Source organism: Shewanella sp. SG41-3 (assembly GCF_014164545.1).
Classification (GTDB): Bacteria; Pseudomonadota; Gammaproteobacteria; order Enterobacterales; family Shewanellaceae; genus Shewanella; species Shewanella vesiculosa.
This window is the reverse complement of record NZ_JACJFJ010000001.1, coordinates 346,028-522,141: the sequence shown is the minus strand read 5'-3', so window position 1 is coordinate 522,141 and position 176,114 is coordinate 346,028. Positions and strand designations below refer to the sequence as shown.

General features: G+C 40.4%; 140 protein-coding genes, 2 tRNA genes and 1 riboswitch (1 of these 143 cut by a window edge). Of the genes, 50 read left to right on the top strand and 92 right to left on the bottom strand.

Annotation, left to right across the window (positions count from 1 at the left end):
• The first annotated feature begins 44 nt into the window (after positions 1-44).
• The 7 genes from H5164_RS02265 (at position 45) to H5164_RS02235 (ending at position 7,092) form a co-directional block, all read left to right on the top strand.
• Positions 45-120 (top strand) — tRNA-Glu (locus H5164_RS02265).
• A 36-nt stretch (positions 121-156) separates the two neighbouring features.
• Positions 157-232: transfer RNA gene (locus H5164_RS02260), tRNA-Ala, on the top strand.
• 455 nt (positions 233-687) lie between these two features.
• Complete coding sequence (locus H5164_RS02255) at positions 688-1,707, top strand: TRAP transporter substrate-binding protein (RefSeq protein ID WP_124018011.1); 1,020 nt, start codon at positions 688-690, stop codon at positions 1,705-1,707.
• Positions 1,708-1,772: 65 nt separating this feature from the next.
• Complete coding sequence (locus H5164_RS02250; RefSeq protein ID WP_165870169.1) at positions 1,773-2,432, top strand: TRAP transporter small permease; 660 nt, start codon at positions 1,773-1,775, stop codon at positions 2,430-2,432.
• Entirely contained in the window at positions 2,432-3,829 is a 1,398-nt protein-coding gene (locus H5164_RS02245) for a TRAP transporter large permease (RefSeq protein ID WP_124018009.1), read from the top strand. The genes H5164_RS02250 and H5164_RS02245 overlap by 1 nt, the downstream gene beginning before the upstream one ends.
• Before the next feature lie 90 nt (positions 3,830-3,919).
• The gene (locus H5164_RS02240; protein ID WP_182723278.1) at positions 3,920-5,716 is read left to right on the top strand and encodes an ATP-binding protein; all 1,797 of its coding nucleotides are present in this window, start codon (positions 3,920-3,922) and stop codon (positions 5,714-5,716) included.
• 2 nt (positions 5,717-5,718) lie between these two features.
• Positions 5,719-7,092 (top strand): sigma-54 dependent transcriptional regulator, encoded by a 1,374-nt coding sequence (locus H5164_RS02235; RefSeq protein ID WP_182754584.1) that lies wholly within the window; start codon positions 5,719-5,721, stop codon positions 7,090-7,092.
• A gap of 4 nt (positions 7,093-7,096) precedes the next feature.
• Here H5164_RS02235 and H5164_RS02230 read toward each other — a convergent pair whose 3' ends face one another.
• The 3 genes from H5164_RS02230 to tesB all read right to left on the bottom strand — a co-directional run bounded on the left by H5164_RS02230 (position 7,097) and on the right by tesB (position 9,706).
• Positions 7,097-8,332 carry an MFS transporter gene (locus tag H5164_RS02230; RefSeq protein WP_124018006.1) on the bottom strand — a complete coding sequence of 412 codons (1,236 nt, stop codon included), beginning with the start codon at positions 8,330-8,332 and terminating at the stop codon, positions 7,097-7,099.
• Positions 8,333-8,433: 101 nt separating this feature from the next.
• Positions 8,434-8,835: a YbaY family lipoprotein gene (locus H5164_RS02225; protein ID WP_124018005.1), complete on the bottom strand. Its 402-nt coding sequence runs from the start codon at positions 8,833-8,835 to the stop codon at positions 8,434-8,436.
• Positions 8,836-8,845: 10 nt separating this feature from the next.
• A complete protein-coding gene (gene tesB, locus H5164_RS02220) occupies positions 8,846-9,706 on the bottom strand; it encodes an acyl-CoA thioesterase II (RefSeq protein ID WP_124018004.1) in 861 nt (286 codons plus the stop codon).
• A gap of 206 nt (positions 9,707-9,912) precedes the next feature.
• Here tesB and H5164_RS02215 point away from each other — a divergent pair, with 206 nt between their 5' ends.
• A complete protein-coding gene (locus H5164_RS02215) occupies positions 9,913-10,806 on the top strand; it encodes a 1,4-dihydroxy-2-naphthoate polyprenyltransferase (protein WP_124018003.1) in 894 nt (297 codons plus the stop codon).
• 93 nt (positions 10,807-10,899) lie between these two features.
• Here H5164_RS02215 and gndA read toward each other — a convergent pair whose 3' ends face one another.
• Together gndA and H5164_RS02205 are read right to left on the bottom strand one after the other, a co-directional pair.
• On the bottom strand, positions 10,900-12,429 hold the full coding sequence (gene gndA / locus H5164_RS02210) for an NADP-dependent phosphogluconate dehydrogenase (RefSeq protein ID WP_182754583.1): 1,530 nt from the start codon (positions 12,427-12,429) through the stop codon (positions 10,900-10,902).
• 698 nt (positions 12,430-13,127) lie between these two features.
• Positions 13,128-15,047 (bottom strand): propionyl-CoA synthetase, encoded by a 1,920-nt coding sequence (locus H5164_RS02205; protein WP_182754582.1) that lies wholly within the window; start codon positions 15,045-15,047, stop codon positions 13,128-13,130.
• A gap of 306 nt (positions 15,048-15,353) precedes the next feature.
• Between H5164_RS02205 and H5164_RS02200 the strand changes: the two genes are divergently transcribed.
• The 8 genes from H5164_RS02200 to H5164_RS02165 all read left to right on the top strand — a co-directional run bounded on the left by H5164_RS02200 (position 15,354) and on the right by H5164_RS02165 (position 23,989).
• Entirely contained in the window at positions 15,354-15,764 is a 411-nt protein-coding gene (locus H5164_RS02200) for a MerR family DNA-binding transcriptional regulator (RefSeq protein ID WP_124018000.1), read from the top strand.
• A gap of 125 nt (positions 15,765-15,889) precedes the next feature.
• A complete protein-coding gene (locus H5164_RS02195) occupies positions 15,890-17,059 on the top strand; it encodes an isovaleryl-CoA dehydrogenase (protein ID WP_182754581.1) in 1,170 nt (389 codons plus the stop codon).
• Between the two features lie 87 nt (positions 17,060-17,146).
• Positions 17,147-18,754: a carboxyl transferase domain-containing protein gene (locus H5164_RS02190; RefSeq protein ID WP_182742367.1), complete on the top strand. Its 1,608-nt coding sequence runs from the start codon at positions 17,147-17,149 to the stop codon at positions 18,752-18,754.
• Between the two features lie 38 nt (positions 18,755-18,792).
• Complete coding sequence (locus tag H5164_RS02185; RefSeq protein WP_182754580.1) at positions 18,793-19,608, top strand: enoyl-CoA hydratase-related protein; 816 nt, start codon at positions 18,793-18,795, stop codon at positions 19,606-19,608.
• Positions 19,608-21,638 carry an acetyl/propionyl/methylcrotonyl-CoA carboxylase subunit alpha gene (locus H5164_RS02180; protein WP_182754579.1) on the top strand — a complete coding sequence of 677 codons (2,031 nt, stop codon included), beginning with the start codon at positions 19,608-19,610 and terminating at the stop codon, positions 21,636-21,638. The genes H5164_RS02185 and H5164_RS02180 overlap by 1 nt, the downstream gene beginning before the upstream one ends.
• Positions 21,639-22,541, top strand: a complete 903-nt coding sequence (locus H5164_RS02175) for a hydroxymethylglutaryl-CoA lyase (protein ID WP_182698098.1) — start codon at positions 21,639-21,641, stop codon at positions 22,539-22,541. It abuts the gene before it with no gap.
• A 73-nt stretch (positions 22,542-22,614) separates the two neighbouring features.
• On the top strand, positions 22,615-23,319 hold the full coding sequence (locus H5164_RS02170; RefSeq protein WP_124017994.1) for a CoA transferase subunit A: 705 nt from the start codon (positions 22,615-22,617) through the stop codon (positions 23,317-23,319).
• A 13-nt stretch (positions 23,320-23,332) separates the two neighbouring features.
• Positions 23,333-23,989, top strand: coding sequence for a 3-oxoacid CoA-transferase subunit B (locus H5164_RS02165; protein WP_124017993.1), 657 nt, complete (start codon positions 23,333-23,335; stop codon positions 23,987-23,989).
• Positions 23,990-24,252: 263 nt separating this feature from the next.
• Here H5164_RS02165 and H5164_RS02160 read toward each other — a convergent pair whose 3' ends face one another.
• Complete coding sequence (locus H5164_RS02160; protein WP_182754578.1) at positions 24,253-25,110, bottom strand: universal stress protein; 858 nt, start codon at positions 25,108-25,110, stop codon at positions 24,253-24,255.
• Between the two features lie 250 nt (positions 25,111-25,360).
• On the opposite strand from H5164_RS02160, the gene H5164_RS02155 reads away from it, so the two are divergent.
• A complete protein-coding gene (locus H5164_RS02155) occupies positions 25,361-26,554 on the top strand; it encodes a cation:proton antiporter (protein ID WP_182754575.1) in 1,194 nt (397 codons plus the stop codon).
• A 60-nt stretch (positions 26,555-26,614) separates the two neighbouring features.
• Here the strand turns inward: H5164_RS02155 and H5164_RS02150 are convergent, their stop codons facing one another.
• Positions 26,615-27,121, bottom strand: coding sequence for a TlpA family protein disulfide reductase (locus H5164_RS02150; protein WP_182754573.1), 507 nt, complete (start codon positions 27,119-27,121; stop codon positions 26,615-26,617).
• Positions 27,122-27,465: 344 nt separating this feature from the next.
• On the opposite strand from H5164_RS02150, the gene H5164_RS02145 reads away from it, so the two are divergent.
• On the top strand, positions 27,466-29,256 hold the full coding sequence (locus H5164_RS02145) for an acyl-CoA dehydrogenase C-terminal domain-containing protein (protein WP_182698102.1): 1,791 nt from the start codon (positions 27,466-27,468) through the stop codon (positions 29,254-29,256).
• 130 nt (positions 29,257-29,386) lie between these two features.
• Here the strand turns inward: H5164_RS02145 and H5164_RS02140 are convergent, their stop codons facing one another.
• From H5164_RS02140 to H5164_RS02125, 4 genes are all read right to left on the bottom strand, one after another.
• Positions 29,387-29,965, bottom strand: coding sequence for a thymidine kinase (locus H5164_RS02140; protein WP_124017988.1), 579 nt, complete (start codon positions 29,963-29,965; stop codon positions 29,387-29,389).
• 154 nt (positions 29,966-30,119) lie between these two features.
• The gene (locus H5164_RS02135) at positions 30,120-31,676 is read right to left on the bottom strand and encodes a Na+/H+ antiporter NhaC family protein (protein ID WP_220492629.1); all 1,557 of its coding nucleotides are present in this window, start codon (positions 31,674-31,676) and stop codon (positions 30,120-30,122) included.
• A gap of 82 nt (positions 31,677-31,758) precedes the next feature.
• Positions 31,759-31,975: riboswitch (Lysine riboswitch) on the bottom strand.
• A 357-nt stretch (positions 31,976-32,332) separates the two neighbouring features.
• A complete protein-coding gene (locus H5164_RS02130; RefSeq protein WP_182754571.1) occupies positions 32,333-33,256 on the bottom strand; it encodes an electron transfer flavoprotein subunit alpha/FixB family protein in 924 nt (307 codons plus the stop codon).
• Between the two features lies 1 nt (position 33,257).
• The gene (locus H5164_RS02125) at positions 33,258-34,007 is read right to left on the bottom strand and encodes an electron transfer flavoprotein subunit beta/FixA family protein (RefSeq protein WP_182742700.1); all 750 of its coding nucleotides are present in this window, start codon (positions 34,005-34,007) and stop codon (positions 33,258-33,260) included.
• A gap of 432 nt (positions 34,008-34,439) precedes the next feature.
• Between H5164_RS02125 and H5164_RS02120 the strand changes: the two genes are divergently transcribed.
• From H5164_RS02120 to H5164_RS02100, 5 genes are all read left to right on the top strand, one after another.
• On the top strand, positions 34,440-34,850 hold the full coding sequence (locus H5164_RS02120) for an H-NS family nucleoid-associated regulatory protein (RefSeq protein WP_124017984.1): 411 nt from the start codon (positions 34,440-34,442) through the stop codon (positions 34,848-34,850).
• A gap of 163 nt (positions 34,851-35,013) precedes the next feature.
• A complete protein-coding gene (gene rcsF / locus H5164_RS02115) occupies positions 35,014-35,409 on the top strand; it encodes an Rcs stress response system protein RcsF (protein ID WP_124017983.1) in 396 nt (131 codons plus the stop codon).
• A gap of 115 nt (positions 35,410-35,524) precedes the next feature.
• On the top strand, positions 35,525-36,313 hold the full coding sequence (gene tsaA, locus H5164_RS02110; RefSeq protein ID WP_220487626.1) for a tRNA (N6-threonylcarbamoyladenosine(37)-N6)-methyltransferase TrmO: 789 nt from the start codon (positions 35,525-35,527) through the stop codon (positions 36,311-36,313).
• 4 nt (positions 36,314-36,317) lie between these two features.
• The gene (locus H5164_RS02105) at positions 36,318-36,929 is read left to right on the top strand and encodes a DapH/DapD/GlmU-related protein (protein WP_124017982.1); all 612 of its coding nucleotides are present in this window, start codon (positions 36,318-36,320) and stop codon (positions 36,927-36,929) included.
• A gap of 178 nt (positions 36,930-37,107) precedes the next feature.
• Positions 37,108-38,823, top strand: coding sequence for a proline--tRNA ligase (locus H5164_RS02100; RefSeq protein ID WP_124017981.1), 1,716 nt, complete (start codon positions 37,108-37,110; stop codon positions 38,821-38,823).
• Positions 38,824-38,884: 61 nt separating this feature from the next.
• On the opposite strand, the gene H5164_RS02095 is transcribed toward H5164_RS02100, so the two are convergent.
• Complete coding sequence (locus H5164_RS02095; RefSeq protein ID WP_182723266.1) at positions 38,885-40,249, bottom strand: sensor histidine kinase; 1,365 nt, start codon at positions 40,247-40,249, stop codon at positions 38,885-38,887.
• A gap of 31 nt (positions 40,250-40,280) precedes the next feature.
• Positions 40,281-41,822, bottom strand: a complete 1,542-nt coding sequence (locus H5164_RS02090; protein ID WP_124017979.1) for a DUF3369 domain-containing protein — start codon at positions 41,820-41,822, stop codon at positions 40,281-40,283.
• A gap of 342 nt (positions 41,823-42,164) precedes the next feature.
• On the opposite strand from H5164_RS02090, the gene H5164_RS02085 reads away from it, so the two are divergent.
• Positions 42,165-43,292 (top strand): patatin-like phospholipase family protein, encoded by a 1,128-nt coding sequence (locus H5164_RS02085; protein ID WP_124017978.1) that lies wholly within the window; start codon positions 42,165-42,167, stop codon positions 43,290-43,292.
• A gap of 265 nt (positions 43,293-43,557) precedes the next feature.
• Entirely contained in the window at positions 43,558-43,983 is a 426-nt protein-coding gene (locus tag H5164_RS02080; protein WP_182754569.1) for a copper resistance protein NlpE, read from the top strand.
• 102 nt (positions 43,984-44,085) lie between these two features.
• On the opposite strand, the gene H5164_RS19980 is transcribed toward H5164_RS02080, so the two are convergent.
• Positions 44,086-44,220, bottom strand: coding sequence for a hypothetical protein (locus H5164_RS19980; RefSeq protein WP_259396712.1), 135 nt, complete (start codon positions 44,218-44,220; stop codon positions 44,086-44,088).
• 267 nt (positions 44,221-44,487) lie between these two features.
• Between H5164_RS19980 and H5164_RS02075 the strand changes: the two genes are divergently transcribed.
• Positions 44,488-44,649, top strand: coding sequence for a small highly charged protein (locus H5164_RS02075; RefSeq protein WP_124017976.1), 162 nt, complete (start codon positions 44,488-44,490; stop codon positions 44,647-44,649).
• Between the two features lie 166 nt (positions 44,650-44,815).
• Here the strand turns inward: H5164_RS02075 and H5164_RS02070 are convergent, their stop codons facing one another.
• Positions 44,816-46,213: a magnesium transporter gene (locus tag H5164_RS02070; protein WP_182742747.1), complete on the bottom strand. Its 1,398-nt coding sequence runs from the start codon at positions 46,211-46,213 to the stop codon at positions 44,816-44,818.
• Positions 46,214-46,364: 151 nt separating this feature from the next.
• On the opposite strand from H5164_RS02070, the gene H5164_RS02065 reads away from it, so the two are divergent.
• The gene (locus tag H5164_RS02065; protein WP_182754568.1) at positions 46,365-46,850 is read left to right on the top strand and encodes a glutathione peroxidase; all 486 of its coding nucleotides are present in this window, start codon (positions 46,365-46,367) and stop codon (positions 46,848-46,850) included.
• Positions 46,851-48,730: 1,880 nt separating this feature from the next.
• Here the strand turns inward: H5164_RS02065 and H5164_RS02060 are convergent.
• The 5 genes from H5164_RS02060 to H5164_RS02040 all read right to left on the bottom strand — a co-directional run bounded on the left by H5164_RS02060 (position 48,731) and on the right by H5164_RS02040 (position 56,157).
• A complete protein-coding gene (locus H5164_RS02060; RefSeq protein ID WP_182754566.1) occupies positions 48,731-50,512 on the bottom strand; it encodes a M1 family metallopeptidase in 1,782 nt (593 codons plus the stop codon).
• 615 nt (positions 50,513-51,127) lie between these two features.
• Entirely contained in the window at positions 51,128-52,099 is a 972-nt protein-coding gene (locus H5164_RS02055; protein ID WP_124017972.1) for a PstS family phosphate ABC transporter substrate-binding protein, read from the bottom strand.
• A 757-nt stretch (positions 52,100-52,856) separates the two neighbouring features.
• On the bottom strand, positions 52,857-54,152 hold the full coding sequence (gene phoR / locus H5164_RS02050; protein ID WP_124017971.1) for a phosphate regulon sensor histidine kinase PhoR: 1,296 nt from the start codon (positions 54,150-54,152) through the stop codon (positions 52,857-52,859).
• A gap of 174 nt (positions 54,153-54,326) precedes the next feature.
• Positions 54,327-55,016, bottom strand: coding sequence for a phosphate regulon transcriptional regulator PhoB (phoB, locus tag H5164_RS02045; RefSeq protein WP_011638217.1), 690 nt, complete (start codon positions 55,014-55,016; stop codon positions 54,327-54,329).
• 196 nt (positions 55,017-55,212) lie between these two features.
• Positions 55,213-56,157, bottom strand: a complete 945-nt coding sequence (locus H5164_RS02040) for a porin (RefSeq protein ID WP_124017970.1) — start codon at positions 56,155-56,157, stop codon at positions 55,213-55,215.
• A 325-nt stretch (positions 56,158-56,482) separates the two neighbouring features.
• Here H5164_RS02040 and rdgC point away from each other — a divergent pair, with 325 nt between their 5' ends.
• On the top strand, positions 56,483-57,394 hold the full coding sequence (rdgC, locus tag H5164_RS02035; protein WP_182754564.1) for a recombination-associated protein RdgC: 912 nt from the start codon (positions 56,483-56,485) through the stop codon (positions 57,392-57,394).
• Between the two features lie 18 nt (positions 57,395-57,412).
• Positions 57,413-57,970 (top strand): glutathione S-transferase family protein, encoded by a 558-nt coding sequence (locus tag H5164_RS02030; RefSeq protein WP_182754562.1) that lies wholly within the window; start codon positions 57,413-57,415, stop codon positions 57,968-57,970.
• A gap of 78 nt (positions 57,971-58,048) precedes the next feature.
• Here H5164_RS02030 and H5164_RS02025 read toward each other — a convergent pair whose 3' ends face one another.
• Positions 58,049-59,878, bottom strand: coding sequence for a M61 family metallopeptidase (locus H5164_RS02025; protein WP_182754560.1), 1,830 nt, complete (start codon positions 59,876-59,878; stop codon positions 58,049-58,051).
• Positions 59,879-60,132: 254 nt separating this feature from the next.
• Between H5164_RS02025 and H5164_RS02020 the strand changes: the two genes are divergently transcribed.
• The 5 genes from H5164_RS02020 to H5164_RS02000 all read left to right on the top strand — a co-directional run bounded on the left by H5164_RS02020 (position 60,133) and on the right by H5164_RS02000 (position 66,640).
• Positions 60,133-62,235 (top strand): lipopolysaccharide assembly protein LapB, encoded by a 2,103-nt coding sequence (locus H5164_RS02020; protein WP_165870168.1) that lies wholly within the window; start codon positions 60,133-60,135, stop codon positions 62,233-62,235.
• Between the two features lie 201 nt (positions 62,236-62,436).
• On the top strand, positions 62,437-63,993 hold the full coding sequence (locus tag H5164_RS02015; protein ID WP_182698116.1) for a GGDEF domain-containing protein: 1,557 nt from the start codon (positions 62,437-62,439) through the stop codon (positions 63,991-63,993).
• A gap of 62 nt (positions 63,994-64,055) precedes the next feature.
• Positions 64,056-65,420: a nucleotide 5'-monophosphate nucleosidase PpnN gene (gene ppnN, locus H5164_RS02010; RefSeq protein ID WP_124017965.1), complete on the top strand. Its 1,365-nt coding sequence runs from the start codon at positions 64,056-64,058 to the stop codon at positions 65,418-65,420.
• Entirely contained in the window at positions 65,413-66,180 is a 768-nt protein-coding gene (xni, locus tag H5164_RS02005; protein WP_182754558.1) for a flap endonuclease Xni, read from the top strand. Before ppnN ends, xni begins: the two co-directional genes overlap by 8 nt.
• 61 nt (positions 66,181-66,241) lie before the next feature.
• Positions 66,242-66,640, top strand: a complete 399-nt coding sequence (locus H5164_RS02000; RefSeq protein ID WP_182741954.1) for a DUF3192 domain-containing protein — start codon at positions 66,242-66,244, stop codon at positions 66,638-66,640.
• A 124-nt stretch (positions 66,641-66,764) separates the two neighbouring features.
• Here H5164_RS02000 and H5164_RS01995 read toward each other — a convergent pair whose 3' ends face one another.
• Positions 66,765-69,608 (bottom strand): prolyl oligopeptidase family serine peptidase, encoded by a 2,844-nt coding sequence (locus H5164_RS01995; RefSeq protein ID WP_182754556.1) that lies wholly within the window; start codon positions 69,606-69,608, stop codon positions 66,765-66,767.
• A gap of 451 nt (positions 69,609-70,059) precedes the next feature.
• Between H5164_RS01995 and H5164_RS01990 the strand changes: the two genes are divergently transcribed.
• Complete coding sequence (locus H5164_RS01990) at positions 70,060-71,070, top strand: isocitrate dehydrogenase (RefSeq protein ID WP_124017961.1); 1,011 nt, start codon at positions 70,060-70,062, stop codon at positions 71,068-71,070.
• A 122-nt stretch (positions 71,071-71,192) separates the two neighbouring features.
• Here H5164_RS01990 and rlmM read toward each other — a convergent pair whose 3' ends face one another.
• The 4 genes from rlmM to H5164_RS01970 all read right to left on the bottom strand — a co-directional run bounded on the left by rlmM (position 71,193) and on the right by H5164_RS01970 (position 74,525).
• The gene (gene rlmM, locus H5164_RS01985; protein WP_124017960.1) at positions 71,193-72,281 is read right to left on the bottom strand and encodes a 23S rRNA (cytidine(2498)-2'-O)-methyltransferase RlmM; all 1,089 of its coding nucleotides are present in this window, start codon (positions 72,279-72,281) and stop codon (positions 71,193-71,195) included.
• A gap of 96 nt (positions 72,282-72,377) precedes the next feature.
• Complete coding sequence (locus H5164_RS01980) at positions 72,378-72,758, bottom strand: DUF423 domain-containing protein (RefSeq protein WP_124017959.1); 381 nt, start codon at positions 72,756-72,758, stop codon at positions 72,378-72,380.
• 164 nt (positions 72,759-72,922) lie between these two features.
• Positions 72,923-73,633, bottom strand: coding sequence for an alpha/beta fold hydrolase (locus tag H5164_RS01975; protein ID WP_310736164.1), 711 nt, complete (start codon positions 73,631-73,633; stop codon positions 72,923-72,925).
• Complete coding sequence (locus H5164_RS01970) at positions 73,614-74,525, bottom strand: transcriptional regulator GcvA (protein ID WP_124017957.1); 912 nt, start codon at positions 74,523-74,525, stop codon at positions 73,614-73,616. The genes H5164_RS01975 and H5164_RS01970 overlap by 20 nt, the downstream gene beginning before the upstream one ends.
• A gap of 178 nt (positions 74,526-74,703) precedes the next feature.
• Here H5164_RS01970 and H5164_RS01965 point away from each other — a divergent pair, with 178 nt between their 5' ends.
• Positions 74,704-74,928, top strand: a complete 225-nt coding sequence (locus tag H5164_RS01965) for a hypothetical protein (RefSeq protein WP_124017956.1) — start codon at positions 74,704-74,706, stop codon at positions 74,926-74,928.
• A gap of 167 nt (positions 74,929-75,095) precedes the next feature.
• On the opposite strand, the gene thiI is transcribed toward H5164_RS01965, so the two are convergent.
• The 3 genes from thiI to pomA form a co-directional block, all read right to left on the bottom strand.
• Entirely contained in the window at positions 75,096-76,550 is a 1,455-nt protein-coding gene (gene thiI / locus H5164_RS01960; RefSeq protein WP_182754554.1) for a tRNA uracil 4-sulfurtransferase ThiI, read from the bottom strand.
• A 316-nt stretch (positions 76,551-76,866) separates the two neighbouring features.
• Positions 76,867-77,793 (bottom strand): flagellar motor protein MotB, encoded by a 927-nt coding sequence (locus H5164_RS01955; RefSeq protein WP_182754552.1) that lies wholly within the window; start codon positions 77,791-77,793, stop codon positions 76,867-76,869.
• Between the two features lie 3 nt (positions 77,794-77,796).
• On the bottom strand, positions 77,797-78,564 hold the full coding sequence (pomA, locus tag H5164_RS01950) for a flagellar motor protein PomA (RefSeq protein ID WP_124017953.1): 768 nt from the start codon (positions 78,562-78,564) through the stop codon (positions 77,797-77,799).
• 337 nt (positions 78,565-78,901) lie between these two features.
• Between pomA and xseB the strand changes: the two genes are divergently transcribed.
• The 3 genes from xseB to dxs are packed head-to-tail and all read left to right on the top strand — an operon-like array spanning position 78,902 to position 81,946.
• Positions 78,902-79,138, top strand: a complete 237-nt coding sequence (gene xseB, locus H5164_RS01945) for an exodeoxyribonuclease VII small subunit (protein WP_124017952.1) — start codon at positions 78,902-78,904, stop codon at positions 79,136-79,138.
• 38 nt (positions 79,139-79,176) lie between these two features.
• Positions 79,177-80,058, top strand: a complete 882-nt coding sequence (gene ispA / locus H5164_RS01940) for a (2E,6E)-farnesyl diphosphate synthase (RefSeq protein WP_182698119.1) — start codon at positions 79,177-79,179, stop codon at positions 80,056-80,058.
• Positions 80,059-80,080: 22 nt separating this feature from the next.
• Complete coding sequence (gene dxs, locus H5164_RS01935) at positions 80,081-81,946, top strand: 1-deoxy-D-xylulose-5-phosphate synthase (protein WP_182754784.1); 1,866 nt, start codon at positions 80,081-80,083, stop codon at positions 81,944-81,946.
• Positions 81,947-82,071: 125 nt separating this feature from the next.
• On the opposite strand, the gene grpE is transcribed toward dxs, so the two are convergent.
• On the bottom strand, positions 82,072-82,677 hold the full coding sequence (gene grpE / locus H5164_RS01930) for a nucleotide exchange factor GrpE (RefSeq protein ID WP_124017950.1): 606 nt from the start codon (positions 82,675-82,677) through the stop codon (positions 82,072-82,074).
• Positions 82,678-82,839: 162 nt separating this feature from the next.
• On the opposite strand from grpE, the gene nadK reads away from it, so the two are divergent.
• The 3 genes from nadK to H5164_RS01915 all read left to right on the top strand — a co-directional run bounded on the left by nadK (position 82,840) and on the right by H5164_RS01915 (position 88,594).
• Complete coding sequence (nadK, locus tag H5164_RS01925; protein WP_124017949.1) at positions 82,840-83,718, top strand: NAD(+) kinase; 879 nt, start codon at positions 82,840-82,842, stop codon at positions 83,716-83,718.
• Between the two features lie 330 nt (positions 83,719-84,048).
• The gene (locus tag H5164_RS01920) at positions 84,049-85,701 is read left to right on the top strand and encodes an L-lactate permease (RefSeq protein WP_182754550.1); all 1,653 of its coding nucleotides are present in this window, start codon (positions 84,049-84,051) and stop codon (positions 85,699-85,701) included.
• An 88-nt stretch (positions 85,702-85,789) separates the two neighbouring features.
• Positions 85,790-88,594: an FAD-binding and (Fe-S)-binding domain-containing protein gene (locus H5164_RS01915; protein WP_182754548.1), complete on the top strand. Its 2,805-nt coding sequence runs from the start codon at positions 85,790-85,792 to the stop codon at positions 88,592-88,594.
• A 160-nt stretch (positions 88,595-88,754) separates the two neighbouring features.
• Here the strand turns inward: H5164_RS01915 and H5164_RS01910 are convergent, their stop codons facing one another.
• The 3 genes from H5164_RS01910 to H5164_RS01900 form a co-directional block, all read right to left on the bottom strand.
• The gene (locus H5164_RS01910) at positions 88,755-89,840 is read right to left on the bottom strand and encodes a GTP-binding protein (RefSeq protein WP_182754546.1); all 1,086 of its coding nucleotides are present in this window, start codon (positions 89,838-89,840) and stop codon (positions 88,755-88,757) included.
• The gene (locus H5164_RS01905) at positions 89,837-91,108 is read right to left on the bottom strand and encodes a DEAD/DEAH box helicase (RefSeq protein ID WP_124017945.1); all 1,272 of its coding nucleotides are present in this window, start codon (positions 91,106-91,108) and stop codon (positions 89,837-89,839) included. The genes H5164_RS01910 and H5164_RS01905 overlap by 4 nt, the downstream gene beginning before the upstream one ends.
• A 135-nt stretch (positions 91,109-91,243) precedes the next feature.
• On the bottom strand, positions 91,244-94,309 hold the full coding sequence (locus H5164_RS01900) for an EAL domain-containing protein (RefSeq protein ID WP_182754781.1): 3,066 nt from the start codon (positions 94,307-94,309) through the stop codon (positions 91,244-91,246).
• A gap of 301 nt (positions 94,310-94,610) precedes the next feature.
• Here H5164_RS01900 and yiaY point away from each other — a divergent pair, with 301 nt between their 5' ends.
• Together yiaY and H5164_RS01890 are read left to right on the top strand one after the other, a co-directional pair.
• Entirely contained in the window at positions 94,611-95,759 is a 1,149-nt protein-coding gene (yiaY, locus tag H5164_RS01895) for an L-threonine dehydrogenase (protein WP_124017943.1), read from the top strand.
• Between the two features lie 291 nt (positions 95,760-96,050).
• Positions 96,051-96,416 carry a cytoplasmic protein gene (locus tag H5164_RS01890; protein WP_124017942.1) on the top strand — a complete coding sequence of 122 codons (366 nt, stop codon included), beginning with the start codon at positions 96,051-96,053 and terminating at the stop codon, positions 96,414-96,416.
• 114 nt (positions 96,417-96,530) lie between these two features.
• Here H5164_RS01890 and H5164_RS01885 read toward each other — a convergent pair whose 3' ends face one another.
• The 5 genes from H5164_RS01885 to H5164_RS01865 form a co-directional block, all read right to left on the bottom strand.
• The gene (locus H5164_RS01885) at positions 96,531-96,899 is read right to left on the bottom strand and encodes an acyl-CoA thioesterase (RefSeq protein WP_124017941.1); all 369 of its coding nucleotides are present in this window, start codon (positions 96,897-96,899) and stop codon (positions 96,531-96,533) included.
• A gap of 236 nt (positions 96,900-97,135) precedes the next feature.
• Complete coding sequence (ltaE, locus tag H5164_RS01880; RefSeq protein ID WP_182754544.1) at positions 97,136-98,146, bottom strand: low-specificity L-threonine aldolase; 1,011 nt, start codon at positions 98,144-98,146, stop codon at positions 97,136-97,138.
• A gap of 30 nt (positions 98,147-98,176) precedes the next feature.
• A complete protein-coding gene (tpx, locus tag H5164_RS01875; RefSeq protein ID WP_124017939.1) occupies positions 98,177-98,770 on the bottom strand; it encodes a thiol peroxidase in 594 nt (197 codons plus the stop codon).
• Between the two features lie 65 nt (positions 98,771-98,835).
• Entirely contained in the window at positions 98,836-99,669 is an 834-nt protein-coding gene (locus H5164_RS01870) for a mechanosensitive ion channel family protein (protein ID WP_124017938.1), read from the bottom strand.
• A gap of 25 nt (positions 99,670-99,694) precedes the next feature.
• Positions 99,695-100,339, bottom strand: coding sequence for an OmpA family protein (locus H5164_RS01865; RefSeq protein WP_182754542.1), 645 nt, complete (start codon positions 100,337-100,339; stop codon positions 99,695-99,697).
• A 534-nt stretch (positions 100,340-100,873) separates the two neighbouring features.
• On the opposite strand from H5164_RS01865, the gene H5164_RS01860 reads away from it, so the two are divergent.
• Positions 100,874-102,382 carry a peptide MFS transporter gene (locus H5164_RS01860; protein WP_124017936.1) on the top strand — a complete coding sequence of 503 codons (1,509 nt, stop codon included), beginning with the start codon at positions 100,874-100,876 and terminating at the stop codon, positions 102,380-102,382.
• Between the two features lie 204 nt (positions 102,383-102,586).
• Here H5164_RS01860 and H5164_RS01855 read toward each other — a convergent pair whose 3' ends face one another.
• Both H5164_RS01855 and H5164_RS01850 read right to left on the bottom strand, forming a co-directional pair.
• Positions 102,587-103,708 carry a response regulator gene (locus H5164_RS01855; RefSeq protein ID WP_124017935.1) on the bottom strand — a complete coding sequence of 374 codons (1,122 nt, stop codon included), beginning with the start codon at positions 103,706-103,708 and terminating at the stop codon, positions 102,587-102,589.
• A 47-nt stretch (positions 103,709-103,755) separates the two neighbouring features.
• Positions 103,756-104,484, bottom strand: a complete 729-nt coding sequence (locus H5164_RS01850; protein ID WP_371697570.1) for a VacJ family lipoprotein — start codon at positions 104,482-104,484, stop codon at positions 103,756-103,758.
• A gap of 390 nt (positions 104,485-104,874) precedes the next feature.
• On the opposite strand from H5164_RS01850, the gene H5164_RS01845 reads away from it, so the two are divergent.
• Together H5164_RS01845 and H5164_RS01840 are read left to right on the top strand one after the other, a co-directional pair.
• Complete coding sequence (locus H5164_RS01845) at positions 104,875-107,001, top strand: flagellar hook-length control protein FliK (RefSeq protein WP_182754538.1); 2,127 nt, start codon at positions 104,875-104,877, stop codon at positions 106,999-107,001.
• 11 nt (positions 107,002-107,012) lie between these two features.
• The gene (locus H5164_RS01840; protein WP_182698129.1) at positions 107,013-107,324 is read left to right on the top strand and encodes an EscU/YscU/HrcU family type III secretion system export apparatus switch protein; all 312 of its coding nucleotides are present in this window, start codon (positions 107,013-107,015) and stop codon (positions 107,322-107,324) included.
• 98 nt (positions 107,325-107,422) lie between these two features.
• Here H5164_RS01840 and H5164_RS01835 read toward each other — a convergent pair whose 3' ends face one another.
• The 3 genes from H5164_RS01835 to H5164_RS01825 form a co-directional block, all read right to left on the bottom strand.
• A complete protein-coding gene (locus H5164_RS01835) occupies positions 107,423-108,376 on the bottom strand; it encodes a diguanylate cyclase (protein ID WP_182698130.1) in 954 nt (317 codons plus the stop codon).
• Between the two features lie 3 nt (positions 108,377-108,379).
• Positions 108,380-113,302, bottom strand: a complete 4,923-nt coding sequence (locus H5164_RS01830; protein WP_182754535.1) for a PAS domain S-box protein — start codon at positions 113,300-113,302, stop codon at positions 108,380-108,382.
• A 286-nt stretch (positions 113,303-113,588) separates the two neighbouring features.
• Entirely contained in the window at positions 113,589-114,656 is a 1,068-nt protein-coding gene (locus H5164_RS01825) for an L-dopachrome tautomerase-related protein (RefSeq protein WP_182754533.1), read from the bottom strand.
• A 192-nt stretch (positions 114,657-114,848) separates the two neighbouring features.
• On the opposite strand from H5164_RS01825, the gene H5164_RS01820 reads away from it, so the two are divergent.
• Positions 114,849-115,430, top strand: coding sequence for a TetR/AcrR family transcriptional regulator (locus H5164_RS01820; RefSeq protein ID WP_182754531.1), 582 nt, complete (start codon positions 114,849-114,851; stop codon positions 115,428-115,430).
• A gap of 120 nt (positions 115,431-115,550) precedes the next feature.
• On the opposite strand, the gene H5164_RS01815 is transcribed toward H5164_RS01820, so the two are convergent.
• Complete coding sequence (locus tag H5164_RS01815) at positions 115,551-117,449, bottom strand: bifunctional diguanylate cyclase/phosphodiesterase (RefSeq protein WP_182754529.1); 1,899 nt, start codon at positions 117,447-117,449, stop codon at positions 115,551-115,553.
• Between the two features lie 11 nt (positions 117,450-117,460).
• On the bottom strand, positions 117,461-118,591 hold the full coding sequence (locus tag H5164_RS01810; protein ID WP_182754527.1) for an FIST signal transduction protein: 1,131 nt from the start codon (positions 118,589-118,591) through the stop codon (positions 117,461-117,463).
• Between the two features lie 331 nt (positions 118,592-118,922).
• Between H5164_RS01810 and H5164_RS01805 the strand changes: the two genes are divergently transcribed.
• Positions 118,923-119,969: a diguanylate cyclase gene (locus H5164_RS01805; RefSeq protein ID WP_182698136.1), complete on the top strand. Its 1,047-nt coding sequence runs from the start codon at positions 118,923-118,925 to the stop codon at positions 119,967-119,969.
• 160 nt (positions 119,970-120,129) lie between these two features.
• Here the strand turns inward: H5164_RS01805 and H5164_RS01800 are convergent, their stop codons facing one another.
• The gene (locus tag H5164_RS01800) at positions 120,130-122,607 is read right to left on the bottom strand and encodes a S9 family peptidase (RefSeq protein WP_182754525.1); all 2,478 of its coding nucleotides are present in this window, start codon (positions 122,605-122,607) and stop codon (positions 120,130-120,132) included.
• A 300-nt stretch (positions 122,608-122,907) separates the two neighbouring features.
• On the opposite strand from H5164_RS01800, the gene H5164_RS01795 reads away from it, so the two are divergent.
• The gene (locus H5164_RS01795) at positions 122,908-124,407 is read left to right on the top strand and encodes an MBL fold metallo-hydrolase RNA specificity domain-containing protein (protein WP_182754523.1); all 1,500 of its coding nucleotides are present in this window, start codon (positions 122,908-122,910) and stop codon (positions 124,405-124,407) included.
• A gap of 519 nt (positions 124,408-124,926) precedes the next feature.
• Here H5164_RS01795 and rfbC (H5164_RS01790) read toward each other — a convergent pair.
• From rfbC (H5164_RS01790) to H5164_RS01565, 46 genes are all read right to left on the bottom strand, one after another.
• On the bottom strand, positions 124,927-125,475 hold the full coding sequence (gene rfbC, locus H5164_RS01790) for a dTDP-4-dehydrorhamnose 3,5-epimerase (protein ID WP_182754521.1): 549 nt from the start codon (positions 125,473-125,475) through the stop codon (positions 124,927-124,929).
• Positions 125,472-126,350, bottom strand: coding sequence for a dTDP-4-dehydrorhamnose reductase (gene rfbD, locus H5164_RS01785; protein ID WP_182754519.1), 879 nt, complete (start codon positions 126,348-126,350; stop codon positions 125,472-125,474). The genes rfbC (H5164_RS01790) and rfbD (H5164_RS01785) overlap by 4 nt, the downstream gene beginning before the upstream one ends.
• Before the next feature lie 2 nt (positions 126,351-126,352).
• Positions 126,353-127,222: a glucose-1-phosphate thymidylyltransferase RfbA gene (rfbA, locus tag H5164_RS01780; RefSeq protein WP_182754517.1), complete on the bottom strand. Its 870-nt coding sequence runs from the start codon at positions 127,220-127,222 to the stop codon at positions 126,353-126,355.
• Positions 127,223-127,286: 64 nt separating this feature from the next.
• Positions 127,287-128,372, bottom strand: a complete 1,086-nt coding sequence (gene rfbB, locus H5164_RS01775) for a dTDP-glucose 4,6-dehydratase (RefSeq protein WP_182754515.1) — start codon at positions 128,370-128,372, stop codon at positions 127,287-127,289.
• Between the two features lie 267 nt (positions 128,373-128,639).
• A complete protein-coding gene (glmM, locus tag H5164_RS01770; RefSeq protein WP_182754513.1) occupies positions 128,640-129,989 on the bottom strand; it encodes a phosphoglucosamine mutase in 1,350 nt (449 codons plus the stop codon).
• Between the two features lie 302 nt (positions 129,990-130,291).
• Positions 130,292-131,179 (bottom strand): UTP--glucose-1-phosphate uridylyltransferase GalU, encoded by an 888-nt coding sequence (galU, locus tag H5164_RS01765; RefSeq protein ID WP_182754511.1) that lies wholly within the window; start codon positions 131,177-131,179, stop codon positions 130,292-130,294.
• Positions 131,180-131,285: 106 nt separating this feature from the next.
• Positions 131,286-133,220: a nucleoside-diphosphate sugar epimerase/dehydratase gene (locus tag H5164_RS01760; RefSeq protein WP_182754509.1), complete on the bottom strand. Its 1,935-nt coding sequence runs from the start codon at positions 133,218-133,220 to the stop codon at positions 131,286-131,288.
• A 296-nt stretch (positions 133,221-133,516) separates the two neighbouring features.
• Positions 133,517-134,065: a sugar transferase gene (locus H5164_RS01755; RefSeq protein WP_182754507.1), complete on the bottom strand. Its 549-nt coding sequence runs from the start codon at positions 134,063-134,065 to the stop codon at positions 133,517-133,519.
• A 9-nt stretch (positions 134,066-134,074) separates the two neighbouring features.
• On the bottom strand, positions 134,075-135,028 hold the full coding sequence (locus H5164_RS01750) for an SDR family oxidoreductase (RefSeq protein WP_182754504.1): 954 nt from the start codon (positions 135,026-135,028) through the stop codon (positions 134,075-134,077).
• A gap of 5 nt (positions 135,029-135,033) precedes the next feature.
• The gene (locus tag H5164_RS01745; protein WP_182754502.1) at positions 135,034-136,173 is read right to left on the bottom strand and encodes a glycosyltransferase family 4 protein; all 1,140 of its coding nucleotides are present in this window, start codon (positions 136,171-136,173) and stop codon (positions 135,034-135,036) included.
• Entirely contained in the window at positions 136,163-137,167 is a 1,005-nt protein-coding gene (locus H5164_RS01740) for an NAD-dependent epimerase (RefSeq protein ID WP_182754500.1), read from the bottom strand. The genes H5164_RS01745 and H5164_RS01740 overlap by 11 nt, the downstream gene beginning before the upstream one ends.
• Positions 137,168-137,228: 61 nt before the next feature.
• A complete protein-coding gene (locus H5164_RS01735; protein WP_182754498.1) occupies positions 137,229-138,395 on the bottom strand; it encodes a nucleotide sugar dehydrogenase in 1,167 nt (388 codons plus the stop codon).
• Positions 138,396-138,584: 189 nt separating this feature from the next.
• The gene (locus H5164_RS01730; RefSeq protein WP_182754496.1) at positions 138,585-139,718 is read right to left on the bottom strand and encodes a glycosyltransferase; all 1,134 of its coding nucleotides are present in this window, start codon (positions 139,716-139,718) and stop codon (positions 138,585-138,587) included.
• A complete protein-coding gene (gene wecB / locus H5164_RS01725) occupies positions 139,711-140,844 on the bottom strand; it encodes a non-hydrolyzing UDP-N-acetylglucosamine 2-epimerase (protein WP_182754779.1) in 1,134 nt (377 codons plus the stop codon). Before wecB ends, H5164_RS01730 begins: the two co-directional genes overlap by 8 nt.
• A gap of 11 nt (positions 140,845-140,855) precedes the next feature.
• Positions 140,856-141,974, bottom strand: coding sequence for a UDP-2-acetamido-2,6-beta-L-arabino-hexul-4-ose reductase (locus H5164_RS01720; protein ID WP_182754494.1), 1,119 nt, complete (start codon positions 141,972-141,974; stop codon positions 140,856-140,858).
• Complete coding sequence (locus H5164_RS01715; RefSeq protein WP_182754492.1) at positions 141,975-143,021, bottom strand: polysaccharide biosynthesis protein; 1,047 nt, start codon at positions 143,019-143,021, stop codon at positions 141,975-141,977.
• Between the two features lies 1 nt (position 143,022).
• Positions 143,023-143,775 carry a glycosyltransferase family 2 protein gene (locus H5164_RS01710; protein ID WP_182754490.1) on the bottom strand — a complete coding sequence of 251 codons (753 nt, stop codon included), beginning with the start codon at positions 143,773-143,775 and terminating at the stop codon, positions 143,023-143,025.
• Between the two features lie 107 nt (positions 143,776-143,882).
• A complete protein-coding gene (locus H5164_RS01705) occupies positions 143,883-145,010 on the bottom strand; it encodes a hypothetical protein (RefSeq protein ID WP_182754488.1) in 1,128 nt (375 codons plus the stop codon).
• Between the two features lie 105 nt (positions 145,011-145,115).
• Positions 145,116-146,555 carry a hypothetical protein gene (locus H5164_RS01700; RefSeq protein ID WP_182754487.1) on the bottom strand — a complete coding sequence of 480 codons (1,440 nt, stop codon included), beginning with the start codon at positions 146,553-146,555 and terminating at the stop codon, positions 145,116-145,118.
• Between the two features lie 130 nt (positions 146,556-146,685).
• Positions 146,686-148,620, bottom strand: a complete 1,935-nt coding sequence (locus H5164_RS01695; protein WP_182754485.1) for an acyltransferase family protein — start codon at positions 148,618-148,620, stop codon at positions 146,686-146,688.
• 136 nt (positions 148,621-148,756) lie between these two features.
• Positions 148,757-149,857, bottom strand: a complete 1,101-nt coding sequence (locus H5164_RS01690; RefSeq protein WP_182754483.1) for a DegT/DnrJ/EryC1/StrS aminotransferase family protein — start codon at positions 149,855-149,857, stop codon at positions 148,757-148,759.
• A 23-nt stretch (positions 149,858-149,880) separates the two neighbouring features.
• Positions 149,881-150,804 (bottom strand): 3-oxoacyl-ACP synthase III family protein, encoded by a 924-nt coding sequence (locus H5164_RS01685; RefSeq protein WP_182754480.1) that lies wholly within the window; start codon positions 150,802-150,804, stop codon positions 149,881-149,883.
• A gap of 79 nt (positions 150,805-150,883) precedes the next feature.
• Positions 150,884-151,297, bottom strand: coding sequence for a MaoC family dehydratase (locus H5164_RS01680; protein WP_182754478.1), 414 nt, complete (start codon positions 151,295-151,297; stop codon positions 150,884-150,886).
• Positions 151,290-152,042 (bottom strand): acyltransferase, encoded by a 753-nt coding sequence (locus H5164_RS01675; protein ID WP_182754476.1) that lies wholly within the window; start codon positions 152,040-152,042, stop codon positions 151,290-151,292. The genes H5164_RS01680 and H5164_RS01675 overlap by 8 nt, the downstream gene beginning before the upstream one ends.
• Entirely contained in the window at positions 152,039-152,434 is a 396-nt protein-coding gene (locus tag H5164_RS01670; protein WP_182754474.1) for an FdtA/QdtA family cupin domain-containing protein, read from the bottom strand. Before H5164_RS01670 ends, H5164_RS01675 begins: the two co-directional genes overlap by 4 nt.
• Positions 152,434-152,979, bottom strand: coding sequence for a dTDP-4-dehydrorhamnose 3,5-epimerase (rfbC, locus tag H5164_RS01665; protein ID WP_182754472.1), 546 nt, complete (start codon positions 152,977-152,979; stop codon positions 152,434-152,436). Before rfbC (H5164_RS01665) ends, H5164_RS01670 begins: the two co-directional genes overlap by 1 nt.
• On the bottom strand, positions 152,980-153,855 hold the full coding sequence (gene rfbD / locus H5164_RS01660; RefSeq protein ID WP_182754470.1) for a dTDP-4-dehydrorhamnose reductase: 876 nt from the start codon (positions 153,853-153,855) through the stop codon (positions 152,980-152,982).
• Entirely contained in the window at positions 153,852-154,727 is an 876-nt protein-coding gene (rfbA, locus tag H5164_RS01655) for a glucose-1-phosphate thymidylyltransferase RfbA (protein WP_182754468.1), read from the bottom strand. The genes rfbD (H5164_RS01660) and rfbA (H5164_RS01655) overlap by 4 nt, the downstream gene beginning before the upstream one ends.
• Positions 154,728-154,776: 49 nt before the next feature.
• On the bottom strand, positions 154,777-155,862 hold the full coding sequence (gene rfbB, locus H5164_RS01650; RefSeq protein WP_182754466.1) for a dTDP-glucose 4,6-dehydratase: 1,086 nt from the start codon (positions 155,860-155,862) through the stop codon (positions 154,777-154,779).
• Positions 155,863-155,874: 12 nt separating this feature from the next.
• A complete protein-coding gene (locus H5164_RS01645) occupies positions 155,875-157,119 on the bottom strand; it encodes an O-antigen translocase (protein WP_182754464.1) in 1,245 nt (414 codons plus the stop codon).
• A 170-nt stretch (positions 157,120-157,289) separates the two neighbouring features.
• Positions 157,290-158,270, bottom strand: a complete 981-nt coding sequence (locus tag H5164_RS01640; protein WP_182754462.1) for a Wzz/FepE/Etk N-terminal domain-containing protein — start codon at positions 158,268-158,270, stop codon at positions 157,290-157,292.
• A gap of 180 nt (positions 158,271-158,450) precedes the next feature.
• The gene (locus tag H5164_RS01635) at positions 158,451-158,828 is read right to left on the bottom strand and encodes a four helix bundle protein (protein WP_124017224.1); all 378 of its coding nucleotides are present in this window, start codon (positions 158,826-158,828) and stop codon (positions 158,451-158,453) included.
• Between the two features lie 159 nt (positions 158,829-158,987).
• Complete coding sequence (locus H5164_RS01630; protein WP_182754460.1) at positions 158,988-161,720, bottom strand: SLBB domain-containing protein; 2,733 nt, start codon at positions 161,718-161,720, stop codon at positions 158,988-158,990.
• A gap of 438 nt (positions 161,721-162,158) precedes the next feature.
• Positions 162,159-162,671: a transcription/translation regulatory transformer protein RfaH gene (gene rfaH / locus H5164_RS01625; RefSeq protein WP_182754458.1), complete on the bottom strand. Its 513-nt coding sequence runs from the start codon at positions 162,669-162,671 to the stop codon at positions 162,159-162,161.
• Positions 162,672-163,587: 916 nt separating this feature from the next.
• Complete coding sequence (locus H5164_RS01620) at positions 163,588-164,145, bottom strand: DUF4136 domain-containing protein (RefSeq protein ID WP_124017194.1); 558 nt, start codon at positions 164,143-164,145, stop codon at positions 163,588-163,590.
• A 225-nt stretch (positions 164,146-164,370) separates the two neighbouring features.
• Positions 164,371-166,107, bottom strand: a complete 1,737-nt coding sequence (locus tag H5164_RS01615) for a sugar phosphorylase (RefSeq protein ID WP_182754456.1) — start codon at positions 166,105-166,107, stop codon at positions 164,371-164,373.
• Between the two features lie 25 nt (positions 166,108-166,132).
• A complete protein-coding gene (locus H5164_RS01610) occupies positions 166,133-167,353 on the bottom strand; it encodes a glycosyl transferase (RefSeq protein ID WP_182754454.1) in 1,221 nt (406 codons plus the stop codon).
• Position 167,354: 1 nt separating this feature from the next.
• Complete coding sequence (locus tag H5164_RS01605) at positions 167,355-168,215, bottom strand: mannosyl-3-phosphoglycerate phosphatase (protein ID WP_182754452.1); 861 nt, start codon at positions 168,213-168,215, stop codon at positions 167,355-167,357.
• A 638-nt stretch (positions 168,216-168,853) separates the two neighbouring features.
• The gene (ruvX, locus tag H5164_RS01600) at positions 168,854-169,273 is read right to left on the bottom strand and encodes a Holliday junction resolvase RuvX (protein ID WP_011638297.1); all 420 of its coding nucleotides are present in this window, start codon (positions 169,271-169,273) and stop codon (positions 168,854-168,856) included.
• A gap of 157 nt (positions 169,274-169,430) precedes the next feature.
• Positions 169,431-169,991 carry a YqgE/AlgH family protein gene (locus H5164_RS01595; protein ID WP_182754450.1) on the bottom strand — a complete coding sequence of 187 codons (561 nt, stop codon included), beginning with the start codon at positions 169,989-169,991 and terminating at the stop codon, positions 169,431-169,433.
• 206 nt (positions 169,992-170,197) lie between these two features.
• Positions 170,198-170,527: a stress response translation initiation inhibitor YciH gene (yciH, locus tag H5164_RS01590; RefSeq protein ID WP_182754448.1), complete on the bottom strand. Its 330-nt coding sequence runs from the start codon at positions 170,525-170,527 to the stop codon at positions 170,198-170,200.
• A gap of 254 nt (positions 170,528-170,781) precedes the next feature.
• The gene (hemH, locus tag H5164_RS01585) at positions 170,782-171,795 is read right to left on the bottom strand and encodes a ferrochelatase (protein WP_182754446.1); all 1,014 of its coding nucleotides are present in this window, start codon (positions 171,793-171,795) and stop codon (positions 170,782-170,784) included.
• A gap of 252 nt (positions 171,796-172,047) precedes the next feature.
• Complete coding sequence (locus H5164_RS01580; protein ID WP_182698372.1) at positions 172,048-172,581, bottom strand: glutathione peroxidase; 534 nt, start codon at positions 172,579-172,581, stop codon at positions 172,048-172,050.
• A 110-nt stretch (positions 172,582-172,691) separates the two neighbouring features.
• Entirely contained in the window at positions 172,692-173,795 is a 1,104-nt protein-coding gene (locus tag H5164_RS01575) for a hypothetical protein (RefSeq protein ID WP_182754444.1), read from the bottom strand.
• Between the two features lie 260 nt (positions 173,796-174,055).
• Positions 174,056-175,168, bottom strand: coding sequence for a PilT/PilU family type 4a pilus ATPase (locus tag H5164_RS01570; RefSeq protein WP_124017185.1), 1,113 nt, complete (start codon positions 175,166-175,168; stop codon positions 174,056-174,058).
• Between the two features lie 12 nt (positions 175,169-175,180).
• Positions 175,181-176,114: the 3' portion of a type IV pilus twitching motility protein PilT gene (locus H5164_RS01565; RefSeq protein ID WP_011638307.1), read on the bottom strand. 104 nt of this gene lie beyond the right edge of the window; 934 of the gene's 1,038 nt are visible here — the last part of the coding sequence; its start codon lies beyond the right edge, outside the window; it ends in the stop codon at positions 175,181-175,183.

Below are 176,114 nucleotides of genomic sequence, written 5' to 3'. Positions count from 1 at the left end.
ACCAATGAGTATTCACTCGATACAGAGTATAACGTATCAACTGTGTCCCATTCGTCTAGAGGCCTAGGACACCGCCCTTTCACGGCGGTAACAGGGGTTCGAATCCCCTATGGGATACCATATTTTTCAAATTTTGGTGTCTATTAACTAAAATTTGGGGCTATAGCTCAGCTGGGAGAGCGCTTCGCTGGCAGTGAAGAGGTCCACGGTTCGATCCCGTGTAGCTCCACCAATTAATATTGGTACTAATGCTTAATATCATTTTTGCATTAAAAACAAAAAACCACCTCATGGTGGTTTTTTTGTATTTGCGATTTCTTGTCTATTCTATCGAGATATGGATATCATTGATTATCTGGTTTGCCAAGACTACATAATCAACCTTCTTCAGTAATTTATTCTTTAGCTACTCCCCCACTTATTAGATCTCGATAACATCATAAGAAAATGTGTGACATTCCACCCATTGCTTTATTGAATGTGTGTGACTATCCACACACAAAATGATTTCTATTTTTCCTATGTAAATTTAAATTAATAAATATCATGAAGTTACAAATAATTAACATTCTGGCCCAATGCTTGCTATGTTTTAACTATCCTCATAAGCGTTTATGGCGTACTTGTTCTGGAGCAAGTCACTAGCTGAGGAAAAATAAAACACTAAAAAAAAAGGAAGTTAATTATATGAAAAAATCAACAAGTGCCTTTACTCGACCTCTAAAATCAATGGCTAAGCTAGCAACGATTGCCTCAATCCTTGCTGCGAGTTTTAATGTCTTTGCTGAACCGATAGAAATTAAATTTTCGCATGTGGTTGCAGAGAACACGCCAAAAGGACAGATGGCGCTGAAATTTAAAGAGTTAGTTGAACAGCGCCTACCAGGTGAATACATTGTTAACGTATTCCCAAACTCACAGTTATTTGGGGATAACAATGAGCTGGCGGCATTACTGTTAAACGATGTGCAATTTGTTGCACCATCATTGTCTAAATTTGAGCGTTTTACCAAAAAACTACAGATTTTCGATTTACCTTTCTTATTTGAAGATATGGCAGCGGTTGATCGTTTTCAGCAATCAGAATCAGGCCAGAAATTACTCAACTCAATGAACCGTAAAGGCGTTGTTGGTCTGGGATATCTTCACAACGGTATGAAGCAGTTTTCAGCAAACGATCCATTAGCATTACCAGAAGATGCTAAAGGCAAAAAGTTTCGTATCATGGCCTCTGACGTGATTGCAGCTCAGTTTGATGCTGTTGGTGCCATTCCAGTAAAAAAACCATTCTCTGAAGTGTTTACTTTATTACAAACCCGCGCAATTGATGGTCAAGAAAATACTTGGTCAAATACCTACTCAATGAAATTCTATGAAGTGCAAAGTCAAATCACTGAGAGTAATCACGGTGTTTTAGATTATATGGTGGTGACATCAAATACCTTCTGGAAAGGCTTACCAGCAGAAAAACGTGCCATCTTTAAGTCATCTTTGGATGAAGCGATTGCCCTTGGCAACAAAATTGCCTCAGAAAAAGATAATGAAGATAGACAAGCGATTATTGACTCTAAGCGTTCTGAACTCGTCACGTTAACCCCTGCTGCACGCCAACAGTGGATTAATGTTATGAAACCAGTTTGGGCTAAGTTTGAAGATCAAATTGGCAAAGATATGATTGATGCTGCTGTCGCGGCTAACACTAAATAGTCTAAATACTTGATGTGGTACTGAATGCATTCAGCGTTAGTACCACCCTTTTTTATTTAAGGAGTATGACCGTGATTTCAAGACTATTTGGTTATTTTGAAGAAGGCTTTCTTAATCTTTTGATTACATTAATGACATTGCTCGTTTTTGGCGAAGTTATTGCTCGTTTCTTTTTCGATACCGGTTTCTTATGGATCCAAGAACTCACCCTAACCTTATGTGGCTGGTTTGTACTATTTGGCATGTCTTATGGTGTCAAAGTGGGTGCACATATTGGCGTTGATGCCTTTGTGTCTAAATTATCAGGCAAACCTCAGAAAGCGGTAGCGATCTTTGCATGTCTATGTTGCATTATTTACTGTGCGATGTTTTTAAAGGGGGCTTGGGACTACCTTAGTCAAATGTACCAAATTGGTATCCCGATGGAAGATATCGACTTTCCAGTATGGTTAATTCAACAGCTAGATCCCGATTTTGCTTGGGAAACATTGCGCATCGATGTAGACGATGGTGCCGTGCCGATTTGGTTATCTCAAAGTATTCTCATTATCGGATTTTCAATGCTCACCTGGCGCTTTATAGAATTGTTTATCGCTATTCTAAAAAACCAAGCAGTCGGCTTTCAATTGGCCGATGAAGCTAAAGACAGTATGCATTTAATTGATGAAGCAGCGCTATCCACATCATCCGAACAACAACGAGAAAATGATAAGGACGCGAAATAATGACTATAGCCACACTCTTTATCGCTTTGTTTATATGTATGATGATTGGTATGCCGATTGCTATTGCTTTAGGCTTTTCAAGCATGTTGACGATTTTGTTGTTTTCAAATGACTCACTCGCCTCAATTGTGCTTAAACTATATGAATCAACATCAGAACATTACACTTTATTAGCTATTCCATTCTTTATTTTATCGTCAGCATTTTTGTCTACTGGTGGCGTCGCTAGGCGTATTATCGACTTCGCTATGGACAGTGTCGGTCATATCCGCGGTGGTCTTGCTATGGCCTCCGTTATGGCTTGTATGTTGTTCGCCGCCGTATCAGGATCGTCACCTGCTACTGTTGCTGCAATTGGTTCAATTGTAATTGTTGGCATGGTACGGGCTGGATATCCTGAAAAATTTGCTGCTGGAGTGATTACCACCTCAGGAACTTTAGGTATTTTAATCCCACCTTCAATTGTGATGCTGGTTTATGCCGCTGCAACTGAAGTATCTGCTGCTAGAATGTTTATGGCAGGTCTGATACCAGGATTAATGATGGGCTGTATTTTAATGCTGGCCATCTACATTGTGGCAAGAATAAAAAAGCTACCTTCACGCCCTTTTCCTGGCGTAAAAGCGCTAACGATATCAAGTGCTAAAGCTCTTGGCGGTTTAGCACTTATTATTATTGTACTCGGATCAATTTATGGTGGTATCGCCAGCCCTACAGAAGCTGCAGCAGTAGCCTGTGTATACGCTTACTTTATTGCGGTATTTGGATATCGAGATATTGGACCACTTAAAAATGTGGCTTGGCGTAATCAACAAGAGTCTTTAATCGGAGCCTCATTTCGCAATATCGGCTACATGTTACTTGCTGTGATAAAAACACCTACCGACAAAGAAATTCGTCATGTGGTTCGTGACGGCGCAAAAGTCAGTATTATGCTGCTATTTATTATTGCTAATGCCATGCTATTTGCGCACGTGTTAACCACCGAACGCATTCCGCACATTATTGCAGAAGCTATTGTCGGATTAGGTTTGCCTGCCTGGGGATTTTTGATCATTGTTAACTTACTGTTGTTAGCCGCAGGTAACTTTATGGAGCCCTCTGCCATTTTGCTCATTATGGCGCCCATTCTGTTCCCTATCGCAACGCAACTGGGTATTGACCCTATCCACTTAGGGATCATTATGGTGGTTAACATGGAGATAGGAATGCTCACCCCCCCCGTCGGACTCAATCTCTTTGTCACCGCGGGAATAACGGGTAAAAGTATGGGATGGGTCATTCAGTCATGCTTACCTTGGTTGGTATTATTACTCGGTTTCTTGATGTTAATTACCTATATTCCACAAATTTCACTATTTTTACCGGAATATATAGACAAATTAAACGGCTACTAGCTTGATAATTCGCGTATTATAAACGAGCCTTGATTAAGGCTCGTTTTTTTATTCATGACTCAAAATAACCACAACTAATTGGTAATATTCATGCTTTCATTTTTTACCATCAAGAAACGTAATATTTTAGTAAGCATCATGCTCATCATAGGATTATTACTCACTCTTAAAATGACTTATTGGTATGTACTTGAACAAGGCACGAAAAATATTGCAGAGCAATCTGAGAAGCAAATCAATGAACTGGTTATTTTTATCGATAACGCACTGTCACACTACGAGAATATTCCAGCCGTACTTGCACAAAACCCTATATTAGAACAGGGGTTACTCGATCAACAAAACTCTCAAACTATTGAAAAGCTGAACGCTTATTTATCTGAATTACAGCAAGTCACCGAATCATCTGATATTTACCTGACCGATGCGCTCGGAGTCGCTATTGCCGCCAGCAATTGGGATCAGCCGAATTCTTTTATTAATCATGACTATTCATTTAGACCCTACTTTATCGAAGCGATATCAGGTAAATCAGGACGATATTATGCCGTCGGAACTTCATCAAATAAGCGCGGCTTCTATTTTGCTAACCCGGTTTATCACAATGGTCTAGTCTTGGGTGTAGTCGTTGTTAAAGTTGATATTGGCTTAATTGAACAACAAAGTAGTGGCATTGCCATCGCAAGCCAATATGAATTTATGATCAGCGATCCAGACAATATCGTGTTTCTATCAAGTATCAATAGCTGGCGATTTAATTCATTATCACCGCTGACACAGGCCAAACGTTTTGCACTCAACTCTTCAAAACGTTACGCCAATAGACCCATTGGTGAGCTTAGTGTCAATCCTAGCTTTAAGATTGGTAACTCCCATGCTGCTCAGGTTTACCAAATATCATCCTTTGAAGGGCAAAAAAAATACCTTGAACGTCATCAATTTATGCCTAATGCTAATTGGAACGTTCATGTACTTGCACCAATGAAGCCCTTATATGAGTCTTTGCCACAGATATTGCTATTGGCTGCCACGCTATATTTATTACTGGCATTATTTATTCTTTATAACATTGAACGTCGTAAAAATTTACGCCGAATGCGTCAAGCACAAAATCAACTTGAACAAAGGGTAAAAGAGCGCACCTTAGAGCTTGAGCAAGCCAACACCCAATTAAAAGACACTCAAGACGAACTGATTCAAGCTGCAAAGCTGACCGTCATAGGCAGCCTGTCAGCCAGTATTAATCACGAACTAAATCAACCTCTGGCGGCACTAAGAAGTTACGCACAAAATACCCAAACTTTCATCGGGCGAAATATGCTTGACGATGCCGGTAATAATATCAAAATCATGATCGAACTAACCGATAGATTGGCAGATATTATTGGCCAATTTAAGAGCTTTACCCGTAAGTCTCAGGGTAAAGACAACGCCACTGATATAACAAAATCGATAGAACAGGCGTTAACAATTGTTCAACCTGAAATAGACAAGCAAGGTATAAAACTGTCGCTGCAACTCCTACAGGGTAAGTGTCAAATCTGGGGTGACAGCGTGCGATTACAGCAAGTATTGGTTAATCTTATCAGTAATGCCATTGTTGCAATGCAACAATCTACCGAACGAAAATTACGTATCGAAGTCTATTGCGATAACAAGGTAAACATCAGTATCCAAGACAGTGGTCCGGGTGTGAGAGAAAGCCAAATGAGCAAAATTTTTGAACCTTACTATACCACCAGCGAACGTCAGGGATTAGGATTAGGCTTGTCCATCTCGCAACGGATTATCGAATCCATGCAAGGTTCTATTACAGTCGAAAACGCCCTTCAAGGTGGCGCTATTTTCCATATTATTTTGCCTCTTTATTTACGTGAGGAAGTCTAAACGTGACTCAAATACAAGACATCAACGATTATCAAGTCATTATTGTTGATGATGAACCTCATATTGGTATCGTGTTGCAACAATTATTCAAACTCGAAAATATTCGTGCCTTAGCCACCACAGACCCACAGTCTATTTCCAGTCACATTACCGCTAACTGGCCAGGTATTGTGATCTCTGATGTCAATATGCCATTACTTGATGGATTGAGTTTATTACAACAACTGAAACAACAAGACAGTGATCTTCCTGTTGTACTGTTAACTGGCTTTGGTGACATAGCAATGGCTGTCGACGCACTGAAAAAAGGGGCCTACGACTTTATCGAAAAACCTTTTAATAACGAACACATACTCGATGTCACCAAACGTGCTCTAGATAAGCGATCGTTAACGTTAGAAAACCGCAAGCTTAAACGCGAACTTGAATCTCACATTGCTCCTGGCCCGCGTATTTTAGGAAACAGTCCTAGCGTAATGAAAATGCGCCACCTTATAGACCAAGTATTAGATACACCCGCCGATATTATGATTGAAGGTGAAACCGGTGCGGGTAAAGAGTTAGTCGCCCGATATTTACATGACCATAGCTACCGTAACAAAGCCAATTTTGTCGCAATTAATTGTGGTGCTATTCCGGAAAATCTCATAGAAAGCGAACTCTTTGGTGCTGAATCAGGCGCTTTTACCGGCATAGACAAACGCCGTATCGGCAAATTCGAATATGCCAATGGCGGTACACTACTTTTAGATGAAATAGAAAGTACTCCAATGGCGTTGCAGGTGAAATTATTACGCGTGTTGGAAGACCGCAAAGTTGAAAGGCTGGGCTCAAACACACCAATAGACTTAGATATCAGAGTCATTGCTGCAACAAAATTAAACTTGCAGCAGCTGTGTGAAGAAGGCAAATTCAGACAAGATTTATTGTATCGTCTTAACTTGGTCACTATTGTTATTCCGCCGCTAAGAGATAGAAGAGAAGATATTCCACTGCTGTTTTTACACTTTGCTAGAATTGCATCGGCTCGATACCATAAAGCACTTATTGCCTTAAATACGTCACAAACCGTGGTGCTTACCGCACATGATTGGCCGGGTAATGTGCGTGAATTACGTAACTTAGCTGAACGCTATGTTCTACTGGGCGCTGAGGCCGCTTTTGCTGGTAATCTAGAAAGCAATACAACCATACATACCAGTATGTCATTGCAGCAGCGAGTAGAGTTTTTTGAGCGTATGTTGATTGAAGAAGCCTTAAGTCATAATAAAGGCAGCATAAAATTAACCATGGAACAGCTCGAGCTCCCCCGTAAAACCTTGTACGACAAAATGCGCAAATTTGACTTAGACCGTAAACAGTTTATCGAGAATTAACCTGTTAATCGGCGATAGATACATCAGCAGCATGCTGTTGATGTATTCCTAAACGCCAAATTGCGACTAGTAGCAATGCCAAAAGCGTCATAGAACCCACTACCACCCCATTCCATTCTGCTTTATGCCAAAACAACATTAAATAAGGTCCGCCTAATGAGGCCCCAAGGTAATAACAGCATAAATAAAGTGACGTAGCCTTAGCTCGATGGCTGGTTGCACGAATGGCAACAAACGAATTGCAGCAGCTATGAGTTAGAAAAAATCCACAAGCACTGATCAAAAAGCCAATCACAATGGCAGCCAGTGTATCGACTAAGGTCAATGAAGTACCGGCAACCATTAAGCATAATGCCACTCTAAATAATGGCATAGAACCGTATCGCATAATCCACTTAGCTGACAAATAAGACGCAAAAGTGCCGCTTGAGTAACATAAAAATATCAAGGTTGCATTAAAACGACTTAACCCATAAGGCTCAGCCATTATATGTAACTGAATAAAGCTAAACTGATTGACCATCATCATAAAGGCTAAGCCACCAACCATATAGGCCAAACGCATTTGCGGATCAGATAAGTGAAACATAAAACCATCAATGTCTTGTTTTACCTTACGCAGTAAAGACACTTTCTGCTTAATCACTGTAGGTTTTATCTCTTTGCGTGGTAATAAGTATGTCACCAAAGCAACCCCTATTAGCGTTACCACAAAAACCAACCCCATAGACGATTGCCATGACAAGTTTTGTGCCATTAAACCGCCAAAAATTCGCCCTGCAATGCCGCCCATACTGTTAGCCATTATGTATACTGCTGCGGCTTTAAGCATAAAAGAAGGCGCCAATTGCTCTTTAAAATATGCCATCGAAATTGCGGGCACCGCCGCTAACAAAATCCCCTGTAGCAAGCGCACCATAAGTAAATCATCAAACGTTTGGGCAAAAACCAACAAAATATTCGATGCTGCTAATAGCCATAAACTGAGCACTATCGGGGCTAATCGCCCTATTCTGTCAGACAACACGGCATAAAAAAGCAATGAAAATGCTAGGGTAAAGCTGGTAACAGAAAGCACCAAAGTCGCTTGTGCACCCGACACGCCAAAATTCTCAGCAATTGACGGCAGCATGCCTTGCACTGTGTACAAATTAATATAAACCACAATAGAAGCGATACACAAAGCCCAAATTAAGCGCGTTTGCGCATCCGAACGATGATTCAAGATCAGCTCTGGCATAAACAACCTAAACAACACATTAAAGTAGCAAAAGATTACTACCCGCCACGTTAATCAATCAATGGCGGGGATAACAGTTTGTGAGCGAGATTACGAAGTGGCTATTTAACGCGTTTCATTAACACTTGAGTGGTAAATTGACCGTTATTGATCACACGAAACTTATCATAAGTTTGAAAAATTGCATTGCCTTGATAGGTGATCATTGCCACCACACCATAATCGACTCCACTGTTAATGAGGTTGGCAGGCAAAGTAAATTTAAATGGAACAGGCGCTCTGGCAATATCAAAGTTTTTTTGAGAAATAATCGCGCCTGGAGTATTAAAATCAATCAAGGCAATGTTGATCTTACACCCCTGTGGCAAAGCAATCTTTTCGGCATATCCGGCATAACCGTTTACGATTACCGGTTTTTCAGGCTCTACTGTCACACAACCATTGAGCATCATGGCAATCAAAACCACTAGCGCGAATTGAATCCCTTTGTTAAATAAAATCATCTTTAGCATCCTACTTGGTCATTCTGAGTAAACCTTCTTGTGTGGCAGAAGCCACAAGACGTCCTTGCTGATCGAAAAACTGTCCTTTAACAAACCCACGTCCACCGCCAGCATTAGGACTATCAATACAATAAAGTAGCCATTCGCTCATATTAAATGGACGATGAAACCACATAGCATGATCAATAGTGGCCATGCGCATACCTGGCGTTAAAAAAGACACCCCGTGTGGCTGAGTAGCTGTGGCTAGAAAGTTGAAATCCGATGCGTAAGCCAGTAAATATTCTTGAATACTATGATCCGAAGGTATTTGTCCATTGGCACGTAACCATACATAGCGTTTAGGCTCTGTCGCATTTGGTGTAATGGGATGTAGAGGATTAACTAAGCGCATTTCAATCGGAGAATCAGCCATAAACTTTTCGAGCATTTGCGCAGGTACTTTATCACGCATTGTCATTGCAAGTTCTTGCTGATTTAATAAACCTTCAGGTCCAGGGACATCCGGCATCACATCTTGATGCTCAAAGCCTTGTTCAACACTTTGGAATGAACAGGTCATGTAAAAAATCGGTCGCCCTTTCTGAATAGCCTTTACTCTGCGCGCACTAAAACTTCCACCATCACGCATATTTTCAACATCATAAATTATCGGTAACTTTTCATCACCGGCACGTAAGAAATATGAATGTAATGAATGTACATGACGGTCTTCGCTCACCGTTTGTTTTGCAGCACTTAACGCTTGTCCCATCACTTGGCCACCAAACACATGCCCAAAGCCTAAATCTTGGCTCTGACCACGAAACAAACCTAGCTCAATCTTCTCAAGTGACAATAATGACAGTAAATCGTTTAATACCTGACTCATAACACCTTCTCTATAACATGGATTAACGTTAAGGTTACCTCAGTTAAGCTGATGTTTTCTAGCTTATTCGATGATAATAGTGAATTTCAGTTATCTAATGACAAATCGTAAAATAGTGATACAACGCAAATATTCATATCTGCAGTCTAAATGAATATTTGATATGCTATTAGACATGACTAATCAACACTGCGTCTCACAATATTATGCAACCTAGCTCAATGCAATCATGGTTTATGGCTATCCGACCTCGTACGCTACCAGCGGCAATTGGTCCATTATTAATTGGCAACATGCTGGCCATTGGGCTCGAACAATTTAGCTTACTTATTGCCTTCACATCAATGTTATGTGCGGTATTATTACAAATTTCAGTTAATCTCGCGAACGACTACTTTGACTTTAAAAATGGTATAGACACAGAAGAACGTATCGGTCCTATTAGAGTCACCCAAAGTGGTATCCTAGCCCCCTCATCAGTACGAAATGCCATGATTAGCTGCCTGATCACATCATTATTAGTCGGTTCGTTATTGATAGTGCACGGTGGCTGGCCTATTGCGATTCTCGCAGTAGCCTCTATTTTAGGCGCGTTATGTTATAGCGGAGGCCCCTACCCACTGGCATCACATGGATTAGGTGAAATAGCTGCATTTGTATTTTTCGGTTTGGTAGCCGTTGTTGGCAGTTACTATTTACAAGCAGGAACCACCACCATGACCGCGTGGTTACTCGGTTGCGCCATTGGCTTTTTTAATGCGGCTATCATGCTGGTTAATAATACTAGAGATATTTCAACTGATACTAAAGCCGGTAAAAACACGCTTGCAGTGAGGATTGGTGAAGCACAAGCTAAAGTGCTATATCAAAGCTTTGTCTACTTACCCTTTGGTATCATTATTGCCGGATTTTTACTCGGAGCCCTCGAAGGTTTACCCGTATTATTATCGGGAGCCTCGTTAATTATTGCGCGTAATCTCAGCCGCGAATTTCACAACAACAGCGGTGAAGCATTAAACCCAATACTTGGGCAAACAGCAAAATTAACGATGATTTTCAGTGTTTTGTTCAGTGTTGGCCTGTATTTTTCGCTTAGTTAACTCTGTTCTTTCACTCACTGCGATAAATCTATTTATTAAAAAATAAAAAGGCGCCTCATTGTAAATGAGGCGCCTTTTTAAGCTTAAGAGCCATTATACTTTTGATAAAGTACGCTCTTTAGCGCTCCAATCTAAATGATATTTCTCACCTGCTGGCTTATCCGTACGCTCGAAAGTATGCGAACCAAAAAAGTCACGCTGACCTTGTAACAAGTTAGCGGGTAGCATTTCACAGCGATAACTGTCGTAATAGGCAATAGCCGAACTAATACAGGGAGCAGGAATACCTTGCATAACTGATGCAGCAACTGTTTTACGCCAGTTAAGGTGTTTTTGCGACAATGTTTGGCTAAAGATATCAGCCATCAATAAGTTTGCAAGATTTGCATCTTCTTGATAAGCCTGAGTAATTGATTGCAAGAAAGTCGCACGAATAATGCAACCTGCACGCCAAATTTTTGCGATTTCAGCAAAATCTAAACTCCAGCTTTGCTCTTTTGCTGCCATCGCCATCAGTTGAAAGCCTTGAGCATAACAGCACACTTTAGCGCAATATAAAGCATCTTCAAGATTAGCAATAAATTCAGCTTTGTCAGCTTCACTAAAGCTGATTGGTGTTGGGCCAGCAAGCTTAGAGCTTAACTGCATGCGCAAGTTTTTCTGGGTGCTCACAGCACGCGCATAAACGGCTTCAGCAATTGTTGGCGCCGGGCAACCAATTTGTAAGCTGCTCACTGCCGTCCATAAACCAGTGCCTTTTTGGCCCGCTTTATCCAAAATCATTTCAACTAAAGGTTTGCCCGTTAACGGATCGGCTTGTTGCAAGACTTCAGCACTAATGCCCATAAGGTAGCTGTTAAGAATACCTTTATTCCAACCATTGAATATGGTGCTGATTTCATTGGCAGATAGGCCTAAACCGTCACTGAGTAATTGATATGCTTCGCAAATAAGCTGCATATCTGCATATTCAATACCGTTATGAACCATTTTAACGTAATGACCAGAACCCGCAGGACCAATATAGGTCGTACACGGCTCACCTTCAGTGACCGGATTACCAGGCTCAAAACGCTCAATCGGTAAACCTGTTGCTGGATCAACTTTAGCCGCAATAGCTTTCCAAATAGGCTCAACATAATGCCAAGCCTTTTCGTCACCACTTGGCATTAACGATGGTCCAAAACGTGCACCCACTTCACCACCAGAAACCGCCGAGCTAAAGAAAATAAACTGGCCTTTATAGTGAGCTTCACGATCAACGGTATCGGTCCACAAGCTATTGCCTGTATCAATAACAATGTCGTTAGCTTCAATACCTGCTTCAATTAACGATTTACACACACCATCAACTGGTGCGCCAGCAGGCACAGATAACACGATCACTCGAGGTTCAACTAATTTGGCCAGCATTTCTGTAAGATTGTTACATGGGGACATGCGGGGGGCGGTATTTGCTTTGCGCTCACTTTGTTCTTGAGCCACAGCAGCATTGACTTTTGGAGTATCTAAATCGAAAACAGCGACATGGTAGCCATTGTCAGCAATGTTTAATGCGAGATTCTTGCCCATCACACCGAGGCCGATAACGCCGACGTGAGATTGTTGGGTGTGGTTATTCATAGTGTATGTTTCCACAGGTCACAGAGATTAATCGCGTAGTGCGAATCCATTTGGGTGGCAATTATAACGATTCTTGTAACTAAATTACAGTCACAAAATGGCTATCGTCTGTACTAATAAAGCAGGATACTACATATTAATAAAATTTAAAGTAGCTATTCATTATTAAAGACAATAACTTAATAAAAAACATGCCTCTCAATCTAGTGCTAACCCATCAACAAAAATTTATTAAATATCAACATTTTTAAGCTTATAAAGATGGCAATCGACCTATTCTGTCTCACCTTAAAAGTATAAACCTGTTTCAAGACAGGATATTGACAAAATAACAGGTTGAAACTTCGCAGTTTCAACCTGTTAAACCTTATGTTATGTCATACATAAAGCGATAATTTAGTGACCCATTATCTCTTATTTTTATTGATACATAACGTCTACACTTTGCGTTTGCCCCTCTGCATGACACATAGTCCAGCTTTCACCACCTAATCGATAAATCGCCCCAAAGCTGGCGTGAGCTTAATATTAAATTGGCGTTTACTGTAATAGCAGATAATAATCGCAATATTGGATTTCAAAACTATCACGAGTATTTATCTGCAAATAAAAAAGCGAGCTAATTATGCTCGCTTTTTTAGGTTACCTTTCATCAACACAATGTCATTGGTTAACTTTAATTGGCATGGGATTACACACTAAACAGTTAATTCTTTAGCCAGTGCATCCGCGTAACCCATCTTAGTTAATGCTGTGCGAATAATATCTAGCGTCATCGGGTCTTCAATGGTTGCTGGAACAGTATATTCATTGTTATCAGCAATTTTACGCATGGTGGCTCGTAATATTTTCCCAGAACGGGTTTTTGGCAGTTTTTGTACTGCACTCACAAGCCTAAAGGAAGCTACGGGGCCAATTTCATGACGTACTAGTGCCAGTAACTCTTTATAAAGAGCCTCATCAGACATAGTAACGCCATTTTTAAGTACAACTAATCCAAGCGGCACTTGGCCTTTTAGTTTATCTTGCACACCAATTACCGCGGCCTCAGCAACTGCATCGTGCTGGCATAAGACTTCTTCAAATCGGCCTGTGGATAAACGATGTCCGGCGACATTAATAATGTCGTCAATGCGACTCATAATATATAAGTAGCCATCTTCATCGATATATCCTGCATCACCAGTCAAGTAATACCCTGGATACATAGACAAGTAACTGTCGATATAGCGTTTATCGTTTTGCCACAAAGTCGTTAGTGTGCCAGGAGGTAACGGCTGCTTTATCACCACGTTACCGCTTTCATTGGGCGCCACTTGTTGTCCCATCGCATCAAGGATTTCCACTTGATACCCAGGTACCGCGCGCGCAGGAGAACCAGCTTTAATTCCAATTGGATCTGTGCCCATCAAATTAGCTGCAACAGGCCAACCGGTTTCTGTTTGCCACCAATGATCAACTACTGGCTTACCTAAATGCTGCTGACTCCAATTTAGGGTATCTGGATCACAGCGCTCACCGGCCAAGTACATTTGCTTAAGGCAGCTTAAATCAAATTGCTTGATGAAGTCGCCTTGAGGATCTTCCCGTTTAATAGCACGAATGGCGGTTGGCGCAGTAAAAAAGCTGCGAACTTGCTTCTGTTCAATTATCCGCCAAAAAGCGCCAGCATCAGGGGTGCCTATCGGTTTCCCTTCGTACATTATGGTTGTCGCACCTACTAATAATGGCCCGTAAACGATGTACGAGTGCCCTACTACCCAGCCAACATCTGATGCCGCCCAAAACACATCGCCAATACCAATGTCATAAATATGTTTCATCGACCATGCTAAAGCAACTGCATGACCGCCGTTATCACGTACCACACCTTTAGGCTGACCTGTAGTACCTGATGTATAAAGCACATATAAAGGGTCGGTTGCATCTAACGATACACATTCAGCATCAGGCGCATCGACTAGGGCATTGTACCAATCAAGGTCTCGAGGTGAAGTTAGTTCAGCTTGGTATTCGGTGCGATTGAGAATAATACAATGATCGACTTGATGAGTCGCTTGGGACAATGCGTCGTCTAGCAGAGGTTTATATGGCACTACACCAGAAGGTTCAATACCACATGAAGCTGAGAGAATTAATTTCGGTTTAGCATCATTGATTCGAGTAGAAAGCTCATTGGCCGCAAAACCACCAAACACCACTGAGTGAATTGCGCCAATCCTTGCACACGCCAACATGGCGTAAGCAGTTTCGGGTACCATCGGCATATAAATAACGACTCTATCGCCCTTGGTAACTCCTAACGATATCATCAATCCAGCGAGCCGTTTCACCTGCGCCAACACTGATTGATAACTCACTGAATATTCGTGATGCGTTACAGGGCTAATATAATGAATAGCCGTTTGATCACCTCTGCCAGCAATGACATGACGGTCTAATGCATTAAAACAGGTATTCATTTTGCCATCGGCAAACCATCGATAAAAAGGCTTGTTACTGTCATCTAAGACGGTTTTTGGCACTTGGTCCCAACTAATGGCCTGTGCAGCTTGTTGCCAAAACACTTCGGGCTCGGCTATCGATTGTGCATGCATTGATAGTCCTAAATCAGCCATATTGCTCTCCGTTAATCAGCTTGTATTGCAGTGATTATGAACAGAATTCATCAAATACCCCTATTAGACAAAGGGATAAGAAGCTCTAAAACCAACAAAAAAACCTTAGCATTCAACTAAGTATTTAATCGATAACAGTAAAAAAAACATGGTAATAAATTGCAAAATATAACAAACAGTTAAGGTATAATAACATTCTAGTGGCAAGCAAAATTAACATGCACGCAGCCAATAACCACCTCCCAAACTTTACCTTTACGTAAACTTCATATATCTTGCATCAAAAGAAACACTTTTGGTGACATGATGAGCACAACCACTAGCACTCAATCAACATATTCAATCAGTGACTTATCAAAAGAATTTGATATCACCACCCGCAGTATTCGTTTTTACGAAGACCAAGGATTGATCAAACCTAAGCGTCGCGGACAAACTCGCATATACAGCCTCAAAGATCGCGTGCGTTTAAAACTCATTTTACGCGGCAAGCGCCTTGGCTTTTCATTAGCAGAAACACGCCGTCTGTTTGAACTTTATGATGCCGATAAAAGCAGCTCAACCCAACTCAACACCATGCTTGACTTAGTCAATGAGAAAAAATCGGCTCTGCAACAGCAAATGGATGACATTAAAGTGGTGCTAATGGAGCTCAATTCTGCCGAGCAACAATGTAAAGCGGCACTGACTGACAATGCGACCAGAAAAATAAAGTAATCAATTTATAACAGCTAATAATTGTAAAAGGCTTACTCAATTAAGCCAAAACTGAAACAAAACTGCCAAAAACGCCCATAAAAAGCGTTGGCAGCACATAATAAAATTCAACAGGACACAAACAAATGAGCGACTTATATACCAGCTTAAACTTCGGTTTAGGTGAAGATGTAGACATGTTACGTGACGCTGTTCGTGGTTTTGCCGCTAACGAGATTGCCCCAATGGCCGCCCAAGTCGATATCGACAACGCCTTTCCTAACCAATTATGGCCAGTATTAGGTGATATGGGCTTACTTGGCGTCACCGTTGATGAGCAATATGGCGGCGCCAACATGGGTTATCTTGCCCATGTGGTGGCAATGGAAGAAATTTCCCGAGCATCTGCCTCTATTGGTCTCAGTTATGGTGCCCATTCAAACTTGTGTGTTAACCAAATCAACCGTAATGGTAATGGGGCTCAAAAAGCCAAATATTTACCAAAACTGGTCAGTGGCGAACACATTGGTGCTTTAGCCATGAGTGAACCCAATGCCGGTTCCGATGTAGTATCAATGAAACTGCATGCTCGTAAAGAAGGCGATCGTTACATCTTGAACGGCAACAAAATGTGGATCACTAATGGTCCAGATGCTCACACCTATGTGATTTATGCTAAAACTGATTTAAATAAAGGCGCACATGGCATTACCGCGTTTATCGTTGAACGTGGATCGAAAGGGTTTAGCCAAGCCCAAAAACTCGACAAGTTAGGTATGCGCGGGTCAAACACCTGTGAATTGGTGTTTGAAGACTGTGAAGTGCCCGAAGAAAACATCTTAGGCGGCCTCAATAATGGCGTAAAAGTGCTTATGAGCGGCCTAGACTATGAGCGCGTTGTATTAGCTGGCGGTCCACTAGGCATTATGTCGGCTTGTATGGACATAGTGGTGCCATACATTCATGAACGTGAACAATTTGGCAAATCGATCGGTGAATTCCAACTAGTGCAAGGCAAGTTAGCCGACATGTACACGGGTATGAATGCCGCCCGCGCTTATGTTTACAGCGTTGCCAAGTCATGTGACCGCGGTGAAACCACGCGTAAAGATGCCGCTGGCGCTATTTTATACAGTGCAGAACTTGCCACTAAAATGGCCCTAGACGCAATACAACTTCTCGGCGGCAATGGTTATGTCAACGAGTATGCCACTGGCCGTTTATTGCGTGATGCCAAACTTTACGAAATTGGTGCAGGTACCTCAGAAATTCGCCGCATGTTAATTGGCCGCGAATTATTTAACGAGTCAAAGTAAGCAACACTTGCCCCAGTAGGGCGACATATCAAGCGTATCTTGTCGCCCTTATCAAGCCCCTATTTTTGCTTCATTAAGGACATAGAAATGACGCAACTGAGCAGCCGCATCAATCCTCGCAGTGACGAATTTAAAGCCAAGTCAGACAGCATGGCGTTATTAGTCAATGATCTTCAACAAAAACTAGCAAAAATCGCACAAGGTGGTGGCCCGGTCGCCCTTGAACGTCATTTGTCGCGCGGTAAATTATTGCCTCGCCAGCGTGTCGAAAAGCTGCTTGACCCAGGTTCTCCCTTCTTAGAGTTATCGCAATTTGCCGCTTATGAAGTGTATGACGAAGAAGTGCCTGCTGCAGGTGTGATTGCTGGTATTGGTCGCGTGAGTGGGGTTGAATGCATGATCATCGCCAACGATGCCACCGTAAAAGGCGGCACCTACTATCCGATCACAGTGAAGAAACACTTACGTGCTCAAGATATCGCTAGCCGTTGCCATTTACCGTGTATCTACCTAGTCGATTCTGGCGGCGCGAATTTACCCCGCCAAGATGAAGTCTTTCCAGACCGCGATCATTTCGGCCGAATTTTCTATAACCAAGCACAAATGTCGGCCAAGGGCATCCCTCAAATTGCTGTGGTAATGGGCTTATGTACCGCGGGCGGCGCGTATGTGCCTGCGATGGCTGATGAATCTATTATTGTTAAAGATCAAGGCACCATCTTTTTAGCGGGTCCGCCACTGGTGAAAGCGGCAACAGGTGAAGAAGTCAGTGCAGAAGAGCTCGGCGGCGCAGAAGTGCACACAAAAATATCCGGTGTAGCCGATCATCTGGCGCAAAATGATGACCACGCACTTGAACTTGCTCGCCGTGCTGTATTGCGCTTGAATCATCAAAAAGAAATCAAAAGCCTATTAAGTCCAGTTAAACCACCACAATTTGATATCCACGAATTGTACGGCATTGTCGGCACTGACCTTAAAAAGCCGTTCGACGTTAAAGAAGTGATTGCCCGTATCGTTGATGATTCTGACTTTGACGAATTTAAAGCCAATTACGGTGCAACCTTAGTGTGTGGTTTTGCACGCATTCATGGTTATCCGGTCGGGATTGTAGCCAATAACGGTATTTTATTTTCTGAGTCGGCGCAAAAAGGCGCTCACTTTATCGAACTGTGTTGCCAACGCAAAATCCCATTATTATTCTTACAAAATATTACCGGCTTTATGGTCGGTAAAAAGTACGAACACGAAGGCATTGCCAAACACGGCGCCAAAATGGTCACCGCAGTATCTTGTGCCAATGTACCTAAATTTACTGTGATTATCGGTGGCAGTTATGGCGCAGGTAATTACGGCATGTGTGGTCGCGCATTTGAACCAACCATGATGTGGATGTGGCCTAACGCGCGGATTTCAGTGATGGGCGGCGAACAAGCTGCTGGCGTGTTAGCAACAGTGCGCCGCGATGGTTTAGCCCGAAAAGGGATTGAATGGTCTACTGAAGATGAACAAGCATTTCGTAAACCGATAGTTGAACAATACGAAAAAGAAGGCCACCCGTATCATGCCAGCGCCCGTCTTTGGGATGATGGCATTATTGATCCGGCGCAAACCCGTGACGTAGTCGGCTTAGCCTTATCGGCGGCGTTAAATGCTCCTATTGAAGATACCCGTTTTGGGGTGTTCCGCATGTAATTGATGCGGCTAATTCAACTGACTAGGAGTAAGTAACAATGTTAACGAGCCAATATAAACACATTGAATGTGAGATATCACAAGGTGTTGCCCAACTGATCTTAAACCGGGCTGAAGTGCATAATGCCTTTGATGAGGTGATGATCAGCGAAATGATCAACGCCATCAAAAACTTTGCTAATGACAGCCAATGCAACATGCTGATCTTACGTGCCAATGGCAAAAACTTCAGTGCCGGCGCCGACCTTAATTGGATGCGTAAACAAGCAAAAATGGACGTTGGCCAGAACCTTGCTGACGCTCACGAGCTTGCCAAATTAATGCATGTACTCGACAAATTCCCAAAGCCCACTATCGCTCTGGTTCAAGGTGCTGCCTTTGGCGGTGCATTAGGATTAATTTGTTGCTGCGACATTGCCATTGCGACAACGGGTGCCAGCTTCTGTTTAAGCGAAGTTAAGCTCGGTCTTATCCCCGCAGTGATCAGTCCTTATGTGGTGCGCGCCATGGGTAATCGTCAATCGCGTCGCTTTATGCTAACGGCAGAGCGCTTTAGAGCCGATGTAGCCTTAAGCCATCAAGTTATCCACCAGATTAACGATGACCTAGATGCTGCCGCAGCGCCCTTTATCACGGCATTTAATGCCAATAGCCCTCAGGGCATGGCTTGGGTAAAAACCTTAGTATCGCGTTTAGAAGATGGCGTTATTGATGACGCCACGCTCAATTATACCAGCGAGCAAATTGCTCGAATTCGTGTATCAGATGAAGGACAAGAAGGCCTTAATGCCTTTTTTGAAAAAAGAGCCCCCGCATGGCAAACCGTCAAATCTGATCCACAAGGAGCCCAATAATGTTTACCAAATTACTGATAGCAAACCGTGGTGAAATTGCATGTCGTATTATTAAAACGGCACAAACCATGGGCGTACGCACCATTGCTTTGTATTCTGATGCTGACAAAGACGCCCGTCATGTTGCCATGGCAGACGAGTCGTTTTATTTGGGCGGCAGTGCTCCTGCTGACTCGTATTTAAAAGCCGATTTAATTATTGAGATAGCCAAAAAGTCAGGTGCACAAGCCATACATCCTGGATATGGTTTTCTGTCTGAAAATGCTGAGTTTGCACGTAAATGTGAACAAAATGGCATCGCTTTTGTTGGCCCAGGTAGCGACGCTATTGATGCCATGGGCAGTAAAAGTGCTGCCAAAAACATCATGTCTAAAGCCAATGTGCCGCTCGTACCGGGTTATCACGGCGACGATCAAACTGATGCCACATTAATTGCTCAGGCCAAAGCTATCGGCTTCCCGTTACTGATTAAAGCGGCTTATGGCGGCGGCGGTAAAGGGATGCGTATCGTAGAAAACGACGGTGAAATCCTAGAAGCCGTTAAATCAGCGCGCCGTGAAGCCATCTCGTCTTTTGGCAATGACAAACTCTTGATGGAACGCTACTTACGTCAGCCGCGCCATGTTGAAGTGCAAGTGTTTGCTGACAGCCACGGCCATGCCATTTATTTGTCAGATCGTGATTGCTCTATTCAGCGTCGCCATCAAAAAGTGGTTGAAGAAGCGCCTGCTCCAGGTTTATCTGATGAGTTACGTGCGCAGATGGGTAACGCTGCCGTTGCAGCCGCCAAAGCCATTGATTATGTCGGCGCTGGTACCGTTGAGTTTTTACTGGATACCGACAACAGCTTTTATTTCATGGAAATGAATACTCGCCTCCAAGTTGAACACCCAGTAACTGAAATGGTCACCGGCCAAGATTTGGTTAAATGGCAGCTTTTGGTCGCCAGTGGTGGTGAATTGCCACTGAGCCAAGATGAAGTGCGCATTCATGGTCATTCATTTGAAGTGCGGATATACGCTGAAGATCCGCAAAACGAATTTTTACCGGCCAGTGGCAAGCTCAACTTTTTACGTGAACCAGAGCAAAATCGTCACGTGCGTATTGATTCTGGCATTCGTGAAAACGATATTATCAGTAACTTTTATGACCCAATGATTGCTAAATTGATTGTGTGGGATGAGTCGCGCCCTCGTGCATTACAACGCTTAATGCATGCGCTAGAGTCATACCAAATTAGTGGCCTTAAACATAATATCGAATTTTTAGCTAACATTGCCGAACACCCAGCGTTTGCTGCTGCAGATTTCTGTACTGACTTTATTGAACGCTATGGCGACACCTTAATTGGTGATGCGGCCGTTGAAGCCGATACAGCTTTAGCGCTAGCAGGGCTTTTTCAAGTACTGTCACGTAAGCAAGCGGCTAAAGCATTAGCAATCAACAGTGCCGATCCTTATTCTCCATGGGGCTTGGTCAGCGGCTTTAGATTAAACAGCTCTAGCGTGCATCACGTATCGCTATTAACTGATACCGCAGCCGATGTTCAGCAACATGATTTATTACTCACCGCCATTGGCGAACAGTATCAACTGTGTTTACACGACCAAGTACTAACGTTAGCCGGTGAACTCAAAGCCGATTTACTATTAGCCGAAATTAACGGTCATAAAAGTAAAATCCCAGTCAGCCATCAAGGCGATGATTTCACTTTATTCTTGCCGTCTGGCAGTTACCATTTTAAGGCGATATTGGCTCAAGTCGCCGGCGAAGTGGTTAACCATGCCGATAAGCTCAAAGCCCCCATGAATGGCACCGTAGTGACGCATTTAGTGGCAGTAGGTGATGAAGTTAAAGCGGGTCAAGGTTTACTGGTGATGGAAGCGATGAAAATGGAATACACCATTGAAGCACCATTTGATGGTGTAGTCAGTGAATTTTATTTCCAAAGCGGTGAACTTGTCAGCGATGGCGCTCAACTATTAAATGTTGAGCCATTAGTGACTGAAACCAGCGTCGAGGAAGCGTAAATGTTGCCCACTAAAGTCAGTATTTTTGAAGTCGGTGCCCGTGACGGTTTGCAAAATGAAGTGCCGGTAACAACGGCAGACAAACTGACTCTGATTGAACAACTGGCCGATGCAGGTGTTAAGCGAATTGAAGCAGGCAGCTTTGTGTCACCTAAGTGGGTGCCACAAATGGCCGATTCCGATGCCGTGTTTCATCAACTTAGAGGTCAAATTAATCGTCACCCTGGCGTGGTTTACAGTGCCTTGACGCCCAATTTAAAAGGCTTTGAACTGGCTCTGGCTGCTGGCGCAGATGAAGTGGCTATTTTTGGTGCAGCGTCTGAAAGCTTTAGTCAAAAAAATATTAACTGCTCAATTGATGAGTCAATTGCTCGCTTTATGCCGTTAATCGAGGAAGCAAAAAAACATAATATCGCCGTACGTGGTTATGTATCTTGTGTACTCGGTTGCCCGTACGAAGGCAATATTAACGTCAGCGAAGTCGCTAGAGTATCTGAAATCCTTTACCAGATGGGTTGCTACGAAATATCCCTTGGCGACACCATAGGTGTTGGCACACCAAATGATGCTCGAAAAATGGTTGAAGCCGTTGCGAATGTCGTGCCAGTGGATAAATTAGCTCTGCACTTTCATGACACTTATGGCCAAGCTCTGGCCAACATTCTTGCCTGCCTTGAAACCGGTGTTAGCGTATTTGACGCATCAGTTGCGGGTCTTGGTGGCTGCCCTTACGCAAAGGGCGCATCGGGTAACTTAGCGACAGAAGATCTGGTCTACATGCTCCATGGCATGGGCATAGATACCGGCATAGATCTGAACAAGCTTGCACTCGCAGGCGATACCATTAGCCGCGCATTGGGGCGCAGCAATGGGTCCAAAGTAGCAAATGCAATCAGAACATAATCACATATACTCAACATGGTTAGCACTGTATAGCGCTAACCATTGATATAAATATAACGATAAGGACAACAAGATGGCAGGTTTCAATAAAGTCGTCCACAGCTATGAAGAAGCGCTAGCAGGACTGAAAGATGATATGACCATTATGGTCGGCGGCTTTGGATTGTGTGGCATTCCTGAAGGCTTAATTAATCATATGGTGACAATGGATGTTAAAGGCTTAACCGCCATTTCAAATAATGCTGGGGTTGATAACTTTGGCTTAGGACTGTTACTGAAACAGCACCAAATTTCAACCATGATTGCCTCTTACGTAGGAGAAAACGCCACCTTTGAACAGCAAATGTTATCCGGCGAGCTCAACGTTATCTTAACCCCGCAAGGCACACTGGCTGAAAAAATCCGTGCCGGCGGCGCCGGTATTCCGGCATTCTTTACCGCCACAGGTTACGGCACGCCGATTGCCGACGGTAAAGAAACCCGTGAAATCAAAGGGCGTCACTACGTATTAGAAGAATCATTGACCGCTGACTTTGCTTTAATTCGCGCGTGGAAAGCGGACACTATGGGTAACTTAGTGTTTCGCAAAACCGCAGCAAACTTTAATCCGATGATGGCCACCGCAGGTAAAATTACCGTAGTTGAAGCCGAAGAAATTGTTGCACCTGGTGAACTCGATCCAGACCATATTCATACACCGGGTATTTATGTCGATCGCGTGATCAAAGCTAGCTTTGAAAAACGTATCGAGCAACGTACCGTCAAAGCTGCGAAATAAGGGAGACAACACCATGGCACTGACCAGAGAACAACTCGCCCAGCGCGTAGCAAAAGAATTACAAGATGGCTTTTATGTTAACCTAGGTATCGGTATCCCTACCCTAGTCGCTAACTATATTCCACACGGCATACAAGTAATGTTGCAATCTGAAAATGGTTTACTGGGTATGGGCGAATTTCCTACCGAAGACAACATCGATGCCGATCTTATCAACGCTGGCAAGCAAACGGTAACCGCGGTTGCAGGCGCGTCATTCTTTTCATCAGCAGAAAGCTTTGCCATGATCCGTGGCGGCCATGTCGACCTCACGGTACTGGGCGCATTTGAAGTGGATGTTAACGGCTCTATCGCCTCATGGATGATCCCAGGCAAACTGATTAAAGGTATGGGCGGCGCCATGGATTTAGTCGCGGGCGCCGACAATATTATTGTCACCATGATGCATGCGGACAAATACGGCAACTCGAAACTATTATCAACCTGCGAGTTACCATTAACGGGTTATGGCTGTATTAAACGGGTGATGACAGATTTAGCCTTTATCGAAATTAAAGATGGTGCGTTTCATTTACTTGAACGCGCGCCCGGTGTGACGGTTGATGAAATTGTTGCTAAAACAGCAGGTAAGTTAGTGGTACCAGACCACGTACCGGAAATGACCTTTTAATTTCTATTAAACAGTTAAGATCAACCAAGCCCGCCAATTTAACTTAATGATGCGGGCTTTTTTATACCTTTATTTTAATATGACTACTGTAGCGACTCAGCCCCTTTTCTACTTTGAGATGTGAATATCAAAATGTAAATGCACAGGCTAAGCCATTTATGCTGAGTTCAAGGAAAAAATGCGCAGTTTTATAGTTTAAATGAGCATTTTTCAACGATGAAATAGGCTTAAATGGCGACGCTATGAGTGGTGATATTGTCGATTTAATCTTCTGCTGGGATCACCAACACATTACTGCGCATCCGGCTCAAAATAGATTCCGCTGTATTACCAATAATGCGCCCTAGTAATCCTTGCCGTTGCCGCGCACCAATCACAAAATATTGGCTTTTTAACCGACATGCCAGTTCAAACAAACACAGTTCAGGCTCACCCGAGATAATATGCATACAATCAGCGTCAACTCCTATGTCAGCAATTTTTTGCTGATGTTCTGCATACGCTTTTTTAACTAAAGCATTAATGTCGAGCAAATCCATGTCGCGAACAATTTGCGGAATTCGTAACACATAAGCCACATGCAACTGTGTTCCAGTCGCTTTAGCAAGCTGCAGGCCATTAGTAATAACGGCGTCATTAAGCCGTTGCTTAGTCGGATTTTTAGTACCTAAATCGATTGAAATTAGCGTGGTGTTACCGGTATTAAGTGGGTTGTTTGTAAGGAGTAATAGTGGGATTTTGGTATGGCGAATTAACTGCCAATCAGTAGGCAGATAATGATCAGAATGATGGACAGCTTTAACCATAAGATCAAAGCTATGGCGAGCAGAGTGATGACAAGCATGTTCAAAAAGATACTTACTCCATATCACATGTAACGGCACATCTTCGGCATCAAGCGAATCTAAGTGCTGCTGAAGTTGCGCTTCTTGTTGTTGCATTAACTGCTTTTGCACCACTCCAGCAAGTCGTGGTTGATCACTGTCTGTGGCACTTAAATAGGCGTAAGTATAAGCAAAAACTTCAGCCTGCTTGTTCATCTGCTTGGCTAATGATAATCCAATCGCGACGGCATCAATATGCGCTTGTTCCATTTGTGCGATAACAAACATTTTGTTCATATAAACCTCCTTATTTCAGATCTTTTCTATATTCTTACCGTGACAAGCATATGTAAATATTAAGATTATACTTATCAAACATTGCCTTATATTCTGCGATTAGAAACTCAGTAAACGTGAGCTAGTAACTATCTTTAGCTTAGCTAATAGCGTAAGTTTGTGCTTAAGTATCGCAACTAAAATTGATCAACATCAACTTTATTGGGTTCACACAAATCAATAACATATTGCCTAACCTGAAGGAGGATAAATGGCAATAAACAGCTTTGTAATGTCACTTTTTCTCATTCTTGTTGTGGGCAGATTGCTAGGTGAGCTTAGTGACCGATTAGGATTTCCCAGCGTAGTGGGTGAAGTCACTGCGGGGATATTAATTGGCCCGTCACTACTCAATTGGGTTGTACCTCATAGCACATTAGCCATCATCGCAGAACTGGGGGTGATTTTTTTATTATTTGATATTGGCTGTGAAACCTCTATCAAAAAGCTTGCCCATTCTGGTACTAAAGCCGTAAGTGTTGCATTGTTAGGCATTGTAATACCCTTAATCGTCACAGGATTGGCCAGCCTGTATTGGCTTTCTCTACCTCCTTTTACTGCATTATTTTTTGGTTGCGCATTAACGGCCACCAGCATTGGTATTTCAATGCGAGTTTTAGCACTCAATAATCAAACTCAAAGTGCGGCTGGGCAAATTATTCTAGGGGCTGCGGTTATCGATGATATCGTTGGCGTGATACTACTGAGCGTGTTGTTTAATTTCGCCTCATCTGGAGAATTAGCCGTAAGCTCAACCTTAGTATTATTTATCATGATAGCCAGCTTTATCATTTTCAGCCCGCCACTGGTCAGAGTGATAATTTATTTAACCCGCTGGCTTCACCTTAAAACACGCATTCCCGGTTATGAAGTGTTTGTTGTCACGGCAATGATTTGCTTATTTGCCTGGTTAGCTCATTGGTTTGGTACCCCGGCTATTTTAGGTGGCTTTGCCGTCGGAATGGGCTTGTCACGACAATTTACCTCGCCATTTAATCAATACCTTAAAAACCCCTTTAGCTATACCCACAAACTGGAACAATCAGCAAAGCCGCTAGTACAGCTCTTTAGCCCAATTTTTTTCGTTTATGTCGGCATCAGCCTGGATCTAAGTCAACTTGATATGAGCTTCATGGGCTTACTATTACTCGCTTGGTTAACTTTTATCGCCGTAGCAAGTAAATTCATGGCCGGATTGTTGGCCAGCTCAAACTGGCACGAAAAAATGATTGTGGGTTCAGCAATGGTACCTAGAGGTGAAGTAGGATTAGTATTTGCAGAGATGGGACGCCAACTTGATGTCATTCAAGCCAAAGAGTTTGCCATATTAGTCATGGTTATCGCCCTAACGACCCTGATAGGGCCGCTTCTTTTAAAATATACCTCAAGTAAACAAGCCGAATAAATATAATCAGCTCAATGACCTATCATAAATGAGCAAACAATAATCGGCTTTTCATCATGGCTATTTTAATAAAAACTGTATCGCTTTATCCAAATTAGGGTCGTCAGGATCAGACGTATTGCTCATCCATGCAATGTGGCCACTTCGGTCAATAAACACTGTTGTTGGGGTACCTGTTATGCCATACAACTTAGCAACCTCATCACCTAAAACCAGCGTGGTCATTTTTATACCTCGATCGAGCAAACTCTGCCCTGGATTGGCGCCAGCATCTTCGCTAAAACTAATACCAATCATTTGCAAGTCAGTGTGTTGGTAGTTAAGTCGTAGTTTTTCTAAACCGGGTTGCAGCTTTTTACAATATGGACACCAGGTGGCCCAAAAATGCAAAATAACCGGTTTACCGGCGTAATCATGTAGAGTAAATGATTGGCCATCAGAGGTCATTAATTCAAAGTTAGTAGCAACAGAGTCATCCACTTTCGCAGCAGCATCGGCTGTGCTTTGGGATATAAAAGACAATAATAGCAATGCAGATATACTGACTACTGACCAAACAAATTTCATAACGCGCCTATTTATGGATTATTTTTATGTATTAACCTTTATAGACCGGAGTGTTGCCATTATGTATTCATGTGCATTTCAGATAATCGTTTCGCGAACACTTGTTGATCTTTCCAAGCCTGAAGAAGGTATTACAACAAATAAGTCACTCGGATATTGAAGAGTAAATAAATCGGTACATTTCACGCACCAAAATAAGTTTACGCTTACGTAAAAATAATACTGAGTTTTTACTCGAAATTGGTTATGTTAGCTGAACTAACATAATCTGATTGGACCAGTAACAAGACGATACCTTGTTGCCGCGACCAAACTTAACGACCCCATAACCAAGGAATGACCTTATGCCAATTTACCAAGCTCCCCTGCGTGATTATCAATTCATTCTGTCTGAACTGCTTAATGTCTATCAACAAACTGACTTACGTGGTTTTGATGAATTAGATGCAGATTTAACTGATGCGATTTTACAAGGTGTCGCCGACTTTACTACCGACATCATGTTGCCACTCAATGCAAGCGGTGACTTGGAAGGTTGTAAATTGGTTGACGGTAAAGTCATCACCCCTTCTGGGTTTAAGCAAGCTTACAAGCAGTATGTCGAAGATGGCTGGGCCACACTAACCTGCGATCCTGAATTTGGCGGCCAAGGCCTGCCAGAAGTGATTGGTACCTTTGCCACCGAAATGAAAACCGCGACCAACATGGCTTTTGCTATGTATCCTGGGTTAACTCATGGCGCTTATTCTGCTATTCATGTCCATGGCAGCGATGCACTAAAACAAAAGTATTTAGCTAAACTGGTCAGTGGTGAATGGACTGGAACCATGAACTTAACTGAATCGCATGCTGGTACCGATTTAGCGTTATTGCGCACTAAAGCTATTCCTGCCGGAGATGAGCTGTTTGCCATTAGCGGCGAGAAAATCTTTATTTCATCTGGTGATCACGATCTTGCTGATAATATTATTCACTTAGTATTAGCGCGCCTACCCGATGCACCAGAAGGTGTTAAAGGCATTTCATTATTTGCGGTACCGAAATTTTTAGTCAATGCCGACGGCAGTTTAGGTGACGCCAATACGCTGAGTGCGACGGGTCTGGAACACAAAATGGGCATTCACGGTAACTCAACTTGTGTCATGCATTTTGATGGCGCAATTGGCGAATTAGTTGGTGCACCACATCAGGGCTTAAAAGCCATGTTCACCATGATGAACCAAGCACGTCTGGGTGTCGGTATTCAGGGTTTAGGCGTATCTGATATTGCTTACCAAAATGCACTTGTTTATGCCAAAGAGCGCATTCAAGGTCGTGCATTAAGTGGTGTTAAACAGCCTGAACAAGCCGCAGACTCATTATTAGTCCATGGTGACATAAGACGTATGCTGTTATCGCAAAAGTCTTTCAATGAAGGAACACGTGCGTTAATGGGCCAACAGGCATTATGGCTTGACCAAGTAGAACGTCATACTGACCCGGAAAAAGCCAAACAAGCAAATGCCCTGGCGGCTTTATTTACACCGATTGTTAAAGGTTTCGTTACCGACCAAGGCTTTAAAGCATGCGTAGATGCGCAGCAGGTTTATGGCGGTCATGGCTATATTAATGAATGGGGTATGGAGCAGTATGTGCGTGATATTCGTATCGCAATGATTTATGAAGGCACAAATGGCGTTCAGGCTTTGGATTTAGTAGGCCGTAAATTACTGAGCGACAAAGGTGCAGCATTGACGTTATGGTCAGGCATGGTAAAACAGTTAATTCAAGATAATTCCGGCAACGAAGCCATGAAGCCCTATCTTGCAGGATTAATGGACGCTGCGGGCGATCTTGAAAAAGCCACTGGTTTTATTGTTCAATCGGCCAGTAAAAACCCAGACCTTATTGGCGCAGCATCAATGCCATATATGCAACTCTTTGGCATTACCGCTCTGGCTTGGATGTGGACCCGTGTGGCGGCAACATCATTGGCAGCATTAGAAGCTGGTACTGAAGAAAGTGAGTTTTATCAAGCTAAACTTAATACGGCAAAATTCTTCATGAGCTATTGGGGCAGCCAAACTCGCAGCTTACGCAAACAAATTGAAGCTAGCAGTGCTGATATTGTCAATTTCGCAGCAGCTGACTTTTAATCTCAACATAAGCAACTAAAACATAAGCACCTAAAACACAAATAACAAAGCCGCTTCAATGTTAATTTAAGCGGCTTTGTTTATTCTGTAGCGGTCGCGAACGTAATTCTAATACGTCATTAATGGCCAACTAATCCCACAAAAACTCGCGAAAATGCTTACGACAAACCGACTCGTAACTCTCGTTACCGCCAATCTCCACTTGTTCACCTTCGCGCATAGGATTACCTTCATGATCAAGGCGAACCACCATATTGGCTTTACGGCCACAATGACAAATGGTTTTTAATTCAACGAGCTTATCTGCCCAAGCGAGCAAGTAATGGCTGCCTGAAAACAACTCACCCTGAAAATCATTACGTAATCCATAACATAATACGGGGATATCGAGATTATCGACAACATAGGTTATCTGCCTAACCTGCTCTTTACTTAAAAACTGACACTCATCAATCAGTACGCAGTGAATTTTTTGCTCGTCATTGGATGTCGAAATCAGCTCAATTAAATTGTCAGTACTACCAAACACCTGGGCATCGGTTTCAATCCCAATACGCGAAGACACTTTGCCAATACCATATCGATTATCTATTGATGCTGTCATCACTAAGGTATGCATACCGCGCTCACGATAATTATAAGAAGACTGCAGTAACGAAGTTGATTTACCGGCATTCATCGCCGAATAATAAAAGTACAGTTGCGCCAAAATATAGCGTCCTAATGGTTAGACAGTCAGTACCGTCCATATTACCTTTTTTAACTTAGCAACAACAAACAAAAATGCCGTATTCGTTATGTATACGGCATTTTTTCAAAGCTTAATCGATCGGCTTATTACTCATAAGTATCAGGATGTAGCATTACTTTTTTGCCCAAAAGTACAATACTAGGATACTGATAAGAAACAACGCACTACAACAAATCAATCCAGCCATTAACGAGCCCGTAAACCCAAGCACAATATAACCGACGAAACTAATCAATGCAGCGATAAGTGCATAAGGAAGCTGGGTCACCACATGATCGATATGATGGCAGCTCGCCCCCGTTGATGACAAAATAGTGGTATCGGAAATAGGTGAGCAATGGTCACCAAATACGGCACCAGAAAGCACAGCTGCTAGCATAGGTAGCATCATGGAGCTATCACTTCCCATCGCCATATCGGCCGCTATAGGCAACATAATACCGAAGGTTCCCCAACTCGTTCCCGTTGAAAATGCGGTGATCCCAGCCAATAGAAATAACATGGCAGGCAATAGCGCAAACGGAATATTATCAGTTGCTAAACTGGCCATGAACTTACCGGTTTCAAGCTGACCAATGACACTTGATATCGTCCAAGCGAACAATAAAATATAAATAGCGGGTAACATTGAACGAGCACCAACAGACATGCCTTTGAGCAACATAGACAGCTCTACTTTCTGTTGAAATGCCAACAACACTGTCGCAATCAAACCGACGATAGAACCAAAAAACAATGATGAACTCACATCAGTATTTTCAAATGCACCTAGTACACTAAACATCTGCTCTTTAGCCGCTAATGCTTCTGCCCCACTAGAGACCATAAAATAAAGGGTCGCAAATACTAATATCGCAATCGGTAAAAATAAACCAATCACTTTACCGGTATCAGCTTCAGGTAAATCAGTAACCGCTCCCGGTGGTTGGCCTTTTGATTCATCATACAACTCACCACGAAGTGCATTTAATTCATGCTGACGCATCGGTCCTATGTTTAAACTGAACGTCGCCACACACACTAGTAATAATAATGAGAACACGGCATAAAAGTTCATCGGGATCATCTGTATAAAGACACTTAAATGACCTGAGTCAGCAAAACCATGTGCAGTTAGAATGCCGCCAATAAGCGCAATAATATAGGCTCCCCAGCTCGATACCGGAGAAATAACGCAAATCGGTGCCGCGGTAGAATCTAAAATATAGGCAAGTTTTGCGCGTGAAATATGGTATCTGTCCGTGATAGGCCTTGAAATAGAACCTACGACTAAACTATTGAAGTAGTCATCAATAAAGACTACACAGCCTAAAAAAATGGTCATTAACTTAGCATCGCGCTTATTACGAATGCGCAGTTTGGCCCAATCAGCAAAAGCACGAGCAGAACCACTAACGGTGATCAATGCGGTTATCATGCCCAGCACAACCAAAAAACCTAAGATATATACGTTCCAACTATTCAGTGCAGCATCTTTCCAAACGAGCTGACTCGCTGTACTTAAAATATATTCGCTGCTGCCAACCAATGAAAAATCGGTCAGCAATAAGGCACCAAAAATAATACCTAACCCCAAAGACAGCAATACCTTACGGGTTAAAATAGCCAGTGTAATTGCCAAAAGTGGTGGCAAAACAGAAAGTGCCGAATCGGCATAACTTATTATCATAATTTAATTATTTCTTCGTTGGATACGAATAGAGAAAAACTAGAAATAAGACTCGCCATACACAGAAAGTATATGGGTTAACTTATCTAGTAGCACTCCACAGAAATATCCATTTAATATGAATATCATTATTTTTATCACGTAGATAAAAACACTATGACAGTACAGCCCCTTTCGAGAACTGGCCCAACAAATGAGGGCGATCACCTCACTTATTTCGGCATTGCATCCTTTTAGGTTGAATTATTGGCATCACCCAATTCAACCTGACTATTATGCAATGCACCTCTACTTTTGTATTTGTAATCATAAATAGCCCATTACAAACAGCGCGCACATACAATCATAAACCACACGCTCTATACCAGCAAAAAAGTCCTAAACTACAGCACAAATAACAATATTATTAACTACAGCCACAATTTAATAGCATTAGTTTAACGTTTCTAATGCAAATGCACACTATCGCACTGAATACAAAAACGGCAACTGGATAACCCGACTGACACCTTTGCTCATAAAAACATCCATATTATAAAAATATCAATAAAAAAGGTTCCTACTTTACCAAGTAGAAACCTTTTAATCTGAACGATTGACTAGTATAACGACACGTTAAACAAGCTAATGACTCAATTGGGGTCAATAATATACCATTAAAGCAGATTATTTAATGCAGGAACGGCTTCAAATAAGTCCGCGACTAAACCGTAATCAGCCACCTGGAAAATAGGCGCTTCAGGATCTTTGTTAATTGCCACAATCACCTTAGAGTCTTTCATTCCGGCAAGATGTTGAATCGCACCCGAAATGCCCACAGCAATATACAGATCAGGGGCAACAATCTTACCTGTTTGTCCCACTTGTAAATCGTTAGGCACAAAGCCAGCATCCACAGCGGCACGAGATGCACCTACTGCTGCGCCAAGCTTATCGGCTAGCTGCTCTAAAATAGCAAAGTTTTCACCACTCCCCATGCCGCGGCCACCAGAGACAATAATGCCTGCATTACCTAGCTCTGGACGGGCTGATTCAGTTAACGACTGAGACACGAACTCAGTGCGAGCATCAATAGCTTGACTTAGGTTAACCACTTCAGCATTGCCCGTTGACGCGACAGCATCAAATGCACTAGAACGCACAGTCATGACTTTCTTCGCATCTAAACTCTGCACTGTCGACAGCGCATTACCGGCATAAATAGGACGCACAAAAGTGTCACTACTGACCACTTCAATGACTTCTGAAATTTGAGAAACATCTAACAATGCTGCGACACGAGGTAATGTATCTTTACCAATACTGGTTGCTGCAGCCAAGATATGTTCGTAATCAGCCGCAATCTCAACGACCAACTTAGAAACGTTTTCCGCTAATTGAGCACCATATTGAGTTGCATCAGCAACTAATACTTTACTCACACCGGCTAAGTGTTGTGCTGCCGTTACCGCAGCAGAACAATCAACACCCGCGACCAGTATATGAATATCACCGCCAATGGCGGCAGCTGCGCTAACGACTTTGGCCGTGTCAGTTTTCAAACTCACATTATCGTGTTCTGCTAATACTAAAATGGTCATGTTAGATCACCTTCGCTTCATTTTTTAACTTATCGACTAACGCCTCAACAGAAGACACCATAATGCCAGCTTTACGCTCAACCGGAGGTGTTACGCTGATCACTGTTTGATGTGTTTTCAAGCTCACACCTAAATCAGCCACAGTCATAATGTCTAATGGCTTGCGTTTAGCTTTCATAATATTGGGTAATGAAGCATAGCGAGGTTCGTTCAAACGTAAATCAACCGTGACAATGGCAGGTAAAGGCATTTTCAGGGTTTGCAGTCCGCCATCAATTTCACGAGTAACGGTGATCATATCACCATCAACTTTTACTTCTGATGCAAATGTCGCTTGTGGCATATCAGTTAGTGCCGCTAACATTTGTCCAGTTTGGTTGTTATCGCCGTCAATAGACTGCTTACCAAAAATAATTAATTGCGCTTGTTCTTTTTCTTGCACAGCTTTTAACAGTTTCGCAATTGATAGTGGCACCAATTCTTCATCAGTTTCAATATGAATGGCTCTATCAGCACCTAATGCCATTGCAGTTCTTAATTGCTCCTGCACTGCTTTTGCGCCAACACTCACCACGATAACTTCAGTGGCTACGCCAGATTCTTTCAAGCGAACCGCTTCTTCAACTGCTATTTCGCAAAATGGGTTTAACGCCATTTTAAGGTTCGTCGTATCAACACTTGTGTTGTCAGCTTTTACCCTGACCTTTACATTGGCATCAACTACGCGTTTAACAGGCACCAATATTTTCATAGGTTTTCCTTCTACACCTTCAATGTATGTGGACAACACACTGGCGTTTGCCAATGCAAGATAGGCTAACTTTACGTCCTGTTAACGTTAACGTCAATCAAAGTCAAACGACTGTTTATATTTTTTTTATGATTGTGGTGGCAATCAAACAAAACAAACTGTGGAACATTAATTATTTGATACAAGTGATTAATTAAAATTTATTCAATATTTAGATGATTTAATTTGATTCAATGACAAATAGTTTCTATTATTACAGTTATATTCAGTATTAATTAAGCTGTCTTGGTAATAATCAGTGAGTTAATGTTATTTATATTAATAATAAAGACCACAACAAACCAAATGATGCACTGAAATTTACCTGAAACATTAAAAAACATCTTTGATAACTTTTTATTTTATAAATAAATCATTAGGAAACTACACAAAATGAGTGATTTTTTAGACATACTAACCCACGGCCGTCGTTTTAAAGCTGCAGTAAAAGAATTGTCTCTTGATGATTTACGCGAAACCGCGGCAAAATTAGAAAAGATCATTACTGAACGTGAAGAAGAAGAAAAATTAGAACTTGAAGCCAATGCAGAGCGTAATGCTCGTATTGCTGAAATTCTTGCTCAAATTGAAAACAGTGGTTTATCAATCGAAGATTTAGGTGAAGTCACAGCCTCTGCTAAAACATCAACTAAAAAGCGTGCACCACGTCCACCAAAATATCAAATCACCATTGACGGTGAATTAATTCAATGGACAGGTCAAGGTCGTATGCCAACCGTATTCAAACAACAAGTTGATAGCGGCAAAAGCATGAGCGAATTTTTAATTCCAGGCATGGAATAAATATTTTAACTAAAGAATAATCTCACGGTTAATTCTTTAAAATAAAAAAGAGCTTACTTAGGTAAGCTCTTTTTTTGTGGCATTTGATTGCTTTATCATCGCCATAAGACAGGGTAAACTAACTGTTGCAGATCTATTACCCATTAATAATAAGGTTACGGCCATGACGTTTTCTCTTAAATATGCATTTATAATCTCAGGCATAGCACTATTATTGAGTGCTTGTGCCAGTGATTACACGTTCAAAAGTAATTTAGACAGTAAAGCCATCAATGATTATTTTAAAGTCGGTGATGTGCAGTTATACGAAGGTAATGAGCAACCCAAAGGGACATTTGAAATATTAGGTTTAATTGAAGGTGAAGCCTGCCAAGAAACCAAACAGGATGCACCACCACAAATGTCAGTGGCTCGCACTAATGCCAGAAGAGCTGCAGCGGACATAGGCGCAAATGGTTTTGTCGTTAAAAGCTGCTTTATGATTACTGAAGCTGACAATAGTTGTTTTAGTCGAGCGCTTTGCGTTGGCCAAGCGATTAAAACAGCTGCAAAAAAATAATAACTCAATAGAGTATATTCGCAGCCTATAGATGATGAGTGCTCATATCACACTCATCAATATTTTTTATATTTGATTTTTTCATTTCCTATTTTCTGTTTAATTCAGGTACCGCATGACACAAGGCAACGATCAACACAGCCAAACAGCTCCTATTAATAACCAATCTAGCGTGCCGTTTAGTAGCCAATTAAATGCAGTTGCAATATGCAGAACCCCCTATAAACAAAAGTTTGGTATTCCGCGTCAACCGGGACTAGTCAATGCTGTCGGTTATATTGAGTTTGAACCTGATTTTAATCATCTTGATGCAGTCAGAGGCATAGAGCAATATTCACACTTATGGTTACTATTCAGTTTTCATGAGAATTTAGCCCAAGGTTGGAAAACCACAGTGCGCCCTCCTCGACTAGGGGGTAATGAAAAACTAGGCGTGTTTGCCACACGATCTACATTTCGCCCCAATGGTATTGGCCAATCAGTGGTAAAGCTACACGGGGTGGTTCAACGTAAAGGTAAAGTGTGTTTGGTGATATCGGGTATGGATTTATTAGACGGTACGCCAATTGTTGATATTAAGCCCTATGTTCCGTTTTCCGATGCAATTACTGATGCAAAAGGTGGTATTGCGCAAGATGCACCTATCTTGGTTCCACTGACTTATACAGCCCTAGCCAGTCAACAAATTAATCTTTATAGCCAACAACAACAATATCAAGATCTTGCCGCGCTTATTGAAGGTGTATTGTCCCAAGACCCTAGGCCCGCGTATAAAAAAGCCAAAGACGATCCCAAACTATATCAAGTTGCATTGTACGATTTAGATATTTTTTGGTGTGTTACAGCACAAGGTATCGAAGTACTAGAGCTTAAACCGACCAAAGTGACATTGTTAAAGGATTAACCCTATGGCAGAAATTGATTACCAAGCTCAACACAAACGACGCTTATCATGGATGCCATGGCTGTATTTTTCACTCAAGCCTAAGCATTTAGCCTGGGCAAAACCATGGCAAGATGAGATTCAACAGCAGTTGAGTCAGCTGGAAACCATTCATATTGGCGAGCACAGTTTTATTGCCCCACAAGCACAACTGTTTGCCGAACCCGGGCGAGATATCAGCATCGGTAATCAATGCATGATTGCAGCAGAGGTATTTCTGCATGGCCCTATCACCTTAGGTAATGAAGTGGCCATCAATCATGGCTGCAGCTTAGATGGTGGTCGTCATGGCATAACAATAGGCAACCAAACACGGATAGCCAATAACGTCACTATTTATGCTTTTAATCATGGCATGTCACCTACTACACCCATTTATAAACAACCCGCGACATCAAAAGGTATCGTAATAGGCCAGGATGTGTGGATTGGCGCTCAGGCAGGTATTGTCGATGGCGTGACGATTGGAGATTACGCCGTTATTGGTATGGGCTGTATTGTGACCAAAGATGTAGCAGACTACGCCATCGTTGCAGGTAATCCGGCTCGAGTCATTGGTGATAGACGCGACAAATAGCCTCAAGCAGAGATAACGCAAGGATAAATCGATAAAAATGACGTTATTTCAACTTAGCTATCTCAAACTTGGCATTTAAGCATCACAAAGCCTGCTTTTGAGTCGAATTAGCAGGTGACATCATTAATGCAGGTGCTAAAATGACGCTAATTCATAGCAACTATTTTGGACATTGGTAATGCGAGTTAGTAAGTACCTGCTTTCAACACAAAAAGAAACTCCTGCAAATGCAGAGGTGATTAGTCATCAGTTAATGTTACGTGCCGGTATGATCCGTCGCAATGCTTCAGGTCTCTACAGCTGGTTACCGTCAGGTTTACGTGTATTACGTAAAGTTGAAGCCATTGTTCGTGAAGAAATGAACAAAACAGGCGCTATCGAAATATTAATGCCATTAGTACAACCAGCTGATCTATGGGTTGAAACAGGCCGTTGGGACAAGTTTGGTCCTGAATTATTGCGTTTTCAAGACCGCAACAATCGTGATTTTGTATTGGGACCTACCCATGAAGAAGTGATCACCGATTTAGTCCGTAAAGAATTAAGTTCTTACAAGCAATTGCCGCTAACACTTTACCAAGTACAAACCAAATTCCGTGACGAAGTACGTCCACGTTTTGGTGTCATGCGCGCACGTGAATTCTTGATGAAAGATGCCTATTCTTTCCATTTAGATCAACAAACCATGGACAGCACTTACCATGCAATGCACACCGCATACAGCAATATTCTGACTCGTATGGGCTTATCATTCCGCCCAGTACTTGCAGACACTGGCTCTATTGGCGGTAGCATGTCGCATGAATTCCATGTACTGGCTAACAGCGGTGAAGATTTAATCGCTTATTCAACAGGTAGCGACTATGCCGCTAACATTGAAAAAGCTGAGGCAGCAATGCCAGCCGGCACACGTGCAGAGCCAACTCAAACAATGACGTTAGTGGATACACCTAACGCCAAAACAATTGCAGAATTAGTTGAACAATTTGATGTCGTTATCACTCAAACGGTTAAAACCTTAATCGTTAAAGGTGCAACGGAAGAAGCACCATTGGTAGCATTAGTTATTCGTGGCGATCATGAGCTTAACGAAATCAAAGCCGACAAGCTTGAATTAGTCGCTTCACCCTTTGAATTTGCTTCAGAAGCGGAAATCCGCGCAGCCGTTGGCGCAGGGCCAGGCTCTATCGGGCCTGTAGGCTTAACGATGCCAATTATTATTGATCATAGTGTCACTGTAATGAGCGATTTTGCGGCCGGTGCTAACGTTGAAGATAAGCATTATTTTGGCATTAACTGGGAACGTGATTTACCTTTAATCACTTCAGCGGACATTCGTAATGTTGTAGAAGGTGAGTCAACGCCGGATGGCCTAGGCACCTATGCCATGGCTCGTGGTATTGAAGTGGGACATATCTTCCAACTTGGTACTAGCTATTCTAAAGCCATGAATGCCACTGTGTTAGATGAAAATGGTAAAGCACAAGTTCTGTTGATGGGTTGTTATGGTGTCGGTGTAAGCCGTATTGTGGCGGCTGCCATTGAGCAAAATAACGATGACCGCGGCATTATTTGGCCAGAAGCTATCGCACCGTTTACGGTAGGTATTTTGCCAATGAACATGCATAAGTCACATCGTGTGGCCGACATTGCCGAAAAACTTTACCAAGACTTAGCTGATGCGGGTGTTGAAGTATTGATGGATGATCGTAAAGAGCGTCCAGGTGTTATGTTTGCCGACATGGAACTGATTGGCCTACCGCATGTTGTGGTGATTGGCGATCGCAATATCGATGCTGGGGTGTTTGAGTATAAAAACCGTCGCACAGGTGAGAAACAAGACATTCCATTTGATGAGATTGTGGCTTTCTTGACAAACGCAGCAAAAGGCTAGTTATTGATATAGCATGGAAAAAACGCACTTTCGAGTGCGTTTTTTTATTCTTAAATTCTCTTTAATCGAGATCTTTAATATAAATATCGACTTCAAAACCTTGATTAAGTTCTGAAACAATCTCAATCCTACCGGCCAATTTTTGTGTTACTAGGTTATGCACAATAGACATGCCTAAACCAGTACCGCCGACATTTCGTGCCGTGGTAAAGAATGGCTCAAAAATTTTACTTTTAACGTCTTTACTCAACCCTTTACCATTATCTTTATAGAACATTTTTATTTCATCGCCACACATCTCTGCGCCTAAGAGAATGCGTTTCTTGCCTGGAAATCCCTCAGGAAAAGCATGTCTAAAACAATTGGAGACTAAATTAGTAAAAATCTGCGCGATGGCACCAGGGTAAGAATTAACAAACAGCTGTTGTTCTAATTGAATATTCAGCTCAATGCCTTGCTTACGAGTGAGTGGTCGTAATGGCGATGAAATCTGTTCTAAATACTCGGTTAAGTTAATATTTTCTTTCTCTATAACAAGTTGATCTGCCGCCGTGCGCTTAAAGTTATGGACCAGTTCAGCGGCTCGCGACAAATTGCGTTCGACGAGATTAAGGCCGTCGGTCAGTGTGTCCATGAAATCAACAAACTTTTGTTCATCAAGATCTCCTGCCCCATAATACTTTTTGAGTTTATTGAGCTCATCAATACAATGACTGGTGGAGGTGACCGAAATACCTAGTGGAGTATTCACTTCATGCGCAACACCCGCAACAAGATTCCCCAATGCGGCTAATTTCTCATTTTCTATCAAGCTCGCTTGAGTTATCTGCAAGTTTTTGATGGCTCTTTTGAGTTCTGCTGTTCTTTTCTCAACTTGTGTTTCTAAAGCACTATTAATCGATTCAAGCTCAATTTGATAAGCTTTGACTTTTTTAGCATTGACTGCACGGCCATACAAATCGGCTAACGAACTCACGAATGCTTGTTCATCATAGGTCCAGTGCCTAATCTCACCTTTATGCTCACAACAAATAATCCCGATCATCTTACCCGCATGCCTAATAGGGCTGTCCAACATTGCGGTAATTGCGTTAGGGCGCAAATAGATATCAGCGAATTCGTATGTGGCTGGATCGGTCAAAGCATCACTGGCAGCAATAATTCTCTCTGTATCAAGAGCCTTAAAGTAACTGGGAAACTGGGATCGGGTTAAGGTAATATTATGTTGTTTGGTGTCATTATCTATTAATAAAAAACAATCAATTGACTGATTATCGTCAGTTAATAACCAAATACCGGCTCGACCTATATTCAGCCCACGACATACTGATTTAATAATCAAGGTTGACGCAAAATCTAAATCGCCCAAATCAATCAATTCAGACTGGCTGACTTCTAGCAATACCCGCTCACATATTGGATTCATATTAAATAGCTTAATCTGTTGGTATCAGTTATTAATCCGGCATTTCCTGTTGAATCTTCACAAACTGATTCAGTAATGCCAAACTTGCAGTGCACATAAGTGGATCAAATTGATTACCAGACTGCTCAATTAAATAATCTCTTACCTTTTCAGCGGGCCACGCCTCTTTATAACTACGTTTAGAAAGTAAGGCATCAATGACATCAACGATAGCCATGATTCGACCTTCAATAGGTATCTCATTACCCACTAAGCCACGAGGGTAGCCCTTACCATCCCAGCGTTCATGGTGGGTGTAGGCTATTCTCGCACCCATTTTGGCAATAATACGGTTTGATGCAGCAAGCAAGGCATAACCCTTTTCTGCATGAGTTTTCATTATTTCCCATTCATCAGGAGTCAATTTAGCGGGTTTATGGAGAATGCTCTCAGGAATACCGATTTTACCCACATCATGTAACGGAGCTGCATAACGAATTGTTTCAACAAAATCATCACTCATGCCAACATATTGAGCTAACATTTCGCTCATCACAGCAACACGCCTTACATGGGCACCGGTTTCTTTACTGCGCTGCTCAATGGCATCACCAATAATAAGGATTAGCTCACGTTGGGTTTGTTGGACATTTTCTTTGCTAGAAAGGTTTTCAAAAGTCAGGCTGACATTGGCGGCAAATAATTCTAGTATTCTGACTTGCAAAGGGGTTAATTCGGTATCATGTTGCAGATATAAGATACTCGTGACATCTAGGCCAAATTTATAAAATCCCACATAAATATTGTCATGAATAACAGACTTGCCTAAGGTGATGGCTTCAATAATATACTCTTTAACTTCACCGGGCAGTGATTCGACATTATCTATCTCACGATAACTGACCAGACTGCCTGTTGCCGCAAGTAAATTCATCTGAGTATCTTGATACAAGTCTTCGCGAAAACTGGTCAAATATAGCGCTGAATTACTTAAATTAAGCAATTGCAATGTCTGCTCGAGAACTGCGCTACCGAAATTATGCAGGGTATGACTTAACAAGACAGATGAAGAAGCTTGAATAACTTTCTCCATCCCTCGCTGACTTTGTTCAATCGTTTTAATATCTCGATATGAGCGTAACGATGTATAAACACATGATTTAAGCTTAGTCGAAGTTAGCTCAGTTTTAGCCTTGTAGTCATTGATATCAAACTCTCTAATGACCCTTTCTTCTGGTGCACAACCTGGCTGCCCTGTTCGGAGAATAATCCGCGTGCTGTGGTTGTTTAACTCATTACGGATGCGCTCAACTAAATCAAGCCCCGCATGGTCATTTTCCATCACCACATCGATAAATGCGAGTGCGATATCAGGCTCATCACGTAGTAAAGCAAAGCCCTCTTTAGCAGTAAAGCTGGAGTAGAAAGCGAGCTTTTTACCGTCAAATTCGAAATGACCCAAGGCAAACTTAGTCACATCATGGATGCCAATTTCATCATCGATAATAGCAATTTTCCAAGGCGAAAGTCTGATAGCCTTATTGATTGAATCGTTATCAACCGATACTTCTGATTTTGTCTTAAACAGTGCCACATGCCATCCTTAAAATTGAATTACCAATTGAATACTAGCTAAAAATCAACGAGTGGCCATTTTCAAAATCAACATCTTAGACCATAAAAACATCATTAATCATGACGTGTAGTTAACATTAATAATACATATACGAGCAAAAAAACACCTTAGATCTTATCTAGTATTAATCTGGATATTTTTTTATGCAATAAATACTCATCGTTATGTCTTATGGCGAATGTTTTAAGCAGATTAAAGTATAGACAATAAATAGCATAGTCGACTTATTGACAACTGGTATATAACATTAAAACCACTCATACTAGAAATTCGTCCATCAAAAAGATTAAGGGATAAAGCTTGTCAATATCAACAGCATTGGTATTAGGTGGTGGTGGTGCTAGAGCGGCATATCAAATAGGGGTATTAAAAGCCCTAGTACAGTTTTATCCCCGCAACCATAATGTTCCATTTGATATAATTTGCGGTACATCCGCTGGAGCCATTAATGCAACGTCCCTGGCCACCCACGCATCTTGCTTCCATTTAGGCATAAAAAAACTGGATTGGGTGTGGCGCCATTTTGAAACCCATCAGGTTTATCGGGCATCTATTGCGCAAGTGTTGAGGCATTTGGGGAAAATGGCAATTAAAGGCCTCCAAGACGATAAAGTAAACCCGGATGCTGGCAGCCTACTCGATAATCAGCCATTACGACATTTGTTGAATAAACTGATTGATTTTAAAAGAATTGATCGCAATATCGGTAATAAAGCACTCAAAGCTGTCAGTATCGATTGCTCGTGCTACAACAATTCACGCTCATATAGCTTCTATCAAGGTAATGATCACATTGACGATTGGCAACGTGCTAGACGCGTTGGTATCCGAAGTTTATTGCACACTGAACACCTACTAGCAAGCTCAGCAATCCCAATGGTATTTCCATCAATTAAACTTAATCAGGCCTATTATGGTGATGGTTCTGTCCATCAATTATCGCCATTATCAAGTCCGATCCACCTTGGTGCGAGTAAAATATTTGTGATTAATTTAGACAGTCCTCACAAACACTTCCCCATCGAATTTGAATATCATCCAAAAACGGCAACCATTGCTGGTCATTTGTTAGATACGATTTTCTCGGACACCTTAAACAGTGACTTAGAACGTTTACAGCGGGTCAATAACACCTTATCAATGATATCCGCCACAGATCGTGAGACATTAAACTTACGCCATATTGATACCTTAGTAATTAAACCAAGCCAAGATTTAAGTCGCATTGCAGAGCGATTTTATGATGACATGCCGTTTGCCATCAAAACGTTATTAAAATTTTTCGGCATTAATCGACAATCAGATTCAAGTATTGTGTCATACCTGTTATTCGAAAAAACCTATACTAGTACCTTGATAGACTTAGGCTATCAAGATGCAATGGACAGAATTGACGAGATAAAACAATTTTTTGACATCAAAACATAAATTTAACGTTAGGGCTCAAAATTTATGATATATCTATAGATAAGCTCACCATATCGGTTGATGGTAAAACGAGAACTATACTCTGTGCACCACTGCTAAAATGGGTCTTGAGATACCGATTGAACATAAATTAAATCGTGAATATTGCAATATTCATGATGGTAAATAGTACTCTTGTAGATGGCTTATTTTTAACTTAACAAGAATCACCCCAGAACTGCCGAGCGTCATATGCACGACAATTTTGTATCTAAAAGGATTTTAGATGAAAAATGTATGGTTGATATTCATACTAATAATACTTGGCTGCGGCCAACAAGACACTTCTAATATTGATACCACAACAAGCAGTAAAACAGACTTGCAATGGCAAGGTGTATACCATGGAATATTTCCATGCCCAAGCTGTGATGGTATGGACACCACACTAGAACTTATCAAACCAAACAAATACACCATCTATACCGTCCGTTTAGGCACTGATAACATTCCCTTTCAAGGAAGCGGTACCTTTAAATGGGATAAAACCGGTAATATTATTATCTTAGATCGTGGTCATATTTACCATATTTATTCAGATCACTTATACCTATTAGATGTTAAATCCCGGCGGATTAAAGGAGCTGATGCACAGCGATATAGAGTTAATAAAATTCAAGCATTAGATCTGCAAACAACAACCACAGAATAATTTCATAACGCTTGTGATACTCAGCGTGATTAGGCTTAATTTGGCATTCAATAATGATTGACGCTGTTGCGCACAATCTATGAAAACAGTGTTCACAAAATGCTATTTACTATTGGCGTAATGCACTTGATAAGCGTTTACCCAAGCAATAACAACAGCAGCATCAGTAATAAGCTTTTTTGCATCGGCTGATTGACTCTCGCCTATAACATCAAAACAATGTGTATTAATCATCACAAGACCTCCATTTAGCGCGCTAGACAGCCATGTATCACTGATCATTGCTATAGCAAAACTTAGTAACTGTAATTAACACTATGTCAGCATGAACTCGTACAAAGAAAGATGATTTATTTTTAGCAAAGATTCAATTGTCATCTCAATGTCATTTTCACGTGCAATAATTTTTACCATCAAGGATGAAATATTTCGCTTTAGCTTATTATTAACTTTAGGTAAAAAGAGGCTGTACCAACAGAGGTACAGTTATCTGGAATGTTGAAAATGTCACACTCATTTGAATTTGATGAAGATGATGCGCCATGGGGCGATAACATCAAGGGAAAACCGAAGTCGAAAAAAGTAAAACAGCGCCGCCGAGATACTAAACGACGTTACTTTGACGATAATGCTGAAACGGAGTTTGCACCTGCTAAGTGGAAGTAATTTATCAGGATTTTCTCATCAAGTTTAAAAAGCAAGTTGCCTGAAACTTGCTTTTTTATTGGCTAAAAAAATGGCCTTGAGCAATTCAAGACCATTTAGACAAACTAATTTATTGTGGATGTTCATGCTGTAAAACGTGAGCAATCAGTGATTAGAGTCTTTCTGTTTACAGATACAGTATGGTCGCTAATCCCAAGAAGGTAAAAAAACCTACCACGTCGGTCACTGTGGTAAGAATAACCGATCCCGATAAAGCCGCATCTTGATTAAAACGCTGTAAAATCATCGGTACCATCACCCCGGCAATAGCAGCAACCGCCATATTGATTAAAATTGCACAAGCAATAACAATACCCATGATCGTATCGTCAAACCACCACCCTGCAATAATACCAATGACAATTGACCATAGCATGCCATTAAGCGCACCGATCCCTAGCTCATTTTTCATCAACGACATGACGTTACCAGCTGAAATTTGACCCATTGCCATACCACGGATCATCAGCGTTAATGATTGGCTCCCCGCAATCCCCCCCATTGATGCAACAATAGGCATTAATACCGCTAATGCAACAACCTGCGACAATACATTCTCAAATAAACCAATGGTAGCAGAAGCTAAAAATGCGGTAAGTAAGTTAATCCCTAGCCACACGGCACGACGTTTGGCACCAATGATAATTGGAGCAAATAAATCGTCGTGTTCATCCATACCTGCGGTTGCCATTAGTTGTGCTTCATAATGTTCACGCACTAAGGCTGTCGCTGTTCGCAATGTCATGCGGCCAATCAGTATACCGTCTTCATCAACAACCGGTAATTCAAGCTCACGACTATGCTCAATCGCTTCGGCGGCTTCAATTAAAGATGAATCAGCGGAGATAACTCGGCTGTCATCCCATTTTAAGACGTGCAGTTGAGTGTCAAGATCTGCCGTTCTGAATACGTCATAACGCCGCACGGTTCCTAAATATTTATCGTTACTATCGACCAAAAATAGGTGGTCATTACAATCTAAATCGATTCGACGAAAAAAACGTTGTCCTTGTGCGACGGTAGAATTAAGACTTAATGCCAGCATCTGGTGATCGGCATAACGACCGATTTCATTTTCAGAATATTGATCATACAGTTCGAAGTGCTTACGCTGACGCTCGCCCATCTGAGCCAATGCACGATCAGTAATATTGTCAGGTAACGAATCACTCCACTCAATAAGATCTTCAGGACTTAATTGAGAAAAGAGTAAGTCTAATTCCTCGTCGGGCATTTTCTTTACAATGCCTAAACGAGGATCGGCGCGCATTAAGTTTAAAACGTCGACACGTTCTTCAACATCAACTTGCTGCCAGCGTTCATAACGCTCATCAAGTGGTAACGATTCGAGTAATAGAGCAATGGTGCCCGGCTCGGCTTCAGTTAAGATCTCACTGAACATTTCAGCCTGCTCATCACCTTCTGCTTCAGTTAACAAATGTACCACTTGGCTGACATCTGCTTGTGGTTGCGAACTGGTGTCGATTTCATCTTCAGAGTTAAGTTCGTTCTTTACATCATTCATAAGCCCGTCCTTAATTCTTAGTAGTAAAATATGCGCAAACTATATTGAAATTAGTATTGATAAGCAAACAGATAAATTAAATTGCCCACAACTTAATTGCCAACTAATCATGTTTATAATATAGTCTATCTTTCATATAAAGGAGCATCAGATGACTGCAGCAATTTATTCTATTAGCGTAAAAGATATTCAAGGCAAAGACCTTGTCATGGAGCAGTTTAAAGATAAGGTCTTGCTTATTGTTAACACGGCAAGTAAATGTGGATTTACTCCGCAATACAAAGCACTTGAGGATTTATATCAGCAATATAAAGATAAAGGTTTAGTTATCTTAGGCTTTCCTTGTAATCAATTTGGTAAACAAGAGCAAGGTAACGAAGATGAAATCAGCCAATTTTGCCAACTAAATTTTGGCGTAACATTTCCACTGTTTAGCAAAATTGAAGTTAATGGTAATAACAGTCATCCTTTGTACCAACATCTTAAAAAGTCTGCCAAAGGTCTTTTAGGGAGTGAATCTATTAAATGGAACTTCACTAAGTTTTTAGTTGATAAACAAGGAAATATCCTTGAGCGCTATGCGCCAACCACAAAGCCAGAAGAGCTTAATACTATTATTGAAAAGCTACTCAGTTAATCAGCACCACAGATGCTCGAATATTATCATTGCGTGTGCAATAGGTGTTTACGCTAGGCGATTAATATCATATTAATCGCCTTACTGTTACCAAGAAGACAGAGATAAATTGACGCGTTAGATCACTTTGCAATGTTTAAATTTAACCATCAAATTTAAATCTCAAAAACAGCAAAATAATACAAACCTAAGCTACTGATAGTTATCAAATATAAAATTTATATCTTTATTTCGATAAAAATTTGTATCTAGATTGAACTTTTTAACCATCAGGTACTCAAACTTAGTAACAGTGATATTCACTTTTGTTCATCATCTCCCTGGGACTTCTAGCGCGGTCCCCTTGATCGCTAAGTCGATCGATAGGCAATCATTTGATTGCCTTTTTTTATGGTTGTTAAACACTTCATTCACTCTGGATTACATGACCTCATTATCCTGATATAAGCTTATTTGCCGCTGAATCTTAGTTACCGGCTTTGCGCGGTAAACGTTAACGAAATCTTACTCAGCAATTATTTTTAAATTTTTTCATTACTGAGTGAACTTTTACAAATCCCCCTAGTCAGAATATATGTAACCAGTAAGGAGACAAACTCGTTAAACCGTTCTCCAATGTTTAGTTTGTATTTACTTGTTACAACAGCTTTATGTGTATTGTTCATCATCATCCCTATTTGGCGAGTATTAACACGCTAGCGCACCGTTAATCACAACCCACAAAGAACGACTTAGGCAACCATATTGGTTGCCATTTTTTTAGCTTATATTTGCCAATAATCTTTATCTGTTGGCATCACATCGACACCTTCCTGAGCATACACAATAGTTTAAAAGTAGCTTATGAGACCAGACCCAGCTAAAGCGCTAAAAACCAACCTATTGATAAACTAAATAAAAAAATCACTCATTGCATAATATAAACCCTATATACTCATGATCTTTGGCTATTATCCCCAAAGATATACGCTGAAGAGACCGAAAATATGACTCTGATGAATTAAATTCAAAAAAATCGGTTTTTCAGTGAACTTTCCTGATGACAGCCAGTCTTATTAATTGTACGGAGTAAGATATAGTTTAAGTAAGTGCAGCATAATGAGTTAGCTTCTTCATCAGCGTTAATTGATTATTGCTAAATTATTGACATCACTTATCACAAGTTTTTAGTTAGGATTATTACTGCTATACCGTTTTATGTTCATCATCATCCCTATTTAGGCAGTATTAACACGCTAGCGCACCGTTAATTACGACCTACAAAGAACGACTTAGGCAACCACATTGGTTGCCATTTTTTTGCCATTAGTGTGTGAAATCCTTTTACACATGGTATTGATCATCCGCCCAAAGAATTGAGCAGCATCAATAATGCTAATAGCTCAATAATCCCAAACGAGTTAGGTTAAATTTTGATCTCTAATGGCGCAGTTATTATCAAAATACTGGCTTCACTCCGATAAAGGCTCACTCAAAAGAGATCAGCATCTGTGCAAAAGTCCATCGATAACTGAAGCGATTTATCACACGCAAAATAAATTCAAAAAAATCATTTTTTCAGTGAACTTTCCTGATTATGCCCAGTCTTATTAATTGTACGGATAAAATGTAGTTTCAAATGATTGCCATATAATGAGTTAATCTTCATCCCCCGAGTTAATTGATTATACGGCTAAATGATTCACGCGGCTTATGCCATACGCCAGTTTAGATTAAGTTATTGCAACACAGTTTATTGTTCATCATCATCCCTATTGGGAAGTATTAACACGCTAGCGCACCGTTAATAACAACCCGCAAAACATTATTTTGGCAGCCAATATGGCTGCCATTTTTTTTATCATTTTTTGACAAAAACAACGCAATAAAAAGGTTAATACTTAAATTATCAGTAGTTTGTCTAGCTGTACTTGAAGAGAAGGATGATAGCCAGGGCGCGCTTTTGCATAAATATCGAGTAATTCTTGTTGGTAACCGGCTATTTGTAACTCAACAAACAAGGGTCTAACAAATTTGCCTCGACCTATACGGCATAGGTAGCCACTTAATGCAGGTAACACAGGATCAAAATGATTACGGATGGCAACTCGATACCAATCACAGGCTATTTCTGCATTCAGGCTATTTGTTAACGTAAATGTAGCGTCTAAATCTAATAATACCGCTTGGCTTACAACTAAAGGTAATTGGGTGAGGAAATACTGCCAGTGGTGAACTCGCCACCCATCGACCTGTAACTCAATTGCTGGAGTACCTTTAATAACAGCCTCTACTGCTAACTCAACTTTATCTAAACTGCTTGAGGTTGGACCGATAAACCATTGAGGTAATCCTTGTCCATACACCCACTCGTTAAGCTCTGATAACGTTAACTTATCATGATGTTCCACCAACAGCGTTTGCTTGGCATAATCAATAAATGTTTCAGTGGTAATGGCGCTAAACGAAAAATAATCGACATATTGAAATAGGAACTTATCAAATCCCGCTCGGCCTAATCGACTTTCAAGCTCATGCACAAACATCGATGCTTTATCGTAGGTAAAGCGATTAAATGCCAGATTAGGATCGCGATCTTGCACATTGGCTGGTAAGGTTTGACTGACTAAGGGAGTAGATCCCATTTCCTCTTGCAAACGTCCGTACTCGATAACCCATTCGAGTTCTGCCTGCTCTTCGCCATAAACCGCTTCTACAATACGATTAGTAAAATAAGTGGTAAATCCCTCATTGAGCCATAAATCTCGCCAAGTTGCATTACTGACTAAATTACCCGTCCAAGAATGAGCTAATTCGTGAGCAACAGTTGAAACAAGACTTTTATCACCAGCAATTAATGTCGGGGTCATAAACGCTAACATGGGATTTTCCATGCCACCAAATGGAAAGCTTGGTGGCAAAATAATCATGTCAAAGCGGCCCCAAGCATAAGGTCCTAATATGGACTCAGCGATTTGGATCATGGACTCGGTATCTTCAAATTCTTTGACAGCCGCAGCAAGCATGCCGGGTTCAGTATAAATACCACTTCTGGGACCTGTTGCTTGAAAGCTTAGCTCTCCAACCGCTATCGCGAGTAAATGTGTCGGGATCGGTTTATTCATACAAAATGTAAATACACCATCATCTGGCATGTCAGGGATATTTTCGGCACTCATTACCGCACGTAAACCCTGGGGCACATTGATGGTTGCATTAAAGGTTATTCGTGCTTTTGGGGTATCTTGCAAAGGTATCCAGCTACGCGCGTTGATGGGCTGTGATTGGCTAAATAGGTAAGGTAATTTTTTACCTAATGTTTGTTGCGGTGTAAGCCATTGAAGCCCTTGAGCGTTTGTGGATGTACGATAATCAATCACCACCTCATCGACTTGCTCCCCAACATCTATCACCAGCTTTTGACCGAGTATGTCACTCACATCACTCATAGTATACGACAACGGATTAGCCTGACTGTCGGTGATACCATGTATGAGTAAATCTCGGCAATCTAACACTAATGAGACTGCCGATATGGTGCGCGTAAATTGCAATCGGGCAACGCCGATAAGTTGCTGTAAGTCAAAATCAACCACGAGATTAAGATCAAGATGATGCACACATAAAGCATCCGTATTGGCGCTTGAATGGTAATCGTGTTGTACGTTCCATTTTGCAGTCACAAAAAACCCTCACTTGGCAGAGAAACATCAAATCCAGTAACGATAATAGCATTAGCATCATCAAAATGTGCCGTATTGGGTCAGAGAGGAATATCGATCACAGGAAAAGCAAAATAATAAGCCATCAATTTAGACTTGATGTTTGCCATGCGACTAATGGCATAAACCTAAAACATAACGCGAAGTAGAACACATTCACAATGTATGCCTTAATGTATTTCGGGTAAAAGACGAATAAAGCGCCAGAAACCAGAAAAATCTATCTAGATTATAATGAATGCAAATCATTAAAAAATAAAACGTTTTAATCTCACATCTTATTTTGCCAATCTTATTTTTATATAAAAATGCATTTTTTTAGTATCATCGGGAACTAACTCAGAAATGATGAGTCATATTATATGAACCGAATTTGAATTACTTTTTATGTACCAAGTAGCTTCTTATTGTTCATCATCATTCTCCTATTCGATAGTTGTAAAAATCTATCAACAGCATTGCCCTTAGCAATAGCAGCAACCTCTTAGTTAGGTTGCTTTTTTTTATATTTTTTTAACGTTAAAAAACAAAAAAGGCCTCAAAGAGGCCTTTTTTAGTTTACTGAAAGTGAGTTAACTAAAGCGTAATACCGACTTTCTCTAAATCTTTTGAAATCACAGATGTTGGTAATGGAACATAACCATCTTTCTCAACAATTTGCTGACCTTGCTTAGACAATACGAAGCGTAAGAATTCACGATCCATTGGCGATAGGTCTTTATTAGGATGCTTGTTCACGTAAACATATAAGTAACGTGATAGTGGGTAAGTACCATCTGCTGCATTTGCTGCTGATGCTTCGATAAACTTATCACCTTTCTTAGAGATAGCTACCGCTTTTACGCCCGCTGTTTTATAACCAATACCAGAGTAACCAATGGCATTAAGTGACTGAGAAACAGACTGAACTACAGAAGCAGAACCTGGTTGCTCGTTCACGTTTGCACGGAAGTCACCTTTACATAATGCTTTTTCTTTAAAGTAACCGTAAGTACCAGATACTGAGTTACGACCGTAAAGCTGAACGTCTTTAGCTGCCCAGTTGCCGTCTAAACCAGCATCGCCCCAACGGTTGATTTCTTTACCGCCACACTTGTGTGTAGAAGAGAAGATTGCATCAATTTGTTCAATGCTTAAACCTGTAATTGGGTTATCTTTGTGTACGAATACAGCTAAAGCATCGATAGCAACACGAACCGCTGTTGGCTTATAACCGAAATGCTTTTCAAATGCTTCAACTTCGTTAGGCTTCATTTTGCGGCTCATAGGACCGAATTGAGAAGTACCTTCAGTTAATGCTGGTGGCGCAGTTGAAGAACCCGCTGCTTGGATTTGGATATTAACGTTTGGATAGATGTGTTTAAACTCTTCAGCCCATAACGTCATCATGTTTGCTAATGTATCAGAGCCAACAGAAGACAAGTTACCAGAAACACCACTTGTTTTTTCATATGATGGTAAAGTTGGATCTATAGCAGCCATAGATGCTGCTGAGAATACGCCAGCGGCTGTAAGAGTAATTGCGCCGACAAGTTTTTTCAGTTTCATTGTAATGCTCCAGAATTAAGCGTACTAAGTTTTTAAAACGTAGTCAGTATCGACCTCATTGATGACAAGTCTATGACGTTGATGTGACAGTTAGATGACACAAGGTTCAAAAGTATTACATGAACAAATACAAAAAATAACACAATTAATATCAAACACTTAAAATCAATGCGAATATAAATTTGCCTGTAAAATAATAAACAATAGCCAATTCCAGCTTAACTAAATTAACTACTTGTCACAATAATGCTGACAAGACAAGCTTATGACACAAAATTACCCCGTATAAGTTTATCGCACTTAAGATGTGTATAACGGCCTAAGCTCACCGAGGAAGGCAAACGCTGAGTCGATTGATACACTTTAGCGAGCTTAAAATAATAAATTAAACCTTAATCACTTACTGGCAAGGTTTATAACCTATATGTCACAGCATTATGACGGGTATTCTTGTTGTCGGTTGTTAGCGATTGTTATCCCTTGTTGTTAGCGCTTAGTGATAGCTAATGCCACACAGAAAGCTAACATGTTTGATAATGCAAAGTTTAGCCTAACGAAAACCAACAGCTTAAGCCTATGCATAATGCAAAGATAAACGAGATAGATATATGTGTTCAGCTTAGCTCAAGCCTACTTGGTAAGCGGTCTTTCGCAACACAAGTGTGCCTGAGTCATATCAGTCAATCTCAACTAAGATTAGCCAAAATTAAGTCATAAAAAAACAGCATAAATGCTGTTTTTTTATTAATAACTGCAACTATTGTCGCACTAACAAATGAGATGGAATGATAAAACTGAAGATACTGCCTTTGCCATACTCGCTGGTAACGTTAAGCTCGGTGTGATGATGGTTTAAAGCGTGCTTAGCAATAGCTAACCCCAAGCCTGTGCCACCGGTTTTACTCGAGCGAGCATTATCGACTCGATAAAAGCGTTCAGTTAAGCGATTAATATGTTGCGGCGCGATGCCAACACCGGAATCTTTAACCGAAAAAAGTGCGCCAGTTGCCACACTTCGCCACGATACCGCAATCGTCCCCCCAGGAGAGGTGTAGCGAATTGCATTTGAAATTAAATTTGAGCAAGCACTGCGTAATTGCAACTCATTACCATGAGTATTCAACCCCGCTTCACAATTAAACACTAAGGTATATTCGGTACCAGCAAGAGCTTTAGCTTCTTCTTTAAGAATATCCATCATCAACGTCATATTGACGATTTTCGATAAATCGAGATCGACAGCATCTTCAATACGTGACAATGCCAACAACTGCTCAACCATCGACTGCATTCGAGTCGTTTGTTGTTGCATTAGTGATAATGGTTTTTGGTTAGGTGAATTTGCATCCTCCATGCTTTGCATGATTTCTAAATAACCTTGCAATACCGTTAATGGCGTTTTCAATTCATGGGACACGTTAGCCACAAAATCTTTACGCATGCCTTCTAATTGATGTATTCGGGTAACGTCTCGAGCGATTAGCAGCAACTGACGATCACCATAGCTCATGACTCGAATTTCAAGTAAACGCTTATCTGAGACAGGAGACGGAATTTCTAATGGTTCGTTATATTGGGCATCTTTTAAATAAACTGAAAAATCAGGATGGCGGATAAGGTTATCTATTCTCTGGCCATTATCTTGAGGCCAAACAAATCCTAAGATTAGCTGAGCCAATTTGTTGCACCATAAAATATTGTGCTCGGCATCCAGAACAACGGCAGCATCAGGTAATGCTTCTGCTCCTTGGCGAAAGCGGCCCAATAAGGTAGCAAGTTGACCTACACGACGACGATTTTTTCCTTGTAAACGATAAAGACCATTAAACACCCCTTCCCAACTTCCTCTACCTTGAGGAGGTGTAAGCTTTTTATCTTTCCATAACCAGAAGTTTAACCGAGCGATTTGGCGATAGTGCCACACGAGCAATACAATTGTCCCCGTAAGCATAACGCCGACAACATGGTCAAATAAAGCCCCGACCAGCATAAATAGAACAAGCAACATCGCTAAGCGAAAAAATAAGCGATATCCAGAATACGAGATAAACATAGGCTACCTAAATTCGAAAGTAACGCCGCCAACACATTCAGTGCCGTTACTGATTATTAGGGCTAACAACGAAGCACAAGATAGCCTAAAAAGGCTATTATGGCTAGACAGCAAAAAAAGCGTTTCTAAAAGCTCTGTCTAGCATGACAAAACTTTTAGCGCTGCCAATACGAATTACATTCTGGTTGAAAATCGGTAACCTGCACCGCGAACAGTTTGGATCAATTTATCGTGTCCACCCTCTTCGACCGCTTTTCGTAAGCGTCTGATGTGAACATCGACAGTGCGATCTTCAACATACACGTTGGTGCCCCACACGTTATCGAGTAACTGCTCTCTGCTGTAAACTCGCTCTGGATGGGTCATAAAGAAATGCAATAAACGAAACTCAGTCGGCCCCATATCGAGCACAGCATCACCGACAGTCACCCTATGACTGACAGGATCAAGTTGCAGTCCTTGCACATCAATAGTCTCTTCTAACCGAGTTGGTGCACTTCTTCGCAAAACGGCTTTAATCCGAGCGACGAGTTCTTTAGGTGAAAAAGGTTTAGTTATATAGTCATCAGCGCCGACTTCAAGGCCTTTGACTTTATCTTCCTCTTCTCCACGTGCTGTCAGCATAATAATTGGGATCTGACGAGTAAATTCATCTTGCTTTAAACGTTTAGCTAATTGAATGCCACTGCCACCAGGGAACATCCAGTCTAATAAAATTAAATCTGGGTATGGCTCTTTAAGCAACTCAATCGCCGAATCAAAATCTTCAGCAGCAGCTGTCGTAAAACCATGTTGATCCATCACAAATGTCAGCATCTCACGGATTGCTGATTCATCTTCTACTATTAAAATCCTAGCTGTCATATTGGGTTTCTACGTTAATTTGCCACGGGACTATTATTGGACATTTTTGTTACAGATTTATGATATAACGCTTGATTCTGGCATTAAATACGCCATTTTGTCATAAAAAATTCATTACTGTTATTTAGATATAACAAAAAAGGGCTTAAAGCCCTTTTTTATTGATTGCAGATTTAACCGTCAAATAACGACAGATTTAGAACTTATGTTCGATACCTACACCAACGTAGCTGTCATCTTGATCGTTTGAATCAAATGAGTTTGCAGTGTAAAAAGCAAATAACTTGGTTGGCTTACCTAACTTGTAGTCAGCGCCAACAGACCATGAATTACCTTTATTTTCCATGTCTAAGTACTGTGCTTTCAAAGTAACATCATTGATGTCATATGCTGAGCTTAATAAGTAGCCATTGTCTTTAATACCGCTGTCTAGTTTTTCTTGCTGCTGATACATACCACCAATCACTAAACCGGCCACTTTACCTTGAACAGTAGCACGTGCAGTGTCATAACCTTTTACTTTTGAATCGTAAGCAATTGCAGCGTAGATTGGTGTGCTTTTTAATCCAGCATCACCGTACATTAGCGCCATACTCACGCCATCTTCACCTTCTACGTTACTACCAACAACTTGATCTGCATCACCAGAGGCAACATAAGTCACACCCGCTTGGAAATCACCAAATACTGGCGTGTAGTAAGTTGCGGTTTGAGCCATGCGGTTTTCACCTTTAAACATGGTTTTCATATCGCCAGAAAGGTCGTTGAATTGATCAATTTTACCTTGAGATACTTTAAGGATTGTGTCGTTACGACCAACAGATACAGCACCGAAGTTACCTTTTAAACCAACAAATTGGTTACGAGCTAAAAAGTTTTCTTTGTTTGCATCACCTGTGTTGACTTCATATTCGATGGTATAGAAAGCTTCTAATGATTTGCTTAACTCAAACGCACCGGTTACACCAAAACGTGATGCATTACTTTGAATTGTCGTTTCAGTGACATCAGCAACATCATTTGATTGTGCTGTTACGTTTAACTTACCGTAAACTTGAAGAGGATCTGCGGCGTATGCACTTGAAGCTACTGAGGCTGCGATTGCAGAGGCTAATAGTGTTTTGCAAAAAACGTTCATCATTTCATCCTTTCGACGCATATATCGTCATGGTTATTCTGGGTTAGTTGTATCGGAACGAGATGAATTCTGCCTTGCAAATGTTTCAGAAATATTTCACTGATAGATGAAATCCCCATTCTGACTGTTTCAAACTATTTAACCCTATAGGAAACCTCCGTACAGCAAGGGTTTCAAGCTGAGTTGTTGTAATGTGACAGTTTGATGAATTCTAATCCTGATGACTGAACCTGTGTTGCGACTGATGTTTTTTTGATGGTTTACCACTTTGCCTCTATACCGTAAACTGCTGTCACTGAATTTTCCTGTTAATTAATGAGAGCCTTCTATGTGGTTTAAAAATCTCACCTTGTACCGTTTCAACAAACCGTTTACGACAGATACCGAAACATTAGAGAATGCCTTAGCTGACTTCACTTTTTCTCCTTGTTCGAGCCAGGACATCAGCAAGTTTGGTTTTTCAAATGCTTTAGGTAAAAAAGGCCAAGCATTAGTGCACAGTGCTGAAAACCGTCATTTAATTTGTGTCACTAAAGAAGAAAAAATTCTCCCAGGCCAAGTGATTAAAGAAGCCTTAGATGAAAAAGTGGCGGAGATTGAAGATCAAGAGAACCGTAAAGTCACTAAAAAAGAAAAAGACACCATTAAAGATGAAATCACCACGACGTTGTTGCCTCGGGCATTTTCTCGTCGTAGCCAGACACACGCACTTATCATGCCTGAACTGGAAATGATTCTAGTCGATAGCTCTAGTGCGACTAAAGCGGAAGAGTTATTAGCATTACTGCGTAAAGCCTTAGGCAGCTTACCTGTGATCCCGTTAAGTTATGCAACTCCAATCGAGTCAACGTTAACCCAGTGGTTACAAGCGGGTGAAGCTCCTGCACCATTTAAGATGCAAGATGAAGCCGAACTTAAGTCTGACTCTGATGAAGGCGGTATCGTACGCTTTAAGCAACAAGTGCTCCAAGAAGATGAAGTGCTCGCTCATATTGCAACAGGCAAGCAAGTACACAAACTAGCCTTACATTTTGGCCAGTCGATTGCCTTTTTAATGCAGTCTGATGCCACGATTAAACGTCTTAAGTTTTCTGAAGAGTTTAGAGCAGGTAATGATGAAGTCGGTACAGAAGACCCATTAGCCCGTTTAGATGCAGATTTTGCCTTAATGGGCAGTGAATTAGTCGCGTTTATTAGTGCGGTTAATCAAGCTTTTGGTCCGCTAGAGCAAAGCGTGTAATCCAACTAAGGACACAATATGAAACTATACGGAAGTTATACGTCACCTTTTGTTCGCCATTGTAGAATTGCGCTACTTGAGTCAACGCTCGATTACCAATTCATTGAAACCGATCACGCCACCAGCGCGACGTTATCGCCGACTAAACGGGTGCCTTTTTTACAAGATGGTGAGTTAACGCTAACCGATTCTAGTGCCATATTGCGATATATCCGCAGCAAGTCGGACAAGCCATTCCTTGAAAGCACTGTCGAGCTTGATCAATATTGTATGATCAATACAGCATTGGACAGCACAATCAATTTATTCTTCTTGTCTCGTGATGGGGTCGATATTGAGCGCTTTGATTACACCATCAGACAGGCGCAGCGAATTGAGTCGACATTAATGCAGCTTGAAACATTTGAATTGCCTTTGCATGGCCCTTTTAATGATGTGCAGCTAAGACTAGCCTGTTACCTCAGTTGGGCGATATTCCGCCAACGTATACATATCGCTAACTACCCTAAGCTAAAACTGTTTTTAGCGGCAGTTGAAAAAGAGCCATTTTTTATTGAAACCGCCCCGCAGGCATAAGTTAACACGATAAAAAATGCCCTGAATTTCAGGGCATTTTTTTATCTACAACAAAATAACTCAATCATATGTAAGAGCTTATTCGCCGTCAGCGTTAATCCATTTACCTTCGGTATCAAAAGGCCAATCAATACCTAACCATGCTTTAAAGAAAGCTTTTTGCTCAGCAGTAACATTATCAACCGCAGTAATCGCTAACTTATCTTTCGGTTGTTCTGCCAACACTAAGTTCACATCTTTTAGTTGATCATTACTAAATACCGTCACCTTAACAGTGTCACCAGGGCTAAAATCGTTAAAGCGTTTAGCAAAACCGTCTGCGGTGACTTTTAAACCATTGACCGCCACTAACTCATCACCAGCCGTTAAACCAGCTTTCCAAGCTGGGCTATTTTTAGCCACAGTTGCTAATACTAAATCAGCATATAAGCCGGATAAGCCCATGCCTGTATCAACTTGTATTTTGGGCTTATCACCATAAGTGGTTACCAAACCGGCTTGAGCTAATAGATCATTAAACTCTAAACTAACTGGCTGATTCACAAATTTCTGCCACCAAGGTTGATAATCTTTGCCGGTGAGTGCTGTTAATATGTTTTGCACATCTGCCACAGTGTAGCCCATTGGAATTTTAAAGTTTTCATATAACTCCTTGTGCACATCACGATAAGAATGCGCTAGCTTACTGTCAGTTAACACACTGAAATCTAATGCCAGTGAAGCTAAATATCCCTCAGAATAAATATTCACACTGTGGTTAACCGCATAATCGCCCCAAGTGCTACTCCATTGACCTAAACTGGCTTCTGCAACCGATTGAGTTTCACGCCCAGGATTATGCTGATTAAGTACTATCCGTAAGCTTAAATCATCAAAGAATTCTTTTGCCGTCATCACCCCAGCACGTAACAACAACTGATTTTGAAAATAGCTGGTTGAACCTTCTGCGACCCACAATAAATCAGTCATATTCTCAGACTGATAATCGTAAGGCACCAATCCTTGAGGACGATACGATTTTACATTCCAAGTATGGATAAACTCATGCGATGCGGTACTAATAAAGCGTAAATAATCTTCACGCTCACGAAAGTTAAATCGCGGTAATTGAATAACGGTTGAGTTCAGGTGCTCTGTGGCTCCGCGTGCACCGCTAGTGGCATGCACCATATACACATAACGTTTAAACGGGTAACCATTCCAAATAGCTGACGCTTGAGCGCTTATTTTACCTAAATCAGCAATAATTTGCGTGGTGTCGTAGTTCCCCTCCCCCCAAAAAACCACCTCATATTGGCGATTATCGGCATCGAAACTAAAGTGCTGGCTTATTCCCGTCTCAATCGGTGAGTCAACTAAGACATCATAATTAGCGGCTTTAAATGAATGTGACTTGCCGTCTCTGTCCATTCCAGAATAACTTTTCCAGCCTTTTGGCACTTGCATATTGACCGTAATAGGTTGCTGGCGAAACGCAGGGCTATACATAAACACACCACTGGCATCTAAGAAAGCATGGCTACTATCAATGTGACGTAATCGGTCACCAAGCTCATTAGCATGCAACTGATATGTCACCTTAACCGATGTAGGTTGAGTTAAGGTTATTTGCCATTCACCACTGGCAGTGCGTTTCCAAGGTAGCGACTGACCCTTGCTGTCGGTCGCATTAAACAATCTAACCCCATCAGCAATAGGCAATACTTGATAACGGCCGGTTCGCCATACTGGTAAATTAACCGTTAGCACCTGCGAATCAGTTTGAGGAAATGACACACTCACCTGAGCTAAATGGTGTGCGGGTTGATTAATATCAATATGGTAATCAACATCAGCAAGGGCTGGCATGGCCCAAGTCATCAAAAAAATGGCACTGCTAGCTAAAATTGCAAGAGAAGTAGGTTTCACTCTAGGTTCCTTCTGGTATGATTCTATTGTTTTTATTTTAAATTCCGAACAATTATAACGATCTAGACTCATTAACACAGTGGCAATTTGTAACTGAGTGAGAATACTTAGTATCAATGACAAACCAATGTTAATTTATTCATCGATACCAGCTGATAATGACGTCCACATTTTTTAATCCTAAAAAGGTATCTTTTACTATGCTGCGATGTTTTCCTCTGATCATATTATGTTCAATACTATTAAGTTCAGCAGTGTGCGCAAGAGATATTGAACAGCAAGAAATATTGTTCAAAGAAAATCCTCAAAAAATTTATACCAAGTTATTGAGAACGACCGAGTTTCCTTTGCACTTTTCAAACAAAGCGGAATTCGACCAAGTCGCTGAAAATTTAGGTTTTCAACCAAATGAACTCCATCGTGATTTAGAGCTATTAGCTCGCCTTAATTTACAAGCAAAACTCACATCGCCAACTAAGTACCAAGATGCAGAATTACTCATATCGCAGTTAGACAGCATTGCATCAACAACGCTTGAAAAAGCCATGGTGATTATGCTTAAAGCACGGATAAAGGGACGTAAAAACCAAGAATATAATCAAGTGATCGTTGAATTCAATGATGCGTTGAATATGGTTAACGCCGATATCAGCTTAGAAAGCACCCTGTTCAAGTTAACACTGCATGAACAATTGAACATGTTACATTCATTGTTACTTCAACCTACGCCAGCCTTGTCTCATTTAAATCGTTATCGTGAAATGGCTTATCAGTTACACAATAATTATTTTATCGCCGATGCGGAATCGCAATTAGGCCGTTATTACAATCTGAATGGCGATCAAGCAAAGTCACTGCAGCATTACAGTGAAGCATTTCGTTTAGCCAACATCTTAGATTACCCTGGCATTAAAGCCCAAACACAGCTCAATCTCGCGCGGACCTACCGTGATTTAGAACAATGGGATGATGCACTCAAATATGCCCACAATGCGGCGGAAATATTTCAAGTAATCGGCCAAGATGTCTACTTGTCAGAATCATTAACTGTTATGGCAATGATTTACGCAGGCAAAGGGGAATGGAATAAAGCCATCGATTATTATTTAAATGTCCAGCAAGTAAATGAGCGGATGGGGAACCAAATTGCAATTGGGCTCACATATCACAATTTAGGTGAGGCTTATTTTAAATTGCATAATATTCAGGCGTCATTGGATGTAATGCAACGAGCAAATGAAATATTTAGAGCTCGAAAAGTAGATCATTACTTAGTCCATAATGAACTCCTCTTTGCTCAAATAACAACCAGCGAAGGCATGTGGACAAACGCGATTGAGCATGCAAATAAAGCGATTAAGCTGGCTAAAAAGAAACATTTAACCGAGGTGCAAACCGAGGCTTTAGGGTATTTATCTACCGCATATCGCAAAACTAACAACATTAATGCAGCGCTTAAAACTGTCGATGAGATAGTCGAATTAGTCAATAATTCACAGAGTAAAACTGAACAACCCAATGACTTTTCAGAGCTAACAGAACAGAAATTAAAATTTGAACTGGGTTTAATGCGCAATAAACTGGAACTGCAAACGACTAAAAATAAATACAACCAATTTATCATTTTAGTATTAGTACTTATTTTTAGTATTGCGATTATCTTATTGATTTTTATCTACAGAAAATTTCAACAGCGCAATACCTTGTACCTTAACGCACAGCGTTTAAATACAATCGATCCCATAACACAAGCACAAGGTTACCGAGCATTTATTCAACTGATCAGCACGCTGAAAAATACCGAACCTAAAACATTAGCTTTGGTAAATATCAACGAATTAAATAATATTGATATTCAACTTGGACTCACAGAATCAACGGCATTGATGCAACAATTTAATATTCAATTCAGTAAGCACTTAGATACTCAAGTATTTACCATACGCTCAGGACTGATTGGATGCTATTTTAATCAACAGTATGATGCTGATGTTATATTAAATGCCGTTATTGAGAGTCTTAAGCAATTAAAAACAACGCAGTTTACGATTCCAAATTTTGCGCAAAAATCGGCCGAACACTATGCCAGCATTGGCCACATTAGTTTACCCTTGCTCGCCAACCCTGATGTGAGTATTAGTGCAGAATTACAATTTGAGACATTACAATATGCGCTTGCCGCGGCAATGGATATTGCCGAGCAACCAGCTTATGTCTCATTGAGGCCGCTTAATTTTGCACCAGCGGCTATTTTTATGCGGCCACTTTATTTAAATCTGACTCAAGCACTTAACCGCGGCATCATTCGTGCAGAAAGTAATCGTCATGCCCAAAGTATAAATTGGCCAAATAATTAATCGCGTAATAAACTGGCAATTATAGTTATTTATACTGTTTTGTACGGTAATTGGATTTGCTGCACAACATTATTGAGATAATATTACTATAGTGTTAACTGATCAGAGATTAGTTAATGAAAAACGAAATTATGTCTTCAATATGGCAACAATCACGGCAACCTATGCCTTTAGATGAAAAATGAGAGTAGGCACTGCAACATGAAAGAGTCAAATACAGCGATAACACAAATTTCGTTGATGAAGCAAAAGCTCCACGCAGCCAAACTTGCTCTCGAAGAGATAAACGTCGATCGCAATGGTAAATTGAAAACACTGATTCAATTTATCTCCCATCTCAGTCTTGCCTGCAAAGGACAATGTATTGAACTCGACAATAAACTGGCAAAATTGCGCCATCATATGCACAATTTTGAACAAATTGACGAAGCGCTGCCAGAACTAGTCGACATTGAACGCTTGTTAAAATCTCAATACAACCAAACAATGACGCGTTTAGAAGACAGCCGTAACGGTCTTAATCGAGTTATCCGTCAGATCCAACGCATTGATTCAGCCCCAGAAAAACTCAAAAAAGAACTGACTTATTTTAAACAAGAACTCGGCAAGCCATTTCATACAGTATGGGAATACATCCCAAAAGTCGAAAAGCTGATATTTTTCTATGAAGAAATTTTAAAAAACGAATTTGCCGATGCAGACGATTACCAGATTTTGCCTCAGCACGTTCAACTTGCCAAAGAGCTTGCTGCTAAGATTGCCGAAATTGAGTTTAGAAAAGATCAACGCGACCAAATTCTAGTCATAAAAGAAATATTACTTGGTGATATTAGCTTGAGCAGTTTGCTCGACTCTTACCAATCAATATTGAGTTTACTGTTAGAAAATATTGCACGTGAAAAAAGCGCATCACAAGACTTTTTATTTGCACTTAACGATGCCTTGTCCATAGTCCGCGATGTCGTCAATAACAGCTATAACAATAACCAACGTAGTGAGCAGCTTAAAGGTCAATTAAATAAAGAGATTAATTTACGCGTTAACAACGCTGACGAGTTAGTCGCTGATGCTGATAGTCTTAACGAATTAAAGACCCAACTAACGATACAGTTATCCTCTCTTCGTGATGCTCTTACTCGTAAAGAAGCCCTAGAGCAGCGTGAACAAACACTGTTACGTAAGTCGATTGAATCTATGCGTAAAGAACTCAACTCGATGAGTCAAGAAGCCAACAATTACAAAGAAAAACTGTTTGAACATCAAAAGCTCAACCTACTCGATCCGCTGACTCAACTGGCAAACAGGACAGCATTAGAAGATAGAATGGAGCAAGACTATCGCAACCATGTCCGCTTTAAAACGCCATTATGGATAGCCATTACTGACATAGACCATTTTAAAGTGATTAACGACACCTTTGGTCACAGCACCGGAGATAAAACCCTGCAAGTTATTGCTATGGCCTTAAAAAACTCATTACGAGATAGTGAGTTTGTTGCCCGTTATGGTGGCGAAGAATTTGTATTACTATTACCTGATATTACTGATGAAAATATCTCTCAATTATTGAATCGCGTTAAAGATAAAATCAAAAATATTCCATTTAAGTTTAAAAATCAGAGAATTACAGTTACATTATCTATAGGTGCAGCACAAGTCATGGAAAACGAAACGCTTGAAGAAGCTTTCGAAAGAGCAGATGCTGCATTATACCAAGCAAAAAACAACGGCAGGGACCGAGTCGTTATTGATATCTAGCCCATCCTAAGACAGTTCTCTTTGGACTCGGCATCAATTACTCGAGTCCAAAGGAGTTGCTTATGATAGTAAAGATTAGTCCAAATGGTAGCCTAGATCAGCTTTCTCAATTAGAAGTAGAGCGACTAAAACAAGGTGCAAAAAGCGACCTTTATCAATTATACCGAAACTGCTCACTAGCAGTATTAGCTTCAGGCCTGATCAGCGATAGCTCTGAAGCACTATTTCATCGTTACGAATCCTTCAGCATCAATATATTACAACGCGAAAGAGGCATACAGATTGAGCTCATTGATCCGCCGATGAAAGCCTTCGTCGACGGTGAAATTATCACTGGTATTCAAGAGCACTTATTTGCTGTGCTGCGCGATATTATTTATATCAGCAATAAATACGAGAATTTAAAACACATAGATTTAAGCAATGCGACTCACATTACTAATGTAGTGTTTGATATTTTACGCAATGCTCAGGCAATCTCACCAATGAAAGATCCTAATGTTGTGGTCTGTTGGGGAGGACACAGTATCAACGCAGTTGAGCATCAATATACACGTGATGTGGGTTACCAACTGGGGCTACGCCGATTAGATATTTGTACCGGTTGCGGACCAGGCGCAATGGAAGGCCCAATGAAAGGTGCCGCTATTGCACATGCCAAACAAAGAGTACACAACGCCCGCTATATCGGTTTAACCGAGCCAAGTATTATTGCCGCTGAACCACCCAATCAAATCGTCAATGAATTGGTCATTTTACCCGACATCGAAAAACGCCTCGAAGCCTTTGTTCGTTTAGGCCATGGGATTGTTATTTTTCCTGGCGGAGCCGGAACGGCAGAAGAATTACTCTATTTTCTGGGTATCTTATTAAATAAAGACAATAGCGATTCATGTTTTCCACTGGTGCTAACGGGACCAGCTGAAAGTGCTGACTACTTTACTGTTATTGATGAATTTATTGGTGCCACGTTAGGCATTGAAGCACAAAGCAAATATCAAATTATTATTGATGATCCCGTCAAAGTGGCTCAAGTAATGAAACAGGGTATGGAGCAAGTCAAAGCCTATCGCAAACAAAAATGTGATGCTTACCAATATCAATGGTCATTAAAAATTGAACCCGAATTTCAATTACCCTTTGCACCAACCCATGAGGTTATGGCAAATTTAAATCTCTACTTTCAAGATAACAAAGCAGAACTTGCCGCCAACTTGCGTAAAGCATTTTCAGGAATTGTTGCCGGTAACGTAAAAGGTGACACAATCAAGTTGATCCAACAGTTCGGCCCCTTTAAGATTAAAGGTGATCCTAAACTCATGCTGATGATGGATAAGCTATTAAACGCTTTTGTTAAACAACAACGAATGAAACTGCCAGGAAGTGCTTACGTGCCCTGCTACAACATAATAAAAACCAATGAATAAATTACTCATTATCGATGGACTTAATCTGGTGCGCCGTATTCATGCGGTGTTGCCAGATGAAAACGATATAGCCAGCGTACAAGAACGTGTGCTGGCCGCATCTAAAAAAATGTTGCTACAGCATCAACCCACTCATTGTATTGTTGTCTGGGACGGCAATGAGCCCTCTTGGCGCAAAACACTGTATAACGATTATAAAAAAGGTCGCAAACCAATGCCAACAGCATTAAGTGATGGCCTGGTAAATATAAAAGCGACTTTAGCCGAGCAAGACATTAACTCTTTCGATGCGCCATCAGAAGCTGACGATGTCATCGCAACTCTCGCGATGAAGATGATCAGTAACAGTGGTGAGGTTATCATAGTGTCAACCGACAAAGGCTTTAGTCAATTACCCAGCAAAAATCTCACCTTATGGGATCACTTTAATCAACAGTTTTTTGATGTTACAGAATACGGGAAAAAACTCGGAATAGAGCAATATCAAATGCTCGACTTTATTGCATTGGCCGGAGACAGTGGTAATAAAATTCCCGGCATTATGGGGATAGGTCCAAAATCAGCAGCCGACTTGCTCAACAAGTTCAGAACCTTAGCTAATTTATATCGTTCGCTAGACAACCTTGGGGCTAAACAAGCACTTAAGATAGCGGAAGGAAAAGAAATCGCCCGCATTAGCTACAAATTAGCGCAGTTACAATGCAATATCCCGTTGAATATTAATTTGAAACAATTTAGAACTAAACCAATATCAAACTAGTGTAATAATAAATCATCCAATAATAAAAACGATCTTCATAGCATAACGGATTAAACGCATTATGAACTCAAAAGTAAGCTATATCATAGGTGGCATTTTCACAGCCTATTTGTTGTTTGTCGCTGTCGTCATTTTTGTTTATGAACCTCAACCAGAAGACCGAGCTTGGGACGATCGCCAAGCATTTAATTTACAAAAAATGAGTGACATTCACTTTGGCCAAAGTCTTGATGAGATCCGAACCTTACTAGGCAGCGCAGATTTTGTCGAAGCTAAAACGGGTGTTGATGGTCAATATCAAGTGATGTATTACCGCACCCATCATGTAAAGTCAGATGGCGAAACCACTAAAGAAGAATGTACGCCATTGTTGTTCAGAGATAATCTTTTAGTGGCATGGGGACAAGATACTCAGCAACAATATTTTGATGTGCCTATCGCAGGTAAAGCCCCGCTATAAATCTGTTTTCAACTCATCTAGGAACTCGCAGGCTCGCTAGAGGGCGGACTTTGTCCTGCTAGATCCTAGGTTTTAGGATCTAGCAGCGAAGCGCCCTAGCTGTGACGAAGTCATGCCCTAGAACCTAGGAGCTAAGTGGCTTGGGTTTGTACTCCTGATAAGCTTCGCCTTGGCGCAGCCAATCTGGAGCAGGTGTGCCTTTCAAATAATGATCAAAGTACTGCTTCATCTTAATACTGTAATCAAGCTTATTAGGATACTTTTTCAAATGGTGTGGCTCATCTTGATATTGTAAAAACACCACATCCTTCCCAGCGCGGCGCATAGCCAGATATAACTCAACGCCTTGTTCCCAAGGCACAGCATCATCTTTATCACCAAACATGATCATCATTGGAGTTTGAATACGGTCTACATAAAAAATAGGCGAGTTTTCTATGTATTTTTGTGGCGCTGCAAATAAACTTTCTCCGATTCGGCTCTGGCCAGTTTCGTATTGAAACTGTCTTGCTAAGCCTGACCCATGACGAATACCACTATAAGCACTGGTCATATTCGACACTGGTGCACCAGTCACAACCGCTTTAAAGATATTGGTTTGTGTTACCGCAAAAGCGCTTTGATACCCACCCCATGAATGCCCCTGAATACCCACGGCATCTGGATCAGTCACGCCCATTTCAATTAGCTTTTGCACTCCTGCAGTCAATGCTTTTACTGACGAAATGCCTGGATAACCAATTTCAAAACGGATATCGGGTAAGAAAATAGCGTAACCATTGTCTGCATACCATGCAAAGTTTGGTCGGTGATTGAGCTTCATATCAGGAAAAGCATATAACCTGTCACTCATAAAGCGGTAAAAATACACCAGCGTGGGATACTGTTTGCCTGCTTGATAATTTGCTGGCTTAATTAACACCCCGTCCATTTTGACACCATCGCCATCTCGCCAATGGACTAATTCTGCATTGCCCCAGTTAAATGGTTCACGTTGTTTATCAAGCGTAGTTAACTGAACGGCTTTCTGTGGCGAGGTATTATCGGCAACATACAAGTCTGGATATAAGTCATAGCGCTGCTTTGTAAATACCACTGTAGCGGCTTTATTCGCTCTAGCCAGTAAGGTTAATTTACTATTACTTTCAGTTAAACGACTCACACCAGCCACGCCGATTTTAGCGCTAAAAAACCCATCCGCTTTTGATAGATGATTATAGCCTTGCAACAACACAGTCTCAGCATTGTTAACGACCGCAGGTAATAATTCATCTTTTTTGACTAGGCCGACTAGCCTAAATTGAGTTTTCTGTTTACGCCCTTCCCCATTGGTCAACATAAAGCCTTGTTTTGATACAGTATTAAACTGCCAGACATCATATTTGTCATATACCGTTATCGCACTATCGTCGGCCAACCAAGGACCAAAGCCGTAACCGGGAGCTGCGCTGGGATAATCATGGTCTTCATCAGCAAAAGGAGTAGTAATATTTGCGCTTAAATTAACCCGACGCTGAGAGGCAACATCAAATAAAAATACGTTACCTTGTTGGTAATAAGCTAAGAACTTGGCATTGGGTGATAACGTCGGCATCGCATCACTGGGTTGCTGAGTTAACACTAGCGTTTTGTTACCGTTGTTAACGTCCACTAAATAGACATCGCGATAAAAGCCTGCCCAAGTCACCATCTTCTGATATGGCACATCTGAGCTGGCTAACAAGAAACGTGCTTGCTCGCCATAGGTCACATCAGGCACAACTTGGTCTGCTAATTGGACAACCTTATTTGAGTCAAGGTGTAAAACCGCTAGATAAGTGCGTTTTAATTCTTGCTCATATTCTTTAACTTCTTGAGGCTTAATTTTGGCATCATCACCATGCCAAATACGTAGCTGTTTTTTGGCGGTAATAATCTCAGGATTAAAGACATCATTTGGATTTTGATAATCAGCTAATTCAGCTTGCTGCCCTACTGTTGGCACTCGACCAACAAATAAACGCTGACCATCTTTTGAAAACTGTAAGCTTGAATATTGGTTATATGTCCACTTCTTGGTCGGAGCAAACTGCTGTTGTTGATTATTTTGTACATCGAGTAACAACAAATTATGCTCTCGGCCATAACGTAAAGCACTTGCCGTGCCTTTAGTTACCGCAACATATTGGCCATTGTCGCTGATAGCTAATGCTTCAATATGTTCATTTTTACTGCTGTAAAGCGGACGCTGTTGTTGATTATCGAGCGTGACTAACACGACTTGGTGTAGTTGACTATTATCTTGGTTGACTACCGCAACCAAATGTTGCGCAACTTTATCAAAGGCAAATTGAGTCACATTCGATAATAATGTTTGTTGCTCAGTGGCTAAATTAATCAGCTGAATATCAGCGCCTTTATCGGCTTTTTCAGTTTGAGATTGAGCAGAATCAGTCTTGGCGCTATGTTCAACAATACTCGCTTCAAGCGCTGATGAAACGGACTGAGCTGCTGGAGATGTTGTTTTAGTCTCTGTCGATTCAGCTTTAGCCACGTCAAACTTTAACACCAGAAAATGACCGTCATCGCTAAATACTGCGGAGTCGACCTTATCAAATTGCTGCTGCTTGCCATTTTCGGTATTCAGTAACACCACTTGATGAGGCAAGTCGTCTTTCTTTTTCGTTTCTCGGTCAAATAAGCTCGCTTCAATTGTCGCCACAACAAATTTACCATCAGCACTGACTTGGACATTGGTGCCATTGGCAATTTCATATTGTTTACGATTATCACTAAAACGAATTAATGCACGACTATCGCCTCTATCAGGAGTAGCCTGTACAGCAATCACTGCGCCATTATCAGAAATAACCGGCTGTTGAAGGGTTTCAAAATGCATAATGTCATCGAGAGACAATGCACGTTGCGGCGCCGCATGGGCGCTCAATGACAGACAGACTGCCAATGGAATTAAATTAAATAATTTCACAGTTTTCCTCTAATAGTTCCCATAATCCATAACTGGAACAGATTATCGTAATGGGCTCGTAAATAGATCATCTTTAATCTTAACGAGTCAACAGTTGACTTAAGCAGTCTGTAATCGATTTAACGCATTGCATTCGACCAAGGTCGTCTATATAAAAAAAGCTCACCGAATAAGCTAATGCACGACAATAAAACATAAACCGACCAACATCATTCAGCCTTGAGATGCTTTACACGTAAACAATTTGTAATAAAGGTTCATAGTAAAACAATCAAATTAGAATTGACTTAAAAATAACGGAATTAATGTGATAATACTCACTATTTTCTGTAAATAAACATTAAAAGTCGTTAAAATACGCCGCAGAAAAACGACGCTTTTTATCGTCACCTAGCCGTGTCATGTATACGGTCTATCAATTGCAGTAACCACAACCGTGGAAGGACTATTCATGTCAAAACGTACAATAACCGTGATCCCAGGTGATGGGATTGGCCCAAGCATTATCGATTCAGCATTAAAAATCCTCGACAAAGCAGGATGTAACTTTGAATATGAATTTGCAGATGCAGGGTTAACGGCGTTAGAAAAGCACGGTGAATTAGTACCACAACGTACTTTAGATCTTATCGAGAAAAACCGGATTACTCTTAAAGGTCCGTTAACCACTCCTGTGGGAGAAGGTTTTACCTCTATTAATGTGAGCTTACGTAAGAAGTTTGCCCTTTATGCCAACGTGCGCCCAGTGATTTCATTTAAAGGCACTCAGGCGCGTTATGAAAACATTGATATTATTACCGTGCGTGAAAACACCGAAGGTATGTACTCAGGTTTAGGACAAAAAATCTCTGATGATGGTCAAACTGCAGAAGCGACGAGTATTATTACCCGTCAAGGCGCAGAACAAATCACCACCTTTGCTTACGAGCTTGCACGTAAAGAAAATCGTAAAAAAGTGACTATCGTTCACAAAGCTAACATCATGAAATCAACCTCAGGTTTATTCTTGAAAGTGGCACGTGAAGTGAGTTTACGTTACCCAGACATTACCACTGAAGAAATGATTGTTGATGCTACTTGCATGAAACTGGTTATGAATCCTGAAAACTTTGATGTTATCGTGACGACAAACCTATTTGGTGACATCTTGTCAGACCTATGTGCAGGTCTTGTGGGCGGTTTAGGCATGGCACCGGGCGCAAATATTGGTCGCGATGCTGCGATTTTTGAAGCGGTACACGGCAGTGCTCCTGATATTGCAGGCAAAAACTTAGCCAATCCTACATCCGTTATTTTAGCCTCGATTCAAATGCTAGAATACTTAGGCATGTCTGATAAAGCTGAAATGATCCGCAGTGCAGTATCGGCAGTGATAGAAGAAGGCGATCGTACGACTCGCGATTTAGGCGGTACTCACGGCACGACCGATTTTACTCAAGCTGTACTGGATCGTTTAGTCTAGAACTAAGCGTACGGCTGACGGTTTACTCAGCTCATCAGCGATTAATCTGCTCAGCCATTCACCAAAAAGCCCCTTATGCACTACTGCATAAGGGGCTTTTTGTTAGCGATACTATTGCATGCTTATGCGTAGCTCACACCCTTTTCAGGGAAAATCCATAAATGTACCGTCACTTCATCACGATCATGGTAAAGGTGTTTACACTGCATTTTAAAATCGATTTCATTTTCAGTTAAAATGGTGGCCATGGTTTCTAAGATAGTGCTCACTTCTTTATAGCGGCTCTTCATTGGTAATTTAAGATTAAAAATAGCTTCTTTAAACCAGCCATTAATTGCCCATGCTTCCATTAACTCAGCAACACGAGCAGGCTTTTCAACCATGTCACACACTAACCAATAAATATTTTTACGTGGCGGCTCAAAACGAAAGCCATCGGCACGGTAATGCTTCACTTGGCCGGTTTCCATCAATTTTGGATCCATAGGACCATTGTCAATGGCCGCAACCATCATGCCACGGCGAACTAATTGGTAGGTCCAACCACCAGGGCAAGCCCCTAAGTCAACTGCATTTAGGCCACTGCGACAGCGAGTTTCTTGTTCTTCTTTAGTTAAAAAAGCACCGAAGGCTTCATCTAACTTAAGGCTTGAGCGACTCGGCGCATCCGTAGCCATTCTTAAGCGCGGGATCCCCATAAAATGTGGTGAACTATTATGGCTTAAGGAATAACCCGCATACGCTTTACCAGGTCCAATGAAACACACATGAATAATTGGACGACGGTCATTTTCAGCATTGAGCAATGCGCCACTCTTTTTTAGCCCTTGGCGAAGCGGTACGGTCAATTTACGACAAAATGCCGATAATTCTTTAGCTTCATTTGTATCAGGTGTTTCAACACGCAGCTCGCCACACTTTGACAATTGGGCAAGTGAAGCCACAATAGGCCCAACGCGATCTTGTTCAGGTAAATCAGTCAACAATTCACCGGCAGCAAACATTTGTCGCGCAAACACTAATGAACTAAGCGCTAAATCCTTGGCTAACGTATCGGCACCATTATCATCAAAACATTGATAGATAACATAAGCATCGTTGAGATTTGTTTTTACAAAGCCACCGACGTTTAATTCTGCAGCACGTTGTTGAATTTCTGCCGCACAATCTTTTTCATAGCCTGAGCGACAAAATAGGAATAGGTTTTTCATTTGGAGCCTTAGCGTAAGGATATTCGCATAACCGCGAGATAGTAATCCCGCCATTATACCCAAAAATACTCGAGGTGGGAGAATTTACCCAAGCCATTATTCAGGCGATTTTGTATGCCAAATTGCCGCGGCAAATAACAACCAACCGACTAAGAAGCATAATCCTCCGATTGGCGTAATTGGACCAATCCATTTAGCGCCCGTAAAAGCATAAAGGTATAACGAACCTGAAAAAAATATTATCCCAGCAATAAAGCTATAAGCAGCCCAATTGATCAGCTTAGATGGGATCCAATGGGCAGAAAAAGCCAATGCAATCAATCCGAAGGTATGATAAAACTGATAGTCGACTCCGAGTTTGAAAATGTTCACCAGCTCTGGTGGGGCGATAGTTTTAAGTCCGTGAGCAGCAAAAGCCCCCAGTGCTACGGCCAGAAAACCACTAAAAGTGGCAAAGAGTAATAGACCTTTATTCATCTTACTTAACCTCATACAACATAAACTAATCATCCATCATACTACCGAAGCAAGCTCATTTTCGAGACTTAAGCCATCACCATGAGTATCAGAGCTTTAATTAAGTTGCTACTGGCGTTGATACCGATATCAGCATAACAGACACAGCATATAGCACTTAAGCCTTAGCCTAATTGCGAAATAAACTGCCGAATATACTCAATAGCATGATTAAGATTGCCATCGAGGGTAAAACCTGACGATTTTCGCGGTTGCAAACTATGATCACCATCACCAATCCAACACACTTGAGTATGCTCGCCTAACGTCCATGTAGGCACTTGCTGAACATCGCCAAACTTATCTCGCTCACCCTGCACAATTAACATCGGTAGAGCATTATGCACAATAGGATCAAGACGCGGTTCGCCACCTTTGAGGGGAATAAACGGGTAACCTAAACAGACTATGGCTGCCACTTTACTCATGACATCATCAAGTCCGGGCTGTTGTCGTTGATAATCGGTACTGGTCAATGTCGCTGACATCCGCCCGCCCATAGACTTACCCACCAGGATGATTCGCTGACAGTTGATCTGACCAAGGGCGATTTTTTGCTTAATGTCCTGTAGCACTTGTTCATAGTGCGCGAGGAGTTTAGGCGCTCTATCAGGCGGACGTCGTTTTCCATCTTGCATATTGGCTTGCATATACAAAAAATTAAATCGATACACTTGATAGCCTTGCGCGATTAACTTATCCGTCATCGTCGCCATATACTCATGATGCATATTGGCACCCGCACCATGAGCAAAAACAATCAAAGTATCACTTTTAGGGCCTTGTAATAGGGAGTCGTGGACCAACATCCTGGTATTATCCGGTAAGCAGCTCACTTCGAGACTCCTCTGCAAACATGTCCACCATCCACTCTCTAAAGGCTGAAATTTTGCCTATTTCAGAATGGTTTTGTTGGCAGACTAAGTAATAGGCATCTTTGCTAACCAATACTTCAGAAAACGGACACACTAAGCGCCCCGCTTTAATGTCTGGCCGAGCAAGTACGCTATAACCTAAAGCAACCCCTTGACCATGCGCTGCAGCTTGCAATACCAATGAAGAATGGCTAAATATCGGCCCTTGATTGACATTAATATCTGTCACGCCACATTGCCTAAACCATGCCTGCCAATCCTGACGGTTAGAGTCGTGCAGTAGGGTATGAAACTTCAAATCGCTCGGTAGGGTTAGTGGCTTAGGACCATTGAGTAAGAGTGGCGAACATACCGGAATAAGCACTTCATTACGCAATTTGTCTGCACGTAAACCCGGCCAATTTCCTTGACCATAATAGATAGCGACATCAACATCATCAGTTAACGAACTTGCATCACTGTCTACCGCTTTAATACGCACATCAATATCAGGATTTTTTTCACTAAATTTAGCTAAACGCGGCACTAACCATTGGATAGCAAAACTCGGTGACATACTCACAGTTAACGAACCGACGGCACTACGAGCAAGCAAGCGATTAGTCGCTTCTCCTAGCTCAATAAAAATATCTTTAATGTCCAGAAAATAGCTTTGGCCCTCTTCTGTTAACAATAATGATCTATTTTTACGTCTAAACAGCTTTAGCCCTAAAAAATCTTCTAACGCCTTAATTTGATGACTCACAGCAGCTTGAGTGACAAACAACTCTTCTGCAGCGCGGGTAAAGCTCAAATGTCTTGCTGCAGCTTCAAATGCTTTAACTGCATTCAAAGGAGGTAATCGTCTAGACATAGTGATCAATCTCTCGGTTTATAATTAGTTTTTCTAATGATTATGGTTATTTTTTGTCGTTTGTAAAGAACACTGTGTTTGGTTAAATTAGCAGCATTAAAAATACCGTTGGACACTCTCTACGACGTAACTGGGATGGTCCGCCAAATGTGATTCATTAGCCTGGAGGCTCACCCCTATGTTCAACCTAAATACTCTGTTTGCAGTTGCGCTGACATCCATCATCGGATTATCAACAGCCCAAGCAACTGAACTAGAACCTATCGATATGGCCGATTTACATGCTGAACTATCGCAAAGTATTGAAGCCATGCAAATCGATATTAATAACGATGTTAACAGCATTCTTGTTGCTGACAATGAACAACAACAAAAAACTTCACAAGTGGTCCAAGCAAACTAATACGATTGTGATTTAGCCTGTTATCCAAACAATAAAAAAACCGCATTCAATGCGGTTTTTTTACGTCTGTTACATGCAAACTTAAAAAGTATGCTGATTCAACTTGCTATGACCTAAATACTCATGCAGATAAAAGCGGCCAACACACGCGCAAACCGCTCCTGTGGTTAAGGGCGATACACTTTAACGTTCGTATAGCCTTGCTCAACAAGGTATAAAGCCTGCAGTTTACTCATAACCCCACGGTCACAATACAATAAATACGTTTTAGACTTATCTAAGTCAGCAAATTGTGTCGCTAATTTAAAGAATGGAATCGCTTTAATCATCACATTATCGATCAATAATGGGCTTCGCTCTTCTTCTTCTGGAGCGCGAACATCAATGATGATCTCATCTGATGCCACATTGTTAACCGTTTCGGTCTCGGTAACTTGTTGATTCATTTCAGCCTCTATATCACGAATATCCATCACGACAGCAGATGCAACCACCCGTTCGATTAAGTCTTCGGAGAATTTCTTCTCTTCGGCTTCAACCTTAGACAATATCGCTTTAACCGTAGGCTTTTGTGAAATAACCCCACAATACTCAGGAATCGACTTCGCAAAATCTTCAGTGCCAATAATACGGCTCTGATTAATAATATCTTGTTTATCCATTGTGATCAGCGGGCGTAAAATCAGTAACTCAGTACTCCGATCAATCACATTTAAGTTAGTCAGTGTTTGGCTAGAAACTTGTCCTAAGCTTTCTCCGGTAACTAAGGCTTGAATACCAAATTTGTCAGCGATTCGAGTAGCTGCTCGCATCATTACACGCTTAAGTACTACGCCCATTTGACCATTATCAATGCGCTCAAGAATCTCTTCAACAACAGGCTCAAATGGCACAGAGATAAAACGTACTTTATGCGACTCACCATATTTTTTCCATAAATGATAAGCCACCTGCTTAACACCTATCTCGTGCTGAGCGCCACCTAGATTAAAGAAACAATAATGGGTACGCGCACCTTTCTTAATAAACTGAAAACTTGATACACCAGAATCGAACCCCCCCGAAATAAGCGACAACACATCTTCTTGGGTTGCCATTGGGAAACCACCCAAACCTTCTATACGGCGCTCGACCATGTAAAGCTTATCTTGATCGATTTCAAGATTAACAGTCACATCTGGATTTTTAAGTTTTACCCCTAGTGCATCCGTATGCTGATTTAATCCGCCACCCACATATCGCTCAACATCGATTGAATTAAAATCATGTTTACCAGAACGTTTTACGCGAACACAAAATGTTTTACCGGCAATTTCGTCACGGTATATTGGTAATGTTTGTTGGTAAATATGATCAATAGAATCAAAGCTGTATTCACTGACCTGTACGATATGAGCAATACCTGGAATGCAAGATAATCGGTCTGCAAATGCATCACACAATTCCGGTTTATCAATTGGCACCTTGACTACAATACGATCGTATTGACGCAGAACTTTGGCACCTTCATCGACGTTTTTTAGTACATTACGGATATTGGTTTCGAGCATCTTAGTAAAGCGCACTCTTACAGACTTGCTCTTCATCATGATTTCAGGGTACAGCTTTACAATAAACTTCATCAGGGTTCCACAGGTATCACCATCAAATAGCACCACACTCGGTTTTGCTAAGTAAAAAGGACAGTAATGCCTTGATAATAAATTAAAAAACAACACAGATCTATTTGCTAGATGTGTAGATAATCCAGTAAATAGCATAACTTATGCAATAATCTGCCAATTATACCAAATGATGTCTATTAACCAAACATATTCACTTTTTTATCTGTTTTTTGTAAATGAAACGGCTGTTAAAGCACATTTTTGACACAAAAAAGCGCAATCTATTTAACCTTCATAGACTGCGCTAATAATGATGTAAACTGATGAGTTGTTACTATTGCGAGACTACAATTTCATTCGACTCTTTAGGCTTACCTTGCTCGATAGAAATTTCAACGCGACGATTTCTTGCTCTATTCTCATTAGAATCATTAGCCACTAATGGCCGATTAGATGCCTCTCCAACCACTTTCATTCGTGTCTCATCAAAGCCGGGGACTTTTCTTAACTCATGAGCTACGGAAACAGCACGTTGACTTGATAGCTCCCAGTTTGAACTGTACAGCTCATTACTAATGTCGGCCCCGTCAGTGTGACCGGATACCGTAATCACGCCGGGAACATCTTTTAATAATTCACCAATCGATCGCACTATGGGTTTGAACTTAGGTTGTAAAAAGCCAGAACCAGATGCAAACGAGCCTTTTTCACGAATACGGATAATAATTTGCTGACCTAAAGACTCAATTTCAATCGCACCATCAACGATTTCTTCATTAAGCTTTTCAGCCATTTTCTTAACTTGCTCGTTAATATTTTCTTGTGAAGATGAAGCATCTTTTTTAACCGCTTCAGCTTCTTGCTGCGCTGTTGCTGCGGCATTACCGCCACGCTGTTCACCGCTTTGTTTTTGGGTTCCGCCAGCATTGTCATCTTCGCCGGCCTGATATTCTATGGTCGGTTGAGTCATTTCATTAGTCTGTTGATTAATGATCTCAATAGGCGTGGGATCGGGTCGACCAGGGCGAAATTCCAATGCAATAACAGAGGTGCCTTTGGGGATATCTTTTACTTCAACTTTGTTTTGTACCCCAAATGCATACTTCATTGAACCGGCAATTTGCTTAAATTTCATCACGTCCATTTCAGAGAACGCTAATAACAACACGAAGAAGCACATAAGCAATGACATTAAGTCTGCAAAGGTGGCAAGCCACATGGGGGCGCCTGCTGGTGGACAATCACACTTGGCCTTAGCCATGAGTTACTCTCCGTCCGTTGTATCAATTTTTCTTAATTTTTCAGCCAAATAATTCTTCAGGAAGCCTTCGATCACCCGTGGATTTTGTCCATCTTGAATAGCTAATACCGCATCCATAATAAGATTACGATTAAGCAATTCTTCGTTCATACGTAATGATAATTTATCCGCCATTGGGATAGCGATCATGTTGGCGATCACTGCGCCATAAAGTGTCGTTAGCAAAGCGACCGCCATTGATGGCCCAATGGATTTAGGATCATCCATGTTAGATAACATCGCCACCAAGCCGACAAGTGTACCAATCATTCCCATTGCAGGGGCTACATCACCCATAGCTTTAAAAATGCCAATACCGGTTTTATGCCGCTCTTCTGTCAAGGTAATGTCTTTTTCTAGCGCATTACGCACGACATCGCCATCATGGCCATCAACCAACATATCGACAGCTTTCTGCATAAAGCTGTTAGTTATAACCGCCTCTTCTAATGCTAAGAAGCCCCCTTTACGGGCTGCATCAGCCATGGTGACAGCTTGTTCGATTAAATCTTCAGGTTTGTCTAATTTGAACATGAAGGCTTTCATGCCAATCTTTATCGAACCTAAAAATTGTTTTAGGTTAAATTTCATCATCACAACAAATAATGAGCCAGCAACAACAATCAAAATTGACGGTACATCGATAAATAATCCGATACCACCACTAGTCACCATCGCACCAATAATAAATGCAAAAGCACCAATAATACCTATTAGGGTAGCTAAATCCACAACCTCTCCTCAATCGCAGTCATTGCGCTGCCTATTTGTGCCGCTTTATCGTGCTGTGAGCACATACTGTATAACCTGAACAACGGGGCATATTGTTGCTTAACTATATTGCCCATCGTTATGTATTACAGCAACAGTTTCAATACTATTTTATGCTATCAATTTTAAATTATGACTTGTTATCGGACAAACTCGGCTCAAGTTTAGCTTGTTTTTGCACATTCTAAACAAAATTCAATAACAAAGCGTGCTGTTGAGCAAATATCCAGCGACTGTATTTGACCGATACGCTGGGCTGATATACCTTGTCACTCGCGTAATGAAAGGAATATTAATTGTGGCAAAAAAACCAGAAAACCTCAGTTTTGAACAATCATTAACTGAACTTGAAACCATTGTTGCTCATTTAGAGCAAGGCGAAGTGTCTCTGGATGACGCGCTTAAACAATTTGAGCGTGGTATTAAGTTAGTCAGACAAAGCCAAGCAAAACTTGAACAAGCACAGCAAAAAGTCTCTATATTACTAAATGAAGATGATGCTGAATTTGTGCCATTCACTGTTGAAAGTGAATAATCGTCACAGAGTGTGTATTAAATAATAGGTCTTGATACGTGTTAGCTGAAGCGATAACAACATACCAAAAGCGCGTTAATGTTACTCTTAACGAGCATTTAACTTTGCTTGATGATGCCGCCCCAGATTTAAAAGCAGCCATGCTGCATGGGGCATTATTAGGCGGTAAACGCATTAGACCATTTTTGGTCTATAGTGTCGGTGATATGCTGGGTGTCAATATCAATGCGCTGGATAAAGCTGCCGCAGCCATTGAATGTATTCATGCATATTCTTTAATACATGATGACTTACCGGCTATGGACAACGACGCACTTCGTCGTGGTCAACCCACGGTACATGTTGCCTTTAATGAAGCCACTGCAATTCTTGCTGGAGACGCACTTCAAACATTAGCGTTTGAAATTATCACCGCTCCGAGCAATGACTTACACCCAAAGCAGCAAATCGCCATGGTGAGAGCACTTGCCAAAGCTTCTGGGTACCAGGGCATGTGTGGTGGACAAGCAATTGATCTTAGTGCTACCGATCACAGTATCAATATAGAAAGATTAACCGAATTACATAATAAAAAAACCGGTGCTTTGATTACTTGTGCCGTAGAGCTCGCGTTGATTGCTGCAGATATACCCGATGAGCACTATCAACTCATGATGAAATACGCTCACACGCTTGGATTAGCTTTTCAAGTTCAGGATGATATTTTAGATATCACCGCAAGCACTGAAGAGCTAGGAAAACCCCAAGGCAGCGATCAGCAATCGAATAAAAGCACTTTTCCGAAACTACTTGGTCTCGATGGTGCCAAAGCCTGTGCAGAACAACTAATACAAGATGCACTATCAGCGCTGACTAAATTACCATACAATAGCCAGTTAATTGCAGACTTCGCCCACTACATTATTGAGCGAAGATTATAATAAAGAGTCAGACAATCTCGCTATGAGCTTCGATATTTCTAAATTCCCAGTACTAGCAAAAGCTAATACACCAGAAGAATTGAGGAAGTTACCTCAAGGTTTACTTCCACAAGTGTCTGATGAACTCAGACAGTTCTTACTTCAGTCTGTTGGTATTTCTAGCGGACATTTCGCTTCTGGCTTAGGCACAGTTGAATTAACTGTGGCACTTCATTACGTCTACGATACCCCATTCGATCGATTAATTTGGGACGTAGGCCATCAAGCTTATCCACATAAAATACTCACTGATCGTCGCGAACAGATGCACACTATTCGCCAAAAAAATGGCTTACATCCTTTCCCATGGCGTGAAGAAAGCCCATACGATACCTTTAGCGTAGGCCACTCAGGCACTTCTGTGAGTGCAGCATTAGGTATGGCGATCGCTGCTGAAAAAGAAGCTGTGGGTCGTAAAGTGGTTGCCGTCATTGGTGATGGCGCCATGACAGGCGGTATGGTGTTTGAAGCACTTAATCATGCGGGCGACTTGCACAATGACATGCTGGTGGTACTTAATGACAACGAAATGTCGATTTCTGAAAACGTTGGTGCACTGAATAACCACTTAGCACAACTGATGTCAGGACGCTTTTATACCACCATTAGAGAGAACAGTAAAAAGGTCCTTAAAGGGATGCCAGTCATTAAAGAAATGGCTAAGCGTACTGAAGAACACCTTAAAGGCATGGTTGTGCCTGCAACGCTATTTGAAGAACTAGGGTTTAATTATATTGGCCCTATAGATGGTCACGATGTCGATTCGCTCGTTGAAACCATGCGTAATATGCGTAACCTCAAAGGTCCACAGATACTGCATATCATGACTAAAAAAGGTCGTGGTTATGAACCTGCTGAAAAAGATCCTATCGGCTGGCACGCAGTGCCTAAATTTGATCCAAGCCTGTTTAAGAAACCGACCACTAAACCTGGTTTACCTACGTTTTCACAAGTGTTTGGTAAATGGTTATGCGACATGGCTGCCACAGACGAGAAGTTAGTGGCTATCACTCCTGCTATGCGCGAAGGTTCTGGCATGGTTGAGTTTTCACAACGCTTCCCAAGCCAATATTTTGATGCTGCGATTGCCGAGCAACATGCGGTCACCTTATCCGCAGGATTTGCCTGTGCAGGACTAAAGCCTGTGGTCGCCATATATTCGACCTTCCTGCAGCGCGGATACGATCAACTTATTCACGACGTAGCTTTGCAACGTTTACCGGTATTATTTGCTATTGATCGCGGCGGTATTGTGGGAGCCGATGGCCCTACCCATCAAGGTGCATTCGATTTAAGCTTTATGCGCTGTATTCCGAATATGATCATTATGGCGCCATCAGATGAAAATGAATGTCGCCAAATGCTCTATACCGGGTATTGTTACCAAGATGGTCCAACGGCGGTGCGTTATCCACGCGGTTTTGCCACAGGTGCTGAACAAGTAGAGAGTATGATGGCATTGCCTATCGGTAAAGGGGTATTAACCCGCCAAGGTCAAAAAATTGCGATTGTTAACTTTGGTACCACACTTGAAGCAGCGACTGATGCGGCTGAAAAGCTGGATGCCACGGTTGCTGATATGCGCTTTGTTAAACCACTGGATCTAAGCTTGCTTGAACAACTCGCCAACAGCCATGATGTTATTGTGACGGTAGAAGAAAATGCGATTATGGGTGGTGCAGGCTCAGGAGTGATTGAAGCATTACATAAAATGCGGATTGTGAAACCCGTGTTACAAATTGGCTTACCTGATGAGTTTATTGAGCACGGTGCGCCAGATGAGATAATCGCAGATCTGCAACTCGATGCAGCAGGTATTTTAGCCCAAATCCAAGCCTTTATGGCCTAAGGTTTAACGGCGGTTAAGTGTGCTATGAGCATGACTCGCTGATGATGCTAATAAAAAAGGACTGAAAATTCAGTCCTTTTTTGTGTCTATTGATTCAGTCTTTCGACCTTGTATCAGCTTAAACGTTAAGCTTCAACATCCACACTTGCACCGCCTTGAGATACCATTACCATAGCAGGTCGCAATAAACGGTCGTTCAGTAAATACCCTTTCTGCATGACCATCATCACAGTGTTAGCTGGAAACTCAGCACTAGGCTGCATACCGATAGCTTGATGATGTTCTGGGTTAAATGCTTGACCCTGAGGATTAACTTGGGTTACGCCGAACTTAGCCACTGACGTTAAAAAGCCTTTCATTGTCAGGTCAACACCTTCATAAATCGCCTTGGTGGCTTCATCTTCAGGATTGGTTCCCTGTAAGGCACGTTCCATATTATCGATGACAGGTAACAGTTCGTTAGCAAACTTCTCTAAGGCAAACTTACGCGCTTGCTCGACATCTTTTGCCGCGCGAGTACGGATGTTCTGTGTTTCTGCTGCTGCACGCATTTCAACATCTTTACGCTCAGCTAACGCAGCTTCAGATTCAGCCAGTAGTTGCTCTAATTCTTCAATACGAAAATTTGCTTGGGTTAATTCATCCATCAAACTAACTTCATCAGCCGCGACTTCAGAAGTAATTTGATCTTCTACTTGATCTTGCGATGTATTGTTCGATTCGTTGCTCATGTTCGCTCCAGCTCATAAATGCGTTATTTCGTATTCTACGACAATAAATAAAGTGGCCATTTGCTGAAAATTAACAGCAAATCTCACACTTCTAATAAGTTTGAGTATATTATGGGGATCAATTCTTATGTTTCAAGGCCTAAAGGCATAACAAACGCGAATATGACTAAATTGTTCCAGACTATCGGACTCATCGGCAAACCACATCATCAAGGGACTAACCTAACGTTAACCCGATTGCATCATTGGTTGAGCATGCAGGGCTTTAAAGTTATCGTTGAAGGACGAGTATCTTCAGAGCTGGGACCTGATGTTTGTTCAATGGACCTGCTTGAAATGGGTGAGCATTGTGATCTAGCTATCGTCGTTGGCGGTGATGGCAATATGCTGGGTGCCGCAAGGGTATTAGCACGTTTCAACGTGGCAGTTATTGGGGTAAACCGAGGTAATTTAGGCTTTTTAACCGATTTGCCACCTGATAATTTCGAAGAAGCTTTATCCAAAGTACTTGGCGGCGAATTTGAAACCGAAAACCGTTTTTTACTCGAGGCCGAAGTTCATCGCCACGGAAAAATAACCGCAAGTAATACCGCGGTGAACGAAGCAGTGCTCCATCCGGGCAAAATTGCTCATATGATCCAGTTTGAAGTGTATATTGACGACCAATTTATGTATAGCCAACGCGCAGATGGCATGATTGTCTCGACACCAACTGGTTCTACGGCATATTCATTATCAGCAGGTGGGTCAATTTTAACCCCTAATCTACAAGCCCTGATTTTAGTGCCTATGTTCCCGCACACCTTGTCTTGCCGCCCTATAGTCGTCGATGCATGCAGCACGATTAAATTAGTCGTGTCACCTGATAACGGTGAAAACCTTGAGGTCAGTTGTGATGGCCACGTCCATTTAGCGGTATTACCTGGTGATGAAATCTTAATTCGCCGTTCAAATGAACGCCTAAGACTTATTCATCCCAAAGGACATAATTATTTTCACGTATTGCGTAATAAATTAGGCTGGGGCAGTAAACTTTTCTAACAGTTTGATCTAAGTCACAGCCAACCTCCCTTTCCAGTGAGCTTCTTCACATTACCAAATACTAATTAATTATATTGTAAAGCCAATCGAAAACTCGTTTGGTTTACTCTATATGACCTGTTGCATCCTTAAAAAGCGTGATCTCAAACACGCACTTAATAACCTCATACTGACTCGCCTCACAGTTCTGTCGACGATTACACTTTCTCGTGTATTAGATGATCTCGATCAACATCCTTAACACTTAAATAACGTCTATTACGCCCTAGTTAGCCAAATGCTAACAAATAATAACAACTCAATACCCACTTATAGTGATTCGAGGTATGCATGACAATATTACAGATACTAGCAAGCTTAACCCCCATTATTAGCGTAATGGTATTTTTGGTGCTTATGCGCTTACCAGCGTCCAAAGCAATGCCCATATCAATGGTTGCTACAGGCCTTGTAGCAATGTTTATATGGCAAATGGATACACAACTTCTTGCCGCTTCGGTTGTTGAAGGTCTTCTTGCTGCACTAACACCGCTAACCATTATTTTTGGCGCGGTGTTTTTATTAAATACCCTTAAATATTCTGGCGCCATGGACACTATTCGTTCAGGCTTTACTAACATTAGTGCCGATGCACGTGTTCAGGTCATTATTATTTCCTGGTTGTTTGGTTCGTTTATTGAAGGTTCAGCTGGCTTTGGCACACCTGCAGCAATCGGTGCACCGCTGCTAGTGTTACTCGGTATTCCCCCTATTGCAGCAGCAGTAGTCGCCTTGATTGCGGATTCAACATCGGTATCATTTGGTGCAATTGGCTTACCAGTTCTATTTGGGATGGAACAAGGTCTAACTGAAGGCGGCGTTAACATGGCAGCAGCGCAAATTGCTGAACATGGTGGCACTTTTGCAGGTTACGCACAGTTTATCGCTAAACATATGATCACCATTGACTTATTTACGGGTACATTAATTCCGTTAGTGATGGTGTGTGTGTTAACTGGCTTTTTTGGTCGTAACAAATCAATCAAAGAAGGCTTACAAGTTTGGAAATTCGCCATATTTGCAGGTTTTGCCTTTACGATACCAGCATGGTTAATTAACTATTTTGCAGGCCCTGAATTCCCATCCGTTATTGGTGCTCTTGTGGGCATGGCATTAGTTATCCCTGTCGCTAGAAAAGGCTGGTTACTGCCGGCAAAACCTTGGTGTGACTTTAGCGAAAACGATCATAAATCAGATGAAGAAATAGCCCTAAACCAAACACCGGTTAAATTTTCACAAATTGCCGCTTGGTCTCCATACATCATTATGGCCGCGTTACTAGTCTTATCTCGCGTGGTTGTTCCATTTAAAACCTGGCTACTCGGCTTTAATATCAGTTGGACGGGTTTATTAGGTACCGAGCTTAAAGCAGGTTTTGCAACCTTGTATGCGCCTGGTATTTTCTTTGTCGTCGTCTGTTTATTCGGTTTTATGTTATTTAAAATGAAACCTGCCACGATGAAGCAATCAATTACCGTATCGTGCAAATCGATGTTGCCTACTATTATTTCACTCGGTGCATCTGTACCTATGGTGAAAATATTTCTTAACTCAGGTGAAAATGGTGCTGGTCTGGCTTCAATGCCTGTGGCCTTAGCAGACTTATTGGCGAATAGCATGGGCTCAGTATGGGCTTGGGTTTCGCCTATCGTCGGTATTTTTGGTGCCTTTTTGTCTGGTTCTGCAACCTTCTCCAACATGATGTTTTCAGGCCTACAGTATTCTGTTGCCGACAATATTGGTATGAATCACGCCATCGCACTCGCACTTCAAGGTATTGGGGCAAATGCGGGTAACATGATGTGTGTCATGAACGTTGTTGCTGCTGCAACAGTTGTGGGTATGGCTGGACGTGAATCTGAAATTATTCGTAAAACAATGCCTATCGCAATTGGATATGCCTTAGTCGCAGGTACCATTGCCGTTCTCTGGGGTGGATTTTAATTCACTGTAAAGTGGCTTCTATTCTAACGATAACAATACAGCAGGCACACTATTCCTGCTGTATATTCAAATATTAAGAGAGCATATTATGACGATTAATTATCAAGTAGTGATGGACACGTTAACGTCACAACTGGGAAGCCAGGCCGTATCTAACGATCCAGTGCGTCGTTTTGCTTGGTCTACAGATGCCAGTTATTTTCGGATTGTGCCTGAAATTGTGGTACATGCTGATACTCCAGAACAAGTTAAAATAACCCTCAATATTGCCAATGCACATAATGTCCCAGTGACCTTCCGCGCTGCGGGCACCAGTTTGTCTGGCCAGGCTATTGGTGAAGGCATTTTACTTATTTTGGGTCATGATGGTTTTAGAAACATAGACATTAGTGAAGATAAAACATCGATCACTCTAGGTGCTGCAGTCATTGGTTCTGATGCCAACATGGCATTAAAACCCTTCAATAAAAAAATTGGCCCAGATCCAGCAACATTAGCCTCGGCTCAAATTGCGGGTATGGTAGCAAACAACGCATCTGGTATGTGTTGTGGTACGGCTCAAAACAGTTATCAAACAATTAAGTCTGCTAAGTTAATGTTCGCCGATGGGACTGAACTCGATACGGGTTGTCCAGATTCTAAAGCGGCATTTAGTCAATCGCATTCAATGTTACTTGCAGCATTAACCGATTTAGCACAACTAACACAGAATAATCCAACCTTATCAGCCAGAATCCGTAAGAAGTTCTCAATTAAAAATACCACGGGTTACAGCATTAACGCACTGGTGGATTTTAGTGACCCATTCGATTTAATTAATCACTTAATTGTTGGCTCGGAAGGTACACTCGCGTTTGTCAATGAAGTGACTTATCACACAGTTGAAGAAGCGCAATTTAAGGCTTCTGCCATGGCAGTATTTTTTAATATGGAAGATGCCGCCAGAGCGGTTCCCCCTATTAAAGGCGATAGTGTTGCCGCAGCAGAATTGCTTGACTGGGCCTCAATTAAGTCGGTTACCGGTAAAACCGGTATGCCGAAGTGGTTAAGTGATTTACCTGAAGGTTCGGCTATTTTATTGATTGAGTGTCGCGCTAATGATCCACAAACATTAGTGAAATACACTGAAGATGTTATTCAAAAAATTGCCCATATTGACACCGAACGCCCAACAGAATTTAGTAATGATCCAGTGGTATTTGGCCAGTATTGGGCAATGCGCTCAGGTTTATTCCCTATTATTGGCGGTGCAAGGCCAAAAGGTACATCCGTCATTATTGAAGATGTAGCATTCGAATTACAGCATTTAGCCAGTGCAGCGTCAGACTTAACCGCCTTGTTCCATAAGCACGGTTACCCTGAAGGGGTAATTTATGGTCATGCCTTAGCCGGTAACTTCCACTTTATTATCACGCCTACATTTGCCTCACAAGATGACATCAATCGCTTCCAAGGCTTTATGAAAGATGTCGCTGACATGGTCATCAATAAGTACGACGGTTCGATGAAAGCAGAACACGGTACCGGTCGCGCTGTAGCCCCGTTTGTTGAAATGGAATGGGGTACTGACGCTTACACGTTAATGAAGCAAATTAAACAAATATTCGACCCAAGTAAACTGTTAAATCCAGGAGTTATCCTTAACGATGATAGCTTGGTACATGTTAAAAACATCAAACCTTGCCCTATTGTTGATGATTTCGTCGACAAATGTATTGAGTGTGGTTTTTGCGAGAAAACATGTCCGACTTCGGCACTCAACTTCTCTCCACGACAACGTATTGCGGTACTACGTGAAATTGAACGTTTAGAGCAATCTGGTGATAAAAAAGCCGCAGCCGAAATGCGTGCCAGTGCTAAATATGATGTTGTTGATACGTGTGCAGCATGTCAGTTATGTACTATTGCCTGCCCAGTTGATAACAGTATGGGTCAGTTAGTACGTAAACTGCGTACCCCCTACATCACTACCACAGAGCAAAAAGTACTCGACTTCCAAGCCAAACATTTTGGCGCAGTAAACCAAGTGATCAGTACAGGTTTCGATATTTTAGGCATTGTGCACAAAATAACCGGCGATAGCATTACTAACTCCTTGATGAAAGCAGGACGCTTGATTTCCAAAGAAGTGCCATATTGGAACCCTGACTTCCCTAAAGGCGGTAAAGTTACAAAACCATCGGCTCACAAACCAGGTCAGAAAACAGTTTTATACTTCCCAGCATGCGGTGGCAGAACCTTTGGTCCAACACCAAAAGATCCTGATAACCGCACCTTACCTGAAGTCGTTATCACTTTGCTCGAACGGGCTGGTTACAATGTGATCATCCCAGAAAACACCCGCCATTTATGTTGCGGTCAGATGTGGGAATCAAAAGGTGATTTTAAAAACGCCGATGCTAAGCGTGATGAACTAATTGATGCACTGAGCAAACAGTCTGATAATGGCAAGGTGCCTATTATTGTTGATGCCTTGTCTTGTACTTATCGTACCCTAACCGGTAATCCTAAGGTCAAAATAACCGATTTAGTCGAGTTTATGCACGACGAGATGCTACCTAAGATGACCATAACCAAGAAATCGAATGTCACTTTACACCAAGGCTGTAGTGCCCGTAAGATGAAATTAGAACCTAAACAACAGGCAATTGCTGATGCGTGTGCTAACCACGTCGTGTTACCAGCAGACATTACTTGTTGTGGTTATGCTGGTGAGAAAGGGCTTTATAAGCCTGAAATTAATGCCAGCGCATTGCGTAACATTAAAAAGCTTATTCCTGCTGAAACTAAAGAAGGTTACTACGCCAACAGAATGTGTGAGGTAGGCTTAACCCAACATAGTGGTATTTCATACCGCCATTTAGCGTATTTACTAGAAGAATGTACCCGTTAAATTAACTGGCCATCAGAGTAAATAGCGAAAATAATAAGGGCATTGATATTATATCAATGCCCTTAATTTTTGTTACCATACTTAACGCTAATTTTCGAACTCAAGGTTAATTGGCGTCATGAAACGAATTATCCGCCCCAATCAAGTTGTCCTATCAACACTAATTTAATAAACACGCCAGTAATTGTTGCTGCAACTTTTCATGTTCAAGTGGTATATCACTAATAATTTCTACCCTTGAGTCTAGAGTATCATCAAGCTCATTTAGCGCTAACAAGCCATCAACCATATTGACCCCTAATACTCCGTCGCTAGTGATCACTATCGCTTTTAACCTTAACACATTATCTATTTTAACCGTGTCAATCCAGGCCATAAAGCGCTCAAACTGAAAACAATGCACCGCGGAGAATATCCACCCACTGCTGTAGCAGCCCTCACCTTGATTGGTTTTGTGGATAAAACCACTAGCAGAAACCTCTGAGGCATCAATATCACTCAGTGGTGGCTCGCTCGAAAACCAATTATCTGCAAGCGATTTTCGGCCCAATAAGCATTGTGCCGTTGTTGAACAACGATACTTTGTCGGAACATTTAAGTGCGCTAAAATCTGCGGAATCAAGTCAATATCAGTGAAGTGATTAGCGACTGTGATAAGTGGCGTCTGTTGTAAGTGTAACTTGCTGAGGAATTGCTGCAGTTGCAGATGATCGTTTGCCGTGTAATGCTGCGCTTTGTTAGCAAGCAGTACATCTGCCAGCTGTAATTGCTGTGTAAACGTATCATGATTTTGATAGCGTGGATCGCCAACTTTGCGGGCATCCACTAGGCAGATGCTGGTTTGTAGCTTAATAACATGCTGATAATATTCAGATGTTAACAACTTAGCAATTTCGGCTGGATGACCTAACCCTGTGGGTTCTATGAGTAATCGATCCGGTTTTGTTTGTTGGATAAGCTGATTTATCGCCACTTGTGTTGGCAAGCCTGACACGCAACAAAGACAACCACCGGGTACTTCTTTTATCACCACAGCAGGCTGTTTTTTTGATGATTCAGATGCGTGACTGTCACCGACAGTGGCATTTAACAATCCACCATCTATGCCTATTTCGCCAAACTCATTCACCAACACAGCCCACACTTCATCTTTGGGTTTATGCGCTAATAACTGGCTAATGAGCGTGGTTTTACCCACGCCCAGAAAACCGGTAATGATATTGGTATTAATCGGTTTAGTGATCATTTTTTCGCTTTAGAATATTTACCTTTACGAGTCGGCTTAGCATCGGTTTGCGATGGCTTGCCCCGTTTATACTTAAGTACTTTTTTAGGTTTCTCAATCGCCACATCCCGATATCTAGCAGGTAGTGGCGCCCCTTCTTCATATCCTACTGGCACCTGTAACGGTAAAGACTGTCCAATAAGCAGTTCAATTGCGGCAAGTAACTCAAGCTCTTGCGGACTGACCAGCGAAATCGCTTCACCGCCTAATCCCGCACGGCCAGTACGCCCTATACGATGAACATAATCTTCACATTCTTCAGGCAATTCAAAGTTAATCACTCTTGGTAACGCTTGAATATCAAGTCCTCGAGCGGCCAAGTCGGTAGCGATTAACACGCGTAATTGACCTGTTTTAAACTCTTCTAAAGCGCGGTTGCGTGCGCCTTGACTTTTATCACCGTGAAATACCGATGACTTAATACCGTCTAGGCTTAACTCGCGATATAAATGATCGGCGGTTTCTTTGCGGCTGGTAAACACCATCACTTGCTGCCAGTTATGCTTGCCAATCAATTCAGATAACAACTCGGCTTTACGACGGGTGTCGACTTGATACACCTGCTGGACAACATTAGCCGCTGTGGTTTGGGTTTCAACATGAACATATTCAGGATTGTTTAACATTTTAGCTGCTAGGGTTTTAACTTCTTCAGAAAAAGTAGCAGAAAACATCATGGTTTGATGTTGTCTGGCAATTAAGCGCTTCACTTTTTCAATATCTTTCACAAAGCCAAGATCGAGCATACGGTCTGCTTCATCAATCACTAAATGAGTGACAAAAGATAAATCCAATTCATGTTGACCAATAATGTCAAACAAACGCCCTGGGGTAGCGACCAATATGTCGACACCTTGCTCTAATGCTTTGCGCTGAGGATTTATACTCGCGCCGCCATACACAGCTAAGCTAATCAGGTTAATAAATTGGCTGTATTTAACTAAATTTTGTTCAATCTGAATCGCTAACTCACGAGTCGGTGTCATGATTAATGCACGTAAACGATGTGATGATGGTAAATCCGCATCATCTTGGGCCATTAAATGGCTGAGTAACGGTAAAGCAAAAGCGGCTGTTTTTCCGGTACCGGTTTCGGCACTGGCCAACACATCTCGGCCATCTAGCGCTAGTGGGATCACAGCTTGTTGGACAGGAGTAGCAGTTTGATACCCAGATTGATTCACCGCATCTAATAATAGTGGCGATAACCCTAGCGACGTAAATGACATAACAGACTCAGTAAAAACAAATAAAAATAGGTCGCTATTGTATACTAATCTAAACACCATTAACTATTACATTAATGGTGTTAGCAACCATTTATCACGGTGGATGATGCAGGTGTTGAGTGTGTCGCGATGACATTAACGTGACATGACCTTAGTCAATTTTAGTTGTGTTACTTTATTAACTAAATACTTTTGCTCAAAATCGTGTCGACACAAGGCATGCGAGAAAATATATCCTTGAGCATAATCACAACCAGCAAGCTCCATTAACTGTCGTTGATTTTCAGTTTCAATACCTTCGGCAATCACTTCAATGCCAAGCTTATGGGCCATGGCAATAATCGCTTCGCACAAATACTTTTCATTACTTTCTGCAGACAAACTATTGACTAAACCTTTGTCAATTTTAAGGTAATTAATGTTAAATTTCTTTAAATAGGCCAACGATGAATAACCTGAGCCAAAATCATCAAGCGAGATTTGTATACCAGCATTAGCATAAGCTAATAATTTAGCCTCAACATTAGGTTCAATTTCAAGCAATAAGCTTTCAATGATTTCAATGCAGATACTATTGGTCGGTAATGAGAGCGAATGCATGTAGTTAAGCCAATCTTCAACCTGAGTCGACTCATCTTTAAACTGCACTGAAGACATATTAATACTGATTTGAACGTCAGCATTAAACTGTGCCTTCCATTTCTTTACTTGCTCACAAGCCTGATAAAAGACCCAATTACCAATATCGACTACCATGCCAGTCTCTTCGGCAATAGAGATAAAGTCTGCCGGCGGAATAACGCCAACGGTAGGATGATGCCAACGAATTAACGCTTCAGCTTTGATCACCTGCTGACAACTTAAATCAACAATGGGTTGGTAATACAGTTCAAATTGCTGTTGAGTGATGGCAACTTTCAGATCCCGGATCAGTAGCATCCGCTTTTGGGCACTATCTTGCATTGCCGAGGTAAAATAATTAAATCGATTACGCCCAAGCTTTTTAGCTGAATACATAGCTTGATCGGCATTCTTTAACAATCCTTCCGTTGTTTTTGCGTCGTCAGGAAATAGAGTGATACCAATACTGGCACTAATATAAGCCGTTTGCTCACCTAATAAATAAGGTTTTGACAGTTGTTTGAGTATTTGCTGTGCGACGCGATCGACACCATGAGTATCTTCAAGATTGGCCAGTACTATAGTAAATTCATCGCCACCAAGACGAGCAACAACATCAGTCTCTCGAATGCATTGCTTTAGACGAGCCGCCGTTTCAAGCAACAATACATCGCCCATATCATGGCCCAATGTGTCGTTAATCTCTTTAAAATAATCTAAATCTAAAAACATCAATGCAAAATGATTATGCTTACGGTCACTTAATAAAACCTCTTGATTCAAAAATGTTAGTAACATCCTCCGATTAGGTAATCCGGTGAGTGCATCATAATTGGCCTGGCGCCATATCAACTCTTCCGTTTGTTTTTTCTCAGTAACATCAGAAAATAACGCAACAAATCGATCTGCCTGCGACTTCTTGCTCACGATTGAATTAATCGTTAACAAGATAAGGTAACTTTCACCATTTTTACGCCGCATCCACACTTCACCATGCCAATGCCCCTGTTGGCTAAGCTGCTGTGTTAACTGCTGATAAAAGTGTTTAGGCTGCAGATCTGTTTCAAACATACTCAAATGCTGATTTTGTATATCTTCCTGAGTAAATCCTGTGATAAAAGAAAATGCCGGATTTGAATCAATAATAATACCATTAGCAGTAAATACACTCATGGCTTCACTGGAGTTTTGATACACAGATGAGGCAATACTTAACGAATCTTCAACCTGTTTAATATCAGTAATATCACTATGAGTGCCAAACACTCTTAGAGGTTTACCTTTAGCATCAACATCAACAACGCTGCCGGTTTGTAAAATCCAGCGCCACACACCTTGAGAATCAATTAATTGATATTCCACACGCTGACTAATGCTGCGGCCTGTTATAATTTCATTAATACTGCGCAAAAACTTAAATTTATCTTTTGCATGTATTGCATCTATCCATCGCTCTGGCTGCAAATTAAGCTCGTCCATGGTACAGCCCAAAATCTCAGCACTGTATCGATTAGTGCTAATACGATGACTAACGACATCCCAGTCCCAGACGCCTAATTCACTACTATCGAGTACCAAAGCGAGTTGTTCTTTACTGTGTAATAAAGCTTGCTCCGCTTGCTTTCGTTCGGTGATGTCTAGAAAAGCTGCAATCACCAAAAAAGTATCGTCTTCAATATGACGACGACATGTAATGGTCATATGGGTATAAACAACCGAACCATCTTTGGCGATAAAACGTTTATCAATTTCGTATTCGTTGAGTTGGCCTTTAAGCATTTCCTCATAGAGTAATAAATCTTTATTCAAATCATCTGGATGAGTTAATGCTTGCCAGGTTAGCGATGTTAATTCTTTTTCGCTGTAACCAAACATACGACATAAATAAGGATTAACTCGCAGCCAATATTTATTTTTTGTACTAATGGAAATACCAATATTGCCAATATCAAATTGATTTTTAAATAGAAAATCGTCTTGAAGTTTAACTTGTATATCGTTTTTACTGGATACTATTTGGCTAAGAAAATGACCAATGATCAGCGTCAGTAACGGTAATACCGTCATGATAGGCAATGACATAAGAGTGAAAATGGCTAACGCTTGTTCGGAAGGTAATAAAAATAACCAATTCAGTAATACCGCATGCACTGCTACACCGAAAAGGTAAAACTCAACATAGCTAATTTGATCTAATTTATCCATCCGAAATCGGCGCCAAATTAGCCCTATCATAGCGCTGCTGATCAAGATAAATATGCCCACCGCGACCGCTTCACCGCCCAAGAAATAGCGGTATAGCGCCATAATAATGATGGCGATAGCAGTAGGAATAGCACCAAAGAATAATCCGCTTAAACTGATCGCTACTGAGCTTGCATTAAACAATATAGGCTGTTGTTCAACCAGTGGAAACATCATGATAATGATGCCAATAACACCGACAAGTGCACCAATATAAAATGGCCACAGGGCAGGATCCACTTTACGTTGATACAAAGGAGAGAGTGAGCAAACATAAACTAGCGCCAGAAGTAGCGCTGAATTTTCTAAAATTGAGAAAAAAACATTTAGATTCAACATCTATATATTTCCCTTATCTATCCTTAATAAGCACATTAGCATCCAAGCTATCTCGATCTAGTCATGTAAAAACAATCTAAAACCATGGTCCCTTCATGTTTTACCGTGAATCATTCTATATATAAACAAGATAATATTCATCTAAAATTTTCTGCAACTCTTGATATAAACAGTAAGAAAAATCAGATCAATAATTGTTTTTAATCGCCGTTAATCAGATTCAGATCACATAATATTGTTGGTGTTATTGCTACGTTTACCACAGAGAATATTCAATCTTATATAAAGGACAATCAATATGGCGACTAAATTTTTTATTCCAAGCGTCAACATTCTGGGTCAAGGTAGCGTAGATGAAGCCATTAAAGACATCAACGCATTTGGATTTACCAAAGCACTAATTGTTACCGACAAACCACTAGTGAGTATTGGTTTAGTGGCTAAGGTGACTAAAAAGCTCAATGCTAATGGGATTGAAGTGGTTATTTTTGATGGTGTTCAACCCAACCCTACTACAGGTAATGTTGCCGCTGGCCTTGAGCTATTAACAAGTCATAAGTGTGATTTTATTATTTCATTAGGCGGTGGTTCGCCTCATGATTGCGCTAAAGGCATAGCGCTTGTTGCCACTAATGGCGGCAACATTAAAGATTATGAAGGTGTAGATGTCTCAATTAAGGCACAAATGCCATTAGTGGCCATTAATACCACTGCCGGCACGGCAAGCGAAATGACCCGTTTTTGTATTATTACCGATGAAGCAAGGCACATTAAAATGGCCATTGTCGATAAAAATACCACCCCAATACTTTCTGTAAATGATCCAGAACTGATGCTTGAAAAGCCTGCATCACTCACAGCAGCCACAGGTATGGATGCATTAACGCATGCCATTGAAGCCTATGTTTCTATTGCTGCCAATCCGATCACCGATGCATGTGCAATAAAAGCCATTGAGCTTATTCAAGCTAACTTAATCAATGCTGTAAAACACGGCGATGACATCCAAGCTCGTGAAAATATGGCTTATGCCCAATTTCTCGCGGGTATGGCATTTAATAATGCCAGCCTAGGTTATGTGCATGCGATGGCACATCAACTGGGTGGTTTTTATGATTTACCACACGGCGTATGTAACGCATTGCTTCTGCCGCATGTTCAAACATATAACGCTCAAGTCGTACCTGCACGCTTAGCTGACGTAGCCAAAGCAATGGGCATCGACATCACAGCAATGTCAGACGATCAAGGCGCTAAAGCAGCAATCGATGCCATTAAGCAACTGTCTACAGCAGTAAACATCCCTGCAAATTTAACTGAATTAGGTGTTAAAGCTGAAGACATTCCTACCCTAGCAGATAATGCCCTTAAGGATGCTTGTGGTTTTACAAATCCAAAACAGGCTACACACGCAGAAATTTGCCAAATTTTCACTAACGCGTTATAAAATTCAATAACAGAACATAAACCAATATAAAGGGATGAGTATGTCAACTTTAGCTAACTTATCTCTGAGGTCGAATTAAGGTTAATTCGTTTAGTTAAGCAGCCCCAAGCCCGTATTTATTTACGGGCTTATTTAGCTGGTGTTTAATGTAAAAAACCAACAATGACAACAGCTTATTTTTAATTTAGTAAAAAGTGATGCTTAGATCTAAGTTCTTGAAATAAGGATTGACCAATACAAAAAATAAGGTCTATGATGAAAACACTTAGATAGCGAATAGGTAGGTAAACAATGACAGCGATTACTCATATATATAATTACACCGTTCGATGCCCGCACTATAAAGAAAACGAACAAACGGCAACATGGCTCAACCATATCGAAGTAAACCAATCTTGTGAAATTGCTCTAGACCGTATCACTAAATGGCACAACCTCTCAGGCACCAAATCATTTGAACTAGACGATTTTGTGGTTCGAAAAGCCGATAATGAAGAAGCCTATTTTGCCATGCAAAGTAGCCGCCTTAAGCATGATGGCCATGCCCTTGTTACATTTAAAATCTATTTAGACAACTGCTGCCAAGATGCTTCTCCAAATCAAATAATGGAGCATTTAATCAATGATTATCAACAGCGTATCGCTAAAGTCGAGTAATACACTAAGTCTATTTACCATCAATATTAAGGAGCTATCATAGCTCCTTATTTTTTGCTGTTTATCTTCAGCTCAATCAACATAAACGCAACCCTACTGTGAGTAATAGAACAACTAAGCCGCATTGGCTCGCATACCGTGTGGAATAGGCAAACCATTTTCATTTACGTTAACAAATACCATTTTATCAATAAAGGCAATCGGTGCATGATTCACTTTATTGCGTATTTTACAACGCACAGTCACTGAACTTTGACCTAAACTCACTAACTCAAAACCAAACTCAATGATGTCACCAGTTTGTGCTGGCGCCATAAAACTAATTTCCGAGATAACTTTAGCGATGTGGAATTGACTGCGCATTTGGCAACTGGCAAAAATAGTCGCTTCCTCGTTGACCCAACTTAACAATTGACCACAGCACAAGCTTTTAGTGCTATTGAGATGGACAGGCATGATGATATGACGTGAGAAATATTTCATAGTGACCTCATTATCTAACTGATTAATTTTGCGTCGTTAGGCGCATACCCTTAAACAATTAGCAATGATTAAGCCAAGTATATTATTATATAAAAATCATACAGATAAAATATAACCTTAATAAATATATGATTAAAATGCCCAAAATAAATGCAACCACGCACCAAAAAAGGTAAAGGCCACACTGAGTGTGACCTTTGCCTGATAATGAACCGCAGATGATTAACGACTAATGATTAACGAATAATTTGCTTTAGCGTGTTCACAAAAACACTAATGTCATTCGCGCTGATGTCTTTATGAGTCACTAGGCGTAACTGCCTGTTCGGGCTAATGATAATACCTTTATTAGCGAGTTTTAGCGCAAGCGCTTTAGGATCGATATGTTCAGCCAATGTAGCAAAGACAATATTGGTCTGCACAGCGCTCACATCAACAGTAAATTCATCCATGTCTGCCAACAATAAAGCTAAAGTACTCGCGTTGTGATGATCATCCGCTAAACGGTCAACTTGCTCAGTTAACGCTAGCTTAGCCGCTGCCGCAATAATACCTGCTTGTCGCATTCCGCCGCCGAGCATTTTACGCCAGCGTGTCGCTTTACTGATTAAGCGCTCATCACCCAACAGAATCGAGCCTATCGGCGCACACAAGCCTTTTGATAAACAAATCGATACAGAGTCAAAGTATTGGGTAATATCGGCAATACCAATGCCTTGTGCAACCGCAGCATTGGCCACACGAGCACCATCTAAATGAATTTTAAGACCGCGATTAAACGCCAAGCTTTGTGCTTGGGCTAAATAGTCTTGGCTTAATATCTTACCGCCAATAGTGTTTTCTAAACTCAATAATCGAGTTTGAGCAAAATGAACATCATCAGGCTTAATTGCGGCTTCAATATCTTGCAATAAAATACTGCCATCGGCTTGATTATTCAGCGGCTGAGGTTGAATACTACCTAATACTGCCGCTCCTCCACCTTCAAACTTATAGTTATGAGCTTGTTGACCGCAAAGATACTCATCGCCACGTTCACAATGGGACATTAAAGCTAATAAATTAGCTTGGGTACCAGAGCTCACAAACAAGGCACCATCAAAACCAAACATCTCGGCTGCCATGTCTTGTAAACTATTCACGGTCGGATCATCACCATAAACATCGTCACCAACTTCAGCATTCGACATAGCTAAGCGCATTGCTTGTGTCGGTTTAGTCACTGTATCACTTCGAAAATCAATCATACTGCGTCTCTATCCTCATTCACTCAGCCATTACTTAGCGAGTGACGATATTTCTGTTAATGCCGCTAAAGCTGCATCATAGTTTGGGTGCTCGCTGACTTCTGTTACTAGCTCTTGGTACTTTAAAATACCCTGAGGATCAATAATAAAAATAGAACGAGCCAATAAACCATGGTCTTTAATTAACAAACCATATTTATCACCAAAGTCACGCCATACTGAATCTGATAACACTTTAATTTTATCTACATTTTCAGTTTGGCAAAAACGCTTTTGGGCAAATGGTAAGTCTTCACTAATGGTTAGCATGACAACATCAGCATCATATTGAGAAAACTCTTTGTTAAACCGCTTGGTTTGCAACGCACATACGCCTGTGTCTAAGCTTGGTACAGCACTAATCAGTACTGTTTTACCTTTAAAATCACTTAAGCTTACTGGGTTAAACTTATCATCAACCACTGTAAATGATGGTGCAGTCTTATTTAAGCTCGGCATCTTACCCTCTAATGCAACCGGGTTACCGCCCATGGTAATCATGGTTTTTTCGCCAGCAAAACTGTGAGCGCTTATAACAGATGAGGATAATAGTGTGATCGCTGCAAAGGTTGAAAATAGCTTCATGGAAAACTCCTTGTATAAAAAAACCAGCAAATGCTGGTTTTTAAAATATTAAATTGCCTGCAATGTTATTTTGCTGGAACTTCTTTGACATGTAAATCCATTTGTGGAAATGGAATTTCAATTTCAGCTGCATCTAGTGCATTCTTGATTTGCTCAAGCAATTCAAAACGTACAGGCCAATAGTCTGATGTTTTAACCCATGGACGAACCACAAAGTTAATTGAACTGTCAGCGAGTTCTGCTAGGCCGATGGTATAAGCTGGATCTTTTAATACCAGTGGATTGTTATCAAGAATATCTGCTAATACTTTCTTAGTTTTAGCGATATCAGCAGTATACGAAACACCGATAATTAAATCGATACGACGCTTTTCTAATGCCGAGTAATTGGTAATCGTGCCGTTCATAATCGAAGAGTTAGGCGCGATGATAACTTTGTTATCACCAGTACGTAAACGGGTAGAAAAAATCGTTATCTCATCAACTACGCCAGCAACACCAGCCGCTTCAATAAAGTCACCAACACGACATGGGCGGAAAAGCACCATTAATACGCCTGATGCAAAGTTTGAAAGAGAACCTTGTAATGCTAAACCAACCGCTAAACCCGCAGCACCGATAACCGCAACGAGTGAAGCGGTTTGCACGCCAACCTGACCAAGTGTAGCGACAATTGTAAATACAAAGACCAACATCCACGCTAAGTTTGCCACAAACGAAACAACTGTTGCATCCACTTTGCGGCTTGTCAGTAATTTGGTTGTTATGCGTTTTGCTACACCGGAAAAATACTTACCGATGACAAAAATAACAATAGCAGCTAGCGCTTTAAGACCATAAGTCATCAAAAACTCAGGTGCCTGCTCCACTAAAGCATCTAAACCTTCTATGTTTTCCATTCCCTTCTCCCTTTAAATAGCAGTATTATTCTGCCGATATAATAAACTCTACACGTCGATTACGCTGCCGCCCTTCTACAGTGGCGTTATCAGCGACCGGATTTTTGTTACTCATTCCAACAATCCCAATCGACGTTGGCTGAAATTGGTATTCATTAACCAGCAAATTTTTAATCGTGGCAGCACGTTTAAGTGACAGCGCCTGGTTGACAGCATCACTACCAATACTATCGGTATGCCCTTCTAAACGGATGACAACCTCAGGGTGTTGCTCAATATATTGTTGCACTCTCACTAAGGTTGGTCGTTGAGTTAACAATACCTTTGATTTATCGAAATCAAAATATACTGGTTGAAGAATAGACCCAAAACAATCAACAGCCACAGAGAGATCTCGCTGTTGACGGCATTGTTCAGCGATAAGAGCAGCATTATTAGTAACTGTTGCCCCTAGCTCCGCATCAAAAGTGCTATCATCTTCGGCATCTTCATCGACAATCAACAACTCAGTATCAATACAGCCATTTGCCATAACAACACTATTAGCAGGTGTATCATTACATGCATCTTTTTTGTCTGGAACCCCGTCAAAATCAGTATCAACCCAAGCATGGGCTGTGAAGATAAAACACCCCATTAAGATCAATGTCAACGTACGAATGATAGCCATAAATACCCCTTCGACATGACATCGAAATATGTTAATGAGGCGTATTTTACCTGTTTATAAGTTAAATTAAAAGACAACACTTTATAATCAATACCTTGCTAGACAGGCTTCACGCTAATGTCACTTAAGCATGATAGGGATATCGGCGCCAGCTTAGAAAACCTTATCAGCCTAGGTGCTATTATCGCGCAAGCTTAAAAACAATCCCTTAACATTCAAGCACGTTAACAGTCTACTTGGACACAATTGATAACAAGCTTAACCTCTCTGTTCCCCGCATTAACATTGACTTTGTCGCCTCTTAAAGGGTATATAAGGTTAGCTTTTTGATGTTTGGTCAGCTTTTAGCATCAAAATGACATTATTTATTATAAAAAATAGACAATAAAGTTGCTCAGTATTGCTTTATCACATTCAAATACCCGCTATTTCAGGTGTTCGTGGAAAAGTCAGTCATAGACAACTCTTGCAAACAATTATTTCTGTGACGATATTTTTCTCACAGGCAATCACAAGCTTAAGGTGGAAGACTTAATGAGTGACGCAAAACCTCAAGGTACATTGTTTGGGCACCCTAAGGGGTTGTTCTTACTTTTTACAACAGAACTATGGGAACGTTTTAGTTATTACGCCATGCGTGCAATTTTAGTACTTTATCTCGTCGATAAAGTGCAAAGCGATCAAGCAGGTGGCGGTTTAGGCTGGACCCAAGCAGACGCACTATCACTATATGGTACTTTTACTGGTTTAGTTTACTTGACACCATTAATTGGTGGCTGGCTAGCTGATAACGTATTAGGTCAACGTAAAGCCATTTATATTGGTGGCTTCTTAATGGCAGCAGGTCAATTTACACTTGCAGCACCGCATAGCTGGATGCCAGGCTTAGAAACCACTGTGTTTTATATTGGTTTAGGAACGCTAATTTTAGGTAACGGTCTATTTAAACCCAATATCTCTACCATGGTAGGTGATTTATATCCTGCTGGTGATCACCGTCGTGACGGTGCATTTACGATATTTTACATGGGGATCAACCTAGGTGCGGCCTTATCAGGCTTTATCGTTGCCTGGGCTTACACTTCATTTGGTCATGACGTTGTTATCGATGGTAAAGACGTGTTCATCAACAACTGGCAAGCAGGCTTCTTCTGCGCTGGTGTTGGTATGATTTTATCCTTAATTATTCAATTTTTCTTTGCTCAAAAATTACTTGGCGATATCGGTACTGAACCGGCAGCAAGAGTAGAACAAAGAAAAAATGAAGCCAAAGGTGAGATCAGAAGTGAGCCACTCACCAAGATTGAACGTGACCGCATTAAAGTGATTATGGTAATGGGTTTATTTACCATCATCTTCTGGGCGGGATTCGAGCAAGCTGGCGGTTTAATGAACTTGTTCACCAACAATTTCACCGACCGTATGATTGGCTCATGGGAAGTGCCTACCACTTATTTCCAATCACTCAATGCTATTTTCATTGTTGTTTTTGCTCCCGTGATTGCCTCAATTTGGATTCGTCTTGGTAAAAGTGAACCCAACTCACCAATTAAGTTTGCTATAGGCTTATTCTTATTGGCGATTGGTTTCCTATTTATGATGGGCGCTGTATTCGAAATGGGTGGCGACGCTTCGGTTAAATCAAGCATGTGGTGGTTAGTTGGAGCTTACTTCTTCCACACCATGGGTGAATTATGTTTATCACCTATTGGTTTATCAATGGTAACCAAACTGGCTCCACTGCGCATCGCTTCGTTAATGATGGGTGCATGGTTCCTATTTATCGCTGCAGCCAATAAAATTGGTGGCCTAGTCGGTTCATTGATTGGTCATGGCGGTGAAGTAGAAGAGCAGCTAGCAAACGCGATGGCTATTTTTGCTGGTATCGGTATTACTGCGGTTATTTCAGGGATTATTTTGTACTTCATGTCAAACAAATTGGTTGACTGGATGCACGGTGCTGAAAGCAAAAATGACACTGAAGAAGAAGTGTTAGAAGAAGAGATTGCAGTCACAGCTGAACACGAAGGTATTCAACGTTAATTCGTGTTGACGTAATTGTTACTCTTAATATCATCCCCTCCAAGTTTTCTTGTGAGGGGATTTTTTATACATCCACATCAAGGGCTGCTAGAACGGACTCCGTCATGCTAGGATCACTTCGCTATGCTGTTTGCTTTTATAGCATCTAGCCGCGAAGCGTCCTAGGCTCTAGGTTTCTAGTGTCTAGATAGCCTCTAATAATGATCAGCGACAGGCTAACTGCATAAAGCCACCCGCTTTAATATCTGACTGATACACTAAGCCTGTAAATCGATTATCAAGCAATTGTTGTTTATGCTCATAAAAATGTGTACCAATACAAATCTGTTCATCTCTTAGTAAAGTTCTAACTTGCATACTGGGCTTATCCCACATCGCGCTACCAAGCGGCGCTGATTCGGGCAAAGCTAAGGGTGTGAGTATATTGCCATTGCGTAAATAACACCGCAGGCCCTTACCTGATTGGCCTATTGATAACAAATACTGGCTCAAATCGATACACACATAAATAATATCGGTATGAATATGTAACCCTGACTTAACCATACGTTCATTAAGATACGTCAGCATATTCTTGGGTTCAATTAAGGTATTACTTAGGCCATTTCTAAACAGCTTAAGTTTTTGATTGATAAAACTGCGGAGTAATACACAGCCAAAAGCAGCACTATTATCCTCTGGCGAAAAGTGGGCCATATACATAACTAAATGATGATCGCCCACCATAGTAGAGTCAATAAAATAGGCACTTATATCATTATTTTTAAACAGACTATAATTGATATCCGCTTTAGGATAATAGATATGTGAAGCCGGAAATAATTGCTGCTGAACACTTTTGGCAGCTTGAGCATTTTGCTCAAGCAGCGATAAATTATCAGTGAGTTCTTGATATGAAAGCTCATTCATTTCTTGTAAATGAAATTGCCCAGACACATTCATAGGCGTCGCAGCTGACATCATAGCTTGAATGATAGCTTGTTCAATAATAAGTAAATCTGCAATCGGCTTAGTCAGATAATCACTGGCACCGATGCGCAATGCCTCTACAACATCAGACATCACATCGTTACCAGAAATAACAATAGCAGGTATAGCAGGATTAATATCTTGCATTTGCTTAAGCATAGATAAGCCATCAAGGCCTGGCATGCTTAAATCTGCAATAACAATATCAAAAATAGAATCAGAAAAAAGGGCTATACCTTCATAGCCATTACAAGCTTGAGTAACCCGAGCACCTTGTCCTTGCAAAAAACTAGCAACGACATGGCGAAATATCGGGTCATCTTCAACAAAGAGGATCTCGACATCAGTTAGCGCCATACAACAACCTCACAGACATTCACTGTCGAGGTGCCTGTATGCCTCGACTATTCTAGCTCATCTAAATACTCATCAAGTAACTCATCGTCTGCTTGACTTGATGGCACATCACCATCAAACACTTTGTAATCCATATGCTGTAAATAGGCATCTTTTACAAAAGCATAAGGATCGAGAGCATTGTCTAATAATCGTTCTTGATCAATGGCCTTAGAACGAGCATCTAAGCCTTTTAAGCCCCATTTTAATACTGATTGCCAAAAAGTTAACTCCGATAAGGGAAAGTATAGACCATCCACCCAATCAGAGGCTAATTCTCTTGTCACAATTGGACCATAAAATGGCGCCATAAAGTAAGGACCATTGGGCGTACCGTAATAACCTAAAACTTCGTTAAAGTCGTCCTGTTTACGGTGCATCCCCATCATGTCGGCTACATCTACCAAGCCCAATAAACCAATGGTGGTGTTAACGGTAAAACGCCCACCAGCATTAGCTGCCCATTTCCACTTTCCTTGCAGAGTATTATTGACTAGGGAGCTGGGCTCTTCTAAGTTATAAACAAAATTATTAACCCCAGTTCTTAGCGGATTAGGCACATAATCTTTATAGCCATGAGCGACTGGGCGAATAATATATCTGTCTAAAAACAGATAATTAAAATCCCACATAGTGCGGTTAATCTCCTCAAATGGATCAAGAGGATCATTATATTTAATTTCAACCGCAGGTACTGGCGCAGCGACAACTTGAGGTGCTTCGGCTTGGGCATACATAGGTATGCTAATCACAAACACCTGAAGTAATATCCATTTATACTTCATATAATTCTCTTTAAAATGACAAAAGGTCCTGCTCAATAAACTGCTAACTCTGTCTTTTTATTAAAGCAATTTTTGTTCAAGTCGATATAATTTAGCAAGCTAGTATTAGGCTAATATTTTACAATATTCAATAACTAGGCCTTGCTTGTACGTGTTTGTTAGCCGCAATCGATCAGCAAATGGTCATAAAACCATAATGAGTTGCCCAATAAAGGTAACAGAGGGCTAAGGATACTGCGCCTTTTTACAATATCAATCAAAAAATTGTAAATGAAGCTGATATTGTTCACTAACAGATTGATTGATTTCGATAGATAAACATCATTGTTTGATAGGATTTCTATGGCTGTGCCAACAACGCTGACTCCAAAAGCGGTCAATAACGTCACATTTAAACCTGCTGATGCAAGTCAGTCATCGGTGGCAGAACGCAAGCCAACTCAAAGTAATAGTGATGCTGTACCCACAAAAACATCAAATGATAAATCGGTTTCATCTTCGTCGACTTCAGCACCTTCAAAATCAGATTTATCTTCGGTATTACTGCCTGTAAAAGTGTCGCAACCGCCAACAAGTGCACAACTCGATGTCACCATTGAAAATCAGCAGTATCAACTGAGTAAGACAGCTGAACTGCAAAAATTATTACAACAAACTGCACAAGTGGTCATCGCGAGCGACCAAGCCAAACTTGTAACTCGTGCCGTAGCCAGCATTAATCAACCACAAGTTCAAGCCGAACTCATCAATAATTCCGTTGCACCAGTAACCCTTGTTCCTGGGTCTACAGTTTCAGCGCCCCCATTACCAACACAAACAGTCTCCACCCAGCTAATACTGTTGGCGCAAGCCATTCAGCTGGCACTACCGCAAGCCCTTGAAGCACTTGCAAAACAAAATGGCGTATCAACACAACAGTTGGCAACATTGGCGACAAGGCCTCAGGGCTATCCTCTGCCTACAGCAGTAATAGACCAAGGACAACTGACGTTTGCCAGTGGCACAAGCATTACATTAGCGCCAAATTCCGCGTTAAGTTCAGGGCAATATTTAGCCAAAGTCGTGCTACAAAATCAGCAACTACAACTTGCACTAACGCCTGTAATAGCAGAACTGAGCGTTAATTTAACCAAACTGACCGCGCCTCAAATTACCGAGCCACTGCAAACGGCCAACATCATCATAACCAAAAATGAACCAGGGCAAATTCTTAGCCAGTTTCTAAAAAAACTCGAATCGACTCCGTTACCGACTAATATCACTGCGGCGAAAACAGATGCTAGTCAACTCAATGCCGCTCCTACAAAAACAGAAGGTAGTCAGCTCAATATCACTCCGGCAAAAACAGATGCTAGTCAACCCAATGTCGCTCCTGCAAAAACTGACGCTAATCAACTAAACATCAATGCCAGTTCTAGCAACCTTAGCCTAAAAACAGCTCAAGATAGCAATACAGTAAAAACGACGGCAGCGCTAACACAGCAACCCCTGTCGTCACAGACAAACCAACAAGCTCAGCCAAGCAACACAACGGAACAAAGAATACTTAAAGCAAATCCTACAACGGTTAGTGCCAATCACGAGGCCACCAATAAGTTAACCAGCGACCCGGCCCCAATCGAGGTACTGAATAAGGCCTTATCAAAAGCAGGGGCAATGCCGATAAAGCAGCAGCTAACGCAACAAGTGGCTAATAATCTCGCCAGTGAACTGTTTAAACATTTACCCCAAATCAGTCCACACCCATTAAGTGTATTAAGCGACCCTGCCTTGCTGAGCAGTGAGCTATACAGTTTAGCAGCACTTAACCTAGCGAACCCTCAGATAAGTCACTCAAGCGCTTCACAGCCCTCAGCGCTGTTTTCAGGCAGTGCAATCACCACCCTATTCCAGCTATTACTCGGGGTCAAAACCAAATCCACCGGTGCTGCGATCAGCGACAAACTTCAAGCCCATCTGGCACAATTACAACAACGAACCTTAAGTAAACTCAGCGCCAATTCAGGTTTATTAGCAGCGCTGGATAAATTAGGCGGTGCAGACTCTTTAGCACAATTAGCCAGCAGTATTGCGCTGTACCAACACGCAAGTACTGATCCTAATCAAGCCATGACATGGTACTTTGCTTTGCCCTATTCTATTAATCAACGTGATGAGCAATTTGAGGGCAAATTCGAACAAGAAAATGATCAAGATAAAGACAAAAAAGCAGGCTGGAAGTTACAACTCAAATTTAACTTAGCACAAGGTTCATTATTAATTTGTGCTAATAAACAAGGCGATGTGCTGGATATTCAATTCAAAGGCAACAACCAAATGCTGCTCACAAAAGTAGAGCGCTTTAACCAAGCACTATCAGATAAAATCACTCAAATAGGCTTTACCCCAGGTAAGCTGACGACACAGCTAGCGCCAATTCCGGCGACCTTATTGCCAGGCGATCACTATTTAGTTAAAACAAGGGCATAACAGAGGGCACAATGACACAAGAACCGAAAAAAATACAACAGGCCGTTGCACTCAGTTTTGATGGTAAAAGCGCGCCCAAAATTACCGCTACGGGTAAGGATTTAGTTGCCGAAGAGATAATTTTGATTGCTAAAGAAGCAGGGATCCATATCCACCAGGACCCACATTTGAGTGAATTCTTACAACTTCTGGAACTAGGCGACGAAGTGCCTAAAGAACTGTACCTATTAATTGCAGAGTTAATCGCATTTGTTTATATGCTAGATGGAAAATTTCCTGAGCAATGGAATAATCTGCATCAAAAAATTGTGGCTCAAGTGTAAAGTATTTTCTCGCTACTAAGCCGCAATACTGCTCAGTACTAAGCCACACGCTGTAACCTCTAACAGCTTATATTTAACCGCTTAGTATCTAAAAAGTCCTACTCATTCAGAGTCGCTTGTATTTGGCTCCCTAATACTCTGTTTCTGCCACGGTCCTTGGCTATATACAATTGTTTATCAGCTTCTTCAATCAGGGTTGTACTCGACATATCATACTCAGGCACGACACTTGAAACGCCAGCACTAATGGTCACAAAAGCAGATATAGATGAGTTTATATGGGGGATTTTCAAAGACACAATACTGTCGACAATTTGCTGAGCCACATAAGTCCCGCCAATTAAATCGGTATTAGGTAAAATACAGATAAACTCTTCACCACCAAAACGTGCCACGAGATCATAAGGGCGATTTACTGTGTCGTGTATCTTCTGCGCGACTAAACGTAAACACACATCTCCCTCGGTATGACCATAGGTATCATTAAAGTGCTTAAAGAAATCGATATCCAATAAAATAACGGTTAATGGCTGTTTTTCACGCGCACATTGCGACCAGCTTACCGGTAAAACTTGCTCAAACTGACGTCGATTGGCCACCCCCGTTAATCCATCGATTAACGCTATAGTGCGCAATAAATCGGTGTTTAATTTCAAGCTAATCTGATTTTTAATTCGTGCTTTGGTAATAACGGGGTTAATGGGTTTATGAATAAAATCAACCGCCCCTAACTGAAAGCCCCTAACTTCTTTATCTTCATCAAAATGACCAGAGACAAAAATAACCGCCACCTCTTGTGTGTCGGGATCATTTTTTAAATGCGCACACACATCGAAGCCATTTAATATTGGCATTTCAATATCTAACAACACAAGGTCCGGGTTGACTTTTTTACACATCTCAATGGCTTGATTACCATCACGAGCCATATAAATGTCGTAATCATCTTGTAAGAGTTGATGCAATATCTTGATATTGACAACCTGATCATCAACTAACAGTATTTTACCTCTAACTGGCTCTGCGCCAGAAATATACTTATCTATGAACAAGTATCACTCCTTCAATATCGATTTTAATGTATCGACTGCATCCAAAAACTCAAGTTGACTGACTTGAGTTTTCAACCTTAACCACTGTTCATTAGGCACACCACTGCTAAGCAGCTGCTCAAGATAGTCTATGGCATCTAGATTTTGCTCTACTAACAACGCCATCAAACGATCTATCTTATCCAAATTTACGATTGCTGTGGGGAAAAAGCCCACTTTATCAACAATAGCAACGGTTGATTCTGCGCTTTCATCAGGAAAATACGAATCCAGCATACGAATACTATCGTCTATATGATCTTGCATTTCTGTTAAACAAGTCTCTGAATCAATGACTACTTTTTTATTGAAGTCGCTATTTGAATCAGCGGTCGCATTGTTTATATTTTTTTCTAGCGTGGCAGCAAAAGCAGCCAGTCGCTTAGCGCCCATATTACTCGCAGTTCCTTTGATTGTATGGGCAATACGACAAATAATCTCGCTATCTTGCTGTGCAAACGCTTGAGTCAGTAACAATAATTGTTGTTTCATTTCGGTGGCAAAATGATGTTTAACATCAATAAAAAATGCCAGTTCACCACCAAAACGACGTAAAATAGACTCAGGGTTTTCTATAATCAAATCATCATCGCTATCGTTAACCACGTCAAGCAAGCTCGCATCAAGATTATTTGCAGTTAAACGATATTGAGTAACATCGGCTTTATTTATCAACTTAAGCATACAAGGTATTAAAAGCGTCATGTCAATTGGCTTACCAATATGATCGTCCATACCTGCAGCCAGGCACAATGTTTTATCTGCCGCAGATGCGTTAGCCGTCATGGCTAAAATCGATAACTCATTAAACCGACCATCTGCACGAATAAGGCGCGTGGCTTCAAGTCCATCCATAACAGGCATCTGCATGTCCATAATCACAATATCAAATTGATTATTTGACTGAGTCACCCACTCTACTCCCTCTGTACCGTTTTTGGCCAATGTAACTTCAGCACCTTGAAGTCGCAATAACTCATCAATCACTTGACGATTAAGTGCATTATCTTCAACCACTAATACCTTAATGCCGTTTAAGGCCAAACTGCTAATCTTTCTCGTTTGAGGCGCGTTATCTTCGCCATTCATCGCTTGGTAAACAGCCTCAAGCATTAAATTGGCGGTGACAGGTTTGGTCAGCATACTGACAAAAGGCTGTTGGCTATAATGCTTAGTTTGTTCCATCACCTCAGCACCATAGGCGGTTAACATAATAATGGCTGGCGCAGTTGCTGGGGAAAACATAGCTTGAATATGATTAGCGGTTTCTATGCCATTACCATCTGGCATATACCAATCCATAATAATCACATCGTAATGGTTATTGGCAGAGATACTTTCTCCAATAAGCTTAATCGCCTCATGGCTATTATGTGCTTCATTAACATTAGCACCGTGGGCGGCTAAGTTTTTTGCTACAAGCTTACGGCTCATCTTACTGTCATCAACAACCAGAATATGCTTACCCTGTAAATCGATAAAAATATCATTATTATCCAATTCAATGATATTAAAGCTCAAATCAAACCAGAAACGACTGCCCTCACCAAGACGGCTGGTTAATGCTAATTCTCCGCCCATTAAATCAACTAAACGTTTAGTAATCGCTAATCCTAATCCTGTGCCGCCAAATCGTCTTGACGTTGATGACTCTGCTTGTACAAAACCTTGGAAAATCTTAGTTTCTTGCTCTTTACTAATACCAATACCGGTATCTGTAACAGAGATGGTTAAGTTAACTTGCTTTTCATCAATAGTGTTGCAACGCACACCGACGATGACATGGCCTTCAGCCGTAAATTTAATCGCATTACCCGCCAGATTTAACAGGACTTGGCGCAAACGAAGCTCATCGCCCTCAATAAGATAGGGAATGCTTGGGTCTAAATCAAAAATCACTTCAACATTTTGGTTATGCACGTTGGTGGCTAGCATTACTGCTAATTCACGCATTAATGTTTCAAGTTCAAATGAGTGCAAATCAAGTTCTAACTTACCGGCATCAATTTTTGAAAAATCTAAAATATCATTTAACAATCCCAATAAAGATTTGGCAGCAATCTCAGCCTTACTAACATAATCAGCCTGTTGACGAGTCATCTCAGAATGCTGAATAAGCTGAAGCATACCTAACACAGCATTCATTGGGGTACGTATTTCATGACTCATATTAGCTAAGAAGGCAGATTTAGCCGCATTAGCCGCATCTGCTGACGCCTTGGCTAAACGTAACGTTTGCTCTAATTCGCGTTGCTCGGTAATGTCACGATTAATCCCAACAATGCGCACTGCCGCGCCTGACTTGTCGAAACTAATTTGTCCTCCTGCCTGAATATAGCGTACCTGATCCGAGCTGGTAATAATTCTAAACAAGGGGGCATAAGGGATGTTGAAAGTAATCGAATCTTGTAGAGCCTTTTCAGCCATTTCAATGTCATCAGGATGAAGTCTGTTACGCCAATGCTGATAATTTACTCCTTGGCCTCTGATGTCTAATGAATAATCATAAATACTAAACATACGATCATTCCACTGTAGCTCGTTGGTTTTTATGTCAAAGTTCCAGATCCCTAACTCTGCCACTTCAGCCGCTTTGGATAACTGATAGCTAGCAGATAACAACTCTTCTTGTTGCTTCAGCATAGTATCAATATTAACTGCAACGCCTAAATAGCCAATGATCTCCCCACGATTATCACGCATAGCCGATACCGACAATGAGACTTGGCATTCAGAGCCATCTTTACGAATATAGGTCCAGGTACGCGTTTCAGGCCCTTTGACTCTTGGCTTGTAAGTAAACACATCAAAAGCACTGATGTCTTCACCAAACTCTTCCGTTAATTCGACACTGCGCTGGCTAACTTCAGCTGCAAGATGCAGCATTGCAGGGCTTTGCTTACCAACAACCTCTTCAGCCTGATACCCTAACAATAATTCTGCACCACGATTAAACATGCTAATCATACCGTCATTATCCGTTGAAATAATGGCAATTTCTGATGCAGCAGCAAGCACATTTGTGAGTAAAGAACTAAGAGTATCTTTTTCTAATTGAGTATTTTTACGTTCAGTAATATCAATTCTCAACGCCAAACAGCGCTCAAGCTCACCGTTATCATCCATTATTGGCGCAATAACAGTATCAAACCATTTAGCGTTACCTTGGCTATCATGATTACAAACTTCATCATGCCAAGTCTGACCTGCATGAATGGTTTGCCACATTTTTTTCCAAAATGCATCGTCATGTTGATTCGATTTTACAATTGAATGCTTGTGACCAATCATCTGCTCTCGAGTCAAACCAGATATCGAACAAAAATAATCATTTACCGCTAAAATAGTGCCATTTTTATCGGTTTCAGAATAAAGCAGCTGCTGATTAATGTTATCCAGTAGGGTCTTATTTTCTGACAGAGCTTGTTGTAACGCGTGGGTTCGCTCAGTCACTTTTCGTTCAAGGCTGGCATTAATGCTTAAAATTTGCTTTTCAGCATGCTGTTGTATCGTGATGTCTCTAATGGTCTGACTGACACCAATAATTTTGCCGAACTCATTGTAAATAGCCAAAGAGGTCATCGATGTAGACAATAGCTGATTGTCTTTGCGTTTATGTTGGCTGGTAAAATTTAACAATGATTTGCCGTTCAATACCTGATTAAATTTTTCAATTTCAGCGGCATAATCATCACTAGGAACAATAAATGAGGTTTTTTTAAGGCCTACGACTTCCTGCTTTTCATAACCAAAAATGGTTACCGCGCCCTCATTCCAACTGGTGATAACCCCATCACAATCTAAACTAATAATCGCATCCAGCGAATGCTCTAAAATATTAGCCCGTCTTTCATTGTCTTCCAAAATAAGGCGTTTACGACCTAACGCAAAGCTGTAAAAGCCAATAAGGCCCCCCAACAATAAACTGACAATCACACCATAAGTAAAAACAATATTAGGCGAAGTTAAATGTAAACCACTGACAAATTCAGGGTAAGCCACTAAAGATATTTGCCATTTACGGCCAAATATCTCACGATCGACGACAACAGAAAAAGACGATAACGGGCTCGCATCATCAATATGGGTCTCATAAAACATGACATTTTTTTGATTATCAGTCACATCATTAATCAATATCTTGGTCGTTTTGCGAGATAAATTGATTTGGTCAAACACTTCATTGGCCACTAATGGCGCATAACTCCAACCATAAGCATTTTGCTCCCTCAACTCGGCAGTTGCTGGTATAAAACCTGTGCGGTAGATAGGCATCAAAATAAGAAAGGCTTGTAACGGATGGCCTGTAGCTTGTACTAAGGTGATAGGGCCAGTTAAGCGTACTTCACCGGTTAAATACGCTTGTTGGGCGGCATTTTTACGGTTTGGCTCAGAGGCAATATCTAAACCGATCGCCGCAAGGTTGCGCTCAACGGGTTCGATATAATCAATCAAATAACGTTCATCATTATGAGGGGTTAGCTGACGAACACTGTAATCGGGCCAGTCATCAAGTTTCGCTTTGACGACAAAAGAAGCCTCATCAGCTGCGGGCACACGTCGGATATAACCAAAGCCTCGCGCCCCTGGGAATTCAGTTTCAATATCACGGGTTAAGCTGTATTTTCTAAAGATTTTACGAGAAATTCGGTCTTCGCCTGAAGTCGCAACAGCGCCTCGAGCACCTCGCAAACCATATTGATACAATACAATACGATCAATAATCGTATTAGCAACTTGCTCTGACAATTCATCAAGTGCTTTAGTAATGATAGTACTATTTTGATTCTTAACGCTAACAGCAGTCACAAAACTAATGGTTAACCCGAAAGCAAATATTCCAATACCCAATTTAAGCGCATTTTTATAACTAGATAGTCTGACCATTTTATTATTAGTTAAGAGTCACAGAGCTTAACTTTGGACGATAAACGAGTTTTTTACAACTAGACATTGAAATATATCGTGTTTTGAAATTTGATGACTAATCTAGACCTCTATGCGAATAGTGCGCTGCGCTTCTAGGGCGGACTACGTCCTGCTAGGGACAGCTGCGCTGTTAAGACGTTATAGAACCGAGTCAGCTAGAATCTAGTCATCTAGGCTTTGCTTTTATAGCATCTAGCAGCGAAGCACTCTCGTCATCTAGGTTCCAATTCCAAGTTATCAAGCTTTAACGCCCAACTGTCGTATCAGTTAACGCATCAAATTGAATGATATAGTAGCGACCATCACTTTTGTCTTGCTGGTTATTCACCGCAGGAGACTGATGTAATTTATTCACAGTGACTAACAACTTACCATCGGCCGTAGTTGAAAAGCCATCAGACCAACTGAACTTGTCATCATCTTGATGCAAGATATGATATTGACGCTCGGTGTCGATATACCCCACGGCATTATTGCCTATGTCGGTAACATAAATATTGCCGCCATTATCAATGGTGATCCCGTCGCTAATAGGCTTGTTGGCATAGAACTCAACTTTACTGCGCAACATATTAGGCGACAATTTGGCATCAAGCAGATATTGAGTGTGTACCCGATATAACTTTTCACCACTTAAGGCACCAAAGTAAACCCACTCATTAGCTGGATCTATAGTTAATGCATCAACTCCAATGCGGATCGGTTGACCGCCAATAGACAAGGTGTTGCCATTAATCACAGTATCAACATCTTCTGGGCGGGTATAAATACTGCCATCGAGCACTCGTTTTGCAGAGCCTGTTGTTAAGTTAACCACGATTATTCCTGCATTACTGCCACCAGCGGGATCTGTGATGTATACCGCTTCATGTTTTCTATCTACCGCAAGATCATTTAAAAATGAGTTTTCAGGCAATACAGGAGCCTTTAAAGTAATCATTTTGTATAAGCTGTTTTGTTGAATATCCCAACCAATAAGTCGGCCAACCCCTTCAGCAGACGCCGTTTCGAGCATCCATAAAATCCCCTGTTCATCAACGACTACACCCAAAACAGGATTAAGATGCTGATTAAACTCAGTATCAGGATAATCGACTATCGAACCATCTTTGTTAAGCTCCACTATTCTCGAATCTACACCGTAAAAGTGATGATTACTCATAAACACCCGGCCATTAGCTGATACAGCAACATTGCCGGGTGGATGTTGCTTATCTAACTCACGAAAAACTGAAAATTCGCCTGCGCGAGTAGTGAATGTAATAACACTAAGTAGTGCCAACAATGACACAACAAAGACTTGCCTTAACATAATTAGGATTCCTTAAAGGGCAGATTGATACCGTCATCATGTAACGGACTTAAGCTAACCAAGATAATCTGCATAAACTCTTTTCTGAACAGGCATTCAAGATAGACATTTTCCACTGAAGACACAAGCAGTTTTTGAACAACCATTCAAGTAGTGATATTATCAACCAAGAAATGGTTGAGGAACGATGTCATGGCTAAGAAAAATTTTGCAAGAGAAGACGTATTAGACAAGGTGATTACCTTGTTTTGGCAAAATGGCTATGCCGCAACAAGTATTCAGCAAATAACCAAAGCCACCGGATTAAAGCCCGGCAGCTTATATTATGAATTTGAGAGTAAAGAAGGTTTATTCCAAGCTGCGCTAGCGCGTTATGCCACCTTTTCCGTTGAAGCGATACACTTATCGATGGCCAATGCCAGCAGCGTAAACAACGCAATTAAGCAGATGTTAAATACTCTAATTGAACAATCAAAGTCATGTGATTATTGCGGCTGCTTTTTGATAAAAACCCAGCTAGAGCTGGCATCACAAGGGAATCAACTTTATCAATTTGCCAGCGCCCAACTGACTAAAATTGAACATATTTACCTTGATTACCTCAGTGAATATTATCCCCAGATACAAGCAAAAGCCTACGCAGCCCAGTTAATGACGGTAATATTTGGCATTCGTATTTATGGTTACCAAGCCGAATCTGCCACAACTCAAATCAACACTATTAACGCCCTGCTGCCCTGGTTAGCAACGCTATCCGAAGACGATAACAGCTAATAATAAGCAGTGAAAATGACCCGCAAATAAACTCAAAAGTAACCACGCTTAAGTGCTGAGTGATTGCGCGGTGAGATTGTGTTGGTAATCAACCTGATCCGTCATAGCTTACTGTCACTTTTAAGCATCAACAGAAGCATGATTGGCAAGATATATGGATGCGATAGCGTCGGGTAACATTGGCTTGTACAGATAAAACCCCTGAGCTAAATCGCATTTATAGGTCTTAATGTAATCCAGCATAAACTGGCCCTCTACCCCTTCTGCGATAACTTTTAAACCGAGATTATGACCAATATCGATAATGGTCTTGGCAATGGCTGCCGATGAACTGCTGCTCTCAACGTATTGTAAAAAAGCTTTATCAATTTTCAGATAATGCAACGGTAAAAACTGTAGGTAACTAAATGATGAATAACCTTTACCGAAATCATCAAGCGCGAAAGTAATGCCATACTGATTAAGCCTAAGCATAATGTCTTTGACATTGAATTTATCTTCCATAAAAATCGATTCCGTTAATTCAATAATCAGATATTTACCTTCTAATTGATGATGATTTAAGCAATCAATGAGGTGTGCAATGAGCGCTTCATTTTGAAACTCAATACAGCTTAAATTAATGGAAATAGCTAACTCAGTGATACCTGCATCTCGCCACTTTGCTAACTGTAAACAGGCTTTAGAAATCACCACACAACCAATATCAATAATTAACCCAGTTTGCTCTGCGATTGTAATAAACACATCGGGTGGTACAACAGTGCCATCTTGCTGCGTCCAGCGACATAGTGCCTCAACACTTACAATCTTCATTGTGCGTAAATCAACTTTAGGTTGATACACTAAATGCAGGGCATTATCTTCAATGGCCTTACGCAGCTCTTGCTCAATAGCAAGTTGGGTTAAAGCTTCTTTCTCAAGCGCCTGACTGTAAAAATGGAAGCTATTTTTACCTAATGACTTTGACTCATACATGGCTAAATCCGCCTTGCGGATCAGCGCGTTTGCATTGTCATCATCATTAGGAAACAGTGATATGCCGATACTCGATGTCACAACGAACTGACGCGAACCGATAGTAAAAGGCTGTTTAATCAGTGCTAACAAGTCTTGGCAGACCTGTTTTATAGTCATTTCAGACTCTATTTGTTCTAATACAATAATAAATTCATCACCGCCTTGGCGGGATAAAGTATCAAATTCTCGTAAGCGTGTTTGCAGTCGTCTTACCACTTCTTTCAACAATAAATCACCAGCGTCATGACCTTCTGTATCATTAATCTTTTTAAAGTCATCTAAATCTAAAAATAATACCGCAAGCTTTTTATGTTCTCTTTTACTGGTGGCAATTGAATGACTAATTCTGTCCAATAACAATGCACGATTTGGTAACCCGGTAAGCGAATCATGAAAAGCATGATATTCAATTGTCGCCTCATACTGCTTTTGCGTTGTCACATCGCGAAAGCACCACACTCGACCATAAATTTGATCGTCTTGAATTTGTGGGAGAGACCTAAAGTCAAAGAAGCGTTTATCGAGCAACTCAATGGTGCCACTTAAGTATTGAAATGGGTCTCGGTTGAGATTATCAATAATCGACAACATATGATTTTTATCTTTGAAAATGCCAAGAAGATCCTCCCAATGTGACTCTAATGTAAAACCGAGTTCGTCAATAAAATCCTGCCCCATAGTATTAAATGACATCAGCTCGCCATTTAATCCATAGACAAATAAAATTTCACCGGTGGAATTAACGGTAGCATTTAATAAGCCAATAGAATGTTCAAGCTTGTCTTGAACCTGTTTCATCATGGCTAGCTGGTCTTTCAAGGTTTGGTTACGATCGTTTAACTCATTGGAAATAAGATATAAAGAACGCTCTAACATTTTTACGCTTTGATCATGTTGCGTATAAGCATCGGATATTGAATTCAAAAGAGCATCATTTTCTGAAATAAATAACTCGTCTCTTGGGTTACGCTTAAGCTGGCGTAATAGCAGTTTATGCATGGTTAATATCACTATTTCTCAGAAAGTAACGTCACAGCCATGGTCTGATTATGTAAACCACACCGACCAATAGATTGAATAGGCGATATTTCACCATACGAGTAAAAGCCTGATATAGCGCATTTTGCTGGTAAGCCTTCTTTAATAATTTCTAATTCCTCTTCAACATGCTGCCCTAAAACTAATCTGCGACCGACACAACTGATTAATATGGCTAATTCTGGCGGCGTTCCTTTAAAACACGCTCCAGCTTGATCTGCCGCAAGTTGAGCACCATCGAGTAAGTCTTCGTAGTTAGAATGCATTAACTGGCAGGTTGCACCTTCGGGCATGTTACCAGCGAACAACATACTTTTTTGTAATTCATCAATTGATAATATGGTCCGAACTACATGTTCTTGCTCACCGTATTGTTGTAACGCCAACGGGTATAACAAAGCAGATGCAGGTAAATCACTGGCAAACTCACCTAAAAATTCTTTATACAAATCTAATGCTGGTCGACCATCAAGTTCATAGAGTACATTATTTGTCGATTTAGTGATCAGGCGCTTAGGCCCAAATGGACGCCATCCGCCTAAACTGCCACAACCAACAGATAACCGTTCACCATACAGTCCAACCAGCACAATCAGGCCACTTTCTATGCGTTTATTGTGCCATACCGTGGTTTGGCTAAAACGCTCACCATCGCCAGCTAAGCCACCCGTTGCCATGACGCCTTGAGGCAAGTATTGCTGTAAACCATCAACCAGTTCAGAACCATTCACTAAATGGCCATCAGAGATAACCAAAACATGTTTGAGTCCTTCAAGAGGTAATTGGCTTACCAACTGCTTTGCCAATTCAGCGCAATGCTCAAATTGATTTATCGAATGGCTGACGACGTGCACTTGGGTATGCTCAAAATCAATCGCAGTAACACATATACTGTTGTCGTACAGACAATCATCTTGGATTTCACCACTAGTGCTGCAGCCGACTATCTGTGCATTTGGGAAAGCGCTTGATAGCTCATCATTAAGCTTATTGTCTAACATGAGCTCAGGCGAACCAAAGGCCAACACCAGAGTTGTGTCAGCATGTTGCGGCAAAGGAGTAACCCAGTGACTATCTTGATATACCGTTTGAAAAGTGTGCATTTAGTTGTCCCTCACTAAAAGGTTATCTCATATGTTGTAATTGAAATATTACCGCAAGCAATAATGATAAAGAATGGCTGAAGAGAATATTCAATGAGCATGATATTAGAGGAAACCTAGTTAATTATCATGTTTTTATCCGTATGACCACACAATATAAATACACCTTAATTAACAATTAAGGTACACTTTAATTACAAGGTGTCTTAAGATAAATAACCCGTTAGTGCAATCCAAATGCATACCCATTGATCATAACCTTGTATTGTTTCAGCATCCCCAAAATGGTTTGCGACTGAACTAATAATTCAATGAGATTAAGGATTAACAATTGCTTGCATCCATCAATGATCAAAGTAAAAGTAACGGTAACCTACTGCATGCTAGGGTGATTAAGTTATTTTCATTGGTAGGAGCCTCTATCACAGGCGGTATGTGCTTACTTAGCTTATTGGGTAACAACAACACCTTAACCCTCATCCTCCTTGTTGCCTGTACCACCTATCTAATCGCCTTGTTTTCGTTAAAAAAATTCAATATTAAAGTCAGTGCGATTATCATCATTTACTCACTGTATTTATTAATGTTCTACTTAGTCTTTAGTGGCGGAGTCGCACAAACGGGTCCTTTATGGATTTTTATTGTGGCACCCGTTTCAGTTTATGTTTTAGGCTTTCGTTTAGGCTTAATTAACCTGGCTATATTTCTCTGCATCGTCTGCATCATCATGTTTTTACCGCAGCATCTTGTTGCACATGAAGCTTATACCCCAGAATTTAAACTTCGCCTGATACTGTCATTTTTAACCATGACATTTTTATCTGCATTATACGAATATTCAAGCATGCAGTTTTACCGCAATGTGCTCGAATTAAGCGCAAAATATCAACAATTAGCCATGAGCGACCCGCTGACAAAACTCGCTAACAGACGCAATGCATCTGCGGTATTACAGCAAGAAAAAGCACGTATTGATCGTAATCATGAACCGCTCTCAGTATTGCTGTGCGATCTCGACCATTTTAAAAGCGTCAACGACAAATACGGCCATAACGCAGGTGATATGGTGCTAATGGAATTGGCCAAAGTATTTACGGACAATGTCAGGCAACAGGACTGCATTGCCCGTTGGGGCGGTGAAGAGTTTCTAGTGATATTGCCACAAACATCGGCAGAGCAAGCAGGCATCATCGCTGAAAAAATTCGCCTCAGTGTGCAAAACCACACCATCCATTTTCTCAAACATCAAATCCAAGTCACCATCAGTATTGGCATATCTCAGCTCACTGAAGATGAAACTATCGATGAACTGATCAACAATGCTGATAAGTGCCTCTATCAAGCGAAAACGCTAGGAAGAAATAGAGTCCATCCGTAACATGATAGCAATATAGCATCCAGGGTGTGACTGGCATCAATCTGAATAGCTTACTCGCGCAGTGAATCACCCCGCGACTTAGCTTCACTCTGATCATGAGGCGTTCTCGACAAATTAGATAAAAATAGCCCCGCAATGCGAGGCTATTTTACACTTACTTTTACTGTTGCTCTTTTGTCTCAGGGTAAAGACTATTCCACCACTCAGGCTCATCTTTTAGCTTTAAGTCAAACCAGGCCATAGTAGTATTCCACCAGTCAAAACGTGCTTGGCGCGTATTGATGTGATGGTCTTGTCCATTAAACTCAACTAATTCAACCTCTTTGCCTAATAGTTTAAGTGCAGTGTACATATAATGGCTTTCACCCACTGGCACGTTAGTATCGGCATTACCATGGATCAGCAATAGCGGCGTGGTTATCTTGTCGGCATGGTATAACGGACTGTGCTCAACGTAGAGTTCAGGGTTATTCCACGGAAAACTGCCACGGCTGGCAACACCAGAATAACCATAACCCCACCAGCCATGTCCCCAATAAGATGATAAATTACTGATCCCAGCATGCGACATTGACGCGGCAAAAATATCCGTTTTGGTGGCTAAATATAGAGTCATAAAGCCACCGTACGATGCGCCCATATTCCCCACTCGTTTAGGGTCGACATAGCTATGCGCCTTTAAAAACGCTTTAGTGCCTTCAATAATGTCATCTGCGCTGTATTTGCCCCATGCATTCACATGACGACCGCTGAATGCTTGACCATAACCAATGGCCCCATTAGGTTGCAGCACGTACACCACATACCCTTCGGCCGCCCATAAATTAAATGGCCAACGCCCAGTAAAGTGGCGTCCAACCGGAGAAGTCCCGCCATAGTAATACACTAATGCAGGGTATTTTTTACTAGCATCAAAGTCTGCGGGTAAATACACTCGACCATCAATATTGTGACCATGCTGATTAGTGAAATCAAAATCTTCAATCTCGCCCAAACGGGTATTGGCATAGTTTAGCTGTTGACTATCAAACAACATCTGTTTGCGACTTGAGTTCAAGGTCATTTTATAGGCTTTTTGTGGCACGGTAGCAGATGTACCGGCGAAGACTATGGTTGGGCTTGATTGTTCAATGGCGACACTAAAGCTGTCGACCATATCCACGCCGCTATCTATTTTAGTAAAACGGCGGTTACTTTTATCAAATAGATACAGAGGTGCGCGATCGCCTTCGGTTACCGTCAATATCAGATCATCATTTTCAAGCTTAGTCATACTGCCAATCGCAGGATCAAATTCTTTACTTAACGCACTGACATTACCGTTAGCATCACGCCAATATAATTGCCCATCATAATCATTAACTTCAATGCTGGGATCTTGTATTCCTGTGCCGTCCATAAAACGCGGCCCAGCAGTGATATACATACCATCATCGGCATATAAGGCACCGTTAAAGCTTCGGTATTCACCTATCACAGTTTCTGTTAAGTCATTTAAGCTCAACTCTATCAGTTGGGTTAATGAATGCGCAGGCTCAGAATAATCAACCGGAGATCGTGTTAATAGCACAGTATTCTTATCAAGATTACTGTCAACTAAGTCTGTGCTGATTGGGTTATCGGTTAACTGGCGAATAAAACCGGAAGCCACATCTAATTGATATATTTGGCTATTATCACGCCAATAACTCCAGCGGTCTTCTAATGCACGAAAACGTTTTGAGGTCGCTTTTTCATCGGCCTTAAACGGTTTTTGCCAACTAAATAACAGGCTGTCAGCGTACCACTGCAAACCCGACACATTATCAATATCAGTGGCGGCAATATTGATGGTTAAATCTGCCACCTTGAGTAATTGAATTTGTTTATTGGCCACAAAGGCTAACTGTTTACTGTCGTTCGACCATACTGCGCTGCTTGGGCGATTATCTTGCCAGCGATACATCACACTGTTGTCCGATAATTTGCGTAACTCGGTCACTTGAATAGCCGAGTCACCCTGGCTAGCTTGATATTCAATGGTCGATTGCAGTAGGTACTTACCATTTGGGGATAAGGTTAAGCCACTGATAACTTTTGAGTCGAACAATTGCTGCGCAGATACACGCTGTGATTTCTGGGCCGAAAAGTCGAGGGTATCAACCTCACTTTTACCCTGCCAATCAAGGCTAAATGGCGCATCTTGCGTTTGGCCATCAGCCAACACCAGCAACTGATAGTCAGCATTAGCCAGCTCAAGTTCGACTTTATCAGCAGATTTAAGCAACTGCCCATTCAAATACACTTGCGGATTTTCAAGCCCTTTAACAGTTAACGTGCCTTGGGTAAATCGCTGAGTCGATAACGGCAGCTTATAGGCTAACCAACCTTCCCCTTCAATCTTTGCTGAGGCTGCTTGCCAAGTGAGTTGTTGATTAAATATTTGAACCGTTTTTGCCTGGGTTTGTCCAGACTTAGCAACTAAGTTAGCGACTAGGTTAGCTCGTAGCGCATCTGCATGAGCACTTTTTGATAATGGCGTTGACGGTTGGTTAACTGGGCCTAAGCGTTGAATGTATTTGGCATCTATATCTGCCCCGTGAGCCATGCCAGATAGAGCCATGGCTAAACTGGTTAATACCAGAGTAAAAGCTTTCATGAAGAGTCCTTGTTATCGTTTCCATTGTTAATTGTTAGTATTTTTATTTGCCACAGTGTGACAAAAATGGCTAATAAATGCATCTAGTTTTGTCACCCGCTATCAGCATCTAAGCAGAAAAAAGACCTAACATCTAAACAGTCAGTAGCCCTAGCGGCTAAGGCCAGCATTACTGCTATTTAGAAAGTGGACTGAGCTTGTCGTCGCCTAAGGTACTCGCTTCATAGACAACCTGCAGCTAGCAAAATAACGGATCGGCTGCTAAGTTAACAATGACTCACTAAGCATTAAAGGACTAACATGCAGATCATTCACCACGGAGCGGTAAACGGCGTAACAGGATCATGTCACCAACTGGATGTGAATCACCACAGCAAGCATATCAGCAGCTATCTTATCGATTGTGGTTTATTTCAAGGGGCAGAAACCGCCGGGCAAAGTTCAGCAGAACAGCTACAAATCACTTTCGATATCAACAATATCAAAGCGCTGATTATTACTCATTGCCATATCGACCACGTCGGGCGTATTCCTTACTTACTCGCAGCAGGCTTTAACCAACCGATTTATGCCACAACGGCAACGGCAGCATTATTACCTTTGGTCATAGAAGATGCTTTAAAAGTCGGCGTCACTCGCGATACCACACTTATACAAGCTTGTATTAATAGACTCAACAAACTGCTTGTTGCAGTAGATTACGGTCAGTGGATAACACTACCAATAAACCATGAGATATCATCACCTTCAAGATCGACGTCAACAACCGCAGTTACCAATACATTAGAAAACCCACCAAGGTACACCAAAGCCAAACTTAAATTTAAGCCAGCAGGACATATACTCGGCTCAGCTTATGTGGAAATAGACTTAAGTGGCCCTAATGCCAGCTCGACATCTAATGCTGAAACTAGTGCTAAGACAAGCCATAGAGTGGTGTTTTCCGGTGACTTAGGCGCTAGCTATGCACCTTTACTTGCGAGCCCCAAAAGCCCATACAGAGCAGATACCTTAGTGATTGAATCGACCTATGGAGATAAAAATCATCAAGGCCGTAAAGATCGTAGCAAGCAGCTTAAAAACATTATTGAAAAAACCGTAAAAGATAATGGCGTAGTGCTCATTCCCGCCTTCAGCATCGGCAGAACTCAAGAGTTACTCTACGAATTTGAACACATCATTTATCGCAATAAAAACAACCCAATATGGCAAGACATCGACATTATCGTCGACTCACCTATGGCGGCTAACTTTACCCAAAAGTATCGTCAATTCAAAATGCTATGGGATAACGAAGCCAAACGAAAACTGGCCCAAGGACGCCATCCACTCGACTTTAATCAACTAACGACTATCGACAGCCATCAAGACCATCTCGCGGTGATCAATTATTTAGATTCAGTCAATAAACCCGCCATTATTATCGCCGCATCAGGCATGTGCACAGGAGGACGGATCAGCAACTACCTCGCCCGCTTTTTATCAAAACCAACCACAGATGTTCTGTTTGTTGGCTATCAAGCTAAAGGCACCACAGGCAGAGATATACAAACCTACGGCCCACAAGGCGGATACGTTTATATCAACGAACTAAAAATTAATATTAAAGCCACTATTCACACTATCAGTGGTTACTCCGCCCACGCCGACCAACACAACCTCATCAACTTCGTCAAACGCATGCTCCACAAACCCAGCCACATCAGAATCGTCCACGGCGACGAAGAAGCCAAACAGGCACTAGCTCAGGAATATAGAAAACTCATACCCACGGCAGATATTGTTATCGGTAAGGAATGATAAAGCCCAAAGGCTGCTAGATGCGACAAAATCTTAGCAACAGCCTAGAGCACTGCTAGTACGCTACGCGGCTAGATTCTACAAAAGCAAATCGCACAACGAATCTGTCCCTAGCAGGACGAAGTCCGTTCTAGAAGCGAAGCGCACTATCCGCATAGCGACCTAGAATCTTAGCAGCGAAGCGACACGAAAATAATGGAGAAAATATGAGGTTTGAAAAGGTTGATAATTGGCGCTTCGAAGATCAGATAACTCGTTCAGGCTTATCTGCTCGATGAAAATATTATCGGTAAAAGTACATAAGCAAGGGTTGAACGATGCTATGCATTAGAGAGGTAAACCAGATGGATAGTGGCTATAGCGAAGAAGATATTAAAAAGCAGAGTAACAAAGCCAATATACAGTTGATATAAATAGCCAGAGGTTAGTTTGTAACATTAGTGACTGAGTGAATAATCATGCTAATGGCTCAGTTAACAGCTCTTTTAAACATGGTAAACCAATAAAGGCTGCTAAATGTTATAAACACTGTGCGTGCTTGAGCAATATACTTTGATGAGCATCTTTATTTGATAATAAAGGTGGCTTATCTAACGGCCATTTAATGCCAATAGCGGGATCATTCCAGGCAATACTCACTTCAGATTCAGGGCAATAGTAATCAGTACATTTATAAATAAATTCAGCCTGGTCGCTTGTGACATAAAAACCATGCGCAAAGCCTTCAGGGATCCACAATTGGCGTTTATTGGCGGCAGATAAATAAACACCGCTCCATTGACCAAAGGTAGGTGAGCCTTTACGAATATCGACGCTCACATCAAACACTTCACCGCTCACGACACGTACCAGTTTTGCTTGAGTGTGTTTTGTTTGATAATGTAAACCGCGTAATATTCCCTTGTTTGACTTTGAATGGTTATCCTGGACAAAAATGGTAGGCTTGCCTGTCACGAGTTGTTCAAACTGTTGCTGACTCCAAGTCTCCATAAAAAAACCACGATCATCACCAAACACTGTTGGCTCTATTATCTTCACATCTGGAATTTTTGTAGGAATGACTTTCATCGTGAATACTCTTCAATTCTGACTAACGCTGCTTGCCAATCACTTTGAACGATACCAAACTCTTGCTTAATTTTATGACAATTTAAGCGTGAGTTTGCCGGGCGCTTTGCGGGGGTTGGATAATCTGGAGTTGTTATCGGGTTAACTTGAATTGATTGCTTCAACACACCTTGCGCTAACGCCAGTTCGAATATCTTTTCAGCAAAAGCATGCCAGCTTACATAAGGAAAACCTGAATAATGATATAGCCCATAAGCTTGATTACCATCAGCCAGCTGTTTCGAGATTGTCACTATCGCTTTAGCAATATCACCGGCATAGGTTGGGCCACCAAACTGATCAGCTACAACATCTAAGGTATCTGTGGTTTTAGTAAGGCGCAGCATGGTGTTGACAAAATTATGGCCTTGCTCAGAAAATGCCCACCCGGTCCTTAATATAATATGCCGCGAATACGCTCGTTCAACGGCTTGTTCACCAGCGAGTTTACTTCGGCCATACTCACTTTGAGGTTCGGTGTTATCAGACTCAACATACGCGGCAAGACTATCGCCAGCAAAAACATAATCGGTCGAAATATGAATAATAGTGGCATTGATACTATTCGCGGCAACGGCAAGGTTATAGGGTCCATCACGATTAACTGCATAAGCCAATTCGCACTCTTGTTCGGCTTTATCAACCGCAGTATAGGCAGCAGCATTGATAATGATATTCGGAATGAACTCAGCAACAACCTTATTGATGTTAATAGGGTCTGTAATATCAAGCTGATCACGATCTAATGCCAACAAGGTGACATCAGGCATAGTGCTAAGTTGCTCAACTAAGCACATCCCAATTTGGCCATTTTTACCTGTGACCAATATTCTCATGCTTAAGCCTCGTTAATTAAACGATTTAAATATTGACCATAACGATTATTCATTAACGGTATCGCTATTTCAGCAAGCTGCTCTGAATTTAACCAACCATTACGCCAAGCTATTTCTTCTAAACAAGCAATTTTTAACCCTTGAACATTCTCAATGGTCTGCACAAAAGAAGAGGCCTCGTGTAAACTTTCATGAGTGCCAGTATCTAACCATGCAAAGCCTCGGCCGAGTAGCTCAACGTTCAAATTACCTTGATTTAAATACATATCGTTTAGCGTCGTTATTTCTAATTCTCCACGGAGTGATGGCTTAACTTGCTTTGCCATTTCAACAACCTTGTTATCATAGAAATATAAGCCTGTAACTGCATAATTTGATTTAGGCTTGGTAGGTTTTTCCTCAATTGATATGGCTTTCATATTTTCATCAAATTCAACTACACCAAATCTTTCTGGATCTTTGACTTGATAGCCAAAAATGGTTGCTCCGTGTGTTTTATTAGCCGCACTCTTAAGTGTTTTACTAAAAGATTGACCATAGAAAATATTATCACCCAGCACTAAACAGACACTATCGTTACCAATAAACGTCTCACCAATTAAAAAGGCTTGAGCTAAACCATCTGGTGATGCTTGAACTGCATAATCTAGATTGATACCAAAATCAGCTCCATCACCGAGTAAACGTTTAAAATTTTCTCTGTCTTCTGGCGTGGTAATTATCAATATGTCGCTTATTCCTGCAAGCATTAATGTTGACAAGGGATAATATATCATTGGTTTATCGTAAACAGGCAATAACTGTTTTGATACACCTCGCGTAAGTGGGTATAAACGACTCCCAGAACCACCCGCTAAAATAATTCCTTTCATAAATGTCCTGTTCTAGGTTCTAGGTTCTAGGTTCTAGGTTCTAGCAAAAAAGTTAAAAAATACATCAAGCATCTATGCATAAACGTTCGTGTTGGTATGAACCATCCTGTACATGTTGGCACCAAGCTGGGTTTATTAAATACCACTCAATGGTTTTACGTAAGCCTGTCTCAAATGTTTCTTGTGGTTGCCAGTTAAGCTCATTGCTCATTTTACTTGCATCAATTGCATAACGACGGTCATGTCCAGGACGGTCTGTAACATAAGTGATTTGCTCAGCGTATAAAGTATCTGTAGGCACTAGGGTGTCTAAAATACTGCAAATAGCCTGTACCACTTCAATATTTCGTTTTTCGTTATGTCCGCCGATATTATAAGTCTCACCGACTTTACCTTGTGTTACCACTTTATAAAGTGCACGAGCATGGTCTTCTACATAGAGCCAATCACGAATTTGATCACCTTTACCATAAATGGGCAATAATTTACCCTCTAACGCATTTATAATAATTAATGGGATCAACTTCTCTGGAAACTGGTATGGACCGTAGTTATTTGAGCAGTTAGTGATAATGGTTGGTAAACCGTATGTGCGTAACCACGCTCTGACTAAATGATCACTTGAAGCTTTGGATGCCGAATAAGGGCTACTTGGCGCATAAGCAGTGCCTTCCGTAAATAAAGGTAACTCTTGATTTATCGCTAGGCCTTCTTGCTCATCCGGGTGAGGTAAATCGCCGTATACTTCATCTGTAGAGATATGATGAAAGCGAAATGCTTTCTTGGCATCGACTGATAAGGAATTCCAATATTCTCTCGTCGCTTCAAGAAGTGTATATGTACCCACAATGTTGGTTTGAATAAAGTCTGTTGGTCCGGTAATTGACCGATCAACGTGAGACTCTGCCGCTAAGTGCATCACTGCATCAGGTTTGTGTTGTGTAAACACTCTATCTAATTCTGCACGGTCACAAATGTCGACTTGTTCGAACACATATCGATCACTTGACGCTATATTCGCTAACGATTCAAGATTACCAGCATAGGTCAATTTATCAACATTAATGACGCTATCTTGAGTGTTATTGATGATATGGCGTACTAATGCTGAGCCAATAAAACCTGCACCACCGGTGACTAAAATATTCATTTTTATACTTGTGTTTCCAAAGTATCTGAAATTGTCTAAAAGTAGGTTCTACTTAGATTTAATCATCAATAACAGCGACTATTACTTTCAATCTAATGACGCATCTTAAATAATTTCACTCAACTTTTAGGCAGCTTTATCTTCACTGTATCGAGTAAGTATTAAATTTACTGCTTTGATAAACCTCAACATAGCAGTTAGATAAATTTAGGTTCGCCACTTTTAGACTGTGGCGAACAAGCTAGTCTTCAGGTCATTACCTAAACGTTATGCCCGAACTGCTTTTGCTATATGTTCAGCTTGGGCTTGCGACATTTCAATATCGGTTGATTCAACCATTACGCGGATAAGAGGCTCGGTACCCGACTTTCTCAGTAGCACACGGCCGTTATCAGCGAGTACGGCTTCGGCTTCTATCACAGCTTGCTTTACGGCTGCTGACGCTAAGATTTCATCAGCATTGTTAGCGGTTAAGCGGACATTAAGCAGTACTTGCGGTAACTTTTTCATACCCGATACTATCTCAGCTAATGACTGGCCAGATTGTAATACCGCTTGTAATACTAATAATGACGCCACAACAGCATCACCAGTAGAGGCATGGTCAAGGTGCAAAATATGACCAGAACCTTCGCCACCAATGCGCCAGCCAGTGGCTGTTAATTGCTCAACCACATAACGGTCGCCCACTTTGGCACGCTTAAATGGAATATCCATTTCTTTTAACGCGATCTCGAGACCAAGGTTTGACATTAATGTGCCAACAATACCGCCACTTAATGTGCCTTGCTGCTTGGCTGTTTTAGCCAGAATATATAAAATTTGGTCACCATCCACTACGTGGCCATTATGGTCAACAAACATCACTCGGTCAGCATCACCGTCCATCGCAATACCTAAGTCAGCTTCGTGCACCATGACTGCAGTTTGCAAGCTGTCTAAATGTGTCGCGCCGCAATGGTCGTTAATATTGGTGCCATTAGGTTTGTCATTAATACTAATGACTTCAGCACCTAACTCACGGTATACATTGGGTGCAATATGATAAGCAGCGCCATTGGCACTATCGACGACAATTTTAAGGCCAGCTAAAGTTAAGTCTTTAGCAAAAACACCTTTGCAAAACTCAATATAACGACCAGCAGCATCAGTAATACGGCGTACTTTACCTAACAATTCAGATGAAACACATTCCATCGCATTATGATTAAGGGCTTGATCTAACAATGCTTCAATTTCAAGCTCTTGCTCGTCATTAAGCTTAGTGCCAGAATTTGAGAAAAACTTAATGCCATTATCATAAAAAGGATTATGGGATGCACTGATCACTACCCCGGCATCTGCTCGAAAGGTTGACGCTAAATATGCCACTGCAGGCGTAGGCATAGGGCCAATTAAAGCTACATTCACACCAGCAGCAGACAAACCAGCCTCAATAGCAGACTCCAACATATAACCACTGCTACGAGTATCTTTACCAATCAATACTTCCTGGGTGCCGGTGGATGCTAATACTTTACCGGCAGCCCAACCTAACTTCATAGCAAAATCAGGCGTAATAGGAAATGTCCCCACCTTTCCACGGACACCATCGGTGCCAAAATACTTACGAGACATAAAAACTCCAATATAAAAAATTTAAGTACCTAGTCTTGCTAGGTTCTAGGAATTCGCAGGCTCGCCAGAGAGCGGAGAGCGTCCTGCTAGGATCGCTTCGCTTCTAGGGACAGCTTCGCTGCTAACATTGAGTCACAGTGCGACTAGTCTGTTGATTGTATAGCATCTAACAACCGCAGGTGCCCTATTCCTAACATCTAGCAGTGTAGCGTCCTAGCAGGCGCTCTAGGCTTTTAGCCAATTCCAAAAAGCAAAAAACCAACTAAACGATAGTTGGTTTAAAAGCACATGATAATTAAGTGTTACTGTTCAAGCAGAATCTTTTCAACGCTTTTTTTGAAATCTGCACCCAATTTAGCATCGCGCAGTCCATACTCAACAAAAGCGTTCATGTATCCCAGTTTATCGCCACAATCATGCGATTTACCAGTCATGTTAAAGGCTTCAACGGTATCTTGTTCAATCAGCATATCAATCGCGTCAGTTAGCTGAATCTCGTCTCCTGCACCAGCAGGTGTTTTAGCCAGTAATCGCCAGATCTTTTCTGATAATACATAACGGCCAACAACAGCTAGATTAGACGGGGCTTCACCAACAGCAGGTTTTTCAACCACCCTCTTGATTTTAGCAGAATCACCAGGAGTTATCTCAACACCATTACAATCGGCTATGCCGTATTTATTGACGTCAGATTCAGGTACAGGAGCCACCATAATTTGGCTAGCAAATGTAGCTTTGTAACGCGCTATCATTGCGGCTAGGTTTTCAGTTTTTTGATTAGCAGTATATTCATCTAACACAACATCAGGAAGCACAACCGCAAATGGGTTATTACCGATACAAGGGTAAGCACATAATACCGCATGACCTAAGCCTTTGGCTTCGCCTTGACGCACATGCATAATGGTCACATCTTTAGGACAAATCGCTTGGACCTCTTCAAGAAGCTGACGTTTTACGCGTTTTTCTAAAGTTGATTCAAGCTCATAGGATTTATCAAAGTGGTTTTCAATCGCATTTTTACTGGCATGAGTGACGAGCACAATTTCTTTAACACCGGCAGCCACACACTCATTGACGATATATTGAATTAATGGTTTATCAACTAAAGGCAACATCTCTTTCGGAATGGCTTTGGTTGCCGGCAACATGCGGGTACCAAGACCGGCAACAGGGATAACTACTTTCATTTTAAATCCTTGTCAAAATGAGCCAAATATCAGGTTATCAGACTCAGGCAAAACATGAGTGAGTAAAAATAAATTAATTAACTAAGAAGTTTAGTTAATCAAAAAATCAAGATACAAGGTTAATGACTTTCTTAGCAGCCTCAGAGTTTTTAGCTTTTTGTTGATAAACCAAATCGCAAATACCATCTGTCGGCGCAAAACCTGTAGGCGTTTTAAGTAAAATATCACGAATGGCTTCATGGTTAAACTGATGGCAAGCCAAATCTAAACGGTCTAAAATCACAGAATACTCAGCCCATGTTAAATACAACTCATTTGCTGTCATGATGCGTTCATGTTCAGTACCTGTGACATCATCGCCAATAAGTAATTCTTCGTATAATTTCTCGCCTGGGCGTAATCCACTAAACTCGATAGCGATATCGCCCTCAGGATTTTTCTCACTTCTGACTTCATAACCACTTAAACGAATCATTTTTTTAGCTAAATCAACAATCTTTACCGACTTACCCATATCCAGTACAAATACATCACCGCCCTTACCCATAGCACCAGCTTGAATAACTAACTGGGATGCTTCTGGTATCGTCATAAAAAAACGGGTAATTTCGGGGTGGGTAACAGTTACTGGGCCACCATTAGCAATTTGAGTTCTAAACAAAGGCACAACCGAGCCAGATGAACCGAGCACATTACCAAATCTAACCATGCAAAAACGGGTTTTATTATTCTCTCGTGACAATGCCTGTAAAACGAGCTCTGCCATACGCTTTGTCGTACCCATTACATTCGTTGGACGAACCGCTTTGTCTGTTGAAACCAACACAAATGTTTCAACCTTTGCAGCTATAGCTGCCCTAGCAGTATAAAGAGTGCCAAATACATTATTGCGAACGCCTTCAACGACATTATGCTCGACTAAAGGCACATGTTTATAAGCAGCTGCATGGTAAACTGTTTGAACGCCGAACGATTCCATAACCGCTTGCACACGGTTTTCACGCTGTACTGAACCCATCATAGGTAGAATTCTGACAGCTAAACCGAGCTCTTTAGCTGTTGCATTTAATTCACGTTCTATGGCGTACAAAGCAAACTCAGATAACTCAAAAAGGACTAACTTTTTAGGTGACTGTTTCAAAATCTGTCGACATAACTCCGAACCTATAGAGCCTCCAGCACCAGTGACCATAACCACTTTGTCTTTAATATTGGCTGACAAAAGGTCTTCGCGAGGATTAACAGCATCACGGCCAAGTAAGTCATCAATTTCAACTTCCTTGATATCACTATAAAGTTTGGTACCGTTAACAAGATCAGACATTGCAGGAATAGTGAGAACTTGAACGGCTAAAGGTTCAAGACGAGTCAATATCGCCTGACGTTTAGCACGAGTTGCACTTGGCATTGCAAGTAACACTTTTGTGACTGATTTTTGCTTAATCAACTTACGAATAATTGAAGGAGAATGAACATGAACCCCTTGAATAACCGTACCATGCAATGACACGTCATCATCGACAAAAGCAAATGGATGGTATTCATGGCTTTGAACCAACGAAGTTAATAATTGGCGGCCACTCACGCCAGCACCATAAATGATCACCGGCTCACCAGTACGTTTCATTCCAGAACCGACAATAGAGCGAATTATCGTTCGAGAACCACCAATAAAAACTAATGAAAATGCGGCATATATTAGCGGGACTGTGCGAGGAATGTTAGCTTCAGCATAAAAAGAGACTAACACTAATGTAATGGTTGAAACCGTAACCCCAATGACAATGGCAACAAGAGCTTGTAACCCCATGTAACGCAGCACAGCTCGGTAAAGGCCTAATTTGGCAAATAGAAGTAAACTTATAGGAAGAACGGTTGAAATGACCATCCAAAAAGTGTTATTGCTCAACACACTAATATCATCAAGTCGAACCAAGACTGCAGTCCAAAAAGCAAAAACTAAAAAAAATGAATCAACAAAAAGACTTACCATACGTTTTTGAGGACGAGGTAAAGAGAAAATACGTTGCAAAAAATCCATTTCGCGCTCCAAATTAATAACATTCATAATAATAAAAAATCTTATCTACATAAAAGCTTGTATAACCAGCCAAAACATCGAGTTTAACACGAGTGTACATTATTGATAAAAGTTATGTGATAGTGAAAAGACAATATAAGCACAATATTCAATAAGACATTGGCTGATATAGGCTTGATCATGAAAAGCAAGAAACCTGAGACAATTTACCTTGTAAACAAGATACATTGAGACAATGAAATTATAATCGTAGACTTGAAATCAATTCACTAAGGGATAGATCCGAATAGATAGATCTATTTAACAGCATCGCCAGAACCACTACCTGTGACCGTCATAATAATGTACTTAAAATAATTTTTTATATTCAGCGTATCTATCATTTGCTTATCTGTTTCAGCTAACAATACTGGAGTCGACATATCGATATTTTGCACTTGAGCTAAACCCGTAACACCGGGTAGCACACCATAAACACCTAAAGCATCACGTTCTTTAATCAACTCTTCTTGGTTAAATAAATTTGGACGAGGTCCTACTAAGCTCATTTCACCTTTAACCACATTAATTAGTTGAGGCAATTCATCAATCTTTGTTTTACGCAGAAAATTACCTAACTTTGTAATTGAAGCGTTACTAGCTAAGTGACTAGCCACTGATTTGGTTTCAACAGACATAGTTCGAAACTTAATCAATTTAAATGGTTTTTTATCTCGGCCTACACGAGTCTGAACAAAGATTGGTGAACCCGTATCAAACATGCCAATAATTGTGACGATAAGTAATATCGGCCAAAGCAACAACAAGCCAAAGAAAGCAGCTAAAAAATCGATAAGACGAATCATGTAAATACTCTATTTATTTTTATTAAGAATAAAAGCTTCTGCGGTTTCTTTAAAACCTTCTTCAAGCGTTTGTGGAGGAACCCAGCCTAACGTATCTTTGGTATGTGATATATCGACCTGTAAAGATCCTATAAGCCTATCTACTACATCGGTCTTACCAGTTAACTTACCAACTAAGCGATAGCACCATAAAGGCACTGGTAGTAATCTACTCGATTTTCCAAGAGCTTGTGACATATGCTGTACCATTGAGGCTGTTGAGACATCATTATCATCAGAAACCAAGAATACCTGATTAACTGCTTTTGGATGGTCAATACAAGTAACAATAAGATCTACAAGGTTTTTTACTGAAACCAAACTACGTTTGTTATCATTTATACGGCCAAATGGTAGTGGTAGACCTTTTGAAACTAAATTCAGTAACGATGCAAAATTAGCTTTAACACCGGGCCCATATACCAATGTAGGTCGAATAATAACTACTTCTAATCCAGTTTCTGTAGCAAGTTCCGACAATTGCACTTCCGCTTCAGCTTTAGATTGTCCATAAAAGTCTTCTGGTCTTCTAGGATCCATTTCAGTAAAAGGTTTGCCTATCTTAGTTGACTCCCCATTAACCTTAATTGAACTGACAAAAATAAACCTCTTAACACCTACTTCTGCAGCCTGGCGAGCAAGATTCATGGTTCCAGCTGTATTAACTTCACGAAACTCATTTAATGGATTTGATGATTGGTCATTCATTACATGAACACGGGCGGCACAGTGGATTACCGTATCAACATTCTCTAACAACAATGAATATTTACTTAGACTATCGATCGAAGATTTAAAATAAGTTACTTGGTTATGTTTCTTAGTATGGCTTCTATCTAATACTCTAACCTGGTATTTGTTTAAATTGTTAAGCAAGTGCTTTCCTAAAAAGCCACTCCCCCCTGTCAACAAAATATTATGCATTTGTATCACCTAGTTAGTAGTGTTTTATATATATCTAAATGCTTTTTCACTACGTTCTCAACATCAAATTCATTAATTGCATACTCTCGTGCTTTTATTCCCATATCTTGCCTCAAACTTGAACACTCAATTAAGCGAATGAGTGCATTAGATAAGGATTCAGCATCTTTGATGGGTACTAATATTCCAGTTTTTTCTGGAATTATGGCATCACGGCAACCAGGATTATCTGTTGTCACTATTGGTCTACCACATGCAGCAGCTTCGATAAGGACTTTAGGTACACCTTCACCATAATATGAAGGCATTGTAACTATGTGTGATTGGGAAAAAAGTTGTGGAATGTCATCACAATGTCCCACAGCAGTGATAAGTCCACTAGCCTGCCATTTATCTAATTCTTGTTGCGAAATAGTATTGGGGTTATCTGGATCAGGAGTACCAGCAAGTACAAACTCTACATTCGCATACTTAGATTTAACAATTTTTGCGCCTTCAACAAACTCATAAACCCCTTTCTCTTTCAATAACCGGCATGCCATTGAGATCTTAATAGATTCAGCTTCAGGCTCTGCAGTATGAGTATAAACATTTAAATCAGCACCAGAACCTTTTATTAATGATTTATCAATAGCCTTTAATCTAGTTACATTAGAAAGAATACTTTCATCTGTTGTATTCTGAAAAATAATTTTCTTGGCTTTATGTTTAAAAGCCAATTTATATAAAAGGCTAACGATTAGCCTAGTGAGTTTTGCCCTTACATTATCCGCGGAGAATACGTAACCTAAACCGGAAATAGCAGCTACAAACTTTGGTTTGTTAGTAATAGTATGTAATACAATTCCAGAATATATTACAGGTTTAATAGTCACGGCGTGAAGTATATCAGGTTGAATCTTAGTTATCACTTTGCGAAGCTGTTTTACTGTTCTTAACTCACTCAACAAACCATTCCCACTGCGAGAAAATGAAAGCTCATGAACATTAATACCAAGACTTGTTAACTCTTGAAGCTTCCCAGTATCAGTGCAAGCTAAGTGCACTTCATAACCTTCAGCTATTGCCTTTATCGCAATAGGTAAGCGATGAGAAATAAAAAACCAATCAACATTAACAACAAATAATATCTTTTTATTTTGCATAAAACTCTCTATACCACTGTACAAAGCCCTCTACCCCTTCCCTGACACCAACTTGCGGTTTATAACCAGTAGCTTCGAAAAGGTCTTGAGTGTCCGCAAATGTTTTGTATACGTCCCCGGCTTGCATTTCACGAAAATTCTTCGTAGCCATTTTCCCACAGGCTCGTTCAATCTCCTCAATGAAAGTCATTAAGCTAATCGGGCTACCATGACCAATATTATATACTTTATAAGGAGCAGAACTTGACGCTGGTGTACCAGTCTCAACTTTCCAAGTGTCATCTCGTCTAGGCACTACATCAGCAATGCGCACAACGCCTTCAACAATGTCATCAACATGGGTAAAGTCACGCCACATATCACCATTATTATTTACATCTATGGCTTCACCAGCTATGATCTTTTTGGTAAAGATAAACGGTGCCATATCTGGCCGCCCCCAAGGGCCGTATACAGTGAAGAAACGCAAACCGGTAGTTGGCAAGTTATACAAATGTGAGTAAGAATGAGACATCAACTCATTTGACTTTTTTGTTGCTGCATACAGCGATACAGGGTGGTCAACCGAGTCAGCTGTTTCAAATGGTGTTTTTTCATTTAAGCCGTACACGGAGCTTGAAGATGCATAAACTAAATGCTCAACTTTTTCATTTCGACATCCTTCTAGAATATTCAAATGACCAATGAGGTTACTATCAGCATAAGCCATTGGGTTTTCTATTGAATAACGAACTCCAGCTTGTGCCGCTAAATGAATTACTCGCTGAAATTGTTCTTTTTCAAACAAAGCTGCGATTGCAGCACGATCAGCTATATCCATTCTGATAAATCTAAAAAGTTGATTTTCAATACGAGCTAAGCGTGCATCTTTTAAGTTGGTATCATAGTAGTCATTCACATTATCAATACCAATAACGCTATGACCTTGAGCACATAAAGACTCAACTACTCTACTACCTATAAAGCCTGCTACACCTGTTACCAAATATTTCATAATTCTTTACTCTTAAACTACTTGCCATATATAACTGTTACATTTTTAGTTCATAACAGGTTTAATCAGAACCAAACAGGTCACGGGTGTAAACTTTACTTTCAACATCCTTTATATCGTCAACCATGCGGTTTGAGACAATAACATCAGAGATGGCTTTAAATTCTTCAAGTGACTTGATTACTTTAGAATGAAAAAATTCTGTTTCTTCAAGCACTGGTTCGTAAACAACTACCTCAATACCTTTAGCCTTCAAACGCTTCATAATCCCTTGAATACTTGATGCGCGGAAGTTATCAGAACCCGCCTTCATAATTAACCTGTAGATCCCCACTACTTGCGGGTTACGTTTTAAGATTGAGTCAGCAATAAAGTCTTTACGAGTAGTATTAGAATCAACAATAGCGCCAATAATATTATTTGGTACATCAGCATAATTTGCACGGAGTTGTTTAGTATCTTTTGGTAGGCAATAACCACCATATCCAAATGATGGATTATTGTAATGCTTACCAATACGAGGGTCTAAACTCACACCTTCAATGATCTGACGAGCATTCAAACCGTGTGATTCTGCATAAGTATCTAACTCATTGAAGTATGCAACACGTAGTGCTAAATAAGTATTAGAAAACAACTTTATTGCTTCAGCTTCAGTAGAATCAGTAAATAAAACGTCAATATCATTTTTTATTGCACCTTCTACTAGCAAATTTGCAAACACTTTTGCGCGCTCACTCTGTTCACCCACTATGACCCGTGAAGGATAAAGATTGTCATATAATGCTTTTCCTTCACGTAGAAATTCTGGTGAGAAAATTAAATTATCACACCCAAACTCACTTTTAATGCGAGCAGTGTAACCTACAGGCACTGTAGACTTAATTACCATAACGGCGTTAGTGTTGATTGCCATGACATCTTTAATAACAGCTTCTACTGAAGATGTGTTGAAGTAATTAGTTATCGGGTCATAGTCCGTCGGTGTCGCAATAATTACGTAATCAGCATCAGAATAAGCTTCAACTTTGTCTAAAGTAGCAGTGAAATTTAATGGCTTATTTTTTAAAAAATCTGTTATTTCAACATCAACTATTGGGGATTGGTGATTATTAAGTAACTCAATTTTCTCTGGGATGATATCTACAGCTGTAACTTTATGATTCTGTGCTAATAACATTGCATTAGATAGACCTACATAGCCTGTGCCAGCGATTGCAATTTTCATATTTTACCCGTATTTATAAGTACGATTCAACAAAAAACACCACTTTAAATAGAATGTAAACTTAGACATTACAAACCAAGGTTGTAATAAACTCATATAGATACATTTATATGTTATTAAAAATAACCATGTAAAAACGACTCAAAAATAGTTGCAAGGTAATTAGCAACCATAAAGACCAAGCTCTTATTACACAACACTTCTATTAATAACTGGGATGATCGATTCAAAAACATCAACTTTATTTTTACAGTCAAAGTAACCAATTGAATCTAAAATGCACGTCTCACTCATTAAATTATAAGAATCCATATTATGAAGACTTAGCACTTCAGTCAATTTAGCTTTAAGACTTTTAACATCATATCCATTAAAAATAAAGCCATTAACTCCATCATTAATATAATCGGATAAATCACTAGTGTTATTAGTAATCATTGGAGTGCCGAGCGCCATGCTTTCAACAACCTTAGTAGAAAAACCAGCTCTAGATACTTTATTGTTCGGCCTAAGCAGAACTGAATAATCACTATTACTTACCAGTGATAATGTTTTTTCATGACTTAATACGCCATAGAATTTTACATTTCCTATAGATTCACCTTCAACACCAGCAATATGAAGCTCAAGCCTACTTTCAAAAAGTTTAGCTATCTCTATAATTTCGGCTAAAAGGTCTTTATGACCTGGGGTTCCTGCATATACTAACTTTACTTTTATATCTAATATATCTTTCGGTTTCTTAATATTCATTAAAGCATGAATATCTAAAGTCGGTGGAACTAGAATACACTTAACACCTGATTTTTTGTAATATTCCTTAAGAAAACTACTTATGCATATAACCGCTGTACATTTAGATATTAAAAACCTCATTGCCAGTTCAATATTCCAATAATAAGGCTTATACAAATACTCAAATGATGACTTTGGTTGATACCATTCGACACAGTCAAAGAATATCTTTATATTGTGTTTCTTACAAAAAGGGAGCAATTTTAATAAGTAAGGACTATAACCACTATACAATATTATAAAGACAGGTTTTTCATTAAGTTCTTTTAAGAATCTTAATGTATTATCACCTATTAGTAAAAACTTAAGCACTCTGTTAAATAATGGTAGCATATTTCCTGGGCGCTCATCTAAGCTTATTACATCAACACCTTCAAGTTTAGTTTTTTGATAGCAACTATCCCCATCAATGACGTCAATATCATACCCCATAGAACCTAGAGTTTTTATATTACCAATAATTCGCCTTGTTGCTGCACCGCCTTTTTTAAAAAAAAATGGAGCTATGTAATAACCTTTATTATTCATACTTCTTCCAAACTACTCTATTAACATAATCGGTATAAGAGTGAATAATTCTGACAATCTTATCCGAAACATTAGGCATACTGTAATCATAAACTTGCCTTAACATACGAGTATCACCACTAGGCTGACTTTCCAAAATTTGAAGTGCTTGCATAACTCGTTCAACACCCAGGCCTACCATCATTACAGATGCTTCTTCCATTCCTTCTGGTCGCTCATGTGCCTCACGCAAATTCAGCGCAGGGAAATTCATGATCGAAGACTCCTCATTAATAGTGCCACTGTCAGATAACACTGCTTTAGCGTATTTCTGCAAATTATTATAATCATGAAAACCTAAAGGCTTTAATAATTGAATATTTGTATGAAATTCAATTCCTTGAGCCTCAATACGGTTTCTTGTACGAGGGTGAGTCGATACAATAACAGGTAAACCATAATGCTCAGCCACTGTATTTAACGTTTCAGCAAGTTGAGCAAGGTGCTTTGGTGAATCAACATTTTCTTCGCGATGAGCACTCACTACAAAGAATTGACCTTTTTGTAAATTTAAGCGAGTTAAAACATCTGATGACTCAATCTGGGGCATGTAATGAGATAACACCTCAAACATTGGACTACCCGTTTTAATAACTCTATCTGCAGGCAAACCTTCAGCTAACAAATAATCACGCGCGATAGAGCTGTATGTAAGGTTAATATCTGATGTGTGATCAACGATTCTTCTATTTATCTCTTCAGGCACACGCATGTCGAAACAACGATTACCGGCTTCCATATGAAAAATAGGGACTTTACGTCGCTTCGCAGGTATAGCAGACAAACAAGAGTTTGTATCACCTAAAACCAGCATGGCATCAGGCGTAATCTCTTCCAACACTTGATCAACTTTTATAATGACCTGACCAATTGTTTCTGCGGCATTTTTACCTGCTGCATTTAAAAAGTAATCAGGTTTTCTAACACCAAGATCATCAAAAAAAACTTGATTTAATTCAAAATCATAATTCTGCCCTGTGTGAACTAAAATATGCTCACAATGTTCATCCAACTTAGCAATAACCCGTGATAAACGAATAATTTCAGGACGGGTTCCAACGACAGTCATTACTTTCATTTTAGCTATCGTATTCTGGGTCATACTAGTGGTCTCGCTATCGTATCAGGTTTATTTCGATCAAAAATTTCATTTGCCCACAACATTACAATTAGCTCATCTTCGCCAATATTAGTAATATCATGTGTCCAACCAGGGACTGTTTCTACAATTTTATAGTCACTCGCATCTGTAATGAGCTCATACTGTTCATCTGTACCAATATGTTTAAATCGATAACAGGCTTTACCTTTTATCACAAGGAACTTTTCATTTTTTGTATGATGATAATGCCCACCACGAGTAATTCCTGGGTGCGCGGTAAAAAATGAAAACTGCCCAGCAGAGTGAGTCTTCAACATTTCCACAAAAGTGCCACGGGGATCTGTATAACCAGGCACAGTATAGGCAAAGTGTTCTGGGTGAAAGTAGCTTAAGTAAGTTGAATACAAAGCCCGAGTAAACCCAACACCAACCTCCTCCGTGACTAAGGAGTCCCTGCTTACTTTAAATTTTTGCAGTAAATCGACGACCGCACCAACAGTAGTTTGGTAAACGGGTGATATGTCTTTATAGCCTACATCTTGCAACACGGAATCATCATTTGGCATTAATCTAATAAACGCTTCGCAAACATCATCAATATAAACAAGAGAAAGTTGAGCGTTAGCATCGTGAATGTTTATGGGTAAATCATTAACCGTATTATGACAAAATGTAGCAATTGCAGAATTGTAATTAGGCTTACACCATTTACCAAAAACATTAGGTAATCTGTATATGTAAACCGGAGCACCTGTAAGCTTTTGATATGAAATAACAACATTCTCGGCAGCAGCTTTACTGACACCATAGGGATTATCTCGTTCAGCTTGTATAGAAGAAGTTAAAACAACAGGAGTTTTTTTATCTAATTTAATCAGATGATTGACTATTAATGCAGTCAAATCCGTATTGCCAGTTTTAAAATCATCTTCATTAACAGGACGATTTATGCCAGCTAAATGATAAATAAAGTCTGCAGTGGCAACTTTTGATAAAATATCGTCTTTATTATCAGCGCTGGTAATAGTGGTTATAGAGTCAAAACCTGCTTCTTCTAAAAAGACACGTAAATTCTTGCCAATAAAACCATTTGCTCCCGTTACAACAATATTCATTTATACGCCCTCTGGAACCACTAAATTGCCCGCTTTTATCTCTCTCATAAAATCAAGTTTAAGCAGCAGTTTTTCCATACCTGCAACATCAAGACCCTGTGTATTATGGGAATTATAGTCTTCGACTTTAGAGAGGTCTTGTTCACCTTCATCTGTAAATTGAGCATAATTTAAATCACGGTTATCAGCAGGAACGCGAAAGTAATCGCCTTGGTCTTCGGCTACAAACATTTCTTCTCGGCTACAAAGCGCTTCGAATAATTTTTCACCATGACGTGTACCAATAACGTTTACTGTATGCCTAGGCTTACCCATTATGTTAAAAATGGCCTTGGTAAGTACATCGATGGTTGCGCCAGGTGCTTTTTGCACAAAGATATCACCATTATTGCCATTTTCGAAAGCGTGCAACACTAAATCAACTGCGTCGTCGAGCGTCATCATAAATCGAGTCATATTAGGATCAGTAACTGTCAAAGCTTTGCCTTCAATAATTTGACGACAAAATAGTGGTATAACACTGCCACGAGAAGCCATTACATTACCGTAACGTGTTGTGCAAATTGTCATACCGTCAGGAACATTACGAGATTTAGCGACTATCACTTTCTCCATCATAGCCTTGGATATTCCCATTGCATTTATAGGGTAAACGGCTTTATCAGTACTTAAGCAAACAACTTTATTAACACCATGATTAATAGCTGCTTCAAGCACGTTTTCAGTACCCATCACATTGGTTTTAACAGCCTCTAGAGGGTAAAACTCACAAGATGGTACCTGTTTAAGTGCTGCAGCATGAAAAATATAATTAACACCGCGCATAGCATTTGAAACACTTTGGTAGTCACGAACATCACCAATATAAAACTTCAGCTTGTTAGAGTTGAAGTTTTTGCGCATATCATCTTGTTTTTTTTCATCCCGGCTAAAGATTCGAATTTCAGCAATATCTGTATCTAGAAAACGATTTAATACAGCATTACCAAAAGAACCGGTACCACCGGTAATCATTAGTACCTTTCCAGTAAAAAAATTTAATTCCATGTTACAAATACTCTCTGTAAATTTTGTAAGATTGTTTTACACGCTCATACCTATCTCTAGTAAGCATTTTCTTTACTGTGCCACTTTCAGCATGCTCAACAACTAAACTAGGTGCATATAGGATACACCCATTAACCTGTTCTACTTGATTTGACAAAAGAGCTTCTTCACCCCATAAAAAAACTCTGTCATCAAGTTTACTATAGTGTTTGAAAAAAGTATTTGTTAGACAATAACATGCTCCTATCCCTCTATTTATCACCATTTGAATATCACAATGATTTTTTAATTTAGTATCTAAATTTTCTTTACTATAAAGTTTTAAAAAAATTCCTTTAGTTAAAATTAAAAATCTAGATAAATAATAATTAGAATAATAAACATCTTCTTTTAAAAGCTCTAATCTACTCAGCTTTCTAGTTGATAATGGATTCTGATGCACACCGTCAGTGGTAACGACGTCTGGAGAAATAACTAATACATTATTATCAACATTAAGACTCTCTAACTTTAGAATGAAATCGTACCTATATTTTAGATCGTTGTTACCTATAATTATCTGCTCATCTATTCCCGTCCGGCAAAAATCTATACCTACATTCAAAGCTGGAAAATAACCAATATTTTGTTCAAGCTCAATAAGTTCTAAATGGAACGACTCACTGTTTATTTTCCGCAACTCAACTTTATCATCAACATTCGAATTATTATCAACAACTACTAATCGAATTGAGCAATTGTCAGGAACAGTCATATTTTCTAAACTGTCACAAAGCGATTTTGTAAACAAACATCCATTGTAGTTAACGCAGATGAAATTATATCTCAAGATGTATCTCCTAAATTAAAAAATTATTCGCATCAATTGCATTTTGACTTACCATCATTAACGCTATATACAAAGTAAAAAATTGACAAATATATTTGAAAATAGAATATTGAGTACAATGATGGTCTTTGATAAAAGCAAATGGAAAATATTAATATGAAAAAAGTAACTTTAGTTAACAAATTTCTTATAGGCGTAAATTTATAAACAGAAAAACCAATAATTAAAAGAGTTCCCAATATTAATAACACACCACCGGCATAGCCATAATCGTAAAAAAGTGTTATTCCTGATGATACATCGCACCCTAAAGATTGAGACATACCAGCTCCTGCACCAAAATATAGAAAGTTATTTATATCTTGTGTAAAATGAGAATAAAAGCAATCCGAAATCCTATTGTCACCAGCACTAACTTTCCATGATACAAAGTCATAAAACAAATCAAATGATTGAATGTTCAATACATACCATAAAAATAATATAAGTGGTAATATAAAAGTAGATATTAAAAGCCACTTTTTATTTCGAAGTATAAAAAACACGAACAAAATAAAAAAGAAGGTAGATAGTGACAAGAAGCCAGAAACTAATACTACACATAAATTAAACTTAGATTTAGTTAATTGAGGTGTCAATAAAAGCAAGCCCGATAAAGTTCCAACCACTCCGGCCTCATCAAATACTGAAGAAAACCTTATTGAATTACCGTAAATTGAACTTGACGTAGAGTAAAATCCATAATATACATCATAAATTAACTGACTATTCAACTTCAGTTGATTCATCGGTAGTTGCTGAGAAGTCGGTTGTATCAAATCAAATAATGATAACATATGTAAAAGTAGACCAACACTAATGACAATAACATATATATTTATAAAGCAATTCAATGTTTTCTTATGAAAATCTGGTGGATATAAAACGAGCAAAGCAAAAACTATAAATGCAGGCCCGACAAACATTAGCTGTCCATTTACATTTGATAGTATTAAATTTAACGTAGTAATAAACAAAACAGCTAAAATAGTATAATTTTTTAGTCTATTGGTTATATCTTTATTAGCAATAGTAACCACAACAAAAATAAAACAGCAAAACAAATGTACAATAAACTTTGATAAGTAACTGACCGTTATAATATTTTGTTCAAATAACATTATGAATGCTAAGACGTAAGCTAAAAATAAGTTTATTTTATTATTATTAATAATAGAAACACCTCTTTAAGCAAAGAAAACAAATTAAAGTAATCCAAAACTAGCTTACCCCTTAGGCTTCTTACTCCAAAGAAATTTTAAATTTAAAAAAACTAAAATTTTAAAAGAAACTTTAGGTACAAGCATCAATAAAAAATTAGTTATTTTGAAATTTAGTAAAACTAAATTGGTCTTATCACGCCATGACATTCCTTTTAACTTAGTAATAAGATTAAGCGAAGTAAAATCTAACTCTAGTTTACCTTTCCTTGACAAACAAAATGGATCATTCGGAAACATTGTTAATGAACTATCAATCTCGCTTAATTTCAAATTCAATGCCTCTGTATACCTATTTTTAACTGAGCTAATATCATGAACACGAAATACATCTTCAAAAATTATATCCAAATCCTTTTCATCACACAATCGAATACTTGAACCTGAAGGTAATCGAAGTCTATCTAATGGGCTATACCCATATATCCCAGTAAAGAAACAAACAGGAATTAAAGAATTAAGGTACATTTCTGTAAAAGCTGTTCCACCTGTTACAGGGGCCGTATCTATACAAATATTACACCCTTTAACTACTGAAAAATACTGCTCGTAAGGAAGTGTTTTAATCAAATGGACGCGTCCAGGAAAACAAACTTTAGCCTTCCACCACCAGTAATCACTATAATTGATACCAACTACACTAAGAGTAGATTCAGGATTTTCATGTAAAAAATAAAAAAGTTTTTTTTGTATTGAGAAACACTTATTAGGTTTCATTTTAAATGAATTGCCAGCTATTATCATATTCTTAGATGCATAAGTAAATTTGGGCTTATTCTTAATGTCTAATGGTATACCTAAAAAACTAGTAAGATATTTTTTATCGAAAATAGTCTTGTCTATTTCATATCCCCTAAAAGAAATTTGCAACATCACATCTATAACTGTGCGACCGTAAGTAAATAGGTGATCAGCATGATTTACAAAGAGAACTAATAATTTAGGAGATACCTTCTTTGCTAAACCAACAGCTATAACTGAAACTATATCATCAGGATGAATATGCAAAATAATTTTATTATATTTAATAATCTTATTCGTAATGAATAAGATTCTATCGGTAATAGTCGAATGGCATACAGCTAAAATAGATTTAAAATGGAGTTGAAGCCTTGGTAAAGCTGATTTATCAAACTCTTGCGTAATTAAAAGGTGTGAATCATCATCTTCCATTAACGATAGTCGCTCACATAGCCTTGTATGGCCACCTCTATTATAGGGCGTTGATATAATATGAAGATTTTCATTTATGGTACTGAGATGACATTTTTTAACTTGATGTAACAAAAAATCGAACTTATTACGCAGTAAAAGTTCAAACTCATTATCAGAATAAATCAAACTTCTATGACCAGTTACAATTTTAGCATATATTTTAGCATATAAAATCGCATCATCTTCGTTATTGCATTGGAGAGTCAGTTGCTTTAAATGGGCTATACTCATAAACGTTTCCATCTTAAATACTTTTAAACCTGTGTCGCTCAGTCAACAATAAGTATTTATACCAAGCCACATGCTAAGTAAAACTTTGCATTGAATAAAAAAGCTAACAACAGCTTCAATGACAAACCTACTAATTAAAAGTTATATAATCAGAACCTTCATTAAAGATTGGTAAAATATGACCTGATAAAATGCTTTTGACAACAAATATCGAACCATCTTTAGATAAATGTCCATAATCCACTTGAATAAGCTCATTATTATCCAATATTACTCTACAGTAAAATACACCTTCTTTTTTCATACATACATCATCTACTAAAGAAACATATTTTAAGCCTTTTGGATATGAATGTTTTTTCATAACATTATCAGTTTCAATAATAGAAAGGTCCAAACCGTCATCAGTAATAAAGATTTCATTCTTAAGCCAATTTTGTGATTTTATCATAACTTTAGGTAAGGAAGGCTTCCACTGTGACACTGGACCAACCAAAATAACATTTTCAACACCACGACTTTTTAAAGCATCGAAAACTTCAATCCAATCTGTTTTTTCATGCTCTTTCTGTTGAGCAATAATTACCAAGCGAGGTTTAAGTTCCGAGATACTATTTAGAGCTAATTGATTAGAAAAGTCGCAAGCTTTTTTAATGTTCCCTTTTAAATTATCCGCTTTATTTAATGAAACTCGACAACTTGCTGATGTTACTTGGTTAAATGAAATATTCAAAGGTTGCAGTATTGTTCTAAGGCCAAGTGATAGTGCTTCTGCATGAGAGTCTCCCCACAATAGCACGCCTCCTAAGTTATTTTCATTTAAACAAGAATCGTCTATGGATAGCTCATTTTTTTCCGTTAGTGATGTATAAGAATTACATTTAAGCCAGTAAGTATCATCTAAGTTACGGTGTTGTTGTTCATATTTTTCAAGGAAAACAGCTTGCGGAGTAGATGCCCCTCTCCGAAATGATGTATCGATCCCCCCACTTATATATATATAACCACTTAAAAGCATAACAACCAATAGCATTTGTATAGGAAGACAATATAAATAATCTAATAAACGATGATAGTCTTTTTTAAAATTTTGTTTTTCAATATATTTATGGCTAAGAAAACCAATAAATATTGACAACAATATACCTATATAAACAAAATAGATTTTTAAAGAAAAATAATAAATCAATACAACTATAGGCCAGTGCCATAAATAAATTGAATAAGACCAAGCCCCTAACTTCTGAGAAATTATATTACTAGTAATAAAACTATTGTTTCGTTGTGCTTGAATAATTAAAAAGGAGCCTAAAACTGGAAAAATTGCCAAATAACCAGGCCAAGGGCTATCTTTTGTGATTAGTAAGTAAGAACCGACAATTAAAACTAAGCCCCCCCATTCTAACCATTTTTTTCTTTTCTGTGGTAAAGAGAATGGATAAAGGTAAGCCACACCACCAATCATCATTTCCCATGTTCTGGTAGGAAGAAGGTAATAGGCCGAACTGGGCCATTTGTAGGTAGCGACTACGCAAAACAAAAAACCTATCACAGTCCCAAGAACAATACCTATTTTTAATACATTATCCGACAACATTTTTCTTAGAACAACAATAGCCAATGGATAAATAATATAGAATTGCCATTCGGCGGATAAAGACCAAGTATGCAAAAGCCATTTTTCTTGCGAAGAGGAATCAAAGTAACTAGATTCAGTCCAATAAGTCACATTAGATATAAATGCTATACTACTAGCAACATGCTTACCTAAATTCATATAATCAGTTGATGTAAGAAAATACCAACCGAAGGCAAGTAACACCAAACAAAGAAAGGCTAACGCGGGAATGATTCTGTTAGCTCTAGCAATATAAAACTTTATAAGTGAAAACTCCCTCCTATCTACACCACGGAAAATTATTCCAGTCATTAGAAAACCTGAAATAACAAAGAATACGTCAACACCAGCAAAGCCACCAGGCATCCACGATGCATTAAAATGAAAAACAACTACCGCCACTACAGCAATTGCTCTTAACCCATTTATATCCTTTCTAAATTGCATAACTACTTCTTTTCTCGATTTTTAACTCTGCCCATGTTTTTACTAATTTGACAAAACAATTACAAGTTTAAAATTTATATTTTATTGCGTTAAATAGGTAATTAATTATGAATAAATATAAAACATGAGTTAAAAATCACTTAAATGAATTCAATATATTTATTACAATCTCAATTTCTACTTCTGATATAGTCGAGCTAAGCGGTATACTCAAAACCTGATCATGGATAGTCTCTGCAATAGGATATGAAATATCCTGTAATTCTTTATAAGCCAATTGCTTATGTGGTGGAGTCGGGTAATGAATTAATGATTGAACACCATTTTCACTCAAATATTTGCTCAGTTGTTCCCGCTTGGGAGTTTTGATTACAAATAAATGCCAAACATGACCTTCTGAATTACTTATCTCAGGGAGTACAAGTAAAGGGTTATTGATACCTTGCAGATATTTCAGAGCTACTTGCTTACGAATTTCTGTTTCGCGGTCTAAATGCTGCAGTTTGACTCGTAGCATAGCCGCTTGTATTTCATCTAATCGGCTATTAACGCCTTTGTACTTATTTTTGTATTTTTCGTGAGAACCATAGTTACGTAATGCGCTGATAACATCGATAAGCTCCTCGTCATCAGTGGTAACAGCCCCAGCGTCACCTAGGGCACCAAGGTTTTTCCCCGGGTAAAAACTGAATGCTCCTGCATCACCCCAAGTACCTGCCTTTTTCCCTTCAATCATTGCACCATGCGCTTGGGCACAGTCTTCTAAAACCAATAATTTATGCTGCTTTGCCAACTGCATAATTTCTTCCATTGGTGATATTTGTCCATAAAGATGAACAGGTAATATCACCTTAGTTTTAGGGGTAATACTTTTAGCGATGTTTTTGGCAGTTAGATTGAAAGTTGCAGGATCTGGTTCTACAAGAACAGGAATCAATTTATTTTCTGAGATGGCGAGTATAGAAGCTATGTATGTATTAGCAGGAACAATTACTTCATCACCGTCTTTTAATTTACCCAGCTCTTTCCACGCACGAAAAGTTAGAATTAAGGCATCTAGTCCATTAGCCACACCAATCGCTTTGCTGCTGCCACAGTAACTAGCAAATTCTTTTTCGAATGCTTCTAACTCTTTGCCCATAATGTACCAACCCGAGTCGATAACGCGCGCACATGCTTCTTTTAGTTCTGCTTGATACTGTTGGTTAATTGCTTTTAAGTCTAAGAAAGGGATCATTTTATGTTACTCATGTTAATAAATTAATTTCTTGTCAAAATATTCGTTGCCCATGACAAGCCGACCCCAAAACCAGAGATCAATATTTTAGTACAGTCGCCTCTGGTTAGATAATCTTCAAGCATGATAGGTATACTAGATGAAACGGTATTTCCGTATTCATTTATCATAAAAGGTAATTTATTTGATGACAATCTCATTTTTTTTCTTATTGCATTGATGATTGCAGCACTACCTTGATGTAATAGTAATACATCAATATCTTCGATTTGATGATTGTTCTTTTCTATATGTTTATTGATTTGCTCTGGAACTTCTTTTAATGCAAAGTTATAAACTCTTCTACCATCCATATGTAGATATTCATCATTATACAAAGAGTCACTACCAGAGCCATCTGTACACAATGTTGGTCGCCCAATAGATAGAGCGCCAACTGTAGACAACAAAGTAGCTGTAGCGGCATCGCCAAATATAAGGCTTGTGTTTTTATCCTTAGGATCAATAATTTTGGAATAAGGGTCCGCTGTTACAAGAATTCCTTTGCTAAAGCCCATTTCGATCATATGTGACTTTAATATTGTCAAACCGTAAACATAACCAGAACAACCCAATGCTATGTCAAATGTTGATACGCTATGTTTTAGGCCCAGCTTATGTTGAATTACCGAGGCAGTATGAGGAAGATTGGGGTAATCTCCATTTTGAGTTACCAAAACAATAGTTTCAACTTCTTCGATATTAAGGTTTGCTTTGTCTATTAGTTTTCTAACAGCTTCCACTGCTAAGTCTGAAGTTTTATAACCTTCCCCAATTCGCGATAATTTTGAAATACCTATTCTTTTATCTATAAAATCATTATCTTTACCAAATAGTTTAGCTTTTTCGTAATTATCAATATATTCATCTGGAATATACGATGCTATTTCATTGATGTAAATGTTCAATCATACCTCTAATGTAAATTTGCAATATGACAATTATTATTAACTTTAGCTTTTATAAATATTAATTCAAAAAATGGCTTTATTTTTTCTCAGGTATATAAATCTCAGCCTGACCAGTTATTACTTTTTGCTTACCCACTTTACAATATGTATTAAAGTAAACTCTCCTTTTCTCTTTTTCTATACGCTCTACCATTACCGTAGCCACAACTGTATCGTCTATATAAACTGGCTTTCTAAATTTCAAAGACTGTGAAACATAAACACAACCTTCGCCAGGTAATTTTGTACCAAATAAAGCTGAGAAAAAACTAGAACTTATCATTCCATGCGCAATCCGTTTCTTAAACATCGATTTTTCAGCATATTCAGAATCTAAATGAACTGGATTTCTATCGCCAGAAATCCCTGCAAAACTTTTTATATCCGCTTCTGATATTGTTTGTGAATATGAAGCGAACATTCCAACTTCTAAATCGTCAATGTCATACATTATTCAGTTGCTCATTATTCCATTGTTCAATAACTTCTTGGGGGTACCCTCTATGGAAATGTTTTCTCCAAGGATAAGCTGGTTTTTTTGTTCCATCTTTGAGTTTTATTTTAGATGCAAGGCCTATTTTCTTCGCTGGTGATCCAGAATAAAGCATATCTTTTTCAGTACTACCTCCAATGCATGAATGAGCGCCAATAAATACACCTTCGGCTATTTTAGAACCGGGAAGCACAACAGACATAGTAGCGATAACAGCATAATCCTCTATAGTAACACCTTGCATAACACTACTTGGTGGGTGAGGATCATTAGTAAGTACAACATAAGGAAAAATCCAAACAAAGTTACCTATATTGCTATGTTGACCAATATGAACATTACTATGAGTTCGAACAAAGTCTCCTATTTTACAATGCCCTTGAACATCACTCAGAGTGCCTAGTTGAAAGTTAACACCAACAATGGTTTTTTCTCTAACTGTGACGTTGTGGCCAGTAACAAGACCTCTGCCGAAGGTAGATGCCTCATAAAAAGTACTTCTAGACCGAATATGTGACTCTGCACCTATAATGAGCTTTGCACCTTGAGATAATTGATTAGATACACCTAATTCACAATATGATTCGATAATAGTATTTGAATGAATAACAACATTATCATGGACAATTGTATATGCACCAATAGTTACATTCTCACCAATTTTAGCTTTTTCCGAAACAATTGCTGTCGAATGAATACTCATTTAACCTCCTCCAAAAATTTATCGTAATCACGAATATAATCTAATTCATCGTAAAAAGAATCAGCTAATACCAATAGAACGCAATCTTCCGAAAAATCATACATTTCTCTCCATACAAAGGATTCAATGAATAAACCTTGCGCTGGATTATCAAGCAATATATCTATTTTTTCTTTACCATCATCTAATAAAAAACGACATGAGCCTTTTAATACAACAGCTAATTGCTTCAGCTGTTTATGAGCATGAAATCCACGCCTTACTTGTGCTTGGGTGTTGAAAAGGTAATAAACACGCTTAATCGTAAAAGGGATATTTTTGTGATCTTCTAGAGCAACTAATGACCCTCGGTCATCTCCATGATTTTGAAACTGTATAAATTTGATATCCATTAAATCGCCTCGATTTCTTTTAAGCGTAAACCATTTTCATCTTTATCTGACAGTATCGGTGCTCCATCCAGCGGCCATTCAATACCTATATCAGCATCATTCCATGCTATACTAACTTCTGATTTAGGATGGTAGTAATTGGTACACTTATATACAAATTCAGCTTCTTCACTTGTAACGTAAAAACCGTGTGCAAAACCTTCAGGAACCCACAGCTGACGTTTGTTTTCTGCTGACAAATACGCCCCCACCCAGAGACCAAAAGTGGCCGAGCTTTTTCTGATATCTACCGCAACGTCAAATACTTCGCCAGACACGACACGAACTAATTTACCTTGGGTATTTTCAGTTTGATAATGTAAACCGCGTAAAATACCTTTCTTTGACTTTGAGTGATTATCTTGAACAAAGGTCGTAGGTTTTCCTGTTACAAGCTCTTCGAATTTTTGTTGATTCCATGTTTCCATAAAAAAACCACGAGCATCACCAAAGATAGTTGGTTCAATGATTTTTACATCAGGGATTGTCGTATCAATTACTTTCATTTAGGAATACTCTTCAATTCGCTCTAAGGCTGCTTGCCAGTCACTCTGTTTAATACCAAATTCATTATTTATTTTGTCACAATTTAAACGCGAGTTTGCAGGGCGTTTAGCTGGGGTTGGATAGTCTAGTGTTGTTATTGGATTAACTTGAATAGGCTGGACGAGTACGTCTTGTTTCAATGCTATTTCAAATATTTTTTCAGCAAAAGTATGCCAACTGACATGTGGAAAACCAGAGAAATGATATATACCATAAACATGATTTTCTGGCGCAATCAGCTTTGAGATTGTGAGTATAGCGTTAGCTAAATCACCTGCATAAGTAGGGCCGCCAAACTGATCAGCAACAACACCTAACGTATCTCTTGTTTTAGCAAGGCCTAGCATGGTTTTAACAAAGTTATTACCGTGTTCACCAAAGACCCATGCTGTTCTTAATATAATATGTTTAGGACAAGCCTGAGCAACCGCTTGTTCACCCGCTAACTTACTACGGCCGTACTCACCTTGAGGTGCAGTTACATCTGACTCAGTGTAACTCTCTGCGCTATCGCCATCGAACACATAATCGGTAGATATATGAATGATGACTGCATTGATTTTATTTGCCGCTAGCGCAAGATGTTGTGGACCGTCTCTATTGATAGCGTTGGCTAATTCACATTCTTGTTCCGCTTTATCTACAGCTGTATATGCAGCGGCATTAACGATGATATTAGGCCTAAACTCGGTAACTATTTTATCAACTTGGACTGGGTCGGTGATATCAAGTTCTTCACTGGCTAATGCTAAGAACGTTAGCTCAGCCTGTGCTTCAAGGAGATCGACTAAACAACTCCCTACTTGACCATTTTTACCCGCAATTAATATTTTCATACTGAAGTTTCGCTAGCTAAACGCTCCAAGTATTGACCGTAGTTATTTTTCATCATTGGCTTTGCCAATTCAGCGAGTTGTTCGGAACTTAACCATCCATGACGCCAGGCTATTTCTTCTAAACAAGCGACCTTAAGACCTTGCACATTCTCAATAGTCTGCACAAATGATGACGCTTCATGTAAGCTTTCATGGGTACCGGTATCAAGCCAAGCAAAACCGCGACCGAGCAACTCAACATTCAAGTTACCTTGGTTCAAATACATTTCATTTAACGTGGTGATTTCTAATTCACCGCGATGTGACGGTTTAACTTGCTTTGCCATTTCGACAACATTGTTGTCGTAGAAGTACAAACCGGTGACAGCATAATTTGATTTTGGCTTCGTTGGTTTTTCTTCTATCGATACGGCTTTCATATCTTTATCAAACTCAACCACACCAAATCTTTCTGGATCTTTGACTTGATAACCAAATACTGTGGCACCCTCTTCTCTATTCGCCGCATTCTTCAATGTTGTACTAAAAGATTGACCATAAAAAATATTATCACCCAAGACCAAACAAACACTGTCGTTACCGATAAACTCTTCACCAATCAAAAAAGCTTGCGCGAGGCCATCTGGTGAAGGTTGCGCTGCATATGTTAAATTGATACCAAAATCAGAACCATCACCTAATAACCGCTTAAAACCTTCATTGTCTTCTGGCGTGGTAATAACCAATATGTCTCTAATGCCTGCAAGCATTAATGTTGATAGTGGATAGTAGATCATTGGTTTGTCATACACTGGTAATAACTGTTTTGATACACCTCTTGTAAGTGGGTATAAACGAGTCCCTGAACCGCCAGCTAAAATAATTCCCTTCATAAACCCTCTAATTTTATTCGTTACACATGCCAAGTATTAAAAATCTCTATCAAGAATTAATGCCTAAACGCTCACCTTGATAGCTACCATCTTGTACATGTTGACACCATGTTTGATTCGTTAAATACCACTCGATGGTTTTACGTAAACCAGTCTCAAAGGTTTCTTGTGGTTGCCAGTGCAATTCATTGCTGATTTTACTGGCATCAATGGCATAACGACGATCATGACCAGGTCTGTCGGTGACATAAGTGATTTGCTCAGCGTAAGGAGTATCTTTAGGCACTAGGGCATCTAAAATACTGCAAATGGTCTGTACCACTTCAAGATTCTGCTTTTCGTTATGGCCGCCAATATTGTAGGTCTCACCGACTTTGCCGCTTGTGACGACTTTATAGAGTGCCCGAGCATGGTCTTCAACATAGAGCCAATCGCGAATTTGATCGCCTTTACCATAAATAGGCAATTTTTTACCTTCTAATGCATTCAGAATAACCAATGGAATAAGTTTTTCAGGGAAGTGATATGGGCCGTAGTTGTTCGAACAATTAGTTACGATTGTTGGTAAACCATAAGTGCGTAACCAAGAACGAACTAAGTGGTCACTAGACGCCTTAGATGCAGAGTAAGGACTACTAGGTGCATAAGCTGTGGTTTCAGTAAATAATGGTAATTCTTGATTTAGACTCTGTTCATCCAGCTCATCTGGATGAGGTAAGTCTCCATATACTTCATCAGTAGAAATATGATGAAAACGAAAGACGTCCTTTAATTCGTCAGACAATTCGTTCCAATATGCACGGGTGGCTTCAAGTAAAGTATAAGTGCCGACAATATTAGTTTGAATAAAATCCGACGGGCCTGTAATTGAGCGATCTACATGTGATTCTGCCGCAAGATGCATTACAGCATCAGGCTGATACATTTTGAATACACGGTCCAATTCTGTTCGATTACAAATATTCACATTTTCAAAGACATACCTTTCATTTTTTTCAATTTCACTTAATGATTCTAGGTTTCCAGCATAAGTTAAGCAATCGACGTTAACAACTTGATCACTTGTGTTTTTGATAATATGACGAATAACAGCTGAACCAATAAATCCAGCACCACCAGTAATTAAATATTTCATAAAAATTATCTTTTAGTAAAGTGATTTTTTCATAATAAAAATCATACAAATTAAATATAAACCATAGTTTATAGCATAAGCATATGATAAGCCGATCAAACCGAATTGGTCTGCAAGGGTAATTGATAACACAACTAGACTTATCGAAAATAAGATTTCAGTAATAATGAAAACCTTAGTCATGGCTCTAGCAAGCATTACATAAGCAAGCAACCAAGCTGCAATTTTAAAAATATCTCCAATTAATTGATATTTAAAAAGTATCAACATTTTATTAAAGTCTTCAGTAAAAAGGAGCCATACAACTATATCTTTTAAAAGATAAACACCAAGTGATAAAATTAAAACTATTGGAATGATGAGTAAGTAACCTTGTTTCAATTCATTCCTAAGCTCTTTTTTTTCTTTTATTTCAGAAAGCCTCGGTAGATAGTATGTTGAAAGTGCTGTTGTTACGACCATCAAGTACATAGTCGAAATATACATCATTGCTTGCCAATAACCAGCATCATCCCAAGATAACTCCCCCCCAATATATTCCCGAATGATCATCAAAGAGACTGGAACTGTAAAAGCTGAAACTAATGCCATCAAAGAGTATTTTAACAACTTTTTAAATTCTTCGTTGTTAAAGCGCTTATTGAAGTTTTCAAAAATTATTGTATTGTGCCTTCTTAACTTCCATAGCACGATAAAAAAAACAACAGACTGATTAGTAACCATTGCAAATAAAGCACCATCAAGTTCAAAATATAAAATCAGTAGTGTTGTAAAAAAAAGGCTGTAAATACTTTGTATTATATTGATTGAAATAAACGTTTTAATTTCTTTTAAACCGTTCAAAATAGAAAGTAGCAGCTGATTAACTGAAAAAATGGTTAAAGTAAAACCAAAAGTTATAAATACATAATTATAATCATTAGTTTTAAATATATACTCTGAAAAATAGGAAGCACCAAAAATCAAAAAAATACTAAATGCTAATGAACAATACATAGTTAACTTTAATGAAGTACTCCATAAAATACTTCGGAGGTGAGGGTCATCGTGATACTCTGCAGTATACTTAGTAACTCCAGAGTTAATCCCCCCTTTCGCGATAGTCTGAATCAAACCAAGAGCATTTTGAAACTGCCCTATTACAGCTAAACCTGATGGACCTATATATATTGATACTGCTTTATTGATTACTAAACCAGCTAAAATTTTTATCGCTGTAGCTATAAAACTAAGTATAGATGTCTTTGCTAAATTCAAAATTAAGTACTACTTCAGTCAAGTAAAAGTGAAATCGTCGCTCTTAAACTCAGCATTTTTAATTAAGCTGAGACAGTTTTCATCCATTTTGAGACAGTCGACTTCTCGTTATCCCTTAAAGAGCCTAGGTTTTACAGTTTTCTTGAAAACAGTCCCAATAGGCTCTTTTTTTAATCTTCTTTTTTAACAAAATATCTAATTAATACCAACATGACGCCTAACATACCACCGAGCATAGTGCCTAAAACACAAATTAATGCCCTCTTAGGCTTTGATTTTTCTTCTGGTATTAATGCTGGATCGATGGTTTTAAATACGTACTCATCGCGAACTTCGGCAAACATAATCGTTTTCGCTTGTTCTTCAATTAATTTATATAAAATTGAGCGAATATCGGCAATATTTGTTTGTTCTATTTGAGATTTCAAAAATGTGGTGCTACGAGTCGCTTCTGCAACATCACGGTCTTTCATTTCTTTATTAATGTCTTGCACTAACCAATTAACCCATTGATGAGCCACTGCTGGTGAAATGTGTTCGACAGAGACGGTTACCATGCCAGTTTCTTTGGCAGCATTAACGGCAATGATTTTACTGAATTCTTTATACGCTTCTTGCATTGACGGTTCTGGCTTAAACGGTGCATCAACTATACGAAGCCATTTTTTATCGGCTTGGTTATATATTTCGTCATCGTAGCTAATTGAGTTATCGGCCATATTCCATTTTTTAGCCGCCATTAAGTCAGGCAAAATATTATGTTTTTGAATAAAGTTGCTGGTAAATTGACGAGACTTCATCACCTCGATAGCCATTTGGGTTTTATCAACACCGCCGCCACCGCCTAAATTGATCCCAGCCATGCTAGCTAAACCACCAAACTGCCCTGCAAGTGCAGCTAAACCACCGCCACCTTGCTCAACATCTGCTGGGGCTAATAGCGCTTCTGATTTGTAGATATTAGGCTGATTAATCGCAAAAATAACTGCACCGACAGCAAACACTGCTGTGATGGCGATGATTAGCCATTTTCCTTGCCTAATAACAGCAAAAAGCTCGCGCAAATCAATTTCGTCGTTTTCAGCGCTGACCATTGGTTGTGATGATGCAAAGTTGGCGTCATAAGTAGGTTGCAGGTTTTGTTTAGTCATAAGTCTTTTTTGTTTGGGTAGCAGTGCGCTTCGCTTCTAGATTCTAGGACGCTTTGCGGCTAGAGCGCTGCGCTGCTATAAGGTCAAAAGATACCAGCAGAAATCTGCTAAATGTTAAGTTTATTACTGGTTAGAGCGCTTCGCTGCTATACAAGCGGAAATCACAAGCTTGCGTATTAGTCACTTTGTTTGGTAATCGGCATTATCTTCTTTAATCTGTGCTTGTTTTTGTTTAATAAGAGCACCTAATATTTTAGCTAACTCTTTGGCTTCTTTTACCATCGACATAGCTATTTGTTTATCAAGGTATTCGATTTCTGCTCCGATATATAACTGAGTTACAAGCTCACCTAGAGACCCTTTTGCGTAATACAAAAACCTTATCTTTTCTTTCAGGGTTTCACGTTCCTCTCCCTCCGCTATGTTTGAGGGAACAGATAATCCTGAACGTGTAATTTGATCTTTGAAGCCCCAGTTACTGACTGACTCAGTCAACCGATAAATTTCACAAGACAATCTAGAAGCTCTTTTCCACACATCCAATTGCTCGAAACGCATATCAGTTCCTTCTGACATTGAGTATCTTGTATCTAGAATCTTAGAGCGCTTCGCTGCTAGAGCGGCCTACGGCCTGCGATAAAACCCTAGAAGCGTAGCGTCCTAGCAGGACGTAGTCCGCCCTCTGGCGAGCCTGCGAGTTTCTAGAACCTCCAGTTCTTAGATACCTGACACAGCTGCAAATGCTACCGCGGTATTATAAAGAATCTGCGTGACTTGCGACCAAAGGGTTAAGTTATCTTTGTACTCAGTGTCTAGCGGTACAATCACAGTATCGCCGGCCGAAATTTGCGAGTCGGTATTAAACCAAATACTTTGAGTTGGCATCATCACTGAACCATCAGCCTTGATAACATAAACTCTGTCTTCATCACCGCGCTCTCTTGCGCCACCAGACATATCTAGATAGTCGCCAAGGGTTAAGCCATCTTTAAATCGGTGGGTTGAAGGATGTTGAACCTCACCCATAACTGCAACTGTTTGCTTAATGGTTGGCACGTACAATACGTCGCTGTCTTCAAGTTGAACATCAGCTTCTTTAATACCTAACTCAAGCGCATTTAAGTCTATAACTAATCGGCCAACGGCTTTGATGTTTTCTAAGTCAGTTAACATTAATTGTGCTTCGGAATAATTAATGCTTAAGCCATCTTTTGATACCCCACGAGTAGCGATGTCTCGGCGCAGTTGATCGGCTAACTTTTTAATTTCAAGCTGTTCTTGCATCCGAACTGACTCACGGACAAATACTGCCGCGGAAGGATAAGCGAACTCAGTGAAGCCACCCGCTCTAGCGATAACGTCTGATAATGTCTCACCACGCCTGATGTTATAAGTACCAGGGAACTTAACTTCCCCTTTAACCTCGACTACTTTTCTTTCTTGCCAGTCTGGCGTGGTCAAAATAGTCATCATATCGCGCCCTTTCAGCTCGATATTGTCTTGTTGGTTACCATTAAGCGCAGAAGAAAGGTTAACTTGTTGGTGAATAATATCGGATACTACAGAGGTGGTATGAGTGCGTGTCAGTTCAGCTCGTTCAATATAAGCACCTTCAAGTAGGCCGCCAGCCGCTTTAACTAAGTCGGTCACTTTTGCTGAATTTGTTAATGGGTAAACGCCTGGATGGCGAACTTTTCCCGCGATAGCCACGATCAAAATGCCATGTTGTGAATTACCTTGCTGGGTTAGCTTGGTCACAATGGGATACAGCAGTTCTTTACGTGACATAACATTACTGAGTTTGATTAAGTCACGGTCTTCGAATAAATTAGACAGCATTTTAGCCACTTCGCTGCTTACCAGCGTTTGCTCTTCAGATGTTTGCTCATTTAATGCGACACCAGCTATTTGATTGGTGTATTTGCTTGCTACGGTATTGTCTAAGGTCTCAAATCCAGCTTTAAACAGATCGGCATCCAGTAGTGAGTCACTTTTCAGTGATTTAACTTTGCTGACACGCTGCTTAACTAATGAATTCAATTCAAAACGGTTTTGAGTATCGTCACTGAAATTAAATATGATTATTTTATCACGAGGCTGTAAAGCAATGTTTTGAATAGAATTAGGTGATGTAATCGCTTCACCTGGAGCAAACTGTAAGGTTTCGATGTCACCATGTTTGTTGATTTCACGAACCACTAAACCGTAGTCTAGGTCAGCAGATAATAATAAATCGCCCCAAATTGAAGGTAATACATCGCTAATACGTTGTTGCTTCCATTGGTATTTACCCGGGCGAACCACGGCACCGACCACAGTGATAGCGTCTTCATATTGATTTGAAGCACTTTTAACACGAATGTAATCACCAGCTTTGGCTATCGTGTTGTTACCTTTATCTGAGGTTAAATCAACATTAATAATCGTTTTTAAGCCATTAGCATTATAACGTTCGATACTGCTATTTTTAGGGTAGGCATCTTGCTTGATACCGGCAGCCATATTGATGACATCGGCAATAGTTTCATGCTTTTTCAACTCGTAAATAGCAGGACGTTGCACTTCACCAGCGACACTGACTAACCCGCCAATCGATGGAATGAACACTACATCACCAGAACGAAGATTGATGTCTCCAGAAGCATCGCCTCGCAGCAGTAAATCGTATAAATCAAATGAGCCGACTAACTTACCGCCACGCTTAACTTGCACACTACGAAGACTACCGATTTCGTTAACACCGCCAGCCACAAACAACGCCTGAGTAATGGTTGATAAACTCGATACAGTATATGAGCCTGGTTTGTAGGCATCGCCAGCAATGAAAATGCGAATTGAACGTAATTCACCCATGGTGATATTAGATTCGATACCAATCGTTTGCTGCTTTATGCGCTTAGACAATTCTTGACGTAAATCGGCAAAGCTTAGTCCAGCAACAGATACTGGGCCTAAATCGGGAATTTGTACTGTACCATCACGATTAATGGTTAAACTGTATTCGTTGCTTTCTTTACCATAAAGTTGAACTTTAATCACATCGCCAGGACCGACCATATAGTCGCTTGGTACAGGTACGTCTGTGACAGGTGCAAAGGTGGTTGGCTCACCAGCAAACATTTCGTAGCCGAAACGTTTTAATTGGTTTTTATCACTGTCTTGGTTGAAATCAAACTCACTCTTTTTAGCGCTTTCTTGCTGTTCATTTGATTGATTTTGACGAGGTTCAACAACAGTAGGATTGCTTACCTTAACAGTGTTATTGGCACTGCCTGATAACATTGAAGGATCTATTCCATACTGACGCGCAACTCTTTCCTGCTCAGATTTAGGCAATTGTTTAAACTGCTCAATCATTTGCGGTGTTGGGGTAATAGCCTGCACTTGGGTGGTTAAAATAATAAAGGCCGATAAGCCAGCTAGTAACACGTTTTTGGTTTTATGTAGCACCAGATATCTCCAATATTATTTTTTATAAAAAGGTTGTAGGAGCTCGCAGGCTCGCCAGAGAGCGTGACTTCGTCACTTCTAGGTTCTAGCAGCGAAGCGGCCTATTTAAGACACGCTACCGCCCATGGATTACGGCTTCCAACATGCCCTTCGCTGTACGAATTTTTAATTTTTCTATTAGCTTTAAACTGAAACAAGCGCTAATCAAGCGCTAATCAAGCGCTAATCAAGCGCGGAATTATACTCAAAAACAGACTAGGATGCTCAAGTAAAAAATACCTAAACGTTTGTATAATGTTACAAAAGAGTAAAAACACCATTCAAACGGACAATATTTAACCGTTTAAGAGTAAAAAAGTCTTTTTAAACCTTAGCCCTAAATTTACAAATGGACAATTTCCTACAACAAAAACAGCTATTCTCTGACAAACAGTTTATTTAAGTCGGTTTATCGGTTGCTGATATTGCTTGTAAACTTGTCAATTCAACCAGAATTCGTTTCTGCTGTCCCATAATGTTAAACAACACATGGCAACGCTTATCAGGATTGTTTTCGTCAAATATGGCTTCAAGATCTTTAAACGGTCCGTCGATAAATTTGACCTTATCGCCTTTGTCTAACGGCTTGCTCTCTTCTGGCACATAGCCTTGGACACGTCTTTTAAGTGCCGAAATAATTCTATCGTCAATGGGAGTCATGTCTTCTCGACAACCCACAATGCGGTTAGCACCACGGGTATTGTGGATTTTGCTGACACTAGTGATTTGAGGATCGAAATAAATAAACAGATAGCTAGGAAACAGAGGCGCGGTAACCAGTTGCGGTTTGTTACGCACTGTTTTTTGTTGGGTGATCATTGGTAAGTAGCTTTCGACCTCTTGCAAAGCCAAATTTTGCTGAGCACGGACTTCATGCCGTGGCTTGCAATACAGTAAATACCAAGATTTCATTATCTCTCTCTTTTTATATTTGCTCATCAGTCTGAACAAGTGACGTCCCATTCACGGCTTAGGATACTAGCAAACTTCCCTATCCTTTTGAATGGGTATTTAAGCCTTAATGCCTATAAATACAGCGTTTAAATCATCAGCTGATTTTATTTTCATCAAAAACACAAGTCGTTATTGAGTAACTAATTGATTTATCATTCGACGTTGAAAAAACATTTTTAACATATGCTATTCGGTTAATTTTGTTTTATGTGTTCTAAAAAGTGGTAATTAACAGTAATTCACATCAAAGATTCGCTTGAGAGTCAAAAAAGCCACTTTTGTCACAACATCTGCGGTATTAACAAAGTGATAAATCTATCAAGACAGCGAATGAAAGATTCGCCAGTGTCATTTAGGGTATTAACTATTACGGCCTATAGCTTGAGTCGATAATGTCATCATTGCGAGTGTAAGGATCCAACTAAGTTAGAGTCTGTTGGTCTTCCAAGCTTGTTGCTGCACATTAGTGGTTTATGAAAAAAATAAATGATAACACTGGGCCTTGCTGTGGCGTGATGCCACATAAAAGCCAATAACCCCCTTGAAATCGCCAACTAACGCTGCTCGAAGGATCCGCTAAAACGTTTTACTCTTTGTTGAGTGCATTTTCTCCAAGAGATAGTTGCTTAAATTGCTAGGCGGCATCCACACACCTCGATTAACACTCTTACATCGAACAAAACTTAATCAGCGAAGGTCAACTGACTCTATGCATGCTCACAGTATAATCTTGTTTTGAAGTCTAAATCGTTAACCTTAGCACTTTATAACAATAAGTCTTTTATGCTCAAACATTGATGAACAAAGGGTTTATGCAACAAAAAAGCCTCGGTAATCGAGGCTTTTACTAGCGTTGTTTATTTAACGTCAACGTTTACTGTGTCGGCTTAGGTGGATAATCCTTCATAACAGTGTCAATAGCATGATTGATAATCTGGATCCGCTCTTCAGGGGTGTTTTGCTCTCGAACAGTATCAGCTACTGTGCCACGCCAAATAAGCTTACCTGTTTTGTTGTCGACTAAGTCGACCATTAAGGTACCAACATCGTATTCACGAACTGTGGTCTCAGTTTGCAGGCTGCCACCTAATCCCCAGCGTGGACCATAATATGGGTTATAACCGAAGTGGCTATTAAAGGTGTCGATATTGATCTTTTTGTCTACTTTGGTGATGTAGTTGACCAGCAAGTCTGCATTTTGCTTGTCTGTTTTACTGATACCTTTTTGGCTCAATTGGGTTTCGATTGCGGCACGAACACGTTGATCCATGAGTCCATCGAGATGATAGCCCGCATCATCAACCTTCTTCTCTACCCATGAGTAGGTTTTATATTGATTAAATGATACCGACGGATCGAAGTCTGAAGATGATTTTAAGGTACTACATGCGCTCAATGCCAATACTGCAGCAGCGATAAATAGGGTTTTCATACAGGCTCCAAAAAACAAGACGTTAATTGTTATTAGCTTATAGAGAGCAAAGGCGTTGTCAAGTTAACAAGATTTCATAGTTGGAGAGCCTAGAGCGCTTCGCTGCTAGAACGCTATGCGGCTAGAGACTAAGAAATCAACAGCCTAATCGCGCAGCGACGAAGCTGTCCTAGCAGGACATAATCCATCCTCTAGCGAGCCTGCGAGTTCCTAGAATCTAGCGCACTAGTTACTAATCCACACTGTTTGGTATGGTTGCAATGGCATGGGTTGGGTGATGTCTTCTATTTGCTGCCCGGTTAATAGGTCGACCCAGTATTCTGCAATAATAAGGTTAAGTTCATTAATGGGCAGATCAGTAATTTGGTCCGATACATTACTGATGCAGAAGATACTTTGTTTACGATTACGACTTTGACGCCAGAAACCAAATAGCTGTAACCCAAGGTGCAAGGTAAATTGAGTCGCATTAGGATGAAATGCAATTTGCTGGGTACGAATATTGATTAAATGAGTGAGCGTCGTTAACACTTGGCTGTGGTCGCTGTTAGCATCACTCAGTTGCTCTGTTAATTGATTGAGATCCCAACGGTGACGATTGATAGCCCGATTATGCGAAGTATTGGCCAGCTTTTCATAATCATTGCGAGTTCCCAATAAACTGTGAATATAAATACCTGGAATGCCTTCTAGGGCTAACATAATGCTATGCGCGCAAACAAAACGTTGCATCCCCCATGAGTCTTTGCCTTTAGTGGTGCCTTGAAGTGCATCAAATAGGGCGATGTTCATTTCATACGGTTTTTGCTGGCCATCTTCTGTGGTTCTGGATGAAATTTGACCGCCAAACTGTTTCATTGTCTCGACCAGAGTATCAATCTCATCATCTTCAAGTAAGCCTTCCGCTGGACGTAAACCAATACCATCATGAGAAGCAATAAAATTAAAGTAAGTAGTGCCATCTTGAGCAGGCGGCATGCTCATAAGCCAACGCTTTAAATACAAACAGCTACCAGTAATAAGGCTGTTGATCAACAAAGGTGGCAAGGAAAAGTTATATATGCAATGTGCTTCGTTAGCATTGCCAAAGTAAGTTAAGTTTTGAGTATTGGGGATATTGGTTTCGGTAATAATAATGGCATCTTGCTGCGCATGCTCGATCAGGGTCCGCAATAAACGCACAACCTCATGGGTCTGCGCTAAGTTGATGGATTTGTTACCGACTATTTTCCATAAAAACGCCACCGCATCGAGGCGAAAAATACTCACGCCGGCATCTAAATATTGACGAATGATGCGCACAAACTCGATTAATACTTGTGGATTGCGAAAGTCAAAATCAACTTGATCATGGCTAAAGGTACACCACACATGTTCCGTGCCGTTGGGTGTTTCTGTTGGTCTTAATAAGGCTGAGGTTCTTGGCCGAACGACAGCGCTTAAGTCATCATTTGGATTGGCAGTAAAAAAGTAATCATGACCTACACCCTCACCTTTACAGAAATTCTCAAACCATAAGCTCCGACTAGAGCAATGATTGATCACTAAATCTGACATTAACCTCCGTTTACTGGCAATAGCACTAATGTCTGCCCACGAGCCTAGCCCTTCGTTGACGCTTGAATAATCAATAACAGAGAAGCCATCGTCTGAACTGTAAGGAAAAAAGGGTAAAATATGCACCGCATTGATGCAACTTAGATAGCTGTCGATAAATTGCGCCAGTGTGGTGAGCGGTCGCTCGCCTTGTTGGATCACACTGTCACCATAAGTGATCATTATGATGTCTTTTTCAGACCAATGATTTGCAAAAGGCTCAGGTACTTGGCAATACTCTGTAATACGCATGATATCAATAAGCTGAGTTGCCAATGCTGACAGGCTGATATTAATGTCGATATCATTATAAATGCAGCTAAGTTGTTGCTGCAGCTTTTGCTGTAATCCATCCATTACTGACATAAAGTGTCCTCGTTAATCGTTTACGTTAACTAAACTCAGCGTTGTCGGCTTCAACTGCGTCTTTAAGCTGCTCAAGTACATCGGGCATGGCACTGACCACTCGACTCCAGGTTGGCATAAACGGAGTTTCCATTGGATTATCTAAAAAGCGTTGCCCTGCTGTAACGATATTTTGAGCAAACATTTCTACCGCTTTTTCTTCTAAATGAATGTCCGTGGTCAGGCCATTCATGATGGCATCGTTATGGTAGGTTTCGACATAATCGAGTGCAATACGGTAATACGTCGCCTTGACTGTTCGAAACGATTCGTTGCTGAAAGTATGTCCTTGCGTCGCCAGTTTACGGAAAAAGGCTTTGGTAATGTCAATCGACATTTTAGACAAACCAGCTTCTTCATTATCCAATGATAAGTCTTGATGTTTATGGTCGTAATTATCAGCAATGTCGACCTGACAAATGCGGTTATGGGAATAATTGCGCTGCATTTCTGATAGCACACCAATTTCTAAGCCCCAGTCGCTTGGAATACGCAGGTCATTGAGCACGTCTCGTCTAAATGAAAACTCACCCGCTAATGGATAACGAAAACTGTCCATGTATTCTAAATATTCGTTATAACCGACTACTTTTTTAAGCGCTTTAATCAACGGCGTAACTAATAGGCGTGACACTCGACCATTAACTTGCCCATTCGAAATTCGCGCGTAATAACCTTTACTAAATTCGTAATGAAACTGTGGATTGGCTACAGGATAAAGTAAACGAGCCAGCAACGACTTTTCGTAAGTGACAATATCGCAATCATGCAACGCAACCGATTCCGTTTTGCCTGAAGCCAAAATATAGCCCATGCAGTACCATACATTACGACCTTTACCCAACTCTTTGGGGGCTAATCCTAATGCCTGTAATTTTGCATCCAGCGCTTGTAAGCGTGGGCCATCATTCCACAAAATGCGGTGATGCTGTGGTAATTCACCAAAAAAGCTTAGCGCATGTTTGTACTGCTTAAGATCGGCTCTATCTAAGCCAATGACGATTTCGGATAAATACGGCACCTGTTTTAATTTACTGACGATATCTTTAAGGGCATCACCTTCTAGCTCTGAATACAAGGATGGCAAAATGAGTCCTAACGGACGTGTTTTTGAAAACGTTATTAAATCTTGCTCCAGCTCTTCATGGCTACGTCGGGTTAAATTATGCATTGTGGTGACTATGCCATTTTGGTAAAAATCGGCCATATTACGCCCCTCCTAATGATAGTTGCTTTACAGGTGATTCAGCCGATGACGACAGCAGAGTTTGCTTAATGCATTCAGCCCAACCTTTAGGACCAAATTCACTACTTTTGATACTGGGATTTTTCGTCGCTAATGAAGGAAACTCATGAACGGGGGATTTGATTTGGATTGCCAGATCAGCGGCTTCGAGCATGGCGTTATCATTACCACTGTCACCGAGTGCAATGGTGGTCACGGGAGTGTTATATTGCTGAGAATAGACATCCGCTAACCATTGCATCGCTTTGCCTTTATCAGTATCGCCGCCAACATGAAGAAAGCGTCCACCTTGTAGGGTATGTGCACCAACACGGGTCATTAATTCAATAAAGGCTTGTTTATTGGTTTCACTGCCTTGCCAAAGTACTGGCTCAGCATAATTCCTAATCAAAGCCAACCTGGCATTATCTGGCGATAAATCGGTGATCTCACATAATGCTTCAACTGATAGAGATGAAAAACCAATAAAGTCATCGTTAAATGCTTGCGCATGTTGTTTTAACAAATCAAGCCAGTATTCTCGCGGCTGACAAAACTCTTTTACCCAATAATACCCTTGGCTAAATGTGTCTGGTGGTTGTTGGTCAAAGTAACCAATAGGGATATATATTGCCGCACCATTTTCTGAAATAAACGGTGAATTAAAACCAATGGTTTGTTGCAGCTTTTCCATTTCGGCAAAGGTTTTACTGGTATTGGCGATAATCGGAATTTTCCGTTCATTCAATGCTTCAATCACTTCAATCGCATGGCTAAAACTGTAGTCAAAATGATCAAGTAAAGTGCCATCTATGTCAGTAAAGATAAGTGGTCGTATTGTCATATACTGTCCTTTTCAATCATTGAACGAAACTAAGCATAGAGCGGACTGCGTCCTGCTAGATCGCTGCGCTGCGAGGTTCTAGGTTCTAGGCGCTAGGGCGTGACTTCGTCACTGCTAGGAACGCTACGCGGCTAAGTGCTATACAAGTAATAAATATAGCGAATGAGTCATTATCGCGCTTAATCTAATCCGATTTACTTAAGATAGATTCAGGATATGTGCCAAACGTAATAAGTTTGCACCTTAATAGAACAAATAGATTTTAATCATTGATATAGTTGATTTTATTATTTTAAAAATAAAGGTGAGGTAGAAAGGTGTATTGAACAGGATAAGAAGATATGTGCAACGATGAATAAAAATCGCACCATTTTGGGGCAAATGAAGCGATGACAAGCTATAGAGCCTAGATGCTAGAACGCTACGCTGCTAGATCCTATAAAATCCTAGCAGCGCAGCGACACTAGCAGTGACGCAGTCACGCCCTAGCATCGAAGCGACCCTAGCAGTGACGTAGTCACGCCCTAGTAGCGAAGCGACCCTAGCAGTGACGTAGTCACGCCCTAGCAGCGAAGCGACCCTAGCAGTGACGTAGTCACGTCCTAGCAGCGAAGCGACCCTAGAATCTAGGCATTAACTTAGAATTGGTTTTCGAAATAACTTTCGATAATTAACACTGCTGACACGGCATCCACTTGGCCTTTGGTTAATGCTTTAAAACCACCTAATTCGAATAAGCGCGCTTTAGCATCTGCAGTGGTTAGGCGTTCATCTTGGGTGGCAATCTTGACACCAAATCGACCATTAATTCGATTAGCAAATTTTCGAGCTCGTTGAGTCATCTCTTGCTCAGTGCCGTCCATATTTAATGGCAAGCCAACGACCACAAGATCAGGTTGCCATTCTTTCAATAATTTGTCGATATCATCCCAATTAGGGATGCCATCAACCGCTTTGATCGATAATAAAGGCGTGGCACTGGCAGTGATGGCTTGACCGATAGCGACACCGATACTTTTGGTGCCATAGTCGAAGCCTAAAACGGTTTGTGGTTGCATGTATATCTCTTTGTTTGAATCTTTAGAGGACGCTTTAAAAGTAACAGCCTAGAGCGCTACGCTGCTAGGACGCTTCGCGGCTAGATTCTATAAATCTTAGCAGCGCAGCTGCCCCCTAGCAGGACATAGTCCGCCCTAGAAGCGCAGCGAACTATTGTTAAGCATGGCCTATTTGACTCGACATTTGCCAAATATCGAAACCGAGTTGTTGGGTGGCCGACTGCCACATTTGTTCAGGTTCTACGTTAAATAATATCTCGGCCGAAGCTTTGATCGTTAACCAGGTATTGTCGGCAATCTCTTGTTCCAGTTGATTTTTACTCCAACCCGCGTAACCAAGCGCAACCACAAAATTTTCTGGGGATTTGTCTGAGCCAATCGAGGCCAATATATCTCGCGAAGATGTTAGCATTGTCTCCTCACTGATTTCAGTACTATTGAGCCAATGTTTTTGCGGCGTATGCAGTACAAAGCCTCGCTCCGGAGCAACAGGGCCACCAATGAGTACTTGGCTGTCGAGGGAGAATAAAAACTCAGGCGATAAATACAGCTCCATTTGCTCAAGCAGCTCTTCAATCTCCAAACCTATTGGACGGTTAACAATGATGCCCATCGCCCCCTTTTGATCATGCTCGCAAATGTAGATCACTGAGCGTTCGAAAAATGTATCATCTAACGATGGCATGGCAATTAAAAAGTGGTCTTTTAAGCTATCCATATTCTCTCCCCAATAGTGCGTTAGCCTTGGGCTTGTTGGTCTTTCAAGATGATTTTTACCGCGATTTGTAGCCATGTCATACAAGGCAGAACTTGTTGATGTAATTATGCTAGATCAACAAGCTATAACACAGTATAAAGCCGCTAAAAAGATTGCCCGAAGGGTTCGAATAAATATTGACCACCACAGACCAACAAGCCCTAGTATTATCCACCCGCCAATTTCACGGTGAAACTCAACTTTTCTAATATGGATTTTATTTGTTCGCGATTGTCGGTTTGTACCTCAATGCAGAAGTCTTTCACTGTACCACCGCAGCCACATTGTTTCTTCAGTTTTTGCGCTAACTCTTTTAAGGCTTTTTCATCTAACTCGAGCCCTTTGATCACACTAACGCCTTTACCTTTTCGGCCTTTACTGTCTTTGTGGATCCGCACGATACCATCACCGCTTGGCACTTCAACTTGCGGTTTAGGTTGTTCAATACGACCTTTATCAGTGCTATAAACTAATGCGATATTAGGATCTATTCTCATATTATTTCTTTAGCAATAAAACTTTATTTGAGTTTAACAAATCATAAAAGCAGAGGCGAGGATATAAAGCTAAAAGCCTAGGTACGCAACAGCCTAGAGCGCTGCGCTGCTAGGACGCTACGCGGCTAGATTCTATAAAATCAACAGCCTAGCCGCATAGCGGCCAAGGATCTTAGCAGCGAAGCTGTCCCTAGCAGGACGCAGTCCGCCCTAGAAGCGAAGCGCCCTAGCAGTGACGGAGTCACGCCCTATAATTATAGAAAAGGTTTAACAAGATTTGCCATCATATTGATATGATCATCATTGTCATTTAAACATTCGATGTATCTAAAGTTTTTGCCACCTGCATCTTCAAATACGTGACGATTTTCGCCCTTAATTTCTTCTAAGGTTTCTAAACAATCGGCACTAAATGCTGGGCAGATAACCGCGATATCGGTAACACCTTTTTCAGGCAGACTACCAATGGTTACGTCTGTGTATGGTTGTAACCATTTAGCTTTACCAAAGCGAGACTGGAATGTTGCCACATACTCATCTTCAGTTAGGCCTAATTTTTCTACCACTAAGCGAGTTGTCTTCATACAAAAACAATAATAAGGATCGCCTAAATGCAAATTGCGTTCAGGCATACCATGATAAGACATCACCAGTTTTTGTGGTTTTCCGTGTTGTTCGAAATCTTTTTCAATCGAGGCAGCAAGCGCATCGATAAGATCAGGGTTGTCATGGTAGGTGTTAATAAAGTGCAGTGCGGGGATATAACGCCATTTCATTAATTCTTTGGCTAAAGCATCAAATGCCGAACCCGTTGTTGGAGCCGCGTACTGTGGGTATAAAGGCAAAACCACTAAATTATCTACACCTTGCTTGTGCATTGCTTGCAGGGTACTGGCCGTTGATGGAGAACCATAACGCATAGCCAAATGGACGCTCACATCATGCCCTTGCGCGTGTAAATGACTGGCTAGTTTGGCTTGCTGACGTTGGCTAATGTCGAGTAGAGGCGAACCGGCTTCGGTCCACACTTGTTTGTATAAGGCTGCTGATTTAGCTGGACGAACACGTAGAATAATCCCATGAAGAATAATCATCCATATCAGTTTTGGAATTTCGACGACTCGAGGATCGGCCAAAAACTCAGCTAAATAGATGCGAACAGCTGATGCGGTTGGTGCATCTGGTGTACCTAGATTTAATAATAATACACCGGTTTTGCCACGCGCTTTGTGACCGGTTTCTTTATCTAGCCCTGAAAATCTAGCCAAAGTATCTTCTCCGTTATTAGTATGGATTTATAAATACATCACAGTATGAGTAACTTGTGAGATGAAATTATAATTATATCGCTTTCGATTAACACAAAAAGAGCGCTAGTTATCGATTTGATGATCAAATCGATCGGCGCTCTAAAACGTCTATTTCAATTAAACTATTATCTCGATTAAATAGCTATATTAGTTAACGCTATCCCAAGTTAACTAATTATCCTAGCTAACTCATTTGGATAAGCTAACCACTTATAGAACGGACTCAATCGCTTTTATCAATTCATCGCTATCGGGTTTAACACGAGAGCTAAATTCTTTTACCGTTTTGCCATCGCCTGAAACAACATATTTATAGAAGTTCCACTTTGGCTGGCCACTTTTATCACCTAAATATTTAAACACTGAATTGGCTTCACTGCCTCTCACGGGTGATGTTGACACCATGGTAAACGTGACACCGTAGTTGATGAAACATACATCTGCGGTTTTAGCTTCGTCTTTTTCTTCTTGGAAAAAATCATCTGATGGAAAACCAATGACCACTAAACCTTTGTCGGCATATTGCTTGTGCAAGGCTTCAAGTGCTTCAAATTGAGGTGTAAAGCCACAATGGGAGGCGGTATTAACAATTAATACTGCTTTACCTTGGGTGAGTTCACATAAATTGACGTTTTCTTCGGAATGTAATTTGCGGGCTTCAACATTGAGATAATCAGGACAACTTGCAGCGAAAGCCCCTGCACTAAGGGTAAACAAGCCTGCTGCGGCAATAAATTTAATCATGTTAAGTGTCCTTTTCTCAAAGTGAACAGGCACCGCTAAATGAATTTATCGGTGCCTAATGAAGTATCAATACATTATACGCGATACTTTTTTATTGAGATCAAAACCTTTTAGAAATAGAAACCAATATTGATGTTTAAACGAGAATGCCATGATGTATCACCATTATTGATACCAACGCCTGGACCATCAACAAACCACATATTTTTACCGGCAATCCAATCTACATAAGAATAAAATTTACCTGCAGTGATGGCAACACCAGTCACATTCTGGATAGAATCATCAAGCCCTTGACCCGATGCCATTACCTGGCTGTAATCGTTGTAAAAATTTACATTAGAGATTGGACCCCAATCAACGTCAAACGATTTAGCAATGTTAACGGTAGCAACATCGGCTTCAGCAGCAATTTCAAATGGGTATTGAAATGCACTCAGCGCAATACGTTCACTGTTGTCTATATCATAGTCATAATGAATATACTGTAACTGTAATTGCCATTGTTTCCAGTCAAGTTGCCAATGCGCTGCAGCGGCAAGACCATTGGTGTCTTCACCTACTACGGTAGCGGCATCAGCCATAAAATCTAATTGGCTGTATTGTAATGAACCACCTAACTTATGAGTCACTTCACCAGAGGTAAATTCTCGTTCAACTCGGGCGTTGATTTGTCCTGCCTCTTCATATGGTGAATCGGCTGTTGTGGCCGCATCAAATGAGTAACGATCATAATTAGAACCGTCGCCAATTTCGTCATTAGCAAAATACGCTAAGTCATAACGCCAACCATCTTGTTCATTTTTGTAATGGATACCGGCATCATAATCATCTTCAAAACCAAGATAATAGGTTGCGCCGAACCAAAATGAATGGGCGGCATAAGGTAATAATCCAAATGGAACTTGGGTTACACCCACTTGCACTGATTGGGCTTCATCAAATTGATAACCCATGTATGCATGATGCACTACGTCCATATTTTCATACCAACGATACTGAGCAGAGGCGAATAAGCCATCTTTACTCTTGTAGTTAACATCGGCACGGAACAGTTCAAACTCAAGTTTGGAGTTATTGTCGTAATCTTTCCAACCGTAGTTCACGCGCACTGCACCGCCGATATCGACTTCATCTGTGACTGGTACTGCTGAGGCCGCGAATGGAAACAAGATTAGCGAAGATAAGACGGTGACTTTTTGCCATAACTGCATGAAACATCCTTGAAAAACAATTTTATATAACGTGAAAAAATGTGTAACAGACAACGTAAAAATACGAATAAGGTTACTGAAAAAAAGATTTTTAATGTATTTTTGTTATCGCAACTTTCACAACAATAGTCATGATAACCACAGTAATGATAACAATAATGGTGACCATGGTAACAAAAAAGGCCGTAAGATGTGACTTACGGCCTTTAATAATAAACAGCTTGATGAATTATCAGCTTATTGACTGACTAAGATAATCACTAATCCATGTCTAGAGTAATGCCTTCCATTGTCCCTGACGACGCGGCTTCATTATTTTGTAATTTAATCATTAAGCGTAAATCATTAGGTGAATCGGCATGATGTAATGCGTCGGCATAACTGATTTCGCCTTCTACATACAAATCGAGCAAGGCTTGGTCGAATGTTTGCATGCCTTGTTCGCGTGACTTACCCATAGTTTCTTTAAGTAAATGTAACTCGTTTTTGGCGATCAAGCTGGCCACTCGAGGAGTATTGATTAACACTTCAATGGCTGCACGACGCCCGGTTCCATCTGATTTAGGGATAAGCTGCTGCGCGACAATACCGCGTAAATTTAATGACAAATCAAATAGTAGTTGGTTGTGCTTACTTTCTGGTACTAAATGCATAATACGATCAAGTGCTTGGTTAGCATTGTTGGCATGCAAAGTCGCCATACATAAGTGGCCCGTTTCAGCAAATGACAACGCAAACTCCATGGTTTCTTGAGTACGAATTTCACCAATTAAAATCACATCAGGTGCTTGACGCAATGAGCTTTTAAGCGCGGCATCGAATGATTCGGTATCAATGCCCACTTCACGTTGCGTAATAATGCTTTTACGGTGGTTATGGACAAACTCAACAGGATCTTCAATGGTCAGAATGTGTCCGCGAGCATGTGCATTGCGGTACCCCACCAATGCAGCTAACGATGTCGATTTACCAGTACCGGTGCCACCTACCATGATGATAAGACCACGCTTACTCATCACCAAATCTTTTAAAATCGCCGGCAGTTTTAAGTCGTCAACTTCAGGAATTTGGGTTTCGATACGGCGCATAACACAACCGGCTGATTCGCGTTGCCAGAAGGCGCTGACACGAAAACGGCCTAAATCTTTTGCCGCAAAAGCAAAGTTACACTCGCTAGTATCGTGAAACTCTTTCTTTTGTACATCACTCATTAAAGATTCAACAAACACCAGCGACTGCTCTGGGGTTAATTTATCTTCAGATAACTGACGTAACTCACCATCAATTTTGGCGCTGGGTGGAAAACCGGCAGTGATGAATAAATCAGACGCTTTTTTTTCCACCATCAAATTTAAAAATGGACGAACATCCATGATCCCAGCTCCTTAGAAATTAGCTTGTTTATTCGAGCTTTTCTGCATTGCATCTTCACGAGTAATTAGACCTCTATTGACCAAGTTTTGCAGACATTGATCAAGGGTTTGCATGCCATGAGACATACCCGTTTGAATAGCGGAGTACATCTGCGCCACTTTGTCTTCACGAATCAGGTTTCGAATTGCTGGAGTACCCATCATAATTTCGTGAGCAGCAACTCGGCCACCGCCAATCTTCTTGATTAATGTTTGCGAAATAACCGCCTGAAGCGATTCAGACAACATTGTGCGCACCATACTTTTTTCACCTTCCGGAAACACGTCGACTACACGGTCAATGGTTTTGGCGGCTGAGGTGGTATGCAAAGTACCAAACACTAAGTGACCGGTTTCGGCTGCTGTCATAGCTAAGCGGATCGTTTCAAGGTCGCGCATCTCGCCCACAAGAATCACATCGGGATCTTCACGTAATGCACTTCTTAATGCGGCATTAAAGCTATGGGTATGTTTATGAACTTCACGCTGGTTGATTAAGCATTGCTTATTTTGATGGACGAATTCTATTGGGTCTTCGATGGTTAAGATATGGTCATGGCGATTTTCATTAACGTAATCGACCATCGCAGCGAGTGTCGTTGATTTACCCGAGCCGGTAGGCCCTGTAACTAATACTAATCCACGTGGATAACTGGCAATTTTTTTAAATATTTCTGGTGCGCCAAGTTGCTCAAGCGATAAAATTTCAGAGGGAATGGTACGAAATACTGCGCCAGCGCCACGGGACTGATTAAATGCGTTAACACGAAAACGCGCTAAATTAGGCACTTCAAATGAAAAATCGATTTCTAGATGTTCTTCATAGTCTTTACGTTGTTTATCATTCATGATGTCATAGACAAGACTATGGACGCCTTGATGATCTAACGCAGGTAAATTGATTTTC

Coding starts and splice junctions, on each gene's coding strand:
- H5164_RS02160 (WP_182754578.1), bottom strand. CDS start 25,110: ATGAACAAAATGTTTGTTATCGCACAAATGGAACAAGCGCATATTGAT.
- H5164_RS02240 (WP_182723278.1), top strand. CDS start 3,920: ATGCTTTCATTTTTTACCATCAAGAAACGTAATATTTTAGTAAGCATC.
- H5164_RS01715 (WP_182754492.1), bottom strand. CDS start 143,021: ATGGAATTAAATTTTTTTACTGGAAAGGTACTAATGATTACCGGTGGT.
- rfbD (WP_182754519.1), bottom strand. CDS start 126,350: ATGAGAATATTGGTCACAGGTAAAAATGGCCAAATTGGGATGTGCTTA.
- H5164_RS01970 (WP_124017957.1), bottom strand. CDS start 74,525: ATGTCTAGACGATTACCTCCTTTGAATGCAGTTAAAGCATTTGAAGCT.
- H5164_RS02165 (WP_124017993.1), top strand. CDS start 23,333: ATGGCACTGACCAGAGAACAACTCGCCCAGCGCGTAGCAAAAGAATTA.
- H5164_RS01710 (WP_182754490.1), bottom strand. CDS start 143,775: ATGACTGTTCCTGACAATTGCTCAATTCGATTAGTAGTTGTTGATAAT.
- H5164_RS02145 (WP_182698102.1), top strand. CDS start 27,466: ATGCCAATTTACCAAGCTCCCCTGCGTGATTATCAATTCATTCTGTCT.
- ruvX (WP_011638297.1), bottom strand. CDS start 169,273: ATGCAACCACAAACCGTTTTAGGCTTCGACTATGGCACCAAAAGTATC.
- H5164_RS01955 (WP_182754552.1), bottom strand. CDS start 77,793: ATGGCTAAGGCCAAGTGTGATTGTCCACCAGCAGGCGCCCCCATGTGG.
- H5164_RS02155 (WP_182754575.1), top strand. CDS start 25,361: ATGGCAATAAACAGCTTTGTAATGTCACTTTTTCTCATTCTTGTTGTG.
- galU (WP_182754511.1), bottom strand. CDS start 131,179: ATGAAAGTAGTTATCCCTGTTGCCGGTCTTGGTACCCGCATGTTGCCG.
- H5164_RS01850 (WP_371697570.1), bottom strand. CDS start 104,484: ATGTATGCCCAAGCCGAAGCACCTCAAGTTGTCGCTGCGCCAGTACCT.
- H5164_RS01605 (WP_182754452.1), bottom strand. CDS start 168,215: ATGACAATACGACCACTTATCTTTACTGACATAGATGGCACTTTACTT.
- H5164_RS01690 (WP_182754483.1), bottom strand. CDS start 149,857: ATGATCCCTTTCTTAGACTTAAAAGCAATTAACCAACAGTATCAAGCA.
- H5164_RS02080 (WP_182754569.1), top strand. CDS start 43,558: ATGAAAAATGTATGGTTGATATTCATACTAATAATACTTGGCTGCGGC.
- H5164_RS01575 (WP_182754444.1), bottom strand. CDS start 173,795: ATGCAGTTATGGCAAAAAGTCACCGTCTTATCTTCGCTAATCTTGTTT.
- H5164_RS01980 (WP_124017959.1), bottom strand. CDS start 72,758: ATGAATAAAGGTCTATTACTCTTTGCCACTTTTAGTGGTTTTCTGGCC.
- H5164_RS01610 (WP_182754454.1), bottom strand. CDS start 167,353: ATGGCCGATTTTTACCAAAATGGCATAGTCACCACAATGCATAATTTA.
- H5164_RS02055 (WP_124017972.1), bottom strand. CDS start 52,099: ATGAAACTGAAAAAACTTGTCGGCGCAATTACTCTTACAGCCGCTGGC.
- H5164_RS02250 (WP_165870169.1), top strand. CDS start 1,773: ATGACCGTGATTTCAAGACTATTTGGTTATTTTGAAGAAGGCTTTCTT.
- H5164_RS02190 (WP_182742367.1), top strand. CDS start 17,147: ATGACGCAACTGAGCAGCCGCATCAATCCTCGCAGTGACGAATTTAAA.
- nadK (WP_124017949.1), top strand. CDS start 82,840: ATGACTAAATTGTTCCAGACTATCGGACTCATCGGCAAACCACATCAT.
- H5164_RS01750 (WP_182754504.1), bottom strand. CDS start 135,028: ATGCATAATATTTTGTTGACAGGGGGGAGTGGCTTTTTAGGAAAGCAC.
- dxs (WP_182754784.1), top strand. CDS start 80,081: ATGAGCTTCGATATTTCTAAATTCCCAGTACTAGCAAAAGCTAATACA.
- H5164_RS01910 (WP_182754546.1), bottom strand. CDS start 89,840: ATGATCACTAAACCGATTAATACCAATATCATTACCGGTTTTCTGGGC.
- H5164_RS01680 (WP_182754478.1), bottom strand. CDS start 151,297: ATGTATGACATTGACGATTTAGAAGTTGGAATGTTCGCTTCATATTCA.
- H5164_RS01635 (WP_124017224.1), bottom strand. CDS start 158,828: ATGCGTTTCGAGCAATTGGATGTGTGGAAAAGAGCTTCTAGATTGTCT.
- H5164_RS02095 (WP_182723266.1), bottom strand. CDS start 40,249: ATGAATCCAATATGTGAGCGGGTATTGCTAGAAGTCAGCCAGTCTGAA.
- H5164_RS02070 (WP_182742747.1), bottom strand. CDS start 46,213: ATGAATGATGTAAAGAACGAACTTAACTCTGAAGATGAAATCGACACC.
- H5164_RS02255 (WP_124018011.1), top strand. CDS start 688: ATGAAAAAATCAACAAGTGCCTTTACTCGACCTCTAAAATCAATGGCT.
- H5164_RS01885 (WP_124017941.1), bottom strand. CDS start 96,899: ATGAAATATTTCTCACGTCATATCATCATGCCTGTCCATCTCAATAGC.
- H5164_RS01890 (WP_124017942.1), top strand. CDS start 96,051: ATGACAGCGATTACTCATATATATAATTACACCGTTCGATGCCCGCAC.
- H5164_RS02180 (WP_182754579.1), top strand. CDS start 19,608: ATGTTTACCAAATTACTGATAGCAAACCGTGGTGAAATTGCATGTCGT.
- grpE (WP_124017950.1), bottom strand. CDS start 82,677: ATGAGCAACGAATCGAACAATACATCGCAAGATCAAGTAGAAGATCAA.
- H5164_RS02195 (WP_182754581.1), top strand. CDS start 15,890: ATGAGCGACTTATATACCAGCTTAAACTTCGGTTTAGGTGAAGATGTA.
- H5164_RS02000 (WP_182741954.1), top strand. CDS start 66,242: ATGAACTCAAAAGTAAGCTATATCATAGGTGGCATTTTCACAGCCTAT.
- H5164_RS02040 (WP_124017970.1), bottom strand. CDS start 56,157: ATGATGAACGTTTTTTGCAAAACACTATTAGCCTCTGCAATCGCAGCC.
- H5164_RS01830 (WP_182754535.1), bottom strand. CDS start 113,302: ATGGTCAGACTATCTAGTTATAAAAATGCGCTTAAATTGGGTATTGGA.
- H5164_RS02125 (WP_182742700.1), bottom strand. CDS start 34,007: ATGAAAATATTGGTGCCTGTTAAACGCGTAGTTGATGCCAATGTAAAG.
- rfbA (WP_182754517.1), bottom strand. CDS start 127,222: ATGAAAGGAATTATTTTAGCGGGTGGTTCTGGGAGTCGTTTATACCCA.
- H5164_RS01700 (WP_182754487.1), bottom strand. CDS start 146,555: ATGAGTATAGCCCATTTAAAGCAACTGACTCTCCAATGCAATAACGAA.
- H5164_RS01795 (WP_182754523.1), top strand. CDS start 122,908: ATGCAGATCATTCACCACGGAGCGGTAAACGGCGTAACAGGATCATGT.
- H5164_RS02100 (WP_124017981.1), top strand. CDS start 37,108: ATGCGAGTTAGTAAGTACCTGCTTTCAACACAAAAAGAAACTCCTGCA.
- H5164_RS02245 (WP_124018009.1), top strand. CDS start 2,432: ATGACTATAGCCACACTCTTTATCGCTTTGTTTATATGTATGATGATT.
- H5164_RS02175 (WP_182698098.1), top strand. CDS start 21,639: ATGTTGCCCACTAAAGTCAGTATTTTTGAAGTCGGTGCCCGTGACGGT.
- H5164_RS02170 (WP_124017994.1), top strand. CDS start 22,615: ATGGCAGGTTTCAATAAAGTCGTCCACAGCTATGAAGAAGCGCTAGCA.
- H5164_RS01640 (WP_182754462.1), bottom strand. CDS start 158,270: ATGACTAAACAAAACCTGCAACCTACTTATGACGCCAACTTTGCATCA.
- H5164_RS01800 (WP_182754525.1), bottom strand. CDS start 122,607: ATGAAAGCTTTTACTCTGGTATTAACCAGTTTAGCCATGGCTCTATCT.
- yciH (WP_182754448.1), bottom strand. CDS start 170,527: ATGAGAATAGATCCTAATATCGCATTAGTTTATAGCACTGATAAAGGT.
- tesB (WP_124018004.1), bottom strand. CDS start 9,706: ATGAGTCAGGTATTAAACGATTTACTGTCATTATTGTCACTTGAGAAG.
- rcsF (WP_124017983.1), top strand. CDS start 35,014: ATGACGTTTTCTCTTAAATATGCATTTATAATCTCAGGCATAGCACTA.
- H5164_RS01595 (WP_182754450.1), bottom strand. CDS start 169,991: ATGGATAGCTTAAAAGACCACTTTTTAATTGCCATGCCATCGTTAGAT.
- H5164_RS01840 (WP_182698129.1), top strand. CDS start 107,013: ATGACACAAGAACCGAAAAAAATACAACAGGCCGTTGCACTCAGTTTT.
- H5164_RS02135 (WP_220492629.1), bottom strand. CDS start 31,676: ATGATAATAAGTTATGCCGATTCGGCACTTTCTGTTTTGCCACCACTT.
- H5164_RS01820 (WP_182754531.1), top strand. CDS start 114,849: ATGGCTAAGAAAAATTTTGCAAGAGAAGACGTATTAGACAAGGTGATT.
- H5164_RS01745 (WP_182754502.1), bottom strand. CDS start 136,173: ATGCAAAATAAAAAGATATTATTTGTTGTTAATGTTGATTGGTTTTTT.
- H5164_RS01845 (WP_182754538.1), top strand. CDS start 104,875: ATGGCTGTGCCAACAACGCTGACTCCAAAAGCGGTCAATAACGTCACA.
- H5164_RS02200 (WP_124018000.1), top strand. CDS start 15,354: ATGAGCACAACCACTAGCACTCAATCAACATATTCAATCAGTGACTTA.
- H5164_RS01905 (WP_124017945.1), bottom strand. CDS start 91,108: ATGTCATTTACGTCGCTAGGGTTATCGCCACTATTATTAGATGCGGTG.
- H5164_RS01675 (WP_182754476.1), bottom strand. CDS start 152,042: ATGAGTATTCATTCGACAGCAATTGTTTCGGAAAAAGCTAAAATTGGT.
- thiI (WP_182754554.1), bottom strand. CDS start 76,550: ATGAAGTTTATTGTAAAGCTGTACCCTGAAATCATGATGAAGAGCAAG.
- tpx (WP_124017939.1), bottom strand. CDS start 98,770: ATGAAGCTATTTTCAACCTTTGCAGCGATCACACTATTATCCTCATCT.
- rfbC (WP_182754472.1), bottom strand. CDS start 152,979: ATGAAAGTAATTGATACGACAATCCCTGATGTAAAAATCATTGAACCA.
- H5164_RS01580 (WP_182698372.1), bottom strand. CDS start 172,581: ATGATTAAATTTATTGCCGCAGCAGGCTTGTTTACCCTTAGTGCAGGG.
- rfbB (WP_182754466.1), bottom strand. CDS start 155,862: ATGAAATATTTAATTACTGGTGGTGCTGGATTTATTGGTTCAGCTGTT.
- rfbA (WP_182754468.1), bottom strand. CDS start 154,727: ATGAAGGGAATTATTTTAGCTGGCGGTTCAGGGACTCGTTTATACCCA.
- H5164_RS01670 (WP_182754474.1), bottom strand. CDS start 152,434: ATGGATATCAAATTTATACAGTTTCAAAATCATGGAGATGACCGAGGG.
- H5164_RS02030 (WP_182754562.1), top strand. CDS start 57,413: ATGAAACTATACGGAAGTTATACGTCACCTTTTGTTCGCCATTGTAGA.
- H5164_RS01965 (WP_124017956.1), top strand. CDS start 74,704: ATGTTCAACCTAAATACTCTGTTTGCAGTTGCGCTGACATCCATCATC.
- H5164_RS01730 (WP_182754496.1), bottom strand. CDS start 139,718: ATGAATAATAAAGGTTATTACATAGCTCCATTTTTTTTTAAAAAAGGC.
- rfbB (WP_182754515.1), bottom strand. CDS start 128,372: ATGAATATTTTAGTCACCGGTGGTGCAGGTTTTATTGGCTCAGCATTA.
- H5164_RS01860 (WP_124017936.1), top strand. CDS start 100,874: ATGAGTGACGCAAAACCTCAAGGTACATTGTTTGGGCACCCTAAGGGG.
- xni (WP_182754558.1), top strand. CDS start 65,413: ATGAATAAATTACTCATTATCGATGGACTTAATCTGGTGCGCCGTATT.
- H5164_RS01695 (WP_182754485.1), bottom strand. CDS start 148,620: ATGCAATTTAGAAAGGATATAAATGGGTTAAGAGCAATTGCTGTAGTG.
- H5164_RS01720 (WP_182754494.1), bottom strand. CDS start 141,974: ATGAATATTGTTGTAACGGGAGCAAATGGTTTTATTGGCAAGAATTTA.
- H5164_RS02230 (WP_124018006.1), bottom strand. CDS start 8,332: ATGCCAGAGCTGATCTTGAATCATCGTTCGGATGCGCAAACGCGCTTA.
- H5164_RS02150 (WP_182754573.1), bottom strand. CDS start 27,121: ATGAAATTTGTTTGGTCAGTAGTCAGTATATCTGCATTGCTATTATTG.
- gndA (WP_182754583.1), bottom strand. CDS start 12,429: ATGAATAACCACACCCAACAATCTCACGTCGGCGTTATCGGCCTCGGT.
- H5164_RS02065 (WP_182754568.1), top strand. CDS start 46,365: ATGACTGCAGCAATTTATTCTATTAGCGTAAAAGATATTCAAGGCAAA.
- phoR (WP_124017971.1), bottom strand. CDS start 54,152: ATGTTTATCTCGTATTCTGGATATCGCTTATTTTTTCGCTTAGCGATG.
- phoB (WP_011638217.1), bottom strand. CDS start 55,016: ATGACAGCTAGGATTTTAATAGTAGAAGATGAATCAGCAATCCGTGAG.
- glmM (WP_182754513.1), bottom strand. CDS start 129,989: ATGTCTCGTAAGTATTTTGGCACCGATGGTGTCCGTGGAAAGGTGGGG.
- H5164_RS01740 (WP_182754500.1), bottom strand. CDS start 137,167: ATGAAATATTTGGTAACAGGTGTAGCAGGCTTTATAGGTAGTAGAGTA.
- rdgC (WP_182754564.1), top strand. CDS start 56,483: ATGTGGTTTAAAAATCTCACCTTGTACCGTTTCAACAAACCGTTTACG.
- H5164_RS02205 (WP_182754582.1), bottom strand. CDS start 15,047: ATGGCTGATTTAGGACTATCAATGCATGCACAATCGATAGCCGAGCCC.
- H5164_RS01855 (WP_124017935.1), bottom strand. CDS start 103,708: ATGGCGCTAACTGATGTCGAGATCCTCTTTGTTGAAGATGACCCGATA.
- H5164_RS01810 (WP_182754527.1), bottom strand. CDS start 118,591: ATGCACACTTTTCAAACGGTATATCAAGATAGTCACTGGGTTACTCCT.
- H5164_RS02075 (WP_124017976.1), top strand. CDS start 44,488: ATGTCACACTCATTTGAATTTGATGAAGATGATGCGCCATGGGGCGAT.
- rfbD (WP_182754470.1), bottom strand. CDS start 153,855: ATGAAAATATTAATTGCGGGTAAAAATGGTCAAGTAGGGAGTTGTTTA.
- H5164_RS01825 (WP_182754533.1), bottom strand. CDS start 114,656: ATGTTAAGGCAAGTCTTTGTTGTGTCATTGTTGGCACTACTTAGTGTT.
- H5164_RS02185 (WP_182754580.1), top strand. CDS start 18,793: ATGTTAACGAGCCAATATAAACACATTGAATGTGAGATATCACAAGGT.
- H5164_RS01705 (WP_182754488.1), bottom strand. CDS start 145,010: ATGTTATTTGAACAAAATATTATAACGGTCAGTTACTTATCAAAGTTT.
- H5164_RS02215 (WP_124018003.1), top strand. CDS start 9,913: ATGCAACCTAGCTCAATGCAATCATGGTTTATGGCTATCCGACCTCGT.
- H5164_RS02015 (WP_182698116.1), top strand. CDS start 62,437: ATGAAAGAGTCAAATACAGCGATAACACAAATTTCGTTGATGAAGCAA.
- ltaE (WP_182754544.1), bottom strand. CDS start 98,146: ATGATTGATTTTCGAAGTGATACAGTGACTAAACCGACACAAGCAATG.
- H5164_RS01755 (WP_182754507.1), bottom strand. CDS start 134,065: ATGATTCGTCTTATCGATTTTTTAGCTGCTTTCTTTGGCTTGTTGTTG.
- H5164_RS01815 (WP_182754529.1), bottom strand. CDS start 117,449: ATGCATAAACTGCTATTACGCCAGCTTAAGCGTAACCCAAGAGACGAG.
- yiaY (WP_124017943.1), top strand. CDS start 94,611: ATGGCGACTAAATTTTTTATTCCAAGCGTCAACATTCTGGGTCAAGGT.
- H5164_RS01915 (WP_182754548.1), top strand. CDS start 85,790: ATGACGATTAATTATCAAGTAGTGATGGACACGTTAACGTCACAACTG.
- H5164_RS02105 (WP_124017982.1), top strand. CDS start 36,318: ATGGCAGAAATTGATTACCAAGCTCAACACAAACGACGCTTATCATGG.
- H5164_RS01735 (WP_182754498.1), bottom strand. CDS start 138,395: ATGAAAATTGCAATCGCTGGCACAGGCTATGTAGGTCTATCTAATGCA.
- rfbC (WP_182754521.1), bottom strand. CDS start 125,475: ATGAAAGTCATTCCTACAAAAATTCCAGATGTGAAGATAATAGAGCCA.
- rfaH (WP_182754458.1), bottom strand. CDS start 162,671: ATGAAATCTTGGTATTTACTGTATTGCAAGCCACGGCATGAAGTCCGT.
- H5164_RS01920 (WP_182754550.1), top strand. CDS start 84,049: ATGACAATATTACAGATACTAGCAAGCTTAACCCCCATTATTAGCGTA.
- H5164_RS02130 (WP_182754571.1), bottom strand. CDS start 33,256: ATGACCATTTTAGTATTAGCAGAACACGATAATGTGAGTTTGAAAACT.
- H5164_RS01990 (WP_124017961.1), top strand. CDS start 70,060: ATGTCAAAACGTACAATAACCGTGATCCCAGGTGATGGGATTGGCCCA.
- H5164_RS02225 (WP_124018005.1), bottom strand. CDS start 8,835: ATGATTTTATTTAACAAAGGGATTCAATTCGCGCTAGTGGTTTTGATT.
- rlmM (WP_124017960.1), bottom strand. CDS start 72,281: ATGAAAAACCTATTCCTATTTTGTCGCTCAGGCTATGAAAAAGATTGT.
- H5164_RS01760 (WP_182754509.1), bottom strand. CDS start 133,220: ATGGATTTTTTGCAACGTATTTTCTCTTTACCTCGTCCTCAAAAACGT.
- ppnN (WP_124017965.1), top strand. CDS start 64,056: ATGATAGTAAAGATTAGTCCAAATGGTAGCCTAGATCAGCTTTCTCAA.
- H5164_RS01570 (WP_124017185.1), bottom strand. CDS start 175,168: ATGGATGTTCGTCCATTTTTAAATTTGATGGTGGAAAAAAAAGCGTCT.
- H5164_RS02120 (WP_124017984.1), top strand. CDS start 34,440: ATGAGTGATTTTTTAGACATACTAACCCACGGCCGTCGTTTTAAAGCT.
- H5164_RS01865 (WP_182754542.1), bottom strand. CDS start 100,339: ATGGCTATCATTCGTACGTTGACATTGATCTTAATGGGGTGTTTTATC.
- tsaA (WP_220487626.1), top strand. CDS start 35,525: ATGACACAAGGCAACGATCAACACAGCCAAACAGCTCCTATTAATAAC.
- H5164_RS01615 (WP_182754456.1), bottom strand. CDS start 166,107: ATGTCAGTAATGGATGGATTACAGCAAAAGCTGCAGCAACAACTTAGC.
- H5164_RS01870 (WP_124017938.1), bottom strand. CDS start 99,669: ATGGAAAACATAGAAGGTTTAGATGCTTTAGTGGAGCAGGCACCTGAG.
- H5164_RS01620 (WP_124017194.1), bottom strand. CDS start 164,145: ATGAAAACCCTATTTATCGCTGCTGCAGTATTGGCATTGAGCGCATGT.